This is a genomic window from Robbsia sp. KACC 23696 (assembly GCF_039852015.1).
GTDB lineage: Bacteria > Pseudomonadota > Gammaproteobacteria > Burkholderiales > Burkholderiaceae > Robbsia.
In genome coordinates this window covers 3,113,101-3,343,786 of record NZ_CP156626.1, presented here as the reverse complement: position 1 = coordinate 3,343,786, position 230,686 = coordinate 3,113,101, and the positions used below count along the sequence as shown (strand labels likewise).

The window sequence follows — 230,686 nt, the reverse complement described above, 5'->3', positions numbered from 1 at the left end:
ATATGGCCAAAGATGATGTAATCCAGATGCAGGGCGAGGTGTTGGAAAACCTGCCCAACGCGACTTTTCGGGTGAAGCTGGAAAACGGTCATGTCGTGCTCGGGCATATCTCCGGCAAGATGCGGATGCACTATATCCGTATCCTCCCCGGGGACAAAGTGACGGTGGAACTGACGCCCTACGATCTTTCGCGGGCGCGGATCGTATTCAGGGCGAAGTGATTTCGAGGGAGTAGCATCATGAAGGTAATGGCATCGGTAAAGCGCATGTGCCGTAACTGCAAGGTGATCAAGCGCAATGGCGTTGTGCGGGTGATCTGCAGCTCGGATCAGCGCCATAAGCAACGCCAGGGCTGACGCTAAGCGTCGGTACCAGGCTCTCAGTTGAGGAAGAGTAATGGCTCGTATTGCAGGGGTTAATGTCCCCAATCACAAGCACGCCGAGATCGGCTTGACGGCGATCTTCGGTATCGGCCGTCCGACCGCGCGTAAGATCCTCGAAACGGTTGGCGTACCGTATTCGAAGAAGGTCGGCGAACTGAACGACGACGATCAAGAAAAGATCCGTCTCGAGATCGGTAAGTTTACGGTCGAAGGCGATCTGCGTCGTGAAGTCACGATGAACATCAAGCGCTTGATGGACTTGGGTTGCTACCGCGGCGTGCGGCACCGTAAGGGCCTGCCTGTCCACGGTCAACGTACCCGCACGAATGCGCGTACCCGTAAGGGCCCGCGTCGTGCCGCTGCTTCGCTGAAGAAGTAAGCGCAACACTGGTCACAGGAAAAACGAATGGCTAAGGCTCAGAACAATTCCGCCGCCCAGCGCGTCCGGAAAAAGGTGAAGAAGAACGTGCCGGAGGGCGTCGCGTGCGTCCACGCTTCGTTCAACAACACGATCATCACGATCACGGACCGTCAGGGCAATGCCCTGTCGTGGGCGACGTCGGGCGGCCAAGGCTTCAAGGGCTCCCGTAAGTCGACCCCGTTTGCAGCGCAGGTTGCAGCGGAACAAGCTGGCCGCGTGGCGATGGAATACGGCGTCAAGAACCTGGAAGTGCGCATCAAGGGCCCTGGCCCGGGTCGCGAATCCGCGGTTCGTGCGCTGCACAGCCTGGGCATCAAGATCACGTCGATCTCCGACGTGACCCCGATCCCGCACAATGGCTGCCGTCCGCCGAAGCGTCGCCGCATCTGATCGATGCATACCGGAATGGTGCAAACCATTCCACTTATAAGCCCACCGTCCTGGTGCGACGTGCGTGTCAACGATCCTGACTGTGAAGGACGTACATGCACCGGATACCGGACTCGCCTCAGTAGGCGGGCGGATCGAGCGGGACGTCAATGTGCAGGTTTGCACGCCAGCGTCCGGTCTTGATCGGTTGCCCATCGCGCTGAACGCGATTTAATACAGAAGGAAACCAAAAGTGGCACGTTATACCGGCCCACGAGCCAAACTCTCCCGCCGTGAAGGCACCGACCTGTCGCTGTTGTCGAACCGCCGTTCGCTGGCCGACAAGTGCAAGCTGGACAGCAAGCCGGGTCAACATGGTCGTACCTCGGGTGCGCGGACGTCGGACTACGGTCTGCAACTGCGCGAAAAGCAAAAGGTCAAGCGGATCTACGGTGTGTTGGAGCGTCAGTTCCGCCGTTACTTCGCTGAAGCCGACCGTCGCAAGGGCAACACCGGCGCCACGCTGTTGCAATTGCTGGAAGGCCGTCTGGACAATGTCGTGTACCGGATGGGCTTCGGCTCGACCCGCGCGGAAGCTCGTCAGCTCGTCAGCCACTGTGCAGTTACGGTGAATGGCGTTGTGGCGAACATCCCGTCGCAGCAGATTCGCGTCGGTGACGTGATCGCGCTCCGTGAGAAGGCCAAGAAGCAAGCACGTGTTCTGGAAGCGCTGAGCCTGCAAGAGCAGAGCGGCTTCCCGGCATGGGTTGCGGTTGATTCGAAGGAGCTGGTCGGTACGTTCAAGCAAGTGCCGGATCGTTCGGAAATCACGGGCGACATCAACGAAAGCCTGATCGTCGAATTGTATTCGCGTTGATCGGCTGGCTGAGCGGGATGGGACAACGCCAAGTCCTGTCGCGTTCGGCTACGTTGTGAGTAGTGAAGTAGTGCCGGCTGCGTGGCATGGTACGGCGGCTGACGGTAACGTTGGCGCCGTGGTATGCCACGCGCCGGCTTTTTCAGGTTGTTGCCAGTCAGCCTTATCGGTGTAACGAGCCGAGGGTATTGAAGAGGAAAACCTATGCAAAACAGTTTGTTGAAGCCCAAGATCATTGCAGTTGAGTCGTTGGGTGACAATCACGCCAAAGTCGTGATGGAGCCGTTTGAACGCGGCTATGGTCACACGCTCGGTAACGCATTGCGCCGAGTGCTCCTGTCGTCGATGCTGGGCTATGCGCCGACGGAAGTGACGATCGCGGGCGTGGTTCACGAGTACTCGACGCTGGACGGCGTTCAGGAAGACATGGTCAACCTCGCGCTGAACCTGAAGGGCGTGGTTTTCAAGCTTCATAGCCGTGATGAAGTCACGGTCACGTTGCGCAAGGATGGTGAAGGCGTAGTGACGGCGGCGGATATCGAACTGCCGCACGACTGCGAAGTCATCAACCCGGGCCACGTGATTGCGCATCTGTCGAAGGGCGGTAAGCTCGACGTGCAGATCAAGGTGGAAAAGGGTCGCGGCTATGTGCCGGGCAATGTGCGTCGCTACGGCGAAGATGTGGCCAAGGTTATCGGCCGTATCGTCCTGGATGCGTCGTTCTCGCCGGTCAAGCGCGTGAGCTATGCAGTGGAATCGGCTCGGGTCGAGCAGCGTACCGACTTGGATAAGCTGGTGATGAACATCGAAACCAACGGCGTCCTGACGCCTGAGGAAGCGATTCGTCAAGCAGCTCGCATCCTGGTGGATCAGCTGAACGTGTTCGCGGCGCTGGAAGGCACCGAGACCACCGCGGAAGCGCCGTCGCGTGCACCGCAGATCGATCCGATCCTGCTGCGTCCGGTTGACGATCTGGAGTTGACGGTCCGTTCGGCAAATTGCCTGAAGGCCGAAAACATCTATTACATCGGCGACCTGATCCAACGTACGGAAAACGAGCTGCTGAAGTGCCCGAACCTCGGTAAGAAGTCGATGACCGAGATCAAGGAAGTGCTGTTCTCGCGTGGCCTGACGCTGGGCATGAAGCTCGAGAACTGGCCGCCGTCGAGCCTCGACAAGTAATACGCCTGTCGCCGTTCAGGCGACAGCGCGCCACGGCCTAGCCGAGGCGCGGTGCGGAGGAGGCGGAGAACTGTTGTTTCGGTCTCCGCCTCCTCCGCAAGTGGCTGGATCAAAGGGGCGTCATGCGTTAAGATGATGCCCCTTTGCGTTTGTCGCAAATCGTGTTGTTCAACCCAAACCACCGGACCGCAGTTCACCCGTGCCACCAGGCCAGGTAGGACAGATAGAAGAGCCGGAGCAAGACTCAATCAAGGAAAATCATCATGCGTCACCGTAGTGGACTGCGTAAGCTGAATCGCACCAGCGCCCACCGTCTGGCAATGCTGCGCAATATGTCGAATTCGATCATTCAGCACGAAGCGATCAAGACCACGCTGCCGAAGGCGAAGGAACTGCGTCGCGTCGTCGAGCCGCTGATCACGATGGGCAAGACCCCGACGTTGGCGAATCGCCGTCTGGCTTTCAATCGCCTGCGCGATCGTGATTCGGTCACGAAGCTGTTCGAAGTGCTGGGCCCGCGTTACGCGGCTCGCCCGGGCGGCTATCTGAGCATCCTGAAGTTCGGCTTCCGTCACGGCGACAACGCGCCGATGGCGCTGGTCCAACTGATGGATCGCCCGGACGTCACCGAAGCAGTCGAAGACACGAGCGACGCTGAGTAATCACGCGTTGATCGTCGCGAAAGCGCGAGGAGTGTGAGCGATAACGGTCGCATTCCTCGTGTCTTCTGAAAAAACCGCCCATGTGGCGGTTTTTTCGTTTACGGCCGTCTGCTCGCGACGACGCAGCTGAGAAAGGCCGTAAAAACACGCCGACCGTTCAAGGTGCCGAAGCGTGACTTCACCGACGCGGTAGAATCGCGGAACTGCCTGTCTCCGCGCCGCATCGCTTCCCGCTGTGTCTATTCATGTCGATTGTTAGAGTGACCGTTGATCGCGTCTCAGGCGCCACGCCTTTTGCGCGGGCCGTGGCGCATGTACTGTCAAGCTGGCGCGCCGTCTGGCGGCACACGCGGGCGCGCCTGGTGGTTTTGCCGCTGTTGGCCGTGTCCGTTGCGCTCCTCGCTGCTCCCGGCATCGCCCGAGCGGACGACGGTTTTCTCGATCCGTCCGTCGCCTTCCGGTTCAGTGCGAGCGAAGTGCCTGGCTCGGTGCAGTTGCAATATCGGATCGCGCCGGACTATTACATGTATCGGGAGCGTCTCGGCTTCACGGTCGTGGGCGGCCAGGCGACGCTCGGCACGCCGGATCTGCCGAAGGGGACGGTCAAGTTCGACCAGACCTTCAACAAGGACGTCGAAACCTATCGCGGCACGCTGCAGATCACGTTGCCGGTGACGTCCGCGCAGGGCCCGTTCGATCTGGATGTGGTGTCGCAAGGCTGTTCCGACAAAGGCGTCTGTTATCCGCCGATTCACCATAAGGTGCATGTCGCGGGGGCCGCGCTGCAACCCGCCACTGCCGGTGCCGCTGGCGTCGGGGCGGCGGTCGACGCTACAGGGGCCGGTGCGGGCGATAACAGCGCTGCCACCGGTGTCGACCGTCTCTACGATCAGACGTATGCGATGCACGTGCTGGAAGGCCGGAGCGTGCCTGCCGTGATCGGCATCTTCTTCGTGCTGGGCATGGCGCTGAGCTTGCTCCCGTGCTCGCTGCCGATGATCCCGATCCTGTCGTCGATCATTCTCGGCGAAGGCGCCGCCTTGACGCGACGCCGCGGTCTTTTCCTTTCCGCGACCTATGTGCTGGGCATGGCGGTGGTCTATACCGGTTTCGGTATCGCCGCGGCTTTGGCGGGCCAGAGCCTCAATGCAGCGCTGCAGAATCCGTGGGTGCTGGGGGGCTTCGGCATCTTGCTGCTCGTATTCGCCGTATCGCTGCTGGGCGCCTTCGAGCTGCAATTGCCGGCGGCGTGGCAGAGTCGCGTGTCCACCGCGTCGAGCCGACTGAGTGGCGGGCGCGTCTTCAGCGTGCTAGTCATGGGCGCCTTGTCGGCTTTGCTGGTGGGCGCGTGCATGACCGCGCCGCTATTTGGCGCGTTGGCGTTCATCGCGCAGACCGGCAACGTGTTTATCGGCGGGATCTCGCTGTTCGCCATGGCGTGGGGGCTCGGTTTGCCGCTGCTGGTCGTGGGCGTGGGTGCCGGGGCCTTGCTGCCGCGTGCGGGGCTCTGGATGGACGGCGTCAAGCGTGCCTTCGGCGTCCTGCTGCTCGGCGCGGCGGTATGGATTGTCGCGCCGGTGCTGCCGGCCGCGCTCGCGCTGCTGGGCTGGGCATTTGTCGCACTGGTTGCCGCGTGCTGCCTCGGCGTCGTGCCGGTGGCATCGCGTGATCACACGATTGCTGCCGCGACGAAGGCGTCGGCGCCTGGCGCGTTGGCGTGGCGCATACTGGCACGCGCCGTCGGGGGTCTGGCGCTCGGCTATGCGGCAGCGGCGATGGCCGGTGCATTGGCCGGTGCGCAAGACCCTTTGCGGCCGCTCGCGGTGTTTGTCGGCGGTAGTGCGGTCGCGGGCGGTGGCGTCACTGCCGCGACTGGCGCGGCTGCGGGTAACGATGCCGAGACTGCCGGGCTGCCCTTTGCGAAGGTGCGTTCGCTGCCGGAGCTGCAACGTGCGACCGCCGCAGCGGGACGGCCGACGATGCTGTTCTTTCATGCGGACTGGTGCACGAGCTGTGTGGAAATGGAGCGATTGGTCTTTCCGCAGCCTGCCGTGCATGCCGCCTTGCAGTCGTTCGCGCTATTACAGGCCGATGTGACGGCCAACAACGCCGACGATCAGGCGCTGATGAAACACTTCGGCATGTTCGGGCCGCCGGCCATCATTTTCTACGATGCGCACGGACGCGAATTGCCGGCATTGCGCGTGATGGGCTATCAACCGGCAGACCGTTTCGCAGCGTCCTTGCAAAAGGCGCTGAATGCCGCGCAAGCGGCTGACACGGCAGCGGCGAGCACAGCGGGCGGCGCGAATGCGACGGTATCGCAGGCGGCGCTTTCCTCGACGGCAGGGGCGGCTTCATCGCCGACCGTGTCTGCTTCTGCAGCCTCGCCTCAGGGCGATCTCTCCGTCGCCTCGGACGCCGGCCCGGGCGCGCTGTCCCGTCCGGCCGAGACAACGTCCCCGCCGGAAACGCCATTGGCGCGCGCGCTCGCGGGACAGGCTGCGGCGAGCAGCGACACCGACCGCGCGACGGCTTTATTCGGCCGCGACCGGAGCCGCTGACGCGTTGTCGTCCGTCGAAACGGGGCGCAACCAGCTTTCCACCTTCGCGTGGGCTTCTTCCAGTCCCACGCGCTTCAGCATCGAGAACAGCTGCACGGACAGCTGCTCCTCGCCACTGGCTTCGTTATAGCGATTGATCAGGTCGCGCGTCTTGCGCAGCGCTTGCTGGCTCTCCTGCCGGTTCAGCTTGTCGGCCTTCGTCAACAGCATATGGATCGGTTTGCCGGTGACCGCGAACCAATCGATCATCTGGATGTCGAGATCGGTGCATGGGCGCCGTGAATCCATCACGAGCACCATCCCGCGCAATTGCGGCCGCGATCGCATGTAACTACTCAGCAGCGCTTCCCAGTGCTTTTTGGCGTCGCCGGGCACCTGGGCATAGCCATAACCGGGCAGATCGACGACGAAGCCCGCGCGCTCGTCTTGTGGGCCGACTTCGAAGTAATTGATGTGTTGCGTACGCCCTGGCGTCTTACTGGCGAAGGCCAGTCGACGCTGATTGCACAGCACGTTGATCGCACTGGACTTGCCCGCGTTCGAGCGGCCCGCGAATGCCACCTCGGGTTGCGGGGTGGGCGGTAGGTCGCGGAGATGATTGACGGTGGTGAAGAAGCGCGCTTGGTGCAGCAGGAACGACGACATGACGGACTCCGCGCCGGGGCGCGTTGGAAAACACAAGGAAAACGGCAACAAGGAAAAGACCACTCCCTGCGTCGCCATAAATCCTTGTCAGCAACAGGGATAAACAGCAACTGGCGCCAAAACGGACGCGAATGATGCGTGACAAATTGTCGCGGCAATGAAATATCGTGGCGCCGGCGGTACAACGCTCGAATTCTGCCGCGCTTTCCGGCCTGACGGCTGGATAACGAATGCTGACGACGATGTTACGAACGGGCGATGGGACGTGGCGCGGCCGTTGTGATTCTGCGCCATTACGCCATCCTCCGGCGTCTAGCGCGCTACGGCGGGGCTTGCGGCCTGCAAAGCGCCGACGATGTATCGCTATTCGAAAGCGAACGGTACGGCAGGGCGAGGCATGCTGTCGGGTCGGCGGCCCAGGTTACTGGCCGAATAACGGTCAGTGCGTCACTCCGTCCTATCGCCGCACCGGAAGCCGAACGTTTCAAGGCGATGACAAATGCACAGTGCGCGCTCGGTAATCCCGCCCGAAATAGATCGATGCTGCGGCAATTGTTTGCTTGCCGCGACATTCAGCCCGGCCCTAACCATAGGCAAATCAAGGGAAAAACGGACTTTATTGTACAATACGCCCGCTTTGTGAAGCCATGCCAGACGTGCGAATACACGCTTTTTTATGGGTGCTTGCACAGTTGGAGGCCGCGGCTTCATGACGCAGTGGGCACTCCTCGTGGCCGCGCCCGATCTTGTCTCGCGGAGTTTGAATGCGTTCCACCCCAGCCAGCGCCCCGGTTTCCCGGTATATCCGGACGCGGCGCAGCCTCGTCGATCTGTTTGCGTCGATGCGCTTCGCTATCGCGTTGCTGACGATCCTGGCCATCGCCAGCATCATCGGTACCGTGATCAAGCAGAACGATCCCTATCCCAATTATGTGAACCAGTTCGGTCCATTCTGGGCCGATATTTTCCGCTCGCTGGACATGTACAACGTGTACAGCGCGTGGTGGTTCATGTTGATCCTGGCGTTCCTGATCACTTCCATCAGTTTGTGCGTCACGCGCAACGGTCCGAAGATGATTGCCGATACGCGCAACTGGAAGGACAAGGTCCGCGAAAACAGTTTGCGCGCTTTCCACCATCACGACGAATACGCGTCGCCGGCGGCGCAGCGCGACGCGGTGAGCGCATTCGAACAGTTGTTGGCGCGTGCGGGCTACAAGACCAAAACGCGTGAAGCGGAAGGTGCCGACAGCGGCGCGACGTTGATCTCGGCCAAGCGGGGCGCGTTCACGCGCGTGGGCTATATCCTCGCCCACCTGGCGATCGTCGTCATTTGCGTCGGCGGTCTGCTGGACAGCGGATTGATGGTGCGCATGCAGGTCTGGCTCTTCGGCAAGTCGCCGGTCGTGACGAATGCGCCGATCGCGCAGATCGGCCCGGAGCACCGGTTGTGGCCGCAGAATCCGAGCTTCCGCGGCTATGCCTGGGTGCCGGAAGGGCAATATGTGTCGACGGCGATCCTGAACGAGAAAGACGGCATTCTGCTGCAGGATCTGCCGTTCTCGATTCAGTTGAACAAGTTCATCGTCGATTACTACACGACGGGTATGCCGAAGTTGTTTGCCAGCGACATCGTCGTCATTGATCGTCAAACCGGCAAGCGCACCGCCGCGCGCGTCGAGGTCAACAAACCCTTTACCTACGACGGCGTGTCGATCTACCAGTCCAGCTTCGAGGACGGGGGCACCACGCTCGAGCTGACCGGCTATCCGATGGACGGCAGCGGGACGAAGTCGGCGCCGTACACCGGCACGATCGGCGCTTCCACGAAGTTGCCGAACGGCGACACGGTCGAATTCTCCGATTTCCGCGCGATCAACGTCGAAAATCTGGCCGCCAATGGCACCAGCAGCAAGGTCGACGCGCGGAGCGTGACGAAGGAATCGGGCTTCGAGCATGCCCTCGATCAACGCCTGGGTTCCGGTGCGAAGAGCGATGGAAGCCAGGACCTGCACAATATCGGACCGTCATTGCAATACAAGATCCGCGACAACGCCGGTCAGGCCCGTGAGTTCAACAACTACATGGTGCCGACGCAGGTCAATGGCGCGCCGATGTTCCTGGCCGGCATGCGCGACGAGCCGGACGCGCCGTTCCGCTATCTGCGTATTCCGGCAGACGACGAGAGCACGGTGAAGCAGTGGATGCTGTTGCGCGCCGCGCTACAGGATCCGGCCTTGCGCGCCGCCGCGGCGCAAGCTTTTGCCGAACGTTCGGTCGCGGGTGGCGCATCGCCCACTGCCGCCAACGCGCAGCTGGCGGACAATCTGCGTCAGAGCGCGAGCCGTGTGTTGAACCTGTTCTCCGGTGCAGCGCCGGACGGTTCGCCATTGAAGGCGCAGCCCGGCCAGGTCAGTGGGGGGTTCCCTGCCGTCGCCAACTTTATCGAGGGCTCGGTCCCCGCAGCCGATCGCGAAAAGGCCGCCGGCCTGCTGTTACGCATGCTCGAAGGCAGCGTGTGGGATCTGTGGCAGCTGGCGCGCGCGAAGGATGGCGAGCCGGCGTTGCAGGCCACCGCACCGCACACGCGATTTGTGCAGAATGCGATCAATGCGCTGTCCGACAGTTTCTACTACGGCGCGCCGGTTTTTCTGCAACTCGACAACTTCCATCAAGTGCAGGCGTCGGTGTTCCAACTGACACGCGCGCCGGGTGAGAGTATCGTTTACCTCGGATCGCTATTGCTGGTGCTGGGCATCTTTTCGATGTTCTATGTCCGCGAGCGCCGCGTCTGGATCTGGATGCGACCCGCCGATGGCGGCCGTACCCAGGTGCTGATGGCAATGTCGACCGCACGTCGGACGATGGATTTTGAGAAAGAATACGTGCGCATGCGCGAGGCGGTCCGACAGACCGTATCGCCCGACCAGACGCACGCGGACGACGTGCCTGCCGCCGCATCGGACACCCCGTCGCATACGCCATCGGACGCGCAGGATGCCGCGCCCGATACGAAAACGAAGTGACCAACCCCGCAGATACCATGGCCTCACATCCCACCTCCGGCTCGAGCACGCCGCTCGGGCGCACCCAGCCATCGGCTGGCGTGAATCCTCCCGACCAGCCGTTGCCGTTTGCCCGCGACGCGTTCTGGATGCGCCTGAATGCCGTCGATTTCGTCTATGCGCTGTTGTTGATCGCCGGTGCCGGATTCGGGCTGTGGCGTTTCTACAATGCGACCACCTATTACGACAAGGCGGTATTGGTCTGCGCGACGCCGGCCATCATCGCCCTGGGTTGGTTCTGGAAGCCGGTCCGGCTGCTGGTCGTGTTGATTGCCGCTTTGGCGTTGTCGGCCATCCAGCTCTACAAGGGCAATCTGGCCAACGCGGACCAGGTTTTCTTGTTGAAGTACTTCCTGTCGAGCCAGTCGGCCATTCTTTGGATGAGCGCGCTGCTGGTCTTGTCGACGCTTTTCTATTGGCTTGGTCTGTTATTCCGGGCACCGTCCTCGTCGGCGATCGCGTCGCGGATGGTCTGGGTCGCCGTGTTGGCGGGCTTTGTCGGCATGATGGTCCGTTGGTACGAGTCCTACCTGATCGGCAGTGACGTCGGCCATATTCCCATCTCGAATCTGTACGAAGTGTTCGTGCTGTTCTGCTTGATCACGTCGTTGTTTTATCTTTACTACGAAAGCCTGTACAGCACGCGCGCGCTGGGTGCCTTTGTGATGCTGGTGACGTCGGCGGCCGTCGGCTTCCTGATGTGGTATTCGGTGGCGCGCGACGCAAGCCAGATCCAGCCCTTGGTGCCGGCGCTGCAAAGCTGGTGGATGAAGATCCACGTTCCGGCGAACTTCATCGGCTATGGCTCGTTCGCCTTGTCGGCGATGGTTTCGGTGGCCTGGCTGTTGAAGGAGCGCGGTGTGCTGGCGGATCGTCTGCCGTCCTTCGATTTGCTTGACGACCTGATGTACAAATCGATCGCGATCGGTTTCACGTTCTTCACGATCGCCACGATCCTGGGCGCCCTGTGGGCGGCGCAGGCGTGGGGCGGTTACTGGAGCTGGGACCCGAAGGAAACCTGGGCGCTGATCGTCTGGCTGAACTACGCGGCCTGGTTGCATATGCGGCTGATGAAGGGCTTGCGCGGTGCGCCGGCAGCGTGGTGGGCACTGACCGGCCTGCTCGTCACGACCTTCGCCTTCCTCGGTGTGAATATGTTCCTGTCGGGTTTGCATAGCTACGGCAAGCTGTAAGGCGGTAGCGAGGTATATCGGAAAACACAGCGCCGTGCCCGGAAATCAGATGACGTGAATGTAATCCATCGTCTCGGGCAACTGCGGTAAGCTAGGTTCATTCCGAACACGCGGCGATGCTTCGGCATCGCCGTTTTTCATTGTGCCGCCGCATTCTGTCGGGGCACAAGGAGCCTTGGCCATGACCAGCAAGCGCGACGCCGCCGCCCTGCGCGGCGACGATATTCCCCGTAGTGAAATCACCCCTCAGGCGTTGTTCCATAGCCGCCGACAGGTGATGCGCCAGGCCGTGCAATTGGCCGGTGCGTCGGCGTTGACCACGGCAGCGGGGGTGTTGCCGTCGTTGGCCCACGCCGCCGCATTGCAGGAAATGCAGGCGAATTCGGGCGCGCAGAAATTGCCGGCCACGCCGAACGCGGCGTATCGCGTGTCGGACAGCGTCACGTCGTTCAAAGACATCACCAGCTATAACAATTTCTACGAATTCGGTACCGACAAAGCCGATCCGGCGCGCAATGCGCACACGTTGCAGACACGCCCGTGGGAGGTCAAGGTGGAGGGGCTCGTGGCCAAGCCCGGCACCTATGACCTCGACAAGCTGCTGAAACTGGCGCCGCAGGAAGAGCGGATCTATCGGATGCGCTGCGTGGAAGGCTGGTCGATGGTGATCCCGTGGATCGGTTATCCGTTGGCGTCGTTGATCAAGCAGGTGCAGCCGACCAGCGATGCCAAGTACGTCCAGTTCCTGACGCTGAACGATCCGAAACAGATGCCGGGCCTGAGCTCCGATATCCTGCAATGGCCCTATACCGAAGGCCTGCGCATGGATGAGGCCATGCATCCGCTGGCGCTGCTGACGTTCGGACTTTACGGCGAAGTGTTGCCGAAGCAGGACGGCGCACCGGTCCGCATGGTCATTCCGTGGAAGTACGGTTTCAAGAGTGCGAAATCGATCGTGGCCATCCGTTTCGTCGATCGCCAGCCGCCCACGTCATGGAACCGCTACGCACCGCAAGAGTACGGTTTCTATTCGAATGTGAACCCGCATGTCGATCATCCCCGCTGGAGCCAGGCCACCGAGCGACGTATCGGCGAGGGCGGTCTGTTCACGCCGAAGCGGCCGACGCTGATGTACAACGGCTATGACCAGGTGGCGTCGTTGTACCAGGGCATGGACCTGCGGAAGAACTTCTGACGCGGAGGCGGTATGGCACATCGCGACACGACACCGGTGAACGCCGGACAGGATCAGGGGGGCCGCCCGGCACCGCCTCGCGCCCCCCGCGCGCCCACGCAGGTGGAGCGGCGGATGCGCTGGCTAAAGCCCTTGGTGTTTCTGTTCGGACTCTACCCGCTGCTACGGCTGGTATTTTTCGGTTTCACCGATGGTTTGACCGCGAACCCGGTGCAGTTCATCCAGTACTCGACAGGGATCTGGGCCCTGGTGTGGATTTGCATCACGTTGGCGGTGACGCCGGTGCGACTATTGACGGGGCTGAGCTGGCTATTGCGTCTGCGTCGGATGATCGGTCTGTTTGCGTTCTTCTACGCGCTGCTCCACTTCGTCACCTATCTCTGGTTCGACGAGTTTTTCAACATCCCGGCGATCGTGCACGACGTCGCGCAACGGCCGTTCATCCTTGTCGGCTTCGTCTCGTTCGTGCTTCTGCTGGTATTGGCGCTGACGTCACCGAAGGCCGTGGTCCGCAAGCTGGGACGGCGGTGGATCACGCTGCACCGCGCCGTCTATGCCGCGGCGGGATTCGCCGTGCTGCACTTCTGGTGGATGAAGTCCGGTAAGAACGATTTGTTCGAACCGAAGATTTATCTGGCCGTGGTGGCGGTGTTGCTGGCGTTCCGCCTGATATGGGCGTTCTGGCATCGGACGCCGAACGCGCAGGCTGGTCGAAGCTGATTGCCCTACCTGACGGACTGACCGAGCGGGGCGTGCGCGGGGCGTACTCGGCGCGCTTGCCGTGCTCGTCGGATGTGCCGACTCGCACGGCGGTGGTCGTCAGTCCGGCAGGATATGTTCGCCGGCAAACAGCGACTGCACGGTTTCACGTGCGCGGGCGACGTGCGCGGCATGGCCATCGACGAGGATTTCCGCAGCGCGTGGTCGCGTGTTGTAGTTCGAGCTCATCGTGAAGCCGTAGGCACCCGCCGAGCGTACCACCAGCAAATCGCCCTCGGCCAAGGCCAGTTCGCGATCCCGGCCGAGCCAGTCGCCGCTTTCGCAAACCGGGCCGACGACGTCGTAACACGTCGTGCCGATGTCGCGCGGCGTTGCCGCGTCGATCGCGTGATAGGCCTGGTACATCGCGGGGCGGGCCAGGTCGTTCATCGCCGCATCGACGATGGCGAAATTCTTCGCCTCGCCCGGTTTCAGATACTCGACCCGCGTCAGCAGCACGCCGGCGTTCCCCACCAGCGAACGGCCCGGTTCGAACACGACCTCGCGATGCCCATGACCGCGTTCGGTCAAACGGTCGAGGACCATCGTCACGAAGGCGCCGATATCCGGCGGTGTTTCGTCGTCGTAACGGATCCCCAGGCCACCGCCGACATCGATGTGGTGGATGTGGGCGCCGTCCGCTTCGATCTGCGAAACCAGTTCGCAGATACGGTCGATCGCATCCAGATAGGGCGAGGGCTCGGTGATCTGCGACCCGATATGGCAGTCGATGCCGACCACGCGCAGATTCGGCATCGCGCCGGCTTCACGGTAGACCGCTCGGGCATCGGCAAAGGCGACGCCGAACTTATTGCCCTTCAGGCCCGTCGAAATATACGGGTGCGTTTTCGGATCGACATCCGGATTGACGCGTAGCGATACCGGCGCCTGGACGCCCATCGAGGCGGCGACCGATTGCAAGCGATGCAATTCCGGGATCGACTCGACGTTGAAGCATTTCACGCCGGCCTCCAGCGCCGCACGCATTTCGTCGGGATGCTTGCCGACGCCCGAGAACACGATCCGCTCGGCGCTGCCGCCGGCCGCGAGCACGCGCGCCAGCTCGCCGGCCGAGACGATGTCGAAGCCGGCGCCGAGCCGCGCGAACACATTCAATACGGCCAGGTTGCTGTTCGCCTTGATGGCGTAGTGGACCGTGGCTTTTCGGTCCTTGCAGGCATCCGCGTAGGCGCGATAGGCCAGCGTCAGGGCTTCGCGCGAATACACGTAGAGCGGCGTGCCGAACTGCTCGGCGAGCGTTTCGGCGCGGCAGTCTTCGATATACAGCGTGCCTTCGCGGCTGGCGAAACCCGGGGTCATCGATGCGTCGCTCATTGTTGCGCTCCCTTGGCGCGGCTCGACTTCGCCGCGTCCGACGGTTGCGCGTCGTTTGCGCCGTTCGCCGTTGCGGTGTTGTTATTCGGCGTTGCGTAACCGCTAGCCTGCGGCGGCGCGGGCAGCGGCGGCACCGTCGGCAGGTATAAGGGGCCGCGCTGACCACATGCGGCCAGCAGGGGCAATGCCACAAACGCTACAATCGCGGCAGACGACAGGCGGCGCAGTGCGCCGCGGGTCTGCTCGGTGTTCTGGACAGTGGCCTGCGCGGGCATGGTGGAAGCGGGGGAACAGTGACGGAACAAGGCGGATCGCATGATAAATGGTCAGAAAAACCAAGCGTGGAGTGTAGCATGAGCGATACCGAATACATGACCCGTGCCGAGGCCGTCCTGGCGGCAATCGAGTACGGTGCGGACGACGTGGCAGCCGATATCGAATGCGAGCGCAGCGGCAATGTGCTGTCGCTGGAATTCGAGAGCGGGGCGAAAATCATCGTCAATCTGCAGCAGCCGATGCACGAGATCTGGATTGCCTCGAAAACCGGCGGCTATCACTTCAAGTTCGATGGCGACACGTGGCGTGATACCCGTTCCGGCGACGAATTCTTCGCGGTGCTGTCACGCGAAGCGTCGCAGATTGCCGGCGAGGCGGTGGTATTCGAACCCGCGGCGTGACAGGGCGGTTCGATCCTGGGCCGCTGCGGCTCAGTCGAACAGATCGTTGCTGAATTGCTGCATCACGCTGTTGCGCTCCGCCTCGGTTGCCGGTGCCGGTGCCGGTGTCGGGCCTGCAGGGCCTTCGACGGCATACAGTCTGTCGCCCGGCAGCGTGATACTGGCAACAAAGCCGGCGCCGGGGAGTTTGCCGTCGAAATAGAGCTCGCCTTGATGGCGGGTGACGTCCGACGGCATCGACGCCGTCTGGTTCGGTTTGCCGCGCAAGGCGGCGCCCATGTAGTCGCTCCAGATCGGCAGCGCGAGGACCGAGCCGGTAGCGCGCCGGCCCAGCGAGCGCGGCTGATCGAACCCCATCCATGCCACCGCCACCAGCGACGGGTGAAATCCGGCGAACCAGGTGTCGCGTGATTCGTTGGTCGTACCGGTCTTGGCTGCCAGATCGGTACGATGCAATGCATTTGTCCCGGCCGCCGTGCCGCGGGTTGCCGTGTCGTGGAGCATGTCCTGCATGATGTAGGCAATGCCGGGGGCGATCACCCGTTTCGCGTTGAAGCCGGCGACGCGCGGTGCGGCCTGCAGCACGATGGCGCCATCGTTCGTCGTCACTTCGCTGATCAGGTAGGGGTTGATGCGATAGCCGCCGTTTGCAAATACCGCATAGGCTGAGGCCAATTGCAGCGGCGTCGTGGCGCCCGCGCCCAGTGCCGTCGACAGATAGGCGGGGTTACGCTGCGGATCGAAACCGAAGCGCGTGACGTAATCCTGTACCGCGCTGGGGCCGAGATGCTGCATCACTCGCACCGTCACCAGATTGCGCGATTTCATCAGGGCCGTGCGTAGCGTGGTCTGCTCGCCGAACGTGCCGCCATAGTTTTTCGGACGCCAGGCCTTCCCACCGGCCCGGTCGGCCTGCAACTCGAATGGCCCGTCGTCGACGAGTGTGGCAGGACCGACGCCGTGCTCCAGCGCGGCCGCATAGACGAAGGGTTTAAACGCGGAACCGGGTTGCCGCCACGCCTGCGTCACATGGTTGAATTGGTTGCGTGCGAAGTCCGCGCCGCCGACCATCGCGCGAATGGCGCCAGTCTGCGGCGTGATCGCGATCAGGGCGGCCTCCACACCGGCTGCACGGGGCCGTGGCGCGATGGCGGCCGACGCGGCGCGGGCGGCCTCACGCGCGGCGGGACCGGGTCCGTCGAATCGATCCACCGCTTTGCGCACGGCCTCGTTCGCGGCTTCTTGATCGCCGGCCACCAAGGTCGTGGTTACCGTATAGCCGCGGGTATAGCTGTCCTGCGGATAGCGCGCCAACATTTGCTGGCGGACCAGTTCGACGACATAGCTGGCTTCCACGCGCGTTTCCGTCGAGGGCGGCCGCAAGGCCAGCGGTGCCGCCAGGGCGGCCTGGTAGGCCGTGGCATCGATATAGTCGAGATCCCGCATCCGCTTCAACACGACCCGTTGTCTTTGTTCCGCGCGCCCCGGATTGGTCACCGGATTGGTCGTCGACGGGGCTTTGGGTAGCCCGGCCAACATCGCCTGCTGTGCAAGCGACAGATCCTTCAGCGGTTTCCCAAAGTACACATGCGCGGCGGCTGCGAAGCCATAGGCGCGCTGACCGAGATAGATCTGGTTCAGGTAAAGCTCCAGGATCTGGTCCTTCGAAAGCGCTGCTTCGATCTTGATCGCCAGCAGGATTTCATAGAGTTTACGCGTATAGGTCTTCTCGCTCGAAAGGAAAAAGTTCCGTGCGACCTGCATCGTGATCGTGCTGCCGCCCTGGCGATTCCCATGGGCGACATTGACGAAAAGCGCGCGAGCGATGCCGGTGTAATCGACACCGCCATGCTGGTAGAAACGGTCGTCCTCGATGGCAAGTACCGCGTCGCGTAGCGGCTGCGGCACGTCCTGCAGACGAATGAATTCCCGGCGTTCCTCGCCGAACTCTCCCAGCAGCACATGATCCGCGCTGTAAATGCGCATCGGAATCTTCGGTCGGTAATCGGTCACGACGTCGAGTGCCGGCAGCCGTTGCATGCAAAGCACGACCGCGAAGGCGCCCACCAGCGTCGCAGCCAGGGCGAGCCCACCGAGCGATAGGGCGAGCGCCAGCGCGATGCCGCCGCCGACCGAGCGTCGCGGCGACGCGGGCGGCGCGCCCGTCGCGCGCGCTCGGCGCGCGGATAGGGAGCGGCGGGCATCGTCGCCGGCGGGCGGCGCCGTGTGGGCGTCCGATCGTGCTCCCGCTCCCATTGCGGGACGCAATGCGGCGTCGCCCCTGACTGTCTCGTCGCGTCGATCTGAGTTATTTGACATTACAAATTGTAAGGTGGAGGGTCATTATAGTCCGCCCCTGCTCGCTGCGGCGGCGCGGGACGTGCGCTTTTCCCGAAAGGCCTAGGTCGAAGCGCGGCAGGCACGCGTATCGGTGACGTGCCGACGTCGGGCGTTGCATGGCGAACCGCCCGTTCCGACGTGTTCTGCGGTTTGTCTTATGCGGTTTCGCATCGGTCGAAGGGCTAGCTGTCCCGACGCGGCATCGCGCCCGACAATCGCTTCATCGTTTGCCCGGGCAGTGCGCGGCGCAGACGGGGTCGATGAACGGAGGGGATCGGGGGAGCACACGTGAGACCAAACAGGGGGGAGGGGCGGCGGCATGCGCCGCAATGGTTGCAGGCCATTGGGGCCGTGTTGGCGCGCAATACGCAGCGCACATCGCGCGACGGAGAAGGCCGACTGTGTCGTGCCTGGGGTATCGAACTCGATCAGGCAAACGTGCACTTGGTGTGTTTATCCGCGCTCTGCGCCGGCGGGGCGTCGTTGGCGCGTATCTGTGTCGACGAAGTCCGGCATGTCCCGTTGCCGCCGGGTCTGGTCGATGGGACCGATATCCTGGCGCCCGAGGAAGTGGGCGCCATGCTGCGGGACGTGCTTCAGACGCATCCGCTGTCGGATCCGAGCGCCTCGTTCTCGATGGCCTTGTGTCCATCGGTGGTCTTGTCGCGAGAGTTGGCCTGGGAGTCCTTGTTGCCGGGCTACACGGTGACGCATCCGGAAACATCCGCCGTGACGGACGCACTGGGTCCCTGGATTCGGTGGCACGCGCAGCGCATCAGCGGGCTCGAGGACGCCGACTTGCTGGTGGATTGGCGCGTATCGGCGCACGACAGGTCGAAACTGACGCTGACCGCGGCGCAGTCGCACTATCTGAGTGTGCGGGACGCGTTGGCCGATCATGCGGGCATCCGCTTGCAGGGTTTGGTCGATGCCGCGGAGTCGGCGCTGCGCGCTTGCCGTTTCGTCGTCGCGCATTGCCTGCAGCGGCCCGTCGAGGTGATGGGGGGCGGCGCAGACGGCGATGCCGGTGACGTATCGGAGGGGGAGGCGGAGGCATTCCACTTGGCCTGCCTATGGTGTGGCGAAACGGCGGCGAAGGCCTGGACGTTTGCCGCCGATCGGCCGGGTTCGGCTGCATTGCCCTGCACGCTTCCCGCCATCGCAACGGTGGGCGCCGACGCGTGGTGCGTCGCACTGCGGACCGTCCTGCACGCACAGGAACATCGCCCCGCGGTGATGATCGTGTGTGGTCACGATCCGGCATTGACCGCGCTAGGCGGCATGGCTGCATTGACGCGGACGGTCGATTTCCCGGTCATCCGCTTCGACGCTAGCACGTGCCGCTTGCATTGCGATCTGCCCGCCGAGGCCGCGACGATCGATTGCTCGGTGGCCTTGGGCGCGGCATTGCATGGCTTGGCTGGCGGCCTGGTGCGGTGAGCGATATGCCCTATGTCGATGGCTTCGATCTGATCGCGCTGCCGCGTGCGCGTCGCCTGGCCCGTGCACGGCAGCGCCAGCTGTGGGGCTGGCTCGGCGCGCTGTTGTGCGGGGCGATGATGCTGTTCGTACTGGACGGCATCGGGACGTGGCGTCAGCGTGTCGGGACCGAGGACCAAGGGCGGCATCGTGCGCTTTTGCGAGACCGTGCGCGATCGCTGGCGCCTGTTTGGCGAGAGGCCGCGCATCTTGTCTCCTTGCTCGATCATGCGGCGGCAAGAACGACCTTACTTGACGGGTTCGATGACCGGCGTTGGGCGCTTCAGGGCCTGCTCGATGCATCGGCACGTGCGGCCACGCCGGCGCTGGCTTTGCAGCGAATGCATTATCACGCGGCCGGCAAGCCGTATTGGACCGGTGCGCCGGTGCCCTTTGATCGTGGGGAAACGGTTCGATCGTTGCGCCTCCCGATGGACAACTATCGCAGCGCGCCCGATCCGGATCACTTATCGGACCACGCATCGCCGCGCGGGGCTGCACCGCAGAGCGGCATCGGGGACGCGCCGAACGACGCAAAGGAGCGCCCGTCCGATGACCCGGACACGCCATTGCCGAGCGTGGAGGCGAGGGCTGTCGCAGAAGGGGCTTCCGTCGACGGCACGGTCGTCATGAAGCATGCGTCCGATGACGCCGCGCCGCCGTATTTTTCGGCGGACGCATTCGATTTGCGCCGCGATCGTTCTGCCGATGCGGCACTGCTTCGCGTGCTGCCGCGTACGACGCCGCTTGCGCTCACGGTGGAGGGGATTGCCGACGACGCGGCCTCGGTGCGCAAGTGGATAACGGCTTTAGAGCGCGATGCGCGTATTGCCGCGGTGATCGTCGATGCGTTCTTGCGCGAAACCGCGCGTCCGACGCCCTCTGTATGGGGCGGTCGCTCGGCCGCTCAGCCGTCCGAAGCCACGCCATCGTCGCCGATACGCTTTCGGGTCAGTTTATTCGGCCGTGTGTCGACGAGCCCGAGCGCAGGAGCACCGCAATGACGGCGCCGAACGATTGGGACGGGGTGCGCGCCGCGCAGCCATGGGCCGCCGTGCTCTTGCCGCGTTTTGCCTGGCTTGCCGAGCGCTTGCCCTGGTTTGCCGCGCCAGTCGCGTTTCACGCCTGGCCATGGATCGGGCGTATCGCCGTCTGGGGCGGGATGGCGTGCACGATCGCGGTTGTCGGGCATGCGTGGATGGGCGGGCTCGCGTGGCAGCGGGCGACACCCGCCGATCAAGGGGTGCTCGCGGCAGCAGAGGACGTCGCGGCCCAATTCGGCACATCGTCGCCGACGTTGTTCGCCGACGAGGCGCTCGCCGATGTGAGCGCGCAGCCGATCGAAACCCGGCTGCCGCGGATGACGGAGGGGGTGTCCGATGCCGCGCTGACCATCTTGCGCTTTGCAGGGACCGCGGCAGACAGTGAGGCGAGCGATGCCGATACCGATACCGCGCACGCTGCGATCGCGAATGTAGGCGGCGAGGACGCTTCCGATGCCGCTGTTTCGTCGGCCGCCACGCTGCGCTGGGCTCGCTTTTCCGTTGCGGACAGGGCGGCGGCAATCGTGTCCGGCACACGTGCCGAGGCGGCGTTATCCGGCTTGCGTCATCGTGCACGATTGCTTGGATTGGCCGCCGCGTCGCCGCGCGACGATAGCGCGAGGACGGGGGCGGGGGCGGTTGTCACGCAGTGGGGGCAGTGGATTTCCGAGACGGCGAAACGCCATGATGTCAGCGTCGATCGATTTGTCGTCGATGAGCGGTCTGCGTCGCTCGACGTCTCGGTCGGTGAGGGTGACGGTGATTCAGCCGCCGCGAACACGCGAAGCGCAATGACCGCCCTCAACCACCGGTCCCTTAGCGAGGACGTCGAAGAAGGCGTTGCGTCGCGATCAGGTCTTGATGCGGTGGAATCGGTCGGAGACCCTTTGTCCGTTTCCCCTCGGCCCTTGCAGCAAGGGGTGGCGCGCATCGCCATTCGCGGCGCGTTCGAACCGATGGCCGCCTTCCTCGCCGCACTCGGGGCGGTAAGCCCGCCCGTGATCGTACAGGCCGCGCAGATCATGCCCGATCACGGCAGCAATGGATCGAGATTGGCGATGCAGGCGGTGCTTTTCTTCATCGATGCCGACAAACCGCGCATGGCGTCGGGTGTTGCTGGCGCCGGCAGCATGGCGCGTCCGCTTCACGCGTCAGGGCGCGATGCGCGCGCCGTGCAAGCGCCCAGGCGCCCCGTTCCCGCATCTGATGCGGCGGTGCCGGCCAACCCCTTCCAACGCCGTGGGCAAGCGCAAACCGATATCGTCGTGCTCGCGACATACGCATCCGGTGGCCAGCGTGCCGTACTGCTGGGGCGTTATGGCGCCGGCCTCGCATCACGCGGCTTGCGCGCATCCCGGTCCGGTGCGACCGCGAGGAACGGAGGCGAACGCGAGCAGGTGGCGTTGGCCCGAGCCGGGGAGACGTTTGCCGATGTGCGCGTGATGGCAATCGAGGCGGATCGGGTAAGGCTGCGGCCGCTGTTGGGCGGGGGCGATCTCGTGGTGCGTCTGATGCGACACGATTCGGCCGGGACGCCATGAGGGCCGACACGTCTTGCCGTCGCGCGTTGGCGCGTTTGGCGTTTGCCGGCGCTCTCCTGGCGGCGCCGCTCGCGATCGCGGAACGCGCGACGGAGCGAACGCGTCCCGCTGAGCGTCATGCCGACGCCTTGGTGCTGCCGCCGCCTTCCTCGATGGACGTGTCGCGCGATACGCCCAGCCGGGCGCCCGATGTCGAGGCGGCCACGTCGGACGCGGCGGCCGCGTCCGACGTGGTCGCTACGCATCGCTCCGAACGGCTCACCTTGCACGTCGACCGCGCGCCATTACAGGACGTCTTGCAAGGTTTTGCCCGGTTCGCCGGGATGGACATCGTGACCTCCGATGGCGTCAAAGGCGAGGTATCGCTGCATGTGATCGACGTACCGTGGGAGGACGCTTTCGCTGCGCTGTTGCGGGCGCGTGGCCTGTCTTACCAGCGCGCGCACGGTGTGATGTGGGTTGCGCCCGCCGCCGAAATCGAAAAGCGATCTCGCGACCGGGACGATGCGCTGGCCAAGCAGGCCGATAACGCCCCGCTGGCCAGCCGGCTGTTCGCCTTGCATTACCAACGGGCCGACGATATGCGGAAATTGATCGCCGGCGATGGCCAGTTGCTGCTGTCCAAGCGGGGTGCGTTGAGCGCCGATACGCGGACCAATCGCTTGTTCGTCACCGACACGCCCGCGCGTCTCGCGCATATCGCCGAGCTTGTCGCGGCGTTTGATCTTCCGGCGCGGCAGGTCTTGATCGAAGCCCGAATCGTCGAAGCCGACGCGGGCTTTTCGCAGCAATTGGGGGCCCGATTGACGGTGGGCGGAGGCCGCGGAACGGATGCACTGCGCGCGCCGGGAGGCACGTTCTATGACGCCGCGGCGCTGCCGATTTTAGGGCTCGCGCCGGCAACGGCGGCTTTTACCTTGTTCAAAGCGGGGGCGGACAGGTTGATCTCTCTGGAGTTGAGTGCCTTGGAGTCGGAAGGGCGCGGTAAGGTCCTGTCGAGCCCACGTGTCGTGACGACCGATCGCCACAAAGCGACGATCGAGCAAGGTACGGAAGTACCGTATCAGGGGCGTCGCGCGTCACGTCGGAGGGACGGAAAGGAGGGCGGTAGTGGCGGCAGCGTTCAATTCCGGCGTGCCGCCCTACGATTGGAAGTCACCCCGCACATCACGCCGGATCGACGCGTTTTGCTGGAAGTGGATGTCGCCAAGGACACCTTGGGGGCGGCGACCGACGCCGGCTTCGCCATCGATACGAAACAGGTACGGACGCAAGTGGAGGTGGCGGATGGCGGCACCGTGTCGATCGGCGGGATTTTTTCGCAGGAAACGCGGCGTGACGTCGTGGGCGTGCCGCTGCTGCAACACATTCCGTTTTTAGGGGCGTTGTTCCGCCGGACCGCCAAAAGCGAGCGAAAGGTCGAGCTGGTGATCCTGCTGACGCCCACGGTCATCGACGTCGACGATGAGCGTGCGATCATCGATTCCGCGGTATCGCCGAATCGGAGCGCGGACGTCGCGATCGATACCGGGCAGACACCGCCGCCCCGATCCGCTGACCCGGCGACGGAAATGTCCCGCGCGACCGCGGGTGGGGCAAATCCGGAGTCGGATGAGTTGGATGTGCCTGTTTAGCGACAGCGGTGCGGTTTTTACGCGCGAAAACCGGTGAATGTAGTGAAGTTGTGCAGTTAGGGTGCGTGGCGCTCGACAACCGTACCCGTTTCCCCGTAAGCTGCGCGAGACGACGCGAGGCTGCGTGAGCCCGTGGCGGGCTGATTGGCAGGCCGTTGCGCGACGAAAGAATCAGATGAATCGGATGGGACAGGATAAGCGCCGCGGCAACGTAATTTTGGTGGGCTTGATGGGGGCGGGTAAAACCACCGTCGGGCGCGCGCTCGCGCGTAAGCTGGGTCGTACCTTTTTCGACTCCGACCACGAAATCGAGGCTCGCACTGGCGTCAAGATCCCGACGATCTTCGAACACGAGGGCGAGGACGGCTTTCGGGTGCGTGAGGCCGAGGTCATCGACGATCTGACGCAGCGCGACGGCATCGTTCTCGCCACCGGCGGCGGCGCGGTACTGCGCCCGGAAAACCGCGAACGGCTGAAAGCCCGCGGCACTGTCGTCTATCTCTGCGCGCATCCCCACGATCTCTGGTTACGGACCCGTCGCGACAAGAGTCGTCCGCTGTTGCAAACCGAAGATCCGCGAGGACGGCTGGAAGCGCTATTCGCCGTGCGCGATCCGATCTATCGCGACACCGCGCACTGCGTGATGGAGACCGGCCGACCGTCGATCAACAGCCTGACGGCCTCGATCATCTCGCAACTCGGTCTGGATGAGGAGCGGCTGGCGATGGAGGCCCTGCAGCAGGCACGTATCACCCCGCCCGAGACTATGCCGCCCGCCGAGGCCGCCCAGCCCGCGGAGCCTCTCCAGACTGCCGAGACTACCCAGCCCGTCGAGACAGCCCAGACCGTTGAGACAGCCCAGCCCGCCGAGACAGCCCCGCACGTCGAGACAGCCCAGACCGTTGAGCCTGCCGCAGCGCCGTCTATGCGCGCTGCCGTACAAGCGTCGTTGCCGTTCGACAGCGACGAAACCGACGATCACTCGGCCGACCGGCCAGCTCCCGACACCGGCGTGCGCTCTGCGTCATAATGCCTTTATGAAAAGCCTCTCCGTTGCGCTGGGCGATCGCGCCTACCCCATCCAAATCGGCTCCGGTCTGATCGATCGCAGCGACATCCTGCAAGCGCATTTGCCAACGTCGTCCGGTGCGGGCAAGGGTCTGTTCGTCATTGTCACGAACACGACCGTGGAAGCCCTGTATGGCGATCGACTGCGGCATGCACTGCAGCCGTTGGGGGCGCGTGTCGAGACAATCGTGTTGCCCGACGGCGAGTCCTACAAGCATTGGGACACGCTGAATTTGATCTTCGACCGTCTGCTGGCGGTACGCGCCGATCGCAAGACGACGCTGATCGCGCTGGGTGGCGGTGTCGTGGGGGATATGACCGGGTTCGCGGCGGCGACGTATATGCGCGGCGTCCCCTTCGTGCAGATTCCCACAACCTTGTTGGCACAGGTCGATTCGTCGGTGGGCGGCAAGACCGGCATCAACCATCCTCGCGGCAAGAACATGATCGGTGCGTTCTACCAGCCGCAGGCGGTGATCGCCGATACCGCGGTGCTGAAGAGCTTGCCGCCGCGTGAATTGTCGGCGGGCATCGCCGAAGTGATCAAGACGGCGGCCGTCGCCGACGCGGCATTCTTCGACTGGGTCGAGCGGGACATCGCTGCCCTGTCCGCCTACGATGAAGGCGCGCTAGCGGAGGCGGTGCTGCGATCCTGTACCGTCAAAGCTCGCGTGGTTGCCGCCGACGAGCGCGAAGGTGGTCTGCGGGCGATCCTGAATTTCGGTCACACCTTCGGCCACGCGATCGAAGCGGGCCTCGGCTTCGGCACCTGGTTGCATGGCGAGGCGGTGGGTTGCGGCATGGTGATGGCCGCGGACTTGTCCGTGCGCCTGGGGCTGCTCGACGAAGCGTCGCGGACGCGGCTGGTGCAAGTGAGCGCGGCCGCCAAGTTGCCGATCGCCGCGCCGTCGCTGTCGCGCGCCGCGGTCGCTAGGCTGTCGGGCTCGAACGCCGAAGCGAGCGGCAATGCCGTCGCAGACGCGCAGGCAGACGCACACGCCGCCGATGGGGCATCGGACGCTGATTGCTATATCGATCTGATGCTGGGCGACAAGAAGACCGAAGGCGGAGAAATCAAGTTCATCTTGTTGAAGTCCTTGGGTGAGGCGGTCATCACCGCGGTACCCGATGCCGATCTGCGGGCGACACTGGCCGCAACGATCATTCCGGAACCGTCATGACACCAAACGCGCCGCCGCCGATGACCGATAGCGCATTCGAATCCGGGCTCGCGCCCTATGCGTGTCGATCGGCGGAGACGCGCGGGCGGCGACATGCCGAGCCGCCGCCGAATGCGCGCAGCCAGTACCAACGCGATCGGGATCGTATTGTCCATTCCACCGCGTTTCGTCGCCTCGAATACAAGACGCAGGTCTTCGTCAATCATGAAGGCGACCTGTTCCGTACGCGACTGACCCATAGCTTGGAAGTCGCGCAGATCGCGCGTTCCGTCGCACGCAGCCTGCGTTTGAACGAAGACCTCGTCGAAGCCATTTCCCTGGCGCACGATCTCGGTCACACCCCGTTCGGCCATGCCGGACAGGATGCACTGCACGCTTGCATGCGTGACCACGGCGGTTTCGAGCACAATCTGCAAAGCCTCGCCGTCGTCGACGAGCTCGAGGAGCGCTACGCCGAATTCGACGGCCTGAACCTGTGCTTCGAAACGCGCGAAGGCATTCTCAAGCATTGCTCCCGCGAAAACGCCAAAGCACTCGGCGAGTTGGGGCAGCGCTTTCTCGAGGGGCGGCAGCCTTCGCTCGAGGCGCAGTTGGCCAATATCGCCGACGAGATCGCCTACAACAATCACGATATCGACGATGGCCTGCGTTCGGGTCTGATCACGATCGCGCAGTTGGAAGAGGTCACGCTATGGCGCGAGCATTACCTGGCTGCCAGAACCCGATACGGGGATTTGCCGGGACGCCGCCTGATTCATGAGACGGTGCGATCGATGATCAATACCTTGATCGTCGATTTGACGACAGAGACCACGCGACGTTTGCGAGAGACGGGCGTGCAATCGGTCGAAGACGTGCGCAATGCACGCGCGCTGGTGGGGAGTAGTGAGGCGATGATCGCGCAGGCGCGCGAGTTGAAGCAGTTCCTGTTCAAGCATCTGTATCGCCACTATCAGGTGATGCGGATGGCGAATAAGGCGCAGCGCGTGATCAGCGGGATGTTCGATGCTTTCTCGAGCGATCCGCGACTTCTGCCGCCGCCGTATCAAGCCAGCGAGCTTGCGCGACAACCGCGTTTGATCGCGCACTACATCGCCGGCATGACCGACCGTTATGCTTTGAAGGAGTATCGCCGGTTGTTCGTCGTGGACGACGAACAAGGCTGATGCAAGCGAGGCGGGGCGGCGGCCGCGCTCCGGTGCGACGCCCGCCGCCCCTGCCGCTTAGAACTTATAGCCGACGTTCAGGAAAGCGACGACCGGATTCATTTGCGTCCGCGACTTGCTCACGATATTGCCGTTGGCCGACTTCAACGTAATCGTGCGCGACATCGGCATGAAGGAAACCGATGCGCCGACGAACCAGTGCTGGGTCACGTTATACGTCAAGCCCGCATTGAATACCGGGGCGAAGCCACTTGCGACACTGACGGACCGGGGGCCGCCAAGGCGCTGCGTGAAGGCCGCGTTGGTGATCCTTGCTCCTGTGAACCACGTGTAGTTCAGCCCCAGGCCGACCGATGGGCGAAGCTTATCCGTCGGCTTGCCAAAGTAGTATTTCGCCAGTACCGTGGGCGCCCATTGTCGGGCTTCGCCCAGTTTCCCGTACTGCGATGCGGATCCCGTGCCCATGATATTGAACACCGGCGGGATGCCGGCGGCCATTTCCACGGCGATATGGTCGGTCACGAAATACGCGAAAGTCAGCGCCGCGGTGGCGGTCGGGCTGATGCGGGTCGTCAGCGACGGATCGGTAAACTGCGGCATGGCCCTGCCGCCGATCGACGTTTCCAGCAGCCCCGATCGCGACTGGGGCATGACGATCGCCGCGCCGGTCGAGATCGTGAACGACCCCGCCTGCGCATGGGCCGCTTGAGACGCCACGGAGCCGAGTAGTAGTGCGGCCGATAGGAATCCTACATGATGTCGGCGCAAGTACACGGTCGGGGTGGTGTCAGTCTTGCCGCTCCGTACGGCGCTTCCAGGGGCCGCATGCCCGATGGGGGCGTCAGCGTCTGCCGAATGAACGTGTCTCATCGCCTGTCTCCTAATGTCGTTCTGTGTGTATAGACATGGTGTTTCGTTCGATTATGGGAAGCGATGAGACACAGCACCATTTTTAATATAGACGGCGCAATCTAGGACTTATCTCACTCAAAACGGGCTATCCTTTGCGCAGGAATCCTCTTTCGCCCTGATCCAATGGCTCGCCTAGTCCGCCTTCATGTTCCCGGCATGCCGCAGCATGTCATCCTGCCCGTACGCGTCGGCGTGGCGGCGTTTCGTGCGGACGACGATATCCGTTTCTTTCTCGACACCTTGCGCGGTGCGGCGCGTGCGAACGGGCTGGCGATTCACGCCTATGCGCTAACGCCTGCGATCGTCCATCTGCTGGGCACCCCGCGCGACGCGGACAGCGTATCGAAGACGGTGCAGGCGGTCGGCCGCCGGTATGTCGCCTGGTTCAACCGGCGCTACGGCGCGGCGGGCGCGCTGTGGGATGGCCGCTATCGCGCAACGGTGCTCGATCCCGATGCCTATTTGTTATCGACGAGCATATTGATCGAAGCCGCTGCCGAGCCCGCGCTGCCTCAACTGAGCGCGCACCGACAGCAGGAAATCGCCCACGCGGCGGCCGGCGCCCCAGCGGCCGACGCCCTAACGACCGGCGCCGCAATCGGTGACACGTCGGACGGCAAGTCGTCGGGCGTTACCGTGGCGCGTGTCGAAGCACGCAGAGCGGAGGGATCGAGCATCGATACCCTGTCCGGGCCCCGGAAGTCGAGCTATCCCCATCACGCCGGCCTCGCGATCGACCCCGCGATCACCGACCACGCCTTGTACTGGGCGCTGGGCAACACTCCGTTCGAGCGCCATCGCCGATACCGCGCGCAAGCCGAGCAACCGCTCGACCCCGCCGCAAGCGCGCAGGCCCTGGATGCCGCGCGCAAGGGTTGGGTCCGTGGCAACGACGCATTTACGCAACGATGCGAACGACTCGCTAATCGCCGTCTGACACCACTTCGGCGCGGACGCCCCAAAAAAGTGAATAATGACGATGATTTAACGATGTGACCCTAATTTATAATGCGCCACTTTGGGGCAAATGTAATATTAGGGTCAGAACGTGTTAAATCTTTTGTCCTCTGCTAGGTGATCGCTTATATTGCGAGTTCCCACGGTTGTGTCCGCCTATTCGATACCGGGGTGTCAGGCGCGCGCGCCGACGCCTCAGGGGCCGGATTGTCGATGACGCCGCTGCCGTGGTCGGGATGGGCTTTCGAGTCTGACCGGGCAGGTTTCCCGCGGCGCGCCGCGCCAGTCATGGATTGGCAGGCGTTGCAAGCACGCTGAGCAGTGTTGATAAAAACGGCCGTCGCCCTCGCATTTCGCGGTGTCGGCCTCCAAAACGGTGTCCCCAATGAACGATCAAACGCAACCGCAGGTCGGCTTGCCGACCGCCACCGGCCTCTACGATCCGGCGAACGAACACGACGCCTGCGGCGTCGGCTTCGTTGCCCATATCAAGGGTCGGAAGAGCCACGACATCATTCAGCAGGGCCTGAAGATCCTGGAAAACCTGGATCACCGGGGTGCCGTGGGCGCGGATCCGCTGATGGGCGACGGTGCCGGCATCCTGATCCAGATTCCGGACGCGTTCTACCGCGAGGAAATGGCGAAGCAGGGCATCGTACTGCCGCCGGCCGGCGAGTACGGCGTCGGGATGATCTTCCTGCCGAAGGAACATGCGTCGCGTCTGGCCTGCGAGCAGGAACTGGAACGCACCGTGAAGGCCGAGGGCCAAGTGATATTGGGCTGGCGCGACGTGCCGGTCGATACGTCGATGCCGATGTCGCCGACGGTCCGCACCAGCGAGCCGCTGATCCGCCAGATCTTCATCGGGCGCGGCCAGGACGTGATCGTGACGGATGCGCTCGAGCGCAAGCTGTATGTGATCCGCAAGACCGCCAGCCACCGTATCCAGGCCTTGAAACTGAAGCACGGCAAGGAATACTTCGTGCCGTCGATGTCGGCGCGCACGATCGTCTACAAGGGCTTGCTGCTGGCCGATCAGGTCGGCGTCTACTACCGCGACTTGCAGGACGAGCGCAGTGTCTCGGCGCTGGCCCTGGTGCACCAACGTTTCTCGACGAACACGTTCCCGGCATGGGAGCTCGCGCACCCGTATCGGATGATCGCCCACAACGGCGAAATCAACACGGTCAAGGGCAATGTGAACTGGCTGTCCGCTCGCACGGGCGCGATTTCCAGCGCCGTGCTCGGCGACGACCTGAAGAAGCTCTGGCCGCTGATCTATCCGGGTCAGTCCGACACCGCGTCTTTCGATAACTGTCTCGAATTGCTCGTGATGGCCGGCTATCCGCTGGTCCACGCGGTGATGATGATGATCCCGGAAGCCTGGGAGCAACACGCCGAGATGGACGCGAACCGTCGCGCCTTCTACGAATACCACGCGGCAATGATGGAGCCGTGGGATGGCCCCGCGGCCATCGCCTTCACCGACGGTCGTCAGATCGGCGCGACGCTCGACCGTAACGGTCTGCGTCCGGCGCGTTATTGCATCACCGACGACGACGTCGTGATCATGGCCTCGGAAGCCGGCACGCTGCCGATTCCGGAATCGAAGATCGTTAAGAAGTGGCGCCTGCAGCCGGGCAAGATGTTCCTGATCGACATGGAGCAGGGCCGCATCATCGGCGACAAGGAACTGAAAGACAACCTGTCGAATGCGAAGCCGTACAAGAGCTGGATCGAGGCGGTTCGCATCAATATCGACGAAATCGATCTGAAGGGGCCGGCGCTCGCCGCTGTCGCCTCGGACGCGCCGGTGCTGCTGGATCGTCAGCAGGCGTTCGGCTATTCGCAGGAAGATTTGAAGTTCCTGCTGGCGCCGATGGCGCAGAACGGCGAGGAAGCCATCGGTTCGATGGGCAACGACTCGCCGCTGGCGGTCATGTCGAACAAGGACAAGACGCTTTACAACTACTTCCGTCAGTTGTTCGCGCAGGTCACCAACCCGCCGATCGATCCGATCCGCGAAAACATGGTGATGTCCTTGGTGTCGTTCATCGGCCCGAAGCCGAACCTGCTCGACACGAACAACGTGAACCCGCCGATGCGGCTCGAAGTGTCGCAGCCGGTGCTGGATTTCGAAGACATCGAGAAGATCCGCAATATCGAGCAGTACAGCGGCCACAAGTTCCGCTCGTACGTGCTGGATATCTGCTATCCGGTGGCATGGGGCAAGGAAGGCATCGAAGCCCGCCTCGCCTCGCTGTGCGCGGAAGCGGTGGACGCGGTGCGTTCCGGCTTCAATATCCTGATCATTTCGGACAAGCAGGTCAGCGCGGAAAACGTCGCGATTCCGGCGCTGTTGGCCACCTCGGCCGTGCACAGCCACCTGGTGGGCAAGGGGCTGCGGACCAGCACGGGCCTCGTCGTCGAAACCGGTTCGGCGCGCGAAGTGCATCACTTCGCGCTGCTCGCTGGCTATGGCGCGGAAGCGGTGCACCCCTACCTGGCGATGGAAACGATGGCCGCGCTGGCACGCGAACTGCCGGGCGATCTGTCGGCCGAGAAGGCGATCAAGAACTTCACGAAGGCCGTGGGCAAGGGCCTGATGAAGGTCATGTCGAAGATGGGCATTTCGACCTATATGTCCTACACCGGCGCGCAGATCTTCGAAGCGATCGGCCTGTCGCAGCAATTGATTTCGCAGTACTTCCGTGGCACGGCGTCGAACGTCGGCGGCATCGGCATCTTCGAAGTGGCCGAGGAAGCGGTGCGCATGCACCAGAAGGCCTACGGCAACGATCCGGTGATGAGCAACATGCTCGATGCCGGCGGTGAATATGCGTTCCGGATCCGTGGTGAAGACCATATGTGGACGCCGGACGCGATCGCGAAGCTGCAGCATTCGACGCGCGCCAATTCGTATCAGACGTATAAGGAATATGCGCAGCTGATCAACGATCAGAGCAAGCGCCACATGACGTTGCGTGGCCTGTTCGAGTTCAAGGTCGACCCGACGCGCGCGATCCCGCTCGACGAAGTCGAGTCGGCGAAGGACATCGTCAAGCGCTTTGCGACTGGCGCGATGTCGATGGGCTCGATCAGCACCGAAGCGCATACGAGTCTGGCGATCGCCATGAACCGGATCGGCGGCAAGTCGAACACCGGCGAAGGCGGGGAGGACGTGCGTCGTTATCGCAACGAGCTGCGCGGTATCCCGATCAAGGCCGGCGAAACGCTGGCCGGCATCATCGGTCATGACGCCGTCGTGCGCGATATCCCGCTGCAGGAAGGCGATTCGCTGCGCTCGAAGATCAAGCAGGTGGCATCGGGTCGTTTCGGCGTGACCGCCGAATACCTGGCCTCGGCCGATCAGATTCAGATCAAGATGGCGCAGGGTGCGAAGCCCGGCGAAGGTGGCCAGTTGCCGGGCCACAAGGTCAGCGACTACATCGGCAAGCTGCGTTACTCGGTGCCGGGCGTCGGCCTGATCTCGCCGCCGCCGCACCACGACATCTACTCGATCGAGGACTTGGCGCAGCTCATCCACGACTTGAAGAACGTCAATCCGTCGTCGGACGTGTCGGTGAAGCTGGTGTCTGAAGTCGGTGTCGGCACCGTGGCCGCTGGCGTGGCGAAGGCGAAGGCCGATCACGTCGTGGTGGCGGGGCATGACGGCGGCACCGGCGCATCGCCGCTGTCGTCGATCAAGTACGCGGGTTCCCCGTGGGAGCTGGGTCTGGCCGAAACACAGCAGACGCTCGTGTTGAACCGTCTGCGCTCGCGGATTCGCGTGCAGGCCGACGGTCAGATGAAGACGGGCCGCGACGTGATGATCGGCGCGCTGCTGGGTGCCGACGAGTTCGGTTTCGCGACGGCGCCGCTGGTCACGCAGGGCTGCATCATGATGCGCAAATGCCACTTGAACACCTGCCCGGTGGGCGTGGCGACGCAGGATCCGGTGCTGCGCGCGAAGTTCACGGGCCAGCCGGAACACGTGATCAACTTCTTCTTCTTCATCGCGGAAGAAGTGCGTGAAATCATGGCGCAGTTGGGCTTCCGCACGTTCGAGGAAATGATCGGCCGCGTCGACCTGCTCGATACCCGCAAGGGCGTGGAACACTGGAAGGCGAAGGGCCTGGATTTCGCGAAGATCTTCTCCGAGCCGGCCGCGCCTGCGGATGTGCCGCGTCTTCATGTCGAAAATCAGAATCACGGTCTCGACAAGGCGCTCGATCATGTATTGATCGAGAAGGCCCAGGTTGCGCTGGAGAAGAAGGAGCACGTGTCCTTCATCCAGCCGGTGCGCAATCGCAATCGGACCGTGGGCGCGATGTTGTCGGGCGTGATCGCGAAGCGTTACGGTCACGAAGGCTTGCCGGACGACACGTTGCATATTCAGCTGAAGGGCACGGCGGGGCAAAGCTTCGGCGCTTTCCTGGCGCGTGGCGTGACGCTGGATCTGGTGGGCGAAGCGAACGACTACGTCGGCAAGGGCTTGTCCGGCGGCCGCATCATCGTGCGTCCGACCAATGACTTCCGTGCGAAGGCCGAAGAGAACATCATCTGCGGCAACACCGTCCTCTACGGTGCGATCGAAGGCGAAGCGTTCTTCCGCGGTGTCGCCGGCGAGCGTTTCGCGGTGCGGAACTCGGGCGCCACGGCGGTCGTCGAAGGAACCGGCGACCACGGTTGCGAGTACATGACGGGCGGGACGGTCGTCGTGCTGGGCGAGACGGGTCGGAACTTTGCGGCCGGGATGTCGGGCGGTGTCGCCTACGTCTACGATCCGGAAGGCTGCTTCCCGATCCGTTGCAATATGTCGATGGTGGCGCTGGATCCGATCCTGCCGCGCGGCGAGCAGGAACGCACCGTCGACAAGGCCTTGTGGCATGCGGATCAGACCGATGAAGCATTGCTGAAGGGCTTGGTCGAGCGTCACTTCCAGTTCACCGGCTCGCTGCGGGCGAAGAGCCTGCTGGAGGATTGGGACGCGGCGCGCCGTCAGTTCGTCAAGGTGTTCCCGACCGAGTACCGTCGTGCGCTGGGCGAGTTGCATGCACGCCGTGCGGCAGCGGTGGAAGTGGCCGGGGCGGAAGGCGAGGCGGGTGCCGACAAGGCGGCCAAGACCGAGAAGGGCGGCAAGGCGGGCAAGTCCGGCAAGTCGACGGTGGTGGCCTGAGGCCTAGGCCCGAGCTTGTGTCCCGAGGCCGTGGCCTCGGGCGAGATCCCCACGATCCAGAAAAAAGCGCGCGGCTACCGCGCATCGGCGGTCCGACATCGGACGCCGGCGCCCTCCGGAAATCCGGGGTAGTCCGGGCGCGATGAACAGGGGGTGCATGATGGCGTCAGAACGCTCGCACCCTGTGTTCCTCGCGCGCGGTGGACCGTACCAGCACAACGCATGACCTGCATTGATTGAGAAAAAAATGGGCAAGGCAACCGGTTTTCTCGAGTTCGACCGACTCAGCGAACACTATGAAGCGCCGCAAGCGCGCTTGAAGCACTACAAGGAATTCGTCTTCGCACTGAAGGACGACGAAGCGAAACAGCAGGGTGCGCGATGCATGGATTGCGGCATCCCGTTTTGTAACAACGGCTGCCCGGTGAACAACATCATCCCGGACTTCAACGACCTGGTGTATCGCCAGGATTGGAAGTCCGCGATCCAGGTGCTGCACTCGACGAACAATTTCCCCGAATTCACGGGACGAATCTGCCCGGCACCGTGCGAGGCGGCCTGTACGCTCGGCATCAATGACGACCCGGTCGGCATCAAGTCGATCGAGCACGCGATCATCGATCGTGCCTGGGCCGAAGGCTGGGTGGCGCCGCAGCCGCCGGCCGTCAAGACCGGCAAGAAGGTAGCCGTTGTCGGTTCCGGCCCGTCGGGTCTGGCCACCGCGCAGCAATTGGCGCGCGCCGGCCATGATGTGACCGTCTTCGAGAAAAACGACCGCCTGGGTGGCCTGCTGCGCTATGGCATTCCCGACTTCAAGCTGGAGAAGTGGCTGATCGATCGCCGCGTGCGCCAGATGGAAGCCGAAGGCGTGGTCTTCAAGACGAGCACCTTCATCGGCAAGGACCCGCTGCCGGCGACGATCGCCAATAACGCACGCGACACGATCACGCCGGACCAACTGCGCGAGCAGTTCGACGCGGTCGTGATCGCTGGCGGCAGTGAAACGCCGCGTGACCTGCCGGTGCCGGGCCGTGACCTGGAAGGCGTTTACTACGCGATGGAATTCCTGCCGCAGCAGAACCGTGTCGAAGCCGGCGACAAGCTGACCGACCAGACGCTGGCCACAGGCAAGCATGTTGTCGTGATCGGCGGTGGCGATACCGGTTCGGATTGCGTTGGTACGTCGAACCGTCATGGCGCGACCAGCGTCGCGCAGTTCGAACTGATGCCGCGTCCGCCGGAAGAGGCGAACAAGCCGCTGGTCTGGCCGTACTGGCCGACGAAGCTTCGCACGTCGTCGTCGCACGACGAAGGGTGCGATCGCGACTGGTCGGTCGCGACCAAGCGCTTCGAAGGGAAGAACGGCAAGGTCGAGAAGCTGGTGGCCGCGCGCGTCGAATGGAAGGACGGCAAGATGCAGGAAGTGCCGGGCTCGGAATTCGAAATGAAGGCCGATCTGGTGCTGCTGGCGATGGGTTTCGTATCGCCGGTGCAGGCAGTGCTGGACGCGTTCGGTGTCGAACGGGATCCACGCGGCAATGCGAAGGCACGGACCGACGATGCAGATGGCGTGCAAGCGTACGCGACGAACGTCCCCGGCGTGTTCGCTGCAGGCGATATGCGTCGCGGGCAGTCCTTGGTGGTGTGGGCGATTCGTGAAGGCCGTCAGGCCGCGCGGGCCGTCGATACCTTCTTGATGGGCGCGACCGAACTGCCGCGCTAAGCGTTACGCCGCGACAGGCGGTTGAAAAAACCGCCCGTCGCGTGAACGGCACCCCAGGGCTTGGACACTTATCCAAGCCCTGGGGTTTTTTTATGCCCGCAGCGCTCAGACCGAGAATTCCGCTGCCTTGTCTTCGTCGACGGCGCCATCGTGCGCGGTCTTCAAATCGAGAAACTGGTGGTGGAAGACGTTCAGCGTATCGCGATGCCCCACGCTGACGATCGATGTATCGGGCAGGCGATCGATCAACGTCTGATACAACATCCCTTCCGTCTTCGTATCGAGCGCACTGCTGACTTCGTCGAGGAAAACGACATCGGGGGCTTGCAGCAACACGCGGGCAAATGCGACCCGTTGCTGTTCGCCGGGCGACAGGCGTCGCGCCCAGTGCGACGATTCGGTCAGGTGCGCGGCGTAATCGCCGAGCTGGCAGAGTTGCAGCGCCTCACGGCATTGCGCGTCGGTGAAGGTTTCCTGATCGGACGGATAGCTGAGCGCCGCTTTCAACGTATCGATCGGCATATAGCTTTGCTGCGGAACGAAGAACAGCTTGGCACCGGCCGGAACTTCGATGATGCCGCCGCCGAACGCCCATAGGCCCGCCATCGCACGCAACAGCGTGCTCTTGCCGCAACCCGATTCGCCACGGATCAGCCAGCGCGCGCCTTTCTCGATATGCAGATCCGGGACATGCGTCAGGGTGCTGCCGTTAGGCAGCGCCAAGACCAGCCCCTTCGTATCGATCGACGCGTTCGCGGTCCGGTGCAGATTGATGCCGCCGGACAAGGTCGCCGGCGATTCCGTTTCGAGGAAGTGCTGGTCGTCGATCGCGCGATTGAATTCACGCAGCCGGTTCACCGTCGCGCGCCAGTTTGCCAGCGTGCCGTAACTGCTGATGAACCAGGACATCGAATCGCTGACGGTGCCGAATGCGCTGGAGATCTGCATCAAGGTGCCGAGCGTGAAGGTGCCGGCGAAATACTGCGGAGAGGCCGCGACGATCGGGAAAATGATCGCGATCTGCGCGTAGAGCGAGTTCACCAGCGTCAGCCGCTTCGTCAGCCGCATGATCATCCGCCAGTTGTCGCGGATGCGCGAGAATGCCGTCTTTGCGTGGCCGCACTCGGTTTGCGCTCCGTCGTAGAGCGCGATCTGCTCGGCATTTTCGCGCAGGCGCACGAGCGAGAAACGGAAGTCCGCTTCCACTCGCTGCTGCTGGTAGTTGATCGTTACGAGCGGCCGGCCGGCGCGGAACATGATGAAGGTGCCGACGATCGCATAGAGCAATGCGGTCCACACCATATAGCCGGGAATGTGAAGCTGCACGCCACCCAGCGAGAACGACAGGGCACCCGCGACGCGCCACAAGATATTCGTAAAAGAGAAGAGCGTGACCAGCGTCGAGAGAAAATCCAGCGACAAGGCCAGCGTCGCATGAGCGAGGCTTTGCAGGTCGTCGGTGACCCGTTGGTCGGGGTTATCCGCCAGTCGGTCGCGTTCGATGCGATAGAACGCATGGTCTTTCAACCACCGCTGCATGTAATGATTCGTCAACCACTGCCGCCACTTGAATTCGAGCATCTGGCGGAAATAGATCCGATAGATCGCAATCAGGATCATCGGGAAGACGAGATAGCAGAAGATCAACAAGGAGTGCCAGAAGGCGTTGGCATCCTTGCGCTGGATCGCGTCGTAAAAGGTCGCGTTCCAGCTGTTGAACTGAACATTCAACCAAACCATCGTCATATTCATCACGATGACCAGGGCCAGCAATCCGCGTGCGGACCACCGCTGCTCGGAGACCCAGAAAGGCCGTATCAGGCTCCATGCGGAGATTGGTTTGTCCTGCACGATGATCAGTTCCTCCAATAGGTCATGGGGGCGGTGATGCGCCGGGCCGCCGGGTGTGGCGCATCTGTTGGGCCCGCTGAATAAGACAGGATAAACCTTGGCCCATTGTTTGTTGAAATTCTTAAATAGAGATTAAGTCGTGCCGCGTCTGGATAAGGCGGCACGATTTTGCTGTCGGATGGGTAGACATCGCGGTGCCGCATCGCGCAAAGGGGGCGGGCAGCGTGGCGCTGTCCGTTCCGTCGGTTTTGTGCTGTAATAGGCGGACATGAAACAGGGGTGCTGCGGCCGGCGCGAGGTGAGCGACGGGATGCGGCTGAGAGAGTCCCTTGGCACCCGATCCGGATAATACCGGCGAGGGGAGTTTTCCATTGTGCGCCATGATCGGTCCAGACCCGCCCCCGTGCGGTGAGCGACCCATTGATTGCCGCACGTCTACTCGCGTGTCCGCACGCGGCCAATACGTCGATTCCGGACGTTCTCATCCGCTTCCCGTTTTTCCTCGTCTCATGCCGCCGTGCGGCGTGTCTGCGATCGTGCATGACACCGCGTTGCCCCGCGGGACGAGTCGATGTCTACCAATATTCCACGGCCGGGTGCCGTGTCCGATGTGGCGATCGCCGGCGCAGGGCTGGCGGGGCGCCTGCTTGCCTGGCGCCTGGCGCGCGACGGCGTGCGCGTGGCGCTCTACGAGCGGGCGGCGGCCGACGACGCCAATAGCGGGAGCGCGGCGTGGGTTGCCGCGTCGATGCTGGCGCCGCTGACGGAGGCTGCCGTCGCCGAGCCGTTGTTGGCGTCACTCGGCGCCGCGTCGCTGCAGCGTTGGCCGGAATGGCTGGCGCAACTGCCGCTGCCGGTCTTTTTTCAGCAAAGCGGCAGCTTGGTCCTGTGGCATCCCGCGGACCGGGCCGACGCCGACTTGTTCGCGCGCCGCGTTCGCGCCAATGCGCCTGCCGCCTTGTTGGCCGGGGGCATGGAGGCCGTCGATGGCGCCGGCATCGATGCCCTGGAGCCGGCGCTGCGTGGGCGTTTCCGGCAAGGATGGTGGATGCCGCACGAAGGCCAGCTCGACAATCGCGCCTTGCTCCGCGCGCTGGACCAGGCGCTAGACGACGTCGGTGTGCAACGTTTCCATGGCGTGACGATCGAAGACGGGCGTTGGCCGAGCGCTGCGGTGTGCGTGGATTGTCGCGGATTGGGGGCAAAGCCCGCGTGGCGCGGCTTGCGCGGGGTACGCGGCGAGGTGGTGCGCGTGGATGCGCAGGCGATTGCCTTACAGCGTCCCATTCGCTTCCTTCATCCGCGCTATCCAATTTACATCGCGCCCAAGGAGAACGGCCGCTTCGTCATCGGCGCGACCGAGATCGAAAGCGACGACGCCTCGCCGATGAGCGTTCGCTCGGCGCTCGAATTGCTGTCGGCGGCTTTTGCCGTGCATCCGGCATTTGGCGAGGCGCGTATCGCCGAGTTGAACGTGCAGTGCCGTCCGACCTTGGATCACCATCGCCCGGCCATCACGATGCGCGGCACGCGGGTGGCGATCAACGGGCTGTATCGCCATGGCTTCATGATCGGCCCGGAGGTGGTGTCGCAAGCGCTTGCCCTGGTGCATGCCATGCTGGCCCGACCCGATCGCATTGTCGATGCCAGTGCCGCCCAGGCCGTCTGGTCGGCCCAGCGCGCGGCGTCGCCCTGGCCTGCGCTGTTTGCCGATGCGGCTTCTTCCCACTATTCCGACCCCGTACCCCGCTGAGCCATGGATATCTTGATCAACCAACGGCCCTTTGCCATCGACGACAACGCCAATGTGGCCGACGCTTTGCAGGCGTTCGGCGCCAAGCCGCCGTTCGCCGTAGCGGTCAACGGCCAATTCGTCGCGCGTAGTCGCTACGCCGCGCAGCCGCTGTCTCAAAACGATCGGCTCGATGTCGTGCAACCCGTCACAGGAGGCTGAAATGTCCACCGACCCTACTGCTTCGTCCCGTCTTGGCATGCTCGACGATGCCACGCCGTCCACACCATCCACGCCGTCGCCGATGACGCTCTATGGCGTTCCGTTCGAGCGTCGCTTGTTGTTGGGAACGGCACGGTATCCATCGTTGGCGACCTTGCTGCGCGCGATCGAGGTGTCCCGCCCTGCCATGATCACGGTCGCGTTGCGGCGCCAGATGGCCGGCTTTAACGCTGCGCCAAACCCGGGGGCCGATGCCGATGGTCGTCAAGACGGCGCGGCCGCGCCCCAAGGCGCGGATTTCTACGCGGCGCTGCGGCGTACCGGGGTGCCGCTGCTGCCGAACACGGCCGGTTGTCAGTCCGTCGACGAGGCGGTGACCACGGCGCAGATGGCCCGCGAGCTGTTCGATACGGATTGGGTCAAGCTCGAGTTGATCGGCGACGACGTCACACTGCAGCCGGATTCGGTTGCCTTGATCGAAGCCGCTCGGATACTGATCGACGACGGTTTTCGCGTGCTGCCGTATTGCACCGAAGATCTGGTCGTGGCACGTCGGCTGATGGATGCCGGGTGCCAGGCCTTGATGCCGTGGGCGGCGCCGATCGGCACCGGACGTGGCGTGGCCAATCCTTATGCAATGCGGCAATTGCGGGATCGTTTGCCGCCTGAGCTGCCCTTGATCGTCGATGCCGGGCTCGGGGTGCCATCGCACGCCTGTCAGGTCATGGAGTGGGGCTTCGACGCCGTGCTGTTGAACACGGCGGTGTCGCAGGCGGACGATCCGGTGCGGATGGCGGCGGCCTTTGCCGCGGCGGTCGATGCCGGACGGATGGCCTGGCAGGCAGGGCCGATGCCGGTGCGGGACGCCGCGCAAGCCAGCACGCCGATGGTCGGGATGCCCTTCTGGCATCAGGCGGGGGCGTGACCGATGACGGCGTCTCTCACTCCGTCGGACAGGATTGCCCGCATCGATGTCGTCGAACCGGAGGGGCGCGCGACGCGGTTTTTTCTCGGCGCCTGGCCGACACGGACGCGCTTCACGTCGTTCACGTCGGCGCCCACTGAGGCATCAATCGGTCGTGATGTCCTGGTCCTGATGAGCGCCGATGGTTCCGCCGCGGCGCACTATGCGGCGCGGCAGGATGCGCTTCCCGAGGGCGCGAGTGCGCCGGGCCATTTCGCCGTGATCGATGCGTCGACGTCGAATGTCACGCGTCTGCTGCGCGATGGCTGGGAATTTTTTTACGAGGCACCGCGCGGCGCGGGCGAGGCCTGGCTCCATCGCTGCGCGGCATGGGTCGCGTCGGGCTATGCGCTGCACGACGCTTTGTGCCTGGCGTTGGCGCAGGTCGCGGTGGCGGAGGGGGCGCCGCTTGCCGGTGTCGATGCCGAGGACGGGGCAAGGCAATATGTCGCCGACGTCTTGCGCGACGGGCCGCCCCCCTTGGCCGCATTCCCGGGCGTATCAACACCGCGCCGCATCGCCGGCCGGCCGGCGGACGAAAAGGTCGCCGAGTCGCCGTTCGACGAACGGTCCGCATTGGTCGTGCTTCCCCTCGCCGAGACCGAGGCGACCGACGAAGCAGACGAAGCAAACAAGGGCGGCGCTGCGACCGACGATCACGCGGCGAACGATGTAAAGCCGGCGCCGGCATCTTCCAGAACGGAGACGCGACTTGGCATACCGTCGTCGCTGCCCGACTTTCCACGGTGCCGCGCGCCGCTGGGCCTCTATCCGATCGCGCCGAGCGCCGATTGGGTCCAGCGTCTGATCGATGCCGGCGCGCGTACGATTCAGCTGCGCATCAAGTCGGACGCGTCATCGCCAGCGGCCGAGCGTGCGGAAATCCAGCGTGCGGCCGCGTATTGCCGCGCGGCATCGGCGCCGATCCAGTTATTCATCAATGACCACTGGCGCTTGGCTATCGATGCCGGCGCCTATGGCGTGCACTTGGGGCAGGAGGATCTGGCGGCCTTGCCGCATTTCGCGCTCGACGCAATCGCTTCGGCGGGACTGCGACTCGGCCTGTCGACCCATGGGTATTATGAGATGCTGTTGGCGCTGCGATTCCGTCCCAGTTACATCGCCTGCGGCCCGGTGTTCGCGACGGCGACGAAGGCGGTTGCCGTCCCGCCCCAAGGCTTGCAACGGCTTGCGGCTTACTGTCGCTTGCTTCACGACGCGCAGCCGCCGGTCCCGGTCGTGGCGATCGGCGGCATCGGTCAGGCCCAGCTGGCGGCGGTTCGTGCCGCCGGCGCCGATTCGGCGGCCGTCGTCAGCGCACTGGTCAATCGCACGAATGCAATGGACGGAAACGCGCTGACGCACGGTGTCTCAGCACTACAAGCCGCTTTCAAAGGATAATAAGACTTTCGCCGCGACGCAGCATAATGAGGCCTGTCTGAAAGGATGTGCCTTCGGACGCTAGAAAAGGGTCGATTTCGCCCCTTTAACGTGCTGCTGACGGTCGATTTCGAGGATTTCAGCGCGGTCGACCATGGCGGCAATCGGCGGTGTGATGCGGCGAATTCGCGCGCGGCGACGGCATTCCGACCGCCGGGCGCGGCGAATCTCGGGCATTCGCCAGGGAAGCGCCGGGCCTGCAAGAGTCGGATAATGGGCGATGGCCTATAATGCCGCACGCACCGGTGTACTTGCCGGCGAATGCGATGCGAACGCGTCGTATGCCGCGACTTCTATGCAGGTCGCTTGATTTTAATCGTTCGAACCGAAATGAGGAATGGTCCGCGCCGTGCCCATCGTTAGTTCCGAAACCGTCCTTGAATTGCGTGATGTCGCATTCGGCTATGGGGATCGCCCCGTTTTGTCGGGGCTGAATATGCGCTTTCAGCGTGGTCAGGTCGTCGCCGTCATGGGTGGATCCGGCTGCGGTAAGACCACGGTATTGAAGCTCGTCGGCGGTTTGGTGCGTGCAAACAGCGGCGAGGTGCTTGTCGGCGGACAGGATCTTGGCGGCCTGAACGCGAAGGCGCTGTATGCGGTGCGCCGTCGAATGGGGATGCTTTTCCAGTTCGGCGCGCTGTTTACGGACATGTCCGTGTTCGACAATGTCGCTTTCCCTTTGCGCGAGCACACCGATCTGCCGGAAGCGCTGATCCATGATCTCGTCTTGATGAAGTTGAATGCCGTGGGATTGCGCGGCGCACGCGATCTGCGTCCGTCCGAAATCTCGGGTGGGATGGCGCGTCGGGTTGCCCTGGCGCGGGCGATCGCGCTCGATCCCCAAATCATGATGTATGACGAACCGTTCGCGGGACTCGATCCGATCTCGCTCGGCATCACGGCGAATCTGATCAAAACGTTCAATCAGGCCCTGGGCGCGACCTCGATCCTCGTCACGCATGACGTGCCCGAGTCGTTCGCCATCGCCGATTACGTCTATTTCATCGCCAACGGCGGGATAGCCGCCGAGGGCACGCCGGATCAGTTGCGGGCGTCGAAGGACCCGGCAGTGCGGCAGTTCATCGATGCGGCGCCGGACGGTCCGTTCCGTTTCCACTATCCGGGCGAGCCGATCGACGCGGATTTTGGTCTCGTCGATGCCGCCGCGCGTGGGCATGCCGCCTACGAAAGCGCCGTTCAGGCGCGCCGTGAGCCACAGACCGCAACGGAGCGGGGCAGGAAAGGGGAGCGGCCATGATGGTTAGTGCATTAGGCCGTCGGGTGTTGGGATTATTTTCCCTGACCGGTTATGCAACGCGGATGTTTTTGCGCTTGCTGGGGACGTTCGGCGCGATGTTGTTGCGTCCGCGTTTGGTGAGTCGGCAGATATTCTTCGTCGGCAACTATTCCTTGCTGATCATCGCGGTGTCGGGCCTGTTTGTCGGTTTCGTGCTGGGGCTTCAAGGGTATTACACGCTCTCGCGCTATGGTTCGGAGCAGGCTTTGGGGCTGTTGGTCGCCTTGTCCCTGGTGCGCGAGCTGGGGCCGGTCGTCGCCGCGCTGCTGTTTGCCGGACGAGCCGGCACGTCGTTGACGGCGGAGATCGGGCTGATGAAGGCCGGCGAGCAGCTGATGGCGATGGAAATGATGGCCGTCGATCCGTTGCGCTATGTCGTAGCGCCGCGCTTCTGGGCCGGCGTCATCGCCATGCCGCTGCTGGCCGCCATATTCAGCGCGGTCGGGATCCTCGGCGGGTATATCGTCGGCGTGATTCTGATTGGCGTGGATCCGGGGGCGTTCTGGTCGCAGATGCAGGGCGGTGTGAATGTGTGGCGGGACGTGGGCAACGGCGTGATCAAGAGCGTCGTGTTCGGTTTCGCCGTGACGTTCATCGCGCTGTATCAGGGTTATGAGGCGAAGGCGACGCCGGAAGGCGTCTCGCGCGCCACCACGCGGACCGTCGTGTACGGCTCGCTGGCGGTATTGGGTTTGGACTTCCTGCTGACCGCGCTGATGTTCGGCAAATAAGGCAGCATCGGTTTTTCTGCAAGAAAATCGATTTCGAGAAAGAATACGAGAGACGTACGGATGAAGAAAACTGTTCTCGACTTCTGGGTCGGCTTGTTCGTGATTCTGGGCTTCGTCGCGCTGCTGTTCCTGGCGTTGAAGGCCGGCAACATGAGCACGCTGTCGTTCCAGCAGACCTACACGGTCAAAATGCGCTTCGACAATATCGGCGGGCTGAAGGCCAATGCGCCGGTCAAGAGTGCGGGCGTGACGGTCGGTCGCGTGAAGTCGATCACGTTCGACGATCACACGTTCCAGGCCCTGGTTACCGTCGATCTGGATCCGCAGTACAAGTTCCCCGATGATTCGTCGGCGAAGATCCTGACATCGGGCCTGTTGGGCGAGCAGTACTTGGGGCTGGAGCCGGGCGGTTCCGAGCAGAATCTCAAGTCTGGGGATACGATTACGATGACGCAATCGGCCATCGTGCTCGAAAACCTGATCGGACAGTTTCTCTATAGCAAGGCGGCCGACGCCGGCAGCAACGGTGGCGGCAACGCCGGGGGCGGTGCCAGTCCCGCTGGAAGCGGTGCGGCGCCGAGTGCGCACGGCGGCTTCCCGGGCGTAGGCGCGGCAATGGGTGGCAGTGCCCCGGCTGCAGCAAGCGCAGCGCAGTGATCCCCAGGGATGTCGGCTCGGGGCGGTCGGCGCGACGTGATGTCTGTCGGAATGACATAAACGTTGTGCGAACAAATGACCTGGGCCGGCATCACCAGAAAACGAATAACAGAGTACACACACCATGATCAAATCGCGGGGCATCGTCGCGGTGCTGGCGGGGGGAATGTTGCTGTCGGCATGTTCGACGGTTCAGACGCCCATCAAGCAGGATCCGATGGAAGGCTTCAATCGGACCGTTTTCACGGTCAACGACAAAGTCGACCAATACGCGTTCCGTCCGGTGGCCAAGGCCTATAACTGGGCATTGCCGCAGCCGATTCGGACCGGCATCTCGAATGTGTTCTCGAATGTGGGCGATGTCACCGTTGCGGCGAACAAGTTGCTGCAGGGTAATGTGACGGCCGGTGTCGAGACGATCATGCGGATCGCTATCAATACCGTGTTTGGTCTCGGTGGTATTTTCGATATCGCGACGCAGGCGCGGTTGCCGAAGCAGACGGCCGACTTTGGTCTGACGCTGGGAACCTATGGCGTTCCGGCGGGCCCGTATCTGGTGCTCCCGTTCTTCGGTCCCAGCACGGTGCGTGACGCGGTGGGGATGGTGCCGGACGGCTTTATGAGCCCGATCACCTATGTTCGACCGAACTGGATTCGCTTTACCTTGGTCGGCGTCAAGGCGGTCAGCGTCCGCGCGTCCTATTTGAACGCGACGGACCTGCTGCAAAGCGCCGCGCTCGACAAATATTCGTTCGTGCGTAACGCGTATCTGCAGCGGCGTCAGTACCTGCTCGGGCAGAACCAGACCTCGTCTGCCTTGCCGGATTACGGTGACGATACCGAGGAAGGCACTCCGCCTGCGGCTGGGGCAACCGGCGCCGGTGCTGCGCCGGCCGCGACGCCTCCCGCCGCGCCGATGGGCGCGAGCGCAGTGCCTGCCCCTTAAGGCTTGGGCGACGTGATCGGTGCGAGGGGGCCAGCCTCCGCGTATTGGATCAGTCCGTCCCGGGACGCGCGATTGTCGATTGGTGCGAAGCGTAACGTTGGCAACAGTTGGCAACCGTTGTTGTCTGCGGCGACGCGTCGGGCCAACATAAGGCACCATTAAAAGAAGTCCGGCACGCGCTGTGCGGCGGTACGGGGTCAGGAAGCGCCGATGACCGGCGCCCGGCCAAGATCAGGAGAATCGAATGAAGCACGCAATACAATCTTCGCGGCGCCTGTCCGCAGTCGCAGCCGCAATGCTGGCGGGTGCAATGGTATTCGGCGTGCCGATGGCCGCCTCGGCGCAAACGCCGGCATCGGCTGCCGTCTCGGCATCCGCGCAACCGGACGCGTTGATCAAGCAGGTCACCGGCGACGTGATGACGGCGGTCAAGACGGATCCGGCGCTGCAGTCGGGCGATGTCAACCACATCATCACGCTGGTCAACCAGAAGATCCTGCCGTACACGGATTTTCAGCGCACCACGCGTCTGGTCATGGGTCGATACTGGCGCCAGGCGTCGGCGCAGCAGCGCGACCAGGTGGTCGAGCAATTCAAGCTGCTGCTGATCCGCACGTATTCGGGCGCGATCGCGCAAGTGCGTAACCAGCAGATCGAATACCTGCCGTTCCGCGCGGACCCGGGCGCGACCGATGTCGTCGTGCGTACGCGTGTCACGAATCAGGGCCAGCCGATCGAACTCGACTACCGCCTGGGCAAGACCGCCAACGGCTGGAAGGTCTATGACCTGAACGTCCTGGGCGCCTGGTTGATTCAGGCCTATCAACAGCAATTCGCCGAGCAGGTGCAGCAGCATGGCGTCGATGGTCTGATCCAGTTCCTGACCGCGCGTAACCAGCAATTGGCGCAAGCCAAGGGTTGAAATGTTCGAATCAGGCGAAGACATTACGCATGACGTCGCAAAGGCAGTGCTGAACCAGGGCCTGAAGCGGATTGCCGGTGGGGAGACGCGGCTGGATTGCCGCGGACTGGTGCGATTCGATTCGTCCGCCCTGGCCGTCCTGATGGCGTGGCGCCGCGCGGCGTTGCAGCGCGGCGAGGATCTGCATGTCGATAACGCCCCGCCCGCGCTGCAAAGCCTGGCGCGCGCCTACGGCATCGACGCGATGGTGTTCGGACACTGATTCAGCGGTTCAGCGTGACCCCCGAGGGCCCGACGGCAATCTGCCGGACGGGCCCTTGTCGTATTTCTGAGAGATTATCGGTTTTCAGACGACCGCCAAGCATGCATTTGCAGGCGCCACGGCCTCGGCCATGGCGGGGATCGTGGCGTGGTCGGCACTGCGGGCTGCCGTTGCCGCAAGCCTTTGAAAGGGCAAAGCGTTTTTCGCCTATAATACGGGGTTTTCAAAAGCTGATTCCGCCGGACTCCCCGCCAGGCGCTCATCCCCACTTCCATGCCCAGCAGCAAGCTTCCTGCCATCGATATCCGCAGCGTGAAGAAGCAATATCGCGCGTTGCAGGCACTCAAGGGCGTTGACCTGTCGATCGAGCAGGGCGAATTCTTCGGCCTGCTCGGACCGAACGGCGCCGGTAAAACCACGCTGATCAGCATTCTCGCGGGTCTGACGCGTGCGGACGAGGGCTCGGTCCAGGTGCTCGGTCACGATGTCGTGCGCGATTTTCGCGAGGCGCGGCAACGGCTCGGCGTCGTGCCGCAGGAGTTGGTTTTCGATCCCTTCTTCACCGTGCGCGAGACCTTGCGCATTCAGTCAGGCTATTTTGGACTGACGCGCAACGACGCCTGGATCGACGAAATCCTGCACAACCTCGGCCTTACCGACAAAGCGAATACGAACACGCGGGCGCTGTCCGGCGGGATGAAGCGCCGCGTCCTCGTGGCGCAGGCGCTGGTGCACCGGCCGCCGGTCATCGTGCTCGACGAGCCGACCGCGGGCGTCGACGTGGAGCTGCGGCAGACGCTGTGGGAATTCATCGCGCGGCTGAATCGCGAGGGCCATACGATCGTCCTGACGACGCACTACCTCGAAGAGGCGGAGTCGCTGTGCAATCGCATCGCGATGATGCGGCGCGGCGAAGTGGTGGCGCTGGAGCGCACCGATCAATTGCTGCAGCGCTTTGCCGGCATGCAGTTGGCGTTGCGCATCCATGGCGCCGCGCTGCCGGACAGCCTGCGGTCCTTGGAGGCCGAGGCGGCCGCGCCCGGCGCCGCCGATGCGCTGGCGTCGGTCGCCGTGCCAGTCGGCGCCGGTGCGGCCGGGAGCGCCGCGCCACAGAGTCGGCAGCACGTGCTGCGCCTGAGCAGTTATGACGATGTCGAGCCGATCCTGGCGCGCTGCCGCGAGGCCGGCTGCGTGTTGGACGACCTGGAGATCCGCAAGGCCGATCTCGAGGATGTTTTCCTGCAACTGACCCGTGAGCCCGAAGCGGTCGAGGGTTTATCGTGATGCCCGTATCTTCGTCTTCCGACGACAAGGCGCGCGCCGACGGCGTGACGCTGCAAGCCGCGCGCGCGCCGTACAGCCGGTTCACCGGTTTCCGCGTGTTGCTGTACAAAGAGTTGCTGCGATTCTGGAAGGTTTCCTTCCAGACGGTCGCCGCGCCGGTGATCACCGCCTTGCTCTACCTGGCGATCTTCGGCCACGCGCTGCAGCATCGTGTCGATGTCTATGCCGGTATCGATTACGTGTCCTTCCTGGTGCCGGGATTGGTCATGATGAGCGTGCTGCAGAACGCGTTCGCGAACAGTTCGTCGTCGCTGATCCAGTCGAAGATCACCGGCAATCTGATTTTCATGTTGCTGCCGCCTTTGTCGCATTGGGATATGTTTGCCGCCTACACCTTGGCGTCGATCGTGCGCGGACTGGTGGTCGGTCTGGGCGTCTTCATCGTCACCGTGTGGTTCGTGCCGCTGCATTGCGCATCGCTTTTCTACATCATCGGCTTTGGCCTGCTGGGTGCCGGCATTCTGGCCGTGCTCGGCCTGATCGCCGGGATCGTAGCGAGCAAATTCGACCAGTTGGCGGCGTTCCAGAACTTTTTGATCATGCCGCTGACCTTCTTGTCGGGCGTGTTCTATTCGACGCACTCGCTGCCGCCGTTCTGGCGGCAGGCGTCGCATTTCAACCCGTTCTTCTACATGATCGACGGCTTCCGCTACGGCTTTTTCGGTCAGTCCGATTGCTCGCCGCTGCTGAGCCTGTCGATCGTCGGCTTCTTCTTCCTGCTGCTTTCCGGACTGGCCGTGCGGATGCTCGCCACCGGTTTCAAGCTCAGGCATTAATCTCAAAATAACCCACACGGTGGAGCGCTCCATGTCGCCGACGCCTGATCAGATTCGCGCTTATATCGCGGCCGGCCTGTCCTGTGAACACCTCGATGTCGAAGGGGATGGACAGCATTTCTTTGCGACCATCGTCAGTCTGGAATTCGAGGGAAAGCGGCCTATCGCTCGCCATAAACTGGTCTATGCCGCATTGGGCGACCGGATGCGTGAGGAAATCCATGCCTTGAGCATGAAAACGCTGACGCCGGCGGAATTCGCCGCGGCCGGTGGCCAGGCCGCCGCGCCCGGCATGTAAATGATTCGATTCGACGATGAAGGCGCGCGGCGGGTGAGTCCCGAACGCCCTTTCATCGACTGCATGGCGATGGCGCGGGATCGCTTCGATTCGACGCATCGGTCAGGCAAGCAAGGACAGGTATAGAAAAGCGTGTGGATTGAAGATAAACCGGGTGCGACGATGATCGCGTCCGACAGCGGCCGGACGACAGCGCCGGCGGCAACCCAACAGCAGCAGGAGACCGGAATGGACAAGCTCTGCATCGAAGGCGGACGTCGGCTTGAAGGCGAAGTAATCGTGTCGGGCGCGAAGAACGCGTCCTTGCCGATTCTGTGCGCGGCATTGCTCAGCCCGGAGCCGGTGCGTCTGCACAATGTGCCCAATCTGAACGATGTGCATACAATCCTCGCCTTGCTGCGCCAGATGGGCGTCAAGGTCAGCATCGATGCGGACACCGTGACGCTGGACGCCGGCGCGGTCCACAATCCGGTGGCGCCGTACGAGCTGGTCAAGACGATGCGTGCATCGATCCTCGTGCTCGGTCCTTTGCTTGCGCGCTTCGGTCATGCGCGCGTGTCGCTGCCCGGTGGCTGCGCGATCGGCGCGCGGCCGGTGGATCAGCACATCAAGGGCCTGCAGGCGATGGGCGCCGAGATTGCGATCGAGCACGGTTATATCGAGGCGAAGTGCCCGCGGCTGCAAGGCGCGCTCGTCGTGACCGACATGATCACCGTGACCGGTACCGAGAATCTGCTGATGGCCGCCACGCTGGCCGAGGGTGAGACGATCCTCGAGAACGCCGCGCGCGAACCGGAAGTCACCGATCTCGCGAACCTGCTCGTCAAGATGGGTGCGAAGATCGACGGCATCGGCACCGATCGTCTGGTGATCCGGGGCGTGGCGACATTGCATGGCGCCGAACATCACGTGATCTCGGATCGGATCGAGGCGGGTACCTTCCTCTGCGCGGTGGCGGCAGCGGGCGGCGATGTGACGTTGCGCAACGTCACGCCGGGCTTGCTCGACGCGGTGATCGAGAAACTGCGCGAAGCGGGCGTCACGATCGAGTCCGGCGGCGGCGAGGGCAAGCAGGCCAACGATCAGTGGCTGCGGGTGTCGATGCAGGGTCGGCCGCGTGCCGTCGGCTTCCGCACCTCGGAATATCCGGCGTTCCCGACCGATATGCAGGCGCAATTCATGGCGCTGAACTGCATCGCGGACGGTACGGCGCAGGTGGTCGAGACTATTTTCGAGAATCGCTTCATGCACGTGCAGGAATTGAATCGTCTGGGCGCGAATATCGCGATCGACGGCAACACCGCACTGGTCAACGGCGTGCGTACGCTATCCGGCGCCACGGTGATGGCGACGGACCTGCGCGCCTCGGCGTCGCTGGTGATCGCTGGCCTGGTGGCGGATGGCGAGACGACGATCGACCGGATCTATCACCTCGATCGCGGCTATGACCGGATGGAACGCAAGTTGTGCGCGATCGGCGCGGCGGTGCGCCGCATTCACGGCGATGGGAGCCCGGCATGAGCCAGTTGACGCAAGCATTGGATAGCGGCGCGAAATTGACGCTGGCCCTGTCCAAAGGTCGGATTTTCGAGGAAACGCGGCCTTTGCTGGCGGCTGCTGGCATCGAGGTGACCGAGGATCCGGAAACGTCGCGTAAGCTGATTCTGCCGACGACGAATCCGAATTTGCGCGTGATCATTGTGCGCGCGACGGATGTCCCCACCTATGTCCAGTACGGCGCCGCCGATTTTGGCGTGGCCGGCAAGGACGTGCTGCTCGAGCACGGTGGCGCGGGGCTGTATCAGCCGATCGATCTCGAGATCGCGCGCTGCCGGATGTCGGTGGCGGTACAGGCCGGCTTCGACTATGCCGCGGCGGTACGCCAAGGCGCACGCCTGCGGGTGGCGACGAAGTATGTGCAGATGGCGCGTGAGCATTTCGCGGCGAAGGGCATGCACGTCGATCTGATCAAGCTGTATGGATCGATGGAGTTGGCACCGCTGGTGGGTCTCGCCGATGCGATCGTCGACCTCGTCAGCTCGGGCGGCACGTTGCGCGCGAACAATCTGGTCGAGGTGGAGGAAGTCATGGAGATTTCCTCCCGGCTGGTGGTGAATCAAGCCGCCCTGAAGCTCAAGCGTGACGCGCTGGCGCCACTGCTTGCCGCGTTCGAGTCGGCGATCGTGCGAAGCTGAGAATGAGGACAGGCCATGTGGCCTGCGTCTGGCCTGAACCGGTGCGCCGCAAGGGCGGAACAGCGTAGGCAGATGGGCGGGTATCGGGTAAATCGGTAGCGATGGGTATGACAATGGCACTGACAATTCGCAAATTGGATTCGCGCGCACCGGACTTCGATGCAGCGCTGGCCGCCGTGTTGGCGTTCGAGGCGGCCGACGACGCGGCCATCGATCAGGCGGTGGCCGGCATCCTGGCGGACGTGAAGACGCGCGGCGACGCGGCCGTGCTCGATTACACGCGCCGCTTCGATCGGCTCGACGGCACGAACGCGCCCGATATGGCGGCGCTCGAATTGCCGCAATCGGCGCTCGATGCGGCCTTGGCGGGACTCGATCCGGTACGCCGTGCGGCGTTGGAAACCGCCGCCGAGCGAGTGCGGGCGTACCATGAACGGCAGAAAGCCGAATGCGGCATTCACGGCTGGCAGTACACGGAGGCCGACGGCACGGTGCTGGGCCAGAAGGTGACGCCGCTCGATCGCGTCGGCATTTACGTGCCGGGCGGCAAGGCGGCCTATCCGTCGTCGGTGTTGATGAACGCAATGCCGGCCTCGGTTGCCGGCGTCGGCGAGATCGTCATGGTCGTGCCCACGCCCGATGGCGTGCGTAACGAGTTGGTCCTGGCGGCCGCGCGTCTGGGCGGCGTGCACCGCGTCTTCACGATCGGTGGCGCGCAGGCTGTCGGCGCGCTGGCTTACGGCACGCAGACGGTGCCCCCGGTCGACAAGATCGTCGGCCCGGGCAATGCCTACGTGGCGTGCGCGAAGCGTCGGGTGTTCGGCACCGTGGGTATCGACATGATCGCCGGGCCGTCGGAAATCCTCGTGATCTGCGACGGCACCACCGATCCGGATTGGGTGGCGATGGATCTGTTCTCGCAGGCCGAGCACGACGAACTGGCGCAATCGATCCTGTTGTGCCCGGACGACGCCTATATCGCGCGCGTGGAAGCCTCGCTGAACGCGCTGCTCGATGCGATGCCGCGTCGCGACACGATCCGCGCTTCCTTGGAAGGGCGGGGCGCGCTGGTCAAGGTGCGCGATATGGCCGAAGCCTGCGACATCGCCAACCAGATCGCGCCGGAGCATTTGGAAATTTCCGCCGAGGCCCCGCAGCAGTGGGCCGATCGCATCCGGCATGCCGGCGCGATCTTCCTCGGTCGCTTCAGCAGCGAAAGCATCGGTGACTACTGCGCGGGACCGAACCATGTTCTGCCGACGTCGCGCACGGCCCGTTTCTCGTCGCCGCTGGGCGTGTACGATTTCATCAAGCGCTCGAGCCTGATCCAGGTCAGCGAAGGCGGGGCGGTAACGCTGGGCCGTATCGCCGCCGAATTGGCGTACGGTGAAGGTCTGCAAGCGCACGCCCGCAGCGCCGAGTTGCGTATTGAAGGGCTGCAGAGCAAGTAGAATGCGCACAGGGCGGCGGGAATGCCTTGCCGCATGTCCTGATGGCGCGCAGGTCGCGCCGTCCTGATTGACCGTTTCGCCCGTGGTTTCCCCGATGTCGTCTAATTTAGAGCAGAAGATCATGCGTACCGCCGAAGTCGTCCGCAATACCAGCGAGACGCAAATCCGAGTGAAGCTGAACCTGGACGGCACCGGCCGCCCGGCCTTGGCCTCCGGCGTGCCTTTCCTCGACCACATGCTGGACCAGATCGCGCGCCACGGGCTCGTCGATCTGGAAGTGGAGGCAAAGGGCGACACGCATATCGACGATCACCATACGGTCGAGGACGTCGGCATCACCTTGGGTCAGGCCGTCGCGCAGGCGATCGGCGACCGCAAGGGCATCACGCGCTACGGCCATGCCTACGTGCCGCTGGACGAGTGCCTGTCGCGCGTCGTGATCGACTTCTCCGGCCGCCCGGGTCTCGAATTTCACGTGCCGTTCACGCGCGCCCGGGTCGGCACCTTCGATGTCGACCTGACGATCGAATTCTTCCGCGGTTTCGTCAACCATGCCGGCGTGACGCTGCATATCGACAATCTGCGCGGTTTGAACGCCCACCATCAGGTGGAGACGGTGTTCAAGGCTTTCGGTCGCGCCTTGCGCATGGCGGTGACGCTGGACGAGCGCGCTGCCGGACAGATTCCCTCGACGAAGGGCAGCCTATGAGCAAGATCATCGCGATCGTCGACTACGGCTCGGGCAATTTGCGCTCGGTTGCACAGGCGGTGCGGCATGCCGCGCCGGAGGCCGATGTTCGACTGGTGACGGCGCCTGCCGAAATCGCGGCGGCCGATCGTATCGTCCTGCCGGGTCAGGGTGCGATGCCGGACTGCATGCGTTCGCTGCGCGAATCGGGTCTGCAAGCCGCCGTCGTCGAGGCCGCGCAGCACAAGCCGCTGCTGGGCGTCTGCGTCGGCGAACAGATGCTGTTCGACGTCAGCGAGGAAGGCAACACGCCGGGTCTTGGCCTGCTGTCGGGGCGTGTCGTGCGTTTTCAGCTCGACGGTCAAGTGCAGAGCGACGGCTCGCGTTACAAGACGCCGCAAATGGGATGGAACCGCGTGCGTCAGGCGGTGTCACATCCCCTGTGGGATGGCATTCCGGACGATGCATATTTTTACTTCGTTCATAGCTATTATGTGGAACCGGCCCATGTCGAGGACGCGGTAGGGGTGACCGAGTACGGCACGCCTTTCACCTCGGCGGTGGCGCGTGGGAATATCTTCGCGACGCAGTTCCATCCGGAGAAGAGTGCGGAAGCCGGGTTACGGCTCTATCGCAACTTCGTCGATTGGCAGCCGCACCGATAAGGTTCTGACGCGCGGTCCCGGATGTCGGGTCGCGCAGTGTTATCGCAGTCCATGCAGTCCATGCCGCCCCGTTCCCGGACGGATACCGTGCCCGCTGGGGCGCGCGCATCTGCCGACAGGGCGGACGACGGACTTTCTCGAACCGCTACGTTTACCGATTTTATGCTGCTCATTCCGGCCATCGATCTCAAGGACGGTCAGTGTGTCCGCCTCAAGCAAGGCGACATGGACCAGGTCACCGTTTTCAATGAAGACCCCGCTGCCGCGGCGCGGCATTGGGTCGATCAGGGTGCCCGCCGACTCCACCTCGTGGACTTGAACGGTGCGTTTGCCGGCAAGCCGCGCAACGAGGATGCCATCCGCGCGATCATTCAGGAGGTCGGTAGCGACATCCCGGTGCAGCTGGGCGGCGGTATCCGCGATCTGAACACGATCGAGCGCTACCTCGACGACGGTCTGTCGTACGTGATCATCGGCACCGCCGCGGTGAAAAACCCGGGCTTTTTGAAAGATGCGTGTACGGCGTTTGCCGGGCACGTCATCGTCGGCCTGGACGCGAAGGACGGCAAGGTCGCGACGGACGGCTGGAGCAAGTTGACCGGGCATGAAGTGGTCGATCTGGCGCGCAAGTTCGAGGACTACGGCTGTGAAGGCATCATCTACACCGATATCGGTCGCGATGGCATGCTGCAAGGCTTGAACATGGAAGCGACGGTCCGTCTGGCGCGCGCGGTGAAGATCCCCGTGATTGCCAGCGGCGGCTTGTCGAACATGGCCGACATCGACGCGCTGTGCGGCGCCGAGCCGGACGGCGTGCAAGGCGTGATCTGCGGCCGTGCGATCTATTCCGGCGATCTGGACTTCGCCGCGGCGCAGGTGCGCGCCGACGAACTGAGCGGCGCGAACGGCGTCGGGGGTTGAGGGCGATGGCGCTCGCGAAACGCATCATCCCCTGCCTCGATGTCAATGCCGGCCGGGTCGTCAAGGGCGTCAACTTTCTCGAGTTGCGCGATGCAGGCGACCCGGTGGAGATTGCGCGTCGCTACGATGCCGAGGGGGCCGACGAACTGACCTTCCTCGATATCACGGCGAGCTCGGATGAGCGCGGCTTGATTTTGCCGATCATCGAGGCGGTTGCCTCGCAGGTCTTCATCCCGCTGACCGTGGGCGGTGGCGTCCGCGCGGTCGAGGACTATCGGCGCTTGCTGAACGCGGGCGCGGACAAGATCAGCGTCAATTCGTCGGCCATCGCGAACCCGCAACTGGTCGCCGATGCGGCGGACAAGTACGGCTCGCAGTGCATCGTCGTCGCGATCGATGCCAAGCGCGTCGTGGACGATGCGGCCGACGCCGCGCCGCGCTGGGAAGTATTTACGCATGGCGGCCGCCGCGCCACCGGGCTCGACGCGGTGGAGTGGGCGGTGAAGATGGCGCAATTGGGCGCCGGTGAAATCTTGCTGACCAGCATGGATCAGGATGGGACGAAGCGTGGCTTCGACCTCGCACTGACGCGAGCCGTCTCCGATGCGGTGTCCGTGTCGGTGATCGCCTCGGGCGGCGTGGGCAATCTGGCGCATCTGGCCGAAGGGATTACCGAAGGCCATGCCGACGCCGTGCTGGCGGCCAGTATCTTCCACTATGGCGAATATTCCGTCGGTGAGGCCAAGCGCTTCATGGCGGAGCGGGGCATTCCGGTGCGTTTGTAAGCGCCATGCCCTGAAGGGCCTTGACGCTTCCCCGGCGTCGAGGCGCGCCGATGCCGACCTGCCGAACGGCGCGCCACGCGCGCCGGACACCGAGATCTGATGATGGACAAGCTCACTGCAGAAAATGCCTCGACCGATGCGCCGACTTCGCCGGCCTGGCTCGACAGCGTCAAATGGGATGCCGCCGGCCTGGTGCCGGTGATCGCGCAGGACCATCAAAGCAACGACGTCCTGATGTTCGCGTGGATGAACCGCGACGCATTGGCGAAAACCGTCGAGCTCCGCCGCGCGGTCTACTACTCCCGTTCACGCAAGCGCCTGTGGTTCAAGGGCGAGGAATCGGGACATGTCCAGCATGTGCACGATATCCGTCTGGATTGCGACGAGGACGTCGTGCTGCTGAAAGTCGAGCAAGTGTCCGGCATCGCCTGCCACACCGGCCGGCATTCGTGCTTTTTCCAGCAATTCCAAGGGGATGTGGAAACCGGCGGCTGGGTCAGCGTCGAGCCCGTCCTGAAGGACCCGGAGCAGATCTACAAATGAGCAATGACAAAGCGTCGACGACCCCGTTGTCGGACGCAGCCTCCCCCGTATCGGACAGCATGGCCTTGACCGACGTATTGGCGCGGCTGGGTGCGACGATCGATGGCCGCAAGGGCGGCGATCCCGATGCATCGTATGTCGCACGCCTTTTTCACAAGGGCGACGACGCGATCTTGAAGAAGATCGGCGAAGAAGCGTGCGAAGTCGTCATGGCAGCCAAGGATGTGCGTCATGGCGCGGCACCCGCAGGGTTGGTCGGGGAAGTGGCGGATCTATGGTTTCATTGCCTGATCGCACTGTCGCGATTCGACCTGTCGCCAAGCGACGTGATCGCGGAACTGGCGCGGCGCGAGGGCCTCTCCGGTCTGGAAGAAAAAGCGCTGCGCAAGGTGAAGGAACGCGAGCAATCCGGTCACTGACGGGAGCCAGAGGCAGATGAACGAATTCGAACGCAGGAAGCGGGAAGCGGAAACGGTCGAGATCGTCAGCGAAGTCGTTGTGGACGATCGCGCCCGACGGCAGGGCGACCATGCGCGTCACGGCGCTGCCGACGCCGATGCAAGCGGCGACGCCGGTCGTTTCGGCAGCCGCGGCTTCGATGGCAGCGGCGCCGGCGGTAACGGTCCGCGCGGACCGTACGACGGCGGATTCGGCGCGGCGGGCGGCAGTTTCCAGCGCGGCCCGCAAAACGCCGACGAAGTGGCGACCCTGCGCACCCTGTCTCATATACTTTACGCCTTATACGTCATCAGCCTTTTTACCGCGGGCGTTGCCGGCATCGTCGCGGTCATCATCGACTATGTCCGACGTTCGGCCATGCGGGGCACCCTGTACGAGTCTCACTCGGCGTGGCGGACGCGCACTTTTTGGTGGGCACTGGTCGGCAATATGATCGGCTGGTCGTTGTGGTGGAGCCATTTGGGTGCCGGGCTGCTGGTTGTCGTCTGGATCTGGTATATCTACCGTTGTGGGAAGGGGTGGTTGCGGCTGTTGGAAAGCAAACCGGTAAGCGGGCGCTGGATCTGAGCGTATGCCGGCCGCGCAGCACGACACACTATTGCAAGCCTGATCGAGGGACCGATGAGCGAACACGACTGTATTTTCTGCAAAATCGTCCGCGGAGAGATTCCGAGCAAGAAGATCTTCGAGGACGACGAGTTCTATGCTTTCCACGACATCCGTCCGGCCGCGCCGACGCATGCGCTGGTGATCCCAAAGCGGCATATCGAAACGCTCTCGGCGGTGACCGAGGAGGACGCGCCGTTGCTTGGTAGAATGCTCGTCCTGACGTCCCGCCTGGCGGCCGAACTCGGTTGTGCCTACACGGGCGGCGAGACCGGTTTCAGGACTGTAATCAATACGGGCCCGAATGGCGGACAAGAGGTATATCATTTGCACGCGCATATTCTCGGCGGTCCGCGTCCTTGGACACGGATGAGCTGAGGGCGTACTGTGAAGATGCTGGTCCAGACGCCGTTGCGTGCGTAACACGATCACGCGACAGGGTTTTTTCTCCTGTGGCATAGTCCGTGGCGCCGCAAGGCAGTGGTAAGGTTGGGCAGGCACGCAACACGGGGCAGGTAAGGCTTCCCGCCGCTTCGGCGAGAAGTAATCGGAGAAGGGTAATGGGTTCGCTGAGTATTTGGCATTGGCTGATCGTACTGGTCATCGTGGCCTTGGTTTTCGGCACGAAGAAGCTGCGCAATATGGGTTCCGACCTGGGTGGCGCGGTCAAGGGCTTCAAGGAAGGCATGAAGGACGCCGACACACCGGCGAGCAGCGACGGCGCGCAGCGTAGCGAGTCGATCGCGCGCGCGAAGGACACCGTCGACGTCGACGCGAAAGAGCGCAGCAGCCAGCACTGAGCGGTGTGCGGCCAATGGCGGGACGATTGGCCGCGCGAGCCCCGGCGTCTTGTCTGGGGAGGGGTTTCGCTGCGACGGTGTCATCGTTGAAAGAGACCATGACGCCGAATCTGCGTTGGACGGTTGCGCCATGCCAGGGATTGCGGCTGTCATGCCGCCTGGGTGCCGGGACGGTTGCGTCTCGCGCACCGGTTCCACCGTGGGGCTTCTCCACGTCAACGCCATAAAGTACGCCACAAAACGCCATGCTTGATCTTGGATTGTCAAAACTTGCGATCATCGGCGTTGTTGCGCTTGTCGTGATCGGGCCGGAACGCTTGCCCCGCGTGGCACGCGCCGCCGGCCTGTTGCTGGGTCGCGCGCAACGCTATATCAACGACGTCAAGTCCGAGGTGGCGCGGGAAATGGACATGGCCGACTTGAAGGCGGCCAAGACCGAGTTCGAGGACGCCGCGCGCAATATGCATGGCTCGGTCAACACGCATATGCGCGAGACCGAGGATTCACTGCGCGGGATCGGCTCTTCGGTTCGCGAGACGGAATCGTCGTTGAACGATACCTGGCGGTCTTTGTCGCCGGAGCCCGGACCGGGCACGGCTGCAACGATTCACCAGCCCGAGAACATCGTCGACGGCGCCGCCGTCAATCCCTCCGGCTATAGCGTCTACGACGAAACCGATACTGGCGCGCATGTGCCGTTCGGCGGCTCGTCGCTGCCGGCGGCGGAGCATGCGAGCAATCTGGCGGCCAGCGATGCCGCCCGTCACGATGGCGCCGACGGCTTGCGGTACGGCGCGTCGCTGCCGGTGCGTCGCCGTAACTGGCGCATCAAACAGACCACGCCGCCGGTGTGGTACAAGCGTGCACAAGGGGTCCGTTCCCAACTGCAGTCGGGCGCCGCGCGTGTCGCGCGTCATCGGGCCGTGGATAGCGACCGTCCGCCGACGCGTTTTCTCTGACCGGGGTCTTTCAGACGTGGTTTCCAAAAGCATTGCAGTAGGCGCGAGGCAGGCGTGAGCGACCCGAACAAATCACAACAAGCATCGCAAGACGGTACCGTAGGCGAGGAAAGCTTCATTTCGCATCTGGTCGAGTTGCGGGATCGGATCATCCGCGCGGGCATTGCCGTCATCGTCGTTTTCGTCAGCCTCGTCTACTGGGCGCCGGAAATCTTCAAGCTTCTGGCGCGACCGCTGCTGCAGAACCTGCCGGCAGGCGGCAAGATGATCGTCACCGACGTGACCGGCTCGTTCTTCGTGCCGATGAAGGTGACGATGATGGTCGCCTTCGTCATCGCCTTGCCGATCGTGCTGTATCAGCTCTGGGCCTTTGTCGCGCCGGGGTTGTACCAGCATGAAAAGCGCTTGATCATGCCCTTGGTCAGCAGCAGCTACTTTCTGTTTCTGTGCGGCATGGCGTTCGCCTACTTCGTCGTATTTCCGACGATCTTCCGGGTCATGGCGCACTACAACGCGCCACTCGGCGCGGAAATGACCACGGACATCGATAACTATCTCAGCTTCGCGCTGACGATGTTCCTGTGTTTCGGTGTCACCTTCGAGGTGCCGATCATCGTCGTGCTGGTCGTGCGGATGGGGTTTGTCGAGCTGAAGAAGCTGAAGGAAATCCGGCCGTACGTCGTCGTCGGCGCCTTCGTCATTTCAGCCGTGGTGACGCCGCCTGACGTCGTATCGCAGTTGATTCTGGCCGTGCCGCTGGTGCTGCTGTACGAAGTAGGCCTGCTCGCAGCGCGTTTCTTCACGCCCAAGGCCGATGCCTCGCGTGACAATCTGCCCGTGCCGCGGGACTGATCCTCCAAACGGGCCGCCGCGATACAGCGATACCGCGGGGCCGCCGATGAAGCGGGTGCGCCTTGTTCCGCGCGCATCCCTGCCTTGTTCCCCGCTCCACTGTGTTTCGGCTTGTCGGTCAGGCGCCGCCCGTCGCATCGTTGGCGCGCGCCCACAGGCGTCCGCGCGATTGGCGTGGGGCGATGGTTGCCCCGGTCGCTATTCGTCGTCGCTGGCGGACTTCAGCGGGCGCGGGCGCTTGCCGATCTGGACGGTGATATCGATCGACTTGCCCTTGCGGATAATGTGCATGGTCGCATCGGTGCCCGGCAGAATCTGGGCGACGGCATTGAGCAGAGACACGGTCTCCGTCACTTTCGTGTCGTTCACGCCGACGATAATATCGCCGGGACGGATGCCCGCCTTGTCGGCCGGTCCGTTCTGCAGCAGGCCGGCGACGATGGCGCCGCTGTGCTGATCGAGATGGAAGGCATGCGCCACCTGCGGCGTCAGGTCTTGCGGCTCGACGCCGATCCAGCCGCGCGTGACGCTGCCCGTCTTGATGATGCTTTCGAGCACCATCCGCGCCGTCGTCACCGGCGTGGCAAAGCCGATGCCGAGGGAGCCGCCGCTGCGCGAATAGATCGCCGTATTGATGCCGATCACATTGCCTTGGGTATCGATCAGCGCGCCGCCCGAATTGCCGGGGTTGATCGCCGCGTCGGTCTGGATAAAATTCTCGAACGGCGTGATGCCCAGGTGATTGCGGCCGAGCGCGCTGACGATGCCCATCGTCACCGTCTCGCCGACAGCGAAGGGATTGCCGATCGCCAGGACGACATCGCCTACCCGCGTGTGCTCGAGATCGCCCCAGCTGATCGTCGGCAGATGCGGCAGATCGATCTTCAGCACGGCGAGGTCCGTATCCGGATCGGAACCGATGACTTTCGCGTGCGTCTTGCGTCCGTCGGCCAGTGCGATCTCGATTTCGTCGGCGCCGTCGATCACATGTTGGTTCGTCAGGATGTATCCTTCTGGGCTGACGATGACGCCGGAGCCGAGATTCGACGACGGGGCGCGTTCCTGACGGTGCTTGCCGTAGAGGTAGCGATAGAGCGGGTCGTTCATCCGCGGATCGCGCGGCTTGCTCTTGGGCGCACCCTTCGTCGAGTAGACGTTGACGACGGCCGGCATGGCTTTCTGCGCCGCATCGGCGTAGGACGTGCCGCTGTCGGGCTGATGCCGACCATGCAACAATTGATCGGCTAGCGATGGTGGCCCCTGTGCGGGGTTTGCCGACTGACCGGCAGCGTCAGACGCGGTGTTGGCCGTATCCGCGCCGGCGCCCGGGGCGGCAGCGGGATACGTGGCGCCGCCGCGATGCGGCAGCCACTCCGGCTTCAACGTGGTGACCACGAAGAGCAGGGCCAGCAGGACGGTGACCGCCTGTGCGAACAACAACCAGCAGCGCTTGAGCATCGAGACGAATGACCTGAATTCCGAGATGTTCGGGTGAGAACGATGTGACGAATGAACGCTTTTATCGAATCGAGGATCGAATCGTGGACGGCATAGTGGACCGAAATGAACTGGAATTGTATCTGAACAATCTACTGGAAATCGGGCGCTTCCGTGATTACGCACCGAACGGCCTGCAAGTAGAGGGGCGTCGCAAGGTGAGCAAGCTCGCCACCGGCGTCACCGCGTCGCTGGAATTGCTCGACCAGGCGCTGGAATGGGGCGCCGACGCTATCCTGGTCCATCACGGCTATTTCTGGAAGAACGAGAGCCCGGCCATCAAAGGCATGAAGGCCGAGCGCTTGCGTCGCCTGATGCTGGCCGACGTAAACCTGTTCGCCTACCACCTGCCGCTGGATTCGCATCCTGAGCTTGGCAATAACGTCCAGTTGGCCAAACGCCTCGGCTGGATCGCCGATGGTCGCTTTGGTCCCGACGATATGGGCTGGTCATCGGCGCTGCCGTTCCCGGTCACGCTCGAAGCGCTGACGAAGCACGTCGAGAACACGCTGGGGCGTGCGCCGCTGGTGATCGGCGATCCGCAGGTCGAAGTTCGACGCGTGGCGTGGTGTACCGGCGGGGCGCAAGGGTATTTCGAGGACGCCGTGGCGGCGGGCGTCGACGTCTATATCAGTGGCGAAATCTCGGAGCAGACGACGCACGTCGCACGCGAAACCGGTGTGGCGTATATTGCTGCGGGGCACCATGCCACCGAGCGATACGGTGTGCAGGCGGTCGGCGAGCATCTGGCCGAACAGTTCGGTGTCACGCACCAGTTTTTCGACGTATTCAATCCTGTCTGATTCGCTCAGCTCGCCCGCCCGCTGATACGGCCTGCGCCGTTCGCCTTGCGCGCCTGAGCCGTCTCCGACGCCCTTCACTTCCTGGGATTCGATGCCGCATCCAGATGACCCGTCCGACGCCCGACGCGCCGCCGACCCGAAAGGGCCGCTCGCTCGACCGACCCGCGCTGTATCGGACCAGCTAGCGGGTCTCAATGATGGGGTGGGCGCGGGTGCGTCTCATGGTCGCGAGCGGCTGGCCGCGGGAATCGATCGAGAGCGCCGCGTCTGGATGGCGAGCACGACCGCATTGGCGGCGGCAGGTGGGGTGGTAGCGGTGATTCCGTTGGTACGGTCGCTATCGCCGACGGAGGCCGTGCAGGAAGCGGCGGGACCGGTAACGGTCGATATCGGAACATTGGTTCCCGGCAAGATGCTGACGGTGCGCTGGCGTGGCAAGCCGGTCTGGGTACTGCGCCGCACGCCCGAGATGATGCGGGAAGTGCTGGCAGCGGTCCCCGATCTGGCGGATCCCTTGACCCGACACCCGTATTCGATGCCCTTGCCCGCCTATTGCGCGAATCCGTATCGGTCGCGCGCCGAGCAGCCGGATATCGTCGTGCTGGTGGGGATCTGCACCCATTTGGGCTGCACGCCGTCGGCGCGGTTCGTGCCCGGCGCGCAACCGAATCTTCCGTCGGATTGGCCCGGTGGCTGGCTATGCCCCTGCCATGGCTCGACCTTCGATCTGGCGGGACGCGTGTTCAAGAACAAGCCGGCGCCACAAAATCTGGATATCCCACGGCATATGTACGCCTCGGCCACGCAATTGGTGATCGGTCGCGACGAGCAGGGGGCCGCGTGAATTCAAGTCGAGAACGTGACGCCCAGGACGACTGCCGTCCGCGCATCGAGAGCGGTCTTAACCCGCAGCCGATGAGCGATGGATCGGTGGATAGCGATGCCGGCATCGTCGGTTGGATCGATGCGCGGCTGCCGGTGCGCGCATTCTGGCGCAGGCATATGAGCGGTTATCGCGTGCCGCGTAATTTGAACTTCTGGTACGTATTTGGTTCGTTGGCCAGCCTGGTACTGGTGATTCAGTACGTCAGCGGCCTGTTCCTGACGATGCACTACAAGCCCGACGCCGGGCTGGCGTTCGCATCGATCGAACGGATCATGCGGGAAGTGCGCTGGGGCTGGTTGATCCGCTATGTGCATACGACCGGCGCGTCGTTGTTTTTCGTCGTGTTGTATCTGCACTTGTTCCGGGGCCTGATCTACGGGTCTTATCGGCGTCCGCGTGAACTGGTTTGGGTGGTGGGATGCCTGACGTTTCTGCTGGTCATGGCCGAGGCATTCTTCGGCTATCTGCTGCCGTGGGGGCAAATGTCGTATTGGGGCGCGCAGGTCATCGTCAATCTGTTCTCGGCGATACCGGGCGTAGGCGGGGCGATTGCAACGTGGATTCGGGGCGATGCGACGGTGTCCGATGCGACGTTGAACCGTTTTTTCGCCTTGCATGTGGTGGCGGTGCCGATCCTCTTGCTGCTGATCGTGGTGCTGCATCTGACGACACTGCGGCAGGTCGGCTCGAACAATCCCGACGGTATCGATCTGCCTCGCGGCGACGATGCGGCAAGCGTGGCGACGCGGGAGGCCGACACCGTGCCCTTCCATCCCTACTTCGTCGTCAAGGATGTCCTCGCCGCTGCAGTTTTCCTGTTCCTGTTTGCGCTCATCGTGTTCTATGCGCCGACGATGCACGGGTATTTCATCGAGCCGAACAATGCGATTCCGGCGAATCCGCTGCAAACACCCGACGACATCACGCCGGTCTGGTACTTCATGCCGTTCTACGCGATCCTGCGCGCGGTGACCGAGCCATTCCAGTGGGGCATGGTCGTGGTAGCGGCGCTGTGGGGGCTGACCGGATTGCTCGCGCTCGGCCGTCGATCGGCATCGCGCCAGGCGGTCGCGATCGGGCGCCACCGACGCGGCGTTGTGCGCGCGATGCTCGCCTTGCTGTTGATCGCGGCGCTGCTGTCCACGGAGGCCAAGCTTTGGGGCGTCGTGCTGATGCTCGGGGCGGTAGGTGTCTGGTGTGCCGTGCCTTGGCTCGATCGCGCGCCGGTGCGATCGATTCGATATCGTCCCTTGTCTCAGCGTGTTTGGTATGGAGCGGTCGCGCTGGCCTTTCTTGGGCTCGGTGTCCTTGGCGGCTTGCCCTCCGGCGGCGTGGTAACGTCCTTGTCGCAGCTGGGTTGTTGCGTGTATTTCGCGTTCTTCCTGGGCATGCCTTGGTGGAGTGCGCGTGGAAGGTGTTTGCCTTTGCCCGCGCGGCTCAGTGATGGGGATTCGGATCGCATGATACCGGCGGGCAAAGGTGGCAAACCGAGGGCGCAGCGATGAAGGCGAAGCGGCGTTCGGCTGTGTTTTATGTAGCGCGGGCTTTTTTGCGCGCTTCCTGCATGGCGGCGAGCGTGGTGCGTGCGGCGCGCTGGTTGGCGGCGAGTCTGCGCCCTCAATGTGCCGTCGCGATGGCGTTGAGTGTGTTGTTGAGTGTTGTCACGTTTGACAGCTATGCCGCCGAGGCTACGGCACCGACCTCGGCATCGGCATCACCTTCCGCCGATACCGCCGCGGGGACGTCTGCCGCTTCCGTCGCGCAGCAGACGGTATGGGCGCCGATCCCGTTGGTCCAGCCGATCGATCGGGGCGCCGACCTGGCCGCGCTGCGTCGCGGGGCGCAGATGTACGCCACGTATTGCGTCAGTTGCCATGCGGCATCGTCGGTACGAATCGGGCAGTTGCAGGCGCTGGGATTCAGTCGCGAGGAACTGCTCAAGACACTGAGTGCGTCCGGCAGCGCGTTATCGGCGCCGCTGGCGGCGGCGATGCCGGCATCGGCCGCCGTCGCGGCGTTCGGTGCCGTACCCCCTGACTTGGCGTTGATCGTGCAGCGCCAGGGCGCGCCTTGGGTGTACACCTATTTGCGCGCGTTCTATACGGATCCCACACGCCCGATGGGGGGCAACAATCTGCTGGTTCCCAACGTGGCGATGCCTGACATATTGGCCGGCCTGCATGGCCCGCGGCTGGCGCGTTTCAAGATCTCGACAGTCGATTCGAGCGCGGGCGGCCCCGCTGCTGCGGTCGCAACGAAGACCTTCGACGGTTTCACGTCGTTGGCGCCAGGATCGATGAGTGCGGCGCAGTACGACGCGGCGCTGTCGGATCTGGTCGCTTATATGGGGTGGATGTCAGACCCGTCTGCGCTGACGCGGCACCGACTCGGTCCCTGGGTGCTGGGTTTCCTGGCGCTGTTCTGTCTTTCCGCCTGGGGTTTGGTACGCGCTTATTGGCGAGTCCTGAAGTAAGCGACGCACGGCATCGGACCCGTCTGGTACGCGCGCTCCTACCTGCGTGATGACGTTGAAAAAGTGTCCGAATCGGGCATTTTCCGAATTTCACGTTATCGGCTGATCGTGCGGCGTTGTTTATTTTTTGCTGGAACTTAAAAGCAGATAACGGCGCGTTAAAGGAAAAGCGCGACTTTTGCAAATCAAATAGGCATAATACGCGTCTGAGGTGCGGGGCATGCTCACGGCGACACAGCGATGTCCGGCCGTAGTGTAGTCCTGCCCATTCGGTTTTCAGAGGATTCCGGACATGATGGTTTTGTATTCGGGCACGACGTGCCCGTTCTCGCAGCGTTGCCGTTTGGTGTTGTTTGAGAAGGGCATGGATTTTGAAATCCGTGATGTGGACTTGTTCAACAAGCCGGAAGACATCGCGGTGATGAACCCGTACGGTCAGGTGCCTATCCTGGTCGAGCGCGATTTGATTCTGTATGAATCGAACATCATCAACGAGTATATCGACGAGCGTTTCCCGCATCCGCAGTTGATGCCGGCGGATCCGGTGCAGCGTGCGCGTGCGCGGTTGTTCCTTCAGAATTTCGAGAAGGAGTTGTTCACGCACGTCGATACGCTCGAAAACCACAAGGCGAATTCGAAGGACGGCGACAACGCGGCTGCGGTCGTGGAGAAGGCGCATGAGCGTGCGCGTCTGGCGATCCGTGATCGTTTGACCCAATTGGCGCCGATTTTCCTGAAGAACAAGCATATGCTGGGCGACGAGTACTCGATGCTGGACATCGCGATCGCGCCGTTGCTGTGGCGTTTGGATCATTACGGCATCGAGTTGTCGAAGAATGCCGCGCCGCTGCTGAAGTATGCCGAGCGCATTTTCAGCCGTCCGGCCTACATCGAAGCACTGACGCCGTCTGAGAAGGTGATGCGTCGTTGATCGTCGGGTGATGTCGCCGGCCAGCGGCGGCGTTCGGGGCGGGTTTCCGTCCGGGTGCCGGTGCTGGATTCTGGCGACGTCGTAGGGTTATCAGACTGACCGTGCGACGCAAATCAACCTGATGTGACGATCGCGGAGGAATACGGATGTCCGATACGTCGACGAAACCTTATTTGTTGCGTGCCCTGTATGAGTGGTGCACGGACAACGGGTTCACCCCGCACATAGCGGTGCGGGTGGACCAGCGCACGCGCGTGCCGACGCAATTCGTGCGGGATGGCGAAATTGTGTTGAACATCAGCTTCGATGCGACCAATGGGTTGCAGATGAAGAACGACTGGATCGAATTCAACGCGCGTTTCAGCGGCAAGGCCCACAAGATCGAAGTGCCGGTCAGCAATGTGCTGGCGATCTATGCGCGTGAGAACGGGCAGGGCATGGCCTTCCCGGTCGAGGACGCCGCCGATGGGCATGCGGACGTCCCGGGCTCGGAAGTCGCCGACGACGAGGTGTCCGACGACGCACGGGCTTTGACGCCGCCGGATGCGAAGGGCAACACGACCTTGTCGGCGGTACCGTCGGAGCGCAGGCCGGAAACGGTGTTGAAGTCGATCGACGGCGATGGTGCGGGAGATGGCGAGCCGGCCGCGGTGGTTGATTCGTCCGAAAACTCGGGTGATCACGCCGGTGCGTCGCATGAAAGCGACGACGGTTCCGACGGCAATCCCAAGCCGCCGAGCCGACCGCATCTGAAGGTTGTCAAATAAGCACGAAAATCGAGTAGAATCGCGTTTCCGCCGGCTTAGCTCATCTGGTAGAGCAGTTGATTTGTAATCATCAGGTGGTCAGTTCGAGTCTGGCAGCCGGCACCAAATAAAACGAAGGCCCCGCTTGCGCGGGGCCTTCGTCATTTTCGCCTGCCGTTCTGGCAACCGACGTCATCAATCGTCATTCAAGCCCTTCCCGGCCAGAATCAGCGGAATACATTTCTCGACCCGCGCTTCACGCGTCTTCGTTTGTTTCGCTGCGGAGAAGTGGAGAAGGTAGGCGCGTTGCCGGCCGGGTGTCAGCGCCGCAAAGGCGGCCTTTACATCGGCACGAGCATCCAACTGCGTTTGAAATTCGGCTGGAATGCTGTGATCGGCGACGGTCTTCAACGCCACCTTCACCCCGGACGCCTCGATGCGAACGGCTTCCAGGATATAGGCCTTCAGCACGGATGCCGCGGCGGCAACCTGGGCCGAATCGGTGAAACGTATCTGACGCGCGGATTGTGTGTTCTCAGTCTGCGCAACGAGTAACCGCTCGGGGTCCGCCAACAAAGCGCCCTTAAAAAACAGGAAGGCGCAATATTCCTTGAAGCCGTGAAAGAGGACGATATTGCGGCCGTCCGCCGTGTAGCACGGCTGGCCCCATTTCATGTCTTCACTCAGCCCGCATTCCAACGCCAATGCGCGCATGATCTCGAATGCAGGCTGCCATTTCGTCGCTTTTGCAATGAAGGCGTCGACTTTGGGATTCATACGTTGCGCGTCCTGTTTGCAGTGGCTCGCTGCTTAGCGCTCGCTGAACAACACCCCGCCCTTCATCTTGTCGGCTTTCGGCGTTTCGACGATCGACACGACAACCGATTCCTTCGGCACCTGAAGCGCCTTTTCAACCGCCTCCGTGATGCCCGACATCAGTGCTTTCTTCTGTTCCGCGCTGCGGCCTGCTGCTGCATAAACGATGATTTCCGGCATGACGCACTCCACTCTAAGAGGAATAACGAAAAAATCGTACCGCGTACTTATAAGCATTGAGGGCGGGACGACTCACAAGCGGCCGTTTAGCCGCCGACTTTCAGCAAATCGATTTCGAACGTCAATGCGCTGTTCGGCGGAATCGGGCCGACTTGGCGGCTACCGTAGGCCGTTGCTGCGGGGCAGGTCAATTTGGCCTTGCCGCCCACCTTCATTTTCTGCACGCCTTGCGTCCAGCACGGAATTACCTGATTCAGACCGAAGGTCGCCGGACCGCCGTGCTGCGAGGAGGCGTCAAAGACGGTCCCGTCGGACAGCGTGCCCGTATAGTTCACGGTGACCTTATCCGTGGCGCTCGGCTGCGCGCCCGTGCCTTGCACCAGTTGTTGCACGACGACGCCCGACGGCAGCGTCTCGGTTGCAGGCGCTGCGGCGAAGGCCGATGTGGTGAACGCTGCCGCCAGAAGGAATGTGCTCAGTGACTTCATAAATTCGAGTGCCTGCGAAAAAGTGAAAACGGAAGAAAAGAGCCGACGGAGCCGGGGCCGCGTCGACACCTGCAATCATTCTACGTCCGACCCCGGCTTCCCTGTCTATTGGGGGTAGCGGAAGACGACGGTGAGGTTATTCGCCGGCATGTCGATCACCTCGCCCAGTGTGAGGCCGACCGCGTTCGCCAATTTCTCCACGTCTGCCAGATCCCGGATGCCCCAGCGTGGATCGCTGGCGCGCAACTGCGCATCAAAAGCGGCATTGCTCGGCGCGGTGTGCTGTCCATCGCGCTTATACGGTCCATACAGCACCAGCACCCCGTCCGCGGCGAGATGCCGACGCGCGCCGTCGAACAACGCCTGCGCCGCCGTCCATGGCGAGATGTGAATCATATTGATGCACACCACCGCTGACAGCGGCGTCGCCGCAGTGGGCAAGGGCCAGGGCGACGTGTGCACGTCGAGCGCCAGCGGCGGTGCCAGATTCGGCAAGGCGGCATCCTGTCGCCAGGCTTCGATGGAGTCATGTGCGTCTGTGTCGGGGTCGCTGGGCTGCCATGTGACGCCCGGCAGTGCGGCCGCGAAATGGATGGCGTGCTGCCCTGTGCCGCTGGCGATTTCCAACACGGTTCCCGACCTCGGCAAAACCCGCGTCAGGACGTGCAATATCGGGTCGCGATTTCTCTCTGCGGAAGGCGATCGACGGCGGGCCGCCAACGGAGCCGATTCAGGCATGAGGCATTCCTCTGTGTTTGCAAAGCGGTGGTTGCATCGCGCCTATCGGCCTTGTCCTCGCGCCGAGCGACGCTTTTGCCACGGTCCGGCGACGCGCGGCATGTTTGCGATTGTACGCACAGCCCGTTCGACGTGGCGACGGAGCGGGAAATCCGTCAGGCCAGGCGTTAGGAAGCATGGGATTGGGCGCATGGCGCAATCCGGCCAATGCGCGGTCCTAAGATTTGGCCCAAGTGGGAGTGTCCTGGCAGCCGGGCTGCCCAGACCATCGTCCGCATATTTGTGCCGAATTTCGCTAACAGTCTCAAATTTCAGCGTGTTCGAATCGAGCGATTCTGTTCTCTGCGCGGCATTCCCTGCGCGGAGGCAGGTTCTGCCGCCATCGATGCGGCTTGTGTGCGATTTGACCAGATCGCGCCTTATTTGGGGATGCCATGACGCCCGATTTGAACGCTCGCGCGGCGATGCCCGCCGCGCCACAAGCATTGAAGCAGACGCTGGGAACCTGGCAACTATGGGGCATCGCCGTAGGCCTCGTCATTTCCGGCGAGTATTTTGGCTGGAGCTATGGCTGGGCCTCGGCGGGCACGCTCGGCTTTCTCGTCACGGCAATTTTCATCGCCGCGATGTATGCGACCTTCATTTTCAGTTTTACCGAACTGACCACGTCGATACCGCATGCCGGCGGCCCGTTTGCCTATGCCCGGCGCGCATTCGGCCCTGTTGGCGGCTATATCGCCGGCATTGCGACGCTAATCGAGTTCGTTTTCGCGCCACCGGCAATCGCCCTTGCGATCGGAGCCTATCTGCACGTGCAGTTTCCGGGCCTTGATCCCAAAAACGCAGCCGTCGGCGCCTATATCGTTTTTATGGCGCTGAACATCGTTGGCGTGCAGGTGGCGGCTGCATTCGAATTGTGCGTGACGGTGCTGGCTATCTTCGAGCTGCTCGTTTTTATGGGGGTGGTATCGCCCGGATTCGAGATGGCGCATTTCGTCAAAGGGGGATGGTCCGGGGCCGATCACTTCTCGCTCGGCAGTTTTTCCGGCATTTTTGCCGCCATTCCGTTTGCCATCTGGTTTTTCCTCGCCATCGAGGGCGTGGCGATGGCTGCCGAGGAGGCGCGTAATCCGCGTCGCTCGATTCCGATCGCGTATGTCACCGGCATCATTACCCTGGTGCTGCTTGCCATCGGCGTCATGGTGTTTGCAGGCGCGGCCGGCGACTGGACGAAACTATCGAACATCAACGACCCGTTGCCGCAGGCGATGAAATACATCGTCGGCGAGAACAGCAATTGGCTGCATATGTTGGTCTGGCTCGGCTTGTTTGGCCTGGTTGCGTCGTTTCACGGGATTATTCTGGGATATTCCCGGCAGATCTTCGCGTTGGCCCGCGCCGGCTATCTGCCGCCGGCCTTGGCCAAGATCCATCCGCGCTTCAAGACGCCGCACCGGGCAATTTTGGCTGGCGGGGTGATCGGCATCGCGGCCATCTATAGTGATAATCTGATTCAGTTCGCCGGCCAGACCTTGACGGCGAATATCGTGACGATGTCTGTGTTCGGCGCTATCGTGATGTACATCGTCAGCATGGCGGCGTTGTTCAAATTGCGGCGCTCGGAGCCGAATATGGCACGCCCCTACAAGGCGCCGTTGTTTCCCGTATTCCCCGCCTTTGCGCTCTGTGCCGCGGTCCTGTGTCTGGTGACGATGGTGTACTTCAATGCGCTGGTGGCGTGCATCTTCGCCATTATCGTGGCCATCGGTTTCGCGTATTTCCTGGCGACGCGGCGACAACGCGATTTGCACGCGAATCCGGTCGTGCAGTCCGGTGCGGGAACGGACTAAGTCGACGATGGGGGCGGTCGAGCAACATCATCGCGCAAGGCGGCTCGGCAGCATGGCGTGCGGTGCCGTTCCACATCGCGTAAGTGCGCAATGGCGACGCTGCTACTAAGCGTCGCGCAGGAGTAGAGGATGGCTTTCTCGGAAACCATAGGCGAGCGTCGCTACGTCTTTGCAGACTTGCCTGCCTTGATGGCGAAGGCGACACCTGAGCGATCGGGCGATCAACTTGCCGGCCTCAGCGCCGCATCCGAGGAAGAGCGCGTTGCCGCCAAGATGGCCTTGGCGGCGGTGCCGCTGAAAACCTTCTTGCAGCAGGCATTGATTCCGTACGAGGACGATGAAGTCACGCGTTTGATCATCGATACGCATGACGCCAAGGCCTTCGATGCAATTTCGCATCTGACGGTTGGCGATTTGCGGGAATGGATTCTCTCCGACGACACATCGTCCGAGGCAATATGCAATGTGTCGGCGGGACTGACGCCGGAAATGGTGGCCGCTGTCTCGAAAATCATGCGCAATCAGGATCTGATCCTCGGCGCGAAGAAGCGGCCGGTGATCACGCGTTTTCGAAACACATTGGGGCTGCCTGGCCGGATGGCGGTACGTTTGCAGCCGAATCATCCTACGGACGACGCGCGTGGCATTGCCGCGTCGATGCTGGATGGCCTGATGTACGGCTGCGGCGATGCGGTGATCGGCATCAATCCGGCAACGGACAGCCTGAGCGCGATCACGACGTTGCTCGAAATGATGGATGCTTTCCGGCAACGTTTCGATGTGCCGACGCAGACTTGCGTCCTCACGCATGTGACCAACACGATTCAGGCCATCGAGCGCGGTGCGCCCGTCGATCTCGTTTTTCAATCGATCGCCGGTACAGAAAAGGCGAACACGAGCTTCGGCGTAACCCTTTCCTTGCTCCAGGAAGCGTATGAAGCGGGTTTGTCGCTGCATCGCGGCACTGTCGGTGACAACGTCATGTATTTTGAAACCGGGCAGGGCAGTGCGCTGTCGGCCGACGCGCATCACGGCGTCGATCAACAGACGTGCGAGGCGCGAGCTTACGGCGTCGCGCGTCACTTCAAGCCCTTGCTGACCAATACCGTCGTCGGTTTCATCGGTCCCGAATACCTGTACAACGGCAAACAGATCACGCGGGCAGGCCTCGAAGATCACTTTTGCGGCAAGCTGCTTGGCGTGCCGATGGGTTGCGATATCTGCTACACGAATCACGCGGAAGCGGATTCCGACGATATGGACAACCTGCTGACATTGCTCGGCGTTGCTGGTATCAACTTCATCATGGGCGTACCTGGCGCCGATGACGTAATGTTGAACTATCAAAGCACGTCGTTTCACGACGCGCTGTACGCGCGATCGGTGCTGGGTCTCGGACGGGCTCCCGAGTTCGAGGCATGGCTGGAGGCGATGCGCATTGCGGATCGAGCGGGGCGGATTTTGCCGGCTTCGCCGACGCAACCGCTGCTGGCGCAGCAGTGGATCGACGCCTGATGCGCCCCGAGGGAGATGCCAATGCGAGATAAATCGACGCTCCAAGTCAATCCATGGGATGCGTTGCGCCAATTCACCGATGCGCGCATTGCGTTGGGCCGCGCCGGGAACAGCATGCCGACGGCGCCGCTACTGGCATTCAATCTGGCGCATGCGCAGGCGCGCGATGCCGTGCACCAACCGCTTGACGCTAAGGCATTAGCCGAGGCATTGCAGGGCGCGGGTTTTTCGACGCTTGACGTATGCAGCGCGGCCAAGGATCGTCTCGAATATCTGCGTAGACCGGATCTCGGTCGCCGACTGTCCGACGACAGCGCGGATGCGCTGCGCGCGTACGTCGATCAGCATCATGGTAACGACGGCAAGAATGCCGATTTATGGGATGTGGTTTTTGTCGTTGCCGACGGCTTGTCTTCGCAGGCCGCCGCGCGGCATGCGCTACCGTTATTGCAACAGGTTCGCGCGAGCCTGTCCGATTGGCGCATCGGCCCGGTCGTGGTCGCAACCCAGTCGCGCGTCGCCTTGGGCGATGACGTCGGGGCATTGCTGCGGGCGCGATTGGTTGTTATTTTGATTGGTGAGCGACCCGGCCTGAGTTCGCCCGACAGTCTCGGTCTTTATTTGACGTATGCGCCGCGCCGCGGCACCAGCGATGCAATGCGCAACTGCATCTCGAATGTCCGCCCGGAAGGGCTGGCCTATCCTGCCGCCGCCTTCAAACTGTGTCATCTATTGACCGAGGCGCGCCGCCTCAAGCTCACCGGCGTGCAGTTGAAGGACGATAGCGATACGTTGTTGGCTCACCATACTGCGCCGGATACGCTGCTCTCGTCTTCCACCGTTCGATAAGCCGTAAATTGCAGATCTGCCGTCCTTTCAGTCCGACTTACGTCGCTCCCTCGCTTATTTTTTTTTTTCTACACTGGTGTAGAGGTCGAAACTCGCGCGCCACGTGTCATCCGCATCGTGTTTCGGCGCGAGAGTTCCATTCGTTCTGCGGAGGGAAGCGATTGTGACGACCGGTGAAAGGATTTCGAAGGGAATCGGCAGCCTCGACGCCGGGGCATCCGTTTTGAGGGCGACCGACGATGTGCGAAATGCGGCGGCCTCACGCATAAGCACGCCTCACATCGCGCCTGTCGGTTGCGAGGATGGCGGGCGCATCGAACGGCATGTTGTCGACGACCCGAACCAGCAAGCCGAAGCGATAGCGGGCTGGACGCAGCAGTACGACCAACTCAGCACCGGCGCCTTTATTGGTACGCTGACCGAGTGGCGGAAGGAGGGGCTGCATTTCTTTTCCGAGACAACCAGCCAGGCGCTGCGCCAGGCGTGTCGCGTGCGTTCCGGCGCCATTTGGTTCGGCATCCCGGCGCTCACCCAGGAATGCATGGCGGCGGAGCGTGTCGACAAGACGGGGCGGAAGGGGAGATCTCCTTTTGGACCGCGCTCGTCGTCTGCGTCGCCGGGGCAACGGGACGAGGCCAATGCTTGGTGCGCCGACAGTGGGAACGCGGCAAGCGGGCTGCAGTCTCTACGTGATTGCTCATCGCATGCCGTCCCCCGCGCGCAGCTCGCTGATGATGACGCGCCCTCTATGGCTGATCCTTTCATGTCGGGTGCGATGAAGATCGGGGCGCGAACGGTTGAGCGAGATATGGTTGCGTGCCAGCCCGGCGACCGTGACTTCGAGCTGGTCACGCCATCGCAGTTCCGTATTTTTGGGATTGTCATCACGGAGGCGGCATGGCGCGATTTCATGCAGCAGGAGTATGGCTGCCCCGGTGCTCCGCCTGCTATCCAGGACGATCTTGTCCGATTCGATTCGCTGGCGCTCGACGCGTTGCGCGAGGTCATGTTCCGCGTTTTGTGCAATGCCGGGGATGCCGGCGCGAACGGTAGGCTATCGGACTTCCAGGCCGCGCATTTTCAAGATGAGGTGTTGCGGCTGCTGGCGGGCGGTTTGTTGCAGACCGCAAATGTGGCGCCGGTGCCTGCTTTATCGAAACCGCACCGACGCTGGCTCGTGGATGCGGCGCGTCAATATGTACTGACGCATCGGGAGCGGCCAATCGGTATTCCAGAATTGTGCACGGTGCTCCGCGCGAGCCGCCGAACGCTGCAATATTGCTTCCAGGACATTTATGGAATGAGCCCGCAGCGCTATTTGCGGGCAACCCGTCTCAATGGTGTGCGGCGGGCGTTATTGCACCGGGGTGAGGATGCGTTTGCCGCATCGTCCTCGGTCTCGACCGATCGGGCGTTGTCGCGCGTCGCCGGCGTGGCGCCGAGTCGGCAAACGGTTCAGGAGGTCGCCGCCGAGTGGGGGTTTTGGCACCATAGCCAATTCACGGCAGATTATCGCCAGTTATTCGGCATGACGCCGTCGGAAACGCAGCGACGCAGCATCGCGCAGAGAAACTAGCGGGCGTTCCGAATTCCCCTGTTCTGTTAAGGCGCATCGTTGAACCGAAACGATTTTCGGGCTTAGACTGAATCTATGCGCGAATCATCGGAAACCAGCCAGACGCCAGATGCGGGAGCCCCGCGGGCGCAGCCGTACGTCGGCTCGTCCAGCCAGGCCGTGCCGTATGCGGTATCGCGTGACGTGGGCGACCCCTCCGCAATGGCTGACGCGCCGACGCCGGCGCCTGTCTCGACCGCGCCATTTGCGGCGCATGTCGGGGCGAAACCTGGGGCGATCGTCTTGGTCTCGGCCTTGGCCGGCCTCTCCTGCTTTGGGGCTATAGGACAAGTCACCAAGACGATGGGGTGGTTTCTATCCCAGGATTGGTCTTGGGCCGATAGTGCAATCCGTACTGCCAGTTATTTGACGAATCTGACGATCGTGCTGTCGGCTTGCTGTTTCGTCTGTGTCTTGCTCGCCATGACATCGCTGAAGCGCTGGCTGCCAGAATGGACGTATCGGCCGTCGGTCGTGACAGCGGTCACGCTCTATCTGGCCTTTGTCGGCTGCGGGTACAACCTGCTGCTCCGCGGATATTGGGTTCCGGTAGGGATACGCGCGGTGTTGAACGAAGTGGTGCACACCGTCGTGCCCATTTTGGCGGTCGTCTATTGGATCTTCTTCGTTCCCCGCTTCGCCTTGGATGCGCGTCGGATCTGGTTGTGGCTGATCTATCCGCTGGGCTATCTGTTTGCGACGCTCTGGCACGGGCATCTCAGCGACTTCTATCCTTATCCTTTCATCAACGTTGAGCGGATAGGTTTTGATCATGTGCTCCGGAACGCAGCGGGCCTGATTGTCGGCTTCTTGATCTTGATGGGGCTGTTCCTTCTGATCAACCATCGCCGGCGCGAGTAGTGGTCGAGCGAGGGGTAAGGATGGCAATACCCACAAATTTCGTAGGGGATATTGCAAAGTTCGGAAGAGTGTCCTATTATTCGCCTCCCCGCTGCAAACAACGCAGCGCAGGCAGCGAAGCGGCGGGGGGTGGCGGTAAGAAAGGTGCTTGTTTTTAAGGGTGCTTTCTTATTGCCAGGAAGTAGCGGTGGCTTTGTTCTTGGGTGTGTTTCTGAGGGTGAAGTGGTCGAGCAGCTTTTTGCCGATTGGGATGTTTCTTGGGTGGATCTAGAAATATCGCAAACGAGTCTGCAAAAAAGTGCTTGACGAAGCGAGGAGTGCGGTACATAATCTCGCTTCTGTTCTGCAGCAAAGCAACGCTGCGAACGACGAAGCAAAGTAGTATAGCAGTAATCGACGGGTCGCCTAGTGCGAGGAAATGTCCAGCCAGTCGTTAAACGGTTCTTTAAAAATTTACAGCCGATAAGTGTGGGCGCTTGATGGAGTTGCAGGTCCGGTGATTCGTCACGGGATTCAAGCAAAAGTATCAAGAGCTCGCACAAGAGAAGAAAGTAAGTCGTACGAACTTCGGTTTGTACTTCTTGTTGATTCTTGAGTTGAGCGACCTATTCGGAAGAATAGAAAACAGTAACAGAGATTAAACTTAAGAGTTTGATCCTGGCTCAGATTGAACGCTGGCGGCATGCCTTACACATGCAAGTCGAACGGTAACAGGGAGCTTGCTCCGCTGACGAGTGGCGAACGGGTGAGTAATACATCGGAACGTGTCCTGTAGTGGGGGATAGCCCGGCGAAAGCCGGATTAATACCGCATACGATCTACGGATGAAAGCGGGGGATCTTCGGACCTCGCGCTATAGGGGCGGCCGATGGCAGATTAGCTAGTTGGTGGGGTAAAGGCCTACCAAGGCGACGATCTGTAGCTGGTCTGAGAGGACGACCAGCCACACTGGGACTGAGACACGGCCCAGACTCCTACGGGAGGCAGCAGTGGGGAATTTTGGACAATGGGCGAAAGCCTGATCCAGCAATGCCGCGTGTGTGAAGAAGGCCTTCGGGTTGTAAAGCACTTTTGTTCGGGAAGAAAAGGACTGGGCTAATATCCTGGTCTGATGACGGTACCGGAAGAATAAGCACCGGCTAACTACGTGCCAGCAGCCGCGGTAATACGTAGGGTGCAAGCGTTAATCGGAATTACTGGGCGTAAAGCGTGCGCAGGCGGTTTGTTAAGACAGATGTGAAATCCCCGGGCTCAACCTGGGAACTGCATTTGTGACTGGCAAGCTAGAGTCTGGCAGAGGGGGGTGGAATTCCGCGTGTAGCAGTGAAATGCGTAGATATGCGGAGGAACACCGATGGCGAAGGCAGCCCCCTGGGCCAACACTGACGCTCATGCACGAAAGCGTGGGGAGCAAACAGGATTAGATACCCTGGTAGTCCACGCCCTAAACGATGTCAACTAGTTGTTGGGGATTCATTTCCTTAGTAACGTAGCTAACGCGTGAAGTTGACCGCCTGGGGAGTACGGTCGCAAGATTAAAACTCAAAGGAATTGACGGGGACCCGCACAAGCGGTGGATGATGTGGATTAATTCGATGCAACGCGAAAAACCTTACCTACCCTTGACATGGTCGGAACCCCTGAGAGATTAGGGGGTGCTCGAAAGAGAACCGATACACAGGTGCTGCATGGCTGTCGTCAGCTCGTGTCGTGAGATGTTGGGTTAAGTCCCGCAACGAGCGCAACCCTTGTCCTTAGTTGCTACGCAAGGGCACTCTAAGGAGACTGCCGGTGACAAACCGGAGGAAGGTGGGGATGACGTCAAGTCCTCATGGCCCTTATGGGTAGGGCTTCACACGTCATACAATGGTCGGTACAGAGGGTTGCCAAGCCGCGAGGTGGAGCTAATCCCAGAAAACCGATCGTAGTCCGGATTGCACTCTGCAACTCGAGTGCATGAAGTTGGAATCGCTAGTAATCGCGGATCAGCATGCCGCGGTGAATACGTTCCCGGGTCTTGTACACACCGCCCGTCACACCATGGGAGCGGGTTTCACCAGAAGTAGGTAGCTTAACCGCAAGGAGGGCGCTTACCACGGTGGGATTCGTGACTGGGGTGAAGTCGTAACAAGGTAGCCGTATCGGAAGGTGCGGCTGGATCACCTCCTTTCTCGAGCTTAACGCAACGTAAGTTAAGCGCTCACGCTTATCGGCTGTCATACGACAGGCTGTAGGGTCTGTAGCTCAGTCGGTTAGAGCACCGTCTTGATAAGGCGGGGGTCGTTGGTTCGAATCCAACCAGACCCACCATCTAGTCTTTGGTTGCTCGGGCTCGACTGTAGTTCCAGCAGCTGGAGAGATGTACCTACAGTAGCAATATTGGGGGCTTAGCTCAGCTGGGAGAGCATCTGCTTTGCAAGCAGAGGGTCAACGGTTCGATCCCGTTAGCCTCCACCAAACCTTAAGCTAAAAGATATTTGGCGATGTTGCGGTTGAACATCGATGAGTGTGTTTTAGCTTAGGCTTGGCCTAACACTGACTTGGTAGAGATACCAAAATCGGCTGTCGTTCTTTAACAATTTGGAAGAAGTTCAATTCAATCGTGATGCGATGCACATTAGAGATGGTGTGTGTGGTGTCACAAAATTTGGGTTGAGATTGTATCGAGAAGTATCTCAAAGCAGTGTGTCTTGAGAGAGGCACACAAGAATTTGGAATACGGCACAAATACCGATACTCACCTATAGCGCGACGTGTGCAGCGATGCAGACGTACTCGTTATAGGGTCAAGCGAATAAGTGCATGTGGTGGATGCCTTGGCGATTACAGGCGATGAAGGACGCGGTAGCCTGCGAAAAGCTTCGGGGAGCTGGCAAACAAGCTTTGATCCGGAGATGTCCGAATGGGGAAACCCACTCCTAATGGAGTACCCATGACTGAATACATAGGTCATGTGGGGCGAACGCAGTGAACTGAAACATCTAAGTAGCTGCAGGAAAAGAAATCAACCGAGATTCCCAAAGTAGTGGCGAGCGAAATGGGAAGAGCCTTGTACCTTTTAGCATGACAGTTAGCAGAACGCTCTGGAAAGTGCGGCCGTAGCAGGTGATAGCCCTGTATGCGAAAACTGATGTGTGGAACTAGGGGTACGACAAGTAGGGCGGGACACGTGAAATCCTGTCTGAATATGGGGGGACCATCCTCCAAGGCTAAATACTCGTAATCGACCGATAGTGAACCAGTACCGTGAGGGAAAGGCGAAAAGAACCCCGGGAGGGGAGTGAAATAGATCCTGAAACCGCATGCATACAAACAGTAGGAGCCTCCTTGTGGGGTGACTGCGTACCTTTTGTATAATGGGTCAGCGACTTACGTTCAGTAGCAAGCTTAACCGACTAGGGAAGGCGTAGCGAAAGCGAGTCCGAATAGGGCGCTTTAGTTGCTGGGCGTAGACCCGAAACCAGACGATCTATCCATGGCCAGGATGAAGGTGCGGTAACACGTACTGGAGGTCCGAACCCACTAATGTTGAAAAATTAGGGGATGAGCTGTGGATAGGGGTGAAAGGCTAAACAAGTCTGGAAATAGCTGGTTCTCTCCGAAAACTATTTAGGTAGTGCCTCGTGTATCACCTTCGGGGGTAGAGCACTGTAATGATTGTTGGGTCCATTGCGGATTACTTCGTCATAGCAAACTCCGAATACCGAAGAGTGCAATCACGGGAGACAGACATCGGGTGCTAACGTCCGGTGTCAAGAGGGAAACAACCCAGACCGCCAGCTAAGGTCCCCAAATATAGCTAAGTGGGAAACGAAGTGGGAAGGCTAAAACAGTCAGGAGGTTGGCTTAGAAGCAGCCATCCTTTAAAGAAAGCGTAATAGCTCACTGATCGAGTCGTCCTGCGCGGAAGATGTAACGGGGCTAAGCTATATACCGAAGCTGCGGATGCACAATTTATTGTGCATGGTAGGAGAGCGTTCTGTAAGCCTGTGAAGGTGTCTTGAGAAGGATGCTGGAGGTATCAGAAGTGCGAATGCTGACATGAGTAGCGATAAAGGGGGTGAAAAGCCCCCTCGCCGTAAGCCCAAGGTTTCCTACGCAACGTTCATCGGCGTAGGGTGAGTCGGCCCCTAAGGCGAGGCAGAAATGCGTAGCTGATGGGAAGCAGGTTAATATTCCTGCACCATTGTTAAATGCGATGGGGGGACGGATCGCGGAAGGTTGTCCGGGTGTTGGAAGTCCCGGTCCTTGTATTGGAGAAGGCGCTTAGGCAAATCCGGGCGCGGAATTCAAGGGTACGAGGCGAGCGCTTAGGCGCGAAGCAATTGGAAGTGGTCCCAAGAAAAGCCTCTAAGCTTCAGTTTAACAAGACCGTACCGCAAACCGACACAGGTGGGCGAGATGAGTATTCTAAGGCGCTTGAGAGAACTCGGGAGAAGGAACTCGGCAAATTGGTACCGTAACTTCGGGATAAGGTACGCCCTTGTAGCTTGACTGGCCTGCGCCAGGAGGGTGAAGGGGTTGCAATAAACTGGTGGCTGCGACTGTTTAATAAAAACACAGCACTCTGCAAACACGAAAGTGGACGTATAGGGTGTGACGCCTGCCCGGTGCCGGAAGATTAAATGATGGGGTGCAAGCTCTTGATTGAAGTCCCGGTAAACGGCGGCCGTAACTATAACGGTCCTAAGGTAGCGAAATTCCTTGTCGGGTAAGTTCCGACCTGCACGAATGGCGTAACGATGGCCACACTGTCTCCTCCCGAGACTCAGCGAAGTTGAAGTGTTTGTGATGATGCAATCTCCCCGCGGCTAGACGGAAAGACCCCATGAACCTTTACTGTAGCTTTGCATTGGATTGTGAACAAATCTGTGTAGGATAGGTGGGAGGCTATGAAGACGGGACGCCAGTTCTGTTGGAGCCAACCTTGAAATACCACCCTGGTTTGTTTGCGGTTCTAACCTTGGTCCCTGAATCGGGATTGGGAACAGTGCATGGTAGGCAGTTTGACTGGGGCGGTCTCCTCCCAAAGTGTAACGGAGGAGTACGAAGGTACGCTAAGTACGGTCGGAAATCGTGCTCATAGTGCAATGGCATAAGCGTGCTTAACTGCGAGACCCACAAGTCGAGCAGGTGCGAAAGCAGGTCATAGTGATCCGGTGGTTCTGTATGGAAGGGCCATCGCTCAACGGATAAAAGGTACTCTGGGGATAACAGGCTGATACCGCCCAAGAGTTCATATCGACGGCGGTGTTTGGCACCTCGATGTCGGCTCATCTCATCCTGGGGCTGTAGCCGGTCCCAAGGGTATGGCTGTTCGCCATTTAAAGAGGTACGTGAGCTGGGTTTAAAACGTCGTGAGACAGTTTGGTCCCTATCTGCCGTGGGCGTTGGATATTTGAAGGGGGCTGCTCCTAGTACGAGAGGACCGGAGTGGACGAACCTCTGGTGTACCGGTTGTCACGCCAGTGGCATCGCCGGGTAGCTATGTTCGGAAGAGATAACCGCTGAAAGCATCTAAGCGGGAAACTCGCCTTAAGATGAGATATCCCTGGGAACTTGATTCCCCTGTAGGGTCGTTCGAGACCAGGACGTTGATAGGCTGGGTGTGTACGGACAGTAATGTCCTTAGCTAACCAGTACTAATTGCCCGTGAGGCTTGATCCTATAACCAGTACGTTTGGACGTGAGACGGCACATGTGAAGTGTGACGCAGCCAGACGCGCTAGGTGAGATTATCGGTGAATGTGCCCGATACACGCTCAACCCAAGAGTCGTACCGAGATGAACTTCTTCCAGATTGGTGTTGTTGAGCTTTAAACGTCAGCAGCACAACCCCTTTGCCTGATGACCATAGCGAGTCGGTCCCACCCCTTCCCATCCCGAACAGGACCGTGAAACGACTCCACGCCAATGATAGTGCGGATTGCCCGTGTGAAAGTAGGTAATCGTCAGGCTCCCTACGCTGTAACCAGACGCCCCGTGACACCTTAACCCGTGCACGGGGCGTTTGGCTTTGTACTACGCCACACGCAACCACCTTACCCGCCTCGCGCGACCCGACGTCAGCGCGGCGCGCGGCGCTTACGGCGCGTGTTTGCCTATACCCAGCACCCACCCCCGAAAAGCAACAACCAAAACCAAAGCAAAAACCGACAGGCCCGGCAAGCCGGGCCTGTCGGTACTGCAGATTTTGGGGAGAACCGGCTTAAAAAGCGCCATCTGTCGATCGCATTTACAGCGATGCAGGATTCTTCAAGGGAATAAACAGGAAGCGTGGGTCATTGCGGATATGCTCGCTTGGGGCGTTGACGGCAAATTTAGACCAACGCTCGGCGTATCGGTCGAAGAACGTATCGTGCAATGTCGCGTCGAGTACGCGAGTGTGAAGGCGGCCGGATGCGCGGCGTATGCGTTCTTGCGCAACGCGTCCTTGAGTGCGGTAAATCGAATTCTCAGACGAGATCGCTTTGTCATACGCATGGGCCTCTGTCGTGCGGCGGTCGCGGTCATCTTGCCCTTTTGAATGCGAATCCGGATCCGGATCTGGTGCTGCAAGGGTATCCCAGTTGGCGAAGGCAATCCAGATGCTGGGCGTCGCTTGCGTATCCCGTGTCATTCGCGGCACCGCGCCTACGTAAAGCGTCCAAGAACGAGCAGTAGGCCGTTTCCTAGTTGGCGATATCGTGCACGACTGGCCTGCCGTATCGTCCGGGCTAGATACGTCATCCAGCAGTCCCTGCCGCCTTAGAAAGGCGAGCTGCTTGTCTGTTTGCGACTCGGGTGCCGATCGCAGCAGGTCTTGGATGGCGGAAGCAACGGTATCGTGGTTCGAGGTCGCGATACGACGCTGGGACGATGCCAGACCAGGCAAATTGGAAAAAGCTTTTTCCGCCGCCTCGGCATAGCGAGCGGGTGAGTCGTCCCCCTGATAACGCTCGGCATGCTGTTGGATCAAGGAGAACATCGTCAGGATACGGTCGCGCCATGGCGCCGCTATGGCACGATCATCGGCGATAAGGAAGAATGCGGCCTGGCTCGTCATGAGGATGCGCTCCGGTGCGCCATTCGTAGAGACGACGCAAGGACGATATCTTGGCAGCCCTCGCGTCGAAACGCGCCCCGTCACACGGCGAAGTTGAAGAAGTTCTCGGACTCGTCGAGTTGCGACATCGCCGTATTGCCCACGAGCTTGTCGAATTTCTCCGCGATGGCGCGGTCGCGCTTGTACAGTGCGTAGTTCCACACCGCTTCCACGGCGATGTAATCCAGATCGACCTCGGTCATCGTTGCCGATGCACAGCTTGTGTAGACCTTGCTCTGGCGTGAGGTGAAGTCACAGAAATACATGCGGAGCTTCGGTTCCACCATCCAGGTATTACCACTCTGCTTGGCATCGATGAAAACCGTGTTGGCGACGAAGTGAAACGGCTTGCTCGATCGATCGACCCCGGCCTTGATCTGCGTGCCAAATCCGCCGAGGAACTTTAGGAACGCTTCCACGACGGGCCCGCCAACGGCGGCGCCTAGAATGCGCGTCAGTACTTCGGATGAGAAATCCACGCCGCGTATCTTCTGGTTGAACTTACTCCTCTCGAACTGGAACGGCCCCAACATCGGGTAATGCGTCAGTACATCCTTCCACGACTTCGTGTCGAAAAGCAGGTCCGGATCGTTCTTCTTATTCGCAAGGCGCTGACAATGCTGCGTGCCCAGATAGGCCAGATTGATCATGCACTCGCTGGCACGGTCCAGATCGTCCTGGATCGACGCCGCCACTTTCTTCTTTAGATGCATGACGCTGAAGACGCCGTTTTTGTTTTCCTCGATCTTGGGCAAGGTGGGTTCCGGCGCCGCATATAACTGACCAACTGCCGATCTTGACGTGGCACCGGAAGGGCTGAAAAACAGGCGCGCTTGATCGAGTTGCTGCTCCAGTTGTTGATGGTGTTGCGGATCGTTCAGGCTCATGGCTTCCTCGCGTATCGTGGCGAATACAGGTGATCCCGCGAACGGGCTCGACCACCTTCGCCTATTACGGCAGGCAGGAAAATACCGCCGATTACGTAGGCCTTATCCATTGGGAAATCGCGGAGGCCTAAGTAGGCAGTTAAGACAGTGCCGCCGCAAATATGTCTTTCAGTGGCCCGGGACCGTCGCGATGCGAGAATAAAGCGCCATCAACGCTGCCATGTTGTGGAGGTCGAGTCGACGCATCAATCGATGTCGGTGTTCGCTGATGGTGCGTGGGCTCAGGGCCAAATGCCTCGCCATTTCCTTGCTGGTCATGCCGGTTGCCAGCATTTGCAGGATTTGCCATTCCCGCACTGCGAGGGACAGGCCGCCGTCATAAGGGGCGGCTCCCCGAGCGGGGAGCACCGTCTGCACGCAGTACGCCGTCAACCGCGCCGTGGTCGACAATTGAAGCTTCTGCGTGATGTGATTGCGATGCTTGTTGACGGTCAACGCAGCAATGCCAAGCGTTGCCGCGATGTCGGCGGTGCTGAGTTGCCGGCCGATCAGCTCGATGATCTGGCGCTGCCGTGCCGTCAAACTGCGGCGACGGCCGTTAGACAAAAGGGGCGGGCGCATGTCGATGCCACTCCGAAGCAGAACGGTCCCCATAGGCTAGCGCCTATCCACCCGGAGCCGCACACGGCAACGCCGTTCACGCGGCGCTTCAGAGCAAAATACATATCGGCTTACGCAGGCCTACGACGATTGTCTTTAGCCCCGTTCCGCCTTGCGCTGCTGATACGGGAAGAAGCGCCGCTCGCGCAATGCGTGTTCGATCTCTTCCAGCGATTTGCCGCGCGTTTCCGGAACCAGGAACACGATAAAGACCAGCGCGCCCACCGAGATCAGCGCGTACAGCCAGAAGGTGTGCGCCGGCCCGAGCGAATGCACCAGCGACAAGGTGCTTAGCGTCACGGCCAAGTCGAAGATCCAATGACTGAATGCACCCAGTGAGGCGCCCTTGCCGCGCACGAACAGCGGGTAGACCTCGGAGTTGATGGTCCAGATACACACGCCGAAACCGCCGCAGTTCAGCATCAGATAAATACCGAGACACAGCACCGACAGCCAACGACTGACAGAATCTGTCGGACCGGCGCCTTGGAACAGATAGCCCATCAGAATCAAGGCCACGATCGAGCCGGGAATCGTCCACAGCAAATAGCGGCGACGTCCAATCTTATCGACGAGGAAGCTGCCGATGACAGTCATGATCACGACCAACAAGGTGCTGAAGCCGGCGCCCAACACGGCCGCCGAGTCGCTGAAGCCGGCCTGCGTCAGGATGGTCGGCGCATAGTAAATCAATGCGTTGTTCCCGGTGATCTGCGAGAACATGGCGATCGCCGTGCCGACGATCACCGCCGGTCGAATCCAAGGGCTCGCCAGATCGCGCCACGTGCCTTGCTTCTGCTCCGCGACGCCTCGGATATCGTCGAGCTCCTGCTGTGCGAGCGCGGCATCGCCCCGTACTTTTTTCAGTACGGCCAGCGCTTCCTGGTCCCGCCCCGACATCCACAACCATCGCGGGCTTTCCGGGAGGAAGATCATGCCGATCAGCAGGATGATCGCCGGCACGACACCGAGGCCGAACATGATGCGCCAGTGCTCGCCGAGAATGAAGCCGGTGCAGTAGGCCACGGTAATGCCGGACACCACCATCAACTGGAACAAGGTCACCATCTTGCCGCGATGCTGCGGCGGTGCCACCTCGGCAATGTAGATCGGGACGATCTGCGTCGCGCTGCCCGCGGACAAGCCGAGCAGAAAGCGCGCGCACACCAGCACCATGACGCTCGGCGACATCGCCGATAACACGGAGCCGATCGCGAAGATCACGCCGACTCCCATGACGGCGCGTCGGCGTCCGATGCGGTCGGAAATAGGGCCGGTACCCAGGCAGCCCACAAGGGCCCCAAAAATCAGCGACGCGGTGACGAATTGCTTCGCCGTATCGTCCAATGAAAATTGCCGGCCTAATCCCAGCAGGGCCACGCCGATGATCCCGGTGTCATACCCGAAGAGCAAGCCGCCCAGTGCGGCAATCAGTGCGATCCAACCGACCAGTCGGCCGGTGTGCGGCGCGGCGCGTTGACCCGTGTAGGGTGCGGTGGTAGGCGTATGCATCGAAGTCCTCCATGTGTTCTAAATTCGAAACCGATTCCATTGCTGTTTTTATGTCGGCGGGAATCGGCTGTGATGATCTGCTCGGTTCAACGATCTGAAATCGCTTGCAAGTCGGTGCAGCACTATTCGTGGATACCGCCTCGACGCGTCAGAGCGTGGGCGATGCCATGATTTAAGGTCCGCTGGACGCTGCGGACACCGGCAATTCGAAGACATCAACTCCCGCTGCCCGCGCTTCCTTCACGCTGGCAGCAATGCGTCGCGCGTTCGGTTCATCGGTATTGGCGATCCAATCCAACGCCGCTTCGCGCGTGCGGCCGTGGGCGATGTGTCGTGCAAGAAGCTGTGCGTGACGTTGCTCCGCGGGGGTGGCGACAAACCATACGTCGTCGAGCAAGCCTCGTACATCGCGCCAGTTCGGACCCTCTAGCAGCAGATAATTGCCCTCGGTGATGACGAGCTGCGTCGTCGAGGGCACGGCGATCTCGCCGGCAACGGCTTCTTCGATCTCGCGATGAAACGCCGGCGCGTAGATCGTCGTCCCAGGCTCCTCGAGCGGCTCGCCTTCTTGGCGTGCCGTTAAAGGCGCCTCTCTGAGTCGGTGCAACAGGGCCAGATAGCCGGCGCTGTCGAAGGTGTCCGGTGCCCCCTTGCGCCCGGCACGGCCGAGACGTGCCAGCTCGGCATTGGCCAGATGAAAGCCATCCATCGGCACGACAGCCAACGTGACCTCGTTGGCGAGCGCTGCGGATAAGGCGGCTGCCACGGTGGATTTTCCGGCGCCCGGTTCGCCGACCAGGCCGATGACGGTGCGTTGTCCCGCGCGCTTGGCCAGAAGGTCGCGCACACGTGCCAAGGCTTCGGGCGCCAGCGACAGGCGAGGCTGCGCGTGTGCGGCGGCGTTCGGGCGCGATGCTGCCGCGCTGTCAGGCTGCGGCGGATGAGACACCGACGTGTCGGATAAGGCGCTGGAATCGATGGATGAACGTTGCTGCGCGGGCACGGGAACGAGCTCTTATAACGGTGAATGGGATAGGAAAACAATCGTCGCTTGTACAGTTCAAGGACGATGTTCCGCGCCTAGGCACGGACCCTGACCCTTTCAATTTACCCGAGCTTCAAGATTCGTGCCGCGCCGCCTTATTCTGTCAAAAAAGCGGCAGCGACGGCGCGATATCGTTTAGTAACAAGATGTTGCATGAGATCGCGAACATGCTAGCGCTGGGCGCGGCTCAGACTGCAGAGGCCGGCGAGGAGCGCCATGCCGGTGGCAATCCAGATGCCGAGCAAGGCGCCGGCACTGTCGCCGCCCGCACTGATCGCGTGCATGCCCGCGGCGTGCGTTGCCGTCAGCGGCAATACTGACTGAGCGGTCGACGCGGGTGCGTCGAGCAATCGGCCCAGCAGCAGCGCCAGGCCGCAAAGGGCCGAGCCGATCAATTGCCCGGAGACGCGGGTCGCCGCGCGTAAGGCGCCGACGCTGCCGCTGCGGCCCGGCGGCGCGGACGCGACAATGACGTAATTGTTCGGCGACTGAAAAAAACCGAACCCCGCGCCGCTCAATGCCAACAGCGCCATCAGGCAGGGCAGGCTGGCCGGGAGGACGCGCGCCGCAACCAGACCCAGTCCGATGGTCATCATCCCCTGACCGATGGCACACAGATAGGCGATGGGCACGCGCGCCGTCAGGCGGGAGGCGACCTGCGAACTGCAGGCCAGCGCGAGCGGCCAGGCGGTCATGATCAGCGCGGTATGGACCGCATCGAAGCCGACGCCGCGCTGCAAATAGAACGGTAACGATACGAAGGCCGCGCCTTGGGCCGCGAACGAACCGAAGGACGTCGCGATCGTGAATGCGTAGCGGCGTTCGCGCAGCAAGTCGAACGGCAACATCGGTTCTGCGACGTGTATCTGGCGTCGAACGAACAAATAACCGAGCAGGGCCGCAACGGCCAGCATTGCCGCGGCCTCGGCCGGGCGCTGGACGACGGCGTCGGTGCCGAACAGCAGCAGCGTGAAGAAGGCGATATTCAGTACGACCGCGGCCCAGTCGATGGACAGGAATGTCCGTTGCCATTGGGTGCGGGCAGCGGGCGTGAAGGGCGCCGGCATCTGGCCGTCGCTATGCGGCAGGCTGCGCAACCCGAAGCCCATGGCGATCACGCCCAGCGGCACATTGATCCAGAACAGCCAATGCCAACTGAGATGCAGCAGGATGGCGGCGGAAAGACTCGGCGCCGATGCCAGCGACACGGCGACGACGGTCGAGTTGGCGCCGATCGCGCGCGCGATGCGTGCCTTGGGATAGACGATCCGTATCAAGGAGGTCGTGGTGCACATCATCGCCGCGCTGCCGACCCCCTGTAACAGGCGGGTCAGTTGCAATTCCCAAAGCGTGCGCGACAGGCCGCAGCCGAGTGATGCCAGCGTGAATAGCAGAAAACCGCCTAGAAAGAAGCGCCGATAACCAATTCGGTCGGAGAGCGGCGCGAAGGGCAGTAGCAAGGTCAGCGTCACCAACATGTAAATGGTGACGATCGAGACGGAGTCCGACGAAGAAATCGCCATGTCATGCGTCAACGCCGGCAAGGCATTCTGCACGATGGCCATATCGAGATTCGCGCAGACCATCGCGATGAAGATCGACGCGCTGGCCATGTGCAATATGGCGCCCTGTAATCCGTCCTGCGGGGGTGACTCAGCGGTGCTCACGGTGCGCATGTCGGCAGTTCCGTCGGGTGCGGCGGTCGCGCCCCTGATGGTCGGACGCGGTTCAGGAGCGCGGCGACGACGCGCGATGCGTGTCGTTCCAGACTCGGGCTCGGCGGCGAGAACTTATTGCTGCGCCTTGCAGTTCGTCAGCAGGTCCGTGCCGTTTTCGCCGGAAAAATCATCTCGCAAGGTGCCCTGTGGCCCTTTGGTCCACCAGCTGTACTGTCCCGCGACGTATTTGCTGCCGGACGCGGCCGAGACGTTGACGAGAAGCATGTCGCGATCCTTTACATTGAGCAAGGCGAAGCTCTGCTCGTTCTTTGTATTGGAATAATGCACGGTCAGCGATTTGCGACCATCGCAGACATAGCGAATCGTGTTCTGGGTCCAGACCTGGATCTGCGGGACCGTGAGCGCTTTCGGCGCGGGACGACGCTCGCGCGGATGGCTGCTGTGCCGGACGGCCGCATCGGCGCCGGGCGCAGCGATCGCGGCGGTCACACCGACGCTGGCGCCGGCGAGGGCCAGCAGCAGCGCACCGGCGCGGCGCGTGCGAGTCAATCGTGCTGCCACAGTCTTTCTCCCTTCAAAACCCGTCGAAATATCGATCGGCGCCGGTCCATCGACGATGGGACGGCGCGAAGGGCACTAATTTAACAAATCCGCGCCGCTTGTGCCCGCTGGCTGACGGTCGAAACCGAATAATTCAGTCGGTGTGTCGATCAGCAGGGCGCGGCGCAGTGCCGCATCGTCGACGATCGCGTCGCGCAGCGCCACCACGGTGCGCGGATTCTCCGTCGATTCGAACTGCGTGTGCGGCCAGTCGCTGCCCCAGAGCAGCCTTTCCGGGCCGAACGCTTGCAACAAGGCGCGGTAGGCCGTGCGGGCAACGTTCACCATGGCCTCCGCGGGCGTGCCGACGGGGACGACGCGATAGGCTGCGGAGATCTTGACCCAGATCCGGTTCTCGCGATTGAACTGCGCACGCGCCGCGGCGAGCAACGCGGCAAAGCCCGGGTCCGACGTGCCGCGCAGCGGATCGAAGCGGCCGAAATGATCGACGACCAATCTCACGCCGCGTGCCAACACCAGCGGCCCGACCGACGCCAAACGCTCCGCTTCGACCTGTACTTCGAGATGCCAGTCGCGTTCCGCCATCGCATCGAGAAACGCACGCCAATGCGGCGAATCGAACGCGGGCGTCGCTTTGCCGATGAGGTTGGCCCGGACGCCGACGATGCCGGCCGCATGCCACCCGGGCAACGCGGCGAGATCGGCGACAGGGTCGGCCTGGACGATGCCGCGCAGCCGCTGCGGCGCGACCGCCAGGCTGTCGAGCAGGTATCGATTGTCGGTGCCGAGAAAACTCGGCTGCACCAGGACGCCGTGCGACAAGCCCGCGCCGTCGAGCATCGCGAGATAGTCGTACGGCGTTGCATCGTAGGACGGCGCGTAGCGGCGCTCGGCCGTCAGGGGCAGGTCACGCGTGAAAACATGCGCATGGCCGTCGATACCGAGGATGTCGGCGGCGGCCGGCGGGGAGCCGCTCGTGGCGGCTGGTGGAAACGAATCAGACATGACAGAAGATGAGGCGGAGCAACAGGACCGTTCGTGGCGGCATTAGGCTGCGGCTTGATCGGTCGTCAAGCTGCGGCCGCGCGTCTCGGGGAGCATCAGGACGGCCAGTACGACGATCGCATAGGCGAAAGCGGCGTCCACGCCGATCGCGAATCCGAGTGAGTGATTGCTGCTCAGATGCCCGACCATGACCGGGAAACCGGCGGAGACGACGCGGCCGAAGTTGTAGCAGAACCCGACACCGGTACCCCGCGAGCCTTGCGGATACAGCTCATTGAACAAGGCGCCCATGCTGGCCGGAATACCAGCGGCAAAGAATCCCAGCGGGAAGCCCAGTATCAGCATCACGATATTGGGGAGCGGCAGAAAGACATACGCCAAGACCGTGATGACGCAGCAGATCGCGAAGAGCAGGATCGTGCCGCGTCGGCCGATGCGGTCCAGCAGTTGCGAAGCGGCGATGCAGCCGAAAAAGAAGGCCGCGATGATGACGATGAGATAGCCGCCGGTGCCCATCACCGACAGATGTCGTTCCGTCTTCAGATAGGTCGGAAGCCAGGTGGTCAGCGCCGAATAGCCGCCATGCGCGCCGACGCCGAGCAAGCCGCCGATCAACGTCATCCGCAAGACGTCCGGCGCGAAGATGGCCAGTAACGGCGTACGCGCGAGCGCGGAGGTGCCTTGGCCGCCGCTTGCCGCCTGAGGCGCAGGCTGCCGCACCGGTTCCGGTACATTGCGACGGATATAGATGATCAGCAGTCCCGGCACGATGCCGAGGCCGAACATGAAACGCCAACCGATCTGCGGCGCCATGACCGAGAACACGATCGTATAGAGAATGACCGCGGCGGCCCAACCGAAGGCCCAGGCGCTTTGCACCGCGCCCATGGCCTTGCCGCGGTGCTCATTGCGGATCGTTTCCGCCATCAGCACGGCACCGGCGGCCCACTCGCCACCGAAGCCGAAGCCTTGCAGCGCCTTGAGCACAAGGAATTGCGTGTAATTTTGGGAGAACGCGGAGAGCAACGTGAACAGGGAGAACCAGATCACCGTCCATTGCAGCACGCGGACGCGACCGTAACGGTCTGCCGCCGCACCGCAGATCCAACCGCCCAGCGCGGAAGCGATCAAGGTGATGCCGCCGACGGCACCGGCCTGGGTTTTTGTGATGGCCCACTCGGCGATGATCGCCGGTATCACAAGACTGAACATCTGCAGATCGAGGGCGTCGAGCGCCCAACCGCCAAAACATGCCCAAAACGTGCGTTTCTCAGTGGGTGAAACGTCTCGGTACCAGGAAAACATTGCGACTCCGTACGTGCGTGGACCGCGCTGCCGGGAGGCAGCTATGCGATCCCTACGCGCGGTGTCGATCCGATCAGCGGATTTCTATCTCATAACTAAAGTGCGCGGCTGCCCCGCGCGACACCCGCCACTCGAGCACGCGATTGTCGTGCGCGAACGCAGTGCGCTCTATCACGACGACCGGTGCCCCCGGTGCGAGTTGCAGCTTCTCTACATCGTCCTCATCGGCTTCGCCGATGGTCAGCCTTTCACTGGCGCGGGCGACGACTTGACCGCATCGCGCCTCGTACATCGGATAAAGCAAATCGGCAAACTCCGGCAACGGCAAGTCCGCCAACGCCGAGAAAGGCGCATGAGGCAACCAGATCTGTTCGCGCACCAACGGCTGCTCGCCGACGATGCGCAGCCGCGAGAGGCGGATTGTCGGCGCACCGGCAGCAATCTGCTCGATCGACATCTTCAACGACATCGCGATCGCGGTAGGCGGCGGCAGGACGTCGCGCGCCAGAATGCGACTCTGCGGCGGCCGGCGTTGACCATCGGCGCGTTGAAATCGAAAAAATCGAAATAGCGACTGGTCGAAACTGGCGCGCCGTATGAACGTCCCGCGACCTTGAAATCGCTCGACATGCCCTTCTTGCTCCAGCACATCGATCGCTTTCCGGACTGTCCCAATGGCTACGCCGTATGCCTGCGACAAGTCCAATTCTGTCGGCAACGGCTGATCCGGCAGCCACTCCAACGCCGCGATGCGTGCGGCAATCTCGTCCCGCAGCTTCAGGTAACGAGGTAACCGGTCATCCATCACGTCTGATCTCCATTCATTTATATGATTAGTTAAATAAATCTATTCGACGACTAGGGTTTTCCCTTGTTCGATGAAATCCAAGGGAAAACCCGACTGTCTCTTTTTTCATCGTTTAGCGATGCATCGATGCGGCGTGTTGCCGTACCCGCGCCGCGCGGCCGCGAATCATACGACCATCGGGTTGTCTCATCACCCCTTTTCGATACCGTCTCAGGCGTTAGCCAATATTTGGGTTAGTGCTTCGTGTATCGGCGCGGCGGCCGTTGGACGGACCAGTCGAGACACTTCCTTGCCGTCACGCAAAAAGATGAACGTCGGCCATAGGGTCACGCGGAAACTTCGCCCGAGCGGACGGCCTTTGCCATCCTCGACTTTCCAATGCGGTAGCGGTGTCTCGGCGTGCGCGGCGAGGGCCTGCGAGAGGGGCGCTTGGGCCGCCTGGCAGTGCGGGCACCAGGGGGCGCCGAACTCCAGCAAGGCGGGGCCGGCTTGCGCGTCGATTTCCGCGCGCGGCGGTTCGATGGCGCTATAAACGGGGGCCAGGGTCATCGCGATCTCCTTTTTCGCTTTCCGGTCGTCGTGTTGATGTTTAGCCGAGCCGCGATATGCGGCGGGCGGGCGATGGCCGCGCTTAGGCTAAACCATGCGACAGACATACGGTACCGCGTTTTATTGTCAGACGACGCGATAAAGTAGTCAAATTGGTGACAGTTTGGCCAGCCGAGAGGCCATCAGGGGGCGAGGCGAAGGGGATGTTGACGCGGCATGCGCCGAGGGGCACTGCGGCGGTCGTGGCGGCCGAGCGGACTTGCGGGGAGGGGGCGAGTGACGCGGGGCACGCGATCCGTCGGGGCGACGGGATCGCGTGCCCGGTTCAGGGTGTGGCGTGACTGCTTACCACCACATCGGCCGCGGCCGACCATAGTAGTAGACCGGGCCCGGAGGCGGGGCGTAGTACGCCGGCGGCGGTGCGTAGTACACCGGCGCGGCCTGTTGCTGAATCGTGTTGCCTTTCGCCGTCATGCATTGCGCATAGGACGCGTCGTAACGGGCTTGCAGGCCTGCCGAGTCGTTCTGCGCATTGCCGGCGCCGACGGCGCTGCCGAGCAGCAGGCCCGAACCGGCACCGATCGCCGCGCCCGCGGCGGCATTGCCGCCGGCGGCGCCGATCAGCGCGCCGGCGGCCGCACCACCCAACGTACCGAGCGCCGCACCGTTGACGGCATGGTTGTTGGCATTCTGCTGCGCGGCATTCGGATCGACGGTGCGGTAAGCATAGCTTCGGCACTCGTAGTCGTCGTTCTGGAATTTCGCCAACGGCTCGCCGCGCGTTGGCAGGGCCACCACGCTGGGGCCGGTCGGCGTGACCACCGCGCAACCCGATAGCGTCACGGCGGCCAAGGCACCGACGGTGGCGGCCAGGGCGCTCCAACGCGCCGCGCCGGCGCGGCGGCCGGCATTGTCGTCATGACGTCCGCCATCAGCATCGCATGCGCGCGCATTGCGCGATTCCGGCGTCGTCGAACCCTTGCTTAGCATCATCATCACGCGTCTCGAAAAGCACATCTCATCATCGATCACCGCCTGCCCGGGCCGGCTCATGGTCGTCGTCGCGCGATGCGGCCTTCTTTTCCGGCACCGCGATGCGCAACGAATATTCCATACACAAAGCAATATACCGACCTGGACGGTATAGGCGATTACATTATTTTTACCAGCCGTTACCGTAGCGCTTCCTGGCGCGCTTTCCGATCACATTCCGGCCAGCCCATCCGGGACCAGCGCGCGTGAAAGGCGGGTACGCCACCACTTCAGCGCCTCGCCCCCCTGTCCTGCCCGCCATGCCAGCCAGAAGTGCTCGCCGGGGCGGCCGTCTTCGGTAGGCAGTTCGCATAAGGCGCCGCGCCGCAAGAGGTCTTCGACGCTTGGACGGGGAACATAGCCGTGGCCGAGTCCTGCGCGCATGCAACGGAGCTTGTCGGCCAGCGATCCCACGGTGATACGTTTTTGCCCGTTCAGCAGACCGGCGGTCCGCGCGCCGACGTCCCGCGCGCTGTCGGCGATCACGATCGCCGTGTGATCGAGCAGATCGTCCCGGGTCAGCGGTCGGGGCGCACCGTCCGGTTGCCGTTGTTGCGCGCGGTCGACAAGCGGGTGACCAGGCGCCGTACAAAAGACGAAGTCCGTCGATCCGACCGGTACCGTGCGAAAGCCATTGCCCGCGGGGTTATCCCCACTCGCGACCACCACGTCGGCGCGTCCTTCGCGTAACGCTTCCCAGACGCCGGTCATCACGCCGCTGCCGAGCCGTAGCTGTGTGCCGCATTGCAGCGCCTCGAATGCACGAATGTCATCGAGCAGGCTGTCGATCGGAATGAGAGAGTCGACGATCAGGCGTAGTTCGGATTCGAAGCCGGTGGCGACCTGGCGCATCCGCGATTCCAGGTCGGCCGCGGCGCGAAGCAACCAGCGGCCGTCTTCGATCAATTGCCGACCCGCCGGCGTCAGCGTCACGCGCGGTCCCTTGCGGATGAACAAGGCGATGCCGAGGTCCTGCTCCAGTTTGCCGATCGCATAGGACACGGTAGAGGGCACGCGGTAGAGCCGCTCCGCCGCCGCGGCGAACGAGCCGTGCCGGTCGATCGCTTCCACCAGTTCGATGGCTTCCAGCGTGATGCGCCGATGTACGCCCGCACCAAGGCGCGGCAAGGCGCTGGCGCCGTTACGGTCGGAATCTGCCATCAAGAATCTCCATCATCGAAATTTTCGAACATCGAGGGGGGACGATTTCACGATCCCTCCCTTCGCGCCGTCGCATACTTCTATTCAAGGAAAGCGCACGTCGAAGCCTAATCAGTAAGGGTTTCAGGCAAACCGCGACAGCGTATCGATCGCGTGCGTGCAGAGAAGCAGGAAAGGGGTGAATCGGCGCCGGAAACCCGGATTGGCCATTCGACTCCGCCTGACCGTGAATATAATCGAAGAGGAGGGCATCATGCTCGAACGTCGTGCAGCAAATGATCGGGGTGTGGCAAATCTGGGTTGGTTGCAATCGCGCCACACGTTTTCCTTTGGCCATTATCATGACCCGGCGCAGCAAGGTTTTTCCGACCTGCTCGTGATCAATGACGACCGCGTTCTGCCGCGCCAAGGCTTCGGCACGCACCCGCACCGGGATATGGAAATCTTCTCCTATGTGCTGGAAGGTGCGCTCGAACACAAGGATTCGATGGGCACCGGCTCGGTGATCCGTCCCGGTGACGTGCAGATGATGAGTGCCGGCACCGGCGTTCGCCATAGCGAGTACAACCATTCGGCGGAAGCAAGCGTGCACTTCCTGCAGATCTGGATCGTGCCGGGAGAGAAAGGTGTGCCGCCGCGGTATCAGCAGATCCACGTCGGCGATGCGGAAAAGCGCGGTAATTTTCGCCTGATCATCTCGCCGGATGGCGCGCAAGGATCGTTGTCGGTGCATCAGGACGCCAGCGTGTATGCCGGCTTGCTGGATGGCGCGGAAACCGCGTCGGTCCGCCTTGCACCGGGCCGCTTTGCCTATGTCCACGTCGCCCGCGGCAGCGTTACGCTGAATGGCACGGCGCTTGGGGAAGGCGATGGCGTCCGCGTGCGCGACGAGGAACTGCTGTCGTTTGCCGATGGCAAGGATGCGGAAGTGCTGGTGTTCGACCTGCGTCCGAACGAATTGCCGGACTTCTGAGGCACGGGCCGCCATCGGGGGGGGGCTTGAACGGGGCGATAAGACCCCGCATATTAGCGTCATGACCTCTCCCGACATCGGTCCCACTACACCGGCGGAATCCGTCGTTTCCGTCGACCCTTTGCAAGACTTCCACCCGGCGGTCCGGGACTGGTTTCGCGCGACGTTTGCCGCGCCGACGCCGGCCCAGGCTGCCGCCTGGCCGTTGTTGCACGCGGGACGCACGACGCTGGTGTCGGCACCCACCGGATCCGGGAAGACGTTGACGGCCTTTCTGGCGGCCCTCGACGATCTCGTCGTGCGCGGGTGCGCCTGTCTTGCCACGGGTAAGACATTGCCCGATGAAACATCGGTGCTGTATGTCTCGCCATTGAAAGCGCTGTCGAACGATATCCAAAAGAATCTCAGCGCGCCGCTGGCCGGCATCGGCGCCGCGCTGGCGCGGCAGGGGCTCCCGGTGCCCGATATCCGCACCGCCGTGCGGACCGGCGACACGCCCCAATCTGCACGCACAGCGATGGCGCGCCGGCCGCCGCATATCCTCGTGACCACGCCGGAGTCCTTGTATGTGCTCCTGGGCTCCGAGTCCGGCCGCCGCATGATGGAAACGGTGCGCACCGTCATCATCGATGAAATCCATGCGGTGGCGCCAAGCAAGCGGGGCGCGCATCTGGCGCTCAGTCTGGCGCGCCTGGATGCGCTCTGTGCGCGGTATCGGGGTGCGCCGGTGCATCCGGTCAGGGTGGGGCTGTCGGCCACGCAGAAGCCGATCACGCGGATGGCGGCCTTTCTGGCGGGCGCGCCTTTGCGCGAGGGCGTCGATCAGGCCGTGTTGTCCAAGGTCGACATCGTCGACACGGGGCATTTCCGCGCCCGCGACCTGGCGCTCGAATTGCCGCCGACGCCGTTGGACGCGGTGATGTCGAACGAAAGCTGGGAGACCGTCTACGATCGCATCGCCATGCTGGCGGCCGACCATAAGACGACGCTCGTCTTCGTCAACACGCGCCGGATGGCGGAGCGCGCGGCGCGGCATCTCGCGGATCGATTGGGCACGGGCGCCGTGGCGGCGCATCACGGCAGCATGTCCCGCGCGCATCGCCTGGACGCCGAGCAGCGCTTGAAGTCGGGTGCCTTGCGCGTCCTGATCGCCACGGCGTCGCTCGAACTCGGCATCGACATCGGCGATGTCGATCTGGTCTGCCAACTGGGCTCGCCGCGCAGTATCGGCGCCTTTCTGCAGCGGGTCGGACGGGCCGGGCATCAGGTGGGCGGCACGCCGAAAGGTCGCCTGTTTCCGACGTCGCGCGACGATTTGATCGAATGCGCCGCGCTGCTCGACTGCGTCGCGCGCAGCGAGCTGGACACGCTGCAGATACCGTCGGCACCGCTCGACGTGCTCGCGCAGCAGATCGTCGCCGAGGTGGCGCAGCAGCAATGGGACGAGACGGCCCTTTTCGAGATGGTGCGCCGCGCGACGCCCTTCGCCGCGTTGGCGCGCGAACGCTTCGACGCGGTGCTGCAGATGCTGGCGGAGGGTTTCACGACGCGTCAGGGCCCGCGCGCCGCTTATTTGCATCGCGACAGTGTCGAGGGCACGGTGCGTGCCCGTCGTAACGCGCGTTTGACGGCGGTGACGGCGGGCGGGACGATTCCGGACAATGCCGATTACACCGTGGTGTTGGAACCGCAGGCGCTTCCCATCGGCACCGTGCATGAGGACTTTGCCGTCGAGAGCCTGGCCGGCGATGTCTTCCAGTTGGGCAATACGTCCTATCGCATCATGAAGATCGAGGCGGGCAAGGTGCGCGTCGCCGACGCCCAGGGCCAGCCGCCGAACATCCCGTTCTGGCTCGGCGAAGCGCCCGGCCGCAGCGACGCGTTGTCCGAAGGCGTCGCGCGGCTGCGCGCGTCCGTCGCGCAGGCGATCGCCGCGTATCGCAGCGCCGCCGACATCGCCCGCGACGCCGCGATCGATCTCCCGGTTTCTAATCCCGGCCTGGTCGATGCCGTGGTGTCGGTGGTGGGACGAATCCCGGGCGTGGGAGACATCGCCGCCCGCCAGATCGCCGATTATCTCGCGCGAAGCTATGCGGCCCTGTCCGCCCTTCCGACGCGCGATACGCTCGTCATGGAGCGCTTTTTCGATGCGTCCGGCGGCATGCAACTGGTCCTGCACGCACCGTACGGCAGTCGCGTGAACCGTGCCTGGGGTCTGGCGCTGCGCAAACGCTTTTGCCGACATTTCAATGTCGAACTGCAGGCGGCCGCCACCGAGGATGCCATCGTCCTGTCCTTGTCGACCAGTCACAGTTTCCCGCTCGACGAGGTATGGCGTTATCTGCATAGCGCGAGCGCGGAACGTGTCCTGATTCAGGCCTTGCTCGATGCGCCGTTGTTCGGTGTGCGCTGGCGCTGGAATGCAACGACGGCGTTGGCGTTGCCGCGACAGGTTGGCGGTCGCAAGGTGGCCCCGCAACTGCAGCGGATGAAAAGCGAGGATCTGCTCGCGACGGTCTTTCCGGATCAGGCGGCCTGTCTTGAAAACATCGTCGGCGAAAGGGAACTGCCCGATCATCCGCTCGTGGACCAGACGCTGGACGACTGCCTGCACGAAGCGATGGACTGCGACGGCTGGCTGGCGCTGCTGCGGCGCATGGAGGCCGGCGACATCCAGTTGATCGCGCGCGATCTGCCGGCACCGTCGCCGATGGCAGCGGAAATTCTGCACGCACGGCCCTATGCTTTTCTCGACGATGCGCCGCTCGAAGAGCGACGCACGCAAGCGGTGATGCGCCGGCAATGGACCGACCCGGAGTCGGCCGACGATCTGGGCGCGCTGGATAGCGAGGCCATCGCCGCCGTGCGGGCGGAGGCCTGGCCGCGGGTGCGCGATGTCGACGAGATGCAGGAGGCGTTGATGCGGCTGGGCTGCATCACCGAAAACGAGGCTAGCCGCGGATCGGGTCACGCACAACAGGACGGGGACGCCGAGATCGACTGGCTGGCATTGCTGCAGAAGCTGGCGCGCTCTGGTCATGCCTTCCACGTGGTGGTGGCCCGCGATCAGGGGCAGGCGGAAACGGTGTGGTTTGCGCGAGAGCGAGCGGCGCTGATCCACACGGTCTATCCCGATCTTCGCTGGTCGAAGGCGGCGCTGGCGGTCGTGCATGCGACGCCGGCGACACGCGTTCCGGCGGATGCCGACGCCGCATTGATCGAACTGATCCAGGCCCGCCTCAGCGGTTTCGGTCCCGTGACCGTGGGCCATCTCGCGCGTCCACTCGCGTTGCCGGCGTCCGTGGTGGCCGCCGCTTTGATCGCCCTCGAAGGGCGCGGCACGGTCGTGCGCGGCCATTTCTCGCCGCATCCATCGGATGCGGCAGCGGTCGATCTCCCGGTCAGCGAAAGAGAGGAGTGGTGCGAGCGAAGCCTGCTGGCACGGATTCATCGCTATACGGTACAGCGTCTGCGGCGTGAAATAGAGCCGGTGGCGCCGCGCGATTTCATGCGCTTTCTGTTCGAGTGGCAGCGGGTTGCCGAGAGCACGCGTGGACGCGGACCGGCCGCGCTCGAAGACGTGGTGACGCAGCTCGAAGGGTATGCGGCGTCCGCGTCGGCGTGGGAGGAGCAGATTCTGCCCGCCCGATGTGCCGACTACGAGCGCGGCTGGTTGGACACACTGAGCCGTTCCGGACGCGTGACATGGGCAAGGCTCGCGAGTACGGCCAGTCGCGCGAACGCCGGCGGTCCCGCGGGGTTGGTGCGCGCGAGTGCGATCGTCCTCGTACCGCGTCAGGATCTGGGCGTATGGCGCCGTGCCGCCGCGCGCGACAGCAACGTCATCGCCGACATCGGTGATCCCGCCGGGCCGGCACCTTCGCTGCTGTCATCGCTTTCCTCGCGCGCGCAGGCCGTCTACACGCATATCGATACGCGCGGGCCGTCCTTTTTCGATACCTTGTCCGATGCCCTGCGGCTATTGCCGACGGAGCTGGAAACGGCGTTGGGCGAGCTGGTCGCGCACGGCTTGGTGCATGCCGACAGTTTTGCCGGGCTGCGCGCCTTGCTGGCGCCCGTCGCGCGTCGCAACCCGTGGGGTGGCCAGGGGGCAGGGCCACGCGGCCGTCGCCAGCATGTCCGCGTCAGCGGCGGCATGGACGACGCCGGGCGTTGGGCGCGCATGCCGACATCGGGCGCGGACGAAGTGGCGCACGTCTCCGACGATGAGATACGTGAGCACGTGGCCTGGACCCTGTTGCGGCGCTATGGCGTGATCTGCTGGCGGTTGCTCGAGCGCGAGGCGGATGGCGTGCCGCCGTGGCGCGACCTGTTGATGGTCTATCGGCGACTGGAAGCGCGTGGCGAAATACGGGGAGGGCGTTTTGTCGAAGGGCTGAGTGGCGAGCAGTTCGCCTTGCCGGAAGCGTTGCCGTTGTTGCGTGATATACGGCGCCGTCCGAACGGTGAGATATGGACGGTGATCTCGGCCGCGGATCCTTTGAATCTCGTCGGCATCGTCATCGCCGGCAATCGGATCGCATCGACGTTGGCGAATCGTATCGCCTATTGCGATGGTATCCCAATGGGATGGCTTGAAGCCGGCACGTTCCATTTCGCCTCGGCAGCCTTGCCAGAGGCGCGGGAACGCGCGCGAAGTCTGCTGGTGCAGACGCGACCTTCGTGAAAAGCACGCGGACCGAAAGGCCAAACGGGGGAGGACGGCCTTCGTCCCGGCGCGACTTCTCACTGTGCGATTCGGCGCCGCGCCGCAGAAGAACGGCGCGGCGCCGGACTGCTGTCAATACCGCTTAGTGACTACCTTCGATCAGGAAGTAACCGGTGCCGCTTTCCGGAACCAAACCGAGTAAGCCTTGCGTCGCCTGTGTGGCAACCACGCCTTGCAGTGCGCATGTCGTCATTATTGCGCCCCCTCGAACAGGAAATAGCCGGTGGTGCTTTCCGGTACGAGACCGATCAAGCCTTGGGTTGCGCGCGTAGCCGTAATGCCGTGTAGTTCGATCATCATTCTCACTCCTTGGGTCTTTGGCGTTGGATCACACTTCCGCATCGATCAGACGCTGAAGCGGCCTTGCACGCCTTCGAGGACGACGCCGTTCATGCCCTGCGTCGCCTCGGTGGCGTTAATGCCCGTCAGGCGGATACGCGCGGACGAGGGGTTCCTTGTCATCGTCTGTTTTCCGTTGAAAATGGCTCGTGAAGGCGTCACCAAACAGCATCTGCTCGGTGTCATCCGTGCGCCGGTCCTCGATCCTTCCTTTGCGCAATTGATCCTGCATGACGCCTCCTGTTGCTGCCGATGACGATGGATGCCTTGCTGTCCTTCAGCGCCTGCTCACGCATGCCTGTCTGACAAGGCCCATTTTAAAAGCGCCAGGGGCAAGCGCAACTGCGGGGTGAAGAACAAAATGCTGAATCATCCGTCCGGAGGCGGCGCATTCGATTCGCATCACGAAGCAAGCGGCGGAATCGTTTTTGAGACTGGCTTGTTTCGAGATCGAAGTGCGCTATTTTTCAAGGGGATGTATGGGGCGGATACTGCACCCCGCGCATGCCGTGCGTCCATCCTTGATGCCTGCTCAACGGCTCGCCGGTGCGAGCGAACGGGACTGCCAGGCCTGCATGAACATCTCGCAGGCATAGATCCGGTCGAGTGACAGATCGGGCGGTCGAAAACCGCTGATAGCGAGTCGGGTCGCGCGATCGCAGGCGTCGCGATCGACGAGGCCGGCTTGGGCGCACCAGCCCTCCATGACGACCTGTCGAATATGGTCTGCGTTCTCGCGCCAGCCCCGCGTAAACGGCCCCGACGTTTCGCCCTTGTCTCGGCGCCATAGATGCGGCATGCCAGACGCCGCGAAGGCGGCGCGTCGCATCGGTACGCGGTTGTGGAAACGGCTGTACAACGCATAACTCGGGTAATTCAAGACGTATTCGATCATCGGCTGCGTCAGATAAGGAAAGAAACTGCGCTTGAAACCCAGATCCGGATACATCTCGATCTCGGCGAGGTTTCCCATCAGGCCGAGCAATTGCATATGCTTGCCCGGTTGTCGTCGCAGCAAGGCACGCAAGGCGGGCAGTTGTCCGAGCCGATCCGGGGACGGGCAGGGCGTATCGATCCGAATCGTGGCGGGCGGCGCCGACTGAATCATGTCGTCGAGATTGCGCGACCGGCTCTCCTTCCAACCTTGCCGGATGACCTGCCAATACGGCGTGCGCCGGAGCAGCGCCATGTCATGGATCGCCATCGGCGCGCGTCGCCAGGCGCCGTCATGCACCGCGTCGAGCCAGGTGCTGAAGTAGGGCGGCGCAAGAAATCCGGCATCGCCGCCATAGCCGTTGAGGTGGGTCGCCCCGCTCAGATCCGCCGTGCGTTCGCGCAGTTGTTGGGACCAGTTCAGCATGATGCTGCCCTGCGAGGGTCGGGGGTGTCGCGGCATCGATGCCGTCGTCGCCAACGCCTGCGGTGGCGCATAGGGCGCCATGTCCATCGGCATCGTTCGTAGCGCAAAGCCGCAATGATCGCTGACGGCCTGTGCATAGACGATTTCATTGGAGGCGGGCGACGCGTGATCGAAGTGATTGATGCCGGTCAGATCCTGCGTGCGGCCGGCCTCGTGAAGTGCCAACGCGAGTGCGCTGGACTCAAGGCCGCCCGACAGTTCCAGTACCGTCGGATCCGCGGGCACGCTCGACAGATAGGCATCGGTCACGGTTTGCAGCAGACGAAACGCATCGAGTGACAGCGCATCGTCGCGCGCCGCCAGACGATCCGACAGGCGCGGGGATTGCGCCATGTCGATACGTTGCGGCAAGGTCGCGGCCTTCGTCGGATCGATTCGACGCAGTGCCGCGTAGGGGCTGTCCGCGCGCAACGGTCGCCATACTTCGCTGCATTGCACCGGCTGTCCCGGACGGGCTTCGAGCATGCCGCCGAGTGGAACGCTGTCGATACCGAGCAAGGCAGTGCGTCCTTCGGTGCCGTTGCCATGCAACAGCATGCTGTGCAGAAAGTGCATGTCCGGGGTGGCGGCAGCCTGGGGCGTGATGCGTATCAAGGTCGGCACGTCCGATGCGAGGTAGACGGCGGGGCGCCGCGTCGTGTCGGGCGTCTCGCTGCCGACTTGCTGAAAATACATCGGTCGCTGGCCGCATGGATCGATATACAGGCGCAGCATTGCATCCTCCTCCCGGAAGACCACCAATCGATACAGCCCCCAGCAATGAGCGGCCAGCCATTCCGGATCGTCCACCACCCATGGCACGACCGTTTCGGGGCGAACCCGCGCGTGCGTGACGACGTCGAACAGCGCGCCCACGCAGATCCAGCGATGACCGCGGTGTGTGCCTTGTGCCAGCCGTGGCGGGTCGGCATCGTCTCCCGCGATGTGCAGCGTCAATGTGATGCGGTCGTGATCGCCGCCCCACTGCAGTGCGTGCGACGCGGCGGCTGCCGATGTAGCAGCCGTTTCATCGGCGGGCGGGGATGTCGGCGGACCCAAGCGGATTGCGAGCATGACGGCTCCTGAGGGAAGCGAGGAAGAAGGGACAGCGCGCGTGAAGGACGCGCGATCGACGGTGGCGGTCGACGGGGCGGATGCATCGTTCAAGCGTTCAAGCGCTGACACCGGGCGGCGTTGCGGCGCGAGCGGCGCCCGGCATTGCTTTCGCGCTGCGCTGCCGGTAAGCGGTACGACGCGCCGGCCCGGCGTCGCGGGGGCTGCAACGCCAGCTTTGGCCATCGACGATGACGGCGAATTGGCGGCGTCGATCGAGGTCGTCGCCGACCACCGCGCCGTCATGTTCGACCCAGGCGTGTGCGGAGAAGGGACCGCCTGACACACCGATCACGAGATCGACTTCCACGCCGCGCCGCTGGCATAGGTGGACGAGCGCCGCGGACCATTCGAGGCATTTGGTGCGCCGCGGATAGAACAGGCAGGCCCGGTTCAAGGCGCTGATCGACTGCGCGATCCGTGCGCGTTCGGCAAGGCGCGCGCTGAATTCGCTCGATGCGCCGACGGCCGCCCTGTCGCGCAATGAGGCGCTCGCGGCAGGCGACGTGGTGGAGCGCGCGGCGTCCTCGAACGCGGCCTCGCCCGCCGTCGCCAAGGCCGCGCCGGTAGGCGTTGCGGAAGGCGAGGGTCTCGCAAGCGGGCGTCGCGCACGCGTCGCGCCGTAGAGCCAGCGCAGCAAGCCCGGCATCCGCGTGCGTGCGGTGATGCGATGCGATTGCCGTATGGCCCACCAGGCGCGTGCGATAAGCCAAAGCGGCAGGCCCGGTCCCAGATCCTCGGGGTTGAGGCGCCAGCCCGTGAAGCCGGTCAGCGGGGTGACGCTACGCGACGCGGCGTCGAGGGCCATCGGATCGGCCCGCTCGTAGGTGCCGGGCCGCAGCAACCCCTGCTTTTCGAAGGCGGTCGTCCATTGGGTAAGCGCCGCGTGATCGCCGGCCGCATCGGCGGGGACGCCGCCGAGCAATGTCATCAGCGCGCGCGCCTGCGTCTCGTTCAGCAGGAAATATTGGTCGTCGTGCATCGTCAACAGCGCCATCCCCTCGCACAAGGGGGCGATGTATACGCCTGCCTGCAAATGTCGGTACATGAATTCCTCGCCACTGATTGGGTGTGCGAATCATCTTATCGACTGCAACATTTTCGTCAAATAGGCCTTTGATTTATACAGGAAACGCATAATGAACGCGGTATCATGACGGCATCGGCACTGCGGCCGTGCGGCGCTTTGTCATTCACTTTTTAATGGGAAATACCGGATCATGCGTCTTGGTGTGATTACCACAGGGCAAGGCCCGCGCAACGAATACGCGGCCTATCATCGTGGCCTGGCTGCCGCGTTGGGAATGCATATCGATGTGATCGACGACCATATCCTGGACGGATTGTCGTGGGACGAGATCAAGCCGCATCTGGGCGCGGACGACGAAGATCGACTGGGCGCACACGTGCACGTGCCGGGCGCGACGGGTAATCGGCTTGGGGAGGGCTGGGATCACGTGTATGTGACCTTGTCGTGGGCCTTGCCGTATTTTCAGGCGGCGATCGACCGACTGGTCGCCCGCGGCGCCGATATGGTCCTGTTCTGTTGCGCGACGCGTTTTCCCGACGACGCGTTTACCTGTCCGGTACCGCTGATCAAACCGGCCAGCCTGATGTTGGCGGCCGTCACCGATCGCATCAACACGGCAGGGCCTGCCACGCGCAGCGGCACGCAGCCGGTGCGCTTCGGCTTGATGAGTTCGGTCGGACATGGCCGCCAGGACGTGCAACTCTGGCGTGACCAGCCGTTTGCCGCGCAACTGGCCATCGATTACGAGCCCTTCGAAGGCAACATCCTGCCGGCCGCCGAGAAGCTGGCGATGCGAGACCACGATCTCGTCGTAGTCTGGAGCTATGGTCTGGGCATGGCGGCCAGCGACGGGCTGGCCTTATCGGCACGACTGGAACAGCTGGTCCGCTGCCCCGTGCTGATGCCTCATCGCGTGGCGGCGTTGCACGCCTTGGGCTTGATGACTGCCGGTTTCGATGATCGCGCGTTCCTGGCAGCGGGATCGAGATGACGTTCGACGCGGCGCTGCAACCAGATCAACGTCGAATTGAGCAGCAGGTAGATGACGGCCGCCGCGACGAGAAACTCGACGGGGCGGTAGGTATCGGACAACAGCGCCTGCGCATTGCTGCTGAGCTCCGCCACCGATACCAGGCTGGCCAATGCCGTGCCCTTCAGATTCAGCGTCAGGTTGGAAAACAGCGAGGGCGTGGCCACCCGCAATGCTTGCGGAAAAACGACGCGTTTCAGCATATGCCAACGTGACATCCCCAGCGCACGCGCCGCCTCGTATTGCCCCGTGGGTACCGCCCGAAATCCGGCACGGAAAAATTCGATGTTGTATCCAAGCGCCGAGAAGATCAGGGCCGCGAGCGCCGACGGCAACGGATTCAGATAGATACCGAATACAGGCAGGCCGTAATACGCGAAGAACAATAGCACCAGCGTGGGCACGGCACGCGTGAACCAGCTCAGCACGGCCACCGGCCAGGACAGCCAGCGGCGCGGGCTGAGCCGTGCCAGCGCCAGCGGGATCGACAACAGCGGCGCGACGGTCCCGACCACCAGCATCAGGCCAATGGTCGTCAGGGTGCCGGTCAGCAGCAGATGCCAATGCTGGAAGACGATCGCGAAGTTCATTCCGGCACTCCGGTGGGTGCCGCCGGCGTCACCGGCGCCGGGCGGTGCGGTGCCAGGGCCCGGTCGTGGTTCAGCCAACGCTCCACGCACCATTCGGCGCACATCAGCATGCTCGACAGGGCAACGTAGAAGACCATCGCCACCAGCATCAGTTCGAATGGTTTTTGGAAGGCTTCATTGAAGCGCTCGGACAGCCCCATGATTTCCGGGACCGAGATAGCCGAGGCGATCGAGGTGCGTTTCAGCGCACTGCAGGCAAACGTGATGTAGGGGGCGATGGCGATGCGAAAGACCTGGGGCATGACGATGCGCTGCGCCATGCGGGCCCGGCTCATGCCCAGCGCCCGGGCCGCTTCGAACTGCCCGCTCGGAACGGATTCCAACGCGCCGCGAAAGATCTCGTATTCGTAGGCCATGCCGATCAGCGCGAGACCCAGTACCGCAGCCCAGAACGACGGCAGCGGCAGGCCCATTCGCGGCAACGCCAGATAGGCGAATAGCAGCACGATCAGTTCCGGCAGGCCGCGAAACAGCCAGGAGAAGGTCCCGAGGCAGAAGTGAATCACGCGTCCCTTTGTGCGTGACAGCAAGGCCAGCACGATGGCGCCCGTCGACGAGATCAGCAAGGACGTGACGAATAGCGCCAGCGTGACGCCGACGGCGCTGCTGAATCGCGGCAGCACGCGGAAGATGAAAGGCCAATCGAATGCGTATTGCATCATGGCGTTCAGGCCGCCATCTGCAGGTGGCTCAGGAAGCGCTTCGCTTCGTCGGTACGCGGCGTGGTGAAGAAGACCTCAGGGCGTTCGTTTTCGAGGATATGGCCACCGCCCATGAAGATCACCCGGTCGGCCACGTCGCGAATGAAGTGCATTTCATGCGACACGAGCACCATCGTCATGCCATTCTTCGCGAGATCCTTCATGACCTGCAACACTTCGCCGACCAATTCCGGATCCAGTGCCGACGTCGGTTCGTCGAACAGCATTAGCTGCGGCTCCATCGCCAAAGCCCGCGCGATGGCGACCCGTTGCTGCTGGCCGCCGGAGAGTTGATGCGGATAATGATCGGCGCGTTCTTCGAGTTTCACGCGCGCCAAGAGATCCCGTGCGCGCTCGCGCGCCTGCGCTTTGGACAGCCCCAGGACCGTGACCGGCGCTTCCATCACATTCTGCAATGCGGTCATGTGCGGAAACAGATTGAAGCTCTGGAACACCATGCCCACCTTGGCGCGATAGCCGAGGATCTCGCTTTCGCGCATCGCGACGCGCTTGTCGCCGCGCGCGTGCTGGCCGACCAAGGTGCCATTCATCAGAATACTGCCGCCATCGGGCCGCTCCAGCAGGTTCAAGCAGCGCAGCAGGGTGCTCTTGCCGCTACCCGACGCACCGATGATGCCGATCACCTCGCCTTTGTTGATGGAAAACGACACGTCTTTCAGGATCGGCGTATCGCCGAAGCGCTTCGACAGCGATTGAACTTCCAGCAAGCACATGAGCGGATTCCAGAGAAATCGGTGAGGAATGGCAGGTAACGGGAACGACGACCGCGCCGCGTTTACAGGCAGGCGCTCAATTGTCGTGTCAAATAACGAATCCGCCGATGGTAACGCATGCGGCAGGCGACGAAAATGCAACGCTGCCGCTTTCTGTCACGGCCTAACCCCGATGCGGATCAGTCAAGAATACTAGAGATATATCACGAAAATATTTGAACGGATACAATGCACGCGTTAAGGTGCGCCGGGCGATCCTGGTGTGTTTTTCATCGTCGCGTATCCCTCCACCATCGCCGTCGCCCTGGATGTCCGCATGTCACAGTCTTCCCCTCCTATCGTCGTCATCGGTGCCGGTCTCGTGGGCCTGTGCACGGCATTGACACTGCAGACGCGCGGACGCCAGGTGCATCTGATCGATCCGGGCCAGCCGGGGAGCGGGGCCAGTCAGGGCAACCCGGGCGGCTTGAGCGTGACATCGATCTTCCCGATGGCGGTGCCGGGCATTCATAAGAAAGTGCCGGGCTGGCTGCTGGATCCGCTTGGGCCGCTGGCGATCCGGTGGTCGCATCTGCCGGCGCTGGCGCCGTGGATGATCCGTTTCCTGCAGGCGGCGAATCCCGAGCAGGTGGCACGCGGTGTGGCGGGGTTGTTCGCACTGACCGGTGGCGCGGTGGAGGGTTATACCGCGCTGGCGGCGCGCGCGCAGGCGTCGGCGTTGATCCGGGCCGATGGCCATTTGATGGTGTATCGCTCGGCGGCTGTGATGGCGCAGGAAGATGGCGCGTGGAAGAAACGCGCTGCCTTGGGGATCGCGTTCGACACCTTGGACGCCGACACCTTGCGGCAGATGGAGCCGGAACTCGATCCCGCCTTTGTCTGCGGGCGATATGTTCCCGGCAATGCGCATTGCACGGATCCGCTGCGCCTCGCCGGGCATTTCGTGCAGGCATTGCAACGCGACGGCGGCATCGTCAGTCGCGTTGCCGCGACGGGCTTCGACCTCGTCGACGGACAGGTGCGGGGCGTGCGGACCGATGCCGGCGTCATTGCGGCGAGCCATGTCGTGCTGTGCGCCGGTGCGCATTCGGCACCGCTCGCGCGGCAACTGGGCAATCGCGTCGCCTTGGAGCCGGAGCGGGGCTATCACGCGCAGATCACCGACTGTGATGTCGTATTGCAGCGGCCGGTTTTCTCTACCGAGGCGAAAGTCTTTGCGGCATCGATGGTGGACGGTCTGCGTTTTGCGGGCACGGCGGAGTTCGCCGGTGCGAACGCCGCGCCCGACTGGCGTCGTGCCGACGGGCTGCTGTCCCTCGGGAAGTCGTTGTTTCCGCGCCTTGCCCAGAACGGGCAGACCGTCAGCCGTTGGATGGGCCTTCGACCCAGCACGCCGGATGGCTTGCCGGTCCTCGGGCGCGCCGCCGCCGCGTCGAATGCGATCCTGGCATTCGGTCATGGGCATATCGGCGTCACCAGCGCGCCGATGACCGCACGCGTCGTCGATGCCTTGATTCACGACGAAACCGCGCCGGTGCCGCTGCTGCCCTACCGTCCGGAGCGTTTCAGTCGTGGCGGATAAGGCGTCGCGCGAGCCTGTCAGGCGATGCGATAGTGCGCGATCTTCTGCGGATCGACAGCGCATCCCAGGCCGGGTAGCGTCGAGACCGGCACACGGCCGGCGTGATCGCCGACCTGCTGGCGCGTGACGCGCGGTGTCGTCAGATCGTCGATTAGCGCCTGCGATGCCGGGCCCGGTCCTTCATGGCAATGTCCGACCGTGCTCGTGCAGCTGGCCGCCAGATGCTGGCTTGCAAAGCGCGAGATGCCGAATGTCAGTCCGCCGCCGACCACCAGCGGCAAGCTGGCCGCCGACGCGATCGCCGCGATGCGCTTCGATTGCAGCAAGCCTCCCGCCTTCGGCACCTTGACGTTGAGCACGTCGCAGGCATCGGCCGACACCAGGCGCAGCGCGTCCAGCGGCGTGCTTAGACTTTCGTCGGCGGCCACGCGCAGGCCACGACCGCGGCACGCCTTCAGACCCGCCAGATCACTGGCGTGCACCGGCTGCTCGATGAATTCGACCTGCATCCCTGCGATGCGATCGATAAACGCGAAAGCCTGTTCGGGCGTATAGCCGCCGTTGCAGTCCACCCGCATCGTCGAGGTTTGCGGGAGCGCATCGCGCACGGCGCGCACGCGCGCGACATCGACGTCGATCGATTTGCAATCGACCTTGACCACCACCCCGGGGAAGCCGAACGCGCTGACCTCGCGGGCGCGATGCGCCATCGCCTCGGGCGTGTCGACGCTCATCGTGTAGTCGACCAGCACGCCCGGGCGTGCTGCACTGCTGTCCAGACCGCCGCCGCCCAGCAAGGTGGAAACCGGCACGCGTAACGCCTGCCCGACCAGATCCCAGAGCGCGAGGTCGATGCCCGCCACCGCCGCCACCACGCCGTCGCAGGCCACGAGGCAGTCATCCACGATGGATTCGATATCGGCGGGATCGCGGCCGATGACGCGCGGCGCCAGGCGCGTGTCGATCACGGACTTGAACTGCACCGGGTCGCCGATCAACGAAACCGGAACCGCCTCGCCATAGCCGATCAGGCCCTCGTCGGTCCGCATTTCGGTGACGACATTGGTGAAGGCATCCAGCATCCCGCGCGAAATCACATAGGGACTGGCAAGGGGAATGCGGACCAGATGAGCAAGGACAGAAACGATCTTCATGGGGGGCGTCAAGCGATATGAAAGAAAGTGGACGCGTCAGACGCATTACGTGAAGATGATGATACCGCGCAATTTTGTTCGATTGTCCAACTAAAATATTTCGTAGTATGTTTCGGGTGCGTCAGGGCTGATCGGCTCGGCGGCATATCGCGTCATCGGAGAATATCGGGATGTTGAAACGCACGTTTATGGCTGCCTGCTTGAGCGCGGCCCTGGGGCTCGCCAGTGCCGTGGCGCCGACGGCTGCCCATGCCGCCGATTACAAAACCAATCTGCTCGAGCCGGGCACCTTGGTCGTGGGAACCACCGGCGCGTCGCCGCCGGCAACGATGTACAACGATCAGGCCGAGTTGGCCGGCTACGACATCGATCTGGCGACGCAACTCGGCAAGGACCTCGGCCTGAAGGTGAAGTTCGTCACGCTGGGGTGGTCGACGATGATGGCGGGCATTCAGGCCGGGCGCTTCGATATCGTGATCTCGTCGGTCGGGCGCACACCCGACCGGGTCAAGAGCGCGGACTTCCTGCTGTCGGATCCGTATGTGGTGAATGGCGTGGCCGGTGCGAAGCGCGCCAGCGACAACAGTATCCATGGCTGGAAGGACGTGTGCGGCAAAAAAGTGGGCGTGATCAAGGGCGCCAATGAAATCAAGGCCGCCCAGGCCAAGCTTCCGGCGGGTTGCCTCAGCGACATTCGCGAATATCCGGGCTGGTCCGAGCTGCTGCTGGACCTGCAGAACGGACGTATCGATCTGCTCGTCGGCAATTACCTGACACCGGCGTATATGATCAATTCCGCGCATCGGCCGCTGGCGATGCTGGGCGATTCGCTGCAGGTGTCGACGTCGGCCGTCGTGATCCGCAAGGAAGAACCGGCGCTGCAGCAGCAGATCAATACCTTGATCGCCAAGTACCGCGCCGATGGTCGCTTGGAAAAGATCACCGACAAGTGGGTGGGCAAGAGCCTGCCCTGGAGCGAAGTGAAGGACTGAGCGGGTGACGCGCGCTGCGTTTGACCGGCGAGCGGACCGGTCCTCGGGCCGCGACGCCGCATTGCCGCTCGAAGTCGACTACATCGTCGTCGGCGGCGGCGCGGCGGGCGGCGTTCTGGCCGCGCGCCTGAGCGAGGATCCCTCCTGTTCGGTGGCGCTGCTGGAGGCGGGGCCGGGCGGCGGCGTTCCGGCGCGGCCGCTTGCTGCGTTGGCGTCCGTGCCGCTGCTGGCATCGCTCGCGTCCCGCTTGTCCGGTCTGTCGCGATTCGAGGTGCCGGCAATGAGCCCGTTCGCCGCGCGCGCCAGTGCCGTCAATTGGCGGCATGCGACGGAAGCGGAAGCCGGCGTCTCCGGGCGCTCCCTGCCCTTGTTGCAGGGGCGTCTGCTGGGCGGTTCGAGCCAGATCAACGGCCTGGTCTATGGCCGCGGGCATCGCGCCGATTACGCTGCCTGGGAACGTGCCGGAGGCGCTGCCTGGACCTTCGAGACGATCCTGAAAGCCTATAAGGATGCCGAATCGAATGCGCGCGGCGCGGGTCCCTATCACGGCGATGCCGGGCCCGTGCAAGTGCGCCCTTCGCGGCCCGCGACCTCGCGTGCCGGCGCGCTCGTCGACGATTTTTTACTGGCGGCGCAGCAGGCCGGCTATACGCGCACCGATGATCTCAATACCGATGGTGTCGATGTTTTCGGTCTGACCGATGTCACGATTGCCCGCGGACAGCGGGGCGGGGTGATGGCGTCGTATCTGACGCCGGCGATGCGTCGGCCGAATCTGCATGTGATCACGTCGGCGCAGGTCTTGCGCGTGGCGATCCAGGGCGGCCGCGCCGTCGGCGTGGTGTACAAGATCGAGCGGGGCGCGCTGTCGGGCGCGACCGCGTTGCTGCGTGCACGACGCGAAGTCGTGCTCAGCGCGGGCGGGATCAAATCGCCCCATCTATTGCTGCTGTCCGGTATTGGACCGGCGGCGCAATTGCAGGCGCACGGTGTGCCGGTGCAAGTGGATCTGCCCGGCGTGGGGCGCAATCTGCAAAACCATCCGTCGTTTCCGATGCGCTATCGGATTCGCGCACCGCTGTCGCTGAAACACTTGATGCATCCGATGGAAGCGGCGGCGCAAGGGTGGCGCTATCTGGGTGCGCGGGGTGGTGCGTTCGGCGAAGGTATTTTCAATGCGGCGGGCTTCATTCGCACGGATCCGTCGTTACCCGCACCGGATGCGCAGATCGTCATGAGCCCGGTATTGTTCCCGCCCGGCAATGCCACCGGCTTGGGGGTATTGCCCCGGGATCATGGCCTGACGCTGGCGGTGCAGCAGGGTCAGCCTTTCAGTCGGGGCAGCGTGTCGCTGGCCGATGCCAACCCGTTTTCCGCTCCCCGTACTCGCACCGGCGCCTTCTCCGATCCGCGCGATATCGCGGTGATGTGTGACGCCGTGGCCGTCGCCGACACGGTGATGCGCCAGCCCGCCATCGCGCAACGCTGGCAACCGGACGGCGCGCCCGATGCGCTGACGGCGTTGTTCGGCGCGCGGGATCTCGCGAGCGTCCTGCATCGCGATGCCGCCGCACGTGCCCGACTTGCCGCCTTGATCCGCAGCGAGTCCGGTACCGCGTATCACCAATGCGGTACCTGCGCCTTCGGTAGCGATGCCCAGTCCGTCGTCGATCCGACCTTGCGCGTGCACGGCGTGGCGGGCTTACGCGTCGCCGATACATCGGTGATGCCACAGATCCCGAATGCGCCATTGCACGCGCCCGCCTTGATGATCGGCGAACGTGCGGCCGCGATGATCCTCGCGGCAGGCTGATCTCCCCGCGCCAATCCTTGCGATCGGCGCGCGGCACCTTTTCCCCGCCTCGACCCATCCGCGCTCCCGCGCATCCGCCACGCCGCGACAAATTTATTTTTTTCCGATTCTGGCGTCGTTATGATCATTGATATCCTAGAAAGATATCAGTGAAATTTCAGTTCGACCTGCAGCGACCGGACGGTGCCGAGGTTTTTTGCATCTTCGCGGATCGGCCTCCGCAGGCACACCATCGGCACGCCACCCGCACGGGCTGGCGGCACAACGGGAGGTTCGTTTCATGACGCTGTTCCAACGCTTTTTCTCCGGTATGCCTGCCCCCACGCGCAATGGCCGAGGCTCGGCAGTGGCTTTGTCGCGCACGGGAAGCTTGCGCCTCGCGTGTGCGGCAGTGCTCGGCGCGATGTCGTTGATGCCGGTGGCGCATGCGGCGGATGGCGCGCCGGGCATGCCGGGTGCGCCGATCGATCCGGCAACGCTGGCGATCCCGGGTACGGCGACGGTGCCGGTGCCGTCACCCTGGCCCTTGCATCATTTGATCGAGGCCGGGACGTTGACGGTGGGCATCACGGCGAAGTCGCCGCCGAAGTCCTATACGACGCCGGCCGGCGAATACGACGGCACGCGCATCGCCTTGTTCAAGAAGCTGGCGGCGGATCTCGGTTTGAAGATCAAGTTCGTGCGACTGGATTGGCCGGGTTTGTTGCCTGGCTTGGCGGCCAACCGCTTCGACCTGGCCGGCGAGAACGTCAGCTGGAATGCCGATCGACTGACCTCGGCCGACTATTTGCTGACGCGGCCGGTCGCGGTGGCCGGGACCGTGCTCCTGGTACGCGCGGACAGCGGCATCACCAGTTGGGCGACGATGAAAGGGCGCAAGCTGGGTGGCGTAAAGGGTGAGGTGGAATTCGACACCGCGGAGAAGGCCATCGGCGCGACAGACGGCATCGGTCTGCCAGGCCGACCGGAAGGTCTGATGGCGGTGTTGAACAAGCAAATCGACGGCTTTGCCGCCGATGCGTCCACCGCGCAGCGCCTGATCGACACGTCGCCGCGCAAGGCCGAGCTGCGCATGGTCGAGCCGGCCATCAATATGCAGCCGGCCAGCGTCTGCGTGAACAAGAACGAGGGTGATCTGGCGCAAGCGGTCAATGTGCTGCTCACCAACTACCGCGTCAACGGCACGTTGGCGGCCATCGAGAAGCAGTACACGGGCACCGATAAGCCGGTGACGTTGATGTCCACCATCGGCTATTGATCGACGATGGCACTCGACTTCGGCATCATCGCCACCGTCTGGCCTTTCCTGTTGAAAGGCGCGCTGACGACGGTCGAACTGGTCGTCAGCGTGATCGTGATCAGCACGCCGCTGTCGATCCTCGTCGCCCTGGCGCGCGAGAGTCGGTTTCGCGGCTTGTCCTTCCTGTGCGGTGCGGCGAGTGCCTTCATGCGCGGCGTGCCGCCGCTGATCATTCTGTTCGCGGTCTTTTTCATGCTGCCGGGCCTCGGCATCAATATCGATGCGTTCCCGGCCGCGGTCGCGGGCATGTCCCTCTATACGATCTTCTACTTCGCCGAGGCCGTGCGTGCCGGCTTGGTCGCCGTGTCGGACGGCCAATACGAAGCGATGGATGCCCTCGGCATTCCGCGCTTCGCCGGCTTTACCCGCATCATCCTGCCGCAGGCTGTGCCGGCCGCGCTGCCCTCCTATATCGGCCATGCCACCGAAGTCGTGAAGAACTCGGCGCTGGCCTCGTCGATCTCGGTGGCCGAGCTGATGGGTAATGCGCAGCAGATGGTATCGAGCACCGGCCGCGCCTTCGAAATTCTCAGCGTCGTGGCCGTGCTGTATGCGGTGATCGATATCGCGTTGTTGCTGTTGCAGGCCTTCGCCGCCAAGCGCTTTCATGGCGGGAATGTCGGACATGCCGCGCGGGGTACCGGATTGGGGACACGCTGATGCATTTCGATTTCCACCTGCTGATCGGCTATTGGCCGGCGCTCTGGCAAAGCTTTCTGATGACCTTGCTGCTGTCGGCGATCACGCTGGCCGTCAGTACGCCGTTAGCAATCCTGATCGCCGTCGCGCGTCGTACCGGTCCGGCCTGGGTGCGCCTGCCCGCGGCGTGCTTCGTCAATCTCGTGCGGATATTGCCGGTGCTGCTGATCCTCTATTTCGTGTTTTATGGATTGCCGCAGTTCGGACCGTCGTTGACACCGTTCGAGGCCGCGCTGTTCGGCCTGATCGTGGCCGGCACCGCCTATCTCAGCGAGGACCTACGCGGCGGCTTTGCCGCGGTACCGATGGGGCAGTGGCAGGCGGCCCGCGCATTGGGGATGCCGTTCTGGCTGATGATGCGTCGCGTGATCCTGCCGCAGGCGGCGCCAGCCATGCTGCCGCCGTATATGTCGCGTGCAATCATCATCGTCAAGTCGACATCGATCGCCGGCCTGGTGGCCGTCAACGAGCTGACGGGGCAGACCTACGCCGACATCTCGACCACCTATCACTCGATCGAATTTCTGACGGTGGCGGCGGTGCTGTATCTGGTCGTCAATGGCCTGCTCGCCTTGCTGCAGGAAGTCGTCGAAGGACGCCTGCGGCGGCATCGGCAGCGTCGGTGATTTTTTAGAGGTCCGTCGCTGCGGCGATGGACCGTTGAGAAGAGGAATTTCGTGACTGATACCGCATCGGCCCATGCCGCCTTTCCCTTGTTGTTCGCGCCGTTTACATTGAACGGCGTCACGTTGCGCAACCGAATCTGCCTGACCGGCCATGGTACCGGCATGGGGCGCGACAACAAGCCCGATGCGCGTCAGATCGCTTACTACGCGGCGCGGGCACAAGGCGGGGTCGGCTTGATCATGCTGGGTTCGCAGCAGATTCACCCGTCGTCGCCCGGCGTCACCGGTCTGCTCTGCAATTACGACGACAGCATCATTCCGGGACTGTCCGAGATTGCCGCTGCGGTGCATGCCCATGGTGCGAAGATCTTCGGTTATCTGAGCCATATGGGATCCGCCACGTCGGCGCGCCCGGGCGTGGTCTGGTCCGCCTCGGAAACGTATGAGCGCAAATACGGCGATACGCCGTATGCGATGACGCAGGACGACATGGCGGTGTTATGCGAGGCCTATGCCGCCGCGGCGCGTCGCAATCTGCAGGCCGGCATGGACGGCATCGAGGTCCACTGCGGGCATGGCCTGCTGCTGGCGCAGTTCCTCTCGCCACGCACCAATCATCGCCTCGACGGCTATGGCGGCAGCCCGGAAAACCGTGCGCGCTTTCCCGCCGAAGTCCTGCAAGCGGTACGTGCCGCTATCGGGCCCGACGTGCCGTTGGGTATCCGCATCAGCGGCGACGAGCTGGTTCACGATGGGATGACGGTCGACGATGTAGCCGCGGTCATCCCGATCCTGGTGGCCGCGGGCGCATTGGACTTCATCGACGTCAGCGCCGGGACCGATGGCGATCTCGTCAGCAATATGCTGCACGAGCCGCCGATGGGTTCGCCGGAGGCACCGTATGCGCAGGTGGCCGCCGCGCTGCGACGCGTGGCCGGCGTACCGATCATTCACGGTACGCGCATTCATACACCGGCGGGCGCGGAGCAAGTGCTGGCAACGGGGCAGGCCGATATCGTCGGCATGTGCCGTGCGCTGATTGCCGATCCGGCGTTGCCGAACAAGGCAATGGACGGTCGGCTCGACGACATCACGCCCTGCGTGGCGTGCGAGCAGGCCTGCCTGGGCCGGCTGCATCGCGGCCGCCACATCAGCTGTGTCGGCAATCCCCGCACGGGCCGGGAGATCGACTATCCGACGCGCTCGCGCCATGTGCGTAACGAGATCGCGCCGACGCGATCGGCTTCGACAGCGCAGTCACCGGCCGCCGCGTCGCCACGCAAGGTCCTCGTCATCGGCGGCGGCCCTGCGGGCATGGAGGCGGCCGCGACGGCGGCCGAGCGCGGTTGCCGGGTGACCTTGTTCGATCGCGCCACGCGTCTGGGCGGCGCCTTGCATCTGGCCAGCGTGCCCGCCACGCGCGGCGAATGGCTGCGCCTCGTCGCGCAGCGCACGACACGCCTGGCCCAGGCCGGCGTGCAAGTCCAACTGGACGCGGACGTGACGCCCGAGGGCTTGCAAGCCTATCTCGAACGGGAAGGTTTTGGTGCCGACGATGCCATCGTCGTCGCCACCGGCGCGCAGCCGTCCTTGCCGGATCGCGCGCTGTTGCCGGGCGTGGAACTGCCGCATGTGCTCAGTATCGAATCCGTGCTGGCCCGCACGCTGCCAGCCGCATTGGAAGCGCGCCTGTTGAACGGCGAGCGTGCCGAGGGGCAGGGTGCCCCCCGCGTGCTGGTGATCGATCTGCTGGATCGGCAACCGGGCTTTGCCACGGCCGTGCATCTCGCCGATGCCGGCTGCCAGGTCACTTTAGTCAACGAGGCGCCGTTTGCCGGCGCGAAGATGGAGGTGCAGAACTACGTGCACTTCCACCGGCTGGCACTGACGCGTGGCGTGACGATTTTGCCGCATACGCAGATCAGCGCCATCGATGCGGATGGCGTTGTGACACGAGATAGCTATACCCGACTGAGCGCCCGGCTCGACGGCTTCGAGGCGGTGGTCATCGCGGCACCGGGCCGCGCCGATCCGACCCGTCATGCCTTGGCGGCGGTCGCCGCCGCCGCCGGCGTGCCGACGCACTTCATCGGCAACTGCGTGACGCCGCGCGACGTCGAAGCGGCGATCCTCGATGGCTTCACGATCGGCCAGGCGCTGGGTGCCGATGCGAAGGTCGAGGTCGATCGTCCATCCGTCACGCGCGCATCGGCGCCGCATGTCGCGGGAGTGAATGCACGATGAATAACCGCCACACCATGCACGAGACATTTTCCGCATCGCTCTGGTCGGCATTGACCCCGGAGACGGTCCCGGCGCAACCGCTGCAAGGCACTGAGACCTGCGATGTCGCCGTCGTCGGCGCCGGATTCCTAGGACTGTCGCTGGCGCTGCATCTGGCGGAGCAGGGCGCGCGCGTCGTGCTGCTGGAAGCCGATGAAGTGGGTTTTGGCGCATCGGGGCGCAATACCGGATTCGTCGTTCCACGCCTGAAAGGCAGCTTGGGACAGGAAGCCGTCACGCGACTGATCGGCGCCGACTACGCGCAGCGCCTATTGCGTCTGGTCGGCGAGGCCGGCGACGGCGTGTTCGATCTCGTCAAGCGGCTCGGCATCGCTTGTGACGCCGAACAGAATGGTTTCCTCGCGCCGGCACCGAGCGACGCGACGCTGCGCAGCGTCGAAAAGCAAGTGCGGGAAGGCAATGCGCTGGGTCAGCCCTTGGTCGCGCTCGATGCGGCGCAGACGCGCGCCCAACTCGGCTTCGGCGCGTATCGCGGGGCCTTGTTGGTGCCCAGCGGCGGACAGATCAATCCGCTGGCCTATGTGCGCGGCTTGGCGCGTGCCGCGCAGGCCGCCGGTGTCACGTTGCGACAAGGACGCGTCACGCAGATCGAGGCGGACCGTTTGCAGGCGGGTAGCGCGCCTGGCAGTGGCGGCTGGCGGCTTTCCGTCGCCGTCGGGGAGGGCGGCGATAGGCGGTCCGACGATTCGAGCCCTCGGACGGCGTTCGTCCGTGCCGCCCGTGTCGTGTTGACGACGAACGCATTGGTCGGGCAATTGCGTGGCGACGTGGCCCGCAGTCTGTTTCCCTTCGCCGGCTTCCAGATTGCGAGCCAGGTGATGCCGGAGGCGATCCGCGCGACGTTGCTGCCGCAGCACCAGCCGATGGCCGATATGCGCAACAGCCCGTTCGCGCTGCGCTGGAGTCGGGATGGCCGCCTGGTGGGCGGTGGTGCGTCGATCTTCCCGACCGCTGGTGCCCTCCCTCGCATGGCCGAATATTTCGCGGGCAAGTTCAACGAAGCAGTGCCGGGATTGCCGGCGATTCGCGCCGAATTCCAGTGGCGTGGCGTCATCGCGGGAACCGGTGATTTCCTGCCGCGCCTGTGGCAGTCGGCGCCGGGCCTGTATGCGCCGATCGGCTGCAATGGCCGGGGCGTTGCGCTGACCACGGCGCTCGGACGCGTCTTCGCCGCCTATCTGAACGATGGCGATGCGCGCGCCTTGCCAGTGCCGTTGCAGGCGCCCAAGCCCTTTCCGATGCACGCGCTTACCCGCTTCGGCCCGTCATTGTGGTTGGCGCAGGCGCGTTGGCGCGATGCACGGAGCGCCCGATGAATGCCGCACGGAAGGGAAGCGATGCCACGGGACACACGCTTGACGACGGCGATGTCGACGAAGTCGACATGAGCGGCGTGGGTCGGCATCCGCGCAGTGCGCTGCTGGGACCGGGGCGTCGAAGCGGCCTGTCGCTGATGGAGCAGGCCTACGCACGCTTGCGGCGCGAGATCCTGTCATGCCGCCTGCCGCCCGGCGCCGAAATCTCGGAGACCGATATCGCCGAGCATTTGCAGATGAGCAAGAGCCCGGTGCGCGAAGCGCTCGGACGACTGCGCATGGAGGGCTTCGTACGTGCTTATCCGCGTCGCGGTTATCAGATCGCGCCGCTGACCTTGAGCGATCTGAAGGAGTTGCTCGAACTGCGCACGATCTTGGAAACGGGGGCGGTCACCTTGGCTGCGGCGCGGATCTCGCCGGAGGAATTGGCGCAATTGACGCAGCTTGCCGACGCCGAGGATCTCGCGCCAGCCGATCGCCGTGCGGATCTCGACGCGTTCGTCGACGTCAATCGGGCATTTCACGCGGCAGTGGCACGGGCATCGGGAAATCGACGCGTGGTCGAACAGGTCATTCTCTGCCTCGACGGGCTGGAGCGCTTCTTCTACGTCGGTGCCCGTTCACGCGATATCAGTCCGCAAACCCGTGCCGAACATGCCGAATTGATCGAGGCATTGCGTGCGCGCGATGGCGCACGCGCGCGCCAATTGGTCATTGCGCATAACGACAGCACGCGCGACGGCTTGATCGAAGTGATCAGCGCCGGCGCCTCGCCCTGGTCGTTGCGCTGAGTCGGACAAGGACGTTGAACGTTGAACGTCGAACGTCGAAACGCATCGGTTTCGTCGCGGCACATTCGTCGCAAGCAGGGCTGTAACAGGGTCGCCAACCAGGACGCGTGCACGCCAGGTGCACGTGTCGAATTTCGCAAAAGGAGTGTCATGCATCGCCTACTGAAGCCGTGGTCCAAGTCGAATCTGTCCGGTCCTCGTACGCGTATCGCGACGGGCGTTTCCAAAATGCTGTTTACGACCACGTTGGGTGTCGGCCTCGCGGTGGCGAGCATGATGAGCGCCGTCACGGCTTTGGCTGCCGATACGAAAGTACCGGCGAGCGCCGCGCCTGCTGCCGGTGCCGAGTCGAAGCCGTTGCTGACCTTCAACGATTATCCAAATCCCTGGCCTCTGCGGCATCTGGTGAAGGGCGGCAAGATCACCGTCGCGGTCACGCCGGACTCGCCGCCGGCGAGTTTCCGCAATCCCACCACTGGCGAGATCGACGGCTGGGTCCCGACGATGTTGCGACAATTTTCCAAGGACATCGGTGTACCGATCGACTTCGTCGTGACCGATTGGGCCAGCACCTTGCCCGGTCTGGCCGCCAACCGCTATGACCTCGGTTGCGCGGGCGCGGCCTGGACGAAGGCACGCCTGTCGAGCCCGGATTTTCTGATGTCGGATCCGACCGATGTCACGGCCAGCGCGGGCTTGACGTTGAAGGATAGCGGTATCGCCACATGGACCGATACGAACGGCAAGAAGATGGGCGGCATCCGCGGCGAAATCTATTTCGAGGATGCCAAGACGAAGCTGCCGAACACCGCGCCGGACAAGCTGGCTTTCCCGGGCAATAACGAAGCGATCATGGCGCTGGTCAACAAGCAGGTCGATTTCGTCATGTTCAATCTGGCGGGCGTGCAGTACGCCTTGTCGAAATCGCCGCAGGCCGCTAAGTTGAAAATGATCTCGCCGACCTTGACGGCGTTTCCGGAAGGGATGTGCATCAACCCGCGTGAGCCGGATTTGCTGGTGGCGATCAACGTCATGATGGGCAACTACCGTGCGACCGGGCAATTGCGGCAGTGGACGCTGGACGCGGCGAAAACCAGCGATCAGGTCGATCTGCTGAAGTCGCTCGGATACTGACGATGTCGAGTCCGCTGTGGATGCCGGGTCGTATCGGCGCCTTGACGTTGCGCAATCGGATCGTGCTGACGGGGCATGGCACGGGCATGGTCGTGGGCGAAGGGGCGAGCGATGCGCAAGCCGGGCGTCAACTGATCGACTATTACGCCGAAAGGGCGCGCGGCGGTGTCGGGCTGATCATGCTCGGCACGCAGCAAGTGCATCCATCGTCGCCAGGGCTCGGGCATCTGCTCGTCAATTACGACGACAGCGCCATCCCTGGGCTGCGACGGATTGCCGATGCGGTGCATGCGCAGGGGGCGCGCATTTTCGGCTATCTCGGTCACTTCGGCGCCCAGGCACCCGGCGCCACCGATGCGCCATGGACCGCCACCGCTTTCTGGGACGAACTGCAGGGGCGCACCACGCATGCGATGTCGGCGAGCGAAATCGCCGATGTCGTCGCCGCGCATGCCGATGCGGCCGAGCGTAATCTGCGTGCCGGCATGGACGGGATCGAAGTGCATTGCGGCCACGGTCTGTTGTTGCATCAGTTCCTGTCGCCGTGGACCAATCATCGGACCGATCGTTATGGCGGCACGCTGGAGGGGCGCCTGCGTTTTCCGTGCGAGGTCCTGGCCGCGGTGCGTCGACGGATCGGTGCCGAGGTGCCGCTCGGTATCCGGCTCAGTGGCACCGAGGATGTGCCGGGCGGCCTGACCGTCGAGGACATGGCGATCATCGTGCCGCGCCTCGTGGATGCCGGCGCGCTCGATTACGTGGACGTCAGTGCCGGGAACGATCGCGACCGTGTCAGCAATATGCGTCACCACCCGCCGATGGGCTTGGCGGTCGCGCCCTACGCCGCGGTGGCGCATCGACTCCGCACGGTGTTGACGATTCCCGTTATCCACGGGACGCGGATCGACAGTCAGGACACGGCGGAAAATCTGCTCGCGTCGGGCACCGCTGATTTTGCCGGCATGTGTCGCGCCTTGATCGCCGACCCCCACCTGCCCAATCGGATTCGCGATGCCCAGGCCGATCTCGCCAACCCGTGTGTTGCCTGCGAACAGGCCTGCATCGGTCATTTGCATCAAGGCCAGCCGATCAGCTGCGTCGGCAATCCGATTACCGGCCGCGAAACCGAATGGCGCGCGTTTGCGCAAGCGGCCGCGATGAAACATATCGTCGTCGTCGGTGCGGGACCGGCGGGGATGGAAGCGGCATGGGTCGCGGCGCGTCGCGGCCATCGTGTGACCTTGATCGAACGGAACGCTGAGGTGGGCGGGCAGCTGCACGTGGCGGCGAGCGCACCAGGGCGTGATGGCTGGCGCGCGCTGATCGCGCACCGCGCCCGACGCTTGTCCGCGATGTCGGATCGGATCGCATTGAAGCTCGGCGTCGCCGCCGATGTGGACACCGTTGTTGCGCTGGCACCGGACGTCGTCGTGATGGCCTGCGGTGCCGAGCCGCACACCGGCATCTTCACCGCCGTTGCCGAGGACGTCGCCGCCTACGTTGCCGAGGCGCCTTCCGGCGGGGGCGATCGCACCGGCAGCGCGCGCGCGCCCGTGATCGTGCAATCGCACGTGGCGGCGTTGACCGATCCGGCATTGCGAATCGTGTCAGGGCAATCGGAAAGCGCCGCGTCCCGCTCCGGCACCGTGGACAACGAGCGCGCCGCGCGCCGGCCGCATGCGATCGTCATCGACCGAAACCATCATCAACAAGGTATCGCCGTCGCCTGCTTTCTGGCCGAGCGCGGCATGGACGTGACGATCGTGTCGGCCGGCACGCGCGTGGGTTGGCGCCTCGATCACGCCAACTTCACGCTGGCGCAGCAACGCATGCGTGCCTGCGGCGTGACGCAGAAGGTCGATCTGCAAGCACTGCGAATTATTGGGCATCAGTTACTTTGCCGCGATGTCTTCTCGCGCGACACGGTGCGCCTCGATGCGGCGGATCGCATCGTGACCGTCGAGCCCGGCATCCCGCGACAGGAATGGGTGCCGTCATTGCGCGCGGCATTGCCCGATGTGCCGCTGCATCTGATCGGCGACTGCCGTCTGCCGCGCGATATCGAAGCGGCGATTCTCGAAGGACATCGCGTCGGACGTGCGCTATGACGCGAGACAGACGCACTGCTTCACCCGTACACGCTGCCGCACGAATAGCCGAAAACGGTGTGTGGCGATCCGTAAGCAACGATGCATTTTTCGACAGGAGCAAACAACATGACGACGAAATCACCGAATGTATTCCCCGTGCCGGACACGGAATGGACGGTGCGCGACACCGACGTCGTGAAGCAGCACGACACCAGTCGCGACGGCTATGGCGCCGTGCAGCAGCAGATGCAGTGGACGACGCAGGCCGATGTGGAGAAGGTCTGGATCCACGAAGGCAATGAATTCAGTCATCGGCTGGTGACGAACAAGCGTCAGGGCGCCGGATTGTCCTTCCACGTCACCACGTACAAGGCAGGCTTCGATACGATCGTCCAAGGACGGGGCGTCGATGAAGTCGTGCTGTTCTGCCTGGCCGGCGACTCGCGACAGATCATCGAAGAGACCGGCGAGGAAGTGCACTTCGTGCCGGGCATGGCCTTGTATCTGCCGAAGATCTATCGCTATCGGCATATCATCGGCCCGAATGGCTTGGTCGTTGCCGTCGCCGCCACGCCGCCGCGTCAGTAAGATCGCCACGAGGCGGCCAAGAACGGCGCCAAGGCCCCCCTTTTTGCGCTATCCGGGCGCCTCATCGCGGGGCATTGTTTCGTGCCACATACGATGAGAAGACCGACAGGGCGGTGAGCGAAAAAACGATGATGCAGACGATGCCGAACGGCAACCAGCTGCACAGGCAGCATGCGCGACTCTCCGGTCGCGAGCGCGCTATCAGGCCTTCGATGTCCGAATCCCCCCCGCGTCCGTTCAGCGCGCGCGCGCCGCGCGCAAACGCCGCGAAGGCGTCGGTCTCGCCAACGCTACCGGCTTCACCGATGCAGTGCGCGTAACTTGGCGGCGGATCCAGTTCGTTCAGATCGTGTCCTCGGCGTGCGGCCGCGGCCAGGATCATATTACGGCGATCCTGTATGCGGCGCCCTTGCGTACCCGGTGCTGCCTGTTCGGGCGTCGGCATCCACGTCGATGCCGCGCTCGCCGGGATCGGCACGAGAAAGGCCATCGCGTGATGATAGGCGGGCGGTGGCGTCTCGCGGCCGTCGGATGCGGACGGCGCGCTCGCGTTATCGACAAGCGCGGACGGCAGCGACAGCCGACGGCGTGTCAGCGCCGCGCTCCCTTCCTGCGCCATGCTGCGCAAGGTGTTCTCGACGCGCGTCGTCGAAGACGTCATGACGTGGGGCGCGGCAGTCGCACCGGCCCCGTCATCGGCGAATAAGTCAGTGTCCCCCTGCGGCGCGAACGCCATCGGCATGGAATGCCGGCGCGGGGCGCAGCGGTGCATCGATTGGGTCGCATGACGCATGGATATCCGGCGATGTGCGCATCACGGACGGTGCACGCGGCATGCCACGCGTCCGTTCCCGTGCCGCCATTCTGGCCGCCTTCGGTTGATCGGCCTCCAGAGTAACGGTTGACGGCATCGTTTAGGTCGCCCGGCCCGATTATTGACCGTTCGGCCTAGGGTTAGGCTCGGCCTACGTGCGCGCGGGTCGCATCGCCTGAATTACGGTAGCCAGTGTTGCAAGCCGTGCAAGGTCTGCCGAACGATCTGGCGGCTGCGCATCAGCACCATTTCCTGCCAGTCCGGCGTCCCCGGATCATAGGCGCGCCGCATGCGCGAAACGATTTTCTGGCCGGCGGCCGATGCCGGATCGAGGCCGCTGTGTGCATACAGCCAGCACTCCTCGACCATCGCATCGTCGACTTCCTTCTCGGAGAAGGTACCGTATTCCAGTGCGATGAAGGTCAACGGCGCCAGCCCCACCTCACGCGCCCAGATGTATTGCGTCAGGCCAGGAATGACTTCGGACGAAGACGTGCCGAGCATCGGTTCCGCCAGGCTTTCGCCATACCACGCTCGCGCCCGCGCCTGACCCGGCTCGCCGGGCTTGGCGCCGCAGATCGGCTCGCCGTATCCAAAGCGTCCGAGGCCCGTGTGGTAATCGATCACCGCCACTTGCTGGCGGGTGCCCAGGGAGAAGTCGCGGATCACCGTTTCCAGGGTATCGCGCGACCACGTCGGGCCGGTGCCGCCGTAGTAGATGTTGTGCGGATCCGTATATTGACCCACCGCGCGACAGCCACGCAATGTCGCGTCGCCGTGTTCCCGCGCAAACGCCCGCAAGGTTTCCTGTGCCGCATCGAAGACGGGCCCGGACAAGGCGGTAGGCAAAAAGGCTTGGCGCAAGGTCTCGAAATGCACATTGGCCGGCGGCGGCATGGAAAAATCGATGCCATTGCGATTCAGATCGACGCCTTCCTCGGTCACGCGTCGTTGCCAGGCGAAGCCGAAGGGATTCAAGGCGTGCACCAGCATGACGGCCACGTCGTCAGGCAATTGCGCGGCGCCGCCTTGCAGCAGCCAGTCGATCTGCGCGCCCGAGCCGCAAAACCCTTCGACGCCGTGCGTCGCCGACGTCAGCACCGCGACGCGGCTCGCATTTTTTGCGCCGAACCAGGCCACGTCGGTCGCCAGCGTTTCGCCGCGTGGACCGCGGCGCGGATTGGCGTAGCTGCGGACCGGTGCCCCGTGGCGCGCCACCAGCGCCAGAAAACGTTCACGTGCGGTGGCGTAGTCTTTCGAGAAGCAACGGTTCAGATAGTCGTTCAGATCGGTCATCGCGGCAGCTTCGGCAAATCGGAAAGGGTCAGTGACCCGGGCGGTAACCCAAGGCCAGCAGATTCATCGCACGGCTGACGGCGGCTTGCGTCGGATCGACGACCGGGATACCCAGCGCCGTCTCGATTTGCGTGCGGAAATGGCCCATGCCCGCGCAGCCCAGGATCAGCACGTCGGCGCCGTCCTGGTCGCGCAGCATGCGACCCACCTCGATCACTTTATCCAACGCGCCGTGTGCTTCCAGCCCGGCAACGCCCGAATTGATCGCCCGGTCGTTCGCCAGCCGATGTTCCAGGCCCATCGAACGGACATAGCGCATATGACGCGGAATCGATTTGTCGAGGATCGATACGATGCCGAACTTGCGCCCCAGATCCGTTGCGACGATCATCGACGATTCGGCGATGCCGACCACCGGCTTCTTGCAGATCTCGCGCGCGAGCGCGAGACCCGGGTCGGAGTAGCAAGCGATCACATACGCATCCGCATCGTCCTCGCGCAGGCGCGCGGCGATCATCGGCACCACCGTTTCGATGTCCGCTTGCGATTCGATGCCGGCCGGCGCGCCGGGCAGGCGGATCGAATCGACCCGATACGCGCCGCTACGGCGCAAAATATCGAGCGGCGCGTCCATGGCCCGCGTCATCGTTTCCGAGCTGTTCGGATTGATCACGAGAATGCGCGGCGGCGTATACGACGTCGTTGCGGTGGAAGACGAGGCGGTGGAGGCGCTGGCGGCCGACACACAAGAAGAAGCGGCGGAATCCACGGCAAATCGCTCCGAAAGTGGACAGCGTTTATGAAATCTACGATGATATTCTACGTCGCATATTAAAGTGCAGCAAGCTACAGGAGGAAGCAAAATGGCCCGGCTCGACGAAAGCGCATCTGGCGTCTTTGTCATCGCAGTAACGCCCTTTGCCGAAGACGGCAGTCTGGATCTCGCCAGCACCGACAAGATGGTGGATTTCTATCTTGAAAAGGGTGCCACCGGCTTGACGGTCCTGGGCATGATGGGTGAAGCGCCCAAGTTGACCACCGACGAGTCCGAGCAGTTCGTCAAGCGCGTGATGGCGCGCGTCGGTCCGCAGTTTCCGGTTGTCGTCGGCGTGTCCGCGCCCGGTTTCGCGTCGATGAAAGAGCTGTCGGGGCGGGTGATGGACCTCGGCGTGTCGGGCGTGATGGTGACGGCACCGTCCACGTTGCGGACCGACGACCAGCTATTCGGCTATTTCACCGGCGTTGCGGAAACGCTGGGCGGTACGCCTTGGGTGCTGCAGGACTTCCCGTTGGCGACATCGGTGCAGATGTCGGCGTCGATCATTTTGAAGATCGTCGAAGCCGTGCCTTCGTGCGTGATGTTGAAGCACGAGGACTGGCCGGGCCTGGCAAAGATCGAGGCATTGCGCGCCGCGGAAAAGAAGGGCAGCCGTCGTATCTCGATCCTGACCGGTAACGGCGGCATGTTCCTGCCGGAAGAAATGCGTCGCGGTGCCGACGGAGCGATGACCGGTTTCGCGTATCCTGAAATGATGAGTCAGATCGTGGCCGCGCATCATGCCGGCGAGCACGAGCGTGCGCAGGATATCTTCGATGCCTATTTGCCGCTCGCGCGCTATGAACAGCAGCCGGGCCTGGGCCTGGCCGTGCGTAAATACACGCTGGCCAAGCGTGGCGCGATCGCCACGCCGACGCTGCGTCGTCCGGGGCCGAAACTGTCCGCGGGCGATATCGCCGATATCGACATGTTGAGCGCGCGTCTGGCGCGCCGTCTGAAGGAGAGTGTTTGATGGATCTGGGACTGAAAGGCAAGCGGGCACTGGTGATTGGCGCGAGCAGCGGCTTGGGTGCCGCCAGCGCACAAGCGCTGATCGCCGAAGGCGCCACCGTGATTGCGGCAGCGCGCCGTACCGACATGATCGATGCCTGGATCGCGGCCTTGCCGGCGGATCAGCAGCAGCATGTTCGCAGCGAGCGTTTCGATGTATCCGATCTGGCACAGGTCGAGGCGTTGACGGCCCGGTTGATCGCCGAAGGCGGCATCGATGTCCTGGTGAACAATGCGGGTGGCCCGCCGCCGGCGACGGCCGTCGAGGCCAAGCGCAGCGACTGGCTCGCGCAATTCGAGACGATGGCGGCCAACCTGTTCGAGCTGACGCAAAAGCTGCTGCCGTCGATGCAGGCCAAGCAATGGGGCCGGGTCATCACGATCTCCTCGTCCGGCGTCGAACAACCGATCCCGCGTCTGGCGCTGTCGAACGGCATCCGTGCCGCGGTGGTGGGCTGGTCTAAGACGCTGGCCAATGAAGTGGCGTCGGACGGCATCACCGTCAACGTCGTCATGCCGGGCCGGATTCATACCGACCGCGTCGTGCAACTGGACAGCAACGCGGCGCAACGCTCCGGCCAGGATGTCGAGGAAGTGGCGAAGGCGTCCGCTGCTACGATTCCGGCAGGCCGCTACGGCCGTCCGGACGAGTTCGCCTCGGTCGTGGCCTTCCTCGCCAGCGAACGCGCCTCGTACGTGACCGGCAGCAAGATTCGCGTCGACGGTGGCGCGATCAAGGGCGTCTGACGCCTGCGTTTCCGCCTCGGCGCCGACGCAACACCAGCGGCCCCCGCTGCGCGCTTCTCGCGCGGCAGCGGGGGCCATTTGCTTTTTGGGCGCGTATCATCCCGTGCTGCGCTTTGTTTTTTTCCTCTGACTGAACCGTTCTGCCATGACGCTGCTCTCTCCCGCGCTCGCGCGCATCAAACCGTCCGCGACCATCGCCGCCGGGCAATATGCGGCGCAATTGCGCGCCGCCGGCAAGGACATCATCGCGTTGAGCGCTGGTGAGCCGGATTTCGATACGCCGCATCATATTCGCGAAGCCGCGGCGAAGGCGATGGAACAGGGGCATACGCGCTACACCGCCGTCAGCGGCGTCGCGGAATTGCGCGATGCCGTGGCCGGCAAGTTCAAGCGGGAAAACGAGCTGGACTATAGCCCCAACGAGATCATCGTCTCCACCGGCGGCAAGCAGGTCATCTCGAATGCGTTGTTGGCAACCCTGGGACCGAGCGATGAAGTGATCATCCCTGCGCCGTATTGGGTGTCCTATCCGGAGTTGGTGTCGTTCTGCGGGGCGACGCCGGTGATCATCCCGGTAAGCCCGGAACAGGGGCTGAAGTTGCAGCCGGACGTTCTGGAGCGCGCGATCACGCCGAAGACGAAATGGGTGCTGATGAATTCGCCTTGCAATCCGACCGGCGCGGCCTATACCCGAGAGGAATTGAAAGCGCTGACCGATGTCCTGCTGCGCCATCCGCATGTCTGGATCATGGCCGACGACATCTATGAACATCTGGTCTACGGCGATTTCACCTTCACCACGCCGGCGCAGGTCGAGCCGCGGATCAAGGACCGTACGCTGATCGTCAACGGCGTCTCAAAAGCGTATGCGATGACCGGCTGGCGCATCGGCTATGGCGCAGGACCGCAGCAATTGATCAAGGCCATGGACACGATTCAGGGCCAATTGACGACGAATGCCAGTTCCGTCTCGCAATGGGCGGCCGTGGCGGCGCTGAACGGTCCGCAGGACTTCCTCGGCGAGTGGCGCAGCGTGTTCCAGCGTCGTCGCGACCGCGTCGTCGACATGCTGAATGCGGCCAATGGGCTAAGCTGTGCGGTGCCGGACGGGGCGTTCTACGTGTATCCGTCGTGCGCGGCGCTGATCGGCCGCAAGGCACCCGACGGCCGCTTGATCGAGACCGATGCCGACTTCACGCGCGCGTTGGTCGACGACGTCGGCGTGGCCGTCGTGCACGGCACGGCCTTTGGCCAAGGCCCGAACTTCCGTCTGTCCTATGCGGCGTCCGATGCGCAACTGGAAGACGCCTGCACGCGCATTCAGCAGTTCTGCGCGAAGCTCGCCTGACGTCTGACTGACGCCAGCGTTCCACGTGCCCCGTGCGGCGCGTGGAGACCTGTTTGCCGGTCATTTCACGCGCGGTCCATTCCGTAGGGCGACTATCGGCTCACTCGACCCACAGACCGCCGGCACTGCCCCAGCCGTGACTGATCACCTTGACCAGTCCCTCGCGGGTGCCGTCGTTATGTTCGATGATCATATCGCGCGCGGCCTTGGCATTGTGCTCACGGAGCACATTGACCAGCCGATGGTGATCGTCCTTCACTTCCGGGTTGATGTCCCGCGTGCGGGCGCCCACATAAAAGAATCGTTCGAGGCCATCGAGGCAATTCACGACCTGCTCGTATAGACGACGGTTGCCGCAGGCACGCGCGATGGCCGCGTGAAACTCACGGTTCGCCGCGACGAACTGGTCGAGGCTGCTCATGATCTTCGTGTCATAGCTCGCGTCCGCCAGGCGACTCAACTCATCGAGCTCGCCATCGGTGATCCGCTCGGCGGCCAGGCCGACTGCGCCGGTCTCGATGATGTTGCGCAAATCGAGCAGTTCGTTCAGGTCGCTGATCGTCAGCGGCACGACTTGATAGCCGCGCCGCGGATACGCTTTGACGAAGCCTTCGCTGCGCAGCCGACCGAGCGCCTCGCGCACGGGACTCTTGCTCATCTGCAGGCGTTCCGCGATATCCGCTTCCGACACTTCGGCGCCCGGCGCCAAGCGACACGACAGGATTTCCCCGCGCAAGCGCGCGTAGGCCTGCTCCATCAACGATGGCGATACCTTGCGACGTTGCAAATTGAATTGCGACCCCGCGATTTCATCGATTTCGACGATATTGTCCATGAACTCTCATTGTCCGAACCACGCCTGCGCCCGAGGCAGGCATGGCGTCGTGTACCACCAGCAATCTGTTATGCAATGCGGCGCACCGGTTTGAGGCGTCTTGCGATGCCGACGCAGGGCGATGGGCGGGCCAGACCGATCGGACGTTTCCGAAAGGCGATTACGCCGCCATGCCGAAGCCAGGTCTACCGGATGGCCGCACGTACGGGCCTGCGGTGCCAGATGTGACTTTTCACGCATCTTATCGTGCTTTTGCGGTGGTTCGTAAAATTTGCTCGTTGCCTGGAAGGCTCAGAAAAGAACGGTTGATCCGGCAGGGATGAGACGGCGTTTTTACCCTGGTGAACGGTCTGAAATGACGCGTTTAAGAGCGGAAATGACTCGTCAAATGAGCGCGCCCGAGGGCGGACGCGCCGCATGCTGGCGGAATGGACGACGCATCGCCTCGGATGGCATTTCGCGAGCGAAAATCGGCGGGATAGCAGATGTGTTGAGAGCGGATGCGCCCAATTTATAGGCTGTTGAGAGACGATTCCCCTTATCGCCTAGGTGGCGGGGTAGCGGATTCCGGATCACCGTCATTCGATAGTCCTGGGGCGACCTTTCGAAAAGCGCCCCAAGGCGGGCACGCCCGGCGCGCGATGGTTACTGATTCTCGCCTCGGCGTCTTTTCAGCATGATTGACTGGTCAATGTTGTAAGGACGCATCCCTCCGCGTCGGCAAAATTGGAGCTTGCGACATGCTGTCATGCGACGCGCTCGGAAAGCGGCCTATGGGACAAAACGCCTCGCCGCGAACAAATAAATATGTGTAAGCAAATATATGAAAATCATATTCGCCGCCATCTCGGTGCGAACGTCGGGCAATCGCCTGCTGACTCGCACGATCTTTGTCTGATTTATCGAAAAAGATCAGGGAATCCCCGCACTCTGTCTCTTTTTCGTCGCAATGGTGCAACGAAACCGAAAGCTAAGATTTTTTTTACTTGATTGGTCAATGCACCCGCCCTTATTGTTCCACGCAGACGTTCGAAAGCCTGCCGGGCAACAAGGTCTTGTCAGGGCAATTGAATGGAACCCAGATCTATTCAGGATCACGGCGCATCTCGATAAAACTTGAGCGGCTTGACCAAAAAATAATAGACGCCATCCGGGGCGGCACCGGACGGCAAAACTGTACGGATTGCGTACGAAGCGTACGAGCAGAAATTTCGTAATGCCGATTGGGCCTCCAGGCTTGGCGAGCGATTTGACGCAGTAAAACCGTTTTTCTTCTTTTTTCTAACGGGGGATGTCTTGAAAAAATCTTTGTTGCTGGCAGCGCTGCTGGGCGCCGGTGTAATGTCCGCCCACGCGCAATCGAGCGTGACGCTGTACGGTATCGTTGACGCGGGCGTGCAATACGTTTCCAACAGCGTTGGCACATCCAAGTTCGGCTTCCAAAGCGGCGGCGACTTCGGCGACCGTTGGGGCCTGAAGGGTACGGAAGATCTGGGCGGCGGTCTGTCCGCGATCTTCAACCTGGAAAACGGGTTCAACATCGGTACGGGTAACTTCTCGGCCGCTGGTACCGAGTTCAACCGTCAAGCATTCGTCGGTCTGGCAAGCAAGCAATACGGTACGCTGACGTTCGGTCGCCAATACGCACCGACGACGGACTTGATCGAAGCGTACGGCCCGGCAGCGGTCGGCGGCATCGGTACGTTCCCGGGCGATATCTCGGACATGGATAACGGTATCCGTGTAAACAACTCGATCAAGTACAAGTCGTTGACGTACAACGGCCTGACCGGCGAAGCGCTGTACGGCTTCGGCAACAACGCTGGCCAAGTGAACGGCGGCTCGGTGTACGCTGCAGGCCTGAGCTACATCCAAGGCCCGATCGTTGCTGGCGCGACGTATTACAAGACGAACGGCGCAGTGAACGGCGGCACGAACGCTGCGGCGATCGCCAACGGCAATGCGATCTCGGCTGGCTACGGCAATGCGAAGTCGCAACAAGTGATCAACGCGGTTGCAGGCGCTCAGTTGTCGCAAGCCTACGTTGGCCTGGTGTATGCGTACACGCAATACCGTCCGTCGGCAACGTCGTTCATCCGTCACTCGGTTGCTTACAACTCGGTTGGCGCAGTGGGTACGTACCAGCTGAACCCGGCATTGATCCTGGGTCTGTCGTACAACTACACGTTCGGTCAGAAGGTTGACGCAGCGTCGCAAACGTCGGCTCCGCGTTACCAACAGATCGCCGGTAAGGCAATCTACTCGCTGAGCAAGCGCACGGGCGTCTACCTGTTCGCAGGTTACCAGCACGCTTACGGCCAAACGCTCAACGCAGCTGGCAACGTCGTGAACTCGACGGCATCGGTTGGCGATTCGCTGAACGGTTCGGGTTCGAACGGCCGCAGCCAAGCGTTGGTCCGTATCGGCATGTACAACAAGTTCTAAATCAGTTTTCCGAATCCGGCTTCAATGCTGGATTCCGGGATATTTGATGCAGAATCCATGGTGTCGACACGCGCTCAGGGAAACCTGACGCGGGGTCAACATGAAAAAAGCCCAGCTTCGTGCTGGGCTTTTTTTCGTCTTATTCCGGGCAACGCGTGGCGTGTGGGTAAGGCGTCGTATCGATCGGCGCCTGCTGCCGTGTCACGCGACAGGAAACGTATTCATGCTACCGCGCTCGGTTTCCGGGCTGAGCCGATCTTCATTGTCCCAGCGTTGCAGCGCCGGCAATGCATCGCGCCAGCGGCGCGCCTGCTCGAGGAAACGGTGCAAGCCTGCGGCGCAGCCTTCCGGTTCGGTCTGGCTCAAGGCGATATGACGAAAGAAAAGGACCTGTTCGCGGACATCGTCGAAGCCGAACACGCCCTGACTCGTCGCGACACCGAACAAATGCAACTGCAGCAGGCGCGCAAAGACGATTTCGCGATGCGCCTTTGCCAGCGTCCCCAGCGTCGTGTACACCAATAACTGCGGTGCGGACGGGTCCGGCATGCCGGGAAGCGCCTGCGCCATTTCCAACGTCACGTCGATATCGGTGTCGAACGTCACGCTGCAACTGCCGGATCGTATGGCGGCCTGCACATCCATGCGATCCTCCAAGTGCAGCAAGGCCAGCACTTCGGCATAAGTCATGTCACGCTCCATAAGGATGACGAGATCCATCGCCTCGTAATGGCGGATGGACCTTGGACCGCGATTTGTATCGAAATACGCTTTTCGGTTCCCATGAAGGTGGGGGGCGGCCCTCTGCCGGCGCGTGCGCTACCCCGCTATCCGCATCCGATGATGCGATTCTCGTATCGGTAATAGGAGCTGCCCGAATAGGGCGACGGTGTAGGACTTGATACACTGATGCCATCGCGTCGCGTCGCTGCGTGATGCCGCAATGCCACCCATTGTCTTTCTCTATCGCCTGTGTCGAAATCTCTCGAAAAACTCGATCTGGCCGCGCGCGCGGCCTGGCTCTACTTCGTCGCGGGCAAGACGCAGCATGAGGTAGCCGACACCCTTCGTGTCTCACGTCCGGTGGCACAACGGTTGATCGCCCTGGCGACGGACAAGAATCTGGTGCGCGTCAGGGTGACCCATCGGACCGCCTCCTGTCTGGCGCTCGCGGAGCAGTTGTCGGAACGCTTCGGCTTGAGCCTGTGCGAGGTGGTGCCGTTCGACGACGACAGCGACGAGGATCTGAAGAAAAAACTAGCCGTTACGTCGGCGGCAGTATTCGAGCGTTATCTCAGTAGCGAGGCGCCTATCGTCGTCAGCGTCAGTAGCGGACGGACGTTGAAGGCCGCGGCAGCCGAACTGTCGGGCCTGTCACGGCCGGATCATCGACTCGTGTCCATGGTCGGCACGATCGCGCGCGATGGCTCGTCGAACCCCTATGATGTCGCGACCTTGATTTCCGAGCGTCTGGGTTGCAAGCGTTTCCTGATGCCGGCGCCGTTGATGGCCGATACCGAGGAAGAGGCGCAGCATTGGTGCAACCATCGGCTCTATCAGGTCGTCGAGCAATTGAGCGCCAATGCCGATGTCGCCTTCGTCGGCATCGGCCATATCGGGCCCGATTGTCCGCAGGAAGCGGACGGTTTCATCACGCGCGATGAAGTGCATGACCTGACGGCACGTGGCGCCGTGGGAGAGTTGCTTGGCCGCTCGATCGATGCGGCGGGGCGCATCATCGAAGCCCCCGCGCAGCGCCGCTTGACCAGCCTGACGCTGCAGTCTCCTCCGAGCGTGCCGACGATCGGTTTTGCCGGCGGAAGCGTCAAGCACGCCGCGGTGGCTGCCGCATTGCGGGGCGCCTGGCTTACCGGTCTGGTTACCGACGAGCGCTGTGCGCAAGTGGTGCTCGAGATGACGGCGCCTTGACGCGCCTCGGGTGGCGCCGCCGCCGCGCGGCGACGGGGCATCGGCAGCCTTTCATCACCTCGCGTGTTCGGCAACGCTGCCGATCAAGCCTCGTCGCGGAACAGCGGCGCGGTTGCGCGATACAAGGCGCGATAGCGTTTCAAGCGCGGCTGCAACGCGGCATGGCGCGATTGCTCTGGTTGGTAAGAGGCGCGGATCGGCGGCCGCTGCAGCAGCGTTTTCTCGTCCACGCCGGCAGCCAGTGCGCCCAGAATGGCCGCGCCCAGCGCCGCGCCGGCTTCGGCGCCTTCATGCTGGTGGATCGTGACTTGCAGCGTATCGGCGATCAATTGCGCCCATTCGTTGCTGCGTGAACCGCCCCCCACCAACGATAGCGCCTGCACCTCGGTGCCGGCGGCACGCAATGCGTCGAGACCGTCCGCTAACGCGAACGCGACCCCTTCGAGCACGGCATAGCCGAGCTGCGCCCGCCCCGTTTCGTGGGTGATGCCGAACAGCACGCCTTGCGCATACGGATCGTTATGCGGTGTGCGTTCGCCGGAGAGATAGGGCAGGAAGAGCGGCGCCGTATCGCGCGCCGCCGTGTCGAGTGTGGCGACGTCGGCCAACAGCGCGAGTTCATCGACGCCGGTCAGTTTGCAGGCCCAGCGTAGGCAACTGGCGGCCGACAACAAGACGCTCATCTGGTGCCAGCGATCCGGAAGCGCGTGGCAGAAGGCGTGCACCGCCGAGTCCGGGTTCGGCTGAAAGCGGCCGTTGACGACGAACAGGACGCCGGACGTTCCCAGCGAAATAAAGCCGTCGCCGGGCCGGGCCGCGCCGATGCCGATCGCGCTGCCGGCGTTATCGCCGCCACCGCCGGCAACCGGCAGGCCGGCGCGAAGTCCGAGTGCCGTGGCGGCCTTGTCGGTCAGACGGCCGCTGCAATCGCTGCCCTCGACGAGCCGGGGCATCTGATCGCGCGTGAGCCCGCAGGCCGCCAACATCGTATCCGACCAGCTTCGTTTCCCGACATCGAGCCATAGCGTCCCCGCTGCATCGGACGGATCCGATACATAATCGCCGGTCAGCAGCAGACGCAAATAGTCCTTGGGCAGCAGGACCTTGGCGATGCGCGCGAACAGCTCGGGTTCGTGTTCCCGGACCCAGAGCAATTTCGGTGCGGTGAAACCCGGCATCGCGATATTGCCTGTGATGGCGCGCATCTCGGGCGCGGCGCTTTCCAGTTGCGCGCACTGGTCCGCACTGCGCATATCGTTCCAGAGAATGGCGGGGCGCAGGACGGTATCGTCGGCATCCAGCAACGTGGCGCCGTGCATTTGCCCTGTCAGACCGATGCCGGCGATTTGCGCATAGTCGTCCGGGTGCGCGGCACGCAAGGCGGCCAGTGCCTCTTGCGTGCCGTTCCACCACAGCGCCGGATCCTGTTCGGAGAAGCGCGGGCGGGGACGCGACACCGCATACGCAGCGCGCGCCGTGCCGACGATGCGGCCTGCGCCGGTCATCAGCAGCACCTTCACTTCGGAGGTGCCGAGATCGATTCCTAGGTACATGGAAAAACGTGTCTCCTCTCGTCGGCAACGGCCGCGAGGGACGCGTTGCGTGGCAAACGGCTAGGCGCCGCAAGGCGCCATCGCCCCTCGCCGCCGCCCTCGTTACGGACGCTGCACAACGGCCAGCCAGGATCGGACGTCGTCGACCTGCTGGCCGATGGCCTCGCGCAGATCGCTTCGTCCGGCAAGCGAGCCCCAGAGCAGCGTGTTCTCGGTGAATGCCGACAGGGGATCGGCGCTTTCGAAAAATCCGTGCGCGACCGCCGGGTCCATCACACCGTCCTGATAATCATAGGGCAATTTGCCCTGGTGCCAGGCCTCTAGAAATACGAAGAACAAGGCCGGCAGACGCGCGGTGGCCTCGAACGGCCGCCCGGCGGCAATCTGTTCGCGCAAGGTCGGCGCGATAAAGCCGGGAATTTTCGAGAATCCGTCCGCCGCGACACGCTGGTTGGTGTCGCGGATATTCGGATTGCTGAAGCGATCGAGCACGGTGTCGCGGTAGGTCGCCAGATCGATCGGGCTGGGCGACAGGCAGGGGATCACATCCTCGGTGACGTAATCGAAGCCAGCCTTGCGGATTGCCGCGTCATGCGTGCCTTCGTGGATGAACTGCAGACCGGCCAGCGTGCCGGCCCAGGCGATGCAGCTGTGCGTCGCGTTCAGAATGCGGATCTTCGCCTCTTCGTAAGGCAGGACCGAATCGACGAGTTGCACGCCGACCTTTTCCCAACGCGGGCGTCCGGCGATGAAATCGTCTTCGATCACCCACTGAATAAAGCGCTCCCCCATCACCGGTACGTCGTCGTCGAAGCCGGCGGCCGCGACCCGTTCGCGCACATCGGGCCCGGGGCGCGGCACGATCCGATCGACCATCGCGTCCGGGCAGCGCGTGTTCGCGTCGAACCAGGCGAGTAGCGTCGTATCGCCGACTGCATCCAGGAACGCGCGCATGCCGGCGTGAAAGCGCTCGCCGTTGCTGCGCAGGTTGTCGCAATTCTGCAGCGTGACCGGGCCGGCATCGGCACGCATCCGTTCCTGCAGAATCGCGCGCAGCGCGCCATATAAGGTTGTGCGCGCGCCATCGATATCGGCGCGCAGATCGGCATTCGCGGTATCGAGTCGATGATGCTCGTCGAGGTAATAACCGCCTTCGGTAACGGTGAAGGAGATGATGCGCGTGCGCGGGTCGGCACCCGCTGCCACGAGGTTCGCGAGATCGGCTTGCCACGGCAGCACGCGCGCGATCGATCGGATCGTCTCGTATTCACGATGGCCTTTCGGATCGACGGTTTCCAGTGTGTAGGCGCCTTGCTGCGCGGCCAGTGCATCGAGAACCGCGTTGCCGTCGCCGCGAATATTGCCGACAGTCAGCGACCAATCGCGATCGCCCTGTTCCCGCAGCGTGTGGAGATACCACGCCTGATGCGCGCGATGGAAGGAGCCGGTGCCAAGATGCAGGATCGTATAAGGGGAAGCGGAAGTCGTCATGGCAGGAATGATCAGCAAAGCAAAGCGGCGAATAAAGGGCGAAGCGAGTCATGCCGCGCCGGAGTGGACCGGCGCGGAATCCGATCAGGCAGCGCTGCGCTGTGACGCGTCGAGTCGCGTCAGCGCCGTGCCTTGCGCATCGAACACATGGACGTGTTGCGGCTCGGCCTGCAGTGTCATCGGCGTATTGCGCGTCACTTGCGTGCGCGGCGGCACGCGTACGATCAAACCATCGGCGGCATCGGGCGACTCGGCATACAGGTAGGCGACATCGCCCAGCGATTCGACGACGGTGGCATTGGCCACGATCGCGCCGCGTGCGTCCGCGCGTGCGTCGGCGCTCGTGGCGGCGCCGGGCGCAATCGCGGACAGCGACTGCCCCGCCGGAGCCGGCGCCAACTGCGGCAACCACAGATGCTCCGGACGAACGCCCAAGGTCACTTGATCGCCGATGCGCAAGGTCCCCCCGGCCACATCCGCCCGTTGTCGCGCGCCCGAGTTGAGGGTAACGGTGATGCCGTGCGCATCGATCGACTCGACGCGGCCGTCGAGGAAATTCATCTTCGGCGAGCCGATGAAGCCGGCGACGAACCGGTTCGCCGGCGCGTGGTACAGCGTATCGGGCGAGCCGACCTGTTCCACGCGGCCCGCCGACAGGACGACGATCTTGTCGGCCAGCGTCATCGCTTCGACCTGGTCGTGCGTCACGTAAATCATCGTCGTCTTCAATTCATCGTGAAGCCGGGCGAATTCGAGACGCATCTTGACGCGCAGTTCCGCGTCCAGATTCGACAACGGTTCATCGAAAAGGAACACATCCGGACGGCGCGTGATCGCGCGACCGATGGCCACCCGTTGCCGTTGGCCGCCCGACAGCTGGCGTGGTTTGCGGTCCAGCAGATGATCGATGTGCAGGATCCGCGCGGCATCGCGGACCGCCTGATCGATTTCGGTTTTCGACTTGCCGGCCAACTTGAGGCCGAAGGCCATATTGTCGTAAAGCGACATGTGCGGATAGAGCGCATACGATTGGAACACCATCGCGATGCCGCGCTTGGCCGGCGGGATATCGTTCACGCGTCGCTCGCCGATGATCAGGTCGCCGCCGGTGATGTCCTCCAAGCCGGCGATCATGCGAAGCAGTGTCGATTTGCCGCAGCCGCTGGGCCCGACGAAGACGACGAACTCGCCGTCCTGAATGTCGAGGTCGATCCCGTGAATGATGTCGGTGTCGCCGTATCGCTTGCTCAGATCGCGGGTTTGCAGTCGGGCCATGGTGTGTCTCCTCTCCAATCGATGTCCGCTCGGCGGCGGATGATCGTCGTGCTCGGCGCCAGTCGCCGAGTACGACGTCTCTTTATTCGGTGTGTCGATGCGGCGCCGTCTCTGCCGCTACGGCCGGTTCCGGCACCAGCAGATAGCGCGCGGCGGGTGCGACGCCGGACCGCAAGGCGGTCAGGATCGCTTCCAGGTCACGCATATGTTCGAAGACCCATGAAGCACCTGCCGCATGCAGGCGTCCCGCGTGTACGCGTGCATCGTCGAGATGCGTGCCGCCGGCAAAGCCGATGACTTGCATGCCGGCGCCGCTGGCGGCCGTCACGCCGGTGACGCTGTCCTCCACCGCCGCGCATTGCTGCGGCGCCGTCTCGAAACCGGCGCAGGCGGCCACATAAACGTCCGGCGCCGGTTTCGGGTGCGGCACGCGCTCGCCGGTGTAAATGCGCTCGCCGACCAGTGCCGTGATGCCTGCCACTTCCAGCGCTTCGCGCACGCGCGGCAGAATGCTATTGCTCGCCACCGCCAAAGGCAGGCCGCTGGCCGACAGCGCATGCAAGGCAGCGGTGACGCCCGGCACGGCCGTCTGTCGTGCCCGCACGGCAGCTTCCACGGCCATGCGCACGCTCTGTTCCGCTTCTGGCGCCAGCGTCATGCCGAAGCAGTCGGCCACTGCCGTGATGACATGATCGATCGTGCGCCCCAGGCGTGCGCCCACTTCGTGCTCGACCGCCGCATGCGTGAGGAGACGATCGCCTTGCGGCGTGCCTGCGGCGCGGGGCGTGGTTCGCGCGGCCGCCGTCAAGGTCGCGAACAAGGCGCTGACCATCGCTTCGTCGGCCACGGCTTCGCTGTCGACCAGCACGCCGTCGCAATCGCAGACGAGGTGCGTGACGGGCTGTGGCGGGACGGCGATCGCACCGACCGCGGCCGGCCGCGAAACCGGGCCGCCCGGCGTGTCTTGCCGTGTCGACGTGAAGTCCTGCGTCCGCGTATTCGTTTCGTTCATGCCTGAGCTCGTTGGCTGTGATGGATGCTTCACTTTAACGCGGCATCACTTCACGGCGCCGAACGTCAGTCCGCGCACCAACTGCTTCTGAGATAACCATCCCAGAATCATCACGGGCGCCACGGCTAGTACCGATGCGGCCGACAGCTTGGCCCAGAACAGACCTTCGGGGCTGGAGAACGAGGCGATGAACACGGTCAGCGGCGCGGCTTGGGAGCTGGACAGATTGATGCTCCAGAAAGCCTCGTTCCATGACAGGATCACCAGCAGCAGACCAGTGGAGGCGATACCGGGCATCGACATCGGCAGCACCAGATGCACGATCTCCGTCCACACGGTAGCCCCATCGACGCGCGCAGCTTCGAGGATGTCCCGTGGAATCTCGCAGAAGTAGGTATAGGTCATCCAGACGGCGATCGGCAGATTGATCAAGGTATAGACGATGATCAGCCCGGTCACCGTATCCAGCAGGCCCCAGTTCTTCCAGAGCAGGTAGATGGGAATAAGGACGCCCACCGACGGCATCATCTTGGTCGACAGCATCCACAACAGCACCGATTGCGTACGCTTGGTCGGAAAGAAGGCCATCGCATAGGCGGCGGGCACGGCCAGCAGCAGGCACAGAATCGTCACGCCGAACGAGACGGCGATCGAATGCCAGGCGAACTGGAAGTAGTCGCTATGCGCCAGCACGTCCTGAAAACTCTGCAACGTGGGCGTGAACGAGAACGCGGTCGAGTAGGCCTGTTGTTCGCTTTTGATCGACGTCAGAAACATCCAGAAGATCGGGAAGAACAGCAGCAGGGCGACCACCCATGCCAGGGCACCGAGGCTGTAGTCGCGCAGGCGGTTTTTATGTGCGCTCATGATGCGTAATCTCCCTTCAGGTTCTTCGCCAACATCCGCACCAGGAAGAACGACACCACGTTAGCCAGAATCACCGCCAGAATGCCGCCCGCCGATGCCAGGCCGACATCGAATTGCTGCAGGCCGAGCGAGTAGATCAGGTAGGACAGATTCGTCGTCGCGTTGCCGGGTCCCCCGCTGGTCGTCGTATAGATTTCCGCGAAGATCGACAGCAGAAAAATGGTTTCGATCATCACCACGACCGCGATCGCACGCCGCAAGTGGGGCAGCGTGATATGGAAAAACATCGCGAAGGCACCTGCACCATCCAGTTGCGCCGCCTCCTTCTGTTCCTGATCCAGCGACTGGATCGCGGTGAAAAGGATCAGGAACGCGAACGGGAGCCATTGCCAGGCGACGATCATGATCACGCCGGTCATCGGGAACGTCGCGAACCAATCGATCGGTTGCAAGCCGAAGAAGACGAAGACCTTGGCCAGCACGCCGTAGACCGGATGCAAAATCATGTTCTTCCAGATCAACGCGGCCACCGTCGGCATCACGAAGAACGGCGCGATCGCAAGCAGGCGTGCGATACCCTGCCCGGGGAAGGTGCGGTCGAACAGCACGGCGAGCAGAATGCCGCCGACGACGGTGATCGCCAGCACCGATCCGATCAGGATCAAGGTATTTACGATCGACGGTATGAACGAAGGGTCCGTCGCCAAAAAGAGATAGTTCTGCAGCCCAGCAAAACCGGTGTTGTCGGGGTTCAGCAGGTTGTAATGGATCAGCGAGTACCAGACCGTCATGGCCAGCGGTACCGCCATCCAGATGAACAGCAGCACGATCGAAGGCTGCGCCAGCCACCGCGCCGGATGACCCCGCTTGCTGCGTGCAGCACCTGCCTTGCCGGTGCCGTCCGATGCGCGCGAGGCCGCGGTTGCCGTATTTTTGAGATCCATCGCCTTGTCTCTTTCGTTGCTGCTTGCAGACTGCAGACCGGACCCGTCTTTCATCGGCTCAGTCCGCTCCCCGTGCGAGACGTGCCCGCCCGGTTCGCCCTGACTCACGTGCCCGGTCTTTGCGGTCACTTTTGATACCCGCCCGAGCGCACTGCGCGATCGGCGCTCGCCTGCGCGGCCTTCAGCGCCTGATCGATACTCATCGTGCCTGCGAGTGCACCGGCGATGCTCTGACCGACGACGGTGCCGAACGACTGGAATTCCGGAATCGTCACGAACTGAATACCGGTGTACGGTGCCTTATTCAGCGTCGCGTCGTTCGGATTGGCCGATTCGATCGCCTTCAACACGAAGTCCGAAAACGGCGCGGCTTTTTGATATGCCGGATTGGCGTAGGTCGAGCGGCGCGTGCCGGACGGTGCCGAGGCCCAGCCTTCATCCTTGGCGACCAAGGCGACATAGTCCTTCGATGTCGCCCAGGTCACGAACTGCTTGGCGGCATCCTGGGACTTCGAGCTCTTCGGAATGGCGAGTGACCACATCCACAACCAATGGCTGCCCTTCGGCGTGACGGCAACCGGTGCCGCTGCATAGCCGATCTTGTCCGAGACCTGCGATTGTTTCGGGTTGGAAAGCAGGCCTGCGGCGACCGTCGCGTCGATCCAGATCCCGCACTTGCCCGAGGACATCAGCGTCAGGTTTTCATTGAAGCCGTTGGAGCTGGCGCCGGGAGGGCCGTATTTTTTCAGGACATCGGTGTAGTAGGTGATCGCCTTCTTCCACTCCGGCGTATCGATCGTCGCGTGCCATTTTTCGTCGAACCATTGACCGCCATAGCTGTTCACCAAGGTCGAGACGAAGGCCATGTTTTCGCCCCATCCGGCCTTGCCGCGCAGACAGATGCCGTAAACGCCGTGCGCCGGGTCGTGCAGCTTGGCGGCGAGATCGGCGATCTGGTCATAGGTCGGCTGCGCCGGCATCGTCAGCTTCTTCGCTTCGAAAAGATCTTTGCGATAGAAGGTCATCGAGCTTTCGACGTAGAAGGGCAGCGCGTACAGGTTGTTCTGATAGCTGAGGCTGTCACGGGCCGTCTTGACGATGTCGTCGACGTCGTAGCTGGCGGGCAGATTCGTCAACGGGCTGAGCCAGCCGCGCTTCGCCCACAGCGGCGTTTCATACGCGCCGATGGTCATCACGTCGAATTGACCGCTGCCGGTCGTGATGTCGGTCGTCAGTCGCTGGCGCAGCAGGTTTTCCTCGAGCGTCACCCAACGCAGCTTGATATCGGGATGGCTTTTCTCGAATTCAGGGCCCAGCTTGCGCAGCTCGACCATGTCCGGATTGTTGATCGTGCCGATGGTCAGCGTGGTTGCGGCATGCGCGCCGGCGGACCATGCCAGGCCCAGGACCGTGCCGAGCGACAGCAACGAGGTCCCAAGCAAACGCGCGAGCGGTCGCCGGCGGAGCAATGCGCCTGAGGCGGACCGCGTCGCGCGCAGGGGGGCGTTGGGGGAAAGGGCTGCGGCCGAATGTCCGGCTGCGGCATGCTGCGGGAAGTACGACGACATCGTGCTTGTCTCCTGGTCGGCCCTCCCGGCGCGGAATGCCAGGGGGGCCGCGGAACACATGCCGCGATTTGCGTCATATCGACGCCCGCACCCTCCTGCTCCAGAGCGATTTTTTGTATAACTGATCACCGGGTGGGCTAATGATCAGTTTTTCGTTATTGCCCTGTCAACATGGTGTAAACCCGTCGAAATCGGTTCCAAGGGCAAAAGTTCTTCCCTCGACTGGTTTTTAGAGCTTATTCGGACTGTCTTGAGCGGACGTTTCCGCGCCGATCGCGGTGCCGGCATCGCCGATCGCGGTGCCGGCATCGCCGGGCGCGGCGCCTTCTGCGGCGCCAGGCGTCGGGCGCAGCGACAAGAGGGCATTCAGCAGAATCGCGCCGAAGGTCGCCGTCCCGATGCCGCCCAGCGGAAAGCCCCACAGATGAATCGTGAAATCGCCCGCGCCAAGCACCAGCGTGACCGCCGCCACCAGCAGATTGCGCGTGTCGTTGAGGTTGACGTGGTTTTGAATCCAGATGCGGGCGCCCGACACGGCGATCAGGCCGAACACGACGATCGATGTACCGCCCAACACCGGGCCCGGCAGCGTCTGTACCAAGGCACCGAATTTCGGCGAGAGACCGAGCAGGATCGCGAAGCCTGCCGCGGCGACGAAGACCAGCGTCGAATAGATCCGCGTCACGGCCATTACGCCGATATTTTCGGCATAGGTCGTGACGCCGGTGCCGCCGACGGCGGCGGAAACGATCGTCGCCACCCCATCCCCGATGAAGGCGCGACCGAGATAGCGATCCAGATTGCGGCCGCACATGGCGCCGACGGCTTTGACGTGCCCCAGGTTTTCGGCGATCAGGATGATGGCCACGGGCACAATCAATAGCATGCCGTGCGGCGTGAAGCGTGGCGAGTGGAAGGCGGGAAGGCCGAACCACGGCGCCGCCGCGACTTTGCCGAAGTCGACCGCTGGCCCCCAGCCGAAGCCATTGGCGACCAGCAGATACAGTAGATAGGCCGATAGCAGGCCGAGCAGAATCAGCAGCCGCGACCAGGCGCCGCGTGCCAGGACGGCGACCAGGCCGATGCAGACGATGGTCATCAGGGCGATGGCGCTGTCGAATCCCGAACCCGATACGGAGCGGATCGCCACCGGGGCGAGATTCAGGCCGATGACGGCCACGACGGCACCGGTCACCACCGGTGGCATCAGCACCTCGATCCACCGCGAACCAGTTGCCATGACAATTAAGCCCGTCAAGGCGAATACCGCGCCGCAGGCGACGATACCGCCGAGCGCGTCGGCGATCTGGCCATTCACGCCGTGACCGCTGTAGCCGCTCACGGCGATCACGACGCCGATGAAGCCGAAACTCGAGCCCAGATAGCTCGGCACGCGGCCGCCGACGATCAGGAAGAACAGCAAGGTGCCGATGCCCGACATCAGGATGGCGAGATTGGGATCGAAGCCCATCAGCAACGGCGCGAGTACCGTGGAGCCGAACATCGCGACGGTATGCTGGGCGCCGAGCAGCAGCAATTGCCCGAGCGGCGGCCGCTCATCGGGGGCGATCACGCGACTGCCGCCGTCGCGGGCATCGACGGGAACGCGACGCCATTGCGGGAACCAGGTATTGGCCATAAGTCGAAGTCACTCGTTCGGAATAAAGGAGCCGCGCCCTGTCCTTGCCTGGCTGCGTGGATTTGCACGGATTCGGCGCCAGCATAACGATGAAACCGGAAATTGACCAATAAGTCGGGTCAACGCTGTCGTGAAGCGCTCGGTTGTGAGACCCTGCCTTCGGCGAACATGATTTATCCCGCAGGGTCCCGGGCAGGGGATCGAAAGATCGACTGTCGAGGGGGCTGTGTCGCGGGGTAGGACGGGAATGAAAGGGGTTGAGAATGACAAGCGGTGACGACAGCAAGGGACAGGCCGCCGACGTGCCGATGATGGTCTGGGAAGAAAACGGCGTGACGCATCAGGCGCTTTGGCGTTCCGAGGCGGGCGTGCCGGTGCCGAAGCGCGTGATCGTCGCCGACGATACGATGCCGGCCGATCAAGCCTATCGGCTGGCGTGCGAAGGCGCCGCCTTGCTCTGGCGTGGCGATTTCCAGAATGCGCGGCAACTGCTTCAGGCGTTGGGGCGTCGCATCGAAAAAAAGACCGGGCGCAAGCCGTCGGCCGCCGAGAAGGCACCAGACCGACATCTCGCCGATGCATTCAACCGGCACCGGCTCGCACAGTCACAGCGTGCCCGGACGCTGGGGGCCTTGCTACTGCCTCTGGGCAGCGATTACCGGCTGCCCTTGCGTCGTGCCCCGGACGTGCGCGGCGCATGCGAATGGGTCTACGGGCCGGCGGCCGTTGCCTCGCCGGCGGTGGAGGCACAGGCGAATTCGGCAGCGGACGTCGCGGCGGATAGCGACGCTGTCGCGTTCGATACCGATTCGGCCGATGCCCCCCGCGCAGCGGCATCGCACCTTGCCGCGCCCGTCAACGATGGTTCGGTCGTTTCCATGCGTGAGCTGCTCGGCGTGATCGGCGCCTACGAGTGGCGCAAGAAAGGGGTCGAGGTCCCGCAAACGGGCGGGCGAATCCATCCGCACTACGGCGTGTTTTCGCCGGTTCGCGGCGAATATGTCGATCTGGTCGCGCAGGCGCCGTTGCCGGCAGCGCTGCGTGACACGCCGGTGGCATTCGATATCGGCGTGGGGACGGGGGTGCTGTCGATCGTGCTGGCGCGTCGCGGCGTGGCGCGGATCGTCTCGACCGACAGCGATCCGCGCGCGCTGGCCTGTGCCGCCGAGAATGTCGCGCGGCACGCCTTGGAGACGCAGATCGATCTGGTGCGGCACGATCTGTTTCCGCCCGAGGCGGCGGGTCGCGCCGCGCTGATCGTCTGCAACCCGCCGTGGTTGCCCGCCCGGCCGAGCTCGCCGATCGAGGCGGCCGTGTACGACCCGGGCAGCCGGATGTTGCTGGGTTTTCTCGATGGGCTGGCGGCACGCTTGGCGCCGGGCGGCGAAGGATGGCTGATCATGTCCGACTTCGCGGAACATCTCGGCCTCCGTACGCCGACGCAACTGGCCGATGCGATCGCCGCGGCCGGACTGAAGGTCGTGGGGAAAGTCACCGCCAAGCCGCTGCATCCGCGCGCGTCGGACCGCGATGATCCCTTGCATGCCGCGCGGGCGGCCGAGACCACGACACTCTGGCGCTTGACCGGCGTGTGACCTGCCCCGGCTGCCAGGCCGGGTTGCTAGGGGGACGGCGCGGCCACCGCGACGCCATGCGATCCACGTTCCATATAGTGCGTCACACCCTGCCCGGCCAGTCGGCCGGTCGCCAGACAGGCGGTCAGCAGATAGCCGCCAGTGGGCGCTTCCCAATCCAGCATTTCTCCGGCGACGAAGACCCCCGGCATGTGGCGCACCATCAGATCGTCGTCCAGCGCCGCAAACGCGACGCCGCCGGCGCTACTGATCGCTTCGGCCAACGGTAGCGTCGCATGAACCGTCAAGGGCAGCGCCTTGATCGCGTGGGCGAGCGCCTGCGAATCCTGTAGCACGGCCCTATCCAATACTTCGTATAGCAAGGCCGCTTTCACGCCGGTCAAGCCGAGTCGGCTTTGCAGATGACTCGAGAGGGATCGGCTGCCGCGCGGATGGGACACTGCGTCAGCCACCGCCAGGGCATCGCGTCCAGGCACCAGGTCCAGCGTGAAGCTAGCCGATCCCGTGACCTCGATCGATTCGCGCAAGGCCCGTGAGAACGCGTAGATCAGACTGCCTTCCACGCCGCGTGCGGAGACGACACATTCCCCTTGCCGGCGGTGGATCTCGCCCGACGCATCGGTGAACGACAGCGCAACGGATTTGAGCGGCGCCCCGGCGAACCGTTCCCGTAGATGCGCACTCCAGGCGATGGCAAAACCGCCGTTCGCACTGCGGAGCGGGTTGACGGGGATGTGCTGCGCTTCAAGCCAAGGCACCCAGCTGCCGTCACTGCCGAGCTGTGGCCAACTGCCGCCGCCCAGCGCCAATACCACGGCATCCGCCGGCTGCTCGACGATGCCGGAGGGCGTATCGAAGCGCAGCGTCGGCACCGTGCCGCGCCCGCGGCCGGCGACGCCTTGGGTCGGTCCGGCCTCGGCGGGGCCTGCCACCGCCGAGCCCGCCTCCGATAGGTCGGCCGCCGCATCAGCCGATGCCGCCCATCCCAGCCAGCGATGCCGTGTGTGAACGGTGACGCCCGCTGCGCGCAGCCGGTGTAACCAAGCCCGCAGTAGCGGCGCCGCCTTCATCTCCGCGGGAAAGACGCGCCCCGACGTGCCGACGAACGTCTCCACGCCCAATCCGCTCGCCCAGGCCCGCAGTGCGTCGGGAGGGAAGGCGTCGAGCGCACGTTGCAGCGATTCCGGTCGGGACCCGAAGCGCGCGCAGAACGCCTCATACGGTTCACTGTGCGTGACGTTCAGCCCGCCGATGCCGGCCCGAAGGAATTTCCGCCCGACAGACGGCATCGCGTCGTAGAGGTCGATCTGCGCGTCGCGCATCGTCGTATCGCTTGCAATCAGGCGCTCCGCCGCAGCCAGACCGGCGGGCCCTGCACCGATGATGGCAATGCGTCGCCGGGTGACGGGCGAGCGCGGTATGACGGCCGAAAGGCTAGCCGCAGCGGGAGGAGACGAATCTGACATAGCGAGGGGAGCGTTGGACAGCATGCGGCACGACGGCGAGAAGCGATAGTCGCCATTGTAGGAGAAGAAAGCCCTTTCCCCGCCAGGGCCTATGGGGAAACGCTTCAGGCTAGGATGAGGAAAAGAGATTGTGTCGTCATTTCTAAGTGGGGGCGACGTCGCGGCGGGCGCGCGATGCCGACACCCTGACCGATCAAACAAGGAGCGAATACGATGGCTTATACCTTACCGGCACTGCCGTACGCCTATGACGCGCTGGAACCGCATATCGATGCGAAGACGATGGAAATCCATCATACGAAGCACCACCAGACCTATGTCAACGGATTGAATGCGGCCGTCGAAGGCACGAATCTCGGCGAGAAATCGGCGGAGGCGTTGCTCCGCGAGTTGGAGACGCTCCCGGAAAAAGTGCGTGGCCCGATCCGCAACCATGGCGGCGGCCATGCCAACCATTCATTGTTTTGGACGGTGATGTCGCCCAGCGGCGGCGGACAGCCAAAGGGGGATGTGGCGGCGGCGATCGACAACGAACTGGGTGGGTATGACGCGTTCAAGGACCATTTCACTCGTGCGGCCCAGACGCGATTCGGCAGCGGGTGGGCTTGGCTGAGCGTCAAGCCGGATGGCGGCTTGATCGTCGAAAGCAGTGCGAATCAGGACAGTCCGCTGTCCCATGGCAACACGCCGATCTTAGGCCTCGACGTCTGGGAACACGCCTATTATTTGAAATACCAAAGCCGCCGCCCTGACTATATCTCGGCTTTCTACGAAGTCATCAATTGGGATGAAGTGGAAAAACGCTACAAGGCAGCGCGCGCTTAAGTCTCGCCAGCGGCTAGCGGCCAGACGTCGAGCGCATCGTCGTCGAGACCGAGCCGGATCGTCAGTCCCGGCGCCGCGCGCCAGGTCCCTGGGCGTAATTTCAAGACCGCGTCGCCCATGCGGACGCCCAGGCGGATCTGGCCATCTTCCAGCAGCACATCCTCGATGAGGGCGGGGAAACCGTCGTTGCCCCGCGTGTTGCCATGCACGCGATGGATCGCGTCGGGATCCAGGCGCCACATCACGCGCGCGCCCGCCTCCATGCCACGTAATTTCTCCCACGCGACCGGCAGCCGGACGTCACCACCCACATCCACCTGACCGTGGGCATCCAGCGTTCCTACGCCGACATTCGATAGACCGAGCAGTGCCGCAACCGCCGGGTTCGCGGGACGACTGAAGATCTCGAATGTTTCTCCCGCTTGCAGGACGCGCCCGTGGTCGAGCACCAGAATTTCATCGGCCAATTGCGCCGCCTCGTCCGGATCATGGGTGACGAGTACCGTTATCGCATCGATGTCATGTTGCAGCTGTCGCAGACTGGCGCGCAATGCGCGTCGCCGTGGCGTATCGAGCGCCGAGAAGGGCTCGTCCATCAGAATGAGGCTGCAATGCCGCGACAAGGCGCGGGCGATCGACACCCGTTGGCGCTGACCGATCGAGAGTTCGGCGGGAAAGCGGTCTTCGAGATGGGCCAGGCCGAGCCGGCGAGACCAGGCGTCCACAGTTGCCGGGCGCGCATCTCGCGGATAAGCCCATTGTTGGGCGACCGTCATATGGGGAAACAACCCGAAATCCTGGGGTACGTAGGCAATGTGCCGTTCCTCGGCGGCCAAATCTTGTACCGGGCCGCCATGGATAAGGACCCGCGCATTGCCGTCAGGCGAGACGCGAGTCAGTCCCGCGAGCAGGCGTAGCGTCATCGATTTTCCGGAGCCCGATTCGCCGAGTATGGCGAGCCGTCGCGCACGCGGCGCCCAGCGGACTTTTAGAGAAAAGTTGCCGACATGGGTGTCGAGTGCAATCGAAAGGGGCGGAGGGGGTGCCGCCCCTTCCTCGTGTTTGTCGCCGTCCTGGGCGGCGCTGTCACCCGACGACTGTGTCGACCTGCTCGCCTGACGCGCGGACGGTCCGTCCAACTTCCGCACGCGCACGCGTCGCGACGGTTTCCAGACGGTGTTCAATGCGACCAATAGCGCGGCGAGGAGAGACACGCCAAGCGTCGGCACGATGATCGGCAGCATGGCCGGCAGACCGACGCTGCCGAAGGCGACGTAGGTATAAACAGGCAGCGAGTACGGATGGTAGGCCACCATGACCGTCGCCCCGAATTCGCCGAAGGCGCGCAACCAGGTCAGCAGCAGACCGGCACGGATCGCGGGCCAGGCCAGCGGCAAGGAAATCGTGAAGAAACGCGCATAGGGACGATGGCCGAGCGTCGCGGCCACGTCTTCGAAGGTCGGATCGACGGCGGCAAAGGCACTACGCGCAGCAACGATCAGAAACGGTGCCGATACGAAGATGCCGGCAAGCAGGATGCCGATAAAAGAGTCTGTCAGCGCGCCATTGGTCCATTCGCCCAGGAAGCTGTATGGACCGAGCAGGAAGAGCAACAAGACGCCGCTGGTCAGCGGCGGGAGGGCGAGCGGCAACTGCACGACGAAGGAGACGACGCTGGCGAAGCGCGTTGGTCGTCTTGCAAGCCAGTACCCCAGCGGCACGCCGGTGATGGCGACGATCGCGGCTGCCAGCGTCGCGCTGGCGGCGGATACGCCAGTGGCGCCAATCAGCGTCCGCCATTCGACGCTGGACCAGCCTGCAGATGCGATATGGGGGACGCTGGCGAGCAGCGGCGCGCAGAGGTAAAGCGCGAGCAGGGCGCCGAGCCAGGCAAGCGGCGTCGGCCCGAGGGGCCGGCGCGCCGCGCGGCCCGACGTGACAGGCAGCGGATCGTTCGAGGCAATGCCGGACGGATCCGCCGACGGCGCAAGATCGCTCGGGTCGCGAGGCGTGTTTCTATTGAAAGACAGCCACGAGGGCGTCCGTTTGCTTCCGTTTGCCGGGCGGGCGTCGCGCATGCTGCTCCATCGTCGTCGCGAACGACTGTTATTGCGGCGGCAGTTGGCTATGCAGCGCCGCGGGGACGGTGGCGACATCGCCGCTGACCTTCGGCGTCACGACATCGATACCGTGTTCCTTCAACAAGGCTTGACCTGCCGGGCTCAGGAGCCAGGACACGAAACGTTGTGCCCCTTCGGCGTTAGGCGCATTGTTCAGGATGGTCAGCGTGTACTGTGCCTTTTCTTTTAACGCCGCCGGCAGCGTGATCGCGGGAATCTTCAGATCCGACGTTTCGGTCGAGTAGAAAAATCCGGCGTCGAGCTGTCCCGATTGCAGACGGCCGACCAACGTTTCTTCCGGCAGCACCTGAGCCGGATTCTCCTCCGAGCCGAGGGTTTGTTTCAAGAGGTCCGGCTTGCCGTAGACCGTGGCCGCGTGTTCGACGAAGTTGACGGTAAAGCGTCCTTTCGGATCCAGCTTCGGATCGGTGCGCCCGATACGAATGCCGGGCATTGCCAATACCTCGTCCCAGCGCTTCGTTTTCAGGTCCTTGGCGAACTTGCTTTTCGGGTTATAGCCGATGACGAGCGGCGATTCCGCAAACGACGCGTACCAGGTCACCCAGTTACCGTTGGCCTCACCCATCAGCGTATCGTTGACCTTCGGGCTGGCGCTGATGAAGATATCACCGCGACGCAGCTTGCCCTTGATCTCGTTGGCCACCTTGTTCGAACCGCCCGCATAACCTTCGAAGGCGATGCCGGTTTCCTTTGTGAACGCGGGGCCGACGCTATGTTCCATTAAGTTGACGAGCGACCCGGCGTACAACACGCTGACCTTTTGGGATTCGGCGTGCGCGGCCGATAACGGCAGCAGCGTAGCAGCGGCCAGCAGCAGGCTGGACAGGGTATGACGTAAGAGGGCGCGGCGGGTGGACAGAAACACGAGGTTCTCCTTGGTGGCTGACGATGCAGGTAGCGATCGATGTCGATTTCTTCTTCGTGCGAACGTAGTAGATCGATCCGCTATATCGTGACGAATACGTCGCTGGCGCAGTGTACCAAGTCCGATGGCCGACGTGATTGCGCAGGGAGGAGGCGCGATGAAGGCAATACCCACAAATTTCGTAGGGGATATTGCAAAGTTCGGAAGAGTGTCCTATTATTCGCCTCCCCGCTGCAAACAACGCAGCGCAAGCAGCGAAGCGGCGGGGGGTGGTGGCAAGAAAAGTGCTTGTTTTTAAGGGTGCTTTCTTATTGCCAGGAAGTGGCGGTGGCTTTGTTCTTGGGTGTGTTTCTGAGGGTGAAGTGGTCGAGCAGCTTTTTGCCGATTGGGATGTTTCTTGGGTGGATCTAGAAATATCGCAAACGAGTCTGCAAAAAAGTGCTTGACGAAGCGAGGAGTGCGGTACATAATCTCGCTTCTGTTCTGCAGCAAAGCAACGCTGCGAACGACGAAGCAAAGTAGTATAGCAGTAATCGACGGGTCGCCTAGTGCGGGGAAATGTCCAGCCAGTCGTTAAACGGTTCTTTAAAAATTTACAGCCGATAAGTGTGGGCGCTTGATGGAGTTGCAGGTCCGGTGATTCGTCACGGGATTCAAGCAAAAGTATCAAGAGCTCGCACAAGAGAAGAAAGTAAGTCGTACGAACTTCGGTTTGTACTTCTTGTTGATTCTTGAGTTGAGCGACCTATTCGGAAGAATAGAAAACAGTAACAGAGATTAAACTTAAGAGTTTGATCCTGGCTCAGATTGAACGCTGGCGGCATGCCTTACACATGCAAGTCGAACGGTAACAGGGAGCTTGCTCCGCTGACGAGTGGCGAACGGGTGAGTAATACATCGGAACGTGTCCTGTAGTGGGGGATAGCCCGGCGAAAGCCGGATTAATACCGCATACGATCTACGGATGAAAGCGGGGGATCTTCGGACCTCGCGCTATAGGGGCGGCCGATGGCAGATTAGCTAGTTGGTGGGGTAAAGGCCTACCAAGGCGACGATCTGTAGCTGGTCTGAGAGGACGACCAGCCACACTGGGACTGAGACACGGCCCAGACTCCTACGGGAGGCAGCAGTGGGGAATTTTGGACAATGGGCGAAAGCCTGATCCAGCAATGCCGCGTGTGTGAAGAAGGCCTTCGGGTTGTAAAGCACTTTTGTTCGGGAAGAAAAGGACTGGGCTAATATCCTGGTCTGATGACGGTACCGGAAGAATAAGCACCGGCTAACTACGTGCCAGCAGCCGCGGTAATACGTAGGGTGCAAGCGTTAATCGGAATTACTGGGCGTAAAGCGTGCGCAGGCGGTTTGTTAAGACAGATGTGAAATCCCCGGGCTCAACCTGGGAACTGCATTTGTGACTGGCAAGCTAGAGTCTGGCAGAGGGGGGTGGAATTCCGCGTGTAGCAGTGAAATGCGTAGATATGCGGAGGAACACCGATGGCGAAGGCAGCCCCCTGGGCCAACACTGACGCTCATGCACGAAAGCGTGGGGAGCAAACAGGATTAGATACCCTGGTAGTCCACGCCCTAAACGATGTCAACTAGTTGTTGGGGATTCATTTCCTTAGTAACGTAGCTAACGCGTGAAGTTGACCGCCTGGGGAGTACGGTCGCAAGATTAAAACTCAAAGGAATTGACGGGGACCCGCACAAGCGGTGGATGATGTGGATTAATTCGATGCAACGCGAAAAACCTTACCTACCCTTGACATGGTCGGAACCCCTGAGAGATTAGGGGGTGCTCGAAAGAGAACCGATACACAGGTGCTGCATGGCTGTCGTCAGCTCGTGTCGTGAGATGTTGGGTTAAGTCCCGCAACGAGCGCAACCCTTGTCCTTAGTTGCTACGCAAGGGCACTCTAAGGAGACTGCCGGTGACAAACCGGAGGAAGGTGGGGATGACGTCAAGTCCTCATGGCCCTTATGGGTAGGGCTTCACACGTCATACAATGGTCGGTACAGAGGGTTGCCAAGCCGCGAGGTGGAGCTAATCCCAGAAAACCGATCGTAGTCCGGATTGCACTCTGCAACTCGAGTGCATGAAGTTGGAATCGCTAGTAATCGCGGATCAGCATGCCGCGGTGAATACGTTCCCGGGTCTTGTACACACCGCCCGTCACACCATGGGAGCGGGTTTCACCAGAAGTAGGTAGCTTAACCGCAAGGAGGGCGCTTACCACGGTGGGATTCGTGACTGGGGTGAAGTCGTAACAAGGTAGCCGTATCGGAAGGTGCGGCTGGATCACCTCCTTTCTCGAGCTTAACGCAACGTAAGTTAAGCGCTCACGCTTATCGGCTGTCATACGACAGGCTGTAGGGTCTGTAGCTCAGTCGGTTAGAGCACCGTCTTGATAAGGCGGGGGTCGTTGGTTCGAATCCAACCAGACCCACCATCTAGTCTTTGGTTGCTCGGGCTCGACTGTAGTTCCAGCAGCTGGAGAGATGTACCTACAGTAGCAATATTGGGGGCTTAGCTCAGCTGGGAGAGCATCTGCTTTGCAAGCAGAGGGTCAACGGTTCGATCCCGTTAGCCTCCACCAAACCTTAAGCTAAAAGATATTTGGCGATGTTGCGGTTGAACATCGATGAGTGTGTTTTAGCTTAGGCTTGGCCTAACACTGACTTGGTAGAGATACCAAAATCGGCTGTCGTTCTTTAACAATTTGGAAGAAGTTCAATTCAATCGTGATGCGATGCACATTAGAGATGGTGTGTGTGGTGTCACAAAATTTGGGTTGAGATTGTATCGAGAAGTATCTCAAAGCAGTGTGTCTTGAGAGAGGCACACAAGAATTTGGAATACGGCACAAATACCGATACTCACCTATAGCGCGACGTGTGCAGCGATGCAGACGTACTCGTTATAGGGTCAAGCGAATAAGTGCATGTGGTGGATGCCTTGGCGATTACAGGCGATGAAGGACGCGGTAGCCTGCGAAAAGCTTCGGGGAGCTGGCAAACAAGCTTTGATCCGGAGATGTCCGAATGGGGAAACCCACTCCTAATGGAGTACCCATGACTGAATACATAGGTCATGTGGGGCGAACGCAGTGAACTGAAACATCTAAGTAGCTGCAGGAAAAGAAATCAACCGAGATTCCCAAAGTAGTGGCGAGCGAAATGGGAAGAGCCTTGTACCTTTTAGCATGACAGTTAGCAGAACGCTCTGGAAAGTGCGGCCGTAGCAGGTGATAGCCCTGTATGCGAAAACTGATGTGTGGAACTAGGGGTACGACAAGTAGGGCGGGACACGTGAAATCCTGTCTGAATATGGGGGGACCATCCTCCAAGGCTAAATACTCGTAATCGACCGATAGTGAACCAGTACCGTGAGGGAAAGGCGAAAAGAACCCCGGGAGGGGAGTGAAATAGATCCTGAAACCGCATGCATACAAACAGTAGGAGCCTCCTTGTGGGGTGACTGCGTACCTTTTGTATAATGGGTCAGCGACTTACGTTCAGTAGCAAGCTTAACCGACTAGGGAAGGCGTAGCGAAAGCGAGTCCGAATAGGGCGCTTTAGTTGCTGGGCGTAGACCCGAAACCAGACGATCTATCCATGGCCAGGATGAAGGTGCGGTAACACGTACTGGAGGTCCGAACCCACTAATGTTGAAAAATTAGGGGATGAGCTGTGGATAGGGGTGAAAGGCTAAACAAGTCTGGAAATAGCTGGTTCTCTCCGAAAACTATTTAGGTAGTGCCTCGTGTATCACCTTCGGGGGTAGAGCACTGTAATGATTGTTGGGTCCATTGCGGATTACTTCGTCATAGCAAACTCCGAATACCGAAGAGTGCAATCACGGGAGACAGACATCGGGTGCTAACGTCCGGTGTCAAGAGGGAAACAACCCAGACCGCCAGCTAAGGTCCCCAAATATAGCTAAGTGGGAAACGAAGTGGGAAGGCTAAAACAGTCAGGAGGTTGGCTTAGAAGCAGCCATCCTTTAAAGAAAGCGTAATAGCTCACTGATCGAGTCGTCCTGCGCGGAAGATGTAACGGGGCTAAGCTATATACCGAAGCTGCGGATGCACAATTTATTGTGCATGGTAGGAGAGCGTTCTGTAAGCCTGTGAAGGTGTCTTGAGAAGGATGCTGGAGGTATCAGAAGTGCGAATGCTGACATGAGTAGCGATAAAGGGGGTGAAAAGCCCCCTCGCCGTAAGCCCAAGGTTTCCTACGCAACGTTCATCGGCGTAGGGTGAGTCGGCCCCTAAGGCGAGGCAGAAATGCGTAGCTGATGGGAAGCAGGTTAATATTCCTGCACCATTGTTAAATGCGATGGGGGGACGGATCGCGGAAGGTTGTCCGGGTGTTGGAAGTCCCGGTCCTTGTATTGGAGAAGGCGCTTAGGCAAATCCGGGCGCGGAATTCAAGGGTACGAGGCGAGCGCTTAGGCGCGAAGCAATTGGAAGTGGTCCCAAGAAAAGCCTCTAAGCTTCAGTTTAACAAGACCGTACCGCAAACCGACACAGGTGGGCGAGATGAGTATTCTAAGGCGCTTGAGAGAACTCGGGAGAAGGAACTCGGCAAATTGGTACCGTAACTTCGGGATAAGGTACGCCCTTGTAGCTTGACTGGCCTGCGCCAGGAGGGTGAAGGGGTTGCAATAAACTGGTGGCTGCGACTGTTTAATAAAAACACAGCACTCTGCAAACACGAAAGTGGACGTATAGGGTGTGACGCCTGCCCGGTGCCGGAAGATTAAATGATGGGGTGCAAGCTCTTGATTGAAGTCCCGGTAAACGGCGGCCGTAACTATAACGGTCCTAAGGTAGCGAAATTCCTTGTCGGGTAAGTTCCGACCTGCACGAATGGCGTAACGATGGCCACACTGTCTCCTCCCGAGACTCAGCGAAGTTGAAGTGTTTGTGATGATGCAATCTCCCCGCGGCTAGACGGAAAGACCCCATGAACCTTTACTGTAGCTTTGCATTGGATTGTGAACAAATCTGTGTAGGATAGGTGGGAGGCTATGAAGACGGGACGCCAGTTCTGTTGGAGCCAACCTTGAAATACCACCCTGGTTTGTTTGCGGTTCTAACCTTGGTCCCTGAATCGGGATTGGGAACAGTGCATGGTAGGCAGTTTGACTGGGGCGGTCTCCTCCCAAAGTGTAACGGAGGAGTACGAAGGTACGCTAAGTACGGTCGGAAATCGTGCTCATAGTGCAATGGCATAAGCGTGCTTAACTGCGAGACCCACAAGTCGAGCAGGTGCGAAAGCAGGTCATAGTGATCCGGTGGTTCTGTATGGAAGGGCCATCGCTCAACGGATAAAAGGTACTCTGGGGATAACAGGCTGATACCGCCCAAGAGTTCATATCGACGGCGGTGTTTGGCACCTCGATGTCGGCTCATCTCATCCTGGGGCTGTAGCCGGTCCCAAGGGTATGGCTGTTCGCCATTTAAAGAGGTACGTGAGCTGGGTTTAAAACGTCGTGAGACAGTTTGGTCCCTATCTGCCGTGGGCGTTGGATATTTGAAGGGGGCTGCTCCTAGTACGAGAGGACCGGAGTGGACGAACCTCTGGTGTACCGGTTGTCACGCCAGTGGCATCGCCGGGTAGCTATGTTCGGAAGAGATAACCGCTGAAAGCATCTAAGCGGGAAACTCGCCTTAAGATGAGATATCCCTGGGAACTTGATTCCCCTGTAGGGTCGTTCGAGACCAGGACGTTGATAGGCTGGGTGTGTACGGACAGTAATGTCCTTAGCTAACCAGTACTAATTGCCCGTGAGGCTTGATCCTATAACCAGTACGTTTGGACGTGAGACGGCACATGTGAAGTGTGACGCAGCCAGACGCGCTAGGTGAGATTATCGGTGAATGTGCCCGATACACGCTCAACCCAAGAGTCGTACCGAGATGAACTTCTTCCAGATTGGTGTTGTTGAGCTTTAAACCTCAGCAGCACAACCCCTTTGCCTGATGACCATAGCGAGTCGGTCCCACCCCTTCCCATCCCGAACAGGACCGTGAAACGACTCCACGCCAATGATAGTGCGGATTGCCCGTGTGAAAGTAGGTAATCGTCAGGCTCCCTACGCTGTAACCAGACGCCCCGTGACACCTTAACCCGTGCACGGGGCGTTTGGCTTTGTACTACGCCACACGCCACCACCTTACCCGCCTCGCGCGACTCGACGTCAGCGCGGCGCGCAGCGCTTGCGCACCGCGTTTAGCCAAAACATCGGCCGTTTAGTCATACCGCCATGCGACGGGATCATTCCCATAGTCGGACCGGCTTCCTTGCTCGATGATGGCAATCGGGCAATGTCCGGGGAGGGCAAGATGGCGATGCGAAACAGGCGTATTCCGCAAGGCAAGGGCGCGCGGTGCAGAAACACCGGTGCAGCGCGTTTCGCTTGTCGGTGTGCCACGGCGTTGACTTTGTGGTCTGCGTCCTCGACCAGCGCGGCATTCTGTTTTGAGCGCGCGGGCGCACGGTATCGCATCGATCCCCCGCTATTGGAAGCGATTGCGACGGTCGAGTCGAACCTCCGCCCGGACGCTCTTCATCGGAACACCGATGGCACATGGGATATCGGATTAATGCAGATCAACAGCATTCATCTGCCCGGATTGGCGCGTCGCGGAATCGATCGAGAGAGTCTGCTCGGCAAGCCCTGCCTGTCTGTCATGGTGGGCGCCGAGATTCTGGCCGCATTGATCGCACGACATGGTTACGGCTGGACCGCGGTCGGCGCATACAACGCGGGCAGTGCGCCCCGTCGGGCAAAGGCGCGCCGACGCTATATCCAGCGCGTCTGGTCACATTACGGGCCGCTGAGGCAGGGTTTCGAGCGTGCTGCCCGAGCCGATCTCTGACCTGGGCGATAGATCCGATCGAATGCGCCCTCTCGAAGCGGTGTCGACGTCGCCAGGTGTTGCTTTACGTGATCAGCTGCGCCGGCGATCAGCCCTGGCACGCAAGGCATCTTTTAAAAACACTACAATACGCCGAATAACCCTGTGATCGATTCGGGCCACAGGGTAGCGGCATGCTAGCCCCTACGTCGGTCTGCGCCGCCGCGCGACGGCGCAAAAGCACGCGGCCGCATCCATCGAATCCGCCACTGGCGTTTGCAAGATCTTTCACTATGCCCTCGTCCGAAATTATCGACATTCCTGCCCCGACCCAGCCGGTCGCCACGCCGAGCGGATCGGAAGCGACGACGCAGTCGGTGCGGGCTGTCTGTCCGCACGATTGTCCCGATACCTGTGCGATGCGGATTACGGTCCAGGATGGCAAGGCGATATCGGTCAAGGGCGACCCCGATCATCCGCCGACGCAAGGGGTGTTGTGCACCAAGGTGTCGCGATATACCGAGCGCACCTATCACCGCGATCGCTTGACGCAGCCGATGCGCCGAGTGGGCCCGAAGGGGAGCGGACAGTTCGAGCCGATTTCCTGGGAGGCGGCTTACGCATTGGCAGCCAGCCGCTTGGGCGAGATCGCCCAGCGGAGTCCCGAGGCGATCTTGCCCTACAGCTATGCCGGCACGATGGGCCTGTTGCAAGGAGAGTCGATTGCCGCGCGGCTGTTGAATGTACTGGGTGCATCCCGCCTCGAACGGACAATTTGTGCATCGGCAGGTGCAGCGGGGCTGAAGCACACCTATGGCGGAAGCGTCGGGGCGCGGGTCGAGTTCACCGAGGAAAGCGACCTCATTCTGATCTGGGGCAGCAATCCGGTAACCTCCAGCCTCCATTTCTGGACGCGCGCGCAGGAGGCCAAGCGGCGTGGCGCGACGCTGATTGCCATCGATCCCTACCGGTCCCTGACCGCCGAGAAATGCCATGAACATATTGCGTTGCGACCCGGAACCGACGGCGCGCTCGCACTCGGATTGATTCATCTGCTGGTCGAGCACGACTATATCGATGCGGACTATGTCGCGTGTTACACAGTCGGATTCGACGCCTTGAGGGAGCGCGCGTCGCAGTGGACGCCTGAGCGGACTGCCGCCACCTGCGACATTCCGGTGGCGCAATTGGTGGCGCTCGCCCACGCGTACGGCGCGTCGAAGCGGTCGATGATCCGATTGAATTACGGCATGCAGCGCGTCTACGGTGGCGGCAATGCGGTGCGCGCCATCGCGTGTCTGCCGGCGCTGACCGGTGCATGGCGGCATCGCGCGGGCGGCATGCTGTTGTCGACGTCCGGCTATGCGCCCGTCGACGACGCCCGGCTTCAGCGGCCGGATTTGCTGCCCGGCGGCAAAATACCCCGTAGCATCAATATGAGCGCGATTGGGGATGCATTGACGCATCCAGGCGGCGTCGTGGCCGACCGCTACGAGGGCCGCGACTTCGGGCCCAAAGTCGAGGCCGTCATCGTGTACAACTCGAATCCGGTCGCCGTCGCGCCGGATTCGAATAAGGTCGTCGCTGGTTTTGCTCGCGAAGACCTGTTTACGATCGTGCTGGAACATTTTCAGACCGACACCGCCGATTATGCGGATCTGTTGTTACCCGCCACCACGCAGCTCGAACACCTCGATGTCCATAAGTCGTACGGACATACGTATGTGATGGTGAATCAGCCGTCGATCGCGCCGTTGGCCGGTGCCAAGCCCAATACCGAGATCTTTCGCGGTATCGCGCGTGCGATGGGGCTGACCGAGCCAGCGCTGTTCGATAGCGACCAGGCACTGCTGGAACAGGCGTTTCGCTGGGACGATCCGCTGATGGGTGGCGTCGATGCCGCGCAACTGCAGCGCGACGGCTGGGCGCGCTTGGCCTTGCCGGATGCGCCCTTCGCCGAAGGCGGCTTCCGCACGCCATCTGGAAAGTGCGAATTCCTCTCGTCGACGCTCGCTGCCTTGGGCCAGGATCCGCTTCCCGATTATCTGCCGCCGCGTGAGTCGGTCGAGCACGATCCCGCTTTGGCGCAACGATTCCCGCTGACGATGATTTCGCCGCCTGCGCGACACTTTCTCAATACGACTTTCGTCAATATCGACAGTCTGCGGAAAACCGAGAAGGTGCCGCGGATCGAGATCCATCCGGAAGATGCGGTGGCGCGCGGCATCGTCGATGGAAGACAGGTCCGAATTTTCAACGACCGGGGCACGCTGACCGCGCGCGCCGATGTCACTGATCGGGCGCGCCGAGGCGTCGTGGTCGGTATGGGCATCTGGTGGCGCAAGCTGGCGTCCGATGGCCGCAACGTCAATGAGTTGACCAGCCAAGCGCTGACAGACCTGGGTAATTCGGCCTCCTTCTATGACTGCCTCGTCGAGGTATCACCGGAGACTGCGATGGAAATGGCCAGCGTCTGAATCGATCCGCGCGGTCCTTTCGGCTCGCCCGTCGCGAATGCGGCAATTACGTCCTTACTTCGGAAAAAAGAGCGAGGATGCGTGATACCAGGACGGACGATGCCTCTCTTGGGAGCATATGACACCACGTGTCGGGCTGCTGACTCAGACTGAGTCTACGGTCTAATCACTTGCTCCCCGTCGATCCGACCGCTACGATGTCGAAAAAGAACGGTCATGCTAAAAAAGACCGAGCCCCGGAATGACTGGACCGGATCGTGACAACGTGTTGACGCGCAGGGTGCGCGTATGACCTCGTGGTGTCGCGCTCCAGGGCCGCGGCAGAGTCGACGCCAAGATCGACACCGCCGTGGCACGACAATCACGTGATACGACGTCGGGTGGAGATAAGGATGGAGACAACACAGTACGAGTCTGAGGGCAACCCCGTGCTGGATCGGGTGGACCCTTCGAATCTGAATACCGGCAACGGCCGGCCGGCGCGGCCTTGGGTAGCACGCTACCCGCTCGGCGTACCGGCGGAGATTACGATCCCGCCCGGTGAGACGCTGGTCAGTTTGATCGAGGAGAGCTGTCGGAAGTACGCCGCGCGAGAGGCATTCGTCTGCATGGGGCAGGCCATCAGTTATCAGCGTCTTGCCGACGATGCGACCGCCTTCGCGGGCTGGCTTCAAGCGCTCGGCCTGAAAAAGGGCACGCGCGTGGCCATCATGCTGCCGAACGTGCTGCAGTATCCGGTCGCGTTGTTCGGGGCAATGCGCGCCGGCTGCATCGTCGTCAACGTCAATCCGCTCTACACGCCTCGGGAACTTGGGCAGCAGCTCCGCGACAGCGGCGCCGAGGCCATTGTCATCCTGGAAAACTTTGCGGCAACGCTGCAGAAAGCGTTGCCGGAAACGACGATCCGTCACGTGCTGGTGACGTCAGTCGGCGCCATGTTGGGCGCGAAGGGCGTCGCCGTCGATATCGTGCTGCGCCACGTCAAACGGGTGGTCCCGGCTTGGGATCTGCCGCAGCACGACGGCTGGCATGCTGCGCTGGCGATCGGCCGCAAGCGCAGCTTTGCGCCCGTGTCGCTATCGCCCGACGACATCGCCATTTTGCAATATACCGGTGGTACGACCGGCGTCGCCAAGGGCGCGATACTGTTGCATCGCAATTTGCTCGCGAATACGCTGCAAGCCGAGGCGTGGTTCCGGCCGGCGCTGGCGCAATTGCCGAACGGCGGGGAGGGCTCGCAGATGATTATCGCGGCGGCGCTGCCGCTGTATCACATTTTCGCGCTGACGGTCTGCGGACTGTTCCCCTTGCGCATCGGCGGCAAAGTCCTGCTGATGCCGAATCCGCGCGATCTGCCGGCTGTCATCAAGGTTCTCGCGCGCTATCCCGTCAATATCTTTCCGGCCGTCAACACGCTGTATAACGCGCTGCTGAATCACCCCGACATCGGTAAGGCCGATTTCTCACAACTGGTGGTGGCGGTAGGCGGCGGCATGGCCGTGCAGGAGACCGTCGCAAAACGCTGGGAAGCGTTGACCGGACGACTGCTGGTGGAAGGGTACGGGCTGTCCGAGACCTCGCCGATCGTCAGCAGCACCTCGGCGATCGCGAATGTCTTCACCGGTTCGATCGGCATGCCGATGCCGTCCACCGATATCGCTATTCGCGATGCCGACGATCACGACGTGCCGTATGGCGACTCCGGTGAGTTGTGCGTGAAGGGGCCGCAGGTCATGGCCGGTTATTGGCAAAAGCCCGATGAGACGCGGGATGCGATGACGCCGGACGGCTATTTCCGCACGGGCGACATTGCGCGATTCGATGCCGACGGGAACTTGAAACTGGTCGATCGCAAGAAGGACATGATCCTGGTGTCCGGCTTCAATGTGTACCCTAACGAGATTGAGGATGTCGTGGCGTCGCTGCGAGGGGTGGCCGAGGTAGCGGCGGTGGGAGTGCCGGACGCGCGTTCCGGCGAGTCGGTCAAACTGTTTATCGTGCGCCGCGATGAAACGCTCGACGAGGCCACCGTGCTGGCTCACTGCCGCGAGCGGCTGACCCCCTACAAAATGCCGCGTATGGTGGTATTTCGAGAGTCTTTGCCGAAGACGCCGGTCGGCAAGATTCTGCGCCGCGAATTACGCGATCTCCCCAAGTAGGGACGCGGCGGGTCATGCGAAGCGTGCGAGCGCCCTGGCGAGGGCTCGCCGGCGCTGACACCGCTGAGTGCGCGCTCGTCGAAACAGGCGTTGCGCGCGCGCACCGCCGCCGGATCGTCGCGCGCGTAGTGGTCTCCCGCCAGCAATCCCCCCATGTCGAACCTTTGTTACCATGCGCTATTGTCTTTCTCGCGGGGTGCATTATGTTCGACAACTGGATCGTCGAGTTCGATCGTGGCCTACGGTCGCTGACAGGGGTAACGCGTTCGGCACGCCCCGACCCGGCAGCGGCCCATCCGGATAGCGACGCGACATTGACGCCGGAAGAGAAGCGTCACGCGGCCGGTTTGATGCGAGTGAATCACGTTGGCGAGGTCTGTGCGCAGGCCTTATACCAGGCGCAGAAATTGGCGACCCGCACGGAGAAGCTGCGCGTGGCGTTCTCGCACGCCGCACGTGAGGAAGAAGACCATCTTGCCTGGACTGCCAGCCGCCTGAAGGCGCTGGACTCTCGTCCGAGTCTGCTGAATCCGCTTTGGTACACGGGCGCGCTGGCCATCGGCTTCGCCGCGGGGCGCCTCGGTGACCGCGTCAGCCTCGGTTTCATGGCGGAGACCGAACGTCAGGTGGAACATCATCTGGCGGGCCATCTCGACGACCTGCCGGCCGGCGACGCGGCATCGCGCGCTGTCGTGACGCAGATGCGTACCGATGAAATGGCGCACGCGCAAAGTGCGACCGATGCGGGCGGTGTCGATTTGCCATTCCCGATCACGCAAGTGATGCGTGCGGCGTCGAAGGTCATGACGAAGACCGCCTACTATTTGTAGTCGCTCGCGCGGGTGCCTGCGAGCAGCGTGCGTTCAGCCGGTCCGGGCCTCTCGCCGCGCTAATTCGATACGTTTCTGTATCGCTGCGCGGAGACGGGGCGATCACGCCGGGTGTCGGATCGGGCTCGCCAAGCGTCGGCCGACCCCTGATTTTTTCGAGATGCCATCCTTTTTCGCGATTGATTCGCACGTCGGGACGTATTTTCCGATTTGCTGGCGCGGCGCGTAATTTCTACGGCTTGTGCGTGAAATACGCCCGCTTCATGCCGCCTTCTTCCGCTAATTACGTCACTGTTTTCCTCGGCGGCGCATCCCTTTCCTTTCCAGTTCTCACGCTTCACTTTCACAAGAATTCCTATCGCCTTCATTTCATTGATAATTTTGTCCGGCGTACATGAGAAGATGCCTGTAAGTCATTGTTCTGGCGGATAAAAATTGATCGAAATCGTTGCAGCGACCTTGACCCGGCAGGAGGCTTACTCTAAAGTGGGAAAAGGTGTGGGAAAGTGCATTTTTGTGTGAAATTTGTCCGGAAGCGGGGGTGCTCGCGACGGTGTGTGAGCGACGGAAACAGCGTGGGCGGACCGGATAGACGGATCGTCCAGGAGGCAGGGGCGTGTTCCAGGGTGCGTCAGCGCTAACTCTCGATGCGAAGGGGCGGATGTCGATTCCGACCCGGCATCGTGACGCGCTGCAGGGACAGGCTGAGGGTCGTGTGACCATCACGAAGCATCCCGACGGTTGCCTGCTGTTGTTTCCACGTCCCGAATGGGAAGTGTTTCGCACAAAGATCGCCGCATTGCCGATGGACGCGCACTGGTGGCGTCGGATTTTCCTTGGGAATGCATCGGACGTCGAGATGGACGGGACCGGGCGGGTGCTCGTGTCGCCGGAGCTGCGGATGGCGGCGAACCTGGAGAAGGAGGTGATGTTGCTCGGTATGGGCAGTCATTTCGAAGTCTGGGATGCGCAGACCTATGCTGCGAAGGAGCAGGCTGCCATGTCGCAAGGCATGCCCGATGCTCTGAAGAATTTCAGTTTCTAAGCCGCAAGGCGTGACGTGATGCCAAACGCGGCTGACAACGAATTCCTGCACCGAACGGTGCTGCTCGACGATGCGGTCGATGCCCTTGTGTGGCGTCGGGATGGCATCTATGTCGACGGTACGTTCGGGCGAGGCGGCCATAGCCGGGCGGTGTTGCGCCTGCTGGCGCCGGGTGCGCAACTGCTGGCCTTCGACAAGGATCCCACGGCGATCGCCGCTGCGGATGCGGTAAAGGCCGAGCAGGCGGCACTGGCCGATGGCGCGGGATTCGACATCGTCCACCATAGTTTTGCCACGCTGGCGGATGCGCTGGCGACGCGCGGCATTGCCGCGGTATCGGGCGTGTTGCTGGATCTGGGGGTGTCGTCGCCGCAATTGGACGACGCCTCGCGAGGATTTAGCTTTCGCGCCGATGGTCCATTGGATATGCGAATGGACACCACGCGCGGTGAATCCGCCGCGCAATGGCTGGCGCACGCGTCGGTCGACGATATGACGAGGGTGATACGAGATTATGGGGAAGAACGGTTTGCTTTTTCGATTGCAAAGGCGATTGCTGCTCGCCGGGCAGCGTCCGATGCGCTCGGTCCTCTCTCCCGAACAGGCGAGCTTGCCGCACTCGTGGCGAGCACCGTCAAAACTCGCGAGAAGGGCAAGGACCCGGCCACCCGCACCTTTCAGGCTCTACGGATTCACGTCAATCAAGAGCTTGCGGAGCTGCAGATAACGTTGGACGCGGCCCTTGCCGCTTTGGAAGTCGGCGGCAGGTTGGTGGTGATCAGCTTTCATTCGCTTGAAGACCGCATCGTCAAACAGTTCATGCAAAAGCATTCGTCCGCGCCTACGCTGGACCGTCGTCTGCCTATCCGCGCAGATGCGTTGCCGACGCCGCCGTTGCGTCGCGTAGCGCGTCTGTTGCCGGGCGCGGCCGAGGTCGGCGCGAACCCGCGCGCGCGTTCGGCCGTGATGCGCGTGGCCGAGAAAGTCGCGCCGTACGACGCGGGTCAGGCTGATGGTGCGAACGCACCAACGCGTGCCGGCTATCGTCCGGCGCGTGGGGGGCGTGCATGAGCCGCCTCGATGCATTCCTGTTGCTCGCCTTAATCGCCTGCGCCCTGTCGGTCGTCAACTCGACGTACCAGCAGCGGCGCGTTTTCGTCGATCTGGAGCGCGCACAAGGTCAGCAGCAAAGCCTGCAACAGGATTGGACGCGGTTGCAGTACGAGCAAAGCGCGCTGTCGAAGACCTCGCGTGTCGAAGACATCAGCAGCAACCAGTTGACGATGAGTGCGGTAACGGCAGGACGGACCGAATATCTGAACGACGACGGCAGCGCGGTGAAGATCGCGCCGATGCCGGCATCCGTGTCCGCCGTGACGACGCCGGCGAAGTCGGATAAGCCGGCACCGCCGGTGGCACGCTCGCAAGCGCCGGCGCAGGCCATCGCGCCGAAGCCCGCGGCACCGGTCGCCGTCCCGAAATCCCCTGCGCCAGCCCCGACCAAATCGTCGGCGCCGTCCGCCTCTGCTCGCGCCGCGGCGTCGTCGCATGCGGCGCACGCTGCCGACGAAGCGCGTGCAAGCCATGCGGCGCAAGCTGCGCGCGCGGCACGCGACGAACGGCTTGCGCGTGAGAATCGCGCGGCAGCTGCGGCGGCAGAGGCCATCATGTCCGGCAAGTCCGGTGCCATGGGTGGGGGGCGGCCATGAAGAAGCCGCCAGATAATCTGCGCGCCCGCCACAGCGATCGTGGCGTCCAATTCTCGTCGAGCCCGATGCTGTCGGTCAGCTTGCCGATGTGGCGCTCGAAGCTGGTCGTCTTTCTGATCTTCCTGGCTTTCGTGACGCTGGCGGCTCGGGCATTCTGGATTCAGGGGCCCGGTAACGCTTTCTATCAACGGCAGGGGGCAGTGCGCTTCGAGCGTACGCTCGAGCTGCCGGCGAGTCGCGGCAAGATCATGGATCGGAATGGCCTGATGCTCGCCACCACGCTGCCGGTTCGCGCGATCTGGGCCGTGCCCGACGACGTGCCGGAAGACTTGCCGCAAAGCAAGCGCGACGCGCTGGCCCGTCTGCTCGACGTGGACCCGAAGGAGTTGCGGGTCAAGCTGTCCCGTAATTCGATGTTTGCCTACATCAAGCGGCAAGTGCCGATCGATGTCGCCGACAAGGTGATGGCGCTCGATATCCCGGGCGTGCATCAGAACGTCGAATACAAGCGCTATTACCCGGAAGGCGAGATCACCGCACAGTTGGTCGGGTTCACCGACATCAACGATCAAGGTCAGGACGGCGTCGAGCTGGCCATGCAGAAGCAACTGGTGGGCGTACCGGGTAGCCGACGCGTCATCAAGGATCGCCTCGGCCATATCGTGCAGGACGTGGACGAACTCGCCGTGCCGCGCGACGGCAAGGACACGCGCCTGTCGATCGATAGCAAGATCCAGTACATCACGTTCAATGAGCTGAAGAACGCCGTCGTCGATAACAAGGCCGCCGCGGGCGCCGCCGTTGTCATCGACGCCCGTACCGGCGAAGTGCTGGCGCTGGCCAACTATCCGACCTATAACCCGAACGATCGCTCCCACTTGACCGGCGAGCAGTTGCGTAATCGCGTCTTCACCGACTCGTTCGAGCCCGGCTCGATCATGAAGCCGTTTACGTTATCGCTGGCGCTGGATCTGCATCGCGTGACGCCGAACACGATCGTCAACACGGCGCCGGGTTCCTATACGCTGGACGGCGCGCGGATCACCGACGACGCCGACTTCGGCACCTTGACGGTGGGCGGCGTGCTGCAGAAGTCGAGTAACGTCGGCACCAGCAAGATCGCGATGCAGCTGCGTCCGGAAGAGCAGTGGAATATGTATACGAGCCTGGGCTTCGGCGTGGCGCCGAACATCGGCTTTCCCGGTGCCGTGGCCGGTCGTCTGCGGCCGTGGAAGAGCTGGCGCCGGATCGAGCAGGCGACGATGTCGTACGGCTATGGTCTGTCGGTGTCGCTGTTCCAATTGGCGCATGCCTACACGGTGTTTACGAACAACGGCCGCGAACTGCCGCTGTCCTTGTACAAGCTCGATGGACCGCCGCAATCGGGGCCGCAGGTTTTCGAGCCGAAGACGATGGCTGAAGTGCGCACGATGCTGCAATCGGTGATCGGTCCCGGAGGCACCGCACCGCAGGCACGTGTGCCTGGCTACACCGTAGGGGGCAAGACCGGCACGGCGTATAAGCATTTCGCGCACGGCTATGACAAGTCGCGCTATCGCGCTTCCTTCGTCGGTATCGCACCGATGTCGAATCCGCGCATCATCGTCGCCGTCTCGGTCGACGATCCCCGTGGCGGCAAGCACTTCGGCGGTCAGGTTTCCGGCCCGGTTTTCTCGACGATCGCCGGTGAAATTCTGCGGGCATTGAATGTCGCGCCCGACGCGCCTTTCAAGACAACCGTGGCATCCGCCGATGTGCCTGCGAGTGCGAAGTCGACGGCGCTGGCGCAATCGTCGTCCCCGTCGCCCTCATCGGTCCAGTCGGCGCACGTCGTTCGCGCTGCCTTGCACGAGCGCCGTACTGCCCATGCGGCGCACGGCTATGCCGCATCGGCGCACGAGTCCTTTGCCAAGAAGGTGGTCCGATGATCGCGCGCGCCGACCGTTCCGCCGCCTTGTTCGCCGCCGCTGCCGTCAATAATGCCAGCGTGCCGCGTGCGGGCGCCTTGCCGATGCCCGAAACGGCGCAGCACGCCTTGACCTGGCTGCGTACAGTATTGGTTGCCAGCGCAAACGTGCACACCGACAGCCGCGCGGTCCAGCCGGGCGACGGCTTCTTCGCTTACGCGGTCGAAGGCGCCGACAACCGTCCGCATATCGCGGATGCGATTGCGCGCGGTGCCAAGGCGGTCCTGTTCCAGCCGGAAGAGGCGTCGAGCGACGCGGCTTTGGGTAGTGATGTCGGCGCGGTACAAGACGTGGGCGGCGGTGTTCTCGGGCTGCCGGTGCCGTCGCTCGATACGCTCGCCGGCTATGTCGCCAGCGGTTGGTATGGCACACCCAGCGTGGCGCTGCGCGTCATCGGCGTGACCGGCACCAATGGCAAGACGTCGACGACGCAATGGATCGCCTCGGCGCTGGCGGATATGAGTATTCGCACGGCGGTGATCGGTACCCTTGGGTCCGGCATGCCGGACAAGTTGCAATGGACGGGCTTCACGACGCCGAACGCCGCACAGTTCCAGTATCAGTTGGCACAGATGCGGGACGATCATGCGGTGGCCGTTGCCGTGGAAGTCTCGTCGCATGCGCTGCATCAAGGACGCGTCAACGGCACGGCGTTCGATATCGCCGTCTTCACGAACCTGACGCAAGACCATCTCGACTATCACCATACGTTCGAGGCGTATGAGGCGGCGAAGGCGCGCCTTTTCGATTGGCCGGGCCTGCGCGCGGCCGTGATCAACGCCGACGATGCGGCCGGCCGTCGTCTGCTCGCGCATCTGGCGACGACGGCGAAGACGTCGACCGGCTTGCCGCCGCCTTTCGCCATCGCCTATTCGGTGGAGGCGGTCGAAGGCACCGGTGGTACTGACGCAATGCACGCGGTGTCGGGCATTGCCGGCCAGCTCACGGCCAGCGGCCTGCGCGCGACGGCCACTGGCGGCACCGCATTGACGATCCGCTATCTGCAAGGCACGCCATCGGCGCCGACGACGCTCGATACGGCCGCGTCCGTGTCAGCCGGCAACGTGACGTTGGATCCGAGCATCGTCTCGTCCGACGTCTTGCCGCAGACAGTCTTCACGGCGGCGATCGAGGTTGCGACAATCGGATCGTTCAACGTGTCGAACCTGCTGGCGGTGCTGGGCGTGGTCTTGCTGGCGACCTGCGATGCGGCTGCCGGGATCGATGCCGTGTCATTCGATGCGGCGGTGCAGTCTCTTGCGACGCTGCAGCCGGTTCTGGGGCGGATGCAGCGCCTTGGCGGTAACCCGCATCGCGATGAGCCGCTGATCGTGATCGACTACGCCCATACGCCGGATGCATTGGAAAAGACGCTGGAGGCGCTGCGGCCGGTTGCCGAGGCGCGTGGCGGCGCCTTGACGGTGATGTTCGGCTGTGGCGGCGATCGGGACAATGCCAAGCGGCCGATCATGGGCGCGATCGCGGAACGTCTCGCCGATCACGTCGTGTTGACAAGCGACAATCCGCGGACCGAATTGCCGGCGTCGATCATCGATCAGATCACGGCAGGCATGTCGCCGGACGCGCTGCAACAACGCGTGCGTCGTATCGACGATCGCGCAAGCGCGATCCTGCAGTCGGTGCGAGCAGCCGCGCAGCGCGATGTCGTGCTGCTGGCCGGCAAGGGACATGAAGCAACGCAGGAAGTCATGGGAAAGAAACGGCCATTCCTCGATCAGGATCATGCGCAATTGGCGTTGGCCACGCGCGCCACGCAGATGCGCTCCGACGCACGCGCGGATTCGCATCCGGGTGAACCGGGGCACGGTGGCCATGGGTCACAGGGGGACCGGTCATGACGATGTTCACATTGGCCCAGGCGGCGCAATGGATCGAGGGGGCACGGCTCGTCGGGCTGGCTTCCGAGGATGCTGCGGCGTCGATTACGATCGAGCGGGTGGTGACGGATAGCCGACAAGCCGGCCCAGGCGACTTGTTCGTCGCGCTGCGCGGCGACCGCTTCGACGCGCATGATTTTCTCGACGCCGTGGCGGCGCAGCGAGTCGGCGCGGCGATCGTATCGCGCGCGCCGGATGCTTTCGCGGCGCCGTACGTGTTGGTGCCGGATACCCGGCGCGCGCTCGGTGAGTTGGCGCGCGGCTGGCGGCGCACGTTTGCTGCCGGTGCCGGCGGCCAGGTTGCGGCCTATGCGACGACGTCCGGATCCGACGTGGGTCGCGCCGGATTGCCGATCGTCGCGGTGACCGGCAGCAACGGCAAGACGACGGTGAAGGAAATGATCGCGTCGATCTTTGCCGCCGCGGTAGGGGCCGATCATTGCCTGGCCACGCGCGGGAACTTCAACAACGACATCGGTCTGCCGCTGACATTGCTGCGTCTGCGCGCGACGGATCGTCTGGCGGTCATCGAACTGGGCATGAATCATCCGGACGAGACCCGCTATCTCGCGGGGATCTGCGAGCCGACGATCGGCCTGGTGAATAACGCCCAGCGCGAGCATCAGGAGTTCATGCATACGGTGGAAGCGGTTGCACTGGAGCATGCAAGCGTGATCCATGCACTGCCGGCCGACGGCACGGCCGTCTATCCGGCCGACGATGCTTATGCGGCGATCTGGCGGGTCGCGGCGCATACGCGTCGCATCATCGACTTCGCCTTGCTCGACGATCTGGCCGATGGGCAATCGGGGCGGAGCGAGACGCGGGCCGCGGTGACGGGCCGTTGGCGTCTAGGACAGGCGGGGGCATCGGCAGCATCCGATGCGGCGCGCGGTGCCGAGGGCAGTCTCGAGGTCGAGACGCCGATCGGCGCGTTTTCCGTCGTGTTGCAAACGCAAGGCCGCCATAACCTGCGTAATGCGCTGGCGGCGACCGCTGCGGCGGTGGCCGCGGGCGTCGGGATCGATGCGATCCGCACCGGCCTGCAGGCGTTTGCGCCGGTTAAGGGTCGTTTGCAGGTGAAGCGCGCCACGGTGCATGCACTCGCGGGCGCGGACGTGATCGACGATAGCTACAACGCGAATCCGGATTCAATGCGCGCCGCGATCGACGTTCTGGTACAGGCGGCATCGCCGCGCGTACTGGTCGTCGGCGATATGGGCGAAGTGGGCGATCAGGAAACGGCGGCGCATCGCGAGATTGGCGCTTATGCGTTCGCGCAGGGCGTGGATCGACTGTATGCCTTGGGGCAAGCGTCGCGCGGTGTGCGCGATGCCTTCGAGGCGGCGCGCGCGAAAGCGGATCACGCAAGTCGCGACGCGATGCGTCTTGCGGAACATTTCGAGAGCACCGAGACGCTCGTCGCCGCGCTGCTCGCCGCGACGTATCCGGCGCCGGCGTCGAAAGTGACGGTGCTGGTAAAGGGGTCGCGCTTCATGGCGATGGAAAACGTGGTGGCGGCACTGGTGGGCGAGACGGCCGCCGCGCCGCATTGAGAAGGGTGCCATGTCGACGCAGCGCTTCACGTAAGCGATGGTCGACGTGGCAGCGCAGTTGCAGGGCTAACCTGGGACGCGAGGTGAAGACACTTCGGCGGACTGGATCTAAAGGAAGGATCGTCAATGTTGCTGCTGTTGGCGCAATGGCTGCAGAGTGATGCAAGCTATTTGCGTGTCATCAATTACCTGACGTTTCGTGCGGTGATGGCCACCATCACCGCACTCGTCATCGGCCTGGTATGTGGACCGGCCGTCATCCGCAAACTGACTGCCCTGAAGATGGGGCAGGCAGTGCGCAAGGACGGGCCGCAGACGCACCTGGTGAAGAGCGGTACGCCGACGATGGGCGGCGTATTGATTCTGATCGGCATCGCGGTGTCGACGTTGCTGTGGGCCGATCTGACGAATCGTTTCGTATGGATCGTGATGCTGGTGACGCTCGGATTCGGCTTGATCGGCTGGGTCGACGATTACCGGAAGGTCGTGCACAAGGATCCGCGTGGGATGTCGTCGCGTGAGAAATACTTCTGGCAATCGCTGATTGGCTTGATCGCTGCCGTGTATCTGGCGGTGAGTGTCTCGCAGTCGAGCAACGCCCATGTGTTTCATGTGTTGGGCAACTGGTTTCATAACGGCTTGCCGACCGATCTGCCGGATCGCGCGAACCTGATTCTGCCGTTCCTGAAGTCGATGAGTTATCCGCTGGGTTTGGCTGGATTCATGACGCTGACCTATCTGGTGATCGTCGGGTCGAGCAATGCGGTGAACCTGACCGATGGGCTCGATGGGCTCGTCATCATGCCGGTCGTGTTGGTCGGCAGTGCCTTGGGCGTGTTTGCCTATGTGATGGGTAGCGCGGTGTATTCGAAGTATCTGCTGTTCCCCCATATTCCGGGAGCGGGAGAGTTGTTGATTTTCTGCTCGGCGATGTCGGGCGCCGGACTGGCTTTTCTCTGGTACAACACGCATCCGGCGCAGGTCTTCATGGGCGATGTGGGTGCCCTGGCGCTGGGCGGCGGTCTCGGTACGGTCGCCGTGATCGTTCGTCAGGAAATCGTGCTGTTCATCATGGGCGGCGTGTTCGTCGCCGAGACGGTGTCGGTGATCCTGCAGGTGGGTTGGTTCAAATACACGAAACGTTTTCGCGGCGAAGGGCGGCGCCTGTTCAAGATGGCGCCGCTGCATCACCACTTCGAATTGAGCGGCTGGAAGGAAACGCAGGTGGTGGTCCGCTTCTGGATCATCACGCTGATGCTGGTGTTGGTTGGTTTGTCCACGTTGAAATTGCGCTGATATGACGCTCGATCTGTCCATCCTGTTCGGTGACGCCGCGTACTCGGAAGAGACGCGGCGTGCGCGTGCACGCGCGGCGGCGATGGTGGCGATGACGACGTCGGACGACGCGCCCGTCGATGCATCGATCGAGACGGACGTTTCGCGTGCGCCGCACGTGCTGGTGCTCGGCCTCGGCGAATCGGGCTTTGCGATGGCGCGCTGGTGCGCCACGCAAGGCTGCACGCTGCGCCTGACCGATTCGCGCGAAGCGCCGCCGAACCGCGAGGCGGCCCTGGCCTTGCCGGCAGGCGCGAAAGGCGCGCATACATTCGCCGCGGCACATGTCGAAGTGGATGCGAGCGGCGTCACGGCCCATCGTTTCGCGCCCAGTCTGCTCGATGACGGGATCGACCTCGTGGCGATCAGCCCGGGGCTGTCACCGCTCGACCCGTCGGTGGCCGCCTTGTTGGCGGAAGCCGCGGCACGAGGAATCCCTGTCTGGGGCGAATTGGAATTTTTCGCGCGGGCGTTGCGTGCGCTGCGTGCGGCCGGACAGCCGTCGCATGTGATCGCGATTACCGGGACGAATGGCAAGACCACGACCACGGCGATGACGGGGCAGCTGGTCGCGCGTACCGGCTGCCCGGTCGCGGTGGCGGGCAATATCAGCCCGGCCATGTTGACGCGACTGCTCGATGCCATCGATCAGCAGGCGCTACCTTTGGTCTGGGTGCTGGAACTGTCGAGCTTTCAGCTGGAGACGGCGTACACCTTCGAGGCCGACGCGGCAACGGTGCTGAACGTGACCCAGGATCACCTGGACTGGCACGGCAGCATGGACGCCTATGCGGCCGCGAAATTCCGCATTTTCGGGCCGCAGACGCGGCCGGTCATCAATCGCGGCGATGCGCGCGGTGAGGCCTGGCTGGCGCAATGGCGCAGCGTCGCGCTCGACGCCGCACGCGAGGCCGGGTTGGAGCCGCGTCGTGCGGCGACGTTCGGTCTCGGCGCGCCGACGTTGGCGGGCGACTTCGGTCTCGTCGAGGAAGGCGGTCTGACCTGGCTCGCGCATATCGTCCGCGCCGACGGCATCGACGATGTGCCGCCGATGGTCGGGCTTGATCCGGTGCGCGGCGTCATCGTCGCTGCGGCATCGGCCGATGTCGCCGATGCGGACGCCGCCGACAGCGGCGATGCGCACGATAGCGTCGCCGAAGGCAATGCCGCGGCGCTCGGAAGCACGATCGAGGTGAGCGTGGAAGATGCCGATGCGGAGACGGACGCCTTGGCGGCCAACGACGCATCGGAGGCGAATGAGGAAGCCGATGCCGCGGAAGCGGCGCCGGCCGATGTCGTCGACGGCAAGACGCCGCGTCGCCGCCGGCGCAAGGCGTTTGTCGAGCCGGAAGGCATCACGCGGCTGTTGATGCCGGTCGACGCGCTGCGCGTGCGGGGACTGCATAACGCCAGCAATGCGCTGGCGGCGCTGGCGCTGTGTCGGGGTGTCGGTTTGCCGCTCGCGCCGCTGTTGCATGGTCTGCGCGAATACCGCGGCGAGCCGCATCGGGTCGAAGTGATCGCGACCTTGGACGGTGTCGATTATGTCGATGACAGCAAGGCGACGAATGTCGGCGCAACGGTAGCGGCCTTGGACGGTCTGGCCGCGCCGGCGATTCTGATCGCCGGCGGGGAGGGCAAGGGGCAGGATTTCTCGCCCTTGCTGCCGGTTGTCGCACGCTGGTGCAAGGCGGTGATGTTGATCGGGCGTGATGCGCCGCTGCTGCGCGCGGCGATCGAATCGTCCGGGGTCGCGCTGGAAAACCATCCGACGCTGCAGTCGGCGGTGGACGCGGCGGCAGCCCAGGCGGAAGCCGGCGACGTGGTGCTGCTGTCGCCGGCGTGCGCCAGTTTCGATATGTTCCGCGGCTATGCGCATCGCGCCGCGGTGTTTCACGAATGCGTCGCCGAGCGGGCGGCAGCGCAGGGAGTGATGTTATGAGTTTTATCGCCAAGATCGTGTCGCTATTGCCGGGCCGCAAGAATGCGATGCCCGGCGGCCCCGGATCGAGCGCGTCGGCAATTGCGCCGGACGTGATGCATGGCATGCCGGTGGGCGGGCGCGAATTGGCCGGCCTGTCGAATGCGGTGAACGGCGCGCGGCCGAAGCGTTCGAAGATGCTCGAGTACGATCAGGCCCTGCTGTGGATCATCATCGCCTTGCTGTCGCTCGGCTTGATCATGGTGTATTCGGCGTCGATCGCGATGCCCGATTCGCCGCGCTACGCCGCCTGGAGTCCGGCGCACTTCCTGCTGCGCCACGTCTTCTCGCTGTGCGTGGGCGGTGCCGCCGCATTTATCTGCATCCGCGTGCCGATGCAGACCTGGTATCGGATCGCGCCGAAGATCTTCCTGTTTTCGCTGGTGCTGTTGATCATCGTGTTGATCCCGCATCTGGGCAAGGGCGTTAACGGCTCGCGGCGCTGGATCCCGCTCGGTCTGCTGAATATGCAGCCGTCGGAGTTGATGAAGTTTGCCGTGACGATCTACGCGGCCAACTACGTCGTGCGCAAGCAGGAGTTCATGCAGAGCTTTGGCCGCGGCTTCCTGCCGATGGCGATGGCCGTCGGTTTCGTCGGCGCGATGCTGCTGTTGGAGCCGGACATGGGCGCCTTCCTCGTGATCGCCACGATCGCGATGGGCGCCTTGTTTCTCGGCGGCGTCAACGGTCGGCTGTTCGCCGGTCTCGTGATGACGGCGGTGGGCACGTTCAGCGCCTTGATCTGGCTGTCGCCGTGGCGCCGCGCGCGGATTTTCGCCTACCTCGATCCGTGGAATATCGAATACGCGCAGGGCAAGGCCTACCAGTTGACGCACTCGCTGATCGCCTTCGGTCGCGGCGAGTGGTTCGGCGTGGGCTTGGGCAATAGCGTCGAGAAACTGAACTATCTACCGGAAGCGCATACCGACTTCATCCTCGCGGTAATCGGTGAGGAGCTTGGCTTCGTCGGCGTGATGATCGTGATCCTGCTGTTCTACGGTTTCGTGCGTCGTGCCTTCGACATCGGCCGTCAGGCGCTTGCGCTGGATCGGACGTTTTCGGGATTGGTCGCCAAGGGCATGGGCATCTGGATGGGGGCGCAGGCCTTCATCAATATCGGCGTGAACCTGGGCTTGCTGCCGACGAAGGGGTTGACGCTGCCGCTGGTCAGCTACGGCGGCTCCGGTATCCTGATCAACTGCATTGCCTGTGCGGTGCTGTTGCGGGTGGATTACGAGAATCGCCTGTTGATGCGGGGAGGCAAGGCATGACGGCTGTGCCGGTCACTGCTGACGGAATCGGAAGCACGTCCGACGCGTCGCTGTCGTCATCGACGACGGCGGTGCTGCGCGCGGCGACGGATGCGTCGATGCCCGGCGCGACGCCGCGTCCGCGCTCCGCGCAGGAGGTCGACCAGGCGCTGCAGCCGCCCGGCACCTTGCTGGTGATGGCCGGTGGCACGGGCGGACACGTTTTCCCGGGTCTCGCAGTCGCGCATCGGATGGCGGCGGCCGGCTGGCGCGTCGTGTGGCTCGGCAGCCCGAACGGCATGGAGGCCAGCCTGGTGCCGAAACACGGCGTGCCGGTCGAATTCGTGCGTTTCGGCGGCGTGCGCGGCAAGGGGCTGCGCACGAAGCTCGTGGCGCCGTTCAAGCTGATCCGCGCCTGTCTCGACGCAGCGGGCGTATTGCGCCGGGTACGCCCGGACGTGGTGCTGGGCATGGGCGGCTATATCTCGTTCCCGGCCGGGTTGATGGCCGCGATGCAGCGGCTGCCGCTGGTGCTGCACGAGCAGAATTCGATTGCCGGCATGGCGAACCGGATGTTGGCCAAGCTGGCGCGCCGGACGCTGGTGGCGTTTCCGAATGCGTTGCCGCGCGGTGAGTGGACCGGCAATCCGGTGCGTGCGGACGTTGTCGGCGTGCCGGCCCCGGCAGCGCGTTTCGAAGGGCGCCACGGGCCGTTGCGCTTGCTGGTGGTTGGCGGGAGCCTCGGTGCGGCGGCTTTGAATGAAACCGTGCCGCGTGCGCTGGCGCGACTGCCGGCGGCAACGCGTCCGCACGTCGTGCATCAGGCCGGCGCCAAACATATGGACGCGTTACGCAAGCATTACGCCGATGCCGGCTTGTCGTCGGACGCCGGTTCGGACATCGCGCTGCTGCCTTTCATCGACGATATGGCTCAGGCCTATGCCCAGGCCGACGTCGTGATTTGTCGCTCCGGGGCGATGACCGTTTCCGAGATTGCGGCCATCGGCGTCGCGGCCTTGTTCGTGCCGTTCCCGTTTGCCGTCGACGATCACCAGACGACGAACGGGCAGTTTTTGTCCGAGCAGGGCGCGGCGGTGATGATCCAGCAAAAGGATCTGCGGGTAGAGGCGCTGGCCGATTGGCTGGCGGGGCTGACGCGCGAAACATTATTGGATATGGCGTGTAAGGCGCGTGCGCTGGCACGCCCCGACGCCACCGCACAGGTGGCCATTGCCTGCGCCGAAGCCGCGTTGCCACGTCGCGCCGGCCGGCCGGGCCAGGCAGGAACAGTAAAGCAGGAACACGGCGTCGACGCCGACCACGGCCCCTCCGGGGCGCGGGGCGGCGATGCAGGAAGCAGATCATGAAACACATCGTCAAACGTATTCACTTCGTCGGCATCGGCGGCTCAGGAATGAGCGGCATTGCCGAGGTGCTGTTGAACCAGGGCTATCAGGTCAGCGGCTCGGATCTCCAGCGCAGCGCCACCACCGAGCGGCTCGCCGCTTTGGGGGCGAACATCGCTTATGAGCATGAGGCGGCGAACATTGCGCAGGCCGATTGCGTCGTCACGTCCACGGCCGTGCACTCCGGCAATCCCGAGGTGCTGGCTGCACGCGCGAAGCGCATTCCGATCGTGCCGCGGGCGAGCATGCTCGCCGAGTTGATGCGGCTGAAGCAAGGCATCGCCATTGCCGGCACGCATGGCAAGACCACGACGACGAGCCTGGTCGCGAGCGTACTCGGTGAAGGCGGGCTGGATCCGACCTTTGTCATCGGCGGTCGTTTGAACAGTGCCGGCGCCAGCGCGCGTCTGGGCACCGGCGACTTCATCGTCGCCGAAGCGGACGAATCCGACGCCTCCTTCCTGAATCTGTTCCCGGTGATCGAAGTCATCACGAACATCGATCTGGATCACATGGATACCTACGGGCACGACGTGTCCCGTTTGAAGCAGGCTTTCGTCGATTTCACGAAGCGGTTGCCGTTTTACGGGATCGCCGTGCTGTGCGTCGACGATTCGAATGTGCGCGAGATCCTGCCGTTCGTCTCCAAGCCGATCGTGCGATATGGCATGTGCCCCGAGGCGCAAGTGCGTGCGATCGACGTACGACCGGTCGGCCAGCAAATGCATTTCACCGTGCTGCGCGAGGACATGGCGCCGTTGGACGTCGTGCTGAATCTGCCCGGCGAACACAATGTGCGCAACGCGCTGGCGGCGATTGCGATCGCCACGGAGCTGGAAGTTCCGGACGCGGCCATCTGCGCGGCATTGGCCGGCTTTACCGGCGTGGGGCGGCGCTTCCAACGCTATGGCGAACTGCCGGTCCCGGAGACGCAGGAGACGTTCACGCTGATCGACGACTACGGCCATCATCCGGTCGAAATGGCGGCGACGATCGCGGCCGCGCGCGGCGCGTTCCCGGGGCGTCGACTGGTACTCGCGTTCCAGCCGCATCGCTATACGCGGACCCGCGACTGCTTCGAGGATTTCGTGCAGGTGCTGTCGACCGTCGATGCGCTGGTGATGACCGAAGTCTACGCCGCCGGTGAGGCGCCGATCGTCGCAGCGGACGGACGTGCCTTGGTGCGTGCCGTGCGGGTGGCGGGCAAGATCGAGCCGGTGTTCGTCGATGACATTGCAAAACTGTCGGATGCGATCCGTCATGTGGTCAAGCCGGGCGACGTCGTGATCACGATGGGCGCCGGTACGATCGGTGGCGTGCCCGCAACGTTGGCAAGGGAGGTCGCATGAGCGCCGCTGAATTTCCGGAACTGACCTCCGATGCCGGCCTGGCCAACCAGCAAGGCAACACGCTGGCCAGCACGATGCAGACCTCGTGGAAAGTGCATCCGCAGCTCGATCCGGCGCGTTTCGGCAAGGTGGCCGTACTGCTCGGCGGGGAAAGCGCGGAGCGCGAAGTCTCGCTGAAATCCGGTTCCCTGGTGCTGGCGGGTCTGCGCCATCACGGTGTCGATGCGCATGCATTCGACCCGGCGGAACAGCCGCTGTGGACGCTGAAGGAGCAGGGCTTCGTGCGTGCGTTCAACGCGCTGCACGGCGGCTATGGCGAAGATGGTCGTCTGCAGGGTGCGCTGGACTTCCTCGGCATCCGTTATACGGGACCGGGAGTGTTGGGTTCGGCGCTCGGCATGGACAAATTCCGCAGCAAGCTGGTGTGGCAGCAGGCGGGTATTCCGACGCCGCCGTTCGAAACCGTTCTGCGGATGTTGGGCGCCTATGGTGCGCCGGCCGATGAGCACGCGTATCAGCCACGCGCGGCGGAAATCGTGGCGAAGCTCGGACTGCCGTTGTTCGTGAAGGCTGCGTCCGAAGGGTCGAGCGTGGCCGTGTACAAGGTCAAGACGGCGGAGGAACTGGCGCCGGCGATCGCGGCGGCGGCCCGTGCGGACAAGATCGTGCTGGTGGAGCAGAGCATCGAGGCTGGCGGCGATCCGCTGTCCAGCATCGGCGGCGAGTACACGATCGCGATCGCCGGCGATATGCCGCTGCCGATCATCAAGATCGTGCCGCAGAACGAGTTTTACGATTACGACGCCAAGTACCTGTCGGATGCAACGCAGTATCTGATTCCGTCGGGCCTCGATAAGGCGCAGGAAGCCGCCTTCGCGGCGCTGGCGAAGCAGGCCTTTGCATTGTTGGGCGGTACCACGTGGGGCCGGGTCGATTTCATGGTGGATGCACAGGGCAAGCCGTATTTCCTGGAAATCAATACCGCGCCGGGCATGACGGATCACTCGTTGCCGCCAAAGGCGGCGCGCGCGATCGGCATCCCGTACGAGGACCTGGTCCTGCACGTGTTGTCGTTGACGTTGGATGCCTGACGGATGAGCGGCTTGTGGCATAACGTGCGTCAGTTGAATGCGGCCGCGAGTTTGTTGACGGCGCTGGCACTGCTGGCGTTGTTGGGCGCCGCCGGGTATTGGTGTGCGCAGCGGCCGATGTTCACGCTGCGGACGATCGCGGTGGAAGGGGATGTGGCGCATGTAAATGAGCCGACGATCCGGGCAGATGTGCTGAGCACCTTGCGCGGCAATTTCTTCACCGTCGATCTCGACCGCACGCGTGCGGCGTTCGAACAGATGCCGTGGGTGCATCATGCGAGCGTGCGGCGCGTCTGGCCGAATGGACTGGCGGTGTCGCTGGAAGAGTACCGGCCGTTGGGTACATGGGGTGACGACCAGATGGTCAGCATGGATGGCGATTTGTTTACGGTGAACCAGGATGAAGTGGACGGCGACCTGCCGGCATTCGCCGGTCCGCCGGGAAGTGAAAAGATGGTCGTGCAGCGGTATCACGACTTCGAACAGTGGTTCAAGCCATTGAATGCCGTGCCGGAGTCGGTGACGTTGTCGGCGCGTTATGCATGGACCGTGAAATTGAACAACGGGCTGGAGATCGATCTGGGACGCGAACGTAATCCGCAGACGCTGGATGAACGCAGTACGCGACTGGTGAAGGCTTGGCCGGAGATAACCAAACAGTGGGGCACCGATATCGATCATGCCGACTTGCGTTACCCGAATGGATTTGCGATTCGGGCCGCGTCGATGCGCTTCGCGAAGGACAGCCGTCCGACGGGAGCCAATCGATGAAGACCGCACTGCAAGCAGCAGTAACCGCGACACACGATAACGCCAACGTTTCACACACACGCCATGAGTAAAGATTTCAAGGACCTGTTGGTCTCGCTCGACATCGGCACCTCGAAAGTGGTGGCGATCGTCGGTGAACTGCGTGGCGACGGTCGCTACGAGGTCATCGGTCTTGGCCAAAGCGAATCGCGCGGCCTGAAGAAGGGCGTCGTCGTCAATATCGAGGCCACCGTTCAGTCGATTCAGCGCGCGCTCGAGGAAGCGGAGCTGATGGCCGATTGCAAGATCACCAATGTGTTCACCGGCATTGCCGGCAGTCACATTCGCAGCTTCAATTCGAGCGGCATGGTGGCGATCAAGGATAAGGAAGTGATGCAGGCCGACGTGGCCCGCGTGATCGAGACCGCGAAAGCGATCAATATCCCGACGGACCAGCAGGTGCTGCATATCCTGACCCAGGAGTTCATCATCGATGGCCAGGAAGATGTGCGCGAGCCCATCGGCATGAGCGGCATCCGCCTGGAAGTGAAGGTGCATATCGTCACCGGCCCGGTATCGGCGGCGCAGAACATCGTCAAATGCGTGCGTCGTTGCGGTCTGGAGGTCAACGATCTCGTGCTGCATCCGCTCGCGTCCAGCCTGTCCGTGCTGACCGACGACGAGCGCGAGCTTGGCGTGGTGCTCGTCGATATTGGCGGCGGTACGACCGATATCGCGATCTTCAGCGAAGGCGCCATTCGTCACACGGCGGTGATTCCGATTGCCGGCGATCAGATCACCAGCGACGTGGCGATGGCGCTTCGTACGCCGACGCCGGATGCCGAAGATATCAAGGTGGCGCACGGCATCGCGAAACAGACGCTGGCCGATCCGGATGAAATGATCGAAGTGCCGGGCCTCGGCGAACGCGGTCCGCGAACGCTGTCGCGCCAGGCGCTGGCGGCGGTGATCGAACCGCGCGTCGAGGAGCTGTTTTCCCTGGTGCAGCAGGTGGTCCGCGAGTCGGGCTATGAGGAACTGCTGTCGTCCGGCATCGTACTGACCGGCGGCGCGGCGATGATGCCGGGCATGGTCGAGTTGGGCGAGGATATTTTCCTGAAGCCGGTGCGCGTGGGTGTGCCCGAGTATTCGGGCGGTCTCGCCGACGTGGTGCGTAACCCGCGCTATTCGACGGCGATGGGTCTGCTGCGCGAAGCCCATGCGCAACGCGCGCGCGGTCGTAAGACGGCGCCCAAGACGGGATCGATGAACGGTTTCTTTTCGCGAATGAAAGAGTGGTTCGTCGGGAATTTCTGAATAAGCAGTGAAGACGAATCACGCACGCGGCAGAGGGTTGTGTTTCAGCTTAAATCGCAGCGGTAGTGTCATCGGCTGAAAGGGTTGGTGCGTTAGGTCATCGATACGCCGTTGCAGGCGCACCGCGCAAAAGGTGGCGCGCGTGGTTGCAAAAGGTTGCAGCAGTGTGCAGCGAGTTGCGGTAGAAGAGTGCAGTGGAAACAATATGTCAGTTTTTGCGTCGCGCGGCGGCGGCGCGCATCGCGGTACTTGCCCGAGTACCGCGATGTGAAGCGAAGCACGGTCTTCGTGCTTCGTGGAGCGCCGAGTCGAGGTAACGTCCTTAATTCAAGATGGAGGCAAACATGGAATTCGAAATGCTGGAAACCGAAACCAACGGCACCGTGATCAAGGTGGTGGGAGTAGGCGGTGCAGGCGGCAATGCTGTCGAGCACATGATCAATCGCGGCGTGCAAGGCGTGGAATTCGTCTGCATGAACACGGATGCCCAGGCGCTCGCGCGCATGAAGGCAAGCACCGTGATCCAGTTGGGCAAGACCGGCCTGGGTGCCGGTGCGAAGCCGGAAATGGGTGGCGCGGCGGCCGAAGAGGCGCGTGAGCGCATTTGCGATGCATTGCGTGGCGCGCACATGGTGTTCATCACCGCAGGCATGGGTGGCGGCACCGGTACCGGCGCGGCGCCGATCGTCGCGCAGTGCGCGAAAGAGATGGGCATTCTGACGGTGGGCGTGGTGTCGAAGCCGTTCGAATTCGAAGGCGGCAAGCGCAAGCGTGTGGCCGAAGCCGGCGCGCAATCGCTGGAAGAAAATGTCGACTCTTTGATCGTCGTGCTGAATGACAAGCTGTTCGAAGTCATGGGCGACGATGCCGAGATGGACAAGTGCTTCCAGTGCGCCGACGACGTGCTGCACAACGCCGTCGCCGGTATCGCCGAAATCATCAATGTCGACGGTCTGGTGAACGTCGACTTTGAAGACGTGAAGACGGTGATGGGCGAGCAAGGCAAGGCGATGATGGGTACGGCGACGGTTGCCGGTGTCGATCGCGCCCGCCTGGCTGCCGAGCAGGCCGTGGCCAGCCCGCTGCTCGAAGGCGTGGATCTGTCCGGCGCGCGTGGTGTGCTGGTCAACATCACGGCGAGCCGCTCGCTGCGTTTGTCGGAAACGCGTGAAGTCATGAACACGATCAAGAGCTACGCCGCGGAAGACGCGACGGTGATCTTCGGCACCGTGTATGACGACGCGATGGGCGACGCACTGCGCGTGACCGTCGTGGCAACGGGCCTCGGCCGTGCCGGCAAGAAGGTACAGTCGGCGCCGATGACGTTGCTGCGCACCGGTACCGACAATGCGCCGATCCATATGCAGCATGGCCATGCCACGCATCACGCGCCGGGCAATGCAGACTACGGCTCGCTCGATACGCCGGCGGTGTGGCGTAATTCGCGTGAAACGGCGTCGGCACACGTTGCGGCTTTGCAGGAAAAGGGCGTCGATACCTACGACATCCCGGCTTTCCTGCGTAAGCAAGCAGACTGAGACAAGGCGTCACCGCATGGCGTGACGCGGCGGAATGTGTGGTTTTTTTAGCAAACGAGGTACGGATGCGCTAGAAAGCGTGAGCCTTGCGGCTCAAGATTGCGAAGAGATCGTCCGTTAGACAGAGCAAGGGATGGCGGCGCGTGCGCGATTGCGGCTTTTAGGACCGCAGGGCACGACACCCCCTGGCGAAACGGACATCGGGTGGAACCGAACGGCGAATGGCGACATTCGACGGCGTCGGCGGCACGGCCGCCGGCGGAAACCCGACGAGATCGACCGCTTTATCCGTGATTTCTGGCTGGAAACACCGCAGGTGACGCAGTGGCAGGACCATGTTCGGGTGCCGATGTGAACGTCGAAGCAGACGCAGACACGGATGCCGGTGTGGCGTAGGGTGATGGATTCCGACGATATGTAGCCGTTTTGGCTTGCCTATCGTGTCGTTTCGGGTTGGAATCGATCGCGCCGCGTCACGCATCTCGGGCAAGATGCCGGTGGAACGGTGTCGAAGCGTCTCCAATATGCAACGCAGTTTGCAGTTCCAGACAACGGCTCGGCGGGTTGGGGAATGCCTCCCCTCAACCCGCCGGCCGTTGTGTCATTTGGCTGTCACGGTTTTTGCTAGGTAGGGAATCCACACGGGATCCCCGCTTCGTTGTTACCGTGATAACAAAGCGAAACACAATGACGCAAGGTGAAGCAACCCACCTTGAATCGGTTTGGTAGAATAGGGACTATGGAATAAGAGTGTCCGATTAACGGAATCAATCGTTTGTCTGTCAAACCCTTGGTTTAATCGGGCGGGGCGCCCCGGATGGGGTGTGCTCGGCGCGTCGGTCGAGACATCGATGGGAGTCAGGAATTCGCATCGATCATCGACAGGGACGCGAGCAGGACCACGAAAAGTGACGCACATGTTGAAGCAAAGAACCATCAAGACGATCGTCAAAACCACCGGTATCGGCCTGCATTCGGGCCGGAAGGTGCAATTGACACTGCGGCCTGCTCCGGCGGATACCGGCATCGTGTACGCGCGCGTCGATCTCGATCCGGTGGTCGAGATCCCGGCGCAGGCGCATGCGATCGGCGGAACGCGGATGGCATCGGTTCTGGAGAAGGACGGTGCACGCGTGTCGACCATCGAGCACTTGATGTCGGCATGTGCGGGGCTGGGTGTCGACAATCTGTACGTCGATATCACGGCTGAAGAAATTCCGATCATGGACGGTAGCGCGGCGTCCTTCGTTTTCCTGCTGCAGTCGGCCGGGATCGAAGAACAGAACGCGCTGAAGCGGTTCATCCGAATCAAGAAGCCGGTGGAAGTGCGTGAGGGCGATAAGTTTGCGCGCCTCGAACCGTACTTCGGCTTCAAGTTGAAATTCACCATCGATTTCCAACATCCGGCCGTCGACAAGACCGGCCAGGAAGTGGAAGTGGATTTCGCCGAAACCTCGTATGTCCGCGATATCGCACGGGCGCGTACCTTCGGCTTCGCCTATGAGTTCGAGGCGATGCGCGAGCTGGGCCTGGCGCGCGGCGGCAGTATGGAGAATGCGATCGTCCTCGACGAATATCGCATCCTGAACAACGACGGTTTGCGTTACGACGACGAGTTCGTCAAGCACAAGACCTTGGACGCGATCGGCGATCTGTACGTCGCGGGCCACCCGTTGCTCGGCGCTTACACCGCGTACAAGTCGGGCCACGGCTTGAACAATCTGCTGTTGCGGGAAATGTTCGCGCACGAAGATGCCTACGAAATCGTCACTTTCGACGATATCCAGAAGGCGCCGAAGGGGTTCGCACTCGACGTGCAGTCGGTTTACGCTTGATCTGCGGGTAAAGCCGGTACGCTAAAAAACCGCGTGTGGATTCGGAAACGGATCCAGCGCGGTTTTTTTTCGTCCAATGCGCCCGTTCGGAGAATGCGCTGGAAGAAAACGTCCGCTAGAAAAGGCTCGACGCCGCGATATAAAGCGACAATCAGCGATTGCCGCGATGGCGCGAGACCATCGTCTCGAGCGCGGTTTTCAGCGCGGAATCGTCGAGTGACGCGCGCAACGCATCCAGGCAAGCAATGCCGACGGGACTGATGCGTGCGGTTTTGCGCGGGGGCTCCGGCGCAACCGGTATCGGGCGGATCCGGACTTTGATGGCCTGAATCTGCCAGCCGCGTGATTGCAATGCGGACACTAACGTGGGGGCCAGATGCCGGAGTCGCGCCGCAAGCGCGTTATGCGGCGTCAGCAACGTCAGCGTGTCGCCTTCGGTTCCGGCCGGTGAGACGTTTCCGCGCAGGTAATCCGGCAGCGCTGCCCGGATATCGGTCTCGAGCGCTTGCAGGCGTGCCACGCCCTCTCGCAGCGCGGCAAAGGCGTCGTTTGATGCCAGCGCATCGCCGATCGCCACGGGGCGCTTGCCGCGTTCCCCGCGCTCGCCTCGTTCGGTACGCGACGCATAGGCGCGCACCGGACGTCGCTCCGCGTTCCGACCGCGCGTGGAGGCATAGCCAAACGGCTTGTCGGCGGTCGGCGCGGGGGGATCGGACCAGGGGGAAGAGGAGAACGGCGGCACGAGATTCTGGTGGATTCCGTCAGATGGTCTAAGATACCACCGTTGCACGCGGATGCGGGGTGCCGCGTGATAAAATGCCCAATTCACTTTACAAGCAAACCGACGCTGCCCGCTGCCTTCACTGCCGCGCCGGCGTCGGGCCGCGGCCCGGCGAGGGCGATCCACGCGTCGATCCGTCTGGGGTCCTCGCACCGGTCAACCTTGCCGTCATAGCGCGGCGCGACGCATAGAAACGACCTGATGATCTCCGGAATTCTCCAGAAGGTATTTGGCAGCCACAATCAGCGGCTGATCAAGCAGTACCGTAAAACCGTCGCCGTGATCAATGCGCTCGAGCCGCAGATCGAAAAGCTCAACGACAGCGAGCTGCAGGGCAAGACGGCCGAATTCCGTCAGCGGATCGCGAACGGCGAGACGTTGGACAAGTTGTTGCCGGAAGCGTTCGCGGTCTGCCGCGAAGCCAGCCGCCGCGTGCTCGGCATGCGCCATTTCGACGTCCAGTTGATCGGCGGCATGGCCTTGCACGACGGTCGGATCAGCGAAATGCGGACCGGTGAAGGGAAGACGCTTTGCGCCACGCTCGCCGCGTATCTGAATGCGCTGTCGGGAAATGGCGTCCACGTCATCACCGTCAACGACTACCTCGCACAGCGCGATGCGGAGTCGATGGGCCGTCTGTACAACTGGCTGGGCCTGAGCGTCGGCGTGAACCTGTCGCAGATGGATCACGCCTCGAAGCAGCAGGCGTACGGCTCGGACATCACGTACGGCACGAACAACGAGTTCGGTTTCGACTATCTGCGCGACAACATGGTCTATGAGGTCGACGGCCGCGTGCAGCGCCAGTTGAATTTCGCGATTGTCGATGAAGTGGATTCGATCCTGATCGACGAGGCGCGTACGCCGTTGATCATTTCCGGTCAGGCCGAAGATCATACCGAGCTGTACGTGCGGATGAACGCGCTGCCGGCGGAGTTGACGCGTCAGATCGGCGAAGAAAAGTCCGACGGTACCGGTGTCGAAGTCCCGGGCGATTACACCGTGGACGAAAAGCAGCGGCAGGTCTTCCTGACGGAAAGCGGCCATGAAAAAGCCGAGAAGCTGCTCTCCGACTGGGGCCTGATCGGCGAGGGCGAGAGCCTGTATGCCCCGCAGAACATCACGTTGATGCACCACGTGTATGCGGCGCTGCGTGCCCACACGCTGTTCATGATCGACCAGCACTACGTCGTCCAGAACGGCGAAGTGGTCATCGTCGACGAATTTACGGGACGTTTGATGACGGGCCGACGTTGGTCCGAAGGCCTGCATCAGGCCACGGAGGCGAAGGAAGGCGTCAAGATCCAGGCCGAGAACCAGACGCTCGCCTCGATCACGTTCCAGAACTACTTCCGGATGTACGCGAAGCTGTCCGGCATGACCGGTACCGCGGAAACGGAAGCCTATGAGTTCAAGGAAATCTACGGTCTTGATACGGTCGTCATCCCGACCAATCGCCAGCCGAAGCGGACCGATCGTCAAGACCAGATCTACAAGACCGCGAAGGAACGCTACGACGCCGTCATCCGCGAGATCCAGGAGTGCAACGAGCGCGGTCAGCCGGTGCTGGTGGGTACGACGTCGATCGAAAGTTCGGAGTTACTGTCGCATCTGCTGAACCAGACCAAGCTGCCGCATCAGGTGCTGAACGCCAAGCAGCATGAGCGCGAAGCGGAAATCATCGCGCAGGCGGGTCGCCCCGGTGTGATCACGATCGCGACGAATATGGCGGGTCGGGGAACCGACATTGTGCTCGGCGGCAACGTCGAGAAGCAGGCCGGTTTCGTCGAAGCCGACCCCGCGATTCCCGCCGATGCCAAGCCGGCCCTGATCAAGAAGCTGCACGACGAATGGCAAACGCTGCATGAGCAGGTGAAGGCCGCCGGCGGTCTGCATATCATCGGCACCGAGCGTCACGAATCGCGTCGTATCGACAACCAGTTGCGCGGCCGTGCAGGCCGTCAGGGCGATCCGGGCTCGTCGCGCTTCTTCCTGTCTCTGGAAGATCCGTTGCTGCGTATTTTCGCGGGCGACCGGGTGCGCGCGATCATGGACCGTCTGAAGATGCCGGAAGGCGAGGCGATCGAGGCGGGTATCGTATCGCGCTCGATCGAATCGGCGCAGCGCAAGGTGGAAGCGCGCAACTTCGACATCCGGAAGCAGTTGCTCGAGTACGACGATGTGTCGAACGACCAGCGCAAGGTCATCTACCAGCAGCGTAACGAGCTGCTCGAAGCCAGCGACATCTCCGAGACGATCGCGGCGATGCGTAGCTCGGTGTTCAGCGATCTGACGCGCACCTACGTGCCGGCCGGCAGTATCGAAGAGCAATGGCAGCTCGAGGCGTTGGAGCAGGTGCTGCGCGATGAGTGGATGTTGTATGTGCCGCTGACCGAGCTGGTCAAGGCCGCTCAGAACGTGACCGACGACGACGTCCTGGAAAAGGTCCTGGAAGACGCCGACGCCACGTACGAGATGAAGGTCGGCATGGTCAGCCGCGAAAGCTTCAACGGTTTCGAGCGCTCGGTGATGCTGCAGACGCTGGACTCCCGTTGGCGCGAGCATTTGGCGGCCCTCGATCATCTGCGTCAGGGCATCCATCTGCGCGGCTATGCGCAGAAGAATCCGAAGCAGGAATACAAGCGCGAAGCGTTTGAGCTGTTTGCACAGACGCTTGATGCGATCAAGTCCGAAGTTATCCGCTTCGTGATGACGGTACAGATCCAATCGCCGGAACAGCTCGAGGATGTGACCGAGCAAGTCGAGGAGTCGGCGGCCGAGGAGCTGTCGGGCCTTGAATTCCGTCACAGCGACGAGACCGGCGCCGAAGTCGTCGAGCAAGGCGACGTGCCGGTACTCGGCAGCGGCGGCACGCCGGGCGTGCAGTTGCCGATCGCCGCGGCCGCTGCGGCAGCGGCGTCCGGTTCCGCCGGCATGCTGGCAGGTGGCACGCAACCGGGCGTGGCGGCAACCGGCACCTACGGGCAGACCGACGAGTCGCCGCTGGCTGCACCGCCCGCGCATGCGACGGCGCCGGACGACGACGGAGCGGTGCCCCGCGTCGGACGCAACGACCCGTGCCCGTGCGGCAGTGGCAAGAAGTACAAGCAATGTCACGGCAAGCTGAGCTGATGCCGTTGCCGTTTTACCGAAGACCTTTTTCGAGAGTGCCGCGCGATGGCCGTTAATTTTCCCGAGATCCGCCCCGAGCGATTGCATCCGATCGCCGGCGTGACGCTGGGTTGGGCGGAAGCCCATATTCGCAAGCCGAACCGCAAGGACGTGCTGGTGATTCAGTTCGACGAAGGCACGCGCGTCTCCGGCGTATTCACGTTGAACCGCTTCTGCGCTGCCCCGGTGACGGTGTGCCGCGAGCACTTGTCGGCGCAACGCGAACCCGGCGCCCCGGGCATCCGTGCGTTGGTGGTCAACACTGGCAATGCGAACGCGGGCACCGGCGCGCCGGGCATGGCGCACGCGCGCCAGACCTGCGCCGAGCTCGCGGCGCTGCTGCGCCTCGACGCGAAGCAGATTCTGCCGTTCTCGACCGGCGTGATTCTGGAGCCGCTGCCGGTGGATCGCTTGGTCGCCGGCTTGCCGCAGGCATTGGCGCGCCAAGCTCCGGCGCACTGGTATGAAGCGGCGCAGTCGATCATGACGACGGACACGCTGCCGAAGGCCGCGTCGCGTGATGTCATGATCGACGGCCATCGTGTGGCAATCACCGGCATCAGCAAGGGTGCCGGGATGATCAAGCCGAATATGGCGACGATGCTCGGTTTCATGGCGACGGACGCGGGTATCGCGCCGGCGCTGCTGGACGCCTTGGTGAAGGACATCGCGGATCGCTCGTTCAACTGCGTGACGATCGATGGCGATACGTCGACGAACGATTCCTTTATCGTCGCGGCGACGGGCCGCTCGTCGCTGCCGCCGATTACGTCGGTGGATTCGCCGGCCTATGTCGCCTTGCGCGGCGCCTTGCTGGCGGTGGCGCAGGAAGTGTCGCAATTGATCGTCCGCGATGGCGAGGGCGCGACGAAGTTCATCACGATCCAGGTCGAAGGCGGCGCGAACCAGGCCGAATGCCGCAAGATCGGCTACGCGATCGGCCATTCGCCGCTCGTCAAGACGGCCTTCTTTGCCTCGGATCCGAATCTGGGTCGCATTCTCGCGGCCATCGGGTATGCTGGTGTCGACGATCTGGACGTGGGCGCGCTCGATCTCTACCTCGACGACGTCTGGGTGGCGAAGGCGGGTGGACGCAACCCGGACTACCGCGAGGAAGACGGACAGCGTGTGATGAAAAAGAGTGAGATCACGGTGCGCGTGGTGCTCGGGCGCGGGTCGGCCAGCGCGACGATCTGGACCTGCGATCTGTCGCACGAGTACGTCAGCATCAACGCCGACTACCGTTCCTGATCGTCGTCGATCGCACACGCATTGCGGGGGAGGCCGCGCCGATGGACAAGCTGGATCAATTTCTGACGCGGGCCGAAGCGCTGCTCGGCCGTCTGGAGGCGATGTTGCCGCCGACGATGCCGGAGGTGGCCTGGGAACAGGCAATCGCTTTCCGTTGGCGCACGCGCCAGGGCCGTGGTTATCTGCAGGCAGTGCCTTCGGTCTCCTCGATCACGCTGGACGATCTGCAGAATATCGATCGGCAGAAGGCGTCGATCGATGGCAATACGCGCCAATTCGTCGAGGGACGTCCGGCAAACAACGTGCTGCTGACTGGTGCGCGCGGGACCGGCAAGTCGTCCTTGATCAAGGCCTGTTTGAATGCCTATGCTTCGCGCGGCTTGCGGCTGATCGAAGTGGACAAGGACGATCTGCATGACCTCGGCGATATCGTCGATCTGGTCGCGGGCCGTCCCGAGCGCTTCCTGATTTTCTGCGACGACCTGTCGTTCGAGGAAGGCGAATCCGGCTACAAAGCGCTGAAGGTCGCCTTGGATGGCTCGATTGCGGCGCAATCGGACAATGTGCTGATCTATGCGACGTCCAACCGTCGCCATCTGCTGCCCGAATACCAGCGCGACAACGAGACCTACAAGCACACGGCCGATGGCGAGATTCATCCGGGCGAGGTGATCGAGGAAAAGATTTCCTTGTCCGAGCGCTTCGGCCTCTGGGTCAGCTTCTATCCCTTCAAGCAGGACGATTATCTGGCGATCGTCGGGCATTGGCTGCGCCATTTCGACTGCGACGAGGCGGCGGTGGAATCGGCGCGCGGCGATGCGCTGGTCTGGGCGCTCGAACGCGGATCGCGCTCGGGCCGCGTGGCATTCCAGTTCGCCCGCGATTGGTGCGGCAAGCGTGCGGCGGCGGTTGCGCCGTGACGGTGCGCGAGGATACACCGATGGCGCAAGCGGCCAGCCGCGACGTGACCGAGGCGGTAGGGGCATCGAATGACCGGGATGCGTCGACGCACACGGCGGACGGGCGACCCGTCACGCGGGTCGCCGTCGGTGTGATGCTCGATGGACAAGGCCGCTTTCTGCTGGCGCAACGCCCAGATGGCAAGCCCTATGCTGGCTATTGGGAGTTCCCGGGCGGCAAGCTCGAAGCCGGGGAAACGGTCGAAGCGGCACTGGCGCGTGAGCTTGAAGAGGAGCTCGGCGTGCGCGTTCACGGCAGCACGCCGTGGCGTGTGCTCGAACACGATTATCCGCACGCCTATGTGCGGCTCTTCTTTCACAAGATCACTGCGTGGGACGGCGTCCCGACGGGGCGCGAAGGCCAGGCATTCTTCTGGGCGGACACGCCCGTCACGATCACCCCGCTGCTACCGGCGGCCGAGCCGATCATCGACTGGCTGCAGGCGGAGCGCGACGTCAGTTGATGCGACGACGGTCCGGGTCGTCCCCGGGCGGTGCTTGATCGATGGGGCTATCGCCTTCGTGAGCCGGATCTTCCTGCGCGTCGCTGGTGATCGTGTATTTCTCGGCGGCCCAAGCGCCGAGGTCGATTTGCTTGCAACGCTCGGAGCAGAACGGACGGAATGCGTTTTCCGGTTTCCAGTCGACCGATGCGTCGCACGTGGGGCATTTGACGGTAAGCATGATAGCGATCAGTGAAGTGCGAATTACAGGCTGCAGAGACGCAGCTCGAACGGCACATCATGGTCGAGCGCGCGCGGTTTCATATCGCCGTCCTGGACGGTGAAGCGCACCCACAGCATGTACTTGTTCGCGCTAGCCTCGGGTATCACCCGCATGTCGGCGTCGACCCACACCTGCATCAACTGGTAGCTGCGGCCGGACAGCATTTCCTGATAGCTGCCCTGCGAGCCCATGACCTTCTTGCTGTGACCCGACTCGCGAGCCAGCCGCAGGACAAGCTTGGCCGCTTCGTACAAAGGCAGCACCGGACGAATCCAGTTCGTGATGTCCTGTCGACGTGCTTCCGCCGGATGCTGTTGCCAGGCATAGAACGAGGGCAGGTCGAACTTGCAGGTGCCCCCAGGGACAACCATGCGGCTACGAATGCCGCTCAGCCATTCGTTCTCGATCAGATGCTGGCCCGGCTTGCCTTGTAACTGCACAAGGCCGTTCAGTGCGTGATCGAATTCGCCCAGCAGCGCCTCCAGGCGCGTCTGTTCGATATCCGGGTTCTCGCGCAACGGCGCCAGCGCTTGTTTCTTGCGCTCCAGTTCCTTCAGCAGGTCGGACTTCAAGTCCGTCCGTCCGGTCACATCGGCGATTTCGAACAGGATCGTCAACGCGGCGTGATGCATGCGCGCGTCGTCCTGTTCGAGGAAAAACACGAATCGTTCGAACAAATCTTCCAGGCGCAACAAGGTCCGGATGCGTTCGTTGAACGGATATTCGTAAAGAATATTCAAGCGGAATCGCCTTATGGACGGGGTGGCGCAGCGGGTGCGAGGTCGGCCCGCCGCTCGCATGACGTTTGTGGCGTTCTCCGCGTGAACGATGCGGAGGACGCGGGCGATGCCAGGGACGCTTCAGAGGCGAAGTCCGAAGCGGACTAGGCGATTGCAAAAATAGGTCGCGCTGGCGTGCGGGCCGTGCCAACGTGTCATTCTAATGCGCGACCACGGCTACCGCAACGCGCGATGTCCAGGTAACGGCGATGCAGCGTTTCGATTTGCGCCTGTAAGGCGTCCAGCGCAATGTCCTGGTTCAGCAGGACGTCGTCCGCGGCGTCGCGTCGGGCTTCGCGGCTGGCCTGTGAGGCGATGATGGCGCGCACCTGCGCTTCGGCCAAGCCGCTACGGGCGATGACCCGTGCCACTTGTGTGTCGGGCTCGCAATCGACGACCAGAATCCGATCGTAGCGTGCCGTCTGCCCCGATTCGACAAGCAAGGGCACGGCGAAAACGAGATAGGGCGGCGCCGGTGCGCGCAGCACGACGCGGGCTGTCTCCTCCTCGATTGCCGCGCGGATCAGGGGATGGGTGATCGCCTCCAGCGCCTGTCGCGCGCTTGGGTCCGAAAAGACCTTGTCGCGCATCCGTGTTCGGTCCAAGGCGCCGTCGGCGCCGATGAAATCGGCACCGAACGTCGCTCGGATCGGGGCGATGGCGCTGCCGCCGGCAGCCGTCACGGCACGCGCGATGACATCGCTGTCGATCACATGGGCGCCGAGGGCGGCGAGGGCATCGCTGACCAGTGTCTTACCGCTGCCGATGCCGCCGGTCAGGCCGATCCGCAGGGGCGCCGTCGGGGCGCGGGATGTCGTGTTAGGCGGGGGCATGAGCGTCCTTGCGATCGTGCACGAGAATCGAGAGGGGCGTCAGATGCCGGTGACCCAGGGTGCGACAAAGGCGGTCAGCAGGTCGCCGAACAACAAGGTGATCGCACCGGCCAGCGCCAGATAGGGGCCGAACGGCAGCGGTTCGTCGCGGGCCACCCGGCCACGGGCCAACGCGACGACGCCGACCAGGCTCCCGCCCAGCGCTGCCACCAGGATCATTTGCGGTAGCGCCTGCCATCCGAACCAGGCGCCGAGTGCCGCCAGCAACTTGAAATCGCCGTAGCCGATGCCTTCCTTGCCGCGCAGCAGTCGGAAACCCCAGTATACGAGCCAAAGGAAGCCATAGCCCGCCGCCGCACCGATCACCGCGTCCGGCAGCGGGCAGAACAGTCCGGCGCGCGCGGTCAGCGCGGCGCCGGGATCGGCGAGCCAGGCGCCGGCCGCGCCCGCCATCGCTCCGCCGGCGTCGTCTAGGACGCCCGGCAACATCGCGCCGCTGCCATCGTAGAGCGTTGCCGCCGCCGCGGTCCAGGCCGGCGGCCATATCGGCAGGTTCAGCAACAGCCCGGCCCAGAGCAGCGGCAACGTAATGGCATCGGGCAGGAATTGCGTGCGTGCGTCGATGCAGGCGAGGACCAACAGCGCGCCGAGGAGTCCGAAGCCGGCCAAAGCCGACCAATGGGCCCCGTAGCGCCAGTAGACGGCCAAGGCGAGCGCCATCGTCGCGGCCTCGACGGCGGGGTAGAGCGCGCCGATGCGGGTGCCGCAGGCGCGACAGCGCCCGCGCGCCAGCAAATAGCCCAGCAGCGGCAGGTTTTCATACCAATGCAGCGTATGGCCGCACTGCGGGCAGTGCGAGCGTGGCAAGACCAGATCGTAGCGTTCGACTGGCGCTTTCGGCGAGACGCCGTCTTCCGGCGTGGCGTCGTGCGCCGCCAGATCCGCCTCGCGCTCGGCGTCCCAGGCGCGCGCCATCATGATCGGCAGCCGGTGAATGACGACGGTAAGGAAACTGCCGATCACCAGGCCGAATAATCCGACGAAAAACCATTGCAACGGGAGGGGCCAGGCGGCAAAGCTTTGCCACGCGCCGCCGGCGGCCGCCGCGTCCCAGGACTTGCCATCCATGCCTATTTCCTCGATCTGAACGGGCCCCATCCTATATCACCTCACCCAATTTGATAATCGGCAGGTACAGGGCGACGATAACGACACCGACGACGGCACCGCACACCAGCAGCGCCACCGGCTCGATCCAGCGAATACAGCGCTCGATGCGCGCATGGACGCTGACGCCACGGCGCCGTGCCAGCGTGCCCAGCATCCGGGAGAGTGCGCCGGACCGTTCGGCCACCGCCGTCAGGCGCAGCGCATCCTCGTTGAACGCGTTGCTGAATCGCATCGCCTGCGCCAACGTCTGGCCGCGCGCCAGCCGATCGGCCAGTTCGCGGTGTAGCGTCGTGGTGTCGTCTGCGATGCCATGCGCGGCGCCGCGGCCACCATGACCATGGTCATGGCCGGCGGCAAGGGCCCGCAGTGCCTCGTGCAGCGGAATGCCGGCATCGAGCATCGCGGCGAGCGCCATGCCCCAATCGGCAAACAACGCGTCGCGACGCCATCGTGCCACAGGTGCCAGTCTGTCGGCGCAATACCAGGCGGCGCGTATCGCCCGCGTGCGCCACCGCGCATGGAAGGCGTCGATCGGCCCGCGGAGTGGCGACACACGGCGCAACAATCCCGGTATCGCCGCGATCCCGCCCAGCCCCACGGCACTGGGCAGCAGCGCGTCCAGCATCGCGCGAAGCGAAGCGGACAGCGCCACGATGGCGCGTGTCAGCACGGGGAGCGGGGCATCGAAACTCGCAAACAGCTGGGCGAAGGCCGGCACGCTCCAGATCATCAGTCCGGCCATCAAGCCCGCGGAGACGCAGCAGACGAAAATCGGATAGGCGAGCGCACGGCGAATGGCGGCGCGATAGGCGGTGCGACGCTCCCACAGTCCCGCCGCATTGCGCAGCGCGTCGGCCAGGGTCCCGGCACGTTCGCTTTGTCGTACCAGGATCAAGGTCATCGCGTCGAACAGGCGCGGATGGCGGGCAAGCGCCTCGGAGACCGGTTTGCCATGCAGCAGTTGCGTCTGCAGATCGCGCCCCAGCGATGCCATGCCGCCATGCGGGCTGCTCTCGGCCAACACATCGAGCGCCTCGACGACGGCAATGCCTGCGTCGAGCAGGTCCGCGAGCTGCAGCAACAGCATGGTGGCGTCGGCGACCGTCAGATTCTTGTGGCCGGTCTTGCGCGTGCTGCCGGGCCGGATCGCGGTGCGTCCCGTCATGGCAGCCCTTGCGCCGTGCCGCCGGTCAGCGCGGCGTGCGATGCGGCATCCCCGGGTCCGAGGACCCGACGCATCTCCTCACGCGTCGTCAGACCGTTGGCGACATGGGCGAAGGCCGCATCGTGCAGGGTCGGCAGCGGAGGGGCGGTCTCAGATGCATCGCGGTCCGTGTGCGAGGTGTGCAGATCGCGCGCCGTCATCAGTTGAAACGCGGCAATCCGACCGCGAAAACCGATGCCGCCACACGACGTGCAACCGCGATCTTCTCCGGCGCGCCACTCGCCGGTGTTGTGCGGATCCGCGCGCCGACAGGCGGGGCACAGTCGGCGCAGCAGGCGTTGCGCGGCGACGAGCTGCAAGGTATCGGCGATGCGATAGGGTGCGATGCCGAGGTCGCGCAGTCGTGTGACGGTGGAGGGCGCATCGTTCGTATGCAGCGTCGACAGCACGCGATGCCCGGTCTGCGCGGCTTGGATGGCGATGTCGGCGGTCTGGGCGTCGCGGATCTCGCCGATCATGATGACGTCGGGATCCTGACGCAGCAAAGCACGCAGCACCGTCGCGAAATCGAGACCGGTCTTGTCACGGATCGATACCTGGTTCGCGCCGGGCAGGCGGATTTCCACCGGATCTTCGACGGTGCAGATATTGATGCCGTCATGCTGCAGCGTTTGCAGCATCGAGAAAAGTGTCAGACTTTTGCCGCTGCCGGTCGGTCCCGTGAGGACGATCATCCCGTGCGAGGTCGACAAGGCCGTCGTGATCAAGTCGACCTGCGCCGGCGCCAGTCCCAATTGTGCGAGACCCTCCGACGGCGGCAGTGATTCGAGCCTTCGCAGTACGAGTTTTTCGCCGTGAATCGTCGGCAGGGTGCTGACGCGGAATGCATCTTCGATTGCGGGGCCGCGGGGGACGGCGAGGCGGCCGTCCTGCGGTCGCCGATGTTCGGCAATGTCCAGACCCGCCAGGGTTTTGATCCGCGCCAGCAAGGCGTCGCGCAGATGCAGCGGCGGGCTGGGGACGTCGTGCAGCACGCCGTCGATCCGCAGGCGCAGACGCCAGCCTCGCGCGCTGCGCTCGAAATGGAGATCCGAGGCACGTCGCGCACGCGCGTCGGCCAGGATACGGTCGAGCCAATGCACGACCGGCGCCTCGCCCGCAGCGGTGCGGGGATCCTGATGAGTGTCAACGCGCGGCATCGTGGCATCGCCTTCCGAAGGGAGAGCATCGATGATCGCCTGAGGCGATAGCCGCGGAACAGTCTGCCAGAAGCGATAGATCGGCGTCGGGCGCGACGTCAGGCAGCGCGCGAGACCGATACCGTCGGGCGGCCGTCTTGTCTGCGGCCTGCTAGGAAGCGTCGGACAGGGTGCGCGTCATTGCGCGGGCGTTCCCATCGATGCCGGGCGGAACAGCTTGACCGAGCGGATGGCCTGATTGTCGATTTGGACCACTTCGATCAGGCAGTCGTCGATCTTCAGCGCGACATTGCCTTCTGGGATCTCGGTCAGCACTTCCAGGATCAGGCCGTTCAACGTCTTCGGACCATCGATCGGAAACGACAGGCCCAGCGTTCGATTCAATTCGCGTAGCGGCGTCCCGCCCGAGACGATGCAGTCGCCCGCGGTGCTCCACCCACTGCGCGACGCGGGCGTGCGGGGCGTCGGCGTCGTAAATTCGCCGGTCAGCTCCTCGATGATGTCTTCGGGCGTGACCAGCCCTTGCACCTCACCGTATTCGTTGACGACGATGCCGATGCGTTTGCGATTCTCCTGGAAGTAACGCAATTGCTGGAACACCGGCGTGCCTTCGGGAATGAAATAGGGCTCGTCGAGCATGCCGCGAATCGTCGCTTTCGTCAGCGCGGGCGTGTGCAGCGACGCCAAGGTCTTGCGCACATGCAGGATGCCGACAAGGCGATCGATGTCGGTGTCGAATACGACGAGCTTATTGTGCTGACAGTTTTCCAGCTGCCGCACGATGACGGCGAGATCCTGATTCAGATCGAGTCCGGCGATGCGCCGACGCGGCACCATGACATCGCCGATCTCGATATTGTCGAGATCGAACAGATTCATCAGGATGCTGCGATGTTGCAAGGGCATGAAGCCGCCCGACTCCATCAGGATGTTGCGGATTTCCTCGGTGGTGAGTCGCGTGTCGCGCGCGGCACGCGTGTTGATCCGCAGCATGCGCAGGATTGCCAGCGCAAACAGGTTCACGAGCCAGATCAGGGGGCGCGCGATGCGCATCAATGGCGCCAGGATCGTGCTGGCCGGCAGCGCGATCTTTTCCGGAAAGCTCGCGCCGACGATCTTCGGCGTGATTTCGCAGAAGACGATGATCAGGAAGGCGACGACACCGGTCGTGACGGAGAGGACCACGTTGTCATGACCGAACATCACCAGGGTGATCGACGTCACCACCACCGGAATGATCACGTTGATCAGGTTGTTGCCGATCAGGATCAGGCTCAGCAGTTGTTCCGTCTGCGCGAGCAGCCGTTGCGTCCGTTTTGCGCCGAACGCGTTCTTGCTCGCGAGGTATTTCAGTCGATGACGGTTCAAGGCCATCATCGCCGTTTCGGAAATCGAAAAGAAAGCCGAGAGAATCAGCAGAAGAACGATGATGCCGATCTTCGCCCATAAAGGAAGCGTGTCCACGCGTACCGGGAGCCTGCAAGAGAATGGATCGGAGGATGTCGATTACGACTATAGCAGACGGCAATTGAACGCCAATACTGCCGTTCGGCGGAGCGGCGGCGTAAAGGCGGTGTCCCCGTGAGTGGCCTTCGGCGAAAAAAGCCGACTTGATCGCAGCCTTTTCACGCCGCATACGGACTGAAAAGGCAAAAAAAAAACAGCGAACATGCGTTCGCTGTTTTTTCGAATTTGGTCGGGGTGAGAGGATTCGAACCTCCGGCCTCTACGTCCCGAACGTAGCGCTCTACCAGGCTAAGCTACACCCCGTTTCCGACGTTCCGCGTCTCGCTTAATTGCTACTCAAAGTTTCGCGTCGCGTCGAGAGGTGAAACTATAGCAGGGTTTTTTAAGAACGGTAAACTTTTTCGTGAAAAATTTTAGTGTTTTCGTTCCACGCGCTGCCATCGCGCAGCGTACGCATCACCAGTAAGACGAGCAGCGCGATGCAGAGCACCGGACCGATGCCCACGTGCACGTATTGCGCGATCGACTCGGCGCTCACCGGTATCAGCCAGACGATCAGCAATAGCGTGCGCTCGCCGCGTCGCCAGCCGTACTGCAGCGCGTGCTGCACGGTGAAGGCGATCGGAATCGAGAGCCAGATCGCATCGTATATGTACAGGTAGGGGCTGATCAGGAACGTCGCGGGCACCAAGGCGGCGGCGCGCAGCGCGAACGGGGGTCGACGCAGCCATATCCATCCGGTGGCCGCCGTTGCGGCCAGGGCCACCGCGCCATGGGCGACGAGCGCCACCGCGAACGGCACATGCAGCAGACGCAGCGTCGCGTACACGGTGGTCATCTGCCACCAGGGGAAGCTGCCGTCGACCAGCGCTTGTCGGGCGAAGCCGTTGGCGTGAACAAATGCCGCAAACGCGCCGGGTCCGACGATCCATTCGGCAACCGCGGCGAACACCACGGTGGTCAGCGCCGCGGAGAGGATCGCCGGCCACATGCGTGCGCAAAGGAGGGCGATCGGAAAGAGGATCGCGAGTTGCGGCTTGATCGACAGCAATCCGATGCAGACGCCGCCCAAGATCTGCCGGTTCCGCGAGAGCAGCAGCAGCGCTGCCAAGCCGAGGCAGGCGGTCAGGGCGCCGTTCTGCCCGTGCATCAAATTCGGCAGGAAACAGCAGAATGCGACAATCGGCCAGAACGCCTCGGTCATCGGCAGCACGCGTCGCAACAGGAGCACGAGCACGAGCGTCGTTAGCCCTTCAAAGACGATATAAGCGAAGGGAAAGGGCAGAAGGGCCAGCGGCCATATCATCAGGAGGAAGGTGGGAGGATAGAGCCAGGGTCCCAGTACCGTCATGTCGGGCGAGATGCCGACAGCCACCTTCAGCATGGTTTTGTAGGTATACGAGTCGATCGCATGACCGTGCAGCGCCAGCGAGGAGACGCTCCAGAAGACGCCGAAGTCATAGCCGCCGGGAGCCAGCTTGCCTTGTGCCGCGAAGTAATAGATGCGCAGCAGCGCCACGAGCGGCACGGCGAGCGCGGCCCACGCGTAGAGGCGGAGCCGCTCCTTGGTCAGCCAGTGCGGGGGCGACTGCGAGGGATCGTGTTGCACAGGGGTCTCCAGTCGCCGGCGTCGCGGATCGCGCGACGTGTCAGGAGTTCCGACCGGTCGAGTAGGCGCACAGCGCGATCAACGCCGCCTTGTGCGGGGTGTCCGGGAACCCGGCAATCGCATCGGCGGCGGCTTGCGCCTCACGTTGCGCGCAGCGCAGCGTGTAATCGAGTGCACCGCTGCGTTGGATCGCCTCGAAAATGATATCGAAGCGATCGGTCCCGCCTTGTTCGATCGCATCGCGCGCTAGTTGCTGCTCTTCCGGCGTGCCGTGTTCCATCAGATAAATCAACGGTAAGGTCGGCTTGCCCTCGCGCAGGTCGTCGCCGGCGTTCTTGCCCATCTCATCGGCCGAACCCGCGTAGTCGAGCCAGTCGTCCATCAGTTGGAAGGCCGTGCCCATGCGGCGACCGTATTCCGTTGCCGCATCTTCGAATGCCGGGGAGGCATTTGCCAGCACGGCGCCCAATTGCGCCGAGGCTTCGAACAAACGTGCCGTCTTGTAGCGGATCACCTGCGTGTAGCGCGCTTCATTGACGTCCGGGTCGTGCATGTTCAGCAACTGCAACACCTCGCCCTCGGCGATGATGTTGGTCGCCACCGACACGATCTCCATCACCCGCATCAGGCCGACACCGGCCATCATCTGAAACGAACGCGAGTGCAGAAAATCGCCCACCAGCACGCTGGCGGCATTGCCGAATACCGCGTTCGCCGTCTTCTTGCCGCGCCGCAAATCCGATTCGTCGACGACGTCGTCGTGCAGCAAGGTGGCCGTGTGAATAAATTCGATCACCGCGGCGAGCGTGTGGTGATGCCCCTTCGGGTCGTCATAGCGCAGCGCGCCCGCAATCAGCAATAGCAGTGCCGGGCGCAGCCGCTTGCCGCCTGCGCCGATGATGTATTCGGAGATCTGGTTGATCAGCACGACCTCGGAAGCGAGGCTGGCGCGGACCACGCGGTCTACGGCGTGCATATCGGCTTCGATGGGCGCGAGCAGGGTGGCAGACGAAGTCGTGGTGTGGGAAGCGGCAGTCAAGGACGGCACCGTAAGGACGAGATAGCGCGGATTATAGAACGAAGTGAGCCTAAAGACGCCGCCGGCCGCTTCCGGGGCGACACATCGGATGGCCGAAGAACTGTTGCGTCGGGCGCACTATCGGGCCGCCGATGCCACAATGGGTCGCGCAACTATTTGACCAATCGAGTCTTTTTGCTTATAATTCCCGGTTCTCGCGCATTGTGCGCGGAAAACATCAGTACTCGAGTGAGGTTTATCAATGTACGCGGTCATAAAAACCGGCGGCAAGCAGCATAAAGTCGTCGTCGGCGAAAAATTGAAAGTAGAACAGATACCGGCAGACATTGGCGCAGAAATCACGCTCGACCAGGTTCTCGCAGTTGGCGAAGGCGAATCGATTAAGTTCGGTACGCCCCTGGTCGGTGGGGCTTCCGTCAAGGTAACTGTCTTGGCACACGGCCGTCACGACAAAGTGACGATTTTCAAAATGCGCCGTCGGAAGCACTACCAGAAGCATGGTGGCCACCGTCAGAATTACACGCAGATCCGTATCGACGCAATCGAAGGCTAATCCCTTCGTCGCGTTCGGCACTTCTGACGTAACTGGCGCGCAGCGCCTCGGAGTTCAAACATGGCACACAAAAAAGCAGGCGGATCATCCCGCAACGGTCGTGACTCGGAATCGAAGCGCCTCGGCGTGAAGGTTTACGGCGGTCAGGCAATCAACGCAGGCGGCATCATCGTTCGTCAACGCGGTACGCGTGTGAACGCTGGCGCGAACGTTGGTATCGGCAAGGATCACACCTTGTTCGCATTGACCGACGGTCACGTGCAATTCCAAGTGAAGGGCGCGGGCAAGAAGTCGTTCGTGACCGTGCTGCCGGCAGCGGCGTAAATCCGCTGATACCGCGAGCGGTTCAAAGCAGGGCTTCGGCCCCGTGATGCCACGCGTGTGATGGCAGCATCGCATCCGCAGGCATCGCGTCGAAGGCCCCGCGCTGAGCGGGGCCTTCTGCGTTTTTAACGACGCAAATTCAGAATAGACGCGCCTTTACGTGACGTGACCACGGCATCACATCGCTTGCCTCGTCTGCATGGGTCTCCAGTAAGACCGGCGGCAGGCGTTTTGATCGACGGCTCACGTGACGTAAGGGCGTGAACGCATTTATGGCACGCAATGCGTGCCCACACCGACGAGAACGGTACGATGAAATTCATAGATGAAGCACGGATCGAAGTGCTGGCGGGCGATGGGGGCAACGGCAGTGCATCGATGCGCCGCGAAAAATTCGTGCCGTTCGGCGGTCCGGACGGCGGTGACGGCGGCCGTGGCGGCAGCGTCTATGCGGTTGCCGACCGCAACATCAACACGCTGATCGATTATCGCTACGCACGCAAGCATCTGGCGCGCCGCGGCGAGAACGGTCGCGGTGCCGATTGCTACGGCAAGGGCGGCGACGATATCCATTTGCGCATGCCGGTGGGCACGATCATCACCGATATGGACACCGGTGAGCTGATCGCCGATCTGACCGAGCACAATCAGGAAGTCATCATCGCCGAAGGCGGTGCCGGCGGTCTGGGCAATATCCACTTCAAATCCAGCACGAACCGGGCGCCGCGTCAGAAGACCGACGGCGCCGCGGGCGAAAAGCGCATGGTCAAGCTGGAGCTGAAGGTATTGGCCGATGTCGGGCTGCTGGGCATGCCGAATGCGGGCAAGTCGACGTTCATCGCCTCCGTGTCCAATGCGAAGCCGAAGATTGCCGACTATCCGTTCACGACGCTGGCGCCGAATCTGGGCGTGGTGCGCGTGGCACCCGGCAAGAGCTTCGTCATCGCCGACATCCCCGGCTTGATCGAAGGCGCGGCGGAAGGCGCGGGCCTGGGGCACCAGTTCCTGCGACATCTGCAGCGGACCGGTCTGCTGCTGCATATCGTCGATGTCGCGCCGTTCGATGCGGAAACGGATTCGGTCGCGGAAGCGAAAGCGATCGTCAACGAACTGCGCAAGTACGACGCTTCCCTGTACGACAAAGCGCGTTGGCTGGTCCTGAACAAAGTCGACATGCTGCCGGCCGAGGGTCGCGCCAAGCAGGTGAAAGACTTCGTCAAGCGCTTCGGTTGGAAGGGCCCCGTGTTCGAAATTTCGGCACTGAGTGGCGAGGGCTGCGATAGTCTGGTGCTGGCGATCTATGAGCATCTGGTCGCCACCGGCGAAGCCGGGCGTGAAGCGGCTGCCGAGGAAGTCGCGGCCGATCCGCGTTTCCGCGACGTACCGGCCGCCGAAGATCCGCGTCTGGCCGACGATCCCCGTTTCCGTCCGGTTCCGGACGCCTGAGGGACAGGCGGCGCCGATTGACGATAACCCACGGAAGTGAAGGGCACGATGAAAGACGCGGTGAAGGGGCAACTGAGCGACGAGGCTAAGACGCATTCCGACGGAGGGTGCGTGAGCGCACTGCCTCCGGACGGTCTTTCACCTCACGACGGTGCGGACTTTACCCCGGCGTTGCCGCCCGCGTTATCGTCTGCATTGCCGTCTGCTTCGGCGGCATTATCGGAGGGCGGCACCGAAGCGCCTGTCGCCTTTCGTTCGGTCGTCGCCAATGCCAAGCGTCTGGTCGTGAAAGTCGGTTCCAGCCTGGTGACGAACGACGGCCGTGGTCTGGATAGAAACGCGATCGCCCGGTGGACCGAGCAAATTGCGGCGCTGCGGCAAGCCGGCAAGGAAGTCGTGCTGGTCAGCTCCGGCGCGATTGCCGAAGGCATGCAGCGTCTGGGATGGGCGCGTCGGCCGAAGGAAATCGATGAATTGCAGGCGGCCGCGGCCGTCGGGCAAATGGGCTTGGTCCAGGTCTATGAGACCAGCTTTGCCGCGCATGGCATCCGTACCGCGCAAATTCTGCTGACCCATGCCGACCTCGCCGATCGCGAACGGTATCTGAATGCGCGTTCGACGCTGACCACCTTGCTGCGCCTGGGCGTGGTTCCGATCATCAACGAGAACGACACAGTCGTTACCGACGAAATCCGTTTCGGCGATAACGATACGCTGGGCGCGTTGGTCGCGAATCTGATCGAAGGCGACGCGCTGGTCATCCTGACGGACCAGCCGGGGCTCTACACCGCTGATCCGCGAAAGGATCCATCGGCGACCTTGGTACGCCATGCCGATGCCGGTGATCCGGCCTTGGAGGCGATGGCGGGCGGCACCGGCACGGCCATCGGCAGCGGCGGCATGTTGACGAAGATCCTGGCGGCCAAGCGGGCCGCGCACAGCGGCGCCGCGACGATCATCGCCTCAGGCCGCGAGCCGGATGTGCTGGTGCGTCTGGCACACGGCGAGGCGGTGGGCAGTCAACTGGTGGCGCGTACCGCACGGATGGCGGCGCGCAAGCAGTGGATGGCGGATCACTTGCAACTGCGTGGCCATGTCGTCATCGACGCGGGCGCCAGCAGCAAGGTCGTCGACGAAGGAAAGAGTCTGCTGCCGATCGGTGTCGTATCGGTTCAAGGCACCTTCAGCCGTGGCGATATCATCGCCTGCGTCAGCGAGGACGGGCGGGAAATCGCCCGAGGGATCACGCATTACGGCAGCGCGGAAGCACAGCGGATCATGCGGCACGCCAGCCAGGAGATCGAATCGATCCTCGGCTATATGTATGAGCCGGAGCTGATCCACCGCGACAATCTGGTGATTGTCTGAGGCGCGATCAGTTGCGGTAGTCGTTGGTCCGCAGGCTGCGGTTGTAACGGATGTACTCGACGATCTGCTTGACGCTCGACACCGGTGACTTGTTGCTGCAGAAGTAGTCGTTGTAGAGCGCGTCCTGATAGCCGTTCATCGGGTTTTGTTGAATGCGCATCCAGTCCGTCGAGGCGTTATCCCACGCCGTGCCGTCGGAATTCGTACCCGAATACAGGCGCCACGAATAATTCGCGCAACGAATGCCTTCGTATCGAATATTGCGTGCGCCGGCAGGACTCTTGACTTCGACCGTATAGCGGACCACGCCGTCTTTCCCGACACTGATCGACGTCTTGTCGATCAGGAAAGTTAGGTCGGCCTGAGCGGAAACCTGGAACGGCAGCAGATTTTTGTCGAGCGGCAGCGGCGGCAGCGACGCCACCGGCATCTCCTGCCAGTTATCCGCTTTCCCCGTGATCATATCCATCAGGCTCTTGCCTTCCGGGAGATCGTTATTGGCGTTCGGTCCCTGGTCCGGATCGGCGGCGTGCGCCAGGCCGATTGGCGACAGGCGCGACAGCACCGGCGATGACGACACCGCGCTGATTGAAGCAAATGCCGCGGCGGAACACGCCAGGGCCAGGAGAGTCTGTACCGTCTGACGCACGCGCGGCGCCGCCTTCGAAAACATCACGCTGTCGGAATCCTCTTATTTGAATGCGGCGGGACGACGCGGAAGCGGGGGAAGCGGCAAGCCACTCGATACCCCGACGACAGTCAGCGTGCTCATCACGACCAGCGTGCCGCCCACCTGTCCCGGACCGCCAAGACCGGCCCTCCCGTTGGAAGTGCCCGGCGGCGAACTGCTATACCGCTCGGTAACCACCTCCTGAATAGGGGTTTGGACCGGCAATGCGTCCGCTATCGTACCCGACATCACGTCGTCCGTCGTCTGATCGGCCGCCGCATGCGACGTCGCACCCTGTTTCGAACCATTACTCCGGCCCTCTACATCGCTGCAGATCACATGGACGGTATCGCACGGGGGCAGCGGGGCTTCGTCGCAGTCGGTCGCGTGCGCCATACCTATGTCGCCGGAGAGGTCTTTGCTGCAGTCCTTCTCGGCACACTCCTTCCCACCCTTCGCCGTCGTGCGACGGACGAAACGCGATAGCTCGGTCAGCGCGAGGTGATAAACGTCGCGTTTGAACTCGATCACCGCATCGAGCGGGACCCAGTAGCTGTTCCAGCGCCAGGCATCGAATTCCGGATGCGTGGTGGTCCGCAAGCAAATATCGCAATCGCGACCGACCATGCGCAACAGGAACCAAATCTGCTTTTGGCCGCGGTAATGTCCGCGAACCTCGCGGCGAATGAACTTGTCGGGCACCTCGTAGCGCAGCCAGTCACGCGTGCGGCCAATGACCTTCACGTGCTCCGGCAGCAGTCCGATTTCCTCGTGCAACTCCCGATACATCGCCTGGACAGGCGTCTCACCGTACTTGATCCCGCCTTGCGGAAACTGCCAGGAATGTTCACGCAGACGCTTGCCCCAGAAGACCTCATTGCGCGCGTTGAGCAGTACGATGCCGACGTTCGGGCGAAAGCCTTCACGATCCAGCATACAACCACCTTCGAATCCTTTAAAATTGCTTTGATTATAAACAGATATGTGTGCGCTTGACACCCCGGGACGGTCCGGACGCCTCCGCGGCGCTTCCGAAGGTCGTTTTCGGCGCACTTTAATTCGGAACCCTACTGCATGAAAGCATCGCGATTTTTCATCGGCACGCTGAAGGAAGCGCCCTCGGACGCCGAGATCGTCAGCCATCAATTGATGCTGCGTGCCGGCATGATCCGGCGCGTGGCCGGCGGTATCTACGACTATTTGCCGATCGGTCTGCGTTCGATCCGCAAGGTCGAGAAAATCGTGCGCGAGGAGATGGACGCGGCAGGCGGGCTGGAAGTCTTGCTGCCGGCGATCCAACCGGCGGAGCTTTGGCAAGAGTCGGGCCGCTGGGAAAAGTACGGTCCCGAATTGTTGCGCCTGAAGGATCGCCATGGCCGCGATTTCGTCGTCGGCCCGACGCATGAGGAAGTGATCACCGATGTCGCGCGTCGCGACATCCGCAGCTATCGCCAACTGCCGGTCAATTTCTACCAGATCCAGACCAAGTTCCGTGACGAGATCCGCCCGCGCTTCGGCGTGATGCGCGGGCGCGAATTCATCATGAAGGACGCGTACTCGTTCGACAAGGACGTGGCGGGCATGAAAGTGTCGTATCAGAAGATGTTCGACGCCTATGTGCGCATCTTCAATCGCCTCGGTCTGACGTTCCGTGCGGTGGTCGCCGACAATGGCTCGATCGGCGGCACCGGCTCGCACGAATTTCACGTCATCGCCGATACCGGCGAGGATGCGATCGCCTATTGCCCGACGTCGGAGTACGCGGCGAATATCGAGGCGGCCGAGGCCGTGGCCCCGACGCAGCCTCGTGAACCCGCCAGCCAGGCTTTCGAAAAGACGCACACGCCGGGGCGCGCCAAGTGCGAGGCTGTCGCCGAGCAATTGGGCATTCCGCTGCAGCGCACGCTGAAGTCGATCGTGATGGCGGTGGACGCGCTCGACGAGCAGGGCAAGCCGAGCGGCAAGCCGGCAACCGTCTATATGTTGCTGCTGCGCGGCGATCATGAAATGAACGAGATCAAGGTCTCGAAGCTTCCCGGAATGTCGAATGCCCGGATGGCGACCGAAGCCGAGATCGTTGAGACCTTCGGCACGCCGCCCGGCTATCTGGGCCCGATCCAGGCGCAAAAGCCGTTCACGTTGTTCGTCGATCGGACCGTCGCGGCGATGCACGATTTCGTCTGCGGCGCGAACGCGGTGGACTATCACTTCACCGGCGTGAACTGGGGCCGCGATCTGCCGGAACCGGAAGCCGCGCAGATCGCCGATCTGCGCAATGTGCTGCCCGGTGATCCGTCGCCTGACGGCAAGGGCGAGATCGCCCTGTGCCGCGGCATCGAAGTCGGCCACGTGTTCCAGCTCGGAACGAATTATTCCGAGAAGCTGCAGGCGACGTGCCTCGGCGAGGACGGCAAGCCGCAGCCGATGCAGATGGGCTGCTATGGGATCGGCATCACGCGGATCCTGGGCGCCGCCATCGAGCAGAACTACGATGCGCGCGGCATCATCTGGCCGGAATCGATTGCCCCGTTCGAAGTCGTGCTATGCCCGATGGGCTATGACCGGAGCGAGCTCGTCAAGTCCGAGGCGGACCGCCTGTACGATACCTTGCGCGCTGCCGGCATCGACGTGATCCTGGACGATCGCGGCGAGCGTCCGGGTGTGATGTTTGCCGACTGGGAGCTGATTGGCGTGCCGCATCGGCTCGTGATCGGCGAGCGCGGCCTGAAGGAAGGGAAGATCGAGTATCAGGGTCGTCGCGATGCGCAGGCGACGCTGGTGCCGGTCGAAGGCGCCGCCATCATCACGATCGAAAAGGTCAAGCAGGCGCTGACGGCACGGTAATCGGGCAAATCGGGCGCGCCGCTCAGGCGGCGTTGCCCATGGCGCGGATGGCGGGCAGATTGCGCCAATAGCCCTTCGCATCCATGCCGCAGCCGAAGACATAACGGTCCGGCACTTCGAAGCCGCAGAAATCCGGTTTCAACGGTTTCGGCTTTGTCAGCGTCTTCTCGCAGAGCACGACGCTGAGGAAGCGCTTCGCGCCCATCGCGACGATGCGGTCGCGGATCGCCGCCATCGTCTCGCCTTCGTCGAGAATATCGTCCAGTACCAGCACGACCCGATCCTTGACGGATTCGGCTGGCGACACCCGCCATTGCATCTCGCCGCCTTCGGTGGCATTGCGATAGCGCGTCAGGTGGATGTAGTCGAATTCGAGTGGGAAATCGAGTTTCGGCAGCAGCATGCCGGTGAAGACGGCGGCGCCGCCCATCACCGACAGCAAGAGCGGAAAGTCGTTGCCCACCGCAGCGCGAACCGACTCCGCCATCCGGTCGATGGCGGCGTTGACGGCCTCTGCCGGGACGATTTCGTCCGATTCGTGCAGTATCTTCAGCGCTTCTTCGCGATTCATTGCGGCTATCCTGCGGTCTGGAATGGGTTGGCGTTCACGCCGTGGTCTGCATCGGCATGGCGCGGCGGGGCTTCGGTGGCATCAACGCATGCCTGGCATCATGCCGCGCATACCGCGCATCATCTTTGCCATATTGCCACCCTTCAATTTTTTCATCATCCCGCGCATCTGGTCGTACTGGGCCAGCATCCGGTTGACTTCCTGCACCTGCACGCCGGCGCCGATCGCGATACGTCGCTTGCGGCTGGCCTTGATCAGTTCGGGCTTGGACCGTTCCTGCGGCGTCATCGAGTTGATGATGCCCTCCATGCGGCGCATCTGCTTTTCGGCCTGGCCCATGTCGGCCTGACCGGCCGCTTGCTGGAACTGTGCGGGCAATTTGTCGAGCAGCGATGACAAGCCGCCCATCGTCTTCATCTGCGACAACTGTGCGCGGAAGTCGTTCAGGTCGAAATCGCCGCCTTTCTTGACCTTGTCGGCGAGTTTCTGTGCCGCCTGGATGTCCACGCCGCGCTGCGCGCCCTCGACCAGGGCGAGGATGTCGCCCATGCCCAGGATCCGGCTGGCCATCCGGTCCGGATGGAATACCTCCAGACCATCGAGCTTTTCCGCGACGCCGACGAATTTGATCGGCTTGCCGGTGATATGACGCACCGACAGCGCCGCGCCACCGCGCGAATCGCCGTCGAGCTTGGTCAGGACGACGCCGGTCAACGGCAGCGCGTCACTGAAGGCCTTCGCGGTATTGACGGCATCCTGCCCGAGCATCGCGTCGACGACGAACAAGGTTTCGGCCGGATTCAGGACCTGATGCAGCGCCTGAATTTCCTGCATCATCGCTTCGTCGATGCCGAGACGACCGGCCGTATCGACGATCAGCACGTCATGATAGTGGCGGCGCGCCCAGTCCAGCGCCGCTCTCGCGATATCCACCGGCTTCTGATCGGCGGTGGAGGGGAAGCAATCCGCGCCTACTTGCTCGGTGACCGTCTTCAACTGCGCGATGGCGGCCGGACGATACACGTCGGCCGAAACCGTCAGCACTTTTTTCTTGTGCTTCTCGCGCAGCATCTTGGCGAGCTTACCGACGGTGGTCGTCTTGCCGGCGCCCTGCAGGCCGGCCATCAGGATGACCGCCGGCGGCGTCACGGCGAGGTTCAGTTCGGCGGCCTTGCCCGAGTAGTCGCCGCCGATGACGGCGACCAGTTCCCGTTGGACGACGCCGACCAGTGCCTGGCCCGGCGACAGGCTGGCGATGACTTCCTCGCCGAGTGCCTTTTCTTTGACCTTTGCGATAAATTCCCGGACGACGGGTAGCGCGACGTCGGCTTCCAGCAGCGCGAGGCGGACCTCACGCAGCATTTCCTGCGTGTTGGCTTCGGTAAGCCGGGCTTCGCCGCGCAGCGTCTTGACGACGCGGGCCATTCGTTGAGTGAGATTGTCGAGCATGTCTGGCTGGAAAGTCTGGTGTCGGCGCACCGCGCAGCGGGGCGGCCGTAGTGTAAACTCCGATCATGATCATTGTACTGTACGCGGTGACCGCGCTTCTCTATGGCGGCTTGTCGATTGCCGCTTGGCGTGCTTTCCGACAACAGCCCGGGCTCCGGACCGACCTCGAGTCGGCCGGTGGATTCGTCACGCCCCTGATGCAGGGAGCCGGCGCCAGCGGGACGTCGGCGGCTGCCGCGCGCAACGGCATGATGCCGTTGCCGGGGCGTCTGGCGCTGCTCGTCGCGCTGCTCGCGCATGGCACGCTGCTGCACATGACGATCTTTCCCGCGAACGGTATGTACTTCGGTTTCGCCTTGTCGCTGTCGTCGATGCTCTGGCTGGGTGCCGGCATCTATATGATCGAAAGTTGGTTTTTCCCGCTCGAGGGGCTCGGCGTACTGGTCTTGCCGCTGGCGGCGCTGGCCTCGCTGCTGCCGCTGCCTTTCACCGGCGTGCGGGTGCTCGACTATGCCGCCGATCCGCTGTTCAAAGTGCACTTCCTGATCGCCAATGTCGCCTACGGGCTGTTGACGATTGCCGCGCTGCATGCGGTGCTGATGCTCTTCGTCGAGCGTCGACTGCACGCGGCGCGACGCAGCCGTGCCACCGGTGCCGCCGTGGGAGCCGCCTATCCGCGCACGCGGTCGGCGCCGGGCGGCGATGCGACACCGGAGCCGGTTTCCGCGTCGGCGAGCTGGTTCCGTAGTTGGGTGGACGCGCTGCCGCCGCTGCTGACGATGGAAAAGCTGTTGTTCCGCATGATCTCCGCCGGATTTGCGCTGCTGACATTGACGCTGCTGTCCGGTGCTTTGTTCTCGGAGCAACTGCTCGATCGTGCCTTCAGTCTCGATCACAAGACCGTGTTCGCGGTCCTGTCCTGGCTAATGTTTGGCGGCCTGGTGGCGGGGCGCCATTTTTATGGTTGGCGTGGGCGCACCGCCTTGCGGTGGGTGCTGGCGTCGTTCGTGGCGTTGCTGCTCGCGTATGTGGGCAGCCGCTTCGTCTTGGAGGTGCTGTTGCACCGGCAGGTGGTTTGATGTCTCGTATCGTGTTCTGGATCGTGCTGTTCGGTGCGGCCTGGTGGTTTTGGCGTCGCGCGAAGGCGGCCCTGTTGCGGCAGATCGTGGAAGCGCAAAATGGCGCGATGTCCGGTGCCGGCATGGCCCGCGGCGGAGCCGCACGTTCGGCGGGTGGGGCAGGCGCGGCACCCGCCTTGACGGAGCCGATGGTGCATTGCGCATGCTGCGGTGCGTATTCGCCCCGCAGCACTGCGGTGCCGATGTTCCGTCTATATTTCTGCAACGACGATCATGCGCGTCGCTATGCGGACGGTGAACGCGCGCCTGCGGCGTAGCGCGGCCGTCCGCATGGACAACGCCGTCTTTGTGGAAAGTTCGATGCCGATCAATGAGTCGCGCAACCTGATCCTCGACGCCAACGGCTGGGTATGGCCGGTCGAGGAATCGGCGAGCGTCGCGTCCGGTCTGAAGGGCGGACAGGTGTGCCATGTCGCCGAGGGCGAAGGAACGGTCGTGCATCAGCGCTCGCCGAACGCCGACGTTCGGGCCCGCGGCACGGAACCCAGCCTGCTCGTCATCCATAACATCAGTTTGCCGCCTGGTCGCTTCGGCACCGGCGACGTTCAAGCCTTCTTCAACAACACGCTCGACTGCAGCGCGGAGGTTTGCTACGCGGCGCTGGCCAATCTGCGCGTGTCGTCGCATTTTCTGGTGGCGCGCGACGGGGCGATCACGCAGTTCGTGTCCACCTGCGAGCGGGCGTGGCATGCCGGGGTGTCGGCGTTCGAAGGCCGTGAGCGCTGCAACGATTTCGCGATCGGTATCGAATTGGAGGGGACCGATACGGCGCCGTTCGATGCGGCGCAATATCGGTCGCTGGCAGCGCTGACCGCCGCCGTCACGGCGCGGCATCCGATCGATGCGATTGCCGGTCACGAGCACATCGCGCCAGGGCGCAAGACCGATCCGGGGCCGCATTTCAACTGGTCCCACTACGCCCGGCTGTCCAATCTGTCGTCGGTCTTGCTACGCGGCGTGCCCGAATCGGCGCGCGACGGCGCGGGATAAGCTCGCGCTTGGGCGGACACTGGACCTTTATCGGCCCGGCACCGCCCGCCGGCCATGCGATGCGTTCAACATCGCATGCGGCGCACCTAAAAATGCCGCTGTATCGCCATGTCTTTACACGACAAACAATACCGCCGCGTGTAAAAAAAACCAAAATCAGCGCCCAAAAAATGGGCAGAAAAACGGTTTGCGGTGGCGCGCTTGAACTACTATACTTAGTGCGAATTCAGGGTTTTGCCACTACATCTGGTAGTGACCTGGGGATAAGTGGTGGGTAACTCGCGGACAACCGGTGTGCAACTTCATGGTGCGCGCCGCGCAAGCCCCGCCATCGGGCCAGGCCCTTCTGTTTCTAAAGGTTTCACCCTCAGTCAGGCAGTTTTCCACAGGCCGTGTGCCTGAGTCCGGTCGTGATACGCGAGCCGGATCGGCGCGTGGCTCGTATCTCATTTTTGTATTTCCGGACGCGCGCCGAATGCGGCGGCTACCGATGTTTCATGATGGAGCAACGGTTGTCCGCCCAGGCAGCGCGATAGCGGATATCTCAATTTCGGCACATTGTTGCCCAGACCAGGAGTATGTGTTTATGCAATCGACCGAGAACGTCACGACGTCCGTACGCGAGACGCCGTTGCCCGGAGCGCAGGGCGGTGCAGGTAGCGGTGCGGCGGGTGTCGCACGTGCCGGAACACCGACCTACCCGGACCACAAGGTGATCCGCCGTAACGGTTCGGTTGTGCCGTTCGAACCGTCGAAGGTCGCCGTCGCCATGACGAAGGCTTTCCTGGCGGTCAATGGCGGGCAGGGTGCCGCATCGGCTCGCGTGCGCGAGCTGGTCGAGCAACTGACGGAGAACGTCGTGCGCGCGCTGCTGCGCAGCCGCCCGAACGGCGGGACGTTCCACATCGAAGACATCCAGGATCAGGTCGAGCTGGCACTGATGCGTGCCGGCGAGCACAACACGGCGCGTGCCTATGTGTTGTATCGCGAGAAGCGCTCGCAGGAGCGTTTGAGCGCGGTGCCGGTGCATCCCGAAGTCACGATCAATGTCGTCGACGGCGACTTCCGCGGTCCGCTGAATCTGGTGGCATTGCATGAGCTGATCGCCTCGGCTTGCGCCAATCTGGGCAGCGCCGTGTCGGCGAAGCCGATCCTGGCCGAGACGATCAAGAATCTGTACGACGGCGTGCCGATGAGCCAGGTCTACGACTCGGCCGTGCTCGCCTCGCGGACGATGATCGAGCAGGACCCGGCATACAGCCAGGTCACGGCCCGCATTCTGCTGCACACGATCCGCCGCGAGATCCTCGGTGGGGAAGTGACGCAGGAACAGATGCACACGCGTTACGCCGAATACTTCCCGACGTTCATTCAGCGTGGCGTGGACGCCGAGCTGCTCGACGAGAAGCTGCTGACGTTCGATCTGCCGCGTCTTGCTGCCGCCTTGCACGCCGACCGCGATTTGCAATTCGGCTATCTCGGTTTGCAGACGCTGTATGACCGTTACTTCCTGCACGTCGAAGGCACGCGTATCGAAATGCCGCAGGCATTCTATATGCGCGTCGCGATGGGCTTGTCGTTGAACGAAGTCGACCGCGAAGCGCGGGCGATCGAGTTCTACAACATCCTGTCGACGTTCGACTTCATGAGCTCGACGCCGACGCTGTTCAATTCCGCGACGCGTCGCTCGCAGTTGTCGTCGTGCTATCTGACGACGGTCTCGGACGATCTGGAAGGGATCTACGAAGCGTTGAAGGAAAATGCCTTGCTGTCGAAGTTTGCCGGCGGTCTCGGCAACGACTGGACGCCGGTGCGTGCGCTGGGTTCGCACATCAAGGGCACGAACGGCAAGTCGCAAGGCGTGGTGCCGTTTCTGAAGGTCGTCAACGATACGGCTGTCGCGGTGAACCAGGGCGGCAAGCGCAAGGGCGCCGTATGCGCCTACCTGGAAACGTGGCATCTGGATATCGAGGAATTCCTGGAACTGCGTAAGAACACCGGCGACGATCGTCGTCGGACGCACGACATGAATACGGCGAACTGGGTCCCCGATCTGTTCATGAAGCGCGTGATGGAGAACGGCGAGTGGACCTTGTTCTCGCCGTCGCTGTGCCCGGACCTGCATGACAAATTCGGCGCCGAATTCGAAAAGGCCTATGTGGCCTATGAACAGCAGGCGGCCAATGGCCAGATGAAGCTGTTCAAGAAGGTGCCGGCGAACCAACTGTGGCGCAAGATGCTGGGCATGCTGTTCGAAACCGGCCATCCGTGGATCACGTTCAAGGACCCGTGCAATGTGCGTTCGCCGCAACAGCACATCGGTGTCGTGCACTCGTCGAACCTGTGCACCGAGATCACGCTGAACACCGGCCCGGACGAAATCGCCGTCTGTAATCTGGGTTCCGTGAACCTGGTCGCGCACTTGCACGAAGTCGACGGCAAGATGCAGATCGATCACGAAAAGCTGAAGCGCACGATCAGTGTCGCCATGCGGATGCTCGATAACGTCATCGACATCAATTACTACGCCGTCGAGAAGGCGCGCAATTCGAATATGAAGCACCGTCCGGTGGGTATGGGCGTGATGGGCTTCCAGGATTGCCTGCATGCATTGCGTACGCCGTTCGGCTCGGACGCGGCGGTGGAGTTCGCCGACGAGTCGATGGAAGCGGTCTGCTACTACGCCTACTACGCGTCGACGGAATTGGCGGAAGAGCGTGGCCACTACTCGACGTATAAGGGTTCGCTGTGGGATCGTGGCATCCTGCCGCAAGACTCGCTGAAGCTGCTGGCCGAAGCACGTGGCGGCTATCTGGAAGTCGATATGTCGAGCCGGATGGATTGGACGCCGCTGCGTGAACGCGTCGCCAAGTTCGGTATGCGTAACTCGAACTGCATCGCGATCGCCCCGACCGCGACGATCTCGAACATCATCGGTGTCTCGCCGTGTATCGAGCCGACGTTCCAGAACCTGTATGTGAAGTCGAACCTGTCGGGTGAGTTCACCGTCGTCAACGAGTACCTGGTCCGTGATCTGAAAGCGCGCGGCATGTGGGACGAAGTGATGGTCGCGGATCTGAAGTACTTCGACGGCATGTTGTCGCGTATCGACCGCATTCCGGCGGACCTGCGTGCGCTCTACGCGACCGCTTTCGAAGTGGATCCGTCGTGGTTGGTCGAAGCGGCATCGCGTCGCCAGAAGTGGATCGACCAGTCGCAGTCGCTGAACATCTTCATGGCCGGCGTGTCGGGCAAGAAGCTGGACGAGACGTACAAGAAAGCGTGGCTGCGTGGTTTGAAGACCACGTATTACCTGCGCACGATGGCGGCGACGCACGTCGAGAAGTCGACGGTGGCGCACGGTGCGCTGAACGCGGTACCGAGCGGCGACAACGGCGTCTCGGCGGCAGCCGCCGCAGCAGCAACCACGTCGGTGGCATCGGTGGTGCCGGCATCGGTACAAGCCGCGGCAGAGGAAGCCGATGGTCCGGTCTGCATGATGCGTCCGGGCGATGACGGCTTCGAGGAATGCGAAGCCTGTCAGTAAGGTGTCTGCCGAATCGTCGATTTCGTCGATTCGGTGGCGTGTGATGTAACGCGTCGATCGGGGTCGAATGGGTGGGAGGAACGTCGTGTCCGACAGGGGGCGACACTCTCATCGTTCGACCCTTTTTCTTCGCCCTCGCGGCGATCGCGGTCGCCGCGATATGCGGCTTGTCGCGCGATTCGCGAGCCGGTTCGTTGCGCATCGACCCGCATCGCGCTGGTCGGAAATGCTCGCAACATCTAGTTTCAACGCGCGATGCAAAGCACTAGATTTAGTGGTTTCGGGTGGGCGAAGAAGATGATGGGTGCTACACTTGAAACATCGCGGGACAGGCAGGTCCGACAGCATGCGCGAGTGTGTGCGACGACCCGATGCCGATGCGCGAGCAATGCGTGGCATCGACGGTAGCGGCTTCGCATCGACGACGGCACCGACTATGCGGGGTGATCGATCCGACGCGATGGCTCGATGCATGTCGAGGCGAGGTCGTGATGGTGAGCTTCATCACGGTGGCGGTGGGGCAGCGCATAGAAACGCGCTGACTTCGATCCCTAACGGGCACCGCTCGGCGACGCGATTCTGCCCCACTCGACGTGTGATCGACACGTCTGCACTCGGGGCGGCATACGAAGTGCGCGACACCAGGGCGACGTGCCAACGAAGGTCATCGATGGGCGTCGCGGTGCATGACGCGCGACGGTCCGCGACAGAGGAACGATCGTCCGCAGTCGATGCAAGCCGTCAGGCAAACGATAAAGCGTGCATGGCGTGATACACGTTCCGCAGCCGGGATGTTGCTAACACGCGATGCACGGCAAGACAAAACAGCTTTTTTGTGCAAGCGACACTTTTATCGCGTCACAAAAAATGGTACAACCCGACTTGAATAAATGGTGAGAGTCAATGCTGAACTGGGATGATGAAACTTCCGCGGCGCAAGCTGGCGCGACGCAACGCGCTGGATTGTCGTCGGTGCAAAACGCCGGTGGTGTGAACGAGCGCGCGGTATCGGGCGTGACGTCGCCGCAAGCGATGCCGGAAGCCCAAGCGGCGTTCGCACAGGATGTGGCAAAGGCGCCGGCAGCCACGCAAGAGAACGTGCCGAGTCCGACGGCGCGCGTCAATGTCAGCGATAAGCGGATCATCAACGGTCAGACCGACGTCAACCAGTTGGTGCCGTTCAAGTACAAGTGGGCGTGGGAAAAATACCTGGCGGGCTGCGCGAACCACTGGATGCCGCAGGAAGTGAACATGTCGCGCGACATCGCGCTGTGGAAGGATCCGAACGGCCTGACGGACGACGAGCGTCGTGTGGTGAAGCGGAACCTGGGCTTCTTCGTGACCGCGGACTCGCTGGCGGCGAACAATATCGTGCTGGGTACGTATCGGCACATTACCGCGCCGGAATGCCGTCAGTTCCTGCTGCGCCAGGCGTTCGAGGAGGCCATCCATACGCACGCGTACCAATACATCGTCGAGTCGCTCGGTTTGGACGAAGGCGAGATCTTCAATGCGTATAACGAAGTCACGTCGATCCGCGACAAGGATCAGTTCCTGTTGCCCTTCATCGATACGCTGACCGATCCGGCATTCAAGACGGGTACGTTGGAGACCGACCAGCAGCTGTTGCGCTCGCTGATCGTGTTCGCCTGCATCATGGAAGGTTTGTTCTTCTATGTCGGATTTACACAGATTCTGGCATTGGGACGTCAGAACAAGATGACCGGCGCCGCCGAGCAGTACCAGTACATCCTGCGCGACGAATCGATGCACTGCAACTTCGGCATCGATCTGATCAACACGATCAAGTTGGAAAACCCGCACCTGTGGACTGCCGAGTTCCGCGCGGAAATCACCGACTTGTTCCGTCAGGCAGTGGATCTGGAGTACAAGTACGCGGAAGATACGATGCCGCGTGGCGTATTGGGCTTGAACGCAAGCATGTTCAAGGGGTATCTTCGCTTTATCTGCAATCGTCGTTGCCAGCAGATCGGTTTGGATACGATGTTCCCGAATGAAGAGAACCCGTTCCCGTGGATGAGCGAGATGATCGACTTGAAGAAGGAACGGAACTTCTTCGAGACGCGCGTCATCGAATACCAGACCGGTGGCGCACTCTCCTGGGAGTGATGGTGGGTAGTCCGGCGCTCGGGGTCGCGCCGGCGCGATCCTTCGATATCGCATCGCGTCGCCTATGGCGAGGCAGAAGAGTTTGATAAGCGGGACGATATCGCGTGGTGGAATGATGTTTGCTCCACATTTTCCGTGGAGGCGGTAGCATGGTGTATGTGGCCGAGTCATGCTATCGCGGCAGCAACACCCGATTTAGACAACGACGCATCGATGCGGCGTTGTCGACGTAGAGAAGACAGCGGCAAAAAAAGACAGCGGTGAGAGAGGTTGTCGAGCGCGATGCCACGCGCCGCAACGTATCAAGGCGGATATTCGGAAAGCAGCAGCGACGTCCCGTGCGCAAACAGCGTGCAGCGTGCAGGACATCCTAGAAAGCGTGGGACGTCGGCTGGGCTGGATGGATTGGCCTTTCAACAGAGCAGGGGAACGTCGTCCTGATGCAAAGCGCTTCGTGCGGCCTGTTGGCCCACCTAGATGACCGAGAGCCCTTTGCGATCCCTTCAGTGGGAGGGATCAACGACCCTCCAAAAAAAGGACCGGTTTTAAAACGATCCAATTACGATTCCGATTCCGAAAAAAACGCCGATGCCATCGGTCGTGCGGATCGCCTCATCAACCGTTTCAACGCGGAGGTCCCACCATCGGGCGCCTCGTCGCGTTACACGCGCATGCTACCGCCGCTGGTAGCGTGCGCGTTGCCGCATTCGCCCGTTGGGTGCCGATCTCAGGTTCTCAGCGGACGAATAGCCCGTTCACTCGACGTTTTGGTCAGGCCGCAATGCCGGACTGGATCAGCGCGAACGGGTTCCCGACGTAGGGTGTTGTTGCTTTACATTTCATCCGACAACTGAAGGAGAAAAACATGGCTACCGCCAAAAAGAAACCTGCTGCAAAGAAGGTCGCTGCAAAGAAAGCACCGGCCAAGAAGGTTGCTGCAAAGAAGGTTGCGGTAAAGAAAGTAGCAGCGAAGAAGGTCGCCGCCAAGAAAGTAGCAGCGAAGAAGGTTGCTGCCAAGAAGGCGCCGGCAAAGAAGGTCGCAGCGAAGAAAGTAGCGGCGAAGAAAGTGGCAGCCAAGAAGGTAGCGGCGAAGAAGGCACCGGCGAAGAAGGCCGCTGCGAAAAAGGTTGCCGCCAAGAAGGTTGCTGCCAAGAAAGTAGCAGCCAAGAAGGTTGCCGCGAAGAAGGCGCCTGCCAAGAAAGCTGCAGCCAAGAAAGTAGCCGCCAAGAAGGCGCCTGCCAAGAAGGCCGCTGCGAAAAAGGTTGCCGCCAAGAAGGTTGCTGCCAAAAAGACGGCCGCCAAGAAGGCGCCGGCAAAGAAGGCTGCTGCGAAGAAGGCCGCTGCAAAGAAGTCGGCCGCCAAGCCTGCCCCTGCGGCAACGATCCCTTCGTCGGTACCTGCGGTGAAGACGACGCTCAGCACCTCGGGTGCCTGGCCGTTTCCTACCAGCCCGAAGCCGTAATGCGATGCCGCGTCCGCGCGGCAACGGAGCAGAAGGGAGCGACGGTTATCCGGCGCGATGCGCGTGTCTGGCAGCGGTCCCTAGACCGTCCAGCGCCAAGGCATCGCCTGGACGACGGCGTACGATATGGCAAGACGCGATATCGTATGCCACGCCCCCTCCCTATAAAAAGAAACCCGCCCTCGCTGATGCGAGTGCGGGTTTCTTTTCTTGCTGAACCGGTCTGAGTCGGTATCGTTCAGTGCGTGACGCGCGTCACGCCGCCACTGGTCAGCAGTCGCACCCGTTGTCCGGCTGCAAAGGTCTCACCGCTTGCTGCTTGCGTAATGGCGCGAAGATCGCCGTTATCGAGGCGCACGGTAATCTCGACGCCTTGCTTGTTGCCCACGCCGCGCTCGATCGCATTGCCGGCCACGAGGCCACCGATGCCGCCGAGGATACCGGTCAGCAGCGAACCGCGACCGCCGCCGATGGCGCTGCCCGCGACGGCCCCCACCGCGCCGCCGCCGATCGCACCGAGGCCGGTGGTTTCGCCGGCGCGGATCTGCACGGCGCGAACGGTCTCGACGGTTGCCAAGCGCACAGTCTGCTCGCGTTGCGCCTGCGACACGGTATAAGAGTCCGCCGAAGCGCCATTGGTCGAGCAACCCTGCATGACCAGCAAGACTGCGGTCAAAGGCACGATAAACGCGCCGGGCAAGATCCTATGCTTGTTCATTTCCGTCTTCTCCATTTCGACACACCTGCCTTGCCCGATCGACTCGGCAACGCAGGTGCTTTTTCACACCGATGCGATTGAACCCGGGGGATGGCGCATTCGCAAGCTGGCGTCGTGCCGTGCTTCGCGTCACGTTAGAACGGTTCGCGTAGCAGGGCAAGGCGTCGCGGTCTGATCCGACTCGGCCGTCGGTCAGGCCAAGGCGTATCCGAAGACACGCTGGAACGCGGCATGCAGTTCATCGACACTGTATGCGTAGTTTTGCGGACCCTGCGTCGCGATCTTCAACGAGCCCATCAGACTGGCAAGGCGACCTGTCGTCGGCCAGTCCAGGCCGTTTTCGATACCGTACAGCAGACCGCCGCGGAAGGCATCCCCGCAACCCGTCGGGTCGACGATGCGTTCGGCTGGCACGACAGGGATGTCGTCCTGCTGGCCATCGTGATAGATGGTGGCGCCCTTTTCGCCACGCGTGACGATGGTGGCTTGCGTGCGTGCAACGATTTCGTCCCAGGACCAACCGGTCTTGTTTTCGACCAGCTTGGCTTCGTAGTCATTGAGCGCCAGATAGGTCGAGAGATCGATCATACGGCGTAGCGTGTCCTGTTGGAACAGCGGCAGGCCCTGACCCGGATCAAATATGAAGGGGACGCCCGCTTTTGAGAATTGTTCGCAGTGCGCAATCATGCCGTCCAGCCCGTCGGGGGCGACAATGCCGACCTTGATGGCGCCATCGCTCGCCTGGCAGGCTTCGCCGGCGTCGTTGCGGTGCGACTCCATCATCGCGCCAGGGTGGAAAGCGGTGATCTGATTGTTATCGAGGTCCGTCGTGATCATCGCCTGCGCGGTGCTCGCACCGTCGATCACGCGCACATGGTGCGCCTGCAGATCCAAATCGCTCAATCGATCGAGATAACGCTGGCCATCGACACCGCCGATCGTGGCCATGATGCGTGCATCACCACCGAGCATGCGCAGGCTGTACGCGATATTGCCGGCGCAGCCGCCGAATTCCTGGCGCATCGTCGGCACGAGAAAACTGACGTTCAGGATGTGCACCTGATCCGGAAGGATATGTTCGCCAAAACGACCTTCGAAGGTCATGATGTTGTCGTAGGCGAGTGAACCGCAGATGAGCGAGGCCAAGGTAATTCCTCAGATTGAATAAGGGGGAAATGCGTGACGCGATAGCTATTTTAATATTCGCCGTCGAATGGCATCGCAATCCCATTCGCGCGACGCAGCTGCGACGCAACTACGACGCAACTACGACGCGAACGCGATTCGCGGAAGCCTTTTCGCGGGCGTGACAGACCGCCGAGCGCCGGCGTGGGCGCGCGGTGGCGGGCTTATGCGGCAGATACGTCACGGCGCACGCCGCTAAGACAGACCCAGCCTTCGTGTTCACGCCAGACCGTGATGTCGATCCACGGTGCATAGGCGGCAGCGACTTCTTCCGCTTGCCGTGCCAGCACGCCGGAAAGGGCGATGCGGCCGCCGGGACGCACGCGCCCGCATAACATCGACGCCAGCACTTTCAGCGGATTCGACAGAATATTGGCAACGACGATATCGAACGTGGCGCCCGGTGCGGCGACGGCATCGGTCGGTATGGCGTCAGCCGCTGCGTTCGTGACCGCGGCCGGTAAGGCGGCCGGCAGACCGAAACGCAGCGCCGGGCTCGCGACGCGATTGCGTGCCGCATTGTCGTGGGCGGTCGTGACCGCTTGCGCATCGATATCGATTCCCACGACGTCGCCCGCGCCGCACTTGGCCGCGAGAATGGCCAGGATGCCTGAGCCGCAGCCGTAGTCGAGGACGGTGTCGCCCGCTTTGACCTGTTCCTCGAGCCATTCCATGCAGAGGCGCGTCGTGGGATGGCTGCCGGTGCCGAAAGCGAGGCCAGGGTCCAGCTCCAGGATCAACGCTTGCGGGTCCGGTGCATCGTGCCAGGACGGCACGACCCAGATACGCTTGCCGATGGAGATCGGCGCGAATTGCGATTGCGTCAGACGGACCCAATCCTGATCCGCCACTTCACGCGTCTCGAAAGTGGGCACCGGCAATTGCAACAGGTTTGCCGCTGCCTGCAGCAGAACGTCCGGGTCCTGATCGATCGACAGCAACGCGACCACGCGCGAGTGATGCCAACTTTGGGCCTGCACGATCATGCCGGGTTCACCGAACACCGGCTGCTCGTCGGGCGTGTCGGCGTCCGCGTCTTCGATCGATACGGACAAGGCGCCCAGATCCATCAGCGCGTCGGACAGCGCTTCGGCGGTGTCACGCGCCGCATCAATGACTAATTCGCGGTAACTCACGCGGATACTCCTATTCGACCGTCCAAACCCGGATGATACGCGATGTAATCGTCGCAACGGTTGCGCGCATCGGCTGCCGGATAGACTGGTGGCGCAAAATGCAAAAACCGCGCGGCTGAGCGGTGGCGATGCCACGATGGCATCGGTCCACGGTTCAGTCGCGCGGCAGTGAAAGCGGGGCGTCACGGGCACGTTGCTCGCCGTGATGCACCGGTGTCGAACACCGGCGGTCGGCCTCAGGCCTTGGCGGCGTCCTCGGCAGCCTTGTTCGCGGCCAGCCGTTCTTCCAGATAGTGAATGCTGGTACCGCCGGCGATAAAGGCGCCGTCGGCCATCAATTCACGATGCAAGGGGATATTCGTCTTGATGCCTTCGACGACCATTTCCGACAGCGCGATCTGCATCCGCTTGATCGCCTGGTCGCGCGTGGCGCCGTAGGCGATGACCTTGCCGATCATCGAGTCGTAGTTCGACGGCACGAAATAACCGTCATAGGCATGCGAATCGACGCGAATGCCAGGGCCGCCGGGCGGATGCCACGACGTGATACGACCGGGCGATGGCGTGAACTTGTGCGGATCTTCCGCATTGATCCGGCATTCGATCGCATGGCCGCGGAGTTCGACGTCGCGTTGGCGGATCTGCAGCTTTTCGCCAGCGGCGATGCGGATCTGTTCCTGCACGATGTCCACGCCCGTGATCAACTCGGTGACCGGGTGTTCGACCTGGACACGCGTGTTCATCTCGATGAAGTAGAACTCTTCGTTCTCGTACAGGAATTCGAACGTACCGGCGCCGCGATAGCCCATTTTCTTGCAGGCCTCGGCGCAACGTTCGCCCACCTTCTCGACGAGGCGACGCGGAATACCCGGTGCCGGTGCTTCCTCGATCACCTTCTGATGTCGCCGCTGCATCGAGCAGTCACGTTCGCCCAGCCAGATGGCGTTCTTGAAGGTATCGGAGAGGATCTGGATTTCCACGTGACGCGGATTCTGCAGAAACTTCTCCATATAGACTTCGGGGTTGCCGAAGGCGCGACCGGCTTCTTCACGCGTCATATTGACCGCGTTGATCAAGGCGGCTTCGCTGTGCACGACGCGCATGCCGCGACCGCCGCCACCACCCGCTGCCTTGATGATCACCGGATAACCCACCGCGCGGCCGATCTTGACGATCTCCTTCGGATCTTCCGGCAATGCGCCTTCCGAACCCGGCACGCACGGCACGCCGGCGCGGATCATCGCTTGCTTGGCTTGCACCTTGTCGCCCATCGTTCGGATCGTTTCCGGACGCGGACCGATGAAGGTGAAGCCGGATTGCTCGACGCGCTCGGCGAAATCGGCATTCTCGGAAAGGAAGCCATAGCCGGGATGGATCGCCTCGGCATCGGTCACTTCCGCGGCGCTGATCAGCGCCGGCATATTCAGATAGCTGAGGTTCGACGGCGCCGGACCGATACACACGGCTTCGTCGGCCAGCCGCACGTACTTGGCTTCCTTGTCGGCCTCGGAGTAGACCACCACGGTCTTGACACCAAGCTCGCGGCAGGCGCGCTGGATGCGCAGCGCGATTTCCCCGCGGTTGGCAATAAGAATTTTTTCGAACATAGCTGAAAGGCCTAGCGGAATGTCGGACGATCGTTACCGGTCGCCGGGATCAATCGAAAAGGCACGAAAAGTGTCGGAACTGGGCGGAACGTCTGGTACAGGCGCCGCCCGGGTAAATGTTCGGCACCCGCGTCCTTGAGCGCTCGGGTGCGGTATGCGGCCGATCCGGCGCCGGCGTCCCGGCATTCGGCCGGAACGCGCGACGCGGGCGGCGACCGAATGCCGAAGACGACATCGGCGAGGGCGGTGTCCGACGAGGCGCGGTCGAACCGCGCCATCCATCGGCAGCGCCCTGGCCGCGCACAATCAGCCGATGACAAACAACGGCTGACCGTATTCGACGGCTTGGCCGTTTTCGACCAGCACTTCCTTGATCACGCCGCTCTTGTCGGCTTCGATTTCGTTCAACAGCTTCATCGCTTCGATGATGCAGATCGTCTGGCCTTCCTTGACCGTGTCGCCCACTTGGACGAAGGCATCGGCGCCCGGCGACGGTGCGCGGTAGAAGGTGCCGACCATCGGCGACGTCACGATATGGCCTTGCGGTGCAGCCGGAGCGGCCGGGGCGCTCGGGGCGCCAGCCGCTGCGGGCGCGCCGGCGACCGGTGCCGCCGCATATTGGACCGTTGGCGCTGCCGCCGCGTAGACAGGCGCCGCATTCTTGACGATGCGCACGCGGCCTTCGCCTTCCGTGATCTCGAGTTCCGAAATGCTGGACTCGGCCACCAGGTCGATCAAGGTCTTCAGTTTACGTAGGTCCATCGAAAAAGCTCCGTTGAATTTCTTCAGATAATCGGGGGCCGCGGGCCGCGACGGCCGACCGCACGACGGCGCGCATGACATGTCAGCGCGGGACGCCGGCCGACCGTTTCCAGTCGGTCGACGTCCACGTTGCCGCGTCGGTCGAGGTCGCGAGCCCGGGGCTGACGCACGACGCCGATAAACAAGGGCGCCTGAGTCTCAATCGCGCCATCGTACCCTAACTTCGCCTAAATCGCATGCTTATCGCAAAAAAGTCAGGCTATCCTAGGGAGATCCCCAGGGCGCCGCTATTTGTAGGGACAAGGTTCGGGCGCCGCATCGTGCAAAATGTCGTGTTGCTGCAACAACCTGGGGGTTCGCGGCAGAATTCGCGAAGTTGCGCGACTTTACCGCTATTTGAAAAAAACTGTCCAGCGAAAAATTGCCGGCGTGCCGTTCGGAGATGCGACGGCGAGGGGTGGGGCGAGCGCACGGAACATGTAATGTTCTGTAAATATTTGCCCCCTTCGCGGTGACTCAGGCGTCTTCCTGCGCTTCGAGCATATCGCTCAGCATTCGGGCCGTGCCGCGAACGGGGCGGCCGCGCGGATCGCTGCGCATCGCGCCGCGCAGGTCGTTTTCGGGATAGAGCGACAAGTGGATGCCGACGGTGCCATCGGCGCCGGCGTGCGCACCGCCCAGCCCGTGCGGGGCGTCGGTGTCGCCCGCCTGCGCTTCGCGCAAGGCGTCGTCGCGCACCACGAAGCTCAATGTTTCGACCATGCCCTTGCCACCGGCGTGACGGCTTTCGCCCGCATCGTATTCCACTCCCGCATTCAGCAGGAAGATGGCGATGTCCTTGCTGGCATCGGAGAACAATTGCAGGTGGATGTCGGAGTGCGCGCCCGCGGTACCGTTCCAGACGGCGCCGGTCACATACGGATCGAAGGCGGCGAGGCGGCCCATCCATTGCAGCGCGATGCGTCGCATCGCGAACAGAATCGCCGGCTGGCTGTCCGACTGGAATAGCGATTGGTATTCGCGGACTTCGTCCTCGAGCATCTCGTTGTCCGGCAACCATTCGCCGGCAATGCGGGAGTCACCGAGCAGTTGTCGGGCGGCCTTGCGTTTGGCGCTGGCAAAGTCGAAGCCGTCCTCGGCAATCAATTTCGCTGCAACCGCCGCGATTTCCTCGCGAACGCGCCTGGGGTCAAGTGCGGGTTTACGTGCCATCGGGCCATGATACCCGAGATTCGGCAGGGCCTAGACGGGGGCTCGGGTACAATGCACCGGTTTCGATATCCGTCGTCCGGCGTGGTCCATGCATATTCATATTCTCGGCATCTGCGGTACGTTCATGGGAGGTCTGGCGGTGCTGGCGCGCGAAGCCGGGCACCGGGTCACCGGTTGCGACGCGGCGGTCTATCCGCCGATGAGCACGCAATTGGCCAGCCAGGGAATCGACCTCACCGATGGCTATGATGCGGATCCGGCGGCAATTGGCGCCGACCTGTATGTGATCGGCAACGTGATCTCTCGCGGCAACCCGCTGATGGAGCGCATTCTCGATCGCGGACTGCCCTATACCTCGGGGCCTCAGTGGCTGTCCGAGCACGTGCTGGCCGATAAATGGGTGCTTGCCGTCGCGGGAACGCACGGGAAGACGACCACGACCTCGATGCTCGCGCATATCCTGGATCAGGCCGGCTTCGCGCCGGGTTTCCTGATCGGCGGGGTGCCGCAGGATTTTGGGATTTCCGCGCGACTGACCGATTCGTCGTTCTTCGTCATCGAGGCGGACGAATATGACACCGCTTTCTTTGATAAGCGCTCCAAATTCGTTCACTACCGGCCCCGTACGCTGATTCTGAACAATCTCGAATACGATCACGCCGATATCTTTGCCGATCTGGCCGCGATCGAGACCCAGGTCCACCACTTGATCCGCACCGTCCCGGGACTGGGCCGGATCGTATCGAATGGCACCGCGCCCGCGCTGGACCGGGTTTTGCAACGCGGTTGCTGGAGCGAGGTCGAACGCTTCGGCGTGGAGAACGGCTGGGAGGCGCGGGTGCTGCCGGCCGTGGCGTCGGTGAACGCCGAGCCAGTCGCCGGCGCGCCGGCGCCGGCCTTGGACGACGCGCATTTTGGCGTGGCGTGGCAGGGGCGGATGCTGGCCGAGGTCAAGTGGGATCTGCAGGGCAGGCATAATGTCATGAATGCGCTAGCTGCCATCGCGGCGGCGCACCATGTCGGCGTGCTGCCGGACGTCGCTGCGCAGGCGCTCGGCACGTTTCGCGGCATTCGGCGTCGCATGGAAAAGCGCGGCGAGGTCGATGGCGTCACGGTGTACGACGATTTCGCGCATCACCCGACGGCCATCGAGACGACGATTGCCGGCCTGCGCGCCGCGATGGCGCGCGCGGCCAGGCCGTCCACCGAGGCGGGGGCGGCGAACGCCACGCCCGGGCGTATCCTCGCGGTTCTCGAGCCGCGCTCGAACACGATGAAACTGGGCGTGATGAAGGCCGCTTTGCCGGCCAGCCTGAAGGGCGCCGATGTGACGTTCGCCTATCACGCACCCAGCGGCAAGACGGCATTGGATTGGAATCTGGCCGACGCGTTGGCGCCGCTGGGCGACCGGGCGCAGGCCTTCGACGATTTGCATCGACTGGTCGCTGCGGTCGTGCACGAAGCCCGTGCCGGCGATCAGGTGCTGGTCATGAGCAATGGCGGGTTCGGCGGCGTGCATCAGAAGTTGCTCGATGCGCTGCTGCAGCGCGCCGCGAACCGGAAAGCCCATTGATCCTCTACTTGCACGGATTCCGTTCTTCTCCTCGTTCCTTCAAGGCGCGTCGGCTTGCCGGACGTTTGGCCGTGCTCGGGCGCATCAACGCCTGGCGCTGCCCGCAGTTGCCGGTCAGCCCGTACGAAGCGATCCGCCTGGCGGAATCGATCATCGGCAACACGCCGGCGAACGATCTGACCCTGATCGGCAGCTCCTTGGGCGGTTATTACGCGACCTGGCTGGCGGAAAGGATCGGCTGCCGTGCCGTGGTGATGAATCCGGCGACCAAGCCGGATGCGAGTCTCGAACGTTTTCTGGGTGAGCAGCCGCTGTGGCATGGCGGCGGGTCGATTCTCGTCGAACCACGACATCTCGACGAACTGCGCGCGCTGCGGGTGGAGACGATCCGCGATCCGCGGCAGTATTTCCTCCTTGCCGCCACCGGCGACGAGGTGTTGGACTACCGCGATATGCTGGCGCACTACGCG

The 230,686-nt window shown here is 62.7% G+C and carries 181 protein-coding genes, 6 tRNA genes, 6 rRNA genes, 10 pseudogenes and 1 riboswitch (1 of these 204 cut by a window edge); of the genes and pseudogenes, 134 read left to right on the top strand and 69 right to left on the bottom strand.

What is annotated here, in order from left to right; all coding sequences use genetic code 11:
• Positions 1–2 precede the first annotated feature (2 nt).
• The 8 genes from infA (at position 3) to dsbD (ending at position 6,458) form a co-directional block, all read left to right on the top strand.
• Positions 3–221, top strand: a complete 219-nt coding sequence (gene infA / locus ABEG21_RS14045; protein WP_003264140.1) for a translation initiation factor IF-1 — start codon at positions 3–5, stop codon at positions 219–221.
• Between the two features lie 18 nt (positions 222–239).
• Positions 240–356 (top strand): 50S ribosomal protein L36, encoded by a 117-nt coding sequence (gene rpmJ / locus ABEG21_RS14040; protein WP_024901987.1) that lies wholly within the window; start codon positions 240–242, stop codon positions 354–356.
• Between the two features lie 40 nt (positions 357–396).
• Positions 397–762 (top strand): 30S ribosomal protein S13, encoded by a 366-nt coding sequence (gene rpsM, locus ABEG21_RS14035; RefSeq protein WP_347555135.1) that lies wholly within the window; start codon positions 397–399, stop codon positions 760–762.
• A 27-nt stretch (positions 763–789) separates the two neighbouring features.
• Entirely contained in the window at positions 790–1,194 is a 405-nt protein-coding gene (gene rpsK / locus ABEG21_RS14030; RefSeq protein WP_347555134.1) for a 30S ribosomal protein S11, read from the top strand.
• A 232-nt stretch (positions 1,195–1,426) separates the two neighbouring features.
• Positions 1,427–2,050 carry a 30S ribosomal protein S4 gene (rpsD, locus tag ABEG21_RS14025; RefSeq protein WP_347555133.1) on the top strand — a complete coding sequence of 208 codons (624 nt, stop codon included), beginning with the start codon at positions 1,427–1,429 and terminating at the stop codon, positions 2,048–2,050.
• A gap of 204 nt (positions 2,051–2,254) precedes the next feature.
• Positions 2,255–3,232 carry a DNA-directed RNA polymerase subunit alpha gene (gene rpoA / locus ABEG21_RS14020; RefSeq protein ID WP_347555132.1) on the top strand — a complete coding sequence of 326 codons (978 nt, stop codon included), beginning with the start codon at positions 2,255–2,257 and terminating at the stop codon, positions 3,230–3,232.
• A gap of 263 nt (positions 3,233–3,495) precedes the next feature.
• Positions 3,496–3,894: a 50S ribosomal protein L17 gene (gene rplQ / locus ABEG21_RS14015; RefSeq protein ID WP_347555131.1), complete on the top strand. Its 399-nt coding sequence runs from the start codon at positions 3,496–3,498 to the stop codon at positions 3,892–3,894.
• Positions 3,895–4,154: 260 nt separating this feature from the next.
• Positions 4,155–6,458 carry a protein-disulfide reductase DsbD gene (gene dsbD / locus ABEG21_RS14010; RefSeq protein WP_347555130.1) on the top strand — a complete coding sequence of 768 codons (2,304 nt, stop codon included), beginning with the start codon at positions 4,155–4,157 and terminating at the stop codon, positions 6,456–6,458.
• Here dsbD and yihA read toward each other — a convergent pair.
• Complete coding sequence (gene yihA, locus ABEG21_RS14005) at positions 6,432–7,103, bottom strand: ribosome biogenesis GTP-binding protein YihA/YsxC (RefSeq protein WP_347556815.1); 672 nt, start codon at positions 7,101–7,103, stop codon at positions 6,432–6,434. The two genes, dsbD and yihA, sit on opposite strands and share 27 nt — an antisense overlap.
• Positions 7,104–7,867: 764 nt before the next feature.
• Between yihA and ABEG21_RS14000 the strand changes: the two genes are divergently transcribed.
• The 4 genes and pseudogenes from ABEG21_RS14000 (at position 7,868) to ABEG21_RS13985 (ending at position 13,276) form a co-directional block, all read left to right on the top strand.
• On the top strand, positions 7,868–10,129 hold the full coding sequence (locus ABEG21_RS14000) for a cytochrome c biogenesis protein ResB (protein WP_347555129.1): 2,262 nt from the start codon (positions 7,868–7,870) through the stop codon (positions 10,127–10,129).
• 131 nt (positions 10,130–10,260) lie between these two features.
• Positions 10,261–11,361: pseudogene (gene ccsB, locus ABEG21_RS13995) on the top strand (c-type cytochrome biogenesis protein CcsB); the annotation flags it as partial.
• Positions 11,362–11,542: 181 nt separating this feature from the next.
• On the top strand, positions 11,543–12,556 hold the full coding sequence (gene msrP, locus ABEG21_RS13990) for a protein-methionine-sulfoxide reductase catalytic subunit MsrP (RefSeq protein WP_347555128.1): 1,014 nt from the start codon (positions 11,543–11,545) through the stop codon (positions 12,554–12,556).
• A gap of 114 nt (positions 12,557–12,670) precedes the next feature.
• The gene (locus ABEG21_RS13985) at positions 12,671–13,276 is read left to right on the top strand and encodes a protein-methionine-sulfoxide reductase heme-binding subunit MsrQ (RefSeq protein WP_347556814.1); all 606 of its coding nucleotides are present in this window, start codon (positions 12,671–12,673) and stop codon (positions 13,274–13,276) included.
• A 99-nt stretch (positions 13,277–13,375) separates the two neighbouring features.
• Here ABEG21_RS13985 and lysA read toward each other — a convergent pair whose 3' ends face one another.
• On the bottom strand, positions 13,376–14,635 hold the full coding sequence (lysA, locus tag ABEG21_RS13980; protein WP_347556813.1) for a diaminopimelate decarboxylase: 1,260 nt from the start codon (positions 14,633–14,635) through the stop codon (positions 13,376–13,378).
• Between the two features lie 11 nt (positions 14,636–14,646).
• On the bottom strand, positions 14,647–14,925 hold the full coding sequence (locus ABEG21_RS13975) for a lipoprotein (protein WP_347556812.1): 279 nt from the start codon (positions 14,923–14,925) through the stop codon (positions 14,647–14,649).
• Between the two features lie 78 nt (positions 14,926–15,003).
• On the opposite strand from ABEG21_RS13975, the gene cyaY reads away from it, so the two are divergent.
• A complete protein-coding gene (gene cyaY / locus ABEG21_RS13970) occupies positions 15,004–15,327 on the top strand; it encodes an iron donor protein CyaY (protein ID WP_347555127.1) in 324 nt (107 codons plus the stop codon).
• Positions 15,328–15,357: 30 nt separating this feature from the next.
• On the opposite strand, the gene ABEG21_RS13965 is transcribed toward cyaY, so the two are convergent.
• Entirely contained in the window at positions 15,358–17,646 is a 2,289-nt protein-coding gene (locus tag ABEG21_RS13965; RefSeq protein ID WP_347555126.1) for a PBP1A family penicillin-binding protein, read from the bottom strand.
• Between the two features lie 309 nt (positions 17,647–17,955).
• Between ABEG21_RS13965 and ABEG21_RS13960 the strand changes: the two genes are divergently transcribed.
• The 7 genes and pseudogenes from ABEG21_RS13960 (at position 17,956) to ABEG21_RS13930 (ending at position 26,779) form a co-directional block, all read left to right on the top strand.
• Entirely contained in the window at positions 17,956–19,107 is a 1,152-nt protein-coding gene (locus ABEG21_RS13960) for a hypothetical protein (protein WP_347555125.1), read from the top strand.
• Positions 19,104–20,150 (top strand): hypothetical protein, encoded by a 1,047-nt coding sequence (locus ABEG21_RS13955; protein WP_347555124.1) that lies wholly within the window; start codon positions 19,104–19,106, stop codon positions 20,148–20,150. The genes ABEG21_RS13960 and ABEG21_RS13955 overlap by 4 nt, the downstream gene beginning before the upstream one ends.
• Positions 20,147–21,730, top strand: coding sequence for a hypothetical protein (locus tag ABEG21_RS13950; protein WP_347555123.1), 1,584 nt, complete (start codon positions 20,147–20,149; stop codon positions 21,728–21,730). Before ABEG21_RS13955 ends, ABEG21_RS13950 begins: the two co-directional genes overlap by 4 nt.
• Positions 21,727–23,364 carry a type IV pilus secretin PilQ gene (gene pilQ, locus ABEG21_RS13945; protein WP_347555122.1) on the top strand — a complete coding sequence of 546 codons (1,638 nt, stop codon included), beginning with the start codon at positions 21,727–21,729 and terminating at the stop codon, positions 23,362–23,364. Before ABEG21_RS13950 ends, pilQ begins: the two co-directional genes overlap by 4 nt.
• Before the next feature lie 184 nt (positions 23,365–23,548).
• Positions 23,549–24,064: pseudogene (locus tag ABEG21_RS13940) on the top strand (shikimate kinase); the annotation flags it as partial.
• 337 nt (positions 24,065–24,401) lie between these two features.
• The gene (gene aroB / locus ABEG21_RS13935; RefSeq protein WP_347555121.1) at positions 24,402–25,613 is read left to right on the top strand and encodes a 3-dehydroquinate synthase; all 1,212 of its coding nucleotides are present in this window, start codon (positions 24,402–24,404) and stop codon (positions 25,611–25,613) included.
• Positions 25,610–26,779, top strand: coding sequence for a deoxyguanosinetriphosphate triphosphohydrolase (locus ABEG21_RS13930; RefSeq protein ID WP_347555120.1), 1,170 nt, complete (start codon positions 25,610–25,612; stop codon positions 26,777–26,779). Before aroB ends, ABEG21_RS13930 begins: the two co-directional genes overlap by 4 nt.
• 57 nt (positions 26,780–26,836) lie before the next feature.
• Here the strand turns inward: ABEG21_RS13930 and ABEG21_RS13925 are convergent, their stop codons facing one another.
• Positions 26,837–27,649, bottom strand: coding sequence for an OmpW family outer membrane protein (locus ABEG21_RS13925; RefSeq protein ID WP_347555119.1), 813 nt, complete (start codon positions 27,647–27,649; stop codon positions 26,837–26,839).
• A gap of 198 nt (positions 27,650–27,847) precedes the next feature.
• Between ABEG21_RS13925 and ABEG21_RS13920 the strand changes: the two genes are divergently transcribed.
• The 3 genes and pseudogenes from ABEG21_RS13920 (at position 27,848) to ABEG21_RS13910 (ending at position 35,550) form a co-directional block, all read left to right on the top strand.
• Positions 27,848–28,687: a transposase gene (locus ABEG21_RS13920; RefSeq protein WP_347555118.1), complete on the top strand. Its 840-nt coding sequence runs from the start codon at positions 27,848–27,850 to the stop codon at positions 28,685–28,687.
• A gap of 346 nt (positions 28,688–29,033) precedes the next feature.
• Positions 29,034–33,719: pseudogene (locus ABEG21_RS13915) on the top strand (glutamate synthase-related protein); the annotation flags it as partial.
• Positions 33,720–34,074: 355 nt separating this feature from the next.
• Entirely contained in the window at positions 34,075–35,550 is a 1,476-nt protein-coding gene (locus tag ABEG21_RS13910) for a glutamate synthase subunit beta (protein ID WP_347555117.1), read from the top strand.
• Positions 35,551–35,655: 105 nt separating this feature from the next.
• Here ABEG21_RS13910 and ABEG21_RS13905 read toward each other — a convergent pair whose 3' ends face one another.
• Positions 35,656–37,401 carry an ABC transporter ATP-binding protein/permease gene (locus tag ABEG21_RS13905; protein WP_347555116.1) on the bottom strand — a complete coding sequence of 582 codons (1,746 nt, stop codon included), beginning with the start codon at positions 37,399–37,401 and terminating at the stop codon, positions 35,656–35,658.
• Between the two features lie 265 nt (positions 37,402–37,666).
• Positions 37,667–37,781: riboswitch (TPP riboswitch) on the top strand.
• A 191-nt stretch (positions 37,782–37,972) separates the two neighbouring features.
• On the opposite strand from ABEG21_RS13905, the gene ABEG21_RS13900 reads away from it, so the two are divergent.
• The 4 genes from ABEG21_RS13900 to ABEG21_RS13885 are packed head-to-tail and all read left to right on the top strand — an operon-like array spanning position 37,973 to position 41,720.
• Positions 37,973–39,154, top strand: coding sequence for an FAD-dependent oxidoreductase (locus ABEG21_RS13900; protein ID WP_347555115.1), 1,182 nt, complete (start codon positions 37,973–37,975; stop codon positions 39,152–39,154).
• A 3-nt stretch (positions 39,155–39,157) separates the two neighbouring features.
• Complete coding sequence (gene thiS, locus ABEG21_RS13895) at positions 39,158–39,355, top strand: sulfur carrier protein ThiS (protein WP_347555114.1); 198 nt, start codon at positions 39,158–39,160, stop codon at positions 39,353–39,355.
• A gap of 37 nt (positions 39,356–39,392) precedes the next feature.
• Positions 39,393–40,280 carry a thiazole synthase gene (locus tag ABEG21_RS13890; protein WP_347556811.1) on the top strand — a complete coding sequence of 296 codons (888 nt, stop codon included), beginning with the start codon at positions 39,393–39,395 and terminating at the stop codon, positions 40,278–40,280.
• A 3-nt stretch (positions 40,281–40,283) separates the two neighbouring features.
• Positions 40,284–41,720 carry a thiamine phosphate synthase gene (locus ABEG21_RS13885; protein WP_347555113.1) on the top strand — a complete coding sequence of 479 codons (1,437 nt, stop codon included), beginning with the start codon at positions 40,284–40,286 and terminating at the stop codon, positions 41,718–41,720.
• Between the two features lie 60 nt (positions 41,721–41,780).
• Here ABEG21_RS13885 and ABEG21_RS13880 read toward each other — a convergent pair whose 3' ends face one another.
• A complete protein-coding gene (locus ABEG21_RS13880; protein ID WP_347555112.1) occupies positions 41,781–41,936 on the bottom strand; it encodes a hypothetical protein in 156 nt (51 codons plus the stop codon).
• Positions 41,937–42,096: 160 nt separating this feature from the next.
• On the opposite strand from ABEG21_RS13880, the pseudogene ABEG21_RS13875 reads away from it, so the two are divergent.
• From ABEG21_RS13875 to tatC, 23 genes and pseudogenes are all read left to right on the top strand, one after another.
• Positions 42,097–42,912 (top strand): annotated as a pseudogene (locus tag ABEG21_RS13875) (ABC transporter ATP-binding protein); the annotation flags it as partial.
• A 104-nt stretch (positions 42,913–43,016) separates the two neighbouring features.
• Positions 43,017–43,787, top strand: coding sequence for a lipid asymmetry maintenance ABC transporter permease subunit MlaE (mlaE, locus tag ABEG21_RS13870; protein WP_347556810.1), 771 nt, complete (start codon positions 43,017–43,019; stop codon positions 43,785–43,787).
• Between the two features lie 60 nt (positions 43,788–43,847).
• Positions 43,848–44,444 (top strand): outer membrane lipid asymmetry maintenance protein MlaD, encoded by a 597-nt coding sequence (mlaD, locus tag ABEG21_RS13865; RefSeq protein WP_347555111.1) that lies wholly within the window; start codon positions 43,848–43,850, stop codon positions 44,442–44,444.
• Positions 44,445–44,568: 124 nt separating this feature from the next.
• The gene (locus tag ABEG21_RS13860) at positions 44,569–45,390 is read left to right on the top strand and encodes a VacJ family lipoprotein (RefSeq protein WP_347555110.1); all 822 of its coding nucleotides are present in this window, start codon (positions 44,569–44,571) and stop codon (positions 45,388–45,390) included.
• Between the two features lie 328 nt (positions 45,391–45,718).
• Positions 45,719–46,312, top strand: a complete 594-nt coding sequence (locus tag ABEG21_RS13855) for an ABC transporter substrate-binding protein (RefSeq protein ID WP_347556809.1) — start codon at positions 45,719–45,721, stop codon at positions 46,310–46,312.
• A gap of 1 nt (position 46,313) precedes the next feature.
• Complete coding sequence (locus ABEG21_RS13850) at positions 46,314–46,574, top strand: STAS domain-containing protein (RefSeq protein WP_347555109.1); 261 nt, start codon at positions 46,314–46,316, stop codon at positions 46,572–46,574.
• A 273-nt stretch (positions 46,575–46,847) separates the two neighbouring features.
• Complete coding sequence (locus ABEG21_RS13845; protein ID WP_347555108.1) at positions 46,848–47,858, top strand: ABC transporter ATP-binding protein; 1,011 nt, start codon at positions 46,848–46,850, stop codon at positions 47,856–47,858.
• The gene (locus ABEG21_RS13840) at positions 47,858–48,694 is read left to right on the top strand and encodes an ABC transporter permease (RefSeq protein WP_347556808.1); all 837 of its coding nucleotides are present in this window, start codon (positions 47,858–47,860) and stop codon (positions 48,692–48,694) included. Before ABEG21_RS13845 ends, ABEG21_RS13840 begins: the two co-directional genes overlap by 1 nt.
• 31 nt (positions 48,695–48,725) lie before the next feature.
• Positions 48,726–48,992, top strand: a complete 267-nt coding sequence (locus ABEG21_RS13835; protein WP_347555107.1) for a BolA family protein — start codon at positions 48,726–48,728, stop codon at positions 48,990–48,992.
• Between the two features lie 162 nt (positions 48,993–49,154).
• Positions 49,155–50,513: a UDP-N-acetylglucosamine 1-carboxyvinyltransferase gene (murA, locus tag ABEG21_RS13830; protein WP_347556807.1), complete on the top strand. Its 1,359-nt coding sequence runs from the start codon at positions 49,155–49,157 to the stop codon at positions 50,511–50,513.
• Entirely contained in the window at positions 50,510–51,187 is a 678-nt protein-coding gene (gene hisG / locus ABEG21_RS13825; RefSeq protein WP_347555106.1) for an ATP phosphoribosyltransferase, read from the top strand. The genes murA and hisG overlap by 4 nt, the downstream gene beginning before the upstream one ends.
• Before the next feature lie 113 nt (positions 51,188–51,300).
• Complete coding sequence (gene hisD, locus ABEG21_RS13820; RefSeq protein WP_347555105.1) at positions 51,301–52,638, top strand: histidinol dehydrogenase; 1,338 nt, start codon at positions 51,301–51,303, stop codon at positions 52,636–52,638.
• A gap of 121 nt (positions 52,639–52,759) precedes the next feature.
• The gene (hisB, locus tag ABEG21_RS13815; protein WP_347556806.1) at positions 52,760–53,347 is read left to right on the top strand and encodes an imidazoleglycerol-phosphate dehydratase HisB; all 588 of its coding nucleotides are present in this window, start codon (positions 52,760–52,762) and stop codon (positions 53,345–53,347) included.
• Positions 53,344–53,991 carry an imidazole glycerol phosphate synthase subunit HisH gene (gene hisH / locus ABEG21_RS13810; protein ID WP_347555104.1) on the top strand — a complete coding sequence of 216 codons (648 nt, stop codon included), beginning with the start codon at positions 53,344–53,346 and terminating at the stop codon, positions 53,989–53,991. The genes hisB and hisH overlap by 4 nt, the downstream gene beginning before the upstream one ends.
• Before the next feature lie 162 nt (positions 53,992–54,153).
• A complete protein-coding gene (gene hisA / locus ABEG21_RS13805) occupies positions 54,154–54,912 on the top strand; it encodes a 1-(5-phosphoribosyl)-5-[(5-phosphoribosylamino)methylideneamino]imidazole-4-carboxamide isomerase (RefSeq protein ID WP_347555103.1) in 759 nt (252 codons plus the stop codon).
• Between the two features lie 5 nt (positions 54,913–54,917).
• Entirely contained in the window at positions 54,918–55,697 is a 780-nt protein-coding gene (gene hisF, locus ABEG21_RS13800; RefSeq protein WP_347555102.1) for an imidazole glycerol phosphate synthase subunit HisF, read from the top strand.
• A 102-nt stretch (positions 55,698–55,799) separates the two neighbouring features.
• Positions 55,800–56,240: a phosphoribosyl-AMP cyclohydrolase gene (hisI, locus tag ABEG21_RS13795; protein ID WP_347556805.1), complete on the top strand. Its 441-nt coding sequence runs from the start codon at positions 55,800–55,802 to the stop codon at positions 56,238–56,240.
• A gap of 59 nt (positions 56,241–56,299) precedes the next feature.
• Complete coding sequence (locus tag ABEG21_RS13790) at positions 56,300–56,659, top strand: phosphoribosyl-ATP diphosphatase (RefSeq protein WP_347556804.1); 360 nt, start codon at positions 56,300–56,302, stop codon at positions 56,657–56,659.
• 16 nt (positions 56,660–56,675) lie between these two features.
• Positions 56,676–57,266, top strand: a complete 591-nt coding sequence (locus ABEG21_RS13785; protein ID WP_347555101.1) for a hypothetical protein — start codon at positions 56,676–56,678, stop codon at positions 57,264–57,266.
• A 54-nt stretch (positions 57,267–57,320) separates the two neighbouring features.
• Positions 57,321–57,683: a histidine triad nucleotide-binding protein gene (locus tag ABEG21_RS13780; RefSeq protein WP_347555100.1), complete on the top strand. Its 363-nt coding sequence runs from the start codon at positions 57,321–57,323 to the stop codon at positions 57,681–57,683.
• A 182-nt stretch (positions 57,684–57,865) separates the two neighbouring features.
• On the top strand, positions 57,866–58,105 hold the full coding sequence (gene tatA / locus ABEG21_RS13775; protein WP_347555099.1) for a Sec-independent protein translocase subunit TatA: 240 nt from the start codon (positions 57,866–57,868) through the stop codon (positions 58,103–58,105).
• A gap of 260 nt (positions 58,106–58,365) precedes the next feature.
• A complete protein-coding gene (locus tag ABEG21_RS13770; RefSeq protein WP_347555098.1) occupies positions 58,366–59,064 on the top strand; it encodes a twin-arginine translocase TatA/TatE family subunit in 699 nt (232 codons plus the stop codon).
• Positions 59,065–59,118: 54 nt separating this feature from the next.
• Complete coding sequence (tatC, locus tag ABEG21_RS13765; protein ID WP_347555097.1) at positions 59,119–59,916, top strand: twin-arginine translocase subunit TatC; 798 nt, start codon at positions 59,119–59,121, stop codon at positions 59,914–59,916.
• Between the two features lie 198 nt (positions 59,917–60,114).
• On the opposite strand, the gene ABEG21_RS13760 is transcribed toward tatC, so the two are convergent.
• Positions 60,115–61,374, bottom strand: a complete 1,260-nt coding sequence (locus ABEG21_RS13760) for a trypsin-like peptidase domain-containing protein (RefSeq protein ID WP_347555096.1) — start codon at positions 61,372–61,374, stop codon at positions 60,115–60,117.
• Between the two features lie 95 nt (positions 61,375–61,469).
• Between ABEG21_RS13760 and ABEG21_RS13755 the strand changes: the two genes are divergently transcribed.
• From ABEG21_RS13755 to ABEG21_RS13725, 7 genes are all read left to right on the top strand, one after another.
• Positions 61,470–62,216 carry a Nif3-like dinuclear metal center hexameric protein gene (locus ABEG21_RS13755; RefSeq protein ID WP_347556803.1) on the top strand — a complete coding sequence of 249 codons (747 nt, stop codon included), beginning with the start codon at positions 61,470–61,472 and terminating at the stop codon, positions 62,214–62,216.
• A 271-nt stretch (positions 62,217–62,487) separates the two neighbouring features.
• Entirely contained in the window at positions 62,488–63,060 is a 573-nt protein-coding gene (gene petA / locus ABEG21_RS13750) for a ubiquinol-cytochrome c reductase iron-sulfur subunit (RefSeq protein ID WP_347556802.1), read from the top strand.
• 71 nt (positions 63,061–63,131) lie between these two features.
• The gene (locus tag ABEG21_RS13745) at positions 63,132–64,607 is read left to right on the top strand and encodes a cytochrome bc complex cytochrome b subunit (protein ID WP_347556801.1); all 1,476 of its coding nucleotides are present in this window, start codon (positions 63,132–63,134) and stop codon (positions 64,605–64,607) included.
• Positions 64,608–64,651: 44 nt separating this feature from the next.
• On the top strand, positions 64,652–65,575 hold the full coding sequence (locus ABEG21_RS13740; protein ID WP_347555095.1) for a cytochrome c1: 924 nt from the start codon (positions 64,652–64,654) through the stop codon (positions 65,573–65,575).
• A 292-nt stretch (positions 65,576–65,867) separates the two neighbouring features.
• Positions 65,868–66,506, top strand: a complete 639-nt coding sequence (locus ABEG21_RS13735; RefSeq protein ID WP_347555094.1) for a glutathione S-transferase N-terminal domain-containing protein — start codon at positions 65,868–65,870, stop codon at positions 66,504–66,506.
• 146 nt (positions 66,507–66,652) lie between these two features.
• Complete coding sequence (locus ABEG21_RS13730) at positions 66,653–67,273, top strand: ClpXP protease specificity-enhancing factor (protein ID WP_347555093.1); 621 nt, start codon at positions 66,653–66,655, stop codon at positions 67,271–67,273.
• A 29-nt stretch (positions 67,274–67,302) separates the two neighbouring features.
• Positions 67,303–67,378: transfer RNA gene (locus ABEG21_RS13725), tRNA-Thr, on the top strand.
• Between the two features lie 69 nt (positions 67,379–67,447).
• Here ABEG21_RS13725 and ABEG21_RS13720 read toward each other — a convergent pair.
• The 4 genes from ABEG21_RS13720 to ABEG21_RS13705 all read right to left on the bottom strand — a co-directional run bounded on the left by ABEG21_RS13720 (position 67,448) and on the right by ABEG21_RS13705 (position 69,474).
• Positions 67,448–68,029: a DUF1801 domain-containing protein gene (locus ABEG21_RS13720; protein WP_347555092.1), complete on the bottom strand. Its 582-nt coding sequence runs from the start codon at positions 68,027–68,029 to the stop codon at positions 67,448–67,450.
• Positions 68,030–68,062: 33 nt separating this feature from the next.
• Positions 68,063–68,248, bottom strand: a complete 186-nt coding sequence (locus tag ABEG21_RS13715; protein ID WP_347555091.1) for a tautomerase family protein — start codon at positions 68,246–68,248, stop codon at positions 68,063–68,065.
• Between the two features lie 86 nt (positions 68,249–68,334).
• On the bottom strand, positions 68,335–68,736 hold the full coding sequence (locus tag ABEG21_RS13710; RefSeq protein WP_347555090.1) for an FKBP-type peptidyl-prolyl cis-trans isomerase: 402 nt from the start codon (positions 68,734–68,736) through the stop codon (positions 68,335–68,337).
• Between the two features lie 105 nt (positions 68,737–68,841).
• A complete protein-coding gene (locus ABEG21_RS13705) occupies positions 68,842–69,474 on the bottom strand; it encodes a DUF938 domain-containing protein (protein ID WP_347555089.1) in 633 nt (210 codons plus the stop codon).
• 434 nt (positions 69,475–69,908) lie between these two features.
• On the opposite strand from ABEG21_RS13705, the gene eat reads away from it, so the two are divergent.
• From eat to eutC, 3 genes are all read left to right on the top strand, one after another.
• Entirely contained in the window at positions 69,909–71,324 is a 1,416-nt protein-coding gene (gene eat, locus ABEG21_RS13700) for an ethanolamine permease (protein ID WP_347555088.1), read from the top strand.
• 129 nt (positions 71,325–71,453) lie between these two features.
• The gene (locus tag ABEG21_RS13695) at positions 71,454–72,839 is read left to right on the top strand and encodes an ethanolamine ammonia-lyase subunit EutB (RefSeq protein ID WP_347555087.1); all 1,386 of its coding nucleotides are present in this window, start codon (positions 71,454–71,456) and stop codon (positions 72,837–72,839) included.
• A gap of 21 nt (positions 72,840–72,860) precedes the next feature.
• Positions 72,861–73,688, top strand: coding sequence for an ethanolamine ammonia-lyase subunit EutC (eutC, locus tag ABEG21_RS13690; RefSeq protein ID WP_347555086.1), 828 nt, complete (start codon positions 72,861–72,863; stop codon positions 73,686–73,688).
• Positions 73,689–73,947: 259 nt separating this feature from the next.
• Here the strand turns inward: eutC and ABEG21_RS13685 are convergent, their stop codons facing one another.
• On the bottom strand, positions 73,948–74,133 hold the full coding sequence (locus ABEG21_RS13685) for a hypothetical protein (protein ID WP_347555085.1): 186 nt from the start codon (positions 74,131–74,133) through the stop codon (positions 73,948–73,950).
• Between the two features lie 303 nt (positions 74,134–74,436).
• Between ABEG21_RS13685 and ABEG21_RS13680 the strand changes: the two genes are divergently transcribed.
• The 7 genes from ABEG21_RS13680 (at position 74,437) to rrf (ABEG21_RS13650) (ending at position 82,121) form a co-directional block, all read left to right on the top strand.
• The gene (locus ABEG21_RS13680) at positions 74,437–75,264 is read left to right on the top strand and encodes a helix-turn-helix domain-containing protein (RefSeq protein WP_347555084.1); all 828 of its coding nucleotides are present in this window, start codon (positions 74,437–74,439) and stop codon (positions 75,262–75,264) included.
• Between the two features lie 75 nt (positions 75,265–75,339).
• Positions 75,340–76,164, top strand: coding sequence for a Pr6Pr family membrane protein (locus ABEG21_RS13675; RefSeq protein ID WP_347555083.1), 825 nt, complete (start codon positions 75,340–75,342; stop codon positions 76,162–76,164).
• Positions 76,165–76,803: 639 nt separating this feature from the next.
• A 16S ribosomal RNA gene (locus ABEG21_RS13670) occupies positions 76,804–78,334 on the top strand.
• Positions 78,335–78,397: 63 nt separating this feature from the next.
• A tRNA-Ile gene (locus ABEG21_RS13665) sits at positions 78,398–78,474 on the top strand.
• 71 nt (positions 78,475–78,545) lie between these two features.
• Positions 78,546–78,621, top strand: a tRNA-Ala gene (locus ABEG21_RS13660).
• 327 nt (positions 78,622–78,948) lie between these two features.
• Positions 78,949–81,831 (top strand): 23S ribosomal RNA (locus ABEG21_RS13655).
• 176 nt (positions 81,832–82,007) lie between these two features.
• A 5S ribosomal RNA gene (gene rrf / locus ABEG21_RS13650) occupies positions 82,008–82,121 on the top strand.
• The 16S, 23S and 5S rRNA genes sit together here with 2 tRNA genes alongside, the layout of an rRNA operon.
• A gap of 278 nt (positions 82,122–82,399) precedes the next feature.
• Here the strand turns inward: rrf (ABEG21_RS13650) and ABEG21_RS13645 are convergent.
• The 13 genes from ABEG21_RS13645 to ABEG21_RS13585 form a co-directional block, all read right to left on the bottom strand.
• Positions 82,400–83,209, bottom strand: a complete 810-nt coding sequence (locus tag ABEG21_RS13645) for a hypothetical protein (protein WP_347555082.1) — start codon at positions 83,207–83,209, stop codon at positions 82,400–82,402.
• An 80-nt stretch (positions 83,210–83,289) separates the two neighbouring features.
• The gene (locus ABEG21_RS13640) at positions 83,290–84,135 is read right to left on the bottom strand and encodes a hypothetical protein (RefSeq protein ID WP_347555081.1); all 846 of its coding nucleotides are present in this window, start codon (positions 84,133–84,135) and stop codon (positions 83,290–83,292) included.
• Positions 84,136–84,303: 168 nt separating this feature from the next.
• Positions 84,304–84,756, bottom strand: coding sequence for a helix-turn-helix transcriptional regulator (locus ABEG21_RS13635; RefSeq protein ID WP_347555080.1), 453 nt, complete (start codon positions 84,754–84,756; stop codon positions 84,304–84,306).
• Between the two features lie 135 nt (positions 84,757–84,891).
• Positions 84,892–86,307: a sugar porter family MFS transporter gene (locus ABEG21_RS13630; protein ID WP_347555079.1), complete on the bottom strand. Its 1,416-nt coding sequence runs from the start codon at positions 86,305–86,307 to the stop codon at positions 84,892–84,894.
• A gap of 172 nt (positions 86,308–86,479) precedes the next feature.
• Positions 86,480–87,184, bottom strand: a complete 705-nt coding sequence (locus tag ABEG21_RS13625; protein WP_347556799.1) for a nucleoside/nucleotide kinase family protein — start codon at positions 87,182–87,184, stop codon at positions 86,480–86,482.
• Positions 87,185–87,522: 338 nt separating this feature from the next.
• The gene (locus ABEG21_RS13620; RefSeq protein WP_347555078.1) at positions 87,523–89,028 is read right to left on the bottom strand and encodes an MFS transporter; all 1,506 of its coding nucleotides are present in this window, start codon (positions 89,026–89,028) and stop codon (positions 87,523–87,525) included.
• A 114-nt stretch (positions 89,029–89,142) separates the two neighbouring features.
• Complete coding sequence (locus tag ABEG21_RS13615; RefSeq protein WP_347555077.1) at positions 89,143–89,592, bottom strand: MliC family protein; 450 nt, start codon at positions 89,590–89,592, stop codon at positions 89,143–89,145.
• Between the two features lie 75 nt (positions 89,593–89,667).
• Positions 89,668–90,597 carry an amidohydrolase family protein gene (locus ABEG21_RS13610; protein WP_347555076.1) on the bottom strand — a complete coding sequence of 310 codons (930 nt, stop codon included), beginning with the start codon at positions 90,595–90,597 and terminating at the stop codon, positions 89,668–89,670.
• A gap of 42 nt (positions 90,598–90,639) precedes the next feature.
• Positions 90,640–91,902, bottom strand: coding sequence for an MFS transporter (locus ABEG21_RS13605; RefSeq protein ID WP_347555075.1), 1,263 nt, complete (start codon positions 91,900–91,902; stop codon positions 90,640–90,642).
• Positions 91,903–91,975: 73 nt separating this feature from the next.
• The gene (locus ABEG21_RS13600) at positions 91,976–92,707 is read right to left on the bottom strand and encodes a GntR family transcriptional regulator (protein WP_347555074.1); all 732 of its coding nucleotides are present in this window, start codon (positions 92,705–92,707) and stop codon (positions 91,976–91,978) included.
• Positions 92,708–92,920: 213 nt separating this feature from the next.
• Positions 92,921–93,259 (bottom strand): thioredoxin family protein, encoded by a 339-nt coding sequence (locus ABEG21_RS13595; RefSeq protein ID WP_347555073.1) that lies wholly within the window; start codon positions 93,257–93,259, stop codon positions 92,921–92,923.
• Positions 93,260–93,604: 345 nt separating this feature from the next.
• Entirely contained in the window at positions 93,605–94,255 is a 651-nt protein-coding gene (locus ABEG21_RS13590) for a glycine zipper family protein (protein WP_347555071.1), read from the bottom strand.
• 207 nt (positions 94,256–94,462) lie between these two features.
• The gene (locus ABEG21_RS13585) at positions 94,463–95,452 is read right to left on the bottom strand and encodes a LysR family transcriptional regulator (protein WP_347555070.1); all 990 of its coding nucleotides are present in this window, start codon (positions 95,450–95,452) and stop codon (positions 94,463–94,465) included.
• A gap of 253 nt (positions 95,453–95,705) precedes the next feature.
• Here ABEG21_RS13585 and ABEG21_RS13580 point away from each other — a divergent pair, with 253 nt between their 5' ends.
• Complete coding sequence (locus ABEG21_RS13580) at positions 95,706–96,425, top strand: pirin family protein (protein ID WP_347555069.1); 720 nt, start codon at positions 95,706–95,708, stop codon at positions 96,423–96,425.
• A gap of 61 nt (positions 96,426–96,486) precedes the next feature.
• Positions 96,487–101,112 (top strand): DEAD/DEAH box helicase, encoded by a 4,626-nt coding sequence (locus ABEG21_RS13575; RefSeq protein ID WP_347555068.1) that lies wholly within the window; start codon positions 96,487–96,489, stop codon positions 101,110–101,112.
• A gap of 913 nt (positions 101,113–102,025) precedes the next feature.
• Here the strand turns inward: ABEG21_RS13575 and ABEG21_RS13570 are convergent.
• Complete coding sequence (locus ABEG21_RS13570) at positions 102,026–103,966, bottom strand: asparagine synthase-related protein (protein WP_347555067.1); 1,941 nt, start codon at positions 103,964–103,966, stop codon at positions 102,026–102,028.
• Positions 103,967–104,063: 97 nt separating this feature from the next.
• Positions 104,064–105,053 carry a lasso peptide biosynthesis B2 protein gene (locus ABEG21_RS13565; RefSeq protein ID WP_347555066.1) on the bottom strand — a complete coding sequence of 330 codons (990 nt, stop codon included), beginning with the start codon at positions 105,051–105,053 and terminating at the stop codon, positions 104,064–104,066.
• A gap of 172 nt (positions 105,054–105,225) precedes the next feature.
• On the opposite strand from ABEG21_RS13565, the gene ABEG21_RS13560 reads away from it, so the two are divergent.
• Positions 105,226–106,026 carry an AroM family protein gene (locus ABEG21_RS13560; RefSeq protein WP_347555065.1) on the top strand — a complete coding sequence of 267 codons (801 nt, stop codon included), beginning with the start codon at positions 105,226–105,228 and terminating at the stop codon, positions 106,024–106,026.
• On the opposite strand, the gene ABEG21_RS13555 is transcribed toward ABEG21_RS13560, so the two are convergent.
• Genes ABEG21_RS13555 through ABEG21_RS13545 form a run of 3 tightly spaced genes read right to left on the bottom strand, consistent with a single transcriptional unit; the run spans position 105,942 to position 108,150 of the window.
• Entirely contained in the window at positions 105,942–106,655 is a 714-nt protein-coding gene (locus tag ABEG21_RS13555) for an amino acid ABC transporter permease (RefSeq protein ID WP_347555064.1), read from the bottom strand. The genes ABEG21_RS13560 and ABEG21_RS13555 overlap by 85 nt on opposite strands.
• Entirely contained in the window at positions 106,652–107,377 is a 726-nt protein-coding gene (locus tag ABEG21_RS13550; RefSeq protein ID WP_347555063.1) for an amino acid ABC transporter permease, read from the bottom strand. The genes ABEG21_RS13555 and ABEG21_RS13550 overlap by 4 nt, the downstream gene beginning before the upstream one ends.
• A 5-nt stretch (positions 107,378–107,382) precedes the next feature.
• Complete coding sequence (locus tag ABEG21_RS13545; RefSeq protein WP_347555062.1) at positions 107,383–108,150, bottom strand: amino acid ABC transporter ATP-binding protein; 768 nt, start codon at positions 108,148–108,150, stop codon at positions 107,383–107,385.
• Positions 108,151–108,466: 316 nt separating this feature from the next.
• On the opposite strand from ABEG21_RS13545, the gene ABEG21_RS13540 reads away from it, so the two are divergent.
• Entirely contained in the window at positions 108,467–109,732 is a 1,266-nt protein-coding gene (locus tag ABEG21_RS13540; RefSeq protein WP_347555061.1) for an FAD-binding oxidoreductase, read from the top strand.
• A gap of 17 nt (positions 109,733–109,749) precedes the next feature.
• On the opposite strand, the gene ABEG21_RS13535 is transcribed toward ABEG21_RS13540, so the two are convergent.
• A complete protein-coding gene (locus tag ABEG21_RS13535) occupies positions 109,750–110,886 on the bottom strand; it encodes an enolase C-terminal domain-like protein (RefSeq protein WP_347555060.1) in 1,137 nt (378 codons plus the stop codon).
• A 170-nt stretch (positions 110,887–111,056) separates the two neighbouring features.
• Between ABEG21_RS13535 and ABEG21_RS13530 the strand changes: the two genes are divergently transcribed.
• The 11 genes from ABEG21_RS13530 (at position 111,057) to ABEG21_RS13480 (ending at position 124,539) form a co-directional block, all read left to right on the top strand.
• A complete protein-coding gene (locus ABEG21_RS13530) occupies positions 111,057–111,878 on the top strand; it encodes an ABC transporter substrate-binding protein (RefSeq protein WP_347555059.1) in 822 nt (273 codons plus the stop codon).
• A 4-nt stretch (positions 111,879–111,882) separates the two neighbouring features.
• Complete coding sequence (locus ABEG21_RS13525) at positions 111,883–113,691, top strand: GMC family oxidoreductase N-terminal domain-containing protein (RefSeq protein WP_347555058.1); 1,809 nt, start codon at positions 111,883–111,885, stop codon at positions 113,689–113,691.
• A 280-nt stretch (positions 113,692–113,971) separates the two neighbouring features.
• Positions 113,972–114,949, top strand: coding sequence for a transporter substrate-binding domain-containing protein (locus ABEG21_RS13520; RefSeq protein WP_347555057.1), 978 nt, complete (start codon positions 113,972–113,974; stop codon positions 114,947–114,949).
• Between the two features lie 6 nt (positions 114,950–114,955).
• Positions 114,956–115,651, top strand: a complete 696-nt coding sequence (locus ABEG21_RS13515; RefSeq protein WP_347555056.1) for an amino acid ABC transporter permease — start codon at positions 114,956–114,958, stop codon at positions 115,649–115,651.
• Complete coding sequence (locus tag ABEG21_RS13510) at positions 115,651–116,316, top strand: amino acid ABC transporter permease (protein WP_347555055.1); 666 nt, start codon at positions 115,651–115,653, stop codon at positions 116,314–116,316. Before ABEG21_RS13515 ends, ABEG21_RS13510 begins: the two co-directional genes overlap by 1 nt.
• 51 nt (positions 116,317–116,367) lie before the next feature.
• Positions 116,368–118,560: an FAD-dependent oxidoreductase gene (locus ABEG21_RS13505; RefSeq protein ID WP_347555054.1), complete on the top strand. Its 2,193-nt coding sequence runs from the start codon at positions 116,368–116,370 to the stop codon at positions 118,558–118,560.
• Positions 118,557–119,936: an FAD-binding oxidoreductase gene (locus tag ABEG21_RS13500; RefSeq protein WP_347555053.1), complete on the top strand. Its 1,380-nt coding sequence runs from the start codon at positions 118,557–118,559 to the stop codon at positions 119,934–119,936. The genes ABEG21_RS13505 and ABEG21_RS13500 overlap by 4 nt, the downstream gene beginning before the upstream one ends.
• Positions 119,933–120,727 carry a GntR family transcriptional regulator gene (locus tag ABEG21_RS13495; protein ID WP_347555052.1) on the top strand — a complete coding sequence of 265 codons (795 nt, stop codon included), beginning with the start codon at positions 119,933–119,935 and terminating at the stop codon, positions 120,725–120,727. Before ABEG21_RS13500 ends, ABEG21_RS13495 begins: the two co-directional genes overlap by 4 nt.
• Positions 120,728–120,877: 150 nt before the next feature.
• Positions 120,878–121,861: a transporter substrate-binding domain-containing protein gene (locus ABEG21_RS13490; protein WP_347555051.1), complete on the top strand. Its 984-nt coding sequence runs from the start codon at positions 120,878–120,880 to the stop codon at positions 121,859–121,861.
• A gap of 2 nt (positions 121,862–121,863) precedes the next feature.
• On the top strand, positions 121,864–123,969 hold the full coding sequence (locus ABEG21_RS13485) for an FAD-dependent oxidoreductase (protein WP_347555050.1): 2,106 nt from the start codon (positions 121,864–121,866) through the stop codon (positions 123,967–123,969).
• A gap of 108 nt (positions 123,970–124,077) precedes the next feature.
• The gene (locus ABEG21_RS13480) at positions 124,078–124,539 is read left to right on the top strand and encodes a hypothetical protein (protein WP_347555049.1); all 462 of its coding nucleotides are present in this window, start codon (positions 124,078–124,080) and stop codon (positions 124,537–124,539) included.
• Positions 124,540–124,600: 61 nt separating this feature from the next.
• Here ABEG21_RS13480 and ABEG21_RS13475 read toward each other — a convergent pair whose 3' ends face one another.
• From ABEG21_RS13475 to ABEG21_RS13465, 3 genes are all read right to left on the bottom strand, one after another.
• The gene (locus ABEG21_RS13475) at positions 124,601–125,200 is read right to left on the bottom strand and encodes a hypothetical protein (protein WP_347555048.1); all 600 of its coding nucleotides are present in this window, start codon (positions 125,198–125,200) and stop codon (positions 124,601–124,603) included.
• A 333-nt stretch (positions 125,201–125,533) separates the two neighbouring features.
• On the bottom strand, positions 125,534–126,649 hold the full coding sequence (locus ABEG21_RS13470; protein WP_347555047.1) for a M14 family metallopeptidase: 1,116 nt from the start codon (positions 126,647–126,649) through the stop codon (positions 125,534–125,536).
• Between the two features lie 28 nt (positions 126,650–126,677).
• Complete coding sequence (locus ABEG21_RS13465; RefSeq protein WP_347555046.1) at positions 126,678–127,283, bottom strand: aspartate/glutamate racemase family protein; 606 nt, start codon at positions 127,281–127,283, stop codon at positions 126,678–126,680.
• Between ABEG21_RS13465 and ABEG21_RS13460 the strand changes: the two genes are divergently transcribed.
• The 4 genes from ABEG21_RS13460 (at position 127,282) to ABEG21_RS13445 (ending at position 130,572) form a co-directional block, all read left to right on the top strand.
• Positions 127,282–127,452 (top strand): hypothetical protein, encoded by a 171-nt coding sequence (locus ABEG21_RS13460; protein ID WP_347555045.1) that lies wholly within the window; start codon positions 127,282–127,284, stop codon positions 127,450–127,452. The genes ABEG21_RS13465 and ABEG21_RS13460 overlap by 2 nt on opposite strands.
• Positions 127,453–127,512: 60 nt before the next feature.
• Positions 127,513–128,439, top strand: a complete 927-nt coding sequence (locus ABEG21_RS13455) for a dihydrodipicolinate synthase family protein (RefSeq protein WP_347555044.1) — start codon at positions 127,513–127,515, stop codon at positions 128,437–128,439.
• Positions 128,439–129,224, top strand: coding sequence for an SDR family oxidoreductase (locus tag ABEG21_RS13450; protein ID WP_347555043.1), 786 nt, complete (start codon positions 128,439–128,441; stop codon positions 129,222–129,224). The genes ABEG21_RS13455 and ABEG21_RS13450 overlap by 1 nt, the downstream gene beginning before the upstream one ends.
• 145 nt (positions 129,225–129,369) lie before the next feature.
• Entirely contained in the window at positions 129,370–130,572 is a 1,203-nt protein-coding gene (locus ABEG21_RS13445) for a pyridoxal phosphate-dependent aminotransferase (protein ID WP_347555042.1), read from the top strand.
• 100 nt (positions 130,573–130,672) lie between these two features.
• Here ABEG21_RS13445 and ABEG21_RS13440 read toward each other — a convergent pair whose 3' ends face one another.
• On the bottom strand, positions 130,673–131,407 hold the full coding sequence (locus tag ABEG21_RS13440) for a GntR family transcriptional regulator (RefSeq protein ID WP_347555041.1): 735 nt from the start codon (positions 131,405–131,407) through the stop codon (positions 130,673–130,675).
• Between the two features lie 1,296 nt (positions 131,408–132,703).
• On the opposite strand from ABEG21_RS13440, the gene ABEG21_RS13435 reads away from it, so the two are divergent.
• A complete protein-coding gene (locus ABEG21_RS13435) occupies positions 132,704–133,852 on the top strand; it encodes a porin (RefSeq protein WP_347555040.1) in 1,149 nt (382 codons plus the stop codon).
• 201 nt (positions 133,853–134,053) lie between these two features.
• Here the strand turns inward: ABEG21_RS13435 and ABEG21_RS13430 are convergent, their stop codons facing one another.
• Positions 134,054–134,542 carry a type III secretion system chaperone gene (locus ABEG21_RS13430; protein ID WP_347555039.1) on the bottom strand — a complete coding sequence of 163 codons (489 nt, stop codon included), beginning with the start codon at positions 134,540–134,542 and terminating at the stop codon, positions 134,054–134,056.
• Between the two features lie 282 nt (positions 134,543–134,824).
• Here ABEG21_RS13430 and ABEG21_RS13425 point away from each other — a divergent pair, with 282 nt between their 5' ends.
• The gene (locus ABEG21_RS13425) at positions 134,825–135,781 is read left to right on the top strand and encodes a sugar-binding transcriptional regulator (protein ID WP_347555038.1); all 957 of its coding nucleotides are present in this window, start codon (positions 134,825–134,827) and stop codon (positions 135,779–135,781) included.
• An 83-nt stretch (positions 135,782–135,864) separates the two neighbouring features.
• Here the strand turns inward: ABEG21_RS13425 and xylB are convergent, their stop codons facing one another.
• From xylB to ABEG21_RS13385, 8 genes and pseudogenes are all read right to left on the bottom strand, one after another.
• Positions 135,865–137,334 (bottom strand): xylulokinase, encoded by a 1,470-nt coding sequence (gene xylB / locus ABEG21_RS13420; RefSeq protein ID WP_347555037.1) that lies wholly within the window; start codon positions 137,332–137,334, stop codon positions 135,865–135,867.
• 102 nt (positions 137,335–137,436) lie between these two features.
• Entirely contained in the window at positions 137,437–138,825 is a 1,389-nt protein-coding gene (gene dalD / locus ABEG21_RS13415) for a D-arabinitol 4-dehydrogenase (protein ID WP_347555036.1), read from the bottom strand.
• Positions 138,826–138,909: 84 nt separating this feature from the next.
• Positions 138,910–140,100 (bottom strand): sn-glycerol-3-phosphate ABC transporter ATP-binding protein UgpC, encoded by a 1,191-nt coding sequence (ugpC, locus tag ABEG21_RS13410; RefSeq protein ID WP_347555035.1) that lies wholly within the window; start codon positions 140,098–140,100, stop codon positions 138,910–138,912.
• An 82-nt stretch (positions 140,101–140,182) separates the two neighbouring features.
• Positions 140,183–141,112, bottom strand: a complete 930-nt coding sequence (locus ABEG21_RS13405; protein ID WP_347555034.1) for an HAD family phosphatase — start codon at positions 141,110–141,112, stop codon at positions 140,183–140,185.
• A 45-nt stretch (positions 141,113–141,157) separates the two neighbouring features.
• Complete coding sequence (locus tag ABEG21_RS13400; protein ID WP_347555033.1) at positions 141,158–141,979, bottom strand: carbohydrate ABC transporter permease; 822 nt, start codon at positions 141,977–141,979, stop codon at positions 141,158–141,160.
• Positions 141,976–142,923 (bottom strand): sugar ABC transporter permease, encoded by a 948-nt coding sequence (locus tag ABEG21_RS13395; protein WP_347555032.1) that lies wholly within the window; start codon positions 142,921–142,923, stop codon positions 141,976–141,978. Before ABEG21_RS13395 ends, ABEG21_RS13400 begins: the two co-directional genes overlap by 4 nt.
• Positions 142,924–143,048: 125 nt before the next feature.
• Positions 143,049–144,491, bottom strand: coding sequence for a sugar ABC transporter substrate-binding protein (locus ABEG21_RS13390; protein ID WP_347555031.1), 1,443 nt, complete (start codon positions 144,489–144,491; stop codon positions 143,049–143,051).
• Between the two features lie 355 nt (positions 144,492–144,846).
• Positions 144,847–146,130: pseudogene (locus tag ABEG21_RS13385) on the bottom strand (solute carrier family 23 protein); the annotation flags it as partial.
• 308 nt (positions 146,131–146,438) lie between these two features.
• Between ABEG21_RS13385 and ABEG21_RS13380 the strand changes: the two are divergent.
• Positions 146,439–147,725, top strand: coding sequence for a class I SAM-dependent methyltransferase (locus ABEG21_RS13380; protein ID WP_347556798.1), 1,287 nt, complete (start codon positions 146,439–146,441; stop codon positions 147,723–147,725).
• A 26-nt stretch (positions 147,726–147,751) separates the two neighbouring features.
• Here ABEG21_RS13380 and ABEG21_RS13375 read toward each other — a convergent pair whose 3' ends face one another.
• Entirely contained in the window at positions 147,752–149,191 is a 1,440-nt protein-coding gene (locus ABEG21_RS13375; RefSeq protein WP_347555030.1) for a TIGR03862 family flavoprotein, read from the bottom strand.
• Positions 149,192–149,404: 213 nt separating this feature from the next.
• On the opposite strand from ABEG21_RS13375, the gene ABEG21_RS13370 reads away from it, so the two are divergent.
• Entirely contained in the window at positions 149,405–150,016 is a 612-nt protein-coding gene (locus ABEG21_RS13370; RefSeq protein WP_347555029.1) for a superoxide dismutase, read from the top strand.
• On the opposite strand, the gene ABEG21_RS13365 is transcribed toward ABEG21_RS13370, so the two are convergent.
• Positions 150,013–152,094: an ATP-binding cassette domain-containing protein gene (locus ABEG21_RS13365; RefSeq protein WP_347555028.1), complete on the bottom strand. Its 2,082-nt coding sequence runs from the start codon at positions 152,092–152,094 to the stop codon at positions 150,013–150,015. The two genes, ABEG21_RS13370 and ABEG21_RS13365, sit on opposite strands and share 4 nt — an antisense overlap.
• 28 nt (positions 152,095–152,122) lie before the next feature.
• Positions 152,123–152,968, bottom strand: coding sequence for an extracellular solute-binding protein (locus tag ABEG21_RS13360; RefSeq protein WP_347556797.1), 846 nt, complete (start codon positions 152,966–152,968; stop codon positions 152,123–152,125).
• 326 nt (positions 152,969–153,294) lie between these two features.
• Here ABEG21_RS13360 and ABEG21_RS13355 point away from each other — a divergent pair, with 326 nt between their 5' ends.
• The 26 genes and pseudogenes from ABEG21_RS13355 (at position 153,295) to lpxC (ending at position 187,381) form a co-directional block, all read left to right on the top strand.
• Positions 153,295–153,468: a hypothetical protein gene (locus ABEG21_RS13355; protein WP_347555027.1), complete on the top strand. Its 174-nt coding sequence runs from the start codon at positions 153,295–153,297 to the stop codon at positions 153,466–153,468.
• A gap of 333 nt (positions 153,469–153,801) precedes the next feature.
• Positions 153,802–155,332, top strand: a 16S ribosomal RNA gene (locus ABEG21_RS13350).
• 63 nt (positions 155,333–155,395) lie between these two features.
• A tRNA-Ile gene (locus ABEG21_RS13345) sits at positions 155,396–155,472 on the top strand.
• A gap of 71 nt (positions 155,473–155,543) precedes the next feature.
• Positions 155,544–155,619 (top strand) — tRNA-Ala (locus ABEG21_RS13340).
• A gap of 327 nt (positions 155,620–155,946) precedes the next feature.
• Positions 155,947–158,829, top strand: a 23S ribosomal RNA gene (locus ABEG21_RS13335).
• Between the two features lie 176 nt (positions 158,830–159,005).
• Positions 159,006–159,119 (top strand): 5S ribosomal RNA (gene rrf, locus ABEG21_RS13330).
• A gap of 352 nt (positions 159,120–159,471) precedes the next feature.
• Complete coding sequence (locus ABEG21_RS13325; protein WP_347555026.1) at positions 159,472–159,909, top strand: lytic transglycosylase domain-containing protein; 438 nt, start codon at positions 159,472–159,474, stop codon at positions 159,907–159,909.
• 272 nt (positions 159,910–160,181) lie between these two features.
• Positions 160,182–162,365: a molybdopterin oxidoreductase family protein gene (locus tag ABEG21_RS13320; RefSeq protein WP_347555025.1), complete on the top strand. Its 2,184-nt coding sequence runs from the start codon at positions 160,182–160,184 to the stop codon at positions 162,363–162,365.
• 392 nt (positions 162,366–162,757) lie between these two features.
• Complete coding sequence (locus ABEG21_RS13315) at positions 162,758–164,524, top strand: AMP-binding protein (protein WP_347555024.1); 1,767 nt, start codon at positions 162,758–162,760, stop codon at positions 164,522–164,524.
• Positions 164,525–164,724: 200 nt separating this feature from the next.
• Positions 164,725–165,354, top strand: a complete 630-nt coding sequence (gene coq7, locus ABEG21_RS13310; protein ID WP_347556796.1) for a 2-polyprenyl-3-methyl-6-methoxy-1,4-benzoquinone monooxygenase — start codon at positions 164,725–164,727, stop codon at positions 165,352–165,354.
• Between the two features lie 616 nt (positions 165,355–165,970).
• Positions 165,971–166,399 carry a division/cell wall cluster transcriptional repressor MraZ gene (gene mraZ, locus ABEG21_RS13305; protein WP_347555023.1) on the top strand — a complete coding sequence of 143 codons (429 nt, stop codon included), beginning with the start codon at positions 165,971–165,973 and terminating at the stop codon, positions 166,397–166,399.
• Between the two features lie 18 nt (positions 166,400–166,417).
• Positions 166,418–167,392, top strand: a pseudogene (gene rsmH, locus ABEG21_RS13300) (16S rRNA (cytosine(1402)-N(4))-methyltransferase RsmH); the annotation flags it as partial.
• Positions 167,393–167,466: 74 nt separating this feature from the next.
• A complete protein-coding gene (ftsL, locus tag ABEG21_RS13295; RefSeq protein ID WP_347555022.1) occupies positions 167,467–168,108 on the top strand; it encodes a cell division protein FtsL in 642 nt (213 codons plus the stop codon).
• Positions 168,105–170,036 carry a penicillin-binding protein 2 gene (locus ABEG21_RS13290; protein WP_347555021.1) on the top strand — a complete coding sequence of 644 codons (1,932 nt, stop codon included), beginning with the start codon at positions 168,105–168,107 and terminating at the stop codon, positions 170,034–170,036. The genes ftsL and ABEG21_RS13290 overlap by 4 nt, the downstream gene beginning before the upstream one ends.
• A gap of 83 nt (positions 170,037–170,119) precedes the next feature.
• Positions 170,120–171,859 (top strand): annotated as a pseudogene (locus ABEG21_RS13285) (UDP-N-acetylmuramoyl-L-alanyl-D-glutamate--2,6-diaminopimelate ligase); the annotation flags it as partial.
• A gap of 71 nt (positions 171,860–171,930) precedes the next feature.
• Complete coding sequence (gene murF, locus ABEG21_RS13280) at positions 171,931–173,529, top strand: UDP-N-acetylmuramoyl-tripeptide--D-alanyl-D-alanine ligase (RefSeq protein ID WP_347555019.1); 1,599 nt, start codon at positions 171,931–171,933, stop codon at positions 173,527–173,529.
• A gap of 126 nt (positions 173,530–173,655) precedes the next feature.
• A complete protein-coding gene (mraY, locus tag ABEG21_RS13275) occupies positions 173,656–174,825 on the top strand; it encodes a phospho-N-acetylmuramoyl-pentapeptide-transferase (protein ID WP_347555018.1) in 1,170 nt (389 codons plus the stop codon).
• 91 nt (positions 174,826–174,916) lie between these two features.
• Positions 174,917–176,806, top strand: coding sequence for a Mur ligase family protein (locus ABEG21_RS13270; RefSeq protein WP_347556795.1), 1,890 nt, complete (start codon positions 174,917–174,919; stop codon positions 176,804–176,806).
• Positions 176,803–178,116 (top strand): putative lipid II flippase FtsW, encoded by a 1,314-nt coding sequence (ftsW, locus tag ABEG21_RS13265; RefSeq protein ID WP_347555016.1) that lies wholly within the window; start codon positions 176,803–176,805, stop codon positions 178,114–178,116. The genes ABEG21_RS13270 and ftsW overlap by 4 nt, the downstream gene beginning before the upstream one ends.
• 176 nt (positions 178,117–178,292) lie before the next feature.
• A pseudogene (murG, locus tag ABEG21_RS13260) lies at positions 178,293–179,336 on the top strand (undecaprenyldiphospho-muramoylpentapeptide beta-N-acetylglucosaminyltransferase); the annotation flags it as partial.
• 122 nt (positions 179,337–179,458) lie between these two features.
• A complete protein-coding gene (gene murC / locus ABEG21_RS13255) occupies positions 179,459–180,850 on the top strand; it encodes a UDP-N-acetylmuramate--L-alanine ligase (RefSeq protein WP_347555015.1) in 1,392 nt (463 codons plus the stop codon).
• Positions 180,851–180,924: 74 nt separating this feature from the next.
• On the top strand, positions 180,925–181,941 hold the full coding sequence (locus ABEG21_RS13250; protein WP_347556794.1) for a D-alanine--D-alanine ligase: 1,017 nt from the start codon (positions 180,925–180,927) through the stop codon (positions 181,939–181,941).
• A gap of 12 nt (positions 181,942–181,953) precedes the next feature.
• Positions 181,954–182,712, top strand: a complete 759-nt coding sequence (locus ABEG21_RS13245; protein ID WP_347556793.1) for a cell division protein FtsQ/DivIB — start codon at positions 181,954–181,956, stop codon at positions 182,710–182,712.
• 63 nt (positions 182,713–182,775) lie between these two features.
• Positions 182,776–184,008, top strand: a complete 1,233-nt coding sequence (gene ftsA, locus ABEG21_RS13240) for a cell division protein FtsA (RefSeq protein ID WP_347555014.1) — start codon at positions 182,776–182,778, stop codon at positions 184,006–184,008.
• A 344-nt stretch (positions 184,009–184,352) separates the two neighbouring features.
• Entirely contained in the window at positions 184,353–185,546 is a 1,194-nt protein-coding gene (gene ftsZ, locus ABEG21_RS13235; protein ID WP_347555013.1) for a cell division protein FtsZ, read from the top strand.
• Positions 185,547–186,463: 917 nt separating this feature from the next.
• Positions 186,464–187,381 carry a UDP-3-O-acyl-N-acetylglucosamine deacetylase gene (gene lpxC / locus ABEG21_RS13230; protein WP_347555012.1) on the top strand — a complete coding sequence of 306 codons (918 nt, stop codon included), beginning with the start codon at positions 186,464–186,466 and terminating at the stop codon, positions 187,379–187,381.
• A gap of 151 nt (positions 187,382–187,532) precedes the next feature.
• Here the strand turns inward: lpxC and ABEG21_RS13225 are convergent, their stop codons facing one another.
• The gene (locus tag ABEG21_RS13225; protein ID WP_347555011.1) at positions 187,533–188,123 is read right to left on the bottom strand and encodes a DciA family protein; all 591 of its coding nucleotides are present in this window, start codon (positions 188,121–188,123) and stop codon (positions 187,533–187,535) included.
• A 240-nt stretch (positions 188,124–188,363) separates the two neighbouring features.
• Between ABEG21_RS13225 and secA the strand changes: the two genes are divergently transcribed.
• The 4 genes from secA to ABEG21_RS13205 are packed head-to-tail and all read left to right on the top strand — an operon-like array spanning position 188,364 to position 194,007.
• On the top strand, positions 188,364–191,294 hold the full coding sequence (secA, locus tag ABEG21_RS13220) for a preprotein translocase subunit SecA (RefSeq protein ID WP_347555010.1): 2,931 nt from the start codon (positions 188,364–188,366) through the stop codon (positions 191,292–191,294).
• Positions 191,295–191,339: 45 nt separating this feature from the next.
• Complete coding sequence (gene argJ, locus ABEG21_RS13215; RefSeq protein WP_347555009.1) at positions 191,340–192,584, top strand: bifunctional glutamate N-acetyltransferase/amino-acid acetyltransferase ArgJ; 1,245 nt, start codon at positions 191,340–191,342, stop codon at positions 192,582–192,584.
• A 41-nt stretch (positions 192,585–192,625) separates the two neighbouring features.
• Positions 192,626–193,504, top strand: coding sequence for an ATP-binding protein (locus tag ABEG21_RS13210; protein WP_347555008.1), 879 nt, complete (start codon positions 192,626–192,628; stop codon positions 193,502–193,504).
• Between the two features lie 20 nt (positions 193,505–193,524).
• Positions 193,525–194,007 carry an NUDIX domain-containing protein gene (locus ABEG21_RS13205; RefSeq protein ID WP_347555007.1) on the top strand — a complete coding sequence of 161 codons (483 nt, stop codon included), beginning with the start codon at positions 193,525–193,527 and terminating at the stop codon, positions 194,005–194,007.
• Here the strand turns inward: ABEG21_RS13205 and ABEG21_RS13200 are convergent.
• From ABEG21_RS13200 to ABEG21_RS13155, 10 genes are all read right to left on the bottom strand, one after another.
• On the bottom strand, positions 194,000–194,230 hold the full coding sequence (locus ABEG21_RS13200) for a DNA gyrase inhibitor YacG (protein WP_347556792.1): 231 nt from the start codon (positions 194,228–194,230) through the stop codon (positions 194,000–194,002). The two genes, ABEG21_RS13205 and ABEG21_RS13200, sit on opposite strands and share 8 nt — an antisense overlap.
• A 20-nt stretch (positions 194,231–194,250) precedes the next feature.
• Complete coding sequence (gene zapD, locus ABEG21_RS13195; protein WP_347556791.1) at positions 194,251–195,003, bottom strand: cell division protein ZapD; 753 nt, start codon at positions 195,001–195,003, stop codon at positions 194,251–194,253.
• A 200-nt stretch (positions 195,004–195,203) separates the two neighbouring features.
• On the bottom strand, positions 195,204–195,881 hold the full coding sequence (gene coaE / locus ABEG21_RS13190; protein ID WP_347555006.1) for a dephospho-CoA kinase: 678 nt from the start codon (positions 195,879–195,881) through the stop codon (positions 195,204–195,206).
• A 39-nt stretch (positions 195,882–195,920) separates the two neighbouring features.
• Positions 195,921–197,009 carry an A24 family peptidase gene (locus ABEG21_RS13185; protein ID WP_347555005.1) on the bottom strand — a complete coding sequence of 363 codons (1,089 nt, stop codon included), beginning with the start codon at positions 197,007–197,009 and terminating at the stop codon, positions 195,921–195,923.
• A 31-nt stretch (positions 197,010–197,040) separates the two neighbouring features.
• A complete protein-coding gene (locus tag ABEG21_RS13180; RefSeq protein ID WP_347555004.1) occupies positions 197,041–198,216 on the bottom strand; it encodes a type II secretion system F family protein in 1,176 nt (391 codons plus the stop codon).
• On the bottom strand, positions 198,213–199,415 hold the full coding sequence (locus ABEG21_RS13175; RefSeq protein ID WP_347555003.1) for a GspE/PulE family protein: 1,203 nt from the start codon (positions 199,413–199,415) through the stop codon (positions 198,213–198,215). Before ABEG21_RS13175 ends, ABEG21_RS13180 begins: the two co-directional genes overlap by 4 nt.
• 177 nt (positions 199,416–199,592) lie before the next feature.
• Positions 199,593–200,879 carry an HlyC/CorC family transporter gene (locus ABEG21_RS13170; RefSeq protein ID WP_347555002.1) on the bottom strand — a complete coding sequence of 429 codons (1,287 nt, stop codon included), beginning with the start codon at positions 200,877–200,879 and terminating at the stop codon, positions 199,593–199,595.
• 229 nt (positions 200,880–201,108) lie between these two features.
• Positions 201,109–201,185, bottom strand: a tRNA-Pro gene (locus tag ABEG21_RS13165).
• 79 nt (positions 201,186–201,264) lie between these two features.
• On the bottom strand, positions 201,265–202,491 hold the full coding sequence (locus ABEG21_RS13160; RefSeq protein ID WP_347555001.1) for a glycosyltransferase family 87 protein: 1,227 nt from the start codon (positions 202,489–202,491) through the stop codon (positions 201,265–201,267).
• A gap of 40 nt (positions 202,492–202,531) precedes the next feature.
• On the bottom strand, positions 202,532–203,530 hold the full coding sequence (locus ABEG21_RS13155) for a polyprenyl synthetase family protein (RefSeq protein ID WP_347555000.1): 999 nt from the start codon (positions 203,528–203,530) through the stop codon (positions 202,532–202,534).
• Between the two features lie 241 nt (positions 203,531–203,771).
• On the opposite strand from ABEG21_RS13155, the gene rplU reads away from it, so the two are divergent.
• The 4 genes from rplU to proB all read left to right on the top strand — a co-directional run bounded on the left by rplU (position 203,772) and on the right by proB (position 207,221).
• Complete coding sequence (gene rplU, locus ABEG21_RS13150; protein WP_024901858.1) at positions 203,772–204,083, top strand: 50S ribosomal protein L21; 312 nt, start codon at positions 203,772–203,774, stop codon at positions 204,081–204,083.
• Between the two features lie 60 nt (positions 204,084–204,143).
• Positions 204,144–204,407 (top strand): 50S ribosomal protein L27, encoded by a 264-nt coding sequence (rpmA, locus tag ABEG21_RS13145; protein WP_347554999.1) that lies wholly within the window; start codon positions 204,144–204,146, stop codon positions 204,405–204,407.
• Between the two features lie 312 nt (positions 204,408–204,719).
• Positions 204,720–205,853, top strand: coding sequence for an Obg family GTPase CgtA (gene cgtA / locus ABEG21_RS13140; RefSeq protein WP_347554998.1), 1,134 nt, complete (start codon positions 204,720–204,722; stop codon positions 205,851–205,853).
• 195 nt (positions 205,854–206,048) lie between these two features.
• Positions 206,049–207,221, top strand: coding sequence for a glutamate 5-kinase (gene proB / locus ABEG21_RS13135; protein ID WP_347556790.1), 1,173 nt, complete (start codon positions 206,049–206,051; stop codon positions 207,219–207,221).
• Positions 207,222–207,228: 7 nt separating this feature from the next.
• On the opposite strand, the gene ABEG21_RS13130 is transcribed toward proB, so the two are convergent.
• Both ABEG21_RS13130 and ABEG21_RS13125 read right to left on the bottom strand, forming a co-directional pair.
• A complete protein-coding gene (locus ABEG21_RS13130) occupies positions 207,229–207,894 on the bottom strand; it encodes a CNP1-like family protein (protein WP_347556789.1) in 666 nt (221 codons plus the stop codon).
• Between the two features lie 462 nt (positions 207,895–208,356).
• Positions 208,357–208,827, bottom strand: a pseudogene (locus ABEG21_RS13125) (RNA pyrophosphohydrolase); the annotation flags it as partial.
• A 138-nt stretch (positions 208,828–208,965) separates the two neighbouring features.
• On the opposite strand from ABEG21_RS13125, the gene ABEG21_RS13120 reads away from it, so the two are divergent.
• Positions 208,966–210,735, top strand: a complete 1,770-nt coding sequence (locus tag ABEG21_RS13120) for a proline--tRNA ligase (protein ID WP_347554997.1) — start codon at positions 208,966–208,968, stop codon at positions 210,733–210,735.
• A gap of 22 nt (positions 210,736–210,757) precedes the next feature.
• Here ABEG21_RS13120 and ABEG21_RS13115 read toward each other — a convergent pair whose 3' ends face one another.
• The gene (locus ABEG21_RS13115) at positions 210,758–211,306 is read right to left on the bottom strand and encodes a hypoxanthine-guanine phosphoribosyltransferase (protein WP_347554996.1); all 549 of its coding nucleotides are present in this window, start codon (positions 211,304–211,306) and stop codon (positions 210,758–210,760) included.
• A gap of 81 nt (positions 211,307–211,387) precedes the next feature.
• Entirely contained in the window at positions 211,388–212,755 is a 1,368-nt protein-coding gene (ffh, locus tag ABEG21_RS13110) for a signal recognition particle protein (protein WP_347554995.1), read from the bottom strand.
• Between the two features lie 65 nt (positions 212,756–212,820).
• Here ffh and ccsA point away from each other — a divergent pair, with 65 nt between their 5' ends.
• The 6 genes from ccsA to ABEG21_RS13080 all read left to right on the top strand — a co-directional run bounded on the left by ccsA (position 212,821) and on the right by ABEG21_RS13080 (position 222,023).
• Complete coding sequence (gene ccsA, locus ABEG21_RS13105; RefSeq protein WP_347554994.1) at positions 212,821–213,834, top strand: cytochrome c biogenesis protein CcsA; 1,014 nt, start codon at positions 212,821–212,823, stop codon at positions 213,832–213,834.
• On the top strand, positions 213,834–214,151 hold the full coding sequence (locus ABEG21_RS13100) for a PP0621 family protein (RefSeq protein WP_347554993.1): 318 nt from the start codon (positions 213,834–213,836) through the stop codon (positions 214,149–214,151). The genes ccsA and ABEG21_RS13100 overlap by 1 nt, the downstream gene beginning before the upstream one ends.
• A gap of 43 nt (positions 214,152–214,194) precedes the next feature.
• Positions 214,195–214,884, top strand: a complete 690-nt coding sequence (gene ampD / locus ABEG21_RS13095) for a 1,6-anhydro-N-acetylmuramyl-L-alanine amidase AmpD (protein ID WP_347554992.1) — start codon at positions 214,195–214,197, stop codon at positions 214,882–214,884.
• Between the two features lie 586 nt (positions 214,885–215,470).
• Positions 215,471–218,431: a ribonucleoside-diphosphate reductase subunit alpha gene (locus ABEG21_RS13090; protein ID WP_347554991.1), complete on the top strand. Its 2,961-nt coding sequence runs from the start codon at positions 215,471–215,473 to the stop codon at positions 218,429–218,431.
• A 903-nt stretch (positions 218,432–219,334) separates the two neighbouring features.
• On the top strand, positions 219,335–220,561 hold the full coding sequence (locus ABEG21_RS13085) for a ribonucleotide-diphosphate reductase subunit beta (protein ID WP_347554990.1): 1,227 nt from the start codon (positions 219,335–219,337) through the stop codon (positions 220,559–220,561).
• Between the two features lie 865 nt (positions 220,562–221,426).
• Positions 221,427–222,023 (top strand): histone H1-like DNA-binding protein, encoded by a 597-nt coding sequence (locus tag ABEG21_RS13080; RefSeq protein WP_347554989.1) that lies wholly within the window; start codon positions 221,427–221,429, stop codon positions 222,021–222,023.
• Between the two features lie 238 nt (positions 222,024–222,261).
• Here ABEG21_RS13080 and ABEG21_RS13075 read toward each other — a convergent pair whose 3' ends face one another.
• The 5 genes from ABEG21_RS13075 to accB all read right to left on the bottom strand — a co-directional run bounded on the left by ABEG21_RS13075 (position 222,262) and on the right by accB (position 227,431).
• The gene (locus ABEG21_RS13075; protein ID WP_347554988.1) at positions 222,262–222,741 is read right to left on the bottom strand and encodes a hypothetical protein; all 480 of its coding nucleotides are present in this window, start codon (positions 222,739–222,741) and stop codon (positions 222,262–222,264) included.
• Positions 222,742–222,933: 192 nt separating this feature from the next.
• The gene (locus ABEG21_RS13070) at positions 222,934–223,887 is read right to left on the bottom strand and encodes a carbohydrate kinase family protein (RefSeq protein ID WP_347554987.1); all 954 of its coding nucleotides are present in this window, start codon (positions 223,885–223,887) and stop codon (positions 222,934–222,936) included.
• A gap of 203 nt (positions 223,888–224,090) precedes the next feature.
• Positions 224,091–225,062, bottom strand: a complete 972-nt coding sequence (prmA, locus tag ABEG21_RS13065) for a 50S ribosomal protein L11 methyltransferase (protein WP_347554986.1) — start codon at positions 225,060–225,062, stop codon at positions 224,091–224,093.
• Positions 225,063–225,298: 236 nt separating this feature from the next.
• Entirely contained in the window at positions 225,299–226,669 is a 1,371-nt protein-coding gene (accC, locus tag ABEG21_RS13060; RefSeq protein WP_347554985.1) for an acetyl-CoA carboxylase biotin carboxylase subunit, read from the bottom strand.
• A 306-nt stretch (positions 226,670–226,975) separates the two neighbouring features.
• Positions 226,976–227,431 (bottom strand): acetyl-CoA carboxylase biotin carboxyl carrier protein, encoded by a 456-nt coding sequence (accB, locus tag ABEG21_RS13055; RefSeq protein ID WP_347554984.1) that lies wholly within the window; start codon positions 227,429–227,431, stop codon positions 226,976–226,978.
• A gap of 74 nt (positions 227,432–227,505) precedes the next feature.
• Here accB and ABEG21_RS13050 point away from each other — a divergent pair, with 74 nt between their 5' ends.
• The gene (locus ABEG21_RS13050; protein ID WP_347554983.1) at positions 227,506–227,652 is read left to right on the top strand and encodes a hypothetical protein; all 147 of its coding nucleotides are present in this window, start codon (positions 227,506–227,508) and stop codon (positions 227,650–227,652) included.
• Positions 227,653–227,947: 295 nt separating this feature from the next.
• Here ABEG21_RS13050 and ABEG21_RS13045 read toward each other — a convergent pair whose 3' ends face one another.
• Positions 227,948–228,643, bottom strand: coding sequence for a UDP-N-acetylmuramate--alanine ligase (locus tag ABEG21_RS13045; RefSeq protein WP_347554982.1), 696 nt, complete (start codon positions 228,641–228,643; stop codon positions 227,948–227,950).
• Positions 228,644–228,731: 88 nt separating this feature from the next.
• Here ABEG21_RS13045 and mpl point away from each other — a divergent pair, with 88 nt between their 5' ends.
• The gene (mpl, locus tag ABEG21_RS13040; protein ID WP_347554981.1) at positions 228,732–230,216 is read left to right on the top strand and encodes a UDP-N-acetylmuramate:L-alanyl-gamma-D-glutamyl-meso-diaminopimelate ligase; all 1,485 of its coding nucleotides are present in this window, start codon (positions 228,732–228,734) and stop codon (positions 230,214–230,216) included.
• A pseudogene (locus tag ABEG21_RS13035) lies at positions 230,213–230,686 on the top strand (YqiA/YcfP family alpha/beta fold hydrolase) (its annotated part continues 84 nt past the right edge of the window); the annotation flags it as partial. The gene mpl and the pseudogene ABEG21_RS13035, both read left to right, overlap by 4 nt.

Excerpts from the sequence above, each read along its gene's own strand:
- ABEG21_RS13645 (WP_347555082.1), bottom strand. The coding sequence starts at position 83,209 with ATGACGAGCCAGGCCGCATTCTTCCTTATCGCCGATGATCGTGCCATA.
- ABEG21_RS13680 (WP_347555084.1), top strand. The coding sequence starts at position 74,437 with ATGGCTGATCCTTTCATGTCGGGTGCGATGAAGATCGGGGCGCGAACG.
- murC (WP_347555015.1), top strand. The coding sequence starts at position 179,459 with ATGAAACACATCGTCAAACGTATTCACTTCGTCGGCATCGGCGGCTCA.
- ABEG21_RS13730 (WP_347555093.1), top strand. The coding sequence starts at position 66,653 with ATGTCCGATACGTCGACGAAACCTTATTTGTTGCGTGCCCTGTATGAG.
- ABEG21_RS13965 (WP_347555126.1), bottom strand. The coding sequence starts at position 17,646 with ATGTCAAATAACTCAGATCGACGCGACGAGACAGTCAGGGGCGACGCC.
- ABEG21_RS13950 (WP_347555123.1), top strand. The coding sequence starts at position 20,147 with ATGACGGCGCCGAACGATTGGGACGGGGTGCGCGCCGCGCAGCCATGG.
- mlaE (WP_347556810.1), top strand. The coding sequence starts at position 43,017 with ATGGTTAGTGCATTAGGCCGTCGGGTGTTGGGATTATTTTCCCTGACC.
- petA (WP_347556802.1), top strand. The coding sequence starts at position 62,488 with ATGGCGAGCACGACCGCATTGGCGGCGGCAGGTGGGGTGGTAGCGGTG.
- ABEG21_RS13590 (WP_347555071.1), bottom strand. The coding sequence starts at position 94,255 with ATGATGATGCTAAGCAAGGGTTCGACGACGCCGGAATCGCGCAATGCG.
- hisH (WP_347555104.1), top strand. The coding sequence starts at position 53,344 with ATGAGCAAGATCATCGCGATCGTCGACTACGGCTCGGGCAATTTGCGC.
- ABEG21_RS13375 (WP_347555030.1), bottom strand. The coding sequence starts at position 149,191 with ATGTCAGATTCGTCTCCTCCCGCTGCGGCTAGCCTTTCGGCCGTCATA.
- ABEG21_RS13130 (WP_347556789.1), bottom strand. The coding sequence starts at position 207,894 with ATGTTTTCGAAGGCGGCGCCGCGCGTGCGTCAGACGGTACAGACTCTC.
- ABEG21_RS13250 (WP_347556794.1), top strand. The coding sequence starts at position 180,925 with ATGCAGACCTCGTGGAAAGTGCATCCGCAGCTCGATCCGGCGCGTTTC.
- ABEG21_RS13785 (WP_347555101.1), top strand. The coding sequence starts at position 56,676 with ATGAACGAATTCGAACGCAGGAAGCGGGAAGCGGAAACGGTCGAGATC.
- ABEG21_RS13445 (WP_347555042.1), top strand. The coding sequence starts at position 129,370 with ATGACGCTGCTCTCTCCCGCGCTCGCGCGCATCAAACCGTCCGCGACC.
- argJ (WP_347555009.1), top strand. The coding sequence starts at position 191,340 with ATGGCCGTTAATTTTCCCGAGATCCGCCCCGAGCGATTGCATCCGATC.
- ABEG21_RS13390 (WP_347555031.1), bottom strand. The coding sequence starts at position 144,491 with ATGTCGTCGTACTTCCCGCAGCATGCCGCAGCCGGACATTCGGCCGCA.
- ABEG21_RS13045 (WP_347554982.1), bottom strand. The coding sequence starts at position 228,643 with ATGGCACGTAAACCCGCACTTGACCCCAGGCGCGTTCGCGAGGAAATC.
- eutC (WP_347555086.1), top strand. The coding sequence starts at position 72,861 with ATGCGAGATAAATCGACGCTCCAAGTCAATCCATGGGATGCGTTGCGC.
- mraY (WP_347555018.1), top strand. The coding sequence starts at position 173,656 with ATGTTGCTGCTGTTGGCGCAATGGCTGCAGAGTGATGCAAGCTATTTG.
- ABEG21_RS13270 (WP_347556795.1), top strand. The coding sequence starts at position 174,917 with ATGACGACGTCGGACGACGCGCCCGTCGATGCATCGATCGAGACGGAC.
- ABEG21_RS13405 (WP_347555034.1), bottom strand. The coding sequence starts at position 141,112 with ATGAACGAAACGAATACGCGGACGCAGGACTTCACGTCGACACGGCAA.
- ABEG21_RS13710 (WP_347555090.1), bottom strand. The coding sequence starts at position 68,736 with ATGAAGTCACTGAGCACATTCCTTCTGGCGGCAGCGTTCACCACATCG.
- ABEG21_RS13540 (WP_347555061.1), top strand. The coding sequence starts at position 108,467 with ATGTCACAGTCTTCCCCTCCTATCGTCGTCATCGGTGCCGGTCTCGTG.
- ABEG21_RS13550 (WP_347555063.1), bottom strand. The coding sequence starts at position 107,377 with ATGATGCAATACGCATTCGATTGGCCTTTCATCTTCCGCGTGCTGCCG.
- hisB (WP_347556806.1), top strand. The coding sequence starts at position 52,760 with ATGCGTACCGCCGAAGTCGTCCGCAATACCAGCGAGACGCAAATCCGA.
- ABEG21_RS13735 (WP_347555094.1), top strand. The coding sequence starts at position 65,868 with ATGATGGTTTTGTATTCGGGCACGACGTGCCCGTTCTCGCAGCGTTGC.
- ftsL (WP_347555022.1), top strand. The coding sequence starts at position 167,467 with ATGAGCCGCCTCGATGCATTCCTGTTGCTCGCCTTAATCGCCTGCGCC.
- ABEG21_RS13620 (WP_347555078.1), bottom strand. The coding sequence starts at position 89,028 with ATGCGCACCGTGAGCACCGCTGAGTCACCCCCGCAGGACGGATTACAG.
- ABEG21_RS13185 (WP_347555005.1), bottom strand. The coding sequence starts at position 197,009 with ATGGATGGCAAGTCCTGGGACGCGGCGGCCGCCGGCGGCGCGTGGCAA.
- ABEG21_RS13780 (WP_347555100.1), top strand. The coding sequence starts at position 57,321 with ATGAGCGAACACGACTGTATTTTCTGCAAAATCGTCCGCGGAGAGATT.
- ABEG21_RS13400 (WP_347555033.1), bottom strand. The coding sequence starts at position 141,979 with ATGAGCGCACATAAAAACCGCCTGCGCGACTACAGCCTCGGTGCCCTG.
- ABEG21_RS13850 (WP_347555109.1), top strand. The coding sequence starts at position 46,314 with ATGTTCGAATCAGGCGAAGACATTACGCATGACGTCGCAAAGGCAGTG.
- ABEG21_RS13485 (WP_347555050.1), top strand. The coding sequence starts at position 121,864 with ATGTCGAGTCCGCTGTGGATGCCGGGTCGTATCGGCGCCTTGACGTTG.
- ABEG21_RS13840 (WP_347556808.1), top strand. The coding sequence starts at position 47,858 with ATGCCCGTATCTTCGTCTTCCGACGACAAGGCGCGCGCCGACGGCGTG.
- ftsA (WP_347555014.1), top strand. The coding sequence starts at position 182,776 with ATGAGTAAAGATTTCAAGGACCTGTTGGTCTCGCTCGACATCGGCACC.
- ABEG21_RS13860 (WP_347555110.1), top strand. The coding sequence starts at position 44,569 with ATGATCAAATCGCGGGGCATCGTCGCGGTGCTGGCGGGGGGAATGTTG.
- hisA (WP_347555103.1), top strand. The coding sequence starts at position 54,154 with ATGCTGCTCATTCCGGCCATCGATCTCAAGGACGGTCAGTGTGTCCGC.
- ABEG21_RS13760 (WP_347555096.1), bottom strand. The coding sequence starts at position 61,374 with ATGCTCAAGCGCTGCTGGTTGTTGTTCGCACAGGCGGTCACCGTCCTG.
- mpl (WP_347554981.1), top strand. The coding sequence starts at position 228,732 with ATGCATATTCATATTCTCGGCATCTGCGGTACGTTCATGGGAGGTCTG.
- eat (WP_347555088.1), top strand. The coding sequence starts at position 69,909 with ATGACGCCCGATTTGAACGCTCGCGCGGCGATGCCCGCCGCGCCACAA.
- accB (WP_347554984.1), bottom strand. The coding sequence starts at position 227,431 with ATGGACCTACGTAAACTGAAGACCTTGATCGACCTGGTGGCCGAGTCC.
- ABEG21_RS13855 (WP_347556809.1), top strand. The coding sequence starts at position 45,719 with ATGGCCGCCTCGGCGCAAACGCCGGCATCGGCTGCCGTCTCGGCATCC.
- ABEG21_RS13495 (WP_347555052.1), top strand. The coding sequence starts at position 119,933 with ATGAATGCCGCACGGAAGGGAAGCGATGCCACGGGACACACGCTTGAC.
- ABEG21_RS13720 (WP_347555092.1), bottom strand. The coding sequence starts at position 68,029 with ATGAATCCCAAAGTCGACGCCTTCATTGCAAAAGCGACGAAATGGCAG.
- ABEG21_RS13175 (WP_347555003.1), bottom strand. The coding sequence starts at position 199,415 with ATGCCGCGCGTTGACACTCATCAGGATCCCCGCACCGCTGCGGGCGAG.
- murA (WP_347556807.1), top strand. The coding sequence starts at position 49,155 with ATGATCGCGTCCGACAGCGGCCGGACGACAGCGCCGGCGGCAACCCAA.
- ABEG21_RS13640 (WP_347555081.1), bottom strand. The coding sequence starts at position 84,135 with ATGAGCCTGAACGATCCGCAACACCATCAACAACTGGAGCAGCAACTC.
- ABEG21_RS13920 (WP_347555118.1), top strand. The coding sequence starts at position 27,848 with ATGCCGCAGCATGTCATCCTGCCCGTACGCGTCGGCGTGGCGGCGTTT.
- ABEG21_RS13745 (WP_347556801.1), top strand. The coding sequence starts at position 63,132 with ATGAGCGATGGATCGGTGGATAGCGATGCCGGCATCGTCGGTTGGATC.
- ABEG21_RS13210 (WP_347555008.1), top strand. The coding sequence starts at position 192,626 with ATGGACAAGCTGGATCAATTTCTGACGCGGGCCGAAGCGCTGCTCGGC.
- ABEG21_RS13535 (WP_347555060.1), bottom strand. The coding sequence starts at position 110,886 with ATGAAGATCGTTTCTGTCCTTGCTCATCTGGTCCGCATTCCCCTTGCC.
- rpmJ (WP_024901987.1), top strand. The coding sequence starts at position 240 with ATGAAGGTAATGGCATCGGTAAAGCGCATGTGCCGTAACTGCAAGGTG.
- ABEG21_RS13715 (WP_347555091.1), bottom strand. The coding sequence starts at position 68,248 with ATGCCGGAAATCATCGTTTATGCAGCAGCAGGCCGCAGCGCGGAACAG.
- ampD (WP_347554992.1), top strand. The coding sequence starts at position 214,195 with ATGCCGATCAATGAGTCGCGCAACCTGATCCTCGACGCCAACGGCTGG.
- ABEG21_RS13205 (WP_347555007.1), top strand. The coding sequence starts at position 193,525 with ATGGCGCAAGCGGCCAGCCGCGACGTGACCGAGGCGGTAGGGGCATCG.
- coaE (WP_347555006.1), bottom strand. The coding sequence starts at position 195,881 with ATGCCCCCGCCTAACACGACATCCCGCGCCCCGACGGCGCCCCTGCGG.
- pilQ (WP_347555122.1), top strand. The coding sequence starts at position 21,727 with ATGAGGGCCGACACGTCTTGCCGTCGCGCGTTGGCGCGTTTGGCGTTT.
- murF (WP_347555019.1), top strand. The coding sequence starts at position 171,931 with ATGACGATGTTCACATTGGCCCAGGCGGCGCAATGGATCGAGGGGGCA.
- ABEG21_RS13925 (WP_347555119.1), bottom strand. The coding sequence starts at position 27,649 with ATGAGACACGTTCATTCGGCAGACGCTGACGCCCCCATCGGGCATGCG.
- ABEG21_RS13705 (WP_347555089.1), bottom strand. The coding sequence starts at position 69,474 with ATGCCTGAATCGGCTCCGTTGGCGGCCCGCCGTCGATCGCCTTCCGCA.
- rplQ (WP_347555131.1), top strand. The coding sequence starts at position 3,496 with ATGCGTCACCGTAGTGGACTGCGTAAGCTGAATCGCACCAGCGCCCAC.
- ABEG21_RS13370 (WP_347555029.1), top strand. The coding sequence starts at position 149,405 with ATGGCTTATACCTTACCGGCACTGCCGTACGCCTATGACGCGCTGGAA.
- ABEG21_RS13050 (WP_347554983.1), top strand. The coding sequence starts at position 227,506 with ATGACATGTCAGCGCGGGACGCCGGCCGACCGTTTCCAGTCGGTCGAC.
- hisF (WP_347555102.1), top strand. The coding sequence starts at position 54,918 with ATGGCGCTCGCGAAACGCATCATCCCCTGCCTCGATGTCAATGCCGGC.
- ABEG21_RS13580 (WP_347555069.1), top strand. The coding sequence starts at position 95,706 with ATGCTCGAACGTCGTGCAGCAAATGATCGGGGTGTGGCAAATCTGGGT.
- ABEG21_RS13075 (WP_347554988.1), bottom strand. The coding sequence starts at position 222,741 with ATGAACAAGCATAGGATCTTGCCCGGCGCGTTTATCGTGCCTTTGACC.
- lysA (WP_347556813.1), bottom strand. The coding sequence starts at position 14,635 with ATGACCCCGGGTTTCGCCAGCCGCGAAGGCACGCTGTATATCGAAGAC.
- ABEG21_RS13695 (WP_347555087.1), top strand. The coding sequence starts at position 71,454 with ATGGCTTTCTCGGAAACCATAGGCGAGCGTCGCTACGTCTTTGCAGAC.
- mlaD (WP_347555111.1), top strand. The coding sequence starts at position 43,848 with ATGAAGAAAACTGTTCTCGACTTCTGGGTCGGCTTGTTCGTGATTCTG.
- ABEG21_RS13530 (WP_347555059.1), top strand. The coding sequence starts at position 111,057 with ATGTTGAAACGCACGTTTATGGCTGCCTGCTTGAGCGCGGCCCTGGGG.
- ABEG21_RS13600 (WP_347555074.1), bottom strand. The coding sequence starts at position 92,707 with ATGGATGACCGGTTACCTCGTTACCTGAAGCTGCGGGACGAGATTGCC.
- ABEG21_RS13320 (WP_347555025.1), top strand. The coding sequence starts at position 160,182 with ATGCCCTCGTCCGAAATTATCGACATTCCTGCCCCGACCCAGCCGGTC.
- ABEG21_RS13610 (WP_347555076.1), bottom strand. The coding sequence starts at position 90,597 with ATGTCTGATTCGTTTCCACCAGCCGCCACGAGCGGCTCCCCGCCGGCC.
- ABEG21_RS13520 (WP_347555057.1), top strand. The coding sequence starts at position 113,972 with ATGACGCTGTTCCAACGCTTTTTCTCCGGTATGCCTGCCCCCACGCGC.
- ABEG21_RS13555 (WP_347555064.1), bottom strand. The coding sequence starts at position 106,655 with ATGAACTTCGCGATCGTCTTCCAGCATTGGCATCTGCTGCTGACCGGC.
- ugpC (WP_347555035.1), bottom strand. The coding sequence starts at position 140,100 with ATGGCCCGACTGCAAACCCGCGATCTGAGCAAGCGATACGGCGACACC.
- ftsZ (WP_347555013.1), top strand. The coding sequence starts at position 184,353 with ATGGAATTCGAAATGCTGGAAACCGAAACCAACGGCACCGTGATCAAG.
- ccsA (WP_347554994.1), top strand. The coding sequence starts at position 212,821 with ATGATCATTGTACTGTACGCGGTGACCGCGCTTCTCTATGGCGGCTTG.
- ABEG21_RS13585 (WP_347555070.1), bottom strand. The coding sequence starts at position 95,452 with ATGGCAGATTCCGACCGTAACGGCGCCAGCGCCTTGCCGCGCCTTGGT.
- ffh (WP_347554995.1), bottom strand. The coding sequence starts at position 212,755 with ATGCTCGACAATCTCACTCAACGAATGGCCCGCGTCGTCAAGACGCTG.
- ABEG21_RS13545 (WP_347555062.1), bottom strand. The coding sequence starts at position 108,150 with ATGTGCTTGCTGGAAGTTCAATCGCTGTCGAAGCGCTTCGGCGATACG.
- ABEG21_RS13570 (WP_347555067.1), bottom strand. The coding sequence starts at position 103,966 with ATGCTCGCAATCCGCTTGGGTCCGCCGACATCCCCGCCCGCCGATGAA.
- ABEG21_RS13090 (WP_347554991.1), top strand. The coding sequence starts at position 215,471 with ATGCAATCGACCGAGAACGTCACGACGTCCGTACGCGAGACGCCGTTG.
- ABEG21_RS13085 (WP_347554990.1), top strand. The coding sequence starts at position 219,335 with ATGCTGAACTGGGATGATGAAACTTCCGCGGCGCAAGCTGGCGCGACG.
- ABEG21_RS13510 (WP_347555055.1), top strand. The coding sequence starts at position 115,651 with ATGCATTTCGATTTCCACCTGCTGATCGGCTATTGGCCGGCGCTCTGG.
- ABEG21_RS13080 (WP_347554989.1), top strand. The coding sequence starts at position 221,427 with ATGGCTACCGCCAAAAAGAAACCTGCTGCAAAGAAGGTCGCTGCAAAG.
- ABEG21_RS13900 (WP_347555115.1), top strand. The coding sequence starts at position 37,973 with ATGTCTACCAATATTCCACGGCCGGGTGCCGTGTCCGATGTGGCGATC.
- ABEG21_RS13380 (WP_347556798.1), top strand. The coding sequence starts at position 146,439 with ATGATGGTCTGGGAAGAAAACGGCGTGACGCATCAGGCGCTTTGGCGT.
- ABEG21_RS13630 (WP_347555079.1), bottom strand. The coding sequence starts at position 86,307 with ATGCATACGCCTACCACCGCACCCTACACGGGTCAACGCGCCGCGCCG.
- ABEG21_RS13490 (WP_347555051.1), top strand. The coding sequence starts at position 120,878 with ATGCATCGCCTACTGAAGCCGTGGTCCAAGTCGAATCTGTCCGGTCCT.
- lpxC (WP_347555012.1), top strand. The coding sequence starts at position 186,464 with ATGTTGAAGCAAAGAACCATCAAGACGATCGTCAAAACCACCGGTATC.
- ABEG21_RS13120 (WP_347554997.1), top strand. The coding sequence starts at position 208,966 with ATGAAAGCATCGCGATTTTTCATCGGCACGCTGAAGGAAGCGCCCTCG.
- ABEG21_RS13460 (WP_347555045.1), top strand. The coding sequence starts at position 127,282 with ATGGCCCGCGTCATCGTTTCCGAGCTGTTCGGATTGATCACGAGAATG.
- rpsK (WP_347555134.1), top strand. The coding sequence starts at position 790 with ATGGCTAAGGCTCAGAACAATTCCGCCGCCCAGCGCGTCCGGAAAAAG.
- accC (WP_347554985.1), bottom strand. The coding sequence starts at position 226,669 with ATGTTCGAAAAAATTCTTATTGCCAACCGCGGGGAAATCGCGCTGCGC.
- secA (WP_347555010.1), top strand. The coding sequence starts at position 188,364 with ATGATCTCCGGAATTCTCCAGAAGGTATTTGGCAGCCACAATCAGCGG.
- tatA (WP_347555099.1), top strand. The coding sequence starts at position 57,866 with ATGGGTTCGCTGAGTATTTGGCATTGGCTGATCGTACTGGTCATCGTG.
- ABEG21_RS13565 (WP_347555066.1), bottom strand. The coding sequence starts at position 105,053 with ATGTACCGACATTTGCAGGCAGGCGTATACATCGCCCCCTTGTGCGAG.
- ABEG21_RS13675 (WP_347555083.1), top strand. The coding sequence starts at position 75,340 with ATGCGCGAATCATCGGAAACCAGCCAGACGCCAGATGCGGGAGCCCCG.
- ABEG21_RS13455 (WP_347555044.1), top strand. The coding sequence starts at position 127,513 with ATGGCCCGGCTCGACGAAAGCGCATCTGGCGTCTTTGTCATCGCAGTA.
- rplU (WP_024901858.1), top strand. The coding sequence starts at position 203,772 with ATGTACGCGGTCATAAAAACCGGCGGCAAGCAGCATAAAGTCGTCGTC.
- ABEG21_RS13470 (WP_347555047.1), bottom strand. The coding sequence starts at position 126,649 with ATGACCGATCTGAACGACTATCTGAACCGTTGCTTCTCGAAAGACTAC.
- ABEG21_RS13910 (WP_347555117.1), top strand. The coding sequence starts at position 34,075 with ATGGGCAAGGCAACCGGTTTTCTCGAGTTCGACCGACTCAGCGAACAC.
- ABEG21_RS13315 (WP_347555024.1), top strand. The coding sequence starts at position 162,758 with ATGGAGACAACACAGTACGAGTCTGAGGGCAACCCCGTGCTGGATCGG.
- ABEG21_RS13930 (WP_347555120.1), top strand. The coding sequence starts at position 25,610 with ATGACACCAAACGCGCCGCCGCCGATGACCGATAGCGCATTCGAATCC.
- ABEG21_RS13115 (WP_347554996.1), bottom strand. The coding sequence starts at position 211,306 with ATGAATCGCGAAGAAGCGCTGAAGATACTGCACGAATCGGACGAAATC.
- ABEG21_RS13100 (WP_347554993.1), top strand. The coding sequence starts at position 213,834 with ATGTCTCGTATCGTGTTCTGGATCGTGCTGTTCGGTGCGGCCTGGTGG.
- msrP (WP_347555128.1), top strand. The coding sequence starts at position 11,543 with ATGACCAGCAAGCGCGACGCCGCCGCCCTGCGCGGCGACGATATTCCC.
- ABEG21_RS13605 (WP_347555075.1), bottom strand. The coding sequence starts at position 91,902 with ATGTTTTCCTGGTACCGAGACGTTTCACCCACTGAGAAACGCACGTTT.
- ABEG21_RS13845 (WP_347555108.1), top strand. The coding sequence starts at position 46,848 with ATGCCCAGCAGCAAGCTTCCTGCCATCGATATCCGCAGCGTGAAGAAG.
- ABEG21_RS13180 (WP_347555004.1), bottom strand. The coding sequence starts at position 198,216 with ATGACGGGACGCACCGCGATCCGGCCCGGCAGCACGCGCAAGACCGGC.
- hisG (WP_347555106.1), top strand. The coding sequence starts at position 50,510 with ATGAGCCAGTTGACGCAAGCATTGGATAGCGGCGCGAAATTGACGCTG.
- hisD (WP_347555105.1), top strand. The coding sequence starts at position 51,301 with ATGGCACTGACAATTCGCAAATTGGATTCGCGCGCACCGGACTTCGAT.
- ABEG21_RS13290 (WP_347555021.1), top strand. The coding sequence starts at position 168,105 with ATGAAGAAGCCGCCAGATAATCTGCGCGCCCGCCACAGCGATCGTGGC.
- ABEG21_RS13635 (WP_347555080.1), bottom strand. The coding sequence starts at position 84,756 with ATGCGCCCGCCCCTTTTGTCTAACGGCCGTCGCCGCAGTTTGACGGCA.
- ABEG21_RS13395 (WP_347555032.1), bottom strand. The coding sequence starts at position 142,923 with ATGGATCTCAAAAATACGGCAACCGCGGCCTCGCGCGCATCGGACGGC.
- ABEG21_RS13880 (WP_347555112.1), bottom strand. The coding sequence starts at position 41,936 with ATGCCCGAGATTCGCCGCGCCCGGCGGTCGGAATGCCGTCGCCGCGCG.
- ABEG21_RS13500 (WP_347555053.1), top strand. The coding sequence starts at position 118,557 with ATGAATAACCGCCACACCATGCACGAGACATTTTCCGCATCGCTCTGG.
- ABEG21_RS13560 (WP_347555065.1), top strand. The coding sequence starts at position 105,226 with ATGCGTCTTGGTGTGATTACCACAGGGCAAGGCCCGCGCAACGAATAC.
- dalD (WP_347555036.1), bottom strand. The coding sequence starts at position 138,825 with ATGACGACTTCCGCTTCCCCTTATACGATCCTGCATCTTGGCACCGGC.
- ABEG21_RS13480 (WP_347555049.1), top strand. The coding sequence starts at position 124,078 with ATGACGACGAAATCACCGAATGTATTCCCCGTGCCGGACACGGAATGG.
- hisI (WP_347556805.1), top strand. The coding sequence starts at position 55,800 with ATGGACAAGCTCACTGCAGAAAATGCCTCGACCGATGCGCCGACTTCG.
- ABEG21_RS13575 (WP_347555068.1), top strand. The coding sequence starts at position 96,487 with ATGACCTCTCCCGACATCGGTCCCACTACACCGGCGGAATCCGTCGTT.
- infA (WP_003264140.1), top strand. The coding sequence starts at position 3 with ATGGCCAAAGATGATGTAATCCAGATGCAGGGCGAGGTGTTGGAAAAC.
- xylB (WP_347555037.1), bottom strand. The coding sequence starts at position 137,334 with ATGTACCTAGGAATCGATCTCGGCACCTCCGAAGTGAAGGTGCTGCTG.
- ABEG21_RS13450 (WP_347555043.1), top strand. The coding sequence starts at position 128,439 with ATGGATCTGGGACTGAAAGGCAAGCGGGCACTGGTGATTGGCGCGAGC.
- ABEG21_RS13365 (WP_347555028.1), bottom strand. The coding sequence starts at position 152,094 with ATGCGCGACGCCCGCCCGGCAAACGGAAGCAAACGGACGCCCTCGTGG.
- ABEG21_RS13685 (WP_347555085.1), bottom strand. The coding sequence starts at position 74,133 with ATGCAGCCCCTCCTTCCGCCACTCGGTCAGCGTACCAATAAAGGCGCC.
- ftsW (WP_347555016.1), top strand. The coding sequence starts at position 176,803 with ATGAGTTTTATCGCCAAGATCGTGTCGCTATTGCCGGGCCGCAAGAAT.
- ABEG21_RS13465 (WP_347555046.1), bottom strand. The coding sequence starts at position 127,283 with ATGGACGCGCCGCTCGATATTTTGCGCCGTAGCGGCGCGTATCGGGTC.
- ABEG21_RS13790 (WP_347556804.1), top strand. The coding sequence starts at position 56,300 with ATGGCCTTGACCGACGTATTGGCGCGGCTGGGTGCGACGATCGATGGC.
- rpmA (WP_347554999.1), top strand. The coding sequence starts at position 204,144 with ATGGCACACAAAAAAGCAGGCGGATCATCCCGCAACGGTCGTGACTCG.
- ABEG21_RS13835 (WP_347555107.1), top strand. The coding sequence starts at position 48,726 with ATGTCGCCGACGCCTGATCAGATTCGCGCTTATATCGCGGCCGGCCTG.
- ABEG21_RS13975 (WP_347556812.1), bottom strand. The coding sequence starts at position 14,925 with ATGCCCGCGCAGGCCACTGTCCAGAACACCGAGCAGACCCGCGGCGCA.
- rpoA (WP_347555132.1), top strand. The coding sequence starts at position 2,255 with ATGCAAAACAGTTTGTTGAAGCCCAAGATCATTGCAGTTGAGTCGTTG.
- ABEG21_RS13440 (WP_347555041.1), bottom strand. The coding sequence starts at position 131,407 with ATGGACAATATCGTCGAAATCGATGAAATCGCGGGGTCGCAATTCAAT.
- rpsM (WP_347555135.1), top strand. The coding sequence starts at position 397 with ATGGCTCGTATTGCAGGGGTTAATGTCCCCAATCACAAGCACGCCGAG.
- ABEG21_RS13885 (WP_347555113.1), top strand. The coding sequence starts at position 40,284 with ATGACGGCGTCTCTCACTCCGTCGGACAGGATTGCCCGCATCGATGTC.
- ABEG21_RS13890 (WP_347556811.1), top strand. The coding sequence starts at position 39,393 with ATGCTCGACGATGCCACGCCGTCCACACCATCCACGCCGTCGCCGATG.
- ABEG21_RS13515 (WP_347555056.1), top strand. The coding sequence starts at position 114,956 with ATGGCACTCGACTTCGGCATCATCGCCACCGTCTGGCCTTTCCTGTTG.
- ABEG21_RS13595 (WP_347555073.1), bottom strand. The coding sequence starts at position 93,259 with ATGACCCTGGCCCCCGTTTATAGCGCCATCGAACCGCCGCGCGCGGAA.
- cyaY (WP_347555127.1), top strand. The coding sequence starts at position 15,004 with ATGAGCGATACCGAATACATGACCCGTGCCGAGGCCGTCCTGGCGGCA.
- thiS (WP_347555114.1), top strand. The coding sequence starts at position 39,158 with ATGGATATCTTGATCAACCAACGGCCCTTTGCCATCGACGACAACGCC.
- aroB (WP_347555121.1), top strand. The coding sequence starts at position 24,402 with ATGAAAAGCCTCTCCGTTGCGCTGGGCGATCGCGCCTACCCCATCCAA.
- ABEG21_RS13985 (WP_347556814.1), top strand. The coding sequence starts at position 12,671 with ATGCGCTGGCTAAAGCCCTTGGTGTTTCTGTTCGGACTCTACCCGCTG.
- ABEG21_RS13475 (WP_347555048.1), bottom strand. The coding sequence starts at position 125,200 with ATGACGTCTTCGACGACGCGCGTCGAGAACACCTTGCGCAGCATGGCG.
- ABEG21_RS14000 (WP_347555129.1), top strand. The coding sequence starts at position 7,868 with ATGCGTTCCACCCCAGCCAGCGCCCCGGTTTCCCGGTATATCCGGACG.
- cgtA (WP_347554998.1), top strand. The coding sequence starts at position 204,720 with ATGAAATTCATAGATGAAGCACGGATCGAAGTGCTGGCGGGCGATGGG.
- yihA (WP_347556815.1), bottom strand. The coding sequence starts at position 7,103 with ATGTCGTCGTTCCTGCTGCACCAAGCGCGCTTCTTCACCACCGTCAAT.
- ABEG21_RS13430 (WP_347555039.1), bottom strand. The coding sequence starts at position 134,542 with ATGACTTATGCCGAAGTGCTGGCCTTGCTGCACTTGGAGGATCGCATG.